At 45.0% G+C, this 230,686-nt stretch carries 184 protein-coding genes, 3 pseudogenes, 1 riboswitch and 1 other annotated feature (2 of these 189 running past the window's edge); of the genes and pseudogenes, 31 read left to right on the top strand and 156 right to left on the bottom strand.

Features of this window, described 5'->3' with window-relative positions; all coding sequences use genetic code 11:
- A protein-coding gene (locus QNO02_RS14095; protein ID WP_289392485.1) for an ABC transporter permease crosses the window boundary here: on the top strand, positions 1-1,114 show its final stretch. It extends 1,136 nt beyond the left edge of the window; 1,114 of the gene's 2,250 nt are visible here — the last part of the coding sequence; the start codon falls outside the window, past its left edge; its stop codon occupies positions 1,112-1,114.
- A 43-nt stretch (positions 1,115-1,157) separates the two neighbouring features.
- Here the strand turns inward: QNO02_RS14095 and QNO02_RS14090 are convergent, their stop codons facing one another.
- The 13 genes and pseudogenes from QNO02_RS14090 to QNO02_RS14035 form a co-directional block, all read right to left on the bottom strand.
- Complete coding sequence (locus QNO02_RS14090) at positions 1,158-3,644, bottom strand: glycosyl hydrolase family 95 catalytic domain-containing protein (protein ID WP_502921882.1); 2,487 nt, start codon at positions 3,642-3,644, stop codon at positions 1,158-1,160.
- A gap of 53 nt (positions 3,645-3,697) precedes the next feature.
- Positions 3,698-4,843, bottom strand: a complete 1,146-nt coding sequence (locus tag QNO02_RS14085) for a glycoside hydrolase family 88/105 protein (protein WP_289392483.1) — start codon at positions 4,841-4,843, stop codon at positions 3,698-3,700.
- Positions 4,844-4,910: 67 nt separating this feature from the next.
- Positions 4,911-6,968, bottom strand: a complete 2,058-nt coding sequence (locus QNO02_RS14080; RefSeq protein ID WP_289392774.1) for a glycoside hydrolase family 65 — start codon at positions 6,966-6,968, stop codon at positions 4,911-4,913.
- A gap of 43 nt (positions 6,969-7,011) precedes the next feature.
- Positions 7,012-9,306, bottom strand: a complete 2,295-nt coding sequence (locus QNO02_RS14075) for an AraC family transcriptional regulator (RefSeq protein ID WP_289392482.1) — start codon at positions 9,304-9,306, stop codon at positions 7,012-7,014.
- An 87-nt stretch (positions 9,307-9,393) separates the two neighbouring features.
- Positions 9,394-11,625 (bottom strand): glycoside hydrolase family 88/105 protein, encoded by a 2,232-nt coding sequence (locus tag QNO02_RS14070; protein ID WP_289392481.1) that lies wholly within the window; start codon positions 11,623-11,625, stop codon positions 9,394-9,396.
- Position 11,626: 1 nt separating this feature from the next.
- The gene (locus tag QNO02_RS14065) at positions 11,627-12,955 is read right to left on the bottom strand and encodes a Gfo/Idh/MocA family protein (RefSeq protein WP_289392480.1); all 1,329 of its coding nucleotides are present in this window, start codon (positions 12,953-12,955) and stop codon (positions 11,627-11,629) included.
- Complete coding sequence (locus QNO02_RS14060) at positions 12,952-14,490, bottom strand: extracellular solute-binding protein (RefSeq protein WP_289392479.1); 1,539 nt, start codon at positions 14,488-14,490, stop codon at positions 12,952-12,954. The genes QNO02_RS14065 and QNO02_RS14060 overlap by 4 nt, the downstream gene beginning before the upstream one ends.
- Positions 14,491-14,513: 23 nt before the next feature.
- Positions 14,514-15,383, bottom strand: a complete 870-nt coding sequence (locus QNO02_RS14055) for a carbohydrate ABC transporter permease (RefSeq protein ID WP_083679484.1) — start codon at positions 15,381-15,383, stop codon at positions 14,514-14,516.
- A 2-nt stretch (positions 15,384-15,385) separates the two neighbouring features.
- Positions 15,386-16,345 carry an ABC transporter permease gene (locus QNO02_RS14050; protein WP_221819409.1) on the bottom strand — a complete coding sequence of 320 codons (960 nt, stop codon included), beginning with the start codon at positions 16,343-16,345 and terminating at the stop codon, positions 15,386-15,388.
- Positions 16,346-16,575: 230 nt separating this feature from the next.
- Positions 16,576-17,484 (bottom strand): UDP-N-acetylmuramate dehydrogenase, encoded by a 909-nt coding sequence (gene murB, locus QNO02_RS14045; RefSeq protein ID WP_430982046.1) that lies wholly within the window; start codon positions 17,482-17,484, stop codon positions 16,576-16,578.
- A gap of 115 nt (positions 17,485-17,599) precedes the next feature.
- A pseudogene (locus QNO02_RS30395) lies at positions 17,600-17,704 on the bottom strand (hypothetical protein); the annotation flags it as partial.
- Between the two features lie 16 nt (positions 17,705-17,720).
- The gene (locus QNO02_RS14040) at positions 17,721-18,701 is read right to left on the bottom strand and encodes an SDR family NAD(P)-dependent oxidoreductase (protein WP_289392478.1); all 981 of its coding nucleotides are present in this window, start codon (positions 18,699-18,701) and stop codon (positions 17,721-17,723) included.
- A gap of 170 nt (positions 18,702-18,871) precedes the next feature.
- Positions 18,872-19,483 (bottom strand): DUF8580 domain-containing lipoprotein, encoded by a 612-nt coding sequence (locus tag QNO02_RS14035; protein WP_289392477.1) that lies wholly within the window; start codon positions 19,481-19,483, stop codon positions 18,872-18,874.
- A 163-nt stretch (positions 19,484-19,646) separates the two neighbouring features.
- Between QNO02_RS14035 and QNO02_RS14030 the strand changes: the two genes are divergently transcribed.
- Positions 19,647-20,321 carry a class I SAM-dependent methyltransferase gene (locus tag QNO02_RS14030; RefSeq protein WP_289392476.1) on the top strand — a complete coding sequence of 225 codons (675 nt, stop codon included), beginning with the start codon at positions 19,647-19,649 and terminating at the stop codon, positions 20,319-20,321.
- A 69-nt stretch (positions 20,322-20,390) separates the two neighbouring features.
- Here the strand turns inward: QNO02_RS14030 and QNO02_RS14025 are convergent, their stop codons facing one another.
- From QNO02_RS14025 to QNO02_RS14005, 5 genes are all read right to left on the bottom strand, one after another.
- Entirely contained in the window at positions 20,391-21,794 is a 1,404-nt protein-coding gene (locus tag QNO02_RS14025) for a PQQ-binding-like beta-propeller repeat protein (protein ID WP_289392475.1), read from the bottom strand.
- 193 nt (positions 21,795-21,987) lie between these two features.
- Positions 21,988-24,039 carry a serine hydrolase domain-containing protein gene (locus QNO02_RS14020; protein ID WP_289392474.1) on the bottom strand — a complete coding sequence of 684 codons (2,052 nt, stop codon included), beginning with the start codon at positions 24,037-24,039 and terminating at the stop codon, positions 21,988-21,990.
- 110 nt (positions 24,040-24,149) lie between these two features.
- Positions 24,150-25,448, bottom strand: a complete 1,299-nt coding sequence (locus QNO02_RS14015) for a GHKL domain-containing protein (protein WP_289392473.1) — start codon at positions 25,446-25,448, stop codon at positions 24,150-24,152.
- 1 nt (position 25,449) lies between these two features.
- Positions 25,450-26,190, bottom strand: a complete 741-nt coding sequence (locus QNO02_RS14010; protein WP_105598657.1) for a LytR/AlgR family response regulator transcription factor — start codon at positions 26,188-26,190, stop codon at positions 25,450-25,452.
- Between the two features lie 197 nt (positions 26,191-26,387).
- Complete coding sequence (locus QNO02_RS14005) at positions 26,388-27,152, bottom strand: YheC/YheD family protein (protein ID WP_105598656.1); 765 nt, start codon at positions 27,150-27,152, stop codon at positions 26,388-26,390.
- A 201-nt stretch (positions 27,153-27,353) separates the two neighbouring features.
- Here QNO02_RS14005 and QNO02_RS14000 point away from each other — a divergent pair, with 201 nt between their 5' ends.
- A complete protein-coding gene (locus tag QNO02_RS14000) occupies positions 27,354-28,163 on the top strand; it encodes a DUF6492 family protein (RefSeq protein ID WP_289392472.1) in 810 nt (269 codons plus the stop codon).
- Between the two features lie 17 nt (positions 28,164-28,180).
- The gene (locus tag QNO02_RS13995) at positions 28,181-29,554 is read left to right on the top strand and encodes a sugar phosphate nucleotidyltransferase (protein WP_289392471.1); all 1,374 of its coding nucleotides are present in this window, start codon (positions 28,181-28,183) and stop codon (positions 29,552-29,554) included.
- Positions 29,555-29,653: 99 nt separating this feature from the next.
- Here the strand turns inward: QNO02_RS13995 and QNO02_RS13990 are convergent, their stop codons facing one another.
- The 6 genes from QNO02_RS13990 to QNO02_RS13965 form a co-directional block, all read right to left on the bottom strand.
- Positions 29,654-32,479: a DUF8487 domain-containing protein gene (locus tag QNO02_RS13990; RefSeq protein WP_289392470.1), complete on the bottom strand. Its 2,826-nt coding sequence runs from the start codon at positions 32,477-32,479 to the stop codon at positions 29,654-29,656.
- 188 nt (positions 32,480-32,667) lie between these two features.
- Positions 32,668-33,462 (bottom strand): SDR family NAD(P)-dependent oxidoreductase, encoded by a 795-nt coding sequence (locus QNO02_RS13985; protein WP_289392469.1) that lies wholly within the window; start codon positions 33,460-33,462, stop codon positions 32,668-32,670.
- Between the two features lie 130 nt (positions 33,463-33,592).
- Positions 33,593-34,591 carry an AraC family transcriptional regulator gene (locus QNO02_RS13980; RefSeq protein WP_289392468.1) on the bottom strand — a complete coding sequence of 333 codons (999 nt, stop codon included), beginning with the start codon at positions 34,589-34,591 and terminating at the stop codon, positions 33,593-33,595.
- Between the two features lie 158 nt (positions 34,592-34,749).
- On the bottom strand, positions 34,750-36,924 hold the full coding sequence (locus QNO02_RS13975) for a stalk domain-containing protein (RefSeq protein WP_289392467.1): 2,175 nt from the start codon (positions 36,922-36,924) through the stop codon (positions 34,750-34,752).
- A 260-nt stretch (positions 36,925-37,184) separates the two neighbouring features.
- The gene (locus tag QNO02_RS13970) at positions 37,185-37,757 is read right to left on the bottom strand and encodes an esterase/lipase family protein (protein WP_249911798.1); all 573 of its coding nucleotides are present in this window, start codon (positions 37,755-37,757) and stop codon (positions 37,185-37,187) included.
- A 186-nt stretch (positions 37,758-37,943) separates the two neighbouring features.
- Positions 37,944-38,252, bottom strand: coding sequence for a hypothetical protein (locus QNO02_RS13965; RefSeq protein ID WP_249910769.1), 309 nt, complete (start codon positions 38,250-38,252; stop codon positions 37,944-37,946).
- A 163-nt stretch (positions 38,253-38,415) separates the two neighbouring features.
- Here QNO02_RS13965 and QNO02_RS13960 point away from each other — a divergent pair, with 163 nt between their 5' ends.
- Together QNO02_RS13960 and QNO02_RS13955 are read left to right on the top strand one after the other, a co-directional pair.
- Complete coding sequence (locus QNO02_RS13960; RefSeq protein ID WP_289392466.1) at positions 38,416-39,648, top strand: GAF domain-containing sensor histidine kinase; 1,233 nt, start codon at positions 38,416-38,418, stop codon at positions 39,646-39,648.
- 46 nt (positions 39,649-39,694) lie between these two features.
- On the top strand, positions 39,695-40,120 hold the full coding sequence (locus tag QNO02_RS13955) for a hypothetical protein (RefSeq protein ID WP_289392464.1): 426 nt from the start codon (positions 39,695-39,697) through the stop codon (positions 40,118-40,120).
- 81 nt (positions 40,121-40,201) lie between these two features.
- Here the strand turns inward: QNO02_RS13955 and QNO02_RS13950 are convergent, their stop codons facing one another.
- Together QNO02_RS13950 and QNO02_RS13945 are read right to left on the bottom strand one after the other, a co-directional pair.
- Complete coding sequence (locus tag QNO02_RS13950; RefSeq protein ID WP_289392463.1) at positions 40,202-41,434, bottom strand: sialidase family protein; 1,233 nt, start codon at positions 41,432-41,434, stop codon at positions 40,202-40,204.
- An 18-nt stretch (positions 41,435-41,452) separates the two neighbouring features.
- A complete protein-coding gene (locus QNO02_RS13945; RefSeq protein ID WP_289392462.1) occupies positions 41,453-41,821 on the bottom strand; it encodes a hypothetical protein in 369 nt (122 codons plus the stop codon).
- Positions 41,822-42,005: 184 nt separating this feature from the next.
- Here QNO02_RS13945 and QNO02_RS13940 point away from each other — a divergent pair, with 184 nt between their 5' ends.
- Positions 42,006-43,280, top strand: a complete 1,275-nt coding sequence (locus QNO02_RS13940) for a stalk domain-containing protein (protein WP_289392461.1) — start codon at positions 42,006-42,008, stop codon at positions 43,278-43,280.
- Between the two features lie 85 nt (positions 43,281-43,365).
- Here the strand turns inward: QNO02_RS13940 and QNO02_RS13935 are convergent, their stop codons facing one another.
- The 9 genes from QNO02_RS13935 to QNO02_RS13895 form a co-directional block, all read right to left on the bottom strand.
- On the bottom strand, positions 43,366-43,584 hold the full coding sequence (locus QNO02_RS13935) for a hypothetical protein (RefSeq protein WP_289392460.1): 219 nt from the start codon (positions 43,582-43,584) through the stop codon (positions 43,366-43,368).
- A 43-nt stretch (positions 43,585-43,627) separates the two neighbouring features.
- Positions 43,628-44,803: a Ger(x)C family spore germination protein gene (locus QNO02_RS13930; RefSeq protein WP_289392459.1), complete on the bottom strand. Its 1,176-nt coding sequence runs from the start codon at positions 44,801-44,803 to the stop codon at positions 43,628-43,630.
- Positions 44,804-44,821: 18 nt separating this feature from the next.
- Positions 44,822-45,937, bottom strand: coding sequence for a GerAB/ArcD/ProY family transporter (locus QNO02_RS13925; RefSeq protein WP_176872648.1), 1,116 nt, complete (start codon positions 45,935-45,937; stop codon positions 44,822-44,824).
- A 41-nt stretch (positions 45,938-45,978) separates the two neighbouring features.
- Positions 45,979-47,388 carry a spore germination protein gene (locus QNO02_RS13920; protein WP_289392458.1) on the bottom strand — a complete coding sequence of 470 codons (1,410 nt, stop codon included), beginning with the start codon at positions 47,386-47,388 and terminating at the stop codon, positions 45,979-45,981.
- Positions 47,389-47,588: 200 nt separating this feature from the next.
- On the bottom strand, positions 47,589-48,470 hold the full coding sequence (locus QNO02_RS13915) for a carbohydrate ABC transporter permease (RefSeq protein WP_091030782.1): 882 nt from the start codon (positions 48,468-48,470) through the stop codon (positions 47,589-47,591).
- Between the two features lie 15 nt (positions 48,471-48,485).
- The gene (locus QNO02_RS13910; RefSeq protein WP_036608160.1) at positions 48,486-49,376 is read right to left on the bottom strand and encodes a carbohydrate ABC transporter permease; all 891 of its coding nucleotides are present in this window, start codon (positions 49,374-49,376) and stop codon (positions 48,486-48,488) included.
- Between the two features lie 54 nt (positions 49,377-49,430).
- Complete coding sequence (locus QNO02_RS13905) at positions 49,431-50,696, bottom strand: ABC transporter substrate-binding protein (protein WP_289392457.1); 1,266 nt, start codon at positions 50,694-50,696, stop codon at positions 49,431-49,433.
- Between the two features lie 86 nt (positions 50,697-50,782).
- Entirely contained in the window at positions 50,783-51,667 is an 885-nt protein-coding gene (locus QNO02_RS13900; protein ID WP_289392456.1) for an AraC family transcriptional regulator, read from the bottom strand.
- Between the two features lie 117 nt (positions 51,668-51,784).
- A complete protein-coding gene (locus QNO02_RS13895; protein WP_339309345.1) occupies positions 51,785-52,783 on the bottom strand; it encodes a LacI family DNA-binding transcriptional regulator in 999 nt (332 codons plus the stop codon).
- A 161-nt stretch (positions 52,784-52,944) separates the two neighbouring features.
- On the opposite strand from QNO02_RS13895, the gene QNO02_RS13890 reads away from it, so the two are divergent.
- Complete coding sequence (locus QNO02_RS13890; protein ID WP_091016472.1) at positions 52,945-53,370, top strand: MaoC family dehydratase; 426 nt, start codon at positions 52,945-52,947, stop codon at positions 53,368-53,370.
- Between the two features lie 67 nt (positions 53,371-53,437).
- Here QNO02_RS13890 and QNO02_RS13885 read toward each other — a convergent pair whose 3' ends face one another.
- The 13 genes and pseudogenes from QNO02_RS13885 to QNO02_RS13825 form a co-directional block, all read right to left on the bottom strand.
- Positions 53,438-54,628, bottom strand: a complete 1,191-nt coding sequence (locus tag QNO02_RS13885; protein ID WP_105598637.1) for an aminotransferase-like domain-containing protein — start codon at positions 54,626-54,628, stop codon at positions 53,438-53,440.
- Positions 54,629-54,807: 179 nt separating this feature from the next.
- Positions 54,808-55,956, bottom strand: a complete 1,149-nt coding sequence (locus tag QNO02_RS13880) for an NAD(P)/FAD-dependent oxidoreductase (protein WP_289392450.1) — start codon at positions 55,954-55,956, stop codon at positions 54,808-54,810.
- A 6-nt stretch (positions 55,957-55,962) separates the two neighbouring features.
- Positions 55,963-56,682, bottom strand: coding sequence for a methyltransferase domain-containing protein (locus QNO02_RS13875; protein WP_289392449.1), 720 nt, complete (start codon positions 56,680-56,682; stop codon positions 55,963-55,965).
- Complete coding sequence (locus QNO02_RS13870) at positions 56,669-57,826, bottom strand: type III polyketide synthase (protein ID WP_091030798.1); 1,158 nt, start codon at positions 57,824-57,826, stop codon at positions 56,669-56,671. The genes QNO02_RS13875 and QNO02_RS13870 overlap by 14 nt, the downstream gene beginning before the upstream one ends.
- A gap of 256 nt (positions 57,827-58,082) precedes the next feature.
- On the bottom strand, positions 58,083-58,964 hold the full coding sequence (locus QNO02_RS13865; RefSeq protein WP_289392448.1) for an alpha/beta hydrolase: 882 nt from the start codon (positions 58,962-58,964) through the stop codon (positions 58,083-58,085).
- 163 nt (positions 58,965-59,127) lie between these two features.
- On the bottom strand, positions 59,128-59,802 hold the full coding sequence (locus QNO02_RS13860; RefSeq protein ID WP_289392447.1) for a hypothetical protein: 675 nt from the start codon (positions 59,800-59,802) through the stop codon (positions 59,128-59,130).
- A 162-nt stretch (positions 59,803-59,964) separates the two neighbouring features.
- Entirely contained in the window at positions 59,965-60,321 is a 357-nt protein-coding gene (locus QNO02_RS13855) for an MmcQ/YjbR family DNA-binding protein (RefSeq protein WP_133384672.1), read from the bottom strand.
- A 142-nt stretch (positions 60,322-60,463) separates the two neighbouring features.
- The gene (locus tag QNO02_RS13850) at positions 60,464-61,864 is read right to left on the bottom strand and encodes a DEAD/DEAH box helicase (protein WP_091030807.1); all 1,401 of its coding nucleotides are present in this window, start codon (positions 61,862-61,864) and stop codon (positions 60,464-60,466) included.
- Positions 61,865-61,981: 117 nt separating this feature from the next.
- A complete protein-coding gene (locus QNO02_RS13845) occupies positions 61,982-62,296 on the bottom strand; it encodes a DMT family transporter (protein ID WP_091030808.1) in 315 nt (104 codons plus the stop codon).
- Positions 62,296-62,634 (bottom strand): DMT family transporter, encoded by a 339-nt coding sequence (locus QNO02_RS13840; protein ID WP_133384669.1) that lies wholly within the window; start codon positions 62,632-62,634, stop codon positions 62,296-62,298. Before QNO02_RS13840 ends, QNO02_RS13845 begins: the two co-directional genes overlap by 1 nt.
- A gap of 102 nt (positions 62,635-62,736) precedes the next feature.
- Positions 62,737-62,835: riboswitch (guanidine-I (ykkC/yxkD leader) on the bottom strand.
- A 70-nt stretch (positions 62,836-62,905) separates the two neighbouring features.
- The gene (locus tag QNO02_RS13835; protein ID WP_091030814.1) at positions 62,906-63,535 is read right to left on the bottom strand and encodes a pentapeptide repeat-containing protein; all 630 of its coding nucleotides are present in this window, start codon (positions 63,533-63,535) and stop codon (positions 62,906-62,908) included.
- Between the two features lie 11 nt (positions 63,536-63,546).
- Positions 63,547-64,311: a class I SAM-dependent methyltransferase gene (locus tag QNO02_RS13830; protein WP_289392443.1), complete on the bottom strand. Its 765-nt coding sequence runs from the start codon at positions 64,309-64,311 to the stop codon at positions 63,547-63,549.
- Positions 64,312-64,498: 187 nt separating this feature from the next.
- Positions 64,499-64,822: pseudogene (locus QNO02_RS13825) on the bottom strand (aldo/keto reductase); the annotation flags it as partial.
- A 371-nt stretch (positions 64,823-65,193) separates the two neighbouring features.
- On the opposite strand from QNO02_RS13825, the gene QNO02_RS13820 reads away from it, so the two are divergent.
- Complete coding sequence (locus QNO02_RS13820; protein WP_289392441.1) at positions 65,194-66,111, top strand: AraC family transcriptional regulator; 918 nt, start codon at positions 65,194-65,196, stop codon at positions 66,109-66,111.
- Between the two features lie 156 nt (positions 66,112-66,267).
- On the opposite strand, the gene QNO02_RS13815 is transcribed toward QNO02_RS13820, so the two are convergent.
- The 12 genes from QNO02_RS13815 to QNO02_RS13760 form a co-directional block, all read right to left on the bottom strand.
- Positions 66,268-67,347 (bottom strand): threonine aldolase family protein, encoded by a 1,080-nt coding sequence (locus tag QNO02_RS13815; RefSeq protein ID WP_289392440.1) that lies wholly within the window; start codon positions 67,345-67,347, stop codon positions 66,268-66,270.
- Entirely contained in the window at positions 67,344-67,766 is a 423-nt protein-coding gene (locus tag QNO02_RS13810; protein WP_036670809.1) for a MarR family winged helix-turn-helix transcriptional regulator, read from the bottom strand. The genes QNO02_RS13815 and QNO02_RS13810 overlap by 4 nt, the downstream gene beginning before the upstream one ends.
- Positions 67,767-68,217: 451 nt before the next feature.
- Positions 68,218-69,936: an ABC transporter ATP-binding protein gene (locus tag QNO02_RS13805; RefSeq protein ID WP_289392439.1), complete on the bottom strand. Its 1,719-nt coding sequence runs from the start codon at positions 69,934-69,936 to the stop codon at positions 68,218-68,220.
- A gap of 2 nt (positions 69,937-69,938) precedes the next feature.
- Positions 69,939-70,313 carry a hypothetical protein gene (locus tag QNO02_RS13800; protein ID WP_289392438.1) on the bottom strand — a complete coding sequence of 125 codons (375 nt, stop codon included), beginning with the start codon at positions 70,311-70,313 and terminating at the stop codon, positions 69,939-69,941.
- Between the two features lie 228 nt (positions 70,314-70,541).
- Positions 70,542-72,632: a serine hydrolase domain-containing protein gene (locus QNO02_RS13795; RefSeq protein WP_289392437.1), complete on the bottom strand. Its 2,091-nt coding sequence runs from the start codon at positions 72,630-72,632 to the stop codon at positions 70,542-70,544.
- 35 nt (positions 72,633-72,667) lie between these two features.
- Positions 72,668-74,122: an alpha/beta hydrolase family protein gene (locus tag QNO02_RS13790; protein ID WP_289392436.1), complete on the bottom strand. Its 1,455-nt coding sequence runs from the start codon at positions 74,120-74,122 to the stop codon at positions 72,668-72,670.
- A gap of 45 nt (positions 74,123-74,167) precedes the next feature.
- Positions 74,168-75,151, bottom strand: a complete 984-nt coding sequence (locus tag QNO02_RS13785; RefSeq protein WP_091030829.1) for an alpha/beta hydrolase — start codon at positions 75,149-75,151, stop codon at positions 74,168-74,170.
- A gap of 126 nt (positions 75,152-75,277) precedes the next feature.
- Positions 75,278-76,264, bottom strand: a complete 987-nt coding sequence (locus QNO02_RS13780; RefSeq protein ID WP_091030831.1) for an alpha/beta hydrolase — start codon at positions 76,262-76,264, stop codon at positions 75,278-75,280.
- A gap of 217 nt (positions 76,265-76,481) precedes the next feature.
- Positions 76,482-77,852, bottom strand: a complete 1,371-nt coding sequence (locus QNO02_RS13775; RefSeq protein ID WP_289392433.1) for a sensor histidine kinase — start codon at positions 77,850-77,852, stop codon at positions 76,482-76,484.
- Positions 77,849-78,523 carry a response regulator transcription factor gene (locus QNO02_RS13770; protein WP_289392432.1) on the bottom strand — a complete coding sequence of 225 codons (675 nt, stop codon included), beginning with the start codon at positions 78,521-78,523 and terminating at the stop codon, positions 77,849-77,851. Before QNO02_RS13770 ends, QNO02_RS13775 begins: the two co-directional genes overlap by 4 nt.
- A 73-nt stretch (positions 78,524-78,596) precedes the next feature.
- Entirely contained in the window at positions 78,597-79,130 is a 534-nt protein-coding gene (locus QNO02_RS13765) for a GNAT family N-acetyltransferase (RefSeq protein WP_091030838.1), read from the bottom strand.
- A 90-nt stretch (positions 79,131-79,220) separates the two neighbouring features.
- Positions 79,221-79,826, bottom strand: a complete 606-nt coding sequence (locus QNO02_RS13760) for a TetR/AcrR family transcriptional regulator (protein WP_062834267.1) — start codon at positions 79,824-79,826, stop codon at positions 79,221-79,223.
- Between the two features lie 282 nt (positions 79,827-80,108).
- On the opposite strand from QNO02_RS13760, the gene QNO02_RS13755 reads away from it, so the two are divergent.
- A complete protein-coding gene (locus QNO02_RS13755; protein WP_289392769.1) occupies positions 80,109-81,548 on the top strand; it encodes a DHA2 family efflux MFS transporter permease subunit in 1,440 nt (479 codons plus the stop codon).
- Between the two features lie 91 nt (positions 81,549-81,639).
- On the opposite strand, the gene QNO02_RS13750 is transcribed toward QNO02_RS13755, so the two are convergent.
- From QNO02_RS13750 to QNO02_RS13740, 3 genes are all read right to left on the bottom strand, one after another.
- Positions 81,640-82,881 carry a cytochrome P450 gene (locus QNO02_RS13750; RefSeq protein ID WP_249910798.1) on the bottom strand — a complete coding sequence of 414 codons (1,242 nt, stop codon included), beginning with the start codon at positions 82,879-82,881 and terminating at the stop codon, positions 81,640-81,642.
- Between the two features lie 215 nt (positions 82,882-83,096).
- On the bottom strand, positions 83,097-83,384 hold the full coding sequence (locus tag QNO02_RS13745; protein WP_249910799.1) for a hypothetical protein: 288 nt from the start codon (positions 83,382-83,384) through the stop codon (positions 83,097-83,099).
- Positions 83,381-84,523, bottom strand: coding sequence for an NAD(P)/FAD-dependent oxidoreductase (locus tag QNO02_RS13740; protein ID WP_289392428.1), 1,143 nt, complete (start codon positions 84,521-84,523; stop codon positions 83,381-83,383). The genes QNO02_RS13745 and QNO02_RS13740 overlap by 4 nt, the downstream gene beginning before the upstream one ends.
- Before the next feature lie 295 nt (positions 84,524-84,818).
- Between QNO02_RS13740 and QNO02_RS13735 the strand changes: the two genes are divergently transcribed.
- Positions 84,819-85,634, top strand: a complete 816-nt coding sequence (locus tag QNO02_RS13735; RefSeq protein ID WP_091030852.1) for an AraC family transcriptional regulator — start codon at positions 84,819-84,821, stop codon at positions 85,632-85,634.
- On the opposite strand, the gene QNO02_RS13730 is transcribed toward QNO02_RS13735, so the two are convergent.
- The 10 genes from QNO02_RS13730 to QNO02_RS13685 form a co-directional block, all read right to left on the bottom strand.
- Complete coding sequence (locus QNO02_RS13730) at positions 85,631-86,272, bottom strand: HAD family hydrolase (protein WP_289392427.1); 642 nt, start codon at positions 86,270-86,272, stop codon at positions 85,631-85,633. The genes QNO02_RS13735 and QNO02_RS13730 overlap by 4 nt on opposite strands.
- A 39-nt stretch (positions 86,273-86,311) precedes the next feature.
- The gene (locus tag QNO02_RS13725) at positions 86,312-86,905 is read right to left on the bottom strand and encodes a DUF1349 domain-containing protein (protein ID WP_289392426.1); all 594 of its coding nucleotides are present in this window, start codon (positions 86,903-86,905) and stop codon (positions 86,312-86,314) included.
- Positions 86,906-87,208: 303 nt separating this feature from the next.
- Positions 87,209-88,453 carry an MFS transporter gene (locus tag QNO02_RS13720; RefSeq protein WP_289392425.1) on the bottom strand — a complete coding sequence of 415 codons (1,245 nt, stop codon included), beginning with the start codon at positions 88,451-88,453 and terminating at the stop codon, positions 87,209-87,211.
- An 80-nt stretch (positions 88,454-88,533) separates the two neighbouring features.
- Positions 88,534-89,565, bottom strand: a complete 1,032-nt coding sequence (locus tag QNO02_RS13715) for a zinc-dependent alcohol dehydrogenase (RefSeq protein WP_249910804.1) — start codon at positions 89,563-89,565, stop codon at positions 88,534-88,536.
- A 41-nt stretch (positions 89,566-89,606) separates the two neighbouring features.
- Positions 89,607-90,914: an aminotransferase class III-fold pyridoxal phosphate-dependent enzyme gene (locus tag QNO02_RS13710; protein ID WP_289392423.1), complete on the bottom strand. Its 1,308-nt coding sequence runs from the start codon at positions 90,912-90,914 to the stop codon at positions 89,607-89,609.
- Positions 90,915-90,951: 37 nt separating this feature from the next.
- Positions 90,952-92,106 (bottom strand): glycosyltransferase family 2 protein, encoded by a 1,155-nt coding sequence (locus QNO02_RS13705; RefSeq protein WP_150367354.1) that lies wholly within the window; start codon positions 92,104-92,106, stop codon positions 90,952-90,954.
- Between the two features lie 352 nt (positions 92,107-92,458).
- Positions 92,459-93,025: a TetR/AcrR family transcriptional regulator gene (locus QNO02_RS13700; RefSeq protein WP_091030867.1), complete on the bottom strand. Its 567-nt coding sequence runs from the start codon at positions 93,023-93,025 to the stop codon at positions 92,459-92,461.
- A 152-nt stretch (positions 93,026-93,177) separates the two neighbouring features.
- Positions 93,178-94,656: a ribosomal protection-like ABC-F family protein gene (abc-f, locus tag QNO02_RS13695; protein WP_289392420.1), complete on the bottom strand. Its 1,479-nt coding sequence runs from the start codon at positions 94,654-94,656 to the stop codon at positions 93,178-93,180.
- 376 nt (positions 94,657-95,032) lie between these two features.
- On the bottom strand, positions 95,033-95,545 hold the full coding sequence (locus QNO02_RS13690; protein WP_289392419.1) for a GNAT family N-acetyltransferase: 513 nt from the start codon (positions 95,543-95,545) through the stop codon (positions 95,033-95,035).
- 35 nt (positions 95,546-95,580) lie between these two features.
- Positions 95,581-96,438, bottom strand: a complete 858-nt coding sequence (locus tag QNO02_RS13685) for a MerR family transcriptional regulator (RefSeq protein WP_289392418.1) — start codon at positions 96,436-96,438, stop codon at positions 95,581-95,583.
- A 139-nt stretch (positions 96,439-96,577) separates the two neighbouring features.
- Between QNO02_RS13685 and QNO02_RS13680 the strand changes: the two genes are divergently transcribed.
- The gene (locus QNO02_RS13680; RefSeq protein ID WP_289392416.1) at positions 96,578-98,083 is read left to right on the top strand and encodes an MFS transporter; all 1,506 of its coding nucleotides are present in this window, start codon (positions 96,578-96,580) and stop codon (positions 98,081-98,083) included.
- 266 nt (positions 98,084-98,349) lie between these two features.
- Here QNO02_RS13680 and QNO02_RS13675 read toward each other — a convergent pair whose 3' ends face one another.
- The 26 genes from QNO02_RS13675 to QNO02_RS13550 all read right to left on the bottom strand — a co-directional run bounded on the left by QNO02_RS13675 (position 98,350) and on the right by QNO02_RS13550 (position 133,413).
- Positions 98,350-98,733: a hypothetical protein gene (locus QNO02_RS13675; protein WP_133384648.1), complete on the bottom strand. Its 384-nt coding sequence runs from the start codon at positions 98,731-98,733 to the stop codon at positions 98,350-98,352.
- 143 nt (positions 98,734-98,876) lie between these two features.
- The gene (locus QNO02_RS13670) at positions 98,877-99,482 is read right to left on the bottom strand and encodes a pentapeptide repeat-containing protein (RefSeq protein WP_036670794.1); all 606 of its coding nucleotides are present in this window, start codon (positions 99,480-99,482) and stop codon (positions 98,877-98,879) included.
- A 251-nt stretch (positions 99,483-99,733) separates the two neighbouring features.
- Positions 99,734-100,342 (bottom strand): GNAT family N-acetyltransferase, encoded by a 609-nt coding sequence (locus QNO02_RS13665; RefSeq protein ID WP_289392411.1) that lies wholly within the window; start codon positions 100,340-100,342, stop codon positions 99,734-99,736.
- A 32-nt stretch (positions 100,343-100,374) separates the two neighbouring features.
- The gene (locus QNO02_RS13660) at positions 100,375-100,737 is read right to left on the bottom strand and encodes an Asp23/Gls24 family envelope stress response protein (RefSeq protein WP_249910808.1); all 363 of its coding nucleotides are present in this window, start codon (positions 100,735-100,737) and stop codon (positions 100,375-100,377) included.
- 165 nt (positions 100,738-100,902) lie between these two features.
- On the bottom strand, positions 100,903-101,379 hold the full coding sequence (locus QNO02_RS13655; RefSeq protein WP_091030890.1) for a hypothetical protein: 477 nt from the start codon (positions 101,377-101,379) through the stop codon (positions 100,903-100,905).
- Positions 101,376-103,397: a S9 family peptidase gene (locus tag QNO02_RS13650; protein ID WP_289392409.1), complete on the bottom strand. Its 2,022-nt coding sequence runs from the start codon at positions 103,395-103,397 to the stop codon at positions 101,376-101,378. Before QNO02_RS13650 ends, QNO02_RS13655 begins: the two co-directional genes overlap by 4 nt.
- A gap of 21 nt (positions 103,398-103,418) precedes the next feature.
- Complete coding sequence (locus QNO02_RS13645) at positions 103,419-104,348, bottom strand: ABC transporter permease (protein WP_091030896.1); 930 nt, start codon at positions 104,346-104,348, stop codon at positions 103,419-103,421.
- 16 nt (positions 104,349-104,364) lie between these two features.
- Entirely contained in the window at positions 104,365-105,282 is a 918-nt protein-coding gene (locus tag QNO02_RS13640; protein ID WP_017688654.1) for an ABC transporter permease, read from the bottom strand.
- Between the two features lie 102 nt (positions 105,283-105,384).
- Positions 105,385-106,950 carry an ABC transporter substrate-binding protein gene (locus QNO02_RS13635; protein WP_289392406.1) on the bottom strand — a complete coding sequence of 522 codons (1,566 nt, stop codon included), beginning with the start codon at positions 106,948-106,950 and terminating at the stop codon, positions 105,385-105,387.
- Positions 106,947-108,158, bottom strand: a complete 1,212-nt coding sequence (locus QNO02_RS13630) for a M20 metallopeptidase family protein (RefSeq protein ID WP_289392404.1) — start codon at positions 108,156-108,158, stop codon at positions 106,947-106,949. The genes QNO02_RS13635 and QNO02_RS13630 overlap by 4 nt, the downstream gene beginning before the upstream one ends.
- The gene (locus QNO02_RS13625) at positions 108,155-108,907 is read right to left on the bottom strand and encodes a FadR/GntR family transcriptional regulator (RefSeq protein WP_091030905.1); all 753 of its coding nucleotides are present in this window, start codon (positions 108,905-108,907) and stop codon (positions 108,155-108,157) included. Before QNO02_RS13625 ends, QNO02_RS13630 begins: the two co-directional genes overlap by 4 nt.
- Before the next feature lie 398 nt (positions 108,908-109,305).
- Positions 109,306-110,019: a glycosyltransferase family 2 protein gene (locus QNO02_RS13620; RefSeq protein WP_091030906.1), complete on the bottom strand. Its 714-nt coding sequence runs from the start codon at positions 110,017-110,019 to the stop codon at positions 109,306-109,308.
- A 152-nt stretch (positions 110,020-110,171) separates the two neighbouring features.
- A complete protein-coding gene (locus tag QNO02_RS13615) occupies positions 110,172-111,269 on the bottom strand; it encodes a Gfo/Idh/MocA family protein (protein WP_133384640.1) in 1,098 nt (365 codons plus the stop codon).
- A gap of 12 nt (positions 111,270-111,281) precedes the next feature.
- Positions 111,282-112,205 (bottom strand): helix-turn-helix domain-containing protein, encoded by a 924-nt coding sequence (locus tag QNO02_RS13610; RefSeq protein WP_240767998.1) that lies wholly within the window; start codon positions 112,203-112,205, stop codon positions 111,282-111,284.
- 24 nt (positions 112,206-112,229) lie between these two features.
- Complete coding sequence (locus tag QNO02_RS13605; protein WP_091030911.1) at positions 112,230-113,234, bottom strand: Gfo/Idh/MocA family protein; 1,005 nt, start codon at positions 113,232-113,234, stop codon at positions 112,230-112,232.
- A 266-nt stretch (positions 113,235-113,500) separates the two neighbouring features.
- Entirely contained in the window at positions 113,501-114,025 is a 525-nt protein-coding gene (locus tag QNO02_RS13600) for a DUF5412 family protein (RefSeq protein WP_289392768.1), read from the bottom strand.
- 195 nt (positions 114,026-114,220) lie between these two features.
- Positions 114,221-114,868, bottom strand: coding sequence for a restriction endonuclease (locus QNO02_RS13595; protein ID WP_289392403.1), 648 nt, complete (start codon positions 114,866-114,868; stop codon positions 114,221-114,223).
- Positions 114,869-115,078: 210 nt separating this feature from the next.
- On the bottom strand, positions 115,079-117,871 hold the full coding sequence (locus QNO02_RS13590; protein ID WP_289392402.1) for an alpha-mannosidase: 2,793 nt from the start codon (positions 117,869-117,871) through the stop codon (positions 115,079-115,081).
- A gap of 18 nt (positions 117,872-117,889) precedes the next feature.
- Complete coding sequence (locus tag QNO02_RS13585) at positions 117,890-118,714, bottom strand: carbohydrate ABC transporter permease (protein ID WP_076211825.1); 825 nt, start codon at positions 118,712-118,714, stop codon at positions 117,890-117,892.
- Between the two features lie 22 nt (positions 118,715-118,736).
- Positions 118,737-119,603, bottom strand: a complete 867-nt coding sequence (locus tag QNO02_RS13580) for a carbohydrate ABC transporter permease (RefSeq protein WP_036608294.1) — start codon at positions 119,601-119,603, stop codon at positions 118,737-118,739.
- 67 nt (positions 119,604-119,670) lie between these two features.
- A complete protein-coding gene (locus QNO02_RS13575; RefSeq protein WP_249910818.1) occupies positions 119,671-121,050 on the bottom strand; it encodes an extracellular solute-binding protein in 1,380 nt (459 codons plus the stop codon).
- Between the two features lie 79 nt (positions 121,051-121,129).
- On the bottom strand, positions 121,130-122,431 hold the full coding sequence (locus tag QNO02_RS13570) for a glycoside hydrolase family 125 protein (RefSeq protein ID WP_289392400.1): 1,302 nt from the start codon (positions 122,429-122,431) through the stop codon (positions 121,130-121,132).
- A gap of 224 nt (positions 122,432-122,655) precedes the next feature.
- Positions 122,656-123,828 (bottom strand): GntR family transcriptional regulator, encoded by a 1,173-nt coding sequence (locus QNO02_RS13565; protein ID WP_353959121.1) that lies wholly within the window; start codon positions 123,826-123,828, stop codon positions 122,656-122,658.
- A gap of 487 nt (positions 123,829-124,315) precedes the next feature.
- Entirely contained in the window at positions 124,316-129,562 is a 5,247-nt protein-coding gene (locus QNO02_RS13560; protein ID WP_289392396.1) for a S8 family peptidase, read from the bottom strand.
- Between the two features lie 688 nt (positions 129,563-130,250).
- Positions 130,251-131,669, bottom strand: coding sequence for an exosporium glycoprotein BclB-related protein (locus QNO02_RS13555; protein WP_289392395.1), 1,419 nt, complete (start codon positions 131,667-131,669; stop codon positions 130,251-130,253).
- A gap of 283 nt (positions 131,670-131,952) precedes the next feature.
- Positions 131,953-133,413: an alpha-L-fucosidase gene (locus QNO02_RS13550; protein WP_289392393.1), complete on the bottom strand. Its 1,461-nt coding sequence runs from the start codon at positions 133,411-133,413 to the stop codon at positions 131,953-131,955.
- Positions 133,414-133,535: 122 nt separating this feature from the next.
- On the opposite strand from QNO02_RS13550, the gene QNO02_RS13545 reads away from it, so the two are divergent.
- Positions 133,536-134,381 carry an AraC family transcriptional regulator gene (locus QNO02_RS13545; protein WP_289392390.1) on the top strand — a complete coding sequence of 282 codons (846 nt, stop codon included), beginning with the start codon at positions 133,536-133,538 and terminating at the stop codon, positions 134,379-134,381.
- A gap of 26 nt (positions 134,382-134,407) precedes the next feature.
- On the opposite strand, the gene QNO02_RS13540 is transcribed toward QNO02_RS13545, so the two are convergent.
- From QNO02_RS13540 to QNO02_RS13530, 3 genes are all read right to left on the bottom strand, one after another.
- Positions 134,408-135,493, bottom strand: coding sequence for a glycosyltransferase WbsX family protein (locus tag QNO02_RS13540; RefSeq protein WP_289392388.1), 1,086 nt, complete (start codon positions 135,491-135,493; stop codon positions 134,408-134,410).
- A gap of 61 nt (positions 135,494-135,554) precedes the next feature.
- Positions 135,555-136,094 carry a CgeB family protein gene (locus tag QNO02_RS13535; RefSeq protein ID WP_289392387.1) on the bottom strand — a complete coding sequence of 180 codons (540 nt, stop codon included), beginning with the start codon at positions 136,092-136,094 and terminating at the stop codon, positions 135,555-135,557.
- 10 nt (positions 136,095-136,104) lie between these two features.
- A complete protein-coding gene (locus QNO02_RS13530) occupies positions 136,105-136,545 on the bottom strand; it encodes a hypothetical protein (RefSeq protein WP_289392386.1) in 441 nt (146 codons plus the stop codon).
- A gap of 287 nt (positions 136,546-136,832) precedes the next feature.
- Here QNO02_RS13530 and QNO02_RS13525 point away from each other — a divergent pair, with 287 nt between their 5' ends.
- Positions 136,833-137,240 (top strand): hypothetical protein, encoded by a 408-nt coding sequence (locus QNO02_RS13525; RefSeq protein WP_240767997.1) that lies wholly within the window; start codon positions 136,833-136,835, stop codon positions 137,238-137,240.
- A gap of 110 nt (positions 137,241-137,350) precedes the next feature.
- Here the strand turns inward: QNO02_RS13525 and QNO02_RS13520 are convergent, their stop codons facing one another.
- The 6 genes from QNO02_RS13520 to QNO02_RS13495 all read right to left on the bottom strand — a co-directional run bounded on the left by QNO02_RS13520 (position 137,351) and on the right by QNO02_RS13495 (position 143,961).
- On the bottom strand, positions 137,351-138,700 hold the full coding sequence (locus QNO02_RS13520; protein ID WP_289392385.1) for a glycoside hydrolase family 30 protein: 1,350 nt from the start codon (positions 138,698-138,700) through the stop codon (positions 137,351-137,353).
- A 22-nt stretch (positions 138,701-138,722) separates the two neighbouring features.
- Positions 138,723-140,363, bottom strand: coding sequence for a type 2 periplasmic-binding domain-containing protein (locus QNO02_RS13515; protein ID WP_353959120.1), 1,641 nt, complete (start codon positions 140,361-140,363; stop codon positions 138,723-138,725).
- A gap of 40 nt (positions 140,364-140,403) precedes the next feature.
- The gene (locus QNO02_RS13510) at positions 140,404-141,291 is read right to left on the bottom strand and encodes a carbohydrate ABC transporter permease (RefSeq protein ID WP_017688674.1); all 888 of its coding nucleotides are present in this window, start codon (positions 141,289-141,291) and stop codon (positions 140,404-140,406) included.
- Positions 141,292-141,307: 16 nt separating this feature from the next.
- Positions 141,308-142,297, bottom strand: coding sequence for an ABC transporter permease (locus QNO02_RS13505; protein WP_206105737.1), 990 nt, complete (start codon positions 142,295-142,297; stop codon positions 141,308-141,310).
- Between the two features lie 116 nt (positions 142,298-142,413).
- On the bottom strand, positions 142,414-143,436 hold the full coding sequence (locus QNO02_RS13500) for a LacI family DNA-binding transcriptional regulator (protein WP_076330992.1): 1,023 nt from the start codon (positions 143,434-143,436) through the stop codon (positions 142,414-142,416).
- 180 nt (positions 143,437-143,616) lie between these two features.
- Complete coding sequence (locus QNO02_RS13495; RefSeq protein WP_289392382.1) at positions 143,617-143,961, bottom strand: thioredoxin family protein; 345 nt, start codon at positions 143,959-143,961, stop codon at positions 143,617-143,619.
- A 118-nt stretch (positions 143,962-144,079) separates the two neighbouring features.
- Here QNO02_RS13495 and QNO02_RS13490 point away from each other — a divergent pair, with 118 nt between their 5' ends.
- Positions 144,080-144,217 carry a hypothetical protein gene (locus QNO02_RS13490; protein WP_167350856.1) on the top strand — a complete coding sequence of 46 codons (138 nt, stop codon included), beginning with the start codon at positions 144,080-144,082 and terminating at the stop codon, positions 144,215-144,217.
- Positions 144,218-144,296: 79 nt separating this feature from the next.
- On the opposite strand, the gene QNO02_RS13485 is transcribed toward QNO02_RS13490, so the two are convergent.
- Together QNO02_RS13485 and QNO02_RS13480 are read right to left on the bottom strand one after the other, a co-directional pair.
- On the bottom strand, positions 144,297-144,599 hold the full coding sequence (locus tag QNO02_RS13485; protein ID WP_306068467.1) for a DUF3817 domain-containing protein: 303 nt from the start codon (positions 144,597-144,599) through the stop codon (positions 144,297-144,299).
- A gap of 196 nt (positions 144,600-144,795) precedes the next feature.
- Entirely contained in the window at positions 144,796-145,764 is a 969-nt protein-coding gene (locus tag QNO02_RS13480) for a LacI family DNA-binding transcriptional regulator (RefSeq protein WP_289392379.1), read from the bottom strand.
- A 341-nt stretch (positions 145,765-146,105) separates the two neighbouring features.
- Here QNO02_RS13480 and QNO02_RS13475 point away from each other — a divergent pair, with 341 nt between their 5' ends.
- Positions 146,106-147,539: a glycoside hydrolase family 1 protein gene (locus tag QNO02_RS13475; protein WP_289392377.1), complete on the top strand. Its 1,434-nt coding sequence runs from the start codon at positions 146,106-146,108 to the stop codon at positions 147,537-147,539.
- Positions 147,540-147,732: 193 nt separating this feature from the next.
- Here QNO02_RS13475 and QNO02_RS13470 read toward each other — a convergent pair whose 3' ends face one another.
- The 4 genes from QNO02_RS13470 to QNO02_RS13455 all read right to left on the bottom strand — a co-directional run bounded on the left by QNO02_RS13470 (position 147,733) and on the right by QNO02_RS13455 (position 151,200).
- A complete protein-coding gene (locus QNO02_RS13470; RefSeq protein WP_289392767.1) occupies positions 147,733-148,335 on the bottom strand; it encodes a sugar O-acetyltransferase in 603 nt (200 codons plus the stop codon).
- A 38-nt stretch (positions 148,336-148,373) separates the two neighbouring features.
- Complete coding sequence (locus tag QNO02_RS13465; RefSeq protein WP_289392376.1) at positions 148,374-148,940, bottom strand: sugar O-acetyltransferase; 567 nt, start codon at positions 148,938-148,940, stop codon at positions 148,374-148,376.
- A gap of 219 nt (positions 148,941-149,159) precedes the next feature.
- Positions 149,160-150,323, bottom strand: a complete 1,164-nt coding sequence (locus QNO02_RS13460; RefSeq protein ID WP_289392375.1) for an MFS transporter — start codon at positions 150,321-150,323, stop codon at positions 149,160-149,162.
- 124 nt (positions 150,324-150,447) lie between these two features.
- Positions 150,448-151,200, bottom strand: a complete 753-nt coding sequence (locus tag QNO02_RS13455) for a TrmB family transcriptional regulator (protein WP_289392374.1) — start codon at positions 151,198-151,200, stop codon at positions 150,448-150,450.
- A 205-nt stretch (positions 151,201-151,405) separates the two neighbouring features.
- On the opposite strand from QNO02_RS13455, the gene QNO02_RS13450 reads away from it, so the two are divergent.
- On the top strand, positions 151,406-151,534 hold the full coding sequence (locus tag QNO02_RS13450; RefSeq protein WP_047842809.1) for a DUF4023 family protein: 129 nt from the start codon (positions 151,406-151,408) through the stop codon (positions 151,532-151,534).
- 95 nt (positions 151,535-151,629) lie between these two features.
- Entirely contained in the window at positions 151,630-151,890 is a 261-nt protein-coding gene (locus QNO02_RS13445) for a hypothetical protein (protein ID WP_289392371.1), read from the top strand.
- Positions 151,891-151,973: 83 nt separating this feature from the next.
- Here QNO02_RS13445 and QNO02_RS13440 read toward each other — a convergent pair whose 3' ends face one another.
- From QNO02_RS13440 to QNO02_RS13415, 6 genes are all read right to left on the bottom strand, one after another.
- Positions 151,974-153,617 carry an extracellular solute-binding protein gene (locus QNO02_RS13440; protein ID WP_289392367.1) on the bottom strand — a complete coding sequence of 548 codons (1,644 nt, stop codon included), beginning with the start codon at positions 153,615-153,617 and terminating at the stop codon, positions 151,974-151,976.
- Between the two features lie 342 nt (positions 153,618-153,959).
- Positions 153,960-155,639 (bottom strand): response regulator, encoded by a 1,680-nt coding sequence (locus tag QNO02_RS13435; RefSeq protein ID WP_289392365.1) that lies wholly within the window; start codon positions 155,637-155,639, stop codon positions 153,960-153,962.
- 4 nt (positions 155,640-155,643) lie between these two features.
- On the bottom strand, positions 155,644-157,392 hold the full coding sequence (locus QNO02_RS13430) for a sensor histidine kinase (RefSeq protein WP_289392364.1): 1,749 nt from the start codon (positions 157,390-157,392) through the stop codon (positions 155,644-155,646).
- Between the two features lie 94 nt (positions 157,393-157,486).
- Positions 157,487-158,377 (bottom strand): carbohydrate ABC transporter permease, encoded by an 891-nt coding sequence (locus QNO02_RS13425; RefSeq protein WP_091030961.1) that lies wholly within the window; start codon positions 158,375-158,377, stop codon positions 157,487-157,489.
- Positions 158,378-158,392: 15 nt separating this feature from the next.
- Positions 158,393-159,298, bottom strand: coding sequence for an ABC transporter permease (locus QNO02_RS13420; protein WP_289392363.1), 906 nt, complete (start codon positions 159,296-159,298; stop codon positions 158,393-158,395).
- Between the two features lie 147 nt (positions 159,299-159,445).
- A complete protein-coding gene (locus QNO02_RS13415) occupies positions 159,446-163,186 on the bottom strand; it encodes an alpha-L-arabinofuranosidase family protein (protein ID WP_289392361.1) in 3,741 nt (1,246 codons plus the stop codon).
- Positions 163,187-163,570: 384 nt separating this feature from the next.
- On the opposite strand from QNO02_RS13415, the gene abnB reads away from it, so the two are divergent.
- Positions 163,571-165,988 carry an arabinan endo-1,5-alpha-L-arabinosidase AbnB gene (gene abnB / locus QNO02_RS13410; protein WP_289392360.1) on the top strand — a complete coding sequence of 806 codons (2,418 nt, stop codon included), beginning with the start codon at positions 163,571-163,573 and terminating at the stop codon, positions 165,986-165,988.
- Positions 165,989-166,128: 140 nt separating this feature from the next.
- On the opposite strand, the gene QNO02_RS13405 is transcribed toward abnB, so the two are convergent.
- Positions 166,129-166,683, bottom strand: coding sequence for a helix-turn-helix domain-containing protein (locus tag QNO02_RS13405; protein WP_289392359.1), 555 nt, complete (start codon positions 166,681-166,683; stop codon positions 166,129-166,131).
- A 129-nt stretch (positions 166,684-166,812) separates the two neighbouring features.
- On the opposite strand from QNO02_RS13405, the gene QNO02_RS13400 reads away from it, so the two are divergent.
- Positions 166,813-167,394 (top strand): LysE family transporter, encoded by a 582-nt coding sequence (locus QNO02_RS13400; RefSeq protein WP_289392358.1) that lies wholly within the window; start codon positions 166,813-166,815, stop codon positions 167,392-167,394.
- 52 nt (positions 167,395-167,446) lie between these two features.
- Here the strand turns inward: QNO02_RS13400 and QNO02_RS13395 are convergent, their stop codons facing one another.
- Positions 167,447-168,424 carry an MBL fold metallo-hydrolase gene (locus QNO02_RS13395; RefSeq protein WP_289392357.1) on the bottom strand — a complete coding sequence of 326 codons (978 nt, stop codon included), beginning with the start codon at positions 168,422-168,424 and terminating at the stop codon, positions 167,447-167,449.
- Between the two features lie 464 nt (positions 168,425-168,888).
- On the opposite strand from QNO02_RS13395, the gene QNO02_RS13390 reads away from it, so the two are divergent.
- Positions 168,889-169,866, top strand: coding sequence for an alpha/beta fold hydrolase (locus QNO02_RS13390; protein WP_133384617.1), 978 nt, complete (start codon positions 168,889-168,891; stop codon positions 169,864-169,866).
- 86 nt (positions 169,867-169,952) lie between these two features.
- On the opposite strand, the gene QNO02_RS13385 is transcribed toward QNO02_RS13390, so the two are convergent.
- From QNO02_RS13385 to QNO02_RS13365, 5 genes are all read right to left on the bottom strand, one after another.
- The gene (locus QNO02_RS13385; protein ID WP_289392356.1) at positions 169,953-170,600 is read right to left on the bottom strand and encodes a protein kinase family protein; all 648 of its coding nucleotides are present in this window, start codon (positions 170,598-170,600) and stop codon (positions 169,953-169,955) included.
- A gap of 299 nt (positions 170,601-170,899) precedes the next feature.
- On the bottom strand, positions 170,900-172,381 hold the full coding sequence (locus QNO02_RS13380) for a DHA2 family efflux MFS transporter permease subunit (RefSeq protein ID WP_094030642.1): 1,482 nt from the start codon (positions 172,379-172,381) through the stop codon (positions 170,900-170,902).
- 68 nt (positions 172,382-172,449) lie between these two features.
- Positions 172,450-173,037 (bottom strand): TetR/AcrR family transcriptional regulator, encoded by a 588-nt coding sequence (locus QNO02_RS13375; protein WP_036608373.1) that lies wholly within the window; start codon positions 173,035-173,037, stop codon positions 172,450-172,452.
- 262 nt (positions 173,038-173,299) lie between these two features.
- The gene (locus QNO02_RS13370) at positions 173,300-176,554 is read right to left on the bottom strand and encodes a bifunctional cytochrome P450/NADPH--P450 reductase (protein ID WP_289392355.1); all 3,255 of its coding nucleotides are present in this window, start codon (positions 176,552-176,554) and stop codon (positions 173,300-173,302) included.
- A gap of 301 nt (positions 176,555-176,855) precedes the next feature.
- Positions 176,856-177,776, bottom strand: a complete 921-nt coding sequence (locus tag QNO02_RS13365; protein ID WP_289392766.1) for an NAD(P)/FAD-dependent oxidoreductase — start codon at positions 177,774-177,776, stop codon at positions 176,856-176,858.
- A 462-nt stretch (positions 177,777-178,238) separates the two neighbouring features.
- On the opposite strand from QNO02_RS13365, the gene cyoE reads away from it, so the two are divergent.
- Positions 178,239-179,168 carry a heme o synthase gene (gene cyoE / locus QNO02_RS13360; RefSeq protein WP_036608378.1) on the top strand — a complete coding sequence of 310 codons (930 nt, stop codon included), beginning with the start codon at positions 178,239-178,241 and terminating at the stop codon, positions 179,166-179,168.
- Positions 179,169-179,284: 116 nt separating this feature from the next.
- Here cyoE and QNO02_RS13355 read toward each other — a convergent pair whose 3' ends face one another.
- From QNO02_RS13355 to QNO02_RS13345, 3 genes are all read right to left on the bottom strand, one after another.
- Complete coding sequence (locus QNO02_RS13355; protein WP_249910845.1) at positions 179,285-181,054, bottom strand: ABC transporter ATP-binding protein; 1,770 nt, start codon at positions 181,052-181,054, stop codon at positions 179,285-179,287.
- Positions 181,051-182,796: an ABC transporter ATP-binding protein gene (locus QNO02_RS13350; protein ID WP_289392353.1), complete on the bottom strand. Its 1,746-nt coding sequence runs from the start codon at positions 182,794-182,796 to the stop codon at positions 181,051-181,053. Before QNO02_RS13350 ends, QNO02_RS13355 begins: the two co-directional genes overlap by 4 nt.
- 617 nt (positions 182,797-183,413) lie before the next feature.
- Entirely contained in the window at positions 183,414-184,649 is a 1,236-nt protein-coding gene (locus tag QNO02_RS13345; RefSeq protein WP_289392352.1) for an MDR family MFS transporter, read from the bottom strand.
- A 195-nt stretch (positions 184,650-184,844) separates the two neighbouring features.
- Between QNO02_RS13345 and QNO02_RS13340 the strand changes: the two genes are divergently transcribed.
- Positions 184,845-186,611 carry an ABC transporter substrate-binding protein gene (locus tag QNO02_RS13340; RefSeq protein ID WP_289392351.1) on the top strand — a complete coding sequence of 589 codons (1,767 nt, stop codon included), beginning with the start codon at positions 184,845-184,847 and terminating at the stop codon, positions 186,609-186,611.
- Positions 186,612-186,741: 130 nt separating this feature from the next.
- Here QNO02_RS13340 and QNO02_RS13335 read toward each other — a convergent pair whose 3' ends face one another.
- From QNO02_RS13335 to QNO02_RS13315, 5 genes and pseudogenes are all read right to left on the bottom strand, one after another.
- On the bottom strand, positions 186,742-189,369 hold the full coding sequence (locus tag QNO02_RS13335; protein WP_289392350.1) for a PAS domain S-box protein: 2,628 nt from the start codon (positions 189,367-189,369) through the stop codon (positions 186,742-186,744).
- Positions 189,370-189,640: 271 nt separating this feature from the next.
- Positions 189,641-190,372: pseudogene (locus QNO02_RS30390) on the bottom strand (polyprenyl synthetase family protein); the annotation flags it as partial.
- 1,837 nt (positions 190,373-192,209) lie between these two features.
- Entirely contained in the window at positions 192,210-193,007 is a 798-nt protein-coding gene (locus QNO02_RS13325; RefSeq protein WP_091031027.1) for a sulfite exporter TauE/SafE family protein, read from the bottom strand.
- Between the two features lie 488 nt (positions 193,008-193,495).
- Positions 193,496-194,251, bottom strand: a complete 756-nt coding sequence (locus QNO02_RS13320) for an SDR family NAD(P)-dependent oxidoreductase (protein WP_133384598.1) — start codon at positions 194,249-194,251, stop codon at positions 193,496-193,498.
- A gap of 324 nt (positions 194,252-194,575) precedes the next feature.
- On the bottom strand, positions 194,576-195,052 hold the full coding sequence (locus tag QNO02_RS13315) for a DUF6376 family protein (RefSeq protein ID WP_289392347.1): 477 nt from the start codon (positions 195,050-195,052) through the stop codon (positions 194,576-194,578).
- Between the two features lie 135 nt (positions 195,053-195,187).
- Here QNO02_RS13315 and QNO02_RS13310 point away from each other — a divergent pair, with 135 nt between their 5' ends.
- Positions 195,188-196,156 (top strand): bile acid:sodium symporter family protein, encoded by a 969-nt coding sequence (locus QNO02_RS13310; protein ID WP_047842786.1) that lies wholly within the window; start codon positions 195,188-195,190, stop codon positions 196,154-196,156.
- Positions 196,157-196,277: 121 nt separating this feature from the next.
- Here the strand turns inward: QNO02_RS13310 and QNO02_RS13305 are convergent, their stop codons facing one another.
- Positions 196,278-197,129 (bottom strand): aldo/keto reductase, encoded by an 852-nt coding sequence (locus QNO02_RS13305; RefSeq protein ID WP_017688714.1) that lies wholly within the window; start codon positions 197,127-197,129, stop codon positions 196,278-196,280.
- A gap of 172 nt (positions 197,130-197,301) precedes the next feature.
- Between QNO02_RS13305 and QNO02_RS13300 the strand changes: the two genes are divergently transcribed.
- Positions 197,302-197,820 (top strand): MerR family transcriptional regulator, encoded by a 519-nt coding sequence (locus QNO02_RS13300; protein WP_105598559.1) that lies wholly within the window; start codon positions 197,302-197,304, stop codon positions 197,818-197,820.
- A 210-nt stretch (positions 197,821-198,030) separates the two neighbouring features.
- On the opposite strand, the gene asd is transcribed toward QNO02_RS13300, so the two are convergent.
- From asd to QNO02_RS13270, 6 genes are all read right to left on the bottom strand, one after another.
- On the bottom strand, positions 198,031-199,116 hold the full coding sequence (asd, locus tag QNO02_RS13295; protein ID WP_289392342.1) for an aspartate-semialdehyde dehydrogenase: 1,086 nt from the start codon (positions 199,114-199,116) through the stop codon (positions 198,031-198,033).
- A gap of 169 nt (positions 199,117-199,285) precedes the next feature.
- Positions 199,286-199,562: a binding site (T-box leader), on the bottom strand.
- A gap of 189 nt (positions 199,563-199,751) precedes the next feature.
- On the bottom strand, positions 199,752-200,597 hold the full coding sequence (locus QNO02_RS13290) for a class I SAM-dependent methyltransferase (protein ID WP_091031041.1): 846 nt from the start codon (positions 200,595-200,597) through the stop codon (positions 199,752-199,754).
- Positions 200,598-200,746: 149 nt separating this feature from the next.
- Positions 200,747-201,619: a UTP--glucose-1-phosphate uridylyltransferase GalU gene (galU, locus tag QNO02_RS13285; protein ID WP_289392341.1), complete on the bottom strand. Its 873-nt coding sequence runs from the start codon at positions 201,617-201,619 to the stop codon at positions 200,747-200,749.
- 57 nt (positions 201,620-201,676) lie between these two features.
- On the bottom strand, positions 201,677-202,069 hold the full coding sequence (locus QNO02_RS13280; protein WP_091031044.1) for a GtrA family protein: 393 nt from the start codon (positions 202,067-202,069) through the stop codon (positions 201,677-201,679).
- Positions 202,062-203,048 carry a glycosyltransferase family 2 protein gene (locus QNO02_RS13275; RefSeq protein ID WP_289392340.1) on the bottom strand — a complete coding sequence of 329 codons (987 nt, stop codon included), beginning with the start codon at positions 203,046-203,048 and terminating at the stop codon, positions 202,062-202,064. The genes QNO02_RS13280 and QNO02_RS13275 overlap by 8 nt, the downstream gene beginning before the upstream one ends.
- Before the next feature lie 278 nt (positions 203,049-203,326).
- Entirely contained in the window at positions 203,327-205,480 is a 2,154-nt protein-coding gene (locus tag QNO02_RS13270) for a glycosyltransferase family 39 protein (protein WP_289392765.1), read from the bottom strand.
- A gap of 225 nt (positions 205,481-205,705) precedes the next feature.
- On the opposite strand from QNO02_RS13270, the gene QNO02_RS13265 reads away from it, so the two are divergent.
- A complete protein-coding gene (locus tag QNO02_RS13265) occupies positions 205,706-206,389 on the top strand; it encodes a response regulator transcription factor (RefSeq protein WP_036670730.1) in 684 nt (227 codons plus the stop codon).
- The gene (locus QNO02_RS13260) at positions 206,389-207,906 is read left to right on the top strand and encodes a sensor histidine kinase (RefSeq protein ID WP_289392339.1); all 1,518 of its coding nucleotides are present in this window, start codon (positions 206,389-206,391) and stop codon (positions 207,904-207,906) included. The genes QNO02_RS13265 and QNO02_RS13260 overlap by 1 nt, the downstream gene beginning before the upstream one ends.
- A gap of 609 nt (positions 207,907-208,515) precedes the next feature.
- Here the strand turns inward: QNO02_RS13260 and QNO02_RS13255 are convergent.
- Entirely contained in the window at positions 208,516-209,226 is a 711-nt protein-coding gene (locus tag QNO02_RS13255; protein ID WP_133384592.1) for an SDR family NAD(P)-dependent oxidoreductase, read from the bottom strand.
- A gap of 102 nt (positions 209,227-209,328) precedes the next feature.
- Here QNO02_RS13255 and QNO02_RS13250 point away from each other — a divergent pair, with 102 nt between their 5' ends.
- The gene (locus QNO02_RS13250; protein WP_076249478.1) at positions 209,329-209,688 is read left to right on the top strand and encodes a MerR family transcriptional regulator; all 360 of its coding nucleotides are present in this window, start codon (positions 209,329-209,331) and stop codon (positions 209,686-209,688) included.
- A gap of 116 nt (positions 209,689-209,804) precedes the next feature.
- On the opposite strand, the gene QNO02_RS13245 is transcribed toward QNO02_RS13250, so the two are convergent.
- The 6 genes from QNO02_RS13245 to QNO02_RS13220 form a co-directional block, all read right to left on the bottom strand.
- On the bottom strand, positions 209,805-210,386 hold the full coding sequence (locus QNO02_RS13245) for a GNAT family N-acetyltransferase (protein WP_289392338.1): 582 nt from the start codon (positions 210,384-210,386) through the stop codon (positions 209,805-209,807).
- Positions 210,387-210,421: 35 nt separating this feature from the next.
- Positions 210,422-211,879, bottom strand: coding sequence for a S8 family serine peptidase (locus tag QNO02_RS13240; protein WP_289392337.1), 1,458 nt, complete (start codon positions 211,877-211,879; stop codon positions 210,422-210,424).
- Between the two features lie 120 nt (positions 211,880-211,999).
- Positions 212,000-212,575, bottom strand: coding sequence for a GNAT family N-acetyltransferase (locus tag QNO02_RS13235; RefSeq protein ID WP_249910855.1), 576 nt, complete (start codon positions 212,573-212,575; stop codon positions 212,000-212,002).
- Positions 212,576-212,740: 165 nt separating this feature from the next.
- Complete coding sequence (locus QNO02_RS13230) at positions 212,741-213,040, bottom strand: hypothetical protein (RefSeq protein WP_289392336.1); 300 nt, start codon at positions 213,038-213,040, stop codon at positions 212,741-212,743.
- Between the two features lie 148 nt (positions 213,041-213,188).
- Positions 213,189-214,952, bottom strand: a complete 1,764-nt coding sequence (locus tag QNO02_RS13225; RefSeq protein ID WP_289392334.1) for an ATP-binding cassette domain-containing protein — start codon at positions 214,950-214,952, stop codon at positions 213,189-213,191.
- Entirely contained in the window at positions 214,937-215,791 is an 855-nt protein-coding gene (locus tag QNO02_RS13220; RefSeq protein ID WP_289392332.1) for an ATP-binding cassette domain-containing protein, read from the bottom strand. The genes QNO02_RS13225 and QNO02_RS13220 overlap by 16 nt, the downstream gene beginning before the upstream one ends.
- Positions 215,792-215,903: 112 nt before the next feature.
- Between QNO02_RS13220 and QNO02_RS13215 the strand changes: the two genes are divergently transcribed.
- Entirely contained in the window at positions 215,904-216,494 is a 591-nt protein-coding gene (locus QNO02_RS13215; protein WP_076214865.1) for a biotin transporter BioY, read from the top strand.
- Positions 216,495-216,636: 142 nt separating this feature from the next.
- Here the strand turns inward: QNO02_RS13215 and QNO02_RS13210 are convergent, their stop codons facing one another.
- The 5 genes from QNO02_RS13210 to QNO02_RS13190 form a co-directional block, all read right to left on the bottom strand.
- Positions 216,637-218,106, bottom strand: coding sequence for an Msr family ABC-F type ribosomal protection protein (locus QNO02_RS13210; RefSeq protein WP_289392330.1), 1,470 nt, complete (start codon positions 218,104-218,106; stop codon positions 216,637-216,639).
- 488 nt (positions 218,107-218,594) lie between these two features.
- Complete coding sequence (locus QNO02_RS13205) at positions 218,595-220,484, bottom strand: beta-glucoside-specific PTS transporter subunit IIABC (protein WP_289392328.1); 1,890 nt, start codon at positions 220,482-220,484, stop codon at positions 218,595-218,597.
- 211 nt (positions 220,485-220,695) lie between these two features.
- Positions 220,696-221,526 (bottom strand): BglG family transcription antiterminator LicT, encoded by an 831-nt coding sequence (gene licT, locus QNO02_RS13200; protein WP_036608447.1) that lies wholly within the window; start codon positions 221,524-221,526, stop codon positions 220,696-220,698.
- Between the two features lie 424 nt (positions 221,527-221,950).
- A complete protein-coding gene (locus QNO02_RS13195; RefSeq protein ID WP_289392764.1) occupies positions 221,951-223,393 on the bottom strand; it encodes a 6-phospho-beta-glucosidase in 1,443 nt (480 codons plus the stop codon).
- 426 nt (positions 223,394-223,819) lie between these two features.
- Positions 223,820-224,650, bottom strand: a complete 831-nt coding sequence (locus QNO02_RS13190; RefSeq protein WP_289392327.1) for an amidohydrolase family protein — start codon at positions 224,648-224,650, stop codon at positions 223,820-223,822.
- Positions 224,651-224,972: 322 nt separating this feature from the next.
- Between QNO02_RS13190 and QNO02_RS13185 the strand changes: the two genes are divergently transcribed.
- Both QNO02_RS13185 and QNO02_RS13180 read left to right on the top strand, forming a co-directional pair.
- The gene (locus QNO02_RS13185; protein ID WP_289392324.1) at positions 224,973-226,700 is read left to right on the top strand and encodes a cellulase family glycosylhydrolase; all 1,728 of its coding nucleotides are present in this window, start codon (positions 224,973-224,975) and stop codon (positions 226,698-226,700) included.
- Positions 226,701-226,831: 131 nt separating this feature from the next.
- Complete coding sequence (locus QNO02_RS13180; protein WP_091031094.1) at positions 226,832-227,731, top strand: manganese catalase family protein; 900 nt, start codon at positions 226,832-226,834, stop codon at positions 227,729-227,731.
- A gap of 184 nt (positions 227,732-227,915) precedes the next feature.
- Here QNO02_RS13180 and QNO02_RS13175 read toward each other — a convergent pair whose 3' ends face one another.
- Positions 227,916-229,898 carry a sucrose-specific PTS transporter subunit IIBC gene (locus QNO02_RS13175; protein ID WP_289392323.1) on the bottom strand — a complete coding sequence of 661 codons (1,983 nt, stop codon included), beginning with the start codon at positions 229,896-229,898 and terminating at the stop codon, positions 227,916-227,918.
- A 26-nt stretch (positions 229,899-229,924) separates the two neighbouring features.
- On the bottom strand, positions 229,925-230,686 hold the 3' portion of the coding sequence (locus tag QNO02_RS13170; RefSeq protein ID WP_289392322.1) for a glycoside hydrolase family 32 protein. The gene runs 714 nt beyond the window's last position; 762 of the gene's 1,476 nt are visible here — the last part of the coding sequence; the start codon falls outside the window, past its right edge — the gene reads right to left on this strand; it ends in the stop codon at positions 229,925-229,927.

The raw sequence follows: 230,686 nt of genomic DNA, 5'->3' as shown, positions 1-230,686 counted from the left end.
GAATGGAAGATTAACCACAGCTCTTCAATCCGTAATTAGCCTTTTGCCGGAACGATTAAGGCTTCCTCTGCGCGTCGTGCTTCGCAAATGGAACGCCATTTTCTTAAGTGCAGCAGCAATTTTTCTGATGACCTTGTTATTTATCATGAGTTCTTCGTTGTATCAATCAAGTGGTGCCGCCCTGGAATCACAGACGACAGGCATGCACTACATGTACGATATCCGTTATCCCGATCTGAAGGAAGATGAAGTAACATCGCATAGGTCCAGCATGTACTACCTCAGACAGTCCGTACAGCTCGTGGAAGTTGATGGACAAAAACTCTCAGGAGAGTTGGTCGGCATGGATGATCAGGGAACACAGGTGCAACTTATGAATCATGACAACACCCCCATTCTGCCTGCTGAGCTGGATGGTATCGTGGTGAGTGAGGCGACCAGTTCGTTGTATGACATCCAATCCGGAGATACCGTTCAACTGATTATTAATCATCACCCCCATAACGTCTCAGTCCGTGAGATTAGCCGAAATGGTGAAGCAGATACGATCTATACATCCAAAACACAATTAGCGAGGTGGATGAACGTTAGCCCCTCCATGCATAACGGGGAATACAGTAACGATAGTTCTCAGGATTCAAATGCACGAGTGGTCACTGCCGAGGACAAGTTAGCTGCTCTGCGTAGCGATGCAGTATCGAGCCAATCCAGTGCTGTCATTAATCAAGTGGCAGGGATTCTTGTCGGTTTCCTGCTGATATATCTAGTCATTCTGCTTAACGTTCAGGATAGCCATAAGGATATGCATATCCTTCGATTGCTTGGATACAACCATCGAGACATTAATCGTATGCTCATTGATGTATACAAACCGCTATTTGTCCTGCTGTATCTGATTGCTGTGCCCGTTGCGATCCTGGCAGCACGCGCAATCTTGCGCATGATCTCATTACAGACCGGGGATTATATCCCGTTCCAGATTCACTGGTGGATTCTTATCCTGATTCTCATACTGATATTGCTTCAATATCAGTTGGTCGTCTCCTTATTTAAAAGAAAAATGTTCCAGCAGTCGCGAGTCATGGAGTTCGCCGATAGCCTTGGCAGTTATTAGATTGGTTAGATCCCTATGAAAAATGCCGCCAGATGGCGGCATTTTATTCATTATTTATCCCAAACATTTTTCTCTCCAGAGTGAGTTCCCCACCAACTTCAATTTCAAGCTCATAGATGCCATTATCATCAAGTTCACATAAGCAGGCACTTCTGCTTATCATCTCGCATCCGTTCACCCATTCAGGAATATGAAGCTTCGTATTGATCCGCCGGTCCGCGACAAGTTCTGCCCGGAAGAAGCCCGAGCTCCGGTTCCATGTACAGGACATTCGACCTCCTGGTATGCACCAGTCAAGAATGGAACCCCGTACCCACCGTTCTGGCAATGCCGGCAGTAACTTGATCCACTGTTCTGACACATAGAGCAGCATTTCCTGTACTGCATTAACCCAGCCCATATTGGCATCCAGCTGAATCGGAGCAGCGGGCATGGACATACATACCCCCATATTACGCCAGTCATTATGCAAGGTATACCCATTACTCAGTACACAGGAGCGCGCAAGAATATCGAGACTTTCCAACGCCCGCTCACCATTGCCAAGTCGAGCATATATAGACGACATATGTGCAAGGGACCAACCACTCTGAGCACCAAGCCTTCTCTGATCAACTGCTGTCTCGAACGCTTGGAAAAGTTCTGGCTGTTCTTCACGGGTGACCTCCTGTCCTGGAAAAACAGGATACAGGTGTGAAAGATGACGATGATCACGTCGATCTTCAAACGCAGGATGCAGCCATTCTTTCACAGCTCCCTCCGCTTCAATTAGATAGTCGGGCATATGCTCCAGCATGGCTTCCCAGCACGGAATCTTAGTCGCATGCACTCCAGTTAGTCGACTGGCTGCAATGACATGCTGTAGCAGTTCTTTAATAATGGCAATGTCCATGGTGGCGTTAATGGTTGTAGGCATAGGGTGGGCCAGTGGCTGTCCATGCTTAGGCATAAAATTCTCAGGTGTATTCTCTGGCGAAACAGACGGGTATATCTTATATTTGCCGTCTTCACCCAGCACCAGAAAATCTTCATAGAACTGAAGGGCCTCCTTCATGAAGGGCAAGGCTTCCTCCAGCAGAAACTGCTTATCCCCAGTGAACTGATAATGTGCATAATAATGTCTGGCGATCCATCCTGCTGCTCCCGTCCAGTTCATGATTACGGGAACAATCTGGTTAGGCACCCCGATACCCGGTGTTGTTCCAGCGGGAATGTAGATTCCTCGGCAGCCATATAACTTGCGAGCATTGTCCCGAAAGTCATCCATTAATCCGTTGTAATAGCGGAACAACGAACGATTCAGATTGGATAAACCACCTACGTCAGTGTGCCAATACATCATTTGCACATTCTCATTAGCCATATTGTGGCCCCAGATCAAGCGATAATCACCACCCCACAAGCCGTATAATCCAAATGGCAATCCGCTATGTTCAGAGGTTCCGCTGATAAACAGATACCGACCATAGGCCCACATCTTGCGCACGAACCCTGTAGGTGCTTCACCTTCATAGGCTTCCAGAAGCAAGTCTTCATTACAGCGTCCGTCATCTGTTTTATCATCCAGATCAAGCTCAGCGGACCGAAACAGCGGTTGATGCAGTGAGATATGCCGATCCAGCAACGTATTGTAGTCGCTCTCAAGCGATGCGAGTTCCTGCTTCAACCGTGTCCATTCCTGCGCTCGTCTGCCCGTAGTAAACATTTTAACAAGCACAAGCACTTTTCCAGAGGTCTGGAAATGAAGTTGCCTGCTAAGCATGTCTTTGTTAGTTTCGCTTTCCTTTTGTTGATCATGACTCGCACCAGGTATTTCGTTCAATTGGATCAGTCGCAGCACCGCTCCGTAGTCCTGCCCATCGTCATTTCGCCCCCCATAGCACAGGTAGTCTCCACTATCATCCCGATCAATTCTTATCGTTATAGACGACTTTAGTACGTTGAACTCATCATCTTCTCTTACCCGGTCGCCCTGCGGGAATTGCAGGCCTATCGTCCCCGACAGCAATGAATGCTCAGTCGAACCTGTCCCCTGCGCACTTGCTCCATCTTTCAATCTATGAGTCTCGATCTCATAGACAACACAATCGTCTGCACGCGAGACGAACAGACTTCTTGTATAGTTGTCACTTCCGTCCTGCCAGCGCACATGAACTTCCCCTGTGTCCATATCCAGTTGCCGCCGGTATTTGCGAAAAGCGTTATTACACTTCATTTTCACCGTCATTGTAGCCAGTGGATATCGGGAAGACAACTTGGACGCGTAACCTTCTGCTTGCAGTGTACGGGTCAGATGCCAGCTTGCCTCTAAATATCGTTCCTCATCCATTAACTTACGAGTTTCTAATAAGGTATGACTGACATCGGGCAGCTCATCTTTGCGCCCCCAATGCCATAATTCACTGTGCTGCAAGAGCACAGTTTCAGTCTGAATTCCACCTTGCACTGAAGCACCAAGCTTACCGTTTCCGGAAGGAAGCGCTTCTCGCCACAACCCTTGCCACCAGGAAGAAGGATATTTCAGCAACATCTTGTTCCTGTCCGGCCGTATGCCTGTAGTGTCTGTGTGATCAGTGTGTTGGTTCACGCTTTTTCCGCCCCAAGTCTCTCCATCTCAATACTGGCTAGCAAGAACGGGGCTACGCCCATCTGCACATCGCTAACAACCTGTTCACTGATGTAATATTCATAAGAACCGTCCCGATACTTCTTCCCACCGAGTCCGGCACCATGACAGATGTGGTGAAGATGCACCCCTTTTTCATCTTCAGTGACTAACTGCTTCAATATTCCAGCATAGGCATGATCAACGACTTCACGGTCCAGTTCAGCCAGATAATGTAACCTGAGGCCTTTCGCGAGTGCATAGGTCAACATACAGGAAGCAGAGGCTTCCAGATAATTGCCGGCTCTTCCGTTCTGATCCATCACTTGGTACCAGAGTCCACTATCATGATCCTGAGCATGGGCAATCGCGTATGCCATTCGTTCAAATATGCCCATAATCTGTCCGCGCTGTGGGTGATCCACGGGAAAGTGCTCCAGTGCATCTACCACGGCCATTGCATACCATCCCATGGCCCGGCCCCAAACATGAACGGATCGACCAGTATCTTGAGCGCACCAGCGTTGTTCCCTGCTCTCATCCCAGGCATGGTGGAGTAAGCCATTACGCGGATTACGGGTCTTCCGCTCGATCAACAAAATCTGTCGTGCCACTTCATCGAAGCTCTCGGGATGATCGAAGGTGCTCGCATATTCCGCCAAAAAAGGTGAAGACATATAAATGCCATCCAACCACATCTGAAATGGATATATTTTCTTATGCCAGAATCCACCTTCACTTGTCCGTGGCTGTCCTTTAAGCTGGTCAACCAGGTGCAAAATTGCTTTAGCATATTTTTCATTGCCGGAATTCTTCCACTGGTTGAACAGATTTTTGCCTTCATTGATCATATCCAGGTTGTAATCATTCAACCGGTAGGTCCGAATGGTGCCATCATTCTCGATGAGGTCATCCATGTGACGCTGGACAAGTTCCGCGTAGCGGGATTCTTGATTCCATTCGGCGGCGTGTTCCAGTGCCATCAGCGTCATCCCGCCCACATAGCCCCATTTGCCTGCAATCTTGGGATGATTGCCATTCTGGCATTCGGAAAGCAAGGTATCTGCTATTTTGACAGACATTCTCCGTTCTTGTGTCACTGACTTTGTCGAAGTTCCAACCATATCGAAATCCTCCTTCTGATGGATTATGCCATCTGTACCGTTCAATCGGGGTTCAACGTTCTGATGATTACATCAAAGGATTAAGACCTTCCCACTTCACAGTCCAGCTACCATCCCGTGGAAATCCCGGATTTACTTGTTCTCCCGCTCCTGCCCAGCCGGCGGCCATCATGGCGACAGCGGTTAGGAGACCACCGTTCCCGGGAAGATATGCCCACAACCCTGCTCTCTGATAGTTGTGTCCATTAGGCAAATACGTGTTCTTCGTGGCATCCATCATCAGGAAATCCACTGCAAGCTCTGGTTCATTCAATCTGGCCGCTGTCATCGCGCACATCGGAAAATCCCACCCCCAGGCGGATTCCCAGTCCCAGCATTCTTTGACCTTGAGCAACGTATTTCTCATGATCTCCGGATCGATTAATGAACCTGGCAAAAGTCCAAGTGCTCCAACCATCGAGGGATGATCATGGTTTTTAACGGTGTAAGTGTCCGGACAATTCTCGTGTGCGAGATAAACTCCGTTCTCATGTCGTGGTTTAGCCATGTGCGAAGCCACTCTTCGCCAGTCTGGATTGGCTGGATGATTCAAACGCTCTGCCCAAAGGATGGCTATCTCCAAACCGAATTTCCAGTACTCCAGTTCATAGGGCGGATTCAAACTATCGTTCATGGCGTGATTCTCCTGCGCAGGAATAAGCGGCGGACCTAACACATACGCTTGCCTTTTCCCATCCCAATGGGCATAGGACACCATAAAGTCAGCCGCTTCAAATACAATATCCTTATACCTTGTTAACATAGCAGGGTCAGGCCGGGACAGATAACACATCTCCGCTAGTGCCATGGGATGTGGTTGCTGCCAGATCAATCCCGGAGCTACTGGCGACGGAGTCTGATGCCCGTTATAGCCCACCATTTTGGGCCATCGCGCACCGACATAACCTTGAGAGCGTGCCAGTTCGCGTGCTTCTGGCAGGATGGTCAGGTACCAGTCCATACTCTTGCACAACAGATCGGTCCGATTCCAGAGCGGAAAATGCGCTGCATGCCACCAATGCATCTCCAGATGCATTTTGCCGAACCAGCTGTTATACATATATCCGGTCTCTTGCGGTGGCATGGACCCACCACTGTGCACCGCACTCAGAAACTGGGATAGGATCACTCTACGCTCCAGTTCTGCGGCACGCGGATCTGAACTGCCTTCAAAATCAATCACTCCGCCATCATTCCAGAACTGATTCCAGTGGACCGAGCTTGATCGCAACACTGTATCTGCTGGTAAGGTTTCCGGCTTATGTGCAGCAAAAGACACACTGCACGACCAGATGTCCGAGTCTGATATGGCCTTGGGAGATAGTGTGAATTCATGAGTTCCCGTCTGTTCCAGTTGGCCTGCGTCCCAGATCCATTCCAATGTATATTCATCTTCATCCAGCACACGTTTTAATGATGCGGAAGTCGAAGTGGCCGATGTCAGCACAGTAGAATGTCTGTCATGTTGCTTCCAGTCGGGGAATACTGATTTTGACCAGCTCCGGTGTGTCATATCGGGCGCTGGAAATACAACAAACAGTTGCAGACGCTGCTTACGGATTAATTCGGATTGTACACAAATGGCGATACAATCGAGCCGTGGGTCACAGGCTGTCTCTACACTCACTTCTTCCCCCTGCACGGTAAATTCACTGTGCAGAATTCCGGTCCATAGATTCAATTCCTGACGTACTGGGACGACATGGGTGACGTCCGTCTCCTGACCATCTTCTCCTAGCAAACGAAATGAAATGCGTCCAAGCTGAAGTCGATGCGGGTTCTGCCTAAGCCAGTGATAGGCTTCTTCCTTGTCTTCGGGCTTCATGGGGTATGGCACTTTGCGGCCATATGTCTCAAATGCCTGATAGACAATATCCTCATCTCCGAATACATGATGACCGCCCGTATAATGCCAACCCCAGTTGGATTGTGTACCAAGAGGTATTTCATACAGATCTGGATACGTTTGAAGTCCCGTAAAATCAGCACTGAATGCAAATTCTCCATTACCTACAGATAAAGGCGATCTGGGCTCAAGCTGTGTTAATACCGGATGATTCCTGGTGACGACCGATTGTCGATCCATCAATGGCTCTGCCTCCTTGTCATTCTATGGGTTCAAGTATGGATCAAGATTCCTGTAGCACACCCCTGCGGCTTCGCATTATCTCCCTGTACTTGCCCGGTGTAATGTCTTTGTATTTTCGATACACACGAATAAAACTGTTCTCATGCTGATAACCCACCATCGTTGCGATCTCGGAAATTCTATAATCCGTATCCAGCAATAGTTCACAGGCACGTTCCATGCGAAGCTTAGTGAAATATCCGTGGATGGTATCGCCCATTTCCTGCTTGAACAACTGACTTGCCAAACTGCTTCCTATCCCAGCATGCTCGGCAATCTCCTGAATGCTTACCGAGTCTTCCAGATGGTTGTTCATAAATGCAATCATCTGTTGGCACAGTATGAAATCCTTGCTAAGCATAAGGCTACCGAACCAATCAGCCAAACCTTCGATCTGGCTTCGCAGCACTTCACAGACAGCCTCCAGATGCATGGTCTGCATATCCACCATTTCGAGTCCGCAACCTTCTGTCTCGCGCTTCAGGCGAGTTCGTTCAAGTGTAGCTGCAACAGCTTCAAGAAAGGCCAGCGCTGATGAAGGGTGCCATTGCTCGTGCGTCATTCGACCAACTATCTTGTCAAAAGTCCTCAGGGCTTCTTCACCCCTGCCTGCTTCGACGGTCTCCGTCAGTTGAGTCATGAATTCAAGTTCTTCCAATGTATTCTCGGTCGGTTGCAGACCCGAGATCTCTTCAAACGAAATAACTCGTTCATACCCCAAGTAGAATCTGTAATCCAGCGCACTCTCCGCCTCATGCATGGCTCGCTGAAGTCGCATGAATCCGTCGTGCCCCCCGCTTACGCCGCTCGACACCTGAAACTTGAGCAAGCGAGGAATCATGCCAATCGTCTCTCGTATTGCTGTGGCTACGCTCTTGCTACCGCCAGAATGAATCGGTTGAAGCATCACGAGCATCCGGTCTCTGCCCAGATCGGCTGATAACACCCGCCATTGTCCAGACAACAGTTCAGCTATGATATTACCAATGGCAAATTTCAGCAGGGAGTGATCTGACTTCGTAAAACGCTCACACCAGGCCTTATAATTATCAATCGACAACATGGCAATAGAGAGTGGCTCATCGCTCCAATCCTTGAAATAACGGCACCATTTCTCGCTAATTTCCCGACTTCCTGTCATATGTCCGTTATAGATATCCGTCAGAAATTTGGATGAAGCTTCCGGAAGGGTCTGCCTGAGATTGATGGCCTGCTGAGCATGATCCGTTAGCAGTTGCCCCGTTATTTTCTCCAGATCAATCTGCTCCGGATGGATTCTCTCCTGGTCGTACCCGCTGAGCAGTTGTCTCATGCGTCTTACCGGTCTAAAAGCAGCTGCATTGTAAACTGTGATCGTAACCGCTCCTGCTACAAGAGCCAACAAAGATACGATAAAAACAATATTGCGGATCTTCTGTGCATTAGCGAGGAGACTGTCTTGTGATATCACGGACAGATAACGCCATCCGGTGTACGGTGAAATGGTCTGTGAAGCCAGTAAAAGCTTACCTTCATGTTTAAACTCGCCAAGCTTTTCACCATCCAATTGGGCGAGTACATGACTGACCGCTTCCTTTCCGACGGCATAATTGCCGAGATCATATAAAGGCTGGTTGTTGGTGTCGAGGATGAACCGATGGCTGTCAAGGTCGGAGACGGATGAGAGCAGCATGTGCTCGAACATCTTCTCTGTCTTGAAATTAACTGCGATAATCCCTTTCAACTCGCCAGCGATCATTATTTTTCGGTAAAGTGTAATTTGCGGCATGGACACACCAGACGATGTGGAAATCTCACGTTGCTTGACCAGCATGGGACGATCTTCAAGTTCATCGGCAACGCTAACCCAATCCGAATCCGGGAAATTAACTTTGCTGGAGCTGTAGCCTTGTGGGAACGCAACAATGCTCTCCCGATTCATATCAAAAATGTAAGCGCTCTTAATAAAGGACGTACTACTGATTAAGGTTTCCAGAAATTGTACCAGTTCCGTAATATTGCGGTATGATCCCTGTACTTCATTGGTGAGAAATCGGTATACATTACTGTTCAGTGCAATTTTCACCGCAATCTGATCACTTTCCCGGATCACTTCATCAATATCATTCATGCTGATACGCAGCATCTGGTGTTGCGGCTCACTTAATTCCTGCTGTAACACCGATTTGGAAGAATAATACGTCGTCATCCCCACCCCAATAATAATCATGAAGACAACAACAGTCAGAATCAGCAGCAGCCGGGTCTGGGTATTGGTGACATTGAATTTTAGCCACTTTAAGAAGGAAAGGGTCACAATTATCCCACCTCATATGCAATATACCGATATTATACCGTTCCCATATGCCCAATACGACCCGGTCCAACAGCCTATTTTCTCCCTCTAAAAAGATGATTTCTCCAATTTCTCCGGTGTTCCGACCCTTTCCGTAGCGAAAACCGGCGTGTTTGTCTGCCATTCTTGCATGGCAATAGTTTCAAGCCCAGCAAGAAGTACAATGCCGATCCCATGGGTATCATTCAGATTCCAACCCAGTTCATGCTTATAATAATGATTTGTGAAGGAGTAGCTGGAGCCACGACATACGCCGTATACATTGCCTCTTTTATCAATTGTGCGCTCTGAAAGCCCCTTCCACCCTCGCTCCACCGCTTGTGCATAGGGTTTCGGATCTAACAGCCAGCCCATTCGAACACCCCGGGCATACGCATAGATGAACATGGAGGTACAGGATGTTTCCTCATATGATTCGGGGTCCGTTAATACCTGATGCCACAATCCGTTTCTGCCCTGCAATGGCAAGTACCCTTCACACAATTCCCTGTAGAACTGAATGAGAACTGTATAGGATGGATGCTCATGAGGAAGGGCCGTCAGCAGCTCCGATATGGAGAACAGCACCCAGCCGTTGCCTCGGCCCCAAGGGGTCCGTGTTGGCTCACCTCGCTCCACATCGAATACATGTGACATAATTTGCAGCTCTGGAATGTACAGATACTTTTTATACAAAAGAACCTGTCTTGCCGCTTCATCCAGCAGCTTATCGTCACCCGACCATTCGGCGTATCTACACAGGAACGGGATGCTCATATACAGATCATCACACCACATCGTGTTATCCATTGATCTGGAGACACCAATCTTGCGGTATAAAGTGCCATCTTCCAGACGGGACTGTTGATGCAAAATATAGTCAGCGATATGAGCTGCCGTCTCTGAAACGCCGTCCAACTTGCGTTCCCGATCGGCAAGCAGCATGGTGGCGCCGAAAGATCCACAGTCGTCCAGGCTGTCGATATGGGAGAGCTGATTATTCAGCCCAGCTGCACCATAACGTTCTCTGTCCCATAAGGAGTAGCTGAAACGTGAAGAGGCAAATTCAATGTGATTCAGCACGTAATCTCGAATATCCGATCGTTGACCCACTTTGCCAAGCTGAAGCAATCCGTATAACGTGACGCCCAGGGGATAGTTCCATCGGCCGAACCATTCATTTTCCAGAAATGGACGTACCTCTCCGTATGGCAGCTCTGTTCGCCAGTATACGTCTTCACCTGTTCCGCTAGGAGCAGTCCGCTTCATCTTCTGGCAGGAAGCCAGATCAATCTCCTGTTCCGCTTGAAAAGGACCCAGGTACAGCCACTTGCCTCTATGCCCTTTCACATCCAGTGCGGGTGTCAACATCTCATCTGTAGTTGCATCCATACGGAATCCCCAATCCCGGTCTCCACATACACAGTTCGCTGTCAGATCTTGCACAGCAGCAGATAATGGCAGTTCGAAACGGAAAAGTCCGGCTTGCTCTTGATGGAATACTACCTTACCCTCCACCCAGAATTCAATCGGGCTGTAGGCCTCACCGGAGATCAGCACAGTCTCCTTGCCACAATTGGTACCATTTATCTTCGTCCATGCATACGCAGACATGCCGCTGGTCAGTCCATACATCCGTGCCAACTGCCCATAAGGCGATGCCTTCTCGGGGTCTTCCTCCCGAGGCAACCAGTTAACGCCAGTGGCCTTCTCTCGCATGGGGCCAGAAGGAATTTCCTGCAACGGAAAATCCAACGGCTCGCTGTAGAGCCAGCCTTCTTCCCCATCTCGTTCGAGCGAAGGTACAATGAAGTGAAGTGGTTTGTTCTTCCGGGAGCCAGTGCCAAACTGGCCACCTCCCCCATTTTCGCCTGATTTGAATTCAAGAACGAAGTGATTCCAGCCTCTGACCAGCCCACATTTCAGTTTCAGAACAGGTATCGCTGGATATTCCTCTTCAGGTGCAGAACCATAGATCAGCACGCCATTATGAAACAACCTAACAGGTCCGAAGCAGGTGATATGAAAAACAAATTCCTGATCACTGTCACTCCACAGTTTGGCCCATGCATAGACCTGTTGTCCTTTGCTCATGTGGGGAAATAAATCGCCCAGCGGGAAGACGTAGCGGTGATCATCGGACTTGCGCACAAGTCCTGGCCTACTCACTCTGTAGACCGGGGGATGCGGAGGATTGGCGCCAATATACCTTCCCGCAATGCTCATCAGGGCGTGCATATCGTCTTCACCACTGTGATAAGCCATACTCTCCTCCGGTTCAAAATACACAGGTCTGCTCATGTCACTTCTCCCTCCCTTTGTGTGTGGGCACACTGCTGTTCCAACCACCCAGCACTTCATCTATGGAAATAGGCCGATGCTCTTCCACAGATCGCCACACTGCTTCTCCAGCGGCAACGGAATAAGCGCCGTCTTCAGCGCCAGACAGAATTCGGTAAGGGCGTTTCTTATCTTCGCCGAGGAAAATATCCTCCAGCAGCAGTGGATCTCCTCCTCCATGTCCGCCTTCACGATGAACAACATGGATCGTTTCTTTTGAACCAAAGAGCGGAAAGTAATCGATCGTCTGGACGGGTGTGGGAAAAGGCGTCCGGGCCGGCATATGATACTCCAATGTTTCTAGCCTGCCCTTCGTACCATTTATCGCCAAACGGTACCCTTCGTAAGGAAGTGAGAAATTGACCGAATAACTCATCAGCGCGCCGCCGCTATATTTCACGGTTGCGGCATACGTGTCTTCAATCTCAATGGTTGAATCGAAGATACACTGGTCGGGACGGTATGAAGTGTACGGAAACTCCTGCTGGCTTGTTGTACCGAGCTGGTTCAGATGGTCATCCGGTACCCGGATCTGACGACTGCGGGACGTCCAGCGGGAATAATAGGCACAATCTTCTGAGACATGACATGTTCGGCAATGTCTTCCGTCCTCCTGTGCCGGATTCCATTCACCTTCAGCCCCGTAATAGTTCAGTGCTCCATAGGCAAAAACTTCAACTGGCTTTTGATTGATCCACCACTGGACCAGATCAAAGTGGTGGGTACTTTTATGGACCGACAGACCGCCCGAGAATGCCCGTTCACGGTTCCACCGTTTAAAATAACTGGAGCCGTGATGGGTATCGATATACCAGTTAAGGTCGATGGAAGTGACGCGACCGAGTTTCCCCTCCTGAATTAATTCCTTGATACGCATGTGGATCGGCATATACCGATAATTGAACGTTACGGTAACGTTGCCCTTACTCCTTGCTTCTGCTTCCAGAATGCGTCTGGCATCAGCGCCTGTAGTCGTCATCGGCTTTTCGGTGATAACATCGAGATCCCGCTCCAACGCGGCGACAATATAGTGGGCATGAGTATCGTCCCTGCCAGCCACGATGATACAGTCAGGCCGAGTCTCATCAACCATGACCCCGAAATCCGAAGCTCCATATACCGCTACTTCTGTGTGCTCAGGAAAACGGTCGCGATAGACTTCAAACCGTGCAGGATCGCTATCCAGCAGGGCGACAACCTCTGAATTATGAGAGAACAGCTCATGAATTGGTTTTGCAAATTGTCCCAATGCTCTGCCGCTGACCCCGCATAGGGCATATCTCTTTTTCATTTTCTCACCTTCTCATACCATTCCTGTACACGCTGGGTGACCACTTCGCCCCCGGAAGCATTCCATTTCTTCACATATTCATCATAAGCCTCGATCGGCAGCTCGCCGATGACAATCTTGGTCAATACCTCTTGAAACAACTTGTGAGACTGGATATCAGGAAAACCTTCATACACAGAGGCTGGCAGACCGTCACCTGCAATTTGCCGTGCATCGGCAGTGCTGACTTCGAACATGTCTTTGACCATTCGCTGCTGATCTTCCGGATATGTCTCTTCAATCCGCTTGTTCATGTCTTCTGCTGTGGTCAGATTCTTCATACCCAAGGCAAGCGGTTTGTTGTCAGCAGGTGGAAGAATGACTTTGCGTCCATCCTTGACTTCATGCTGCTCACCTTCAAGACCAAAGCGACCAAACTCATCATTTTCAGGATTATAGAAGAAATCCAGCAGCTTCAGCGCATTTGGCGCATTATCCTGATTGGTGGCTGGGATCATCCATTCCGGTTCACCCATGCTTTTCTGGGTGACAAAAGCTTCAAACCCTTCGGCTTTGGGCAACGGCATTGCTGCAATGTAGGCATCTGGAGCCTGGGTCAGCATCGCATTGTACCGATCTCGCACATTTGCAGGCAAATGATACCAGCTGCCTACGAGGTTATTATTGATTTTGGCCTGCCACACTTCCCCTTTGTTCAGGAAGGTTTCATTGTCCAGCAGTTTTTCCACATATAACATGCGAATGAACTTGATTGCTTCCCGCATATTGTCGGTAGTCCCTGCGTACTGGATTTTTCCATCGTATTCATCCCATTCGGGATACCCTTCCCACATCGCTACCCCGTACATCGCAAACAGATGGTCCATCCATCTGCCGAATTCCCTGCCACTTGTTGGCAGTTCATCCGGTTTGCCGTTGCCATTCGGGTCCTTGTCACGGAAAGCAGTGAGCAGCTCGACATATTCATCAGTGGTCTTTGGCATCTCCATGCCCACCTTATCCACCCAATCCTGACGAATTAATGGTGCACGTTCAGGCACAAGGAATACCTTGGGCACATAATAGATTTTGCCGTCAGGGGAAGCAGAGCGTACGATATCCCAAGCTTCCTGAGGAATACTTTCCCACACATGCGGTGCATATTCAGGTAGCAGTTCATCCAGTGGTAACGCGCCTCCCTGCTGAATCAGTGTCTGCTCAATGCCTCCAATCGGACGCAGGATATCTGGCAGTTCATCCGAGGCAATCATCAGGTTTAAGTATTCGGATGGCTCCGAACCAGGAGGCGTTGTAATGAGTTCATACTGGACTCCCGTCTTTTCAGCAATGTATTTCACATGTGGATTATCCGCAGTTGGCAAGCTGCCAACGCCCATATGGCTTTTGAATACTTTGACTTTTACAGCTCCACCACTGCCTTCGCCGTTACCAACGTCATTTCCGGAACTTGTAGTAGCAGAGCCACAACCAGCGACCAACAGCATGGCTAGACTGAGCATTAGCGGCATCATCTTACGACTCAGTTGTTTTCTCATGGAATCATCCCCCTGAACATGGTTTATTCTTTCAGTGATCCGAGCAATGAACCTTTCACAAAATACTTCTGTAGATAAGGATACACCAAAATAATGGGAACGCTTGCAAAAAGTATCGTCGCTGCCTTTAACGTGGTTGTATTGAAGTTGTAATCCCCAAGAAACATATTTACCTGGGCCAGTTCCTCCGGGCTGGTTAAATACGCTCGTAGCTTCATCTGCAAAGGCCAGAGCCCTGGATCACGTAGAAACAGTACCGCCCGCTGGAACGTGTTCCAGTATCCCACCGCATAGAACAGACTGACCGTAGCCAGAACCGGCTTGGATAGCGGCAAATAAATCTGAAACAGGATCCGGAAGTCATGGCAACCGTCGATTCGGGCCGTGTCATCAAGTTCTTTGGGCAAGCTCATGAAAAAGGTACGCAGAATGACCATATTAAATGTGCCAATTACACCAGGAATAATCAGGGACCAGATGGAATTCATCATGCCCAGCTCCCTTACCGTCAGAAAGAATGGAATCATCGGGGCATTGAAAATCATCGTAATTACGATGCCCAGCATCACTTGTTTGCGAATCATGAATTCTCTGCGCGATAACGGAAAAGCGGTCAACACTGAAAACAACATACTAAGCGCAGTACCCACTACCGTAATGAATACGGTTACACCGAACGATTGCCATAAGCCTGAGCTTTGTAGAATGTGTTTCCATGACGCGAAAGTAAAGCCGACGGGCCACAGAAATACTTCTTTGGAGTCTGCCGCAACCGGCGAACTCAGGGAAACGGCAAGCAGATGTAGCAATGGAAGGAGCATCGTAAAGGCCGCAAGCGTCAGGAAAATGTAGTTGGCGGTTTGGAACAGCTTTTCTCCAATCGTCTGCTTGATCATTACCACAACCCCTCTCCTGATTTTCTCGCTAGCCGATTGAAGACCCAGAGCAGAATAAAGCCAATCACCGACTGAAATAGACCAATCGCTGTTGTTACGCTATATTGCCCTTGCAGGACACCAGAGCGGTATACGTACGTTTCAATGATATCCCCTACCGAGTAGGTCATCGGTGTCAGCAGGTTATAGATCTGATCAAAGCCAAGTTCCAGGAAATTGCCGATATTCAGCAGGAACAGGGTTAAGATCGTCGGGAACAACGCGGGCAATGTAATGTAGATCGTTTGCTTCCAGCGGTTCGCTCCGTCCATCACTGCCGCTTCATATTGCGTGGGATCAATGCCACTTACCGCAGCGAGATATATAATCGTTCCCCAACCTACCTCTTTCCAGATAGAGGACAGCACAACAATAGGTCGAAAATATTGCTCCTGCTGCATATACAGGATCGGCTCGAACCCGAACCATCCACGGACAGCGTTTACAAAACCACCCGAGGCTAGCACCTCAAACACGATCCCCCCGACAACAACCCAGGAGAGAAAATGAGGCAGATAAAACAGACTCTGCAAAAAGCGTTTGGCAAGCATTTTTCTAACTTCGTTAAACAATAGCGCTAGCAGGATGGGAGCAGGAAATCCGATCACCAGTTTGTATAAGGCAATCAGAGCTGTATTCCGAAGCACGTGATAGAAATCCTGATACGTAAAAATAAATTTGAAGTTATCCAGGCCAACCCATGGACTGCTCCATATGCCTTTCATAATCTGAAAGTTCTGAAATGCAATCACGCTTCCGCCCAGTGGAATGTACTTGAAAATAATATAGAACAAAATGCCGGGCAGGATCATGACATACAACATCCAGTGTTTTCTAATGTTACGCAGATAACTTGGTTTGACGGGTTTGTTGACTGTAACCCTGGGTTGCAACGTTGATGTTTCCGACAGCTCAGCCATACGATCGCGGGCCCCCTTTGACAGAATGATGGTGAATGACGAGCAGGCTCCTCTGTTCACATGTTAAGGGAGAGCGGGGTCAGCAACAATCGTTCAATCAGCCATAGCATGAGCCAATCGCTTGCGTGACGCGGGTTTGCAGGATTGGTTCATTCACTGGCGGAATGGTTGGTACTACATTGGCAACAAAAAAGGCCGCCATAGGCGACCTCCTAATGATTCCAATGAAGTTACTCTCCCAGAAAGATTACTTCGGTTTCCAATTCAACTTGGAACGTATCATATACTTTCTGCTGAATAAATTGGATCAGATCCATATAATCCTGGGCAGTAGCGTGATCCACATTTACGATAAAACCTGCATGCTTCATGGAGATTTCAGCGCCTCCGATGCGCGTGCCCTGCAAGTTGCAATCCTGAATCAGTTTACCGGCAAAATGCCCTTCGGGTCGTTTAAATACACTTCCACAAGAAGGGAACTCAAGCGGCTGCTTGGATTCTCTCAGGAACGTTAATTCCTTCATTTTGCTCGCAATATCTTCCTTGTTTCCTTTTTTGAGCCCGAATTCGGCCTCCAGTATGATATAGTGATCCATCTTGAAGAGACTATTTCGATAACCAAACTTCATCTCTTCTCGCGGGATCTCCAACACTGCGCCATCTTTGGTGATCACAGTCGCACGTTCAACAACATCTGCGATCTGACCGCCATAAGCACCGGCATTCATGTAAAGTGCGCCCCCCGTGCTGCCGGGAATGCCACAAGCAAACTCCAAACCGGTCAAGCTGTGCTCCAAAGCAAGTCTGGATACATCAATGATATCAACGCCGCTTTGCGCAATCATGCTGTCCTCACTCACTTTAATTTGATTGAAGTGGCTAAGAGAAATCGTTACTCCCCGGATGCCCCCGTCTTTAATAATGACGTTTGAGCCTTTTCCAATGACCGTCAGAGGTAACTGATGTAAGTTGGCAATTTCCACGATTTTAGTGATTTCGTCTATCGTTGTTGGATGGATGAGAATATCTGCGTTACCACCTATTTTAATAAACGTGTGATTTTTTAGTGGTTCATTGAATTTCACTTTTTCCAAAGGTATCTGATGCTCAAAAATATTCATGATTTTCTCTCCCTGAATTCATAAAGAAATGATTGCACCATCGCGAAAATGAGATGCTCCTTCTTTATTATATGCTAAATAGGAGATTTTGTTTGAAATTATGTTGTTTTCATTATAATTAATCGCATTCTCTTTAGATTTTGAAATTTTCCGTGAGTTCCTGAAGACGTGATGCCATGCGGGCCAGATAAGAAGAAGATGAGCTGATCTCCTGCATGGAAGCAAGCTGTTGCTCTGTTGCCGCAACTACATGATTATGAGAGTTCTATGTCTGTTTGAGTCAGCTTGACCGATAGATCCCATAAACGAAGAGCTTGCTCAGGGTCGATAGCATACTTCTTGACCCCATAGAAACCTCCATCCTCTGGAGCCAATTCACTGATGTCACAATCCTCACAGTAGACACCGCCTTTTCCCTCAAGCTGAGGTGAAGTTGCTGCCCAGACTTGCGTCGCTGCCCCCTGCTCAGGTGTTTTGAAAGCAGGATTGGCCACTTGTCCAGATTCATCAATCCAGCCCAGAGCAATCATTTCCTCTTTTGGCATATGACGCTGTAGTGGTGTCATAATTCCGCCTGGATGAACGGAGAAAGCCCGTACTCCGTGCTCTGCACCTCGACGATCCAGCTCAACGCTGAATAAAATCGTTGCTGTTTTGGACTGTCCATAGGCAGGGAATTTCTCATAGCCATGTTCAAATTGGATGTCATCCCAACGAATCGGTGAGAAATGATGTCCCGCTGATGCCAAGGAAACAACACGTGCTCCCCCCTGACTTGCCAGTGCTGGCCATAACAGATTAGTCAGGGCAAAGTGGCCCAGATGATTGGTTGCAAATTGAGCTTCCCAGCCAGGACCAACCCGCGTCTCCGGGCAAGCCATGATGCCCGCATTAAGAATCAGCATGTCAATGTTCCGATCACTCGCCAGAAACCGCTTGGCAAAAGCACGAACGCTGGATAAATCAGCAAGGTCCAATGCATCTATTTCAACACCTTCCAGACCAGAAAGTGCTTCCTTCGCAACCGCTGGACGACGTGCAGTCACCACTACACGGGCTCCCGCATTAACAAGCGCACGTGTCGTCTCCAACCCGAGGCCGGAATATCCACCCGTTACAATAGCAAGCTGTCCTGACAAGTCCAGATCTCTCAATACATCCTCCGCTGTACTGTTATGGTTGAAGCCAGAGCCCATTTTATGTTGTAAAGTTCTAGTATTATTTTCCTGTGTCATTCTGTTCATCTCCTTGGTAATATTTCTACTTCTTCAAAGTCTACACCCTAGAGCGTACTCTAAGTCAAATGGAAGTGAATACATCATCTCGCAACTTCTCCGTGCAATCTGCATAAGTAAAAAAAGCCGCCAGTTGGCGACTTTCGTTGAAAAGATTATGGTCATCTAAGTTACGAATCACCCTGAACGGTGGATAACGAAACAAGGACCGGGCTAGCGAAATCAGAGGCCTCTTTTCCTTTTGGATTATGAAGACGGAATAGAAATGCGTCCCCTTCTTCTGATTTCCAAACCATATAATCAATAATGCCTTTTTCACCAGAGGCCTGAAGATAGAGCTCGGCATAACCAAGCGGGTGTTCTACCAGTTCTCCACTATAATCGGATACCTTACCGGCTTTTTCTAATTCTTCTTTACCCGCTGTCTCCAATTCTGCCAGATTATAATCCGAAGGCAGTGGTTCAATATCCACATAATAGTCAGCGTTACTAGTCAGTGACAGACGGCCTTGAGCAGCATCAAATGTGAATTTCTCAAATACGTACAAGGAAAATCCTTCTCCTTGTTGCAAGGTCGCTTCTAGTGATTGATTGCCATCTGCGGTCAACATTTCAAAACTTTCGGTCTGTGGGCGCTCTGTTTCATTCGCTTCTTCTGTTTCTCCTACTGGCATTGATGGTTGAGGGCTAGGCAAAGGTTCATTACTACCAGAGCAAGCTGCAAGTGTTAGAACTATAACGATTAACGAGATACTCATCATAATAGAACGTGGTTGAAACATCAGGTTCATTCCTCCCTGTCTATATTCTGCGCTTACATGTTATTACCCATGGCAGAGACTCGGAACCCATAGGTCCAACCTATGAGTTTATCCATAATCAGTATTTCCCTTGATCCCTTCCAGTTTGTAAAATATGGAGAAAACCTCAAGGAGTGATGAGCACATGGAATTCTCAGTAAAGCAGCTGTTTGATAAGGTAGCCCAAGATTATGATGTGCAGCGAAAGCAGCTTATCCCTTGTTTTGATGATTTTTATGGAATGGCCCTGGATCTAATGGAAAGCCCGCTCGATTCTCCACGTATTCTTGATCTGGGTGCAGGAACGGGACTGCTCTCCGGATTGGTCCTGCAAAAGTATCCCAACGCGCGATTAACCCTGATCGATATTAGTGATCAAATGCTTGAAGCAGCACGTCGAAGATTTGCTGATGCAAACCAAGTACAGTATGTGATCGGGGATTACTCCAAGTACGACTTCACCAGTTCCTACGATATGATTATTTCCTCCCTGTCTATTCACCATCTGACCCACGCTGACAAGAAAAAGGTGTTTGAAACTGTACATAAGCTGTTAGAACCAGGCGGATGCTTCATCAACGCAGATCAGGTTCAGGGAAGAACCCTCGATACGGACACCTATTACCGCCAGCGCTGGTTAGAATCGATTCATCAAAGTGGTTTGTCTAAGGAATCCATCTCGGCTTCGATCGAAAGACGCAAGGTGGATATCAATGCCACACTGGAGGATCAATTGATGTGGTTGGAGGAAGCGGGGTTTCGTGTGGCAGATTGCATGTACAAATACTTGGACTTTGCAGTGTTTTATGCGCAAAAATAAAAAAAGACCGGATTATGAGCAAGTTATGCCTTGATCCGGTCTTCTCACATATTTTTCATTCTGAATCACTTATTTCAGCGATGCTGGCAGCTTAACGCCGAGAAGTTTGCCTTCGGCTTGGATGATGATCATTCCGTTTGTCTTCAATGTCGTGTTATGCAAATCTCCCCCGGTAGCGACTCGAAAAGCTGGCTGACCCGTCATCATGTTGAGGGCAAGCAGGGTGCCGTTACGTTGCGCTCGATACATTCCTTTACCGTAAACATCAATCTGAGAAACCGGGGCATCACCATGCCACTGAACTTCCTGACCATTAGCCAGCTTAATGCCTTTAAGTTCACCTGTCTCGAGGTTTTTGTACACCAGCCGTTCCTGTACAATGCCAAGTAACTCCATTTTGTCCCCGTAAGGTTGGTGAAACGTTCGAATTGGCGTAGTTTTCGACTTGGTTGTATTCAACGAGTACTCCGCTATGTTGTCCCCCTGCGCAATGTACAGTTTGTCTTTATTGACAAGTATACCTCCTCTACCATTCATATATGGTGGGTCACCCGGCATGGTCCACCTATACTCCTGACTTCCTTTCAACACACCGGTCTTCAGGTTGTACGCATTAACTTTCCATTTGCGTTCAGGTGAAGACTCATCATCTTCCAACATTGGAGAATAAAAATCCACCGAATACACAAGTCCGTCTTTGATCTGAATAGCTTCCCCCTGACCAAAATGACCCCATAACTTCTTGCCCGTTTTCTTGTCATACGCATTAAGTTGAACGGATGTAAGTGCCCCTTGGACAAAAAAGGTTCTCAGTACAATACCATTAGACTCTTCAAGATATTCAGTACCGTGACCTTCGCCTAATGGCTCATCTGCCTTCCAGCGCAGTTTGCCTGACTTGATATCCAGTGCAAACGTTGTACTTCCTTTAATAACATAGAGGGTATCCGCGCTTGGAATCAGAGCTTCTGTACGTTGAACCGTATCAATCCAGGTGGATGCCCCTGACCGCCATTTTGCTTTGCCTGTCTTCGCATTCAAGGCATATGGCTTGTGATCACTGGTCAGTCCGTAGAGGACGCCGCCTTGATAGGTAATATAAGGTGTCAATTCTTTGCCGTAAGTCCACAACCGTTTACCTGTTGTCGCATCAAGTGCAACCAACTTCGATCCAGCAAACGTGAATACTTTGCCTTCTTCTGCAATGGCATTAGCTCCGATGTACGTCTCGTTCATATTCAAATAGTTATCTACTTTTGCTGTCCAAGAAGGTTTCAGTTCTGGTACAGTGATTCGCTGATACGAATACCAGTTACGAATAGATACATCCGATGCTTCAGCATGTGCCTGAGATGGCAACACGCCGATGACTCCGTGAACCATTAATATTCCGGCAGTAAGGCCTGCAACGATGGGCCTGCCTGCTCTTATTTTCCATTGTTTCGTTGTTTGACGTTTATGTCTATTGATCATAGATAGTAATTCCTCCTGTTAAAAATGAGCCTGATATATAACTACATAAATATAACGAGCAGTGAGGTCGAATTGTTACCAGATTGTTAAATTATTCTAAAGCAATCAAAAAAGCCGCCATAAGGCGACTTTCTGAATACGACATTATTTATGTGACAGGTTGAGAATGTGACTTTGTAACGCAGTCCCTGCTTTACTTTAATTCAATCTGGAATACATCACCGGCATCCCCACCAAAAACGATAAAACCACTTTTCGGAAGCTTCGTCGATTCCTGATTGGTTGCTACAGAGAAGTCAACCATTTCCCCTTTATCATTATACACTGCGTAACCTCCGGTCTTCGGAGAATCCACCGTGATGGATTTGTTACTCGATCTGGCGTCGATCGCATACCACCGGGCTTGACCGTTTGCCGGAATAGTTGTAATTCCTTTTTTCCCACCAAAGATTGGAGTAATCGCATCCTCGGCAATGTATTCTTGCCCATCCTGGATCAAAATCTCGGCGCCATTCTTCGTGTAAAATTGCAGATCAAACGCGTCTCTTCCGTTCATCACAGGAATCTGGGCGATATTCTCTGCGTTGTTTGCATCCATGATTTGCGTGCCATTAGCATAGCCATTTTTGGCATCAACAGACAGGTTCTTGATCAGCATCGATGGAAGCAGATAAAAGATCGACGTTATTTTTTCATCCAGTGCATAATACTTCGAGCCGTCACGAGCTGTCCATTTCTCTTTCGTTGCTGCGTCAAGCGCATTATGATCCAGTTTTTGATAATCATACGTGTTCATTACCGTTTGACCTATGCCGGGTAACGTAATCATACCCTGAACTTTAACATATACCTTGTCATTACGTTCCTTCACAAAACTAGCTTTCACACTGCCATCCGCACTTGTAAAATGTTCGTCGCCTGTGTACACATAGTTCTGCTCAGGAATAATTCCTCCCAGCAAAGCAGGCAGTTGCATCTCACCATCCTTAATCGCTATATCCAATGTCTCTCCTACCGTACCATAGAGACCGGAGTACGAATTTAATTCTGTTGGCATCTTCACTTTGACAGGTGGTGAGAATTTCTGATCAGGCTGAACATCGTCGATGCTGCCCTGATCCTCGAGAACGTCCAGCAGCACTTTGCTGGCAAACATCTGATTGTAGACGGAAGATCCGCCAGATGATAGAACCGCCATTGAAATATCATGTTCGGGTATAGTGATTAACACGGCGTGGTACAACATGGTATCCCCGCCTTTGGCAAGCGCGGTAATCCCATAATCGCTGAAAGGTGCAAGGTCAACCGAATCCCACCCCAAGCCATAATTGATCGTATTTTGCTCATCAGATACCCATATGCCATTACGATATTCATGAGATTGCATAGCCTTCACAGCAGATTCGGACAGAATATCCGGTCTGTTCCCCATCAAAACCTCTCCGAATTGACTCAATTCTTCAGCGGTAGAGTACACTCCGCCTGTGCCGATAATGTTTGCATTTTCGGTAGGCATCTTCATCTCAAGTGTAGGCCAATAGGTTTCGGATAATTGCGCTCTGTCAAAGGAATCTAGTGGTGTCTTCGTTGATTCCAACTTCAACGGCTCACTGATGTACTTGGCGATATATTCGCTGTAGCTTAATCCACTCACCCGTTCAACCAGGATTTCAAGCAATTGAAAACCGTCATTGGCGTAGACGGAATATTCGCCAGGTTTGGATTTCAGTTTTTCGGACTGAAGTTTAAGCAATAACTCATCATGATTGCGGGTGTCATTATCGTCAAACAACATGCTGTTTCCATAATGTGTACCGTAAAGACCGGATGAATGATTCATCAACATGCGCGGTGTGATTTGAGTATAGCGCGCATCTGCCATTTTAAAGTCCTTGATATACGAAGTAAGCGGCTCATCCAGATCTACTTTACCGGAATCGACAAGCTTCATGGCGGCTGCCGTAACAACCATTTTGCTAACCGAGCCTATGCCATACATGCTATCCTTGTCTACTGGCTTCTGTGATGCCTTATCGTGCAGTCCTACACTATCTGATAAAATGTATTCTCCTTCATCCATGATCGCATATTGCACACTGGTGACACCGTACGTTTGCACCATCTCCTTGGCGATCTGCTCCGCCCGTGCCTCAATCGTTGTACTGTTATTCGCCTCTGCGCTGACATCTGCCAGCGGTGTAATTACAAGCACCGCTGTACATAAAAGACTAATTAATTTTTTCATCCCATGTCCTCCCTCGAATGTTCTTATGAATGAATTCATCATATCCGGGAAGAGACTGTTCGAACGCAAACGGACCCTGAATGGAAAAAAACAACCCCTGAACGGCAGGTTCAGGGATTGTCGGTGTGGAACGGAAGCACGACCATGTTGTTAAACTTCCGATGCTGATGCTCAATACTCATATGTCCACCATATTTCTCGCACATTCTCGATATATTGGTTAGACCGATTCCATGGTACTCCGGATTAGGCTTTTCACTTTTCAAGTCAACTATCGGTTGCTCAACATGATTCATAATCTGGATGACAAGTGCAGATGATGTGGAGTGAATGGCAATGAGGATATATCGATCCTCGGCCTGTCTAACCTTCTTGGAGGCTTCAATTGCGTTATCAAGCATGTTACCCAGCACCACACACAGATCATATCGATCGATCTGGATATGTTGCGAGTGGAGCTGGATTTTGGTGTCAATTTTGATCCCGTTTGCCTGCCCCATAGCCAAGGTATTTGTAACGAGTGCATCAATGACCAGATTGCCGGAGTTCACCCGCTGATACGCACCTTCAATGGTATTTAATGTAGACTTGATATGGTCACCTGCCGCCGCCAGTTCGTTACGTTGGATACATTCATCAATATACAGAAACTGCTGATTGATATCATGGATGATGGATTTAATGTTTTTGAAACTGTGAACGGTCTTCTCATAGTTGGCATCCTGGTAGTCCATCTGACGCTGTAACTGGGTGTTTTCATGCGCAAGCTGTACCTTTTCCACCATATTATCGAATACATATACAATGAACACGTTGAGAAATAGAGAGCCTAGTACAGAAAAGACGTAGAATATGTTTTTTTCACTATATATGGAGGCCACATTGATCTGATAGATTGTAATAATGGGTACGATAAGAAACAGCAAATAATAACGATAATGCACGGCAAAACTTCTGCGTTTAGCCACTAAACGCACAATTTGAATAACAATGAACATCATACTGCAACCAACCAGCATCACCTTGGAGAGAATCCAGTGGTTTTCTCCGTTGAACTGTTCCCATGAAATGAATTCTGTGGATTCCAAAACTCCGAGAATATATACAGCTATCGTATTTGCCATTGTAATCAAAACCGCATACAGGATGGTAAAAACAAGCTTGATTTTGAACTCCACTTCATAGGATTGTGCCAGACTGAAGATTAATAACAGAGCAACAGCAGTAGAAACGATGTCAGAGAAGGAAGAAACCAAATAAAAATAATCCAATAAGATAAAAACGATGAAATAGATCGCTCTGCGCGGCTTTCGCCTGGACTTGCCCAACACAGAATCAAAATAAAAATTCGCCTGAAATGCCATAAGTAAGGTCACAAAGATGATGGAAAAGATCATATAGCTATCCATATCACTGAATCCTCATGATCATATATTTGGTGTAGGCATCCTTGATTTCTTTTACCTTGGATCGACCTATGGGCAGTTCCGTTCCATTCAACATAACGACTTGAGTGCCGGAAAACTTCTGAACATGCATCAGGTTGATAATAATCGAGCGATGAATCTGTAAGAAACCATGGTCTTTCAAACCAGTAGCATAGCTGGATAAAATGCCTTTGGTCTCATGTACATTTTCCTGTGTCACAAAATTCAACTTGTTCTTGATTGTTAAACTTTTGACGACCTCAATCCAGAGAATATCATCATATTTCAGCAGCAGTTCATCATAGTCTGATTTGATTAGTACATACTTTTTGTCCAATGCCTGAAAATATTGACACAGCTTAATCATCTTTTCCTCGAAAACTTGCGGCTGGATTGGCTTGATCAGATATTGAAAGGTGATGACATCAAAGCTCTCCACCATATATTCCGGGTAACTGGTCAGAAACATAATCTGTACATCCAGAAACTTCATGTTTCTGATCTCTTTAGCGGTCTGAATCCCGTTCATTCCGCCCATCTCCACATCCAAGATGAGAATATTGAATGTGTCCCCAACCTCTCTGTAGTGCGAGAGCAGTTGTTCACCAGATGTGAATAGGCTAATTTGAAAATCAAAATTGGTTTTTAGAGATAAGGAGACCAGCATCGTTTTCACACGTTCTCGTTGCTGCTCCTCATCATCACAGATTGCAATATTGAACATGGGGAACATCCGCCTTTCATCGACATCGACTCTGAATTTCACTCTCGAATATACTATTTTAGCATAGGTTTCGGAGTCGAATTGGGATGAAATGCAATATTCCGACCCTAAAACGCAGATCAACAAAAAAAGTCGCCACATTGGCGACTCTTGAGCTTGAAACCTTCTCCAGCGAGACCTATGAAAAGTCCGGTCTGTTATTCTGTTTTTTTGGGCATAGCATGGCGGTAATATCGTATTACCTTGCGATACATCGTCTTGTCCTTTAATTGATTGAATATATATGGGTCAGGTTTGACATTCACTTCAATAATCCAGGGTTTCAGACTGTGGTCAAGGCCGATATCTACACCAATTTGCTTTAGATACGGGTACTTTTTTTTCATATGACGAGCTATGCGCAGGCTAAGCTCATTCATCTCATGAACCAGTTCATTCCTGCGTTTTGTTGATGCATGTGATTGTAACAGCTTGTGAATATCCATCGGTGTACCACCACTATGATAATTGGTTACGATTTTCTTTGGATGACCCAGTCGGCCGATGATTCCGGTCGCTTCCCAATGTTTGGTCGGGCTTAGCTGTATCATGACTCGGATGTCAAAACGTCTGTTATTGTGCTTAAGAAGATGGATTCCTCTCTGTATCAGATAACTTCTTTTATTCACCAAACGAGTCAGACTGTTATAAAACGATTCAAAGCTGTCAAACGTCAGGCGTTTTTGCTCTATCTGATAGACAAAATGTTGATGACTTTCCATCTCGGCCTTAATAACACCCATCCCGAAAGTACCTCTCTCGGGTTTGACATAGACCATTCCATATTTGCTGATCATGGATTTCAGATTCGTTTTATTATATTTCTGTGTGTCGGGTATAAACGGTTTAATTAATTCATTATTAATGATCAATTTTGTTTTTAACCACTTGCTTCTTAACGGCTGCAATTTATCAACTCCCATGTCGTAAACTCTCCCTTCAGCAACCGCATCGTAGCCCGCTGTTTGATCAAGATCCTGCATGCATTATATGTAATACCGATAAAGGAGCCCTCAACAAAAGCCCCTATTCGTAAAAATGTATATTTGCACACGCCCTGACCAAAACACTTTTGCACACATACCATATACTGAGTCATCACGATTTGTGCAAGGAGTGAGAAGATGTCCGTCCAGCCTGGAATCCGGTTGAATAATGCACCTAAGATTGATGTTCTTATACCAGCGATCGAGAAAGATTTGGCTACCCTTCCCCTCGTCATTGATAACATTCGCCTTTATGTAAAACATCCCATTGGAAGCATATATATTGTTTCTCCGGTCAGCACCAAAATCAGAAAACTTTGTTCCCTTAAAAACTGCATTTTTGTTAATGAGCGATCCGTCCTGCCTATAACCAAAAACGACATACACTACCAGTCCTCCCGATGGAATCGGTCAGGCTGGTTATATCAGCAGCTGCTCAAAATGAACGGAGATTCCATTGTAAAGGCAAAGTACTTTCTAGTCATGGATGCAGATACCGTACTGATTAAACCTCATTCATTTCTTGTAGAAGGCAAAACAGTATTTTACTGCCGTGACTGGAGCCAGCCGGAATATTTCAATACCTACCGCAAGTTGTTAGGCATGAAAGCTCCGCGCCCCCGCTCTTTTGTCACCCATTATATGCTGTTCGATAAATCAAAACTCGCTGCCTTAAAACAGAAAATTGAAGCGGTTCATAAACTGCCATGGTACAAAGCGGTCATCTCCAATATCAATAAGAAAAAGCAGTTTGGTTTCTCCGAGTATGAAACGTATGCCAATTTTATGTATACGAAAAACCCAGGCAGCATGGTCCTTAGAAGTTCCAAGAATAAAAGTCTGAATGTGAACGCTTCTTCGTTAAAAGAGCAACAAATCCGCAAGCTGGCTCTTAAATATCGTTCTCTTTCCTTTCATAAACGGAAAATCTATAGTAAAGCTCCCTGAGCTTAAGGAGGAAGCCCATGCATATCGTACTGCTGTGCGGCGGCTCTGGCAAAAGGCTCTGGCCGTTATCCAATGAGCTTCGCTCCAAGCTGTTCATAGATATACTTCCATCACCCGTTGGAGGTAGGGAATCCATGATCAGCAGAGTATGCCGCCAGCTTGACAGTTCATCCCTAACGGATTCAACACTCATTATTTCACATCAGGATCAGGCTAATATTACGGCACGACATACTCAAGGCAAAATACCAGTCATTGGGGAACCTTATAAACGAGGCACTTTTACTGCGGCGGCCTTAGCAACGTTATATCTGCAATCCTTCCGAATGGCCAAAGATGACGATGTGATCTGTATCGCGCCAGCTGATGTGTTTGCAGGTGAAGATTTTTTCAGCAACTTCCAATTACTGCCGGATATATTGAAACATTCTCAAGCCGATATCGCTTTAATTGGGACAAGGCCTACACATGCTTCAGAACAGTATGGATACATCCTGCCGGGTGGGGAAGAACGTAATGCTTATGCGCCCATAACACAATTTATAGAAAAACCCGAAGCCACCATTGCTGAGACTCTGCTACAACGTGGGGCACTATGGAACTGCGGTGTGTACGCATTCACTGTCGCGTTTATGATATCCCATATTAAAAAAATGGGGCTGCCGGTTCATTATGATCAATTGTCCTCCCTGTATGAAGCGTTGCCTGAACGCAGTTTTGACAAGCATGTTGCAGAAAAGGCACAGCGGGCCGTAGTCCTGCCTTATAAAGGAGTATGGCAGGATATCGGAAGCTGGGATACGCTGTGCGCACAGTTAGATACCCATGTAATCGGACACGGTGGAATCTCGGGTTCTTCCTCCGATTCCTATATTATTAACGAGCTTCCCTACCCCATCCAAGTCATTGGCGTGCCAGGTATTATCGCTGCCGCAAGTCCGGATGGCATTCTCATTGCCAACAAAAATAATTCAAATGAAATTAAAGCGCAATTGGGTAACTTGCCATTAAAACCGATGTATGGTGAAGCAACCTGGGGCAATTATCGTGTCATTGAAAGTACGTTAGAAGATGAGAATAGAACAGTAACCACATTAAACATAACGGTTCTACCGGGCAAACATATCGGGTTGAACTGGCATAGAAGTGGGTGTAGAGCTTGGACCGTGCTTGCAGGCAGTGGGCAAGTGCTCGTCAACGGAAAGGTCATGCAAGTGAGTATGGGCAATCAGTTCGCGATTACCAAGGAGAGTCTCTTTTCTATTCTGGCTGAAACCAGGATGGTGATCCTTGAGGTCCGGATCGGAGTAACAGAGGATAAAGACAACATACTTTTTGAAGAAGAAGATTGGAATGTGATCCTAAAAAGTGCAGGTTCATTTCACGCTTAATGGGAGAATAAACCGATTCAATCTGCGTGTCTTATAGCCCCTTCCATTCGCGGAAGGGGCTCATTGGCATAATTAAGGGAAACCTGACACTTCTTCTCCCTATATCTTAGTTAACAACTTGCGAAGTTCCTCTACTTCCAGACGTGCAACTGGCTGGTAAGCGGAACTCTGTACATAACGCCGGAAGCTGTATAACAACTGTCTGCCCTCCAATGTAGTCATCAGACGCTCCAGATTCAGCGCTCCCATCAGCACTCTCCCCTTCCGGACCCGACACTCCATCAACAGGCCGAGCTTGTGGTTTCGCTCAAAATTGTCAATGGTCTGCACGATCGGATTCAAGTCTTTATCCAACTCATCCAAGATGATCGATGACGACTCGGATACGATGCTCCACCACGGATAAGTTGAGTGCTCCTCTGTGACAAAATGTTCGAAGGCCGGATGATCCTGTTGAATTAACAAGCCCATTGTGCCCACAGGAACTTCTCTTTTCATATTCTCCGAGATGGATCGGAACATAGGGTAAGACCAGAAATCGGTGCTATAGAAACCTTGAATCGCATGTTGAATCTGGTCGGGATTTGGGAAAAGCATGATATCCTCTCCCTGCTCTAGCAACACCAGCGCCGCTTCGGAGAGTTCGGTAAAGAGATTTAATCCGGTCAATTCCACGTCCAGTTGACTCGGGTAGATCCACAGGTCGTAAGACTTACGGATATCCGTGCCTGGAATGGACAGTCTAAGCTCCACTTTGGTCATATTGGAGACTTCAGGAATGCGAATGCTGAGATCCGCGATATTCACATAATGTTCTCCATGGGTCGCTGGCAGGTCTGCTTTCCCTTCCAATAGGACGCTTCCTTCGATCTGCTCGCTTTGAATTTCCCACTTCAATTGAAGTCCATCCAATGCTTGTCTCCGGAAGTAACTTAGTTCAATGCGTGCTTCGAACAATTCACCCGCTTGATAATTATATTTGGGGAATCTCGCCAACAACACAGCGTCGGAACAAAACGTTCTCCACTCCTCAGGTGTAATCATGCCTTTGGAATCCATGAATGCGTCCAGTACACCCACAAGCGCTGTTCCCTGACCACTGAAATCCTGAAGATCCAGCAGCTGGAACCCGGCTAGTTGCTGCGAACGAAAAGCAGCTTCCAGTTCTTCCTTGTAACATGCGACCGCGAGTTTACCAGAAGCTCTGAAGTATGCTTCCGCCAGATGTCCCAGTCCTTTAGCATTCAGACGCTCTCGAAACACTTCGAAATTCTTGGCTTTGAGAGAACCCGTATACTTGTAGATCTCCTCGAAATTAGGAAACGTGGCGTACTGTCCAATTTCATGCGAGATGATTGGTACGTGTGAGACAAGTTGGTCACTTCCAGCTTCGGCCTGCACTGTTTTGGAACCTGTCCCATACTGAATCTGAATCTCTTTGTCCCCAGTCTGACCGGAAGGGTCAGCATCGCTGCCTTGCTCAGGTACAATGTTTGAATCGTAATCTTTCAATGTATTTGGCAGGTCGGTCTGCACGTGACCGAGCGGAGCATCACACATCGCATATGAACCTCTGAACAGGCGCTCTTTGGAGAAACGAACCCCGCAGAAGAATTCACTTTCCTCCAGAATGTCCGGCACAAACTGAAAGTTATTCGAACCTTCGGTGTATAGATGACGATGATCATATGCTTTGTATGCCTTCAGGATCGAATTCAATCTGTCCTTGCTTCCCCATAGTTCATTCCCCATGGACATCATGACAAACGAAGGATGATTACCAAAAGCACGCAGCATCGCAAATCCTTCGCTAATCAAGTAATCCTGCTCGGCTTGATTATGTCCATCCGAAGATTCATCCGTAATGGTTCCCCAGAACGGAAGCTCAGGCTCCATGTAGATGCCGAGCAGATCCGCTGCAATAAAAGCAGCCTCCGGAGGACAACAGGTATGGAAACGGTAGTGATTGATACCGTAGGACTTGGAGATAGCGAGAATGCGAACCCATTCATCCACATCTGTTGGCGCGTATCCCGTGAGCGGAAAGATCAGCCCGTCATGTTTGCCTCGAAGAAACGTTTTGCGACCATTAATGGTGAATTTGTCTCCGGCAGCCCTGAATTCCCGCAGGCCTGTCCATACTTCAGTGGAATCCAGCACTTCGCCGTTCTGGTCTTGCAGACAAATGTGAAGTTGATACAGGTTAGGTTCATCATCACTCCATAACATAGCATCCTCGCCAATCGTGTATGTCAGGTGGATCTCATGCGAATCCGGTATGAATGTCTGCTCCTCCGTCGTATACACCGGGTCTGCACTGACAGCAACAGCTGACACCACGGTTTGCACTCCTTGCAGGTCACCAACAAGTGCTGCCTTGATCTCGAAAGATCGAGTCGCAAGATCGGGATAGACCTGAACATTATCCAGGAAAACACGCTCGAAAAATTGAAGTTCCAATTTCCCGGTGATGCCGTTCCAATTCGTCTGCGTGTCTTCGGATGTAAGGTGACCACCTTTGGTTGGATAATTGGTATTGTCCACTCGAATGGTAATTGTATGAGTCCCAGCGGTTAGCCCTGCCTCAATCTCGTAACGGTGAGGTGTGTTCAGACTGTTTTGTGTTCCGCACTCCACCCCATCGATCCAAACTGTGGTTACTCTTGTTCGTTCCAAATGCAAGAAGCAACGTTTGCCAGCCAAGTGTTCGGGAATTTCAATCTCTCGTGAAAACCAGGCATAACCCTCAAATAAGTACTCATCCGTCAGCGCACCGATTAACACTTTCTCGTTTTTCTTGCCCTTGGCCGCATGGGATGTAGTATTTGGCAATGTAATAACGTCTGAGAAATTCAGACCACGTTCCACCTTATGTTCATCGAGTTGGAGTTTCCATATGCCTTCCAGATTTATTGCAGCTATCATGATAGTGTCCCCTTTTAAATTCATATAATGGATAAAAGTAATCGCTTCCAATGAACAGAAATCGTTTTCGATAAATCATACCTGTATTATAAACTCGATTGACGCCCCTCGCATAGATCATTTACAAATAAAAAAGTCGCCAATGCTGGCGACATCTTATGGATACATATCCTGTATCCTGAACAATTTTAAAATATGGTGGGAACCATGCCCCCGTCCATCCGGATGGGAGAGCCTCTGAAGGCTGAAGCATATGGGCTGCATACAAAAGCTGCGAGTCTGCCTATTTCACATGGCTTGATGAATCGCTGTAATTCAGACTGTGGCAGATTACTCTTCATAAAGTCTTTCTCTTTTTCCTTGAAATTCAACGTTTCATCAGGGTATATGCCCTCAATGATTTTTTGTACGTTTTCGGACAGTGTTGGACCTGGCAGGATCGTATTGATCGTAACCTCGGTCCCTGCTGTCAGTTTGGACAAACTTTTGGATAATGACAGCAGCATTGACTTGGTCATGCAATACTGGGGCATCTGGCCTGAAGGCATAAGGGCTTCTTCACTTGCGATGAAAATAATACGCCCGTCATTGTTCTTCACCATTTTAGGTAAATAAAATTGGGATAAGCCATTGGCAGCAAGTACATTAATACGGAAATATTTCTCCCACACTTCATCATTTATGTCTTCATAACTCATGATTTCATATATACCCATGCTATTGATTAATATATCAACTTCAGGAAATTTCTCGAATAAAGCTTGGCGTTGCGCCAGATCCACAAGATTAGCGGTAGCCTTTTGCGGAGAGGTCTCCGGAAAAGTGGACTTGATTTCACGAACTGTTCGTTCTACCTCTTCATCATTACGTCCATTAATTAGAACATGAACTCCTTCTCGGGCGAGTTCTATAGCAATCGCTTTACCGATTCCTTTTGTTGATCCTGTAACTAAGGCTGTTTTCTCTTTTAGTCCCATATCCATCCTGCATTTCTCCTTCTTGATTACAACTATCCGGCGGCTATTTCTTGAACATTGCCAACAGCTTCATACACCGGATAGATACAATATTACGCAATCTGAAGGGTCTAGTAACTAGCAGCTTGCGCCAGAGTTATTGCCTGACACGCCAATTAGAAGGTGTATCCCCTTCCCAGGTCTTGAAAGCACGATAGAACGAATTCTGATCTTCATATCCCACCAGGAATGCCACTTCTTTGATATCAAGTGAAGGATCTGCAAGGTACTCTCGGGCCTGCTCACGTCTGGCCTCGGTTAATAATTGCTTGAAGTTTGTGCTCTCCTCCGTCAATCGCCGCTGCAAAGTACGATCACTCATGCGAAGCTCTTTGGCTACCGTCTGGATGTCAGGGCGCTTTCCTGTGAGGTTGCGTTTCATGATCCATTTGACCACTTCAGTAACGGAACGATTGCTCTCTTGTTCGTCCAGCGCCCGATCCAGAGCCGGGGTCAGAATCTCCAGTAACTCCTCGTTATACGATAGAAATGGAAGACTCAGATCTTTCCGTTCCAGCGTCAGCCGATTATAGTTGGAATTCGTATCGACTGGGCAACCGAAGTAAGCTCCAAGGGTGTCTGAGTTACCCATTGGCTGCGAAAATTCAACCCTTTTTGCAGTCAAAGGCTGTCCTGTGCCCCTCCGTCCAAGTTCGATCAGAAATGCCAGCGTAATACCGACCAGTAATGGCGGACCTTGTTGCTCCTTATGTAACCATTCGAGTTCAATGATACATTCCTCACCTGCTTCGGTAATCTGCAAACTCTCGGGAGGACACATTTGCTTGTAACGCACCATGCGATTCAACGCATCACGGTAATCACGAGCATGGTACATCGCCAGTACAGGCGGAGGATACTTCGATACTTCATATCCGGTTGCAAGTTTGATGATGCCATCGGCGGTGTCCCCATTGAGATCAGAGTAGGCCTGCCAGATTGCGAAGTATTGAGATTGGGTCACTACAGGTTTATTTATTGTCTCAAGAGAAAGTTGTGCTGCGCCAGCGATATCGTCAGTACCAATCCCTAATTGATGTAATCCAGCCCAAAAGCCTGGATGAACCTTAATTCGATCATTCGGTTGAGGTTGCATGCCTACAGACTCCTTTAGCTTGTTCCATTTTTAATTCTGATGTCTAATTATAGAACGGATGTATCTATTTTTGAATCTTACCTCAGCGAGCCATTTTCCATTACAATAAAATAAATTGAAGAGGCCCTTGCTGTTCAGCAGGGACCTCTTCTACTCTTCTAGAAATCTTTAACCGTCTCAATCGCATATTGCGGCAGAGGATTGCCAGGTAAGGTTATTTTGGTGATTGCAATCAGTTGTTTATCTGACATGAACAGCTTTAGGATGGTTCCTTTGGTCGTTAGTGTACCTGTCACTTTAAGTGTTTCCGTATCATACTGTTTAATCATGCGATCTTTTCCTGTGAAAAAGATTTCCTTATGCGCTGAATGTACAGCTACATAGTCAAACAGATCGATTGCAGTCGCATATTGCATATTACTTGCAGAGTTATTGGTAGCGGACAAAACTGTTCCGGCTCCGTTTAATACATACTTACCATCAGGTGTCATGCCAATAACCGTTGAGAACTTGTATTCACCGTGATAAGGAGAATCTTGGTTGCTACTAAACTTGCCATCCATTAACCGAAACATCTCAATATCTCTTGGCGAAGTGTCGGAGTCAACAGCATAGATCCGATCTTCCGATGGATGCAGGACCATATGACTTCCTTGTCGTATGGTTGCACTGGAGATTTCCTTCTTTGTCGCCCGGTCATAACTAATGATAGAGGTCCATTGCCCGGAGCCCGAATTAACGTAGACATGACCGGAATGATCTACCTCAATTTCATATGGATCGATACGGGTATCCCACTGATCTTTGATTTTAAGCGTGTCTGCTTCAAGTACAACGATCTGTCCTCCCTGCTGCTCTTCAAAGCGGTATGAACTGTAATCAGCATTGCTGAAGATGACATAGATCTCACCATTTGCATACAGAAGCTTTCTTGGAGGAGTACTGAACGCAGTGGACTCTCCCAGAACCTTGTTGTCGGCGTAACGATAAGCAAAAATAGTCGATTGATTTTCATCAATTGCAAAGATAACGGATTGAGCCGGATCTAAAGTGGCTCCACGAACCGTTCGCCCCATCAGATGAACATTCTGGCTAACAGTTGATGGCTGTTCTACAGTTGGATCTTGTTCCGTCACTGCTGTTTCCCTGAATTGATCTTGGTTAAGCACAGGAATAGACGAAAAGGATAATGCCGTGTATTTCTTGATCCAACGGGATGCATAATCAATTGGAATAGCAAAGTTCAAATCCCCTTTTTCTATACCCATTGTATTTACCCCAATGACTTCACCTTTCATATTAAGCAATGGTCCCCCGGAACTGCCATTGGTGATGGGAGCCGTAGTCTGTATTAGCCTCTCACCTCCGTAGTTTCGGATACCACTAATGATCCCTGTCGAAATCGTGTTTTGAAGTCCTTCAGGATTACCTATAGCTACTACAGGCTGCCCTGTAGTAATTTTAGTCGTTAGTCCTACATGGAGTGGAGGAATATTCGTACGCATTGATGTTTTGACTATGGCCAAATCGAGATTCTCATCCGCTGCAACGACTCCTTGTACTTCATAATATTGGTCCTGACTCGTCTGGATCATATAACTGCTGGAATCAGCAATGACGTGATAATTGGTTAAAAATAATCCGTATCCGATCGATATGGCACTACCGAATCCGAGATAATTATCATCCTTGTCATACGACTCAAGCATGACTACACTCTGTTCCAGACGGGCAACTTGTTCTGTGGACAATGTTTTACCTGTGTATGGATCTTTCGAATAAGGAGCAAGTACAAACTTTAAGTATTCAACGATTTCCCTATCCCGTTTTGCATTAAGAATAGTGGTATTACTTACGACGATAATGCCGCGGTCAAAAAACACCTTTTTACCAAACGCTTCGCTTACGGCCCTTAACGGGATGAACACTCTGCCTTCTTTGTATTGTGCCGGAGCGTCCAATGCAAAAGATTTACCGTTAATGAACATCTTGCTGCTACCTAATGTCACTTTGATGGATTTACCTGTGGCTTTAATGGTAGCTGTGGACGTTTTCGAGTCCCATGCCACTTGTGCTCCCAGACTCTCGCTTATGAAACGCAGAGGCAGCAGTGTCCGGTTATTTTTAACCAGAGGAACGATATTAAAATTGGTTTGGTCAATCAACGTGTCCGTATTATCAACGACTGCGTTTGGGCTGCCAACCGAGAGAATGATAGCCCCTTGGAATGTGGCGTTAAAATCAAATGAATCTTCTTCAGCGTACCCTGTAACAGGTGTACATGATAAACCCAAAATAATAGTTAACATTAAAACAAGTGTGCGTTTCATCATATTCTTGCTGTCTCCTCATGATGTCAGATGATAGGCTGTTGCCTTTGACAGTTTACAGTAATTCTTCCTATACTTCCTCTGGTATTATATTGTTTTTATTTACATATATCGGATGATCATGGAGTTCGAGTGGAACGCTGGGAACAGGACTTCATTAAAGTTCCGGGTAATACGAAAACACGACTGCCCATAAATGGCCAGTCGTGTTCAAGTCAATCATTAATATAGTATGAAAGAATGCACATTTTGTATGTTCAGAGCTACTCGTTCAACGCAGTTTTGATCAGGGCATTCACTCTTGAGTTAAACAGCAGACCGATATGGGATACGAGGGAAACCGAAACGTTGTTCGCCCCGTTCAACCGGGAAAGTACCGGGGACACAATCGTGTCACTGGTGGAATAGATCGAAGTCACCTTTATTCCACTCGGAGCTGTCGTTGTGGTCAATCGATTAGCCCCGCCAAGGGTAATCAACTTGTCCACTTTGGAAGCGCCTCCACGGTTAAGTATGTAATAGAGACTATTAGCTCCACCCATGCTATGAGCTATAATATTCACTTTCGTGTGACCCGTTTGGTTTAGAACATCATCTACGAATCGACTAATTGCTGCGGAGTTCAACAGCTGGTTTCCTTGTTTGCTAGGAAGGTCAATCGCGAATAATTCGTCTCTTGTCCACCCTTGGCTACGCAAATAACTCTCAATTGCTGTAAAATTGCTATCTGAACCGGTCAATCCATGTACCAATACAATGGGTGTACGTGCCGTAGCTGCAGAAGCCTTTGAACTTGATCCTATTCCAGTTATTGATAAGGCAAGGATCATACTCATGAATACAACAAGTATTAATTTGGTCTTTTTCACTTCATTCACTCTCCTGTAAAATGTTTTATATTCCATATATTACAATCTAACATATGGAATATAAATGAATCTTTAGTCCCATTTTTACAGGAATGTCTAAACTATACTACAACTAACATCATTACATTTTATCAAACATTAGTTCTCTACTTCTTATCCTTCAACGATATCTGCACGTAGTTCCGTTGCAATCTCAATCATTTTGGGTACAATAGCTTCGTTAGAAATAGCTACATAAAGATCCCCCATATACAAACGAAAAGCAATCTGTGCACCCTCAAGGTCCCACATAAAAAAGTCCCCCTCGATGGTCATGGTGCTCTCTGCTCCGACTATGTTAAGAACCGGTGAATAGGTAAAATCGGGTTGGGATTCGAAGTAGAGTTTGCACTCTTCCAGTGAGATGGATTGTTCCGCATTGCTTTCTTGCATGGATCGGGTAATTCGAAAACGCTGATTCATTGATTTGCCTCCAAAACTTTATTAATATATACATGTTGCACAGCATTATATTTTCTCATTTCCGTCTTCCACTGTCAAAACCATACATGCTCGATTCTTCGAATTCATATATACTGAATACAGTGCACAACGAATTTCTACAATCAGGAGGAGTCAAATCAATATGTTGAAAACAGAATTCATTGATGTACTATCCATAGTCTCACATAAATTATATGATTCGGCTGCTAATGTTATGGATACAGCAAGCAGGTTAATTCCTGCAAATACGTTTTGTATTGCCCAGTTGGATCATTTATCCACCAAGGTTCTGAACGTATATAATCGTGACAAACTAATTCTGGGTGAGGGGCTGGTCGTTGATAACGCCGAGTCATACTGTGCACTTGTGACTGAACATTCCCAAGGCCCGTTAGTAATCAATAATAATCTGACACATCCATTAACCAGACATATGGACGCAACCGAATTTGTAGGTGGCTGCTCATTTGTCGGTGTGCCCATACATAATGAAAACGGAGAAATTTACGGCTCCCTTTGCTCATTTGATCAGGATTTCTATTCCTATCAACAAAAGGACGTGGATCTGCTTCTCTCCTTATCTTCATTTTTCACGAGTCTTCTTGAGATGGAAACAACTCTGCAACAGTTAAAACAGGCGGAAGAGACCGCTGCAAAAGTGCTTGAAGAAAAGAAAAATTTGCTGGCCGTTCTCAGCCACGAAATCCGGACGCCAATGAATGGCGTTCTTGCAATGGCCAATCTGTTGCAATCGACCAGGCTGAGTGAGGATCAATCGTTATATGTTAATGTCATTGAGTCAAGTGGCGCCAGCCTTCTGTCGATGATGGATCAAATTCTGGACTACTCCAAAGCAGAAGCTGGTGCGATCTCTCTGGAGATCAAACCCTATAGTGTCACTGAAACAGTTGAACATGTATTACAATTATTCTCTTCTGAAGCACAGAAAAAAGGAATTAGGTTGTTCGCAGAATATAGTATTAATGATCATCTGATGCTTATGGGCGATCAGCACAAAGTTCGTCAGATTTTAATCAATCTCGTTGGGAATGCACTTAAATTTACGGAGAAAGGTGAAGTATGTATCTCTACTGAGGTATCTGCTGATACAGAAGGTACTCTCCATGCATCCTACGAAATAAAGGATACGGGCATTGGCATCCCACAGGATCGTCAGGATCTGTTGTTCAAATCCTACTCCCAGATTCATGGTAATTCAGGAAAATATGGCGGAGCAGGGCTGGGCCTGTCCATCTGTAAACAACTCGCAGAATTAATGGGTGGCGTTGTATGGCTTAAAGAATCCAGTGATTTGGGCAGTCAGTTTGTCTTTAATTTTTCCAGCGCTGCACCCTCCGTCCATGCGAAAATCTGAATGATGAATATATTATTCTATCTCAAAAAGATAGGAGGTATATACATTGACGCAATTTCTAGATGCAAGATCATCACAGAATGCCGCCTTGTTTAATTCCATCTCCATACCGATTCCAGTGATTAACACGCCTCAGTTATTCGCCCAGATTGGTCTGCTAACGGCTGGAGCTGGACCCAATCCAAGGGTTTCGTTAAAAGGAACCATTACTGTGCAATTACCGCTCGCCCTTTTTCAAGTAAGAATTACTATTGTTAGAGGGACAGTGGCTACGGATCCGATCGTTTACTCTGCAAACTTCACATACGGTCTGAGCGGTCTCCTTGTCCCCGAAGTTATCGTTTTCTCTGCCAATGACTATAATCCCCCGATAACTCCACAGATCACGTACAGTGCATTTATCACCACTAACTTGTTAGGAACAGTTCGTGTCGGCCCTGAGAGTTTCGATGGATTTATTGTTTCAGATTAAGCTTATTGCCTTCACCCCCATACCTTTATCCTGTTGTTTGTTCATAGGATTAAAGTATGGGGGTGTTATATTTAAGTCGAATTAGTTTCCAAAATAAACATCTAGCTTACCCGTGGGTGGCGTTGTCGCCATCCAGACGGCTGCCAAATTATCTGGAGCAACCGTCGCCGCAGTAATATAGTCTCCAATCAATACTGTGGGCATTGGAGAGTTGCCGTTTGGATTAAAAGAGGTAGTTGTGATACGTCGATTGGCAAAGCTGGCCCCGCCATCAAATGATTCCGCAACAAACACGTCCAGCAGAAACCCGTCAATTCGATTGGAATAATAAATCACCCTGATCGTCCCCGCAAAGGGTGATACGCTTATCGACGGAAAAAAATTCTGGGTACCTGGTGGCGCGCCTGTAATACTGATAGGATCTGACCACAGGAGGCCATCAGGAGATTCACTGAGTAATACATCGGTATATCCGGCACGTGCATCATTCCAAACGGCATATAGAGTTCCGCTATTAGGTCCACTTGATATATCCGCTCCCAAATTTAAGTTGGTCTGCACTCGAAAAGCATAATTCGGTACAGGCAAAGGCGAAGGTGCCGGTACAACGGATGAAATAAACGTTGCCTGTCTCTCAAGAGGAGGTTGATAGGTAATTCCCCCATCATACGAAATACGCAATAGTGCAGAGGGACTGGCAGGACCCGTAATGATATATCCTGCATAGACTTGACCAGAGAATCCAACAGCCAGCGCAGCCCGGTCATGTATTCCTCGCGGATTCGACTGCCGATCAGGTGGCTCCCAGGATATCCCCTGAGAGACAGACCTTTGCGTAAATATAGCGGAAGAAGTCGTCGCAAGCGGAGTATATCCGACATATGCATTGCCTCGATATGGGCTACCTGGAGAACGGTCTACGGCAATGAAAGGCTCATCATTATGAACAATGGTCCCGAAACCCGCCTGCACGATAACTGGTGGCTGCCACGTTAGTCCATCGTCAAATGAGGTGTAACTTGCAATCGTCCCATCATTAATCCCGTTAAACAAGTGAACGGTAACGATAAAGGTATTCGGAAACGTATAGTCTATTGTTGGTGCTTCTGCCCCTGCATATCCTGCTGGTTGTGGAAGTACAGTGGTGGACCAAGTACTGCCTCCATTAATGGAACGATAGAAACCAGTCAATGTTGGCCCGGTACTGGTATCCACAGCTACCACGCACATGATATTCGGGTTAAGCGTATTAACTGCAATTGAGGGTTCAAATTGACTGCCTGCCAAAGCCCCGGTAATATTCACAACTACCATCTGCTCACCTCGATTCCTTTAAGGGATATTTGTGAATCGGTCAATTAATGTCATCTCCGATTGAAGCACACGCTGGATGATCTGACCTGTAGAATTAACACCGTATACATGGATGATCGTACTTGTAGCACTAAAATAATCACTTTGCACCTCGTAAAACGCCGCATTGATCAGTGGATAGATTAAGCTTCTCGTCGCTTGGGGAAGTAATTCAAAAAGATCATGACCAATGGGTATGCGTGCAGCTTGGGTGGTGTCCCATCTGAAAATTTCCAGCTCAATACTGACAGGAGCATTAAGGGAATCATTAATGCAAGTCACTATGAGCTGAGTGGATTGGGTCTCACCCGATGTTGGATTGTAAATGAAGCCCGTAGAGTTTGGCAAAAAGCACACTCCTTCCGCAATATATAGTAAAGTATATTACGATTCTTGCTGCCAGTATGACTAAAATACCCAACTCTTATATTGGAACCATATGAAAATTTTGTTATGCTACATATGCTAGATTAATAGATTCAGTTCAAAACATGATTCTACTACTTATGTAGGAAGTTGGAGGAAATGTACAATGTTCATTAAACGTGTAGGAAAAATCGCCGCGGTTACTGTAATTGCTCTCTCTATCCTTGGAAGTACTCCCAATATCGGTGGGGCCTATGCTGCCCCGGCCATTTCAGTACACTTGGATGATGTTCCCCTGAAGTTTGATGCAGCTCCACGAGTTGATAAGGGTGTCACTTATGTTCCATTTCGGACGGTCGGACAAGCCCTTGGTATCAATATTACCTGGAACAGCAAATCACAGACTGTAAGAGCAACGAACACTGTGAAAGGACAAACTACCGAGGTACTATTACAAGTTGGCAGCACCACAGCGACCGTAAATGGAAAAAAAGTTACACTCGCAGCAGCACCCGTTCAGCGGGAGGGACGCGTACTTATTCCACTAAGTTCGTTCAGTAACCAATTCGGTGTACAAGTAAGCTGGAATCAAGCAACCAAGACGATCTCCCTTGTCTCCCCACAACGCGAGATGCACCTGAGAGCCTTTTATGCGTTGCAATCCTTTCAAGAAAAGGACCTTATTACTTCCATGAATTCCGTAGCCTTTGGCTGGAGCCGCATTGATCGTGAAGGTCAGTTTACGCTCCAAGGAGATGAGTACCGCCTCCCTGCTGCTGCGGGTGATATTACACCGCAGTCCATCGTTGCTGATGCAGCAGATCAACAGATCCAACCACAGCTCATGGTGTATGCCTTGGATGGAAACGGAGAACTGACCAAAGTTCTGAGCGACAAGAGCCTGCGGCAGAAATCGATTGAAGGTATAACTGCTGCTGTCACAGAGCAAGGTTTTGGCGGAGTTGTTTTGGATTTTGAAGGACTGGGCTTTAAACTGGATGTGGTAGAACAACAGAAGCTGCTCAATGCCTACGTGAAGCAACTAAAGAGTTCCTTGCCCCAGGACACAGCTTTATCTCTGGCGGTACCGCCGCTAAATAGTGCTTATAAAGGTTATGATTACAAAACACTTGCCTCTATTGCAGATGATCTTATTATTATGGCCTATCAGTATAATCCGGTTGGCACCAAATCTCAGGTACCTGAGCCAAATAGTCTTGTAGATCAGGCAATTCAATTAGCCATACAGGCCGGTGTCCCAAAGAGCAAGCTTCTGCTCGGTATCAGTCTAAGCAGTGAAACGCCCTCCTCTGTAGATGACAAGCTCGGTCTTGCCAAACGTTATGACCTCAAAGGAGCAGCATTCTGGCGTCTGGGTCTGTTCCGTTCCTACAATACCAAGATGGAAGATGCCATGAACGCTTCTGTGATCAAAGAGTAAACATTCTAACTGGATACAGCTCACTTAAATAAAGAAGGACCGTGCCTCTGATACGCAGAGACTTGGTCCTTCTTCTCTATCTTTTTCACTTCATAAATTTATCCACACTTCCAAATACAAGCTTCACAAACTGGGTAGGACCAGGCAAACGGGGCTGAAAGAGAAGAATAATCCCAATTACTGCCGCCACAGCAGTAATTCCCGCGATCAATATTCTGGCTCGTTTCTCTTTGCTGCTCTTCCACTCTCCATACACTATCGCAGTCGCCAGCAGCAAAATACCAAGGATTGAGCCTAGTTTCATGCAATCACCTCTCTTCTCAGGCTTGTACAGGAGCCGATTCTGTTCAACTTTCGTCCTCATTAGGTATCCCCTGTGGTCCTGTTGATTTTCCGGTACGTACTACATGTGCATCTACTTTGACTTCCACTTCCATATCAGGATAGATGGTTTCCCAGTTCTTCTCCTGCGCCTTCCATTGATTTGGGTAATATCTGCGGAATTCAACTGCGAATTTGAAGAAATCGGAGCGCAGCTCTTTCTGGGACATGTCTAAAGCATCATGAGCCAAAGATGTGAGCTTAGCCGACCATTCCTTTTCCAGTTTAGTTAATACAGCAGGATCAGTCAGATTGGCATCTGTTGTATTTAACACCACTTCTCCCCTGGTTTGGATATCGACCTTCATACTCCACTGTTTGTTTACGATTCGCGGTTTCAAGGAGGTTTTATTTTCAATGAGTCTTATCGAAAAAGAACCCTTTAACGGCTCAAACTCAACGGGCATGATAATGTTGTTCAGTTCTTTAGCAAGTAGTAATACACCTACGCTTAGTGGTTCTTTGACCGTCTTGACATAACGATCTTTCTTATACATACTCAGACCTTTCACATATGGCGTAGTCGTCAGTTTATCCTGATCGGGCTCCGGGGGTAAGATTAACATGCGAGACAAAATGGCGGAACTGCTCGGACCTTCAATAGATTTAGCCAGTTCAAGGGCAGTAACACGTGTACCTAACTTCAGATTGGCCATCTCACGCAACGATTCAGCAGAACTTCGCTCCAATGGATCAAGTAACGCAAGGATATCTTTCGCAGCCTTTTCGCTGGAAAAGACATATGCATGCTCCCTGAACTGAGGGTAACGCAGGAAGAAATCGATATACTCGCGAATACCGCGTTTGCCGGCTTGCTCACTGATGATTATGACTTCACAGTGGCCCCAGAACATATTCCGGGGAACTTTACGTTGTAACCGATTCAATGCCTCCGCAATTGTACGTCCTTCCGCTGTTCGAATCATTGTAACCCCGCTTGGACTGCCTCCACTCCCACTGCTATCTCCTGCACTCGCCTTTCGCGGAATGAAAATCTGTGAAGTCAATTGTACTTTGCCATCTTCATAATCTATCCCTGTAGCCAGCACGATAGCCAAATCGTTAATTTCGATGCGATCCCAGCATCCACTTAAAAGCACACAACACAATATTGGCATTAGTAGTACTCTATATATTCGCAAGTGCTCCTCCCCCATCAATCAGGTGTTCGCTCGATTCTTCCGAAAATGTGCCCACCCTTTCTTCAGCCATGCGACACCGTAGATCATAGCAGGAAGGATAAATAAAATGCTGATCGTATACAAGTTGGCTGAAGCGCTAACCAAACTGGAAATACCGGATCCACCGGACACAACCCAGTAAGCAAATACCATACACAGGAACGAAAGTGGACCAACCACAGGTTTGTAGTCTCGCAAACCAAACCATTCCGCGGTTGATGTAGCAAAGATATATAGAAAAACGGAAATTTTAACGAAAATACCGAAAATCCAGATGGCTATAATAAGGGATTCGATATGCTGCAAAAAGTCCGCAATGGTTATGTATCTTGCTGCGATCATGACCGGAAATACAAATGTATCCGTCAAATCACCAATTAAAAACAGGCAAAACAGATTGGTAACTGTCATTGCAGTTGTTGTAAACACAAGGGAACCCAGCATGACCCGGGTTATTCGTTTTTTTTCATTCACATAAGGTAGCAGAAAAGCCAACACGATATATTCACTAAACCATGCAGCAGGTGCAGCAGCCCCCGTAATAATGGGAATTGGACCCTTCTCCATAAAAGGAAACAGCTCGGCAGGATTCAGTTCACCAATCAATAATATAAAGATCAAAGCCAGCAGCACGATCAGCAGGGTAACAAACACCTGAGAGGTTCGTCCGACAACTTCGATCCCGAGTCTGACATTAATCGCACATACAACAACCATGGTACCCATCACAACAAACAAAGGTGTACGCGGAAGTGCATTATTAACAATGAATTCACCGTATTCCCGAATAATCAAGCCCGTCAGGTGGGGCAAGAAAGCGATATATATCAGACCGAATAACTTGCCCGGAATCCGACCAATAATCAATACACTGGATTGAATGAGTGTTTTTCCAGGGTACAGACGATCAAGTCCAACGGAAATACCAATAGCAGCCAATCCAACAATAGAACCTATAATTGGAGTCATCCACATGTCATGTCCTGCATAGTGCATTGTAATTCCAGGCACAGACAGGATAGCCGTTGCGAGAATGGCGGGAAAGACCATAAATGCCAATTGAGTCACCGATATTTTCCCTTTGTCAGTCAACATATGTAATCCCGCTCCCTTGTTTGCTCGAAATGTAGATTGTTCTAGTGTGGTTTGTTCCTTGGGGATGGACGCCACCATACATCCTTAAGTTCCTTAGCCATCGTAGGTGCTACCGGTGAGAGATAAGGGGTTCCAAATGAACGAAGACTGCTTAGATGAATGACAACCAAGATGACTCCCAACATGACACCCGTGAGTCCCAGCGTTCCTGCCAGAAACATCATGGGAAAACGTAGTAGACGGGTCGCGATGCTGGCAGCATAGCGAGGGATCATGAAAGAAGCGATACCGGTAATCGCGACAATGATAATCATGGGGGCTGAGACAATTCCGGCACTCGTCGCCGCTTGCCCAATAATTAAGGCTCCCACGATACTGACCGCTGATCCGACCTGCTTGGGCAATCGGACGCCAGCCTCACGCAATGCTTCAAAGGCAATTTCCATAATGAGTGCTTCCACCAGTGCAGGAAAAGGGATCTCTTCTCTCGCCCGAGCAATACTGAGAAGTAATACGGTAGGAATCATCTCCTGATGAAACGTCGTAATCGCTACATAAGCCGATGGAAGCAGCATGGATAAAACAAAAAAAATGTATCGCAGCCAGCGTACAAAAACACTCATGAACACATTTTGATAATAATCTTCGGGGGATTGTAACATGGAAAAAATGGTCACTGGCGCGATAAGGGTAAACGGCGTTCCGTCAACGAGAATAGCAAAACGACCTTCCAGCAAGTTGGAAACAACGACATCCGGGCGCTCCGTCGCAATCATCTGTGGAAATGGTGAATATCGCTGATCAACAATGCCTTCTTCAATGTACTGACTCTCCAGTACGTCTCGGAGTTTTAAATCGCCAAGTCGTGTCTCCACTTCCTTAACAAGTTTGGGGTCAATAATCCCCTCCATGTATACAAGTGAAATACTGGTGTTTGTACGATCTCCCATATTACGTGTATGAATCTTCAATACAGGTGTCTTGAGACGTTTGCGCAGTAAAGACATATTCATGGTCAACGATTCTGTGAACCCATCCCGTGCACCACGCACGGTCGATTCAGCTAACGGTTCTTCCGTTGAACGATTTGCAGCTTGGTATAGAGGGTATGTAGTTCCTCCTATTGAACCGTCCAGCAGTAACAGAGCTTCTCCTTCAAATATGGCCTGTACTGCCTGAGTAGTCGTTTCAACTTGCTTAACAGAAGCCAGGGGAACTTGCGCAGCTTTGATCCCCGTTTCCTGAAGGGGCGTTAGTACCTGTCGTTCCAGCCGCTCCGTATCGCATACACCAACACAATATACGCATAACGCTGATGTAAGACACGCGGTTTGGAATGTATGAAATATAACGTCCGAGCAACCCGCAAAAACGGAGCGTAACATTTCTTGATCAATAACAAGTTGTCCGGTTAATGGCAGGTCCTGTTGTGTTATCGCTGATGTGTCCATGACGCCTCCCCTTTCCGTAAACGCTCCGTCCAGATATTCTCAGTTAAAGGTATCCTTTACTTATCAGATGGGATATATACGCAAAATATAGAATGCCAAAAAAGCCGCCCTCATGAGCGACTCTGATGATATAAAACGCTATTGCATTCCTATGAATTCGTTGATCTTGATCTTTGAAATTCCCTATTTTCTATTTATCACTATCCTTTCACAGCACCCAAAGCAACACTCCCAATAATCTGTTTGGAAAATACAGAGAATACAATAATAATAGGCAGGATTGAGATCGCTACACCCAAATACAAGAGCCCATAATCCATTCCATAGTACCCCTGCACTAGCGCAACCAATACCGGAAGCGGATATTTATCCAGGGAGAAAAATAGCACCAGCGGTGTCAGGAAATTATTCCATGATCCAATAAACGTGAATATGCCAAGGGCGGCGATTGCCGGCCCCAGAATAGGCAGTACAATCTGATTAAACGTCCGGAACTCACCGGCACTGTCCACCCGCGCAGATTCTATAATCTCATCCGGGATGCTGCTCTCCATGAACTGTTTGATAAAAAATACATTAAATGCGTTAGCCGCAGCAGGCAAAATAATTGCGGCGTAGCTATCCAGAAGTCCCATCATGCTGAATAGTCGATATACGCCAATCAAAGCCAGTTGACCCGGCACCATCATGGTTGCTAACAGAAACAGGAACAACCCGTTTCGTCCTTTGAATTTAAATTTGGCAAATCCATAGGCAGTTAAAGCCCCAATATACAGAGATAATACGGTCGATGTTCCAGCAATAAATATGCTGTTGGCAAACCCACGCCATATGTTGATTTTGGATACCATGTTCATATAATTATCAATCAAGAATGATCCAGGGAGAAATGTAAACGTCGAAGCAATCGTTGCATTATTGTGTGTGGAATAGATGAGCATCAGATAGAATGGAATAATACAGAGTACGGCTAGACCAATCAGCAACAGATATATGATGATCTTACCCGCCGTTAGTCGCCTTGTGTTGGCATAATGTTGAATTGCTGCATTTGGTTGTTCCATTGATTTCGCAGTTTGCATGAAGAACTCCCCTCCCTATGAACGGCTCTTGCGCTTGGTCATGATGAAGGATGCAACAGACAACAATATGATAATGATGAACAGGCAAAATGCGATGGCAGCGCCGTAACCAAAACGCGTGCTCTGAAATGCTACATTATAGAGATACATAATACTGGTCATGGCTGCCCGGTCAGGACCGCCATTGCCGTTGGTTAGTGTAAATGGCTGATCGAAAATCTGGATGCCCCCAATAATAGATGTAATCATCTGAAACAAAATAATTGGACGGAGCATTGGCACGATAATATGGATGAAAATATGTTTCTTTTTCGCGCCATCCATCTGGGCAGCCTCCAGCAGAGAAGGATCAATGCCCTGAAGACCAGCTAAGTAGATGACCATGGAATAGCCAAAGTATTGAAAAAACAAAATGGATGATACAATCAGACGCATAAACCAGGGATCATTTTTCCAGTTAATTGGATCTTGTATTATGCCGGTCTGCACCAAAAAATGATTTAGTCCGCCAGACTGCCAGTCAAAAATCAAGCTGACAAGTAGTCCAAGTGATGCCGCCGTAACGATGTTTGGAAAAAAGTATACGGCTCTGAAAAAGTCCCGTCCTTTGAGCAGCTTATCATTCAAGATAAAAGCCAACACAAGTGAGATTGTGAGCTGCGGAACTACAGATACGCCCCAGATGAATAACGTATTAAACAAGGTTTTGTAGAACAACGGGTCTTGTAATACGGCGACGTAGTTACCGATCCCTACAAAGTCAGGTGTCGTGATCCCATCAAAGTTGGTAAAACTGATGTAAAGCGAATATAAAATGGGATACAGCCCAAAAGTGGTGAAAATAATAAAAAACGGAGCAATGAAGTAGTAGCCGTAATGGTCCTTGCGAATCGTTTTGGCAAACATGTTCTATCCCCCCAGTTATCATCGGATGTGTATAATCATTCGCTCGCTTATAAGCTAATCCACTTCCAGCTCCGGAAATCTCAAGGTAACATCACGTTTGATTCGCTTTACGACTTCTTCTTTTGTCTGAATGTCCTTATTGAGATATAACTGGAGTACAATCTTGTAGATATCATTGTTAATCGTGGCATCATATTTGGTGCGTTCGTATACAGGTACCCGTTTTGCAGCCTCCGAGAAAAACTCGAAATGCTTCTGTCCTCCCAAGTAGGACGATGAGAGCGACTGGGCAAGTTCATCATTCACAACCATGTTGCTGGTGAAATAATCCTGTTCTTTCGCTAACTCGGACAGAAAGTCGTGGTCAAAGTTATAGAACTCAATAAACTTCCAGGCCAGATCCTTTTTGTCACTTTTACTATACATCGCTATATAAGTTCCGCCTGCACTAAACGCTGACGGTCCCTGAGCCAAGCCCCACATGCCTTCGGTATCCGGGGCGTTGGCCTTGAACGTATATTGCAGTGCCCAGGTTGCCCCGGGATAGAACATGACCTCTCCTTTTTGCATGGATGCAGCGTAACCTGCACTTCCATCTTCATACTCGGCAAGTACATTCCGCTCACGTGCTTCACGTACAAGATCGAGCACTTCCAAGTAAGTTGGATCGATGACAAGTTTGCCGTCCTTCACCCAAGGTATACCATCATATGAATTCGATATAGCGTTCCAATTCGCCAATGCATGCACTTTATTCCCGCTAAGTTGCTGTACCTTCTCTCCAATCTCGAAGATCTTCTCCCATGTATCGATCTGTGAACCCACCTGCTCAGGATCATCGGTGCCCAGATATTTTTTCGCCAAATCCCGACGATAGTAGATGCCCCCTGGTGTTCCCTGATAACCTATCGCTCTGACATTTCCCTCACTGTCCTTTTCATTGGCCTGAACAAAAGCATATTGTTCCTCGATAAGTTCATTGGCGTTATACGGCGAAGCTGATAAATTCTCCAGATATGGAACGTCAATCAGCTCTCGAATATTCGCATTTTCAATCATAAATACATCTGGAGCCTTCGAGGTTGTCTGTAGCGCAGATTTCAGCTTGGTGATATAGAAATTACCGGGGATGTTGACAAAGTTCACTTTGATGTCAGGATATTTCTGTTCGAATTTCTCGATGGCGTACCCTGCTTCATCTGTAAAACTCCACACGGTAATCTCCTGTTGTTTGGTTTGATTCGATGGACTGAACTGACAACCAGCTAACAACATCGCTGCACATACAAATACAATAGTTGGCTTAAACCACTTCTTCATAGGCCCCCTCCTTCAAAAAAGGAAACGCTTACAATTTATTAGAGTATATTGATTTTGGAGAGGGCTTTCTCCACAAATATTGTGCATTATCCTCCATATTTTGTCATATTCGTACGATGTTTCTTACGAAACTCGGAGGGTGTACAGTCATTATATTTTTTGAAAAGACGATTATAGGAGTTAACATTGTTAAATCCATGTCCGATCGCAATCTCCAGAATCGTATCCTGACGGAACAATAATGCCCACTCTGACTTGATAATTCGAAAATGATTCAAGTATTCCATCAGTGTTACTCCCTTGATCTCTTTGAACAGTTTGCAGACATGGAACTTGCTGAATTTAATATGTTCCGCTACCTGTTCCAGCTTAATCGGCTCAGCATAGTGCTCCTCCAAGTATTCACAGACCGATTCAAGGAATTCAAATTTTTTGGAAGAAGTACATGCCCATCCTGAAGATGAAGATTCATCGGTGGTAACCGGTACTTTTGTACGTAATAAAAGTATGATGAGATCATACAACCTGGATACCATTAACCATCGGTATCCTGGCTTCTGATTTTTCTTCTCGGTAATGATGTCATCTATATATTGAGTCAGATTGCTCTGACTTCCCGTATCCGAGGGAATAACTGTTGTTTTGTTGAAAAGTTGTCCGAGATCCTGAATTTCGGCTTCGGTGGTGAAACTCCCGGTTAACAATTCGAGTCGGAACAAGATAATGGTCAAATGTTCGGTCCCCGGCAAAAAGCAGTGCACATCCCCTGGTTTGATCAGCAGCACATCCCCTTTTTCCAACTCACACACGTGGTCGTTCACGCCAATTCTGGCGCTCTTTCCATTGACGAGAACCAGTTCAACCTCATCATGCCAGTGTGCAGCATAATTGAACTGATTTCCTGTATGAATTACCCGAATGGGAAAACCTTCTTGCATATGGCCTGTCTCCAAAAAAGTGGGTACGCCCATCGTATCAACCTCCATTTATTTCCAACGCAAAAAAACTCCTCGTCTTTATATTATGCATGAATGGCTACTCTCCTTTCTTTTTAAGTATTTAAAATTCTATAGAATGCAAAAAACTCCTCAACTCAGGTTGAGGAGCCGAACAGAATCACGTTCCACGCATTGGATGTCCAGTGTATATAACGTCTCTACGATCTCTCCGTTCAGCAGTTGGAAGAGAACATGACCTGCAAGCTGGCCTGCATCCCTCTTCGGCTGACGAAATGTGGTTAGAGGTGGATTCATGTATTGAGATGCAGGTATATTGTCAAAGCCAATTACGGATAACTGCTCAGGTATTGAGATATCATGCTCCCTGAAGGCTTCCAAGCCGCCGATCGCCATTTCGTCATTTGCAAAAAATACAGCGGATGGCAACTCTCCTTCAAGCAGTTTCTTGGCTGCATTGTAGCCATCTTGCTTCATGTATTGTCCGCCAATTTTCCATTCGGGGTTCTCTTCAATGCCTGCCTCCTTCAAGGCTTTCAAATAACCTTGATAACGATGGAGATTACATTCCGATTGTGACGGGCCACTAATATAAGCTATTGTCCGATGCCCTTTATCGATCAGATAACGGGTAGCCAAGTAACCGCCTTGCGTATCACTCATCAAAACCTTTACAATATGTTGAGCATCCAGATCCCGATCCATGACAACAATCGGAAAGCCTGCTTCAGATGCTTCAACAAGCAACTGATCTTGAATATTCTGAGCGATAACAATAGCTCCGTCAATTCTTCTTTCACGAATGTAACGATGGGCTGTCGACTTCTCTCCACCCAACGAACTACATACGATCATATCGTATCCATGACTCATAACGACGGTTTCTATTCCGTTCACCAAATCCGAGAAATACGGACTGGACATGTCATGGACAATAACACCAATGGTTTGTGTACTATTTCGTTTTAATTCCGATGCAGGACCATGCCTAACGTAATTGAGTTGAGTCGCTGCCTCAAGTACTCGAAGTCTTGTTGGCTCACTTACATTCCCTTTATCGTTGAGTACACAAGATACGGTCGAACTGGCTACACCAGCCATCTTGGCTACATCTTTAATCGTTGTCATCATATATACTCCTCAAAGACAGTTTCATCTGTTTAGTCCATTATGGCAGTAACACAGCAATACACACGGGATAGTTCACTAGCATTTTAACACGTCAGTCCAGTCATGTCTCTTAGCAAAACATCAACTACGAAAAAACATATTAAAGAAACCGAGGTGCCTTCATGAGATTTAGTGAATATGTAATAGGTCAGCGCTACGAAACCACATCCTTGGCATTATCCAAGAGTGATATTATTGAGTTTGCCACAATCTATGACCCACAGTACATGCATTTGGATGAGGAAAAGGCCAAGCAAGGCCGATTCGGCAGTTTAATTGCTTCTGGCATGCAAACGATGAATATCTCCTTTAAATTATGGATTGAGGTTGGGGTCTATGGAGAGCATGTTGTGGCGGGCACCGGGATGAATAACATTCAATTCCTGAAACCTGTCTTTCCGGATGATGAACTTCATGTCATTGCAGAAGTCATTGGACTGTCTCCCAGACGAAAAGGAAATGGGATTGTTACGGTGCTGCTGAGTACTTTCAATCAAAAGAATCAAAAGGTATTTCAGGCAGAATTAAGTGCATTAATCGATAATTAAGGCTGAGAAAAAGCCAAAAAAGCCGCAAATTGGCGGCTTTTCGTAGATGTATCACATTGAAGCATTTTTAAGCGTTATAACCTTTCAATACCTGCCCCAAAATCTCTACGCCCTTGACAATCTGTTCGTCTGACGGGGTTGAGAAATTAAGTCTGATGGCATTACAAGGGTCTTGCTCGTTCACCAGGAATGCATTTCCCGGTACAACCGCAACCCCTTGAGCTGCCGCTGTCTTGGCATAATCAAGCATTGGCACATGTGCTGGCAGGTCACACCAGAGGAACAGCCCACCATCCGGTTGAGTATACGTAATGGACTTACCCATATGCTCTTGCAGGTTGTCCATCATCAATGTTGCTTTTCTCCGATATACCTCACGAATGCTGTTAATGTGCCCCGCGTAGTCATACTCCGTCATGAACTTGTATGCCAGAATCTGTGGAAGCATGGCTGTATGTACGTCTTCTCCCTGTTTGGCAACAACCATCTTCTCCACAACTTCATGTGGTGCTTGTACAAAACCGACACGCAGTCCCGCCGACAGAATTTTGGAGAATGATCCAACATAGATGACCAGCCCCTCATCATCCATAGATTTGATGGTTGGCACATCTTCTCCATTGAATCGAAGTTCTCCGTACGGGTTATCTTCCAAAATCATAACGCCATACTTCTTGGCCAGCTCGTATATGGCTTTACGTTTCGCAAGACTTGTCGTTACGCCGGTCGGATTCTGAAAACTTGGGATCACGTAGATCAGTTTCACATTTTTCTCCGTTTGCAGCGCCTCTTCCAACTTCTCGATATCCATACCGTCCATCTCCATCGGAACGCCAGCAAGCTTTGCACCGGATGCCCGGAAGGAGTTCAAGGAACCGATAAAGCTCGGACTCTCACAGATAATTGTATCCCCTTCATTACAGAACACTTTACAGGCAAGTTCAATCCCCTGCTGCGCTCCAGATACAATGAACAATTGATCGGCTGCAGTCCCTGTATCAAACCCTGTCTTCAAATGTTGAGTCAATGCTTCCCTGAGGGGAACATATCCTTCCGTAATTCCATATTGCAGAGCCGTGACCGGGTCATGCTCCAGAATGGTTTGGGTGAACGTGCGAATCGCCTCAATAGGAAAGGTTTCCGGAGCGGGATTACCCGCAGCGAATGGAATTACATTTTGACCCGAAGAAGCCTTCAGAATCTCTCGAATAATGGATGGTTGCAGTGCAGCGATACGATTGGAAAATGAATAATTCATCTTAAATAGTGCCTCCCGACATTTCATCTGACTTAGTTCTCTATCATTACATTAGATTCTATTATACGAGCATTTCCCAAATTTCCAAACTGTCTCGACAAAATTAATGTTTATACACCAAAAAAGAGGCTGCCGTCAGCAACCTCTTTTGCATAAGTATTGAGCAAAGTTTCAGCCTGTTAGCGCGCTGCGTTCATCTCGGATAACCGTGTGGCCTTCACAACATAAGCGGCTAGACCTGGGATCATCCGAGCCAGACCGGGATAGAATTTATTGGTTTTGGCAAAAGCCAGCTTTTGAATTCTTCTTGCGCGTCTGAGCAATTGGGTGAATTCCCGGCTTGCTTCCAGCGTGTAATTACTCTGCCAATCGGCATGTTCAATGTCGCCTTGCAGGTACTTGTCAGTCCACCTTGCACACAGGAGTGAAGAGCGAAGGGCAATGGACATTCCGTCTCCACATAAGGGTGGTATCATCAGCATGGCATCCCCAATATGCGGATATTGAGACCATGGCTCAGGAACGTTGGACAGATGCAAGGGCGCAATCGACACTTGCGTTCCATCTACAGGCATTCCTTCGGCTAAACGGGCTGCCAAACTCACGTTTGTCAGGGATGCCGCCTGTAAAATATCGTTTACAGACTTGCCACTTCCCTGGACGGTATCCAGTGTCAACAATGCGGCGACATTCACAATGCCATCCTCAATTGGGGAAATGCCCACGTAACCACCTTGGCAAAAATATAACTCTACCCGTGCGGGAATCTCTATCCCGCTGAAGTGGGACTTAACGCCAACGTATACGGTTTGGTCCCGCAGATCAGGTGCGGAAGCCATCCCACGCGGCTTTTTGGTCCCATGTGCTCCGATGACGGCTTTGGCTCTGTAACTGATCCGCTCATCTCCCTGTTTCACCTGAACCTCATAACTGGCATCCTCAAGCTGCTCGATGCTCGTTATGGTCGCTTTGGTCACAATCTGGGCTCCGGCCTCCAGAGCCTTCTGATGCAAAATCTGGTCCAGCTCATATCGACTTATGCCATATGCAAATCCCGGCAGCGGTGCTTCGATCACTCCGCCTTGTGGCATAACGATTTTGGCATGATCCATGGTGCTGGGTTTCTTCGACCGGTCCAGAAGGTGAATATCCAGAACTTCTAACATCTCCTTGGTTTCGGGTGACATGAACTCACCGCAGGTTTTGTGTCGCGGGAACTCCTGGCGATCCAGCAAAAGGGTCCGATGTCCTTTCCCTGCCAGTTGCATTGCACATGTACTGCCGGCAATTCCGGCTCCGATGACAATCACATCTATCGATTTCGACACGTAAGATCACCTGCCTTTCGTGGGAATAACAACAGAGTAACGGAACAAAGGCTTCCATTCATAAGTCATCGTATCATGATTGAGCCGTTGTTTAAGTTCATTCCAATCCCTCCCTGTAAAACCTTTGGCTACGGAAAGAGGCCCATCATGACGAATATAACGATTGCGCGAGATCATCCGTGTAGTAATCCAGACCGCCTTATAGGATACGGGGTGGCGGTGAATATCATTAATGACGACACCGTATCTGGATGCTCGCAGCATATGAGAAACCATATCAACCAGCTGATCTCCGTCAAAATGATGCACGAACTGGGAACCTGTCACAATATCTGCTGAAGCATCCGGCAGTTGTGTAAGATCGGCACGTTGTACCCGGACTCGGGGTTCGTCACGGAATAGTTGTCTCGCTTCCTCACACGCTTCTTCCGTCAGATCAACCAGCGTAATTTCCAACTGAACACCCTGACGATCTGCCCATTGCAGTAGTTTCTGGTTCACATCTCCTGAACCTGCCCCCACATCCAGTAGAGTCAGCTTATCCGGCCTGCCGACAGAGTTCCACAACTTCTCTACACCAGCCAGAGTTGGGCCAGGTGCTGCAAATATTTTGTTAAGACGTCTCAGATGTCTAAGCGCTTCACGCAGCTCCTCCCCTCCCAGAGAGAAATCATCCATCAGTTCATCTTCCTTGGCTCGAATGGACAATGTTCTAAAAAAGGACATGATCGTGCTCCTCCATCACTGAAGATAATGAGGGTACATAAGTGAATTTCATCAACTCTGCGGTGAGTCCCGGTCCAAATGCCATGGCTACACCATCTGTAGAGGATTGAACCTGTGCCTTCATGTCCTCACGCATCGCGTTCAGTACAAACAGAATGGTATTGGAAGATAAGTTACCATACGTTCTGAGGACATCCCTGCTATACTTTGTTTGCTCGTCTCGCAGTTTCATTACATTCTGTACAGAGTCCACAATCCCACGTCCTCCCGGATGAATGGCCCACAGTTCAGGAAGCTGTTCACTTTGCAATAAGAGACGCAGTTCCTCTTCCAGGTGAACACCTAACAGCTTGGGAATACGAGGGGATAGATACAGGTCATACCCCAGATTCCCTACCTCCCAGGTCATATCTTCAGTCGAATCCGGAAGAAGCACAGAATAACCCGTGCCCAGACTCAGAACATTCTTGTGCTGAGGTTCTGGTGTACCCACTACACAGGAAGAAGCAGCGTCTCCGAAGAATGAAGCTGCAAACAGCGCTTCCCGATCTTGTACGGGCTGAAAATGAATGGTGCACAACTCTACACAGACCACAAGGACCTGTGATCCGGGAGCTCCCTGCACAACATCTCGTGCCATCTGAATGGCTTTCAACCCTGCCGCACACCCCTGAAAGATCAGCGGCAGTCGATTAACTCGGGCAGACAAACCCAAATGACGGATGAGCATAACATCAAGACCCGGCAGATATTGACCGGTGCAGCTGACCGTAATGATATGCGTGATACTCTTTGGAGATACGCCTGAATCCTCCAGGGCTTTCTCTGCCGCCTCAATCCCGAGTGGAAGCGCCTCTCGCTTGTATGTATTCATTCGTTCTTCGGTTGTCGGGATGTCTGATCGCTCACCAGAGGGCAGATAACGGCATTCTTCCAGTGAACCCAGATAGCTCGGTTCCACGGTATATCGTGTTTCAACACCACAGGACTTGAATATTCGTCTGGCAAAACGAGCCAAATCTGGCCGATCCTGAAGAGAAGAAGCGATTAGTTCTGCAATATCTGACTGCGCTACGGGGTGAGCAGGTAGAGCCGTTCCCATGCCAAGAATCGCGATATCGGATGGACTGTTATATTGGTTCATAATAAACCTCCTGGTATTGGTCATTATTTCCTCTAATTTAACAACTCTTACCCTTAACGATATCGTTATAATCTCAATAAGGCTCCTAATCCAGTTTATTAACACATCCTCAAGCTCAGAAGCTTGGTTTCATCAAGCCATTGAAGCAGTCACACCAATGAATGAAAAAAGCCGCCATTAGGCGACTTCAAGGTATCTTTTTAAATAACTTTCTCAAATAATTTCTAACCACTTCTCAACGTCGTTCTGATGTACGTTATTTGGAAAATGCTTCTCTGATCTTGTCACTCATCCGGTACCAGGCATCCTCAGCCATCTGGAGATCGCCAAAATGCGTAAATCCGTGAGCGGCTCCCTCGTACTCCTTAAGAGTCACCTTAACACCGCTTGCTTCCAGCCTTGCTGCATATGTTCTTGCTTCTTGGGCCAGTGAATCTTTCTCCGCGGTAATAATCAATGCTTCTGGAAGACCCTCTACTGATGTTGCAAGCACAGGTGAAGCCAACGGGTCTTGCGCATCTTCTGGCGTTTCAAGGTACATGGCATTAAACGTTCTGGCGATCTCGGCTGGAATGGCTTCTTCAAAACTCGGTTTCTCGGCCGGATCTGTAGCCACATCCAATACGGCATAATCCATAACTTGCAGAACAATTGGCAGCTCGCTTCCTCGTTGCTGATTCAGTAAACACACTGCTGCAGCAAGATTACCACCAGCACTATGCCCCCCGATAGCAAATAGAGACGGGTTAACCGATAAGGATTGCGGATTGGCGTGGACCCACTGTACAACGTCGTAACATTCATGGACTGCCGTTGGGAACTTGTGCTCCGGTGCAAGACTGTAATCGATATTAACGACTACACAATCAGATCGATCAGCGATCAGGCGACACCATGGATCATCCATCTCTGCTTGTCCCAAGATGAAACCACCCCCATGCATATTAAAGAAGACCGGCAGAGGAGCGGAATGGTCCCTATCCGGTGTATACACAAGAACACGTGTATCACCTTTAGTTGTAGGAATCATGACTTCTTCTACTGTGACAGCATACGTGGAACTGGGTTGAAGAGCTGAACCTGTACCGACGACATTTTGACGCATACGTTGTACCATTGACAGTTGTTGTTGATCCATAGATATCACTCCTTTAGTGGATTGCCAATACGCCTACTTCCGTTGTCACTTAAGTATAGATGACATTCGTCTATTCCGTCATGTGCAATTCATTCGATATGTATTGATCAACATGCTCAAACGTGGACCAAAATTACCTTCCCCTGCTCTTAATGCTTCAATGTTAACATTCAGTGCCAGGAGATCGGTTTGGGTCCTTGCTTGTTTCCTGTTTTTTCTGGAACATCATCCAGACCCCCATCAAACAAAATAAAATGCTGCACCCCATGCCAAACAAGCTACTGGTTTTTAATGCAAGAGGTGAGCCTTGCATGGTAAGTAATGTCGCTTGGGTCACCACGATGGATACCATCGCATCGGTGAAGTTAATCATTTTTAATGTAGATATGATCGGGTTATGGAGATGACGGTTCGCCCAGGTACCATACACGGCAAAAACCAGCTTGGTAAAAGCCACTGTAGATACGATATACACGATGTTACCCTCATATATGAAGGCATCGCCGATTAGATACATTCGCAGGCAGACCAGTGAATAGGACATGCCCAGAAAACACAGGAAAAGACCACCGCGCTTATAGACCGTAAGCTCTAATGTATATCTTTCCTTTGGAGACTTCATCCTTTTGGCAACTTTATATTTTTGAAGCACCTGTCCTTTGGCTACACACAGAATCAGATAATATACCGCATTTGTAATGAACCATCCGGAAAGCAGATATATTCCCAGGATTAACTTGCCTATTCCGATCAAAGCATTGATAACAAGGGATACAACGTTGATCATGGCTGTTCGATCTTGTTTATTTCCAAGGTAACGGTCCCACACGGACTTCATGTATGTCTTCATTTCCATATGATATTCAATCTACTTGGCCAGCAGACCAGTGGCTTTTTTACATACCTCATAATATATATTTCTTCTTTCTTACCTTATTGGCGAAGCTCGGCACGTCCTTTATACGATAAATAAATGTGTGTTAAATCAAATAGAAATGTCTCACGATTCGGCCAGAGATTCCCGAATCCTTTTCGGAAGGGATTGGACAACCATATCATAAGAGTGATCGATCATGACGTAGACATCCTCATCGGACAATGAACCATCCAGCGTAATGGTATTCCAGTGTTTTTTGTTCATATGATATCCCGGTTGAACTGCTTCATGCTGCTCTCTCAGGTTCTCTGCAATAACGGGATCACATTTTAGGTTTAAGAGACCGTGCTTTTCTTTGTTTTCAAAAATAAGCGCGAACATCTTACCCGCAACCTTAATCGCGACTGGATCAGGCCCAAATGGATAATCCTTGGTCGCACCTTTCTTGTTCAAACTGTATTCAATCATCGTTTCCTTCAAGTCAGTACCTCCCTTTCACCAGTGGACGATATAATGATACCGAATGTAAGTTCGTATGTAAATAAGCTTGTTGCACATAAAAGCACATAATAAAACCTCCTCCATATCAATGGAGAAGGTTTTATCTGGATTTATTTAGATCTTAATTGGCTCTATCATTCCTAGTTTTGCTGCTGCGGCTGAAGGAGCCATGGTTTGATTTACTGCTACTGCTGTTTGATCTACTGCTATTCGGTCTACCGTCGTTTGAACGACTACTGTTTGATTTACCACTCTTGGCAAACCATTCGGATTTGGGCTTGCGCGCCGGGTTAGCTTTGGACTTCGCCGGTTTGCCTGCAGCCGATTTGTTGAACGAAGGTTTACTGCCTGCTGCTTTGCTGGTTTTATCAAACACAGGTACACCTGTCATTGGATACGGATGACCTTTCACTTCAGGAATCGTCTTTTTGATTACTTTCTCGATATCCTTCAGGAATGGAAGTTCATCCTTCTCACAGAACGAAATTGCCATCCCGCTTTTGCCAGCTCGACCTGTACGGCCAATACGGTGAACATACGTTTCCGGGATGTTAGGCAGGTTAAAGTTAATGACATGTGACAGTTCCTCCACGTCAATTCCTCGTGCCGCGATATCCGTCGCAACTAATACACGTGTTGCACCACTCTTGAAGTTGTTCAGTGCCCGTTGTCTCTCGTTCTGAGACTTGTTGCCATGAATAGCCTGTGCCGTAACGTTCACTTTGGCCAAATCACGTGTAACCCGGTCAGCGCCGCGCTTCGTGCGTGTGAACACCAATGCCGTGACGATGGATTTATCCTCCAAAATTTGGTTCAACATATGTTGCTTCTTGCCGTTCTCCAGCAAATATATAGACTGCTCAATGCGGTCTACTGTTGAAGATACCGGTGTGATTTCTACTTTGACTGGATCAACCAGCAGGGTTTTAACCATTTTGGTGATTTCAGGAGGCATTGTAGCTGAGAAGAACAGCGTCTGCTTTTTGTTCGGCATTTTGGCAATAATTCTTTTCACATCATGAATGAAGCCCATGTCCAACATCCGGTCTGCTTCATCCAGAACGAGAATCTCAACCATCTTCAGATCAATACGTTTCTGATTAATCAGATCGTTCAATCTGCCAGGTGTTGCGATAATAATATCTGCACCTTGATTCAGCGCACGCTCTTGTACTTTTTGCGAAACGCCGCCAACGATTGCCGTACAACGAATGTCCGTATACCGGCTATATACCTTGATGTTATCCGCGATCTGAATAGCCAGTTCTCGTGTTGGTGTCAAAATTAATGAGCGAATATGTCGTGCGGACTTGGGTCCTTTGGATCTTTCGCTTAATAATTGAATGATCGGCACCGAGAATGCTGCTGTCTTGCCTGTTCCTGTCTGTGCACATCCCAGCAGATCTCTGCCAGCTAATACAGCTGGTATGGCCTGTTCCTGTATAGGGGTAGGATTAGTATAATTTGCTTTGCTTAACCCTTCCATAATAGAGGGGATAATATTTAAGTCCTTAAATGTCATGTTGTCTCCTTCATTTACGCACATCTATCAATAAGACGCATCTTTTATTTCACACGTAACGTATAAGGATACCATTAAAAACGTAATCTGTACATTATCTTTTTAATATCACTTTGTTTAACTGACCAATTTAAGACCGACTGCCGATCCAAGCACCATAGCGATAAACAGAATTCTTAGGGCATTTCGAGGTTCTCCGTAAAACACCATGCCAAGAATAGCACCGCCGGAAGCTCCGATTCCCGTCCATACCGCATATGCTGTCCCCATCGGAAGAGTTTCCATCGCAAGGGACAGGAACAGGAAACTCAATCCAAACCCGGCTACCAATAGAACCAGTGAAATGAGATTACGGTCTTTGTGCAACTTGTTTATCATCAGCACTCCGATCATCTCAAATACCCCTGCCAAGATAAGAAATACCCAGTTCATTATAGCTGCACCTCCTTATTCTTCTCTTTGCTCAGCATTTTAAGCCCGATTACGCCGAGTAAAAGTACACCAATGAGTACCATTTTTCCGGTTTGGATAGGTGCATTAAACAGAAAAATCTCTGCAAGCACTGTACCTGCGGTACCCAGGCCAACAAATACTGCATACACGGTTCCCACAGGCAGTGTCCGCGAAGCTGCAATCATCAAGGAGAAACTAATGATAATTGCAACCAATGTAAACCCCCATTCCAACAGACCACTGGCATGTTTCAATCCAATGACCCAACCCACTTCAAACAAAGCAGCAATCACAACCGACATCCACGTTTTATTCATTCCTGTAACTCCCTTTCTCTAATTCATTTTTTTTACACCTAGTATGGGTACATTAGCGTAAAAACAAAAAAAGCCCGGGAAACAAACTGCATGTAGCAGTTCATCTCCCAGGCTTTTATCCCTCCGTGGCACAACCAACAGGTTGTGGGTTTTCTCTCGGACCAGACCGACATACATCGCGGAACCCTAGAAAACCTGTTTTTATTCTAATGTGTCTCCAATTATACACACTTCCACTATCTTGGCAACCCTGATATTATGATCATGTTATTTATTTGATAATCAAACCCATTAATCCTACAAATGTGGCGGCTTGATGTGGTGAAATCACACAACCGTTGAGATCTTCCATGGTCAGCACCAAGGAGTCAAATTCGCAATCGCTAAGATCCAAATCCTTCATTTTGGTCCCCGTTAAGGAAGCTTGGTCGATGTTACATTGACTGAACTCCATTTTTTGCAGTGCCAGATAGGCAAAGTCCGCACCAATCAAGGTACATTCCGAGAAAGAGACCTGTTTCAGATGGGCAAAACGGAAATTGCTATAGTCGCCTAGACCATGAAGGAAATTGACATTTTGCAATCGGCTATTGGAAAAATCAGTTCCGACAAACTTGCAGTTATGCCATTCGATCCGGTGCATGAAGGCACCAGAGAGATTGACATTGGAGAAGTCGCAGTGTTCAAACCGGACATCGGTGAATTCAAATTGTTCCAAGGCAGACTCCGAGATTGTCACATGTCTAAATACAACATTTTCAAAGGAAACCTTACTCGCTTCCTGTTGATCCAATGTAATGTTCTCGATCAGTTTGTGTTTGTACTCCACTTTGGATTCCAGGAATGCAATCGTTTCCGGTTCGAGCAACTGCTCCTGAATCTTGGGTTTGTCCATTTTCATCCCGTATTCCCCTATTCTTTAATAGCTACAACTCGCAGTCGGCTTCTGTCCAGATACCACTGTCCATCCCGCATCAGTTGTGGCCGCACTCTTTTCTCGACAGCTTCCATAATAACATCCTGTTCCGCAGGTGTGATACCACTGAATAAATACTCCGCGAAGCTGGTCAACCACTTTCTGACACCTGGCTTAAACGGGGTAAATTGGTCAACGTGCTGCGCCAGACGAACTCGAAATCCGTGTTGTTCTAGTAGATTAGCATATTCGCCAATGGTCGGGTGATACCATGGATTCCGTCCTTCCCATTTGTATCCACGGGCATTCAGTTCTTCCCTTACCGCTGTTATTAATATAGCCGTGTTGCCACTTCCAGCAAACTCAGCCACGAATCGTCCTCCCGTCTTGAGCGCTAACTGTATGGATTGTACTACAGCTGGAGCATCCTTTATCCAATGCAGAACGGCATGAGAGAAGACCGCATCAAACGTTTCTTCTGTCCGATAATGACAAGCATTTTCGACTTGAATATTCATATCAGGGTATTTCTGTTTAGCTTGCCTAATCGTCTCTTCTGAAAAATCTATACCTATTGGCAGCGCTCCTGCGGCTGCAATTTTGGCTGTCAGATCCCCATTGCCACAACCCACATCAAGAATACGTTCACCTTGGGATGGCTGGAGCAGGGATAAGATAGGGGTTTCCTGTAACGTTGCAAAAGGAGCGGAATGACCACACCATGATTCGTTCGCTTGACCGGATGAATGTCCGTTATTCATAGAATATAATCTCCTTTTTAATTAAGGATCTAATGTATCTATAATAACTTCAATATAAGAGAACTGTCAATTCACTCATCAGATAACTATAAAAAAAGCCGCCGAATGGCGACTTTAACATTAAGAATTGGGATCAACTGAGATTTCCTGTTACCGGATGCGGTACATACGCGTCTTCGAGGAAACCGATCTCTTCCATAGTCAGCTTCACCTTAAGGGCTGCCATTGCATCCTCCAGATGGTGAATTTTGGTCGCCAGGACAATCTCATCCCGACGCGCAAAGTCCTTCAATGCACGTCCAACAATTTCCTCACTGGTTCCATCCGAATAGATATTGGCAGTATCGAAGAAATTAATACCAGCATCCAATGCTTTCTGGATGAACGGTCGACTCTGCTCTTCATTCAGGGACCATGGAGCCATTCCGCGTTCCGGTACACCGTAACTCATGCAACCTAGACATAATCTGGAGACATCCAGACCGGTACGTCCTAATTTCACATATTCCATATTTCACACTCTCCTTCAATTTGTTCTGTGAATGGATGTTGTCTCGACCTCTTCGGTAACTAGCTCTAACCAGCATGTGAAGTATATCTCTCGATGTACGGAATTTTCTTCGAACTTGATCTGTGATTCGAGCCTGTCAATCAATATTTGCCTCACATGGTTTGATAACCACTTCATCACCTTACTCACCCAACTTTTCGAATAAACTTTAATCGCTTGGCTCTGTTAACATACTCTTAGTATGCCGAGTCATGGGCTGCAAGCGGTATATCAATCGTCTTAATTGATTGCCTGATCCTCTCAGGCCCCCTTTTGGTTCTGTACGGTAAGCTTTATAATTTAAGTAGGTTAAATCCGTGAGGAGGATACGTATGACCGAAGAATTATTTCTACCAAAACAGGAATTGAGTGACCTGATCGAACGCCATTCCAATCATAACGGTGCAATGGAAACGGCGGTTCCTTCCTTGATTGTCTATCACCATTCCAAGATTAGTGAACCCGCATACAGAGTGTATAAACCTTCATTTTGTGTGATTGTTCAAGGGTTGAAAGAAGTATTGCTCGCACAGGAGCGTTATGAATATGGATCTTCCAATTACCTGATTGCTTCCATGAATCTCCCGGTCATCGGGCAGATTATCAAGGCATCCGCTGATGCACCCTACTTAAGTCTCAAGCTCGAATTCACACCGAACCAAATTCTCGAAGTACTTAACGAATGCAATATCAAGGTAACATTCAACGAAAACGCCAGACGAGCCATGTTTGTAGGTCAGATGGAATCGTCCATTCAGGACGCTGTACTCCGACTTGTTCGTTTGCTGGATACGCCGGGAGAGATTCCGTTTCTGGCTCCGTTGTACGTTAAAGAAATCCTGTTCCGCCTCCTTCAAGGGCCTTACGGAGGAGAACTGGCGCAGATTGCGGTTGAAGGTAGCAGCACTTATCGGATCAGAGAAGCGATTGAGTACATCGTTCATCATTGGGAACAGCCATTTCGCATTGAAGATCTGGCTGAGACCGCCAGTATGAGCGTCTCTTCATTCCATCGTCACTTCAAAGAGATCACAGCTATGAGCCCATTACAATTCCAGAAACAATTAAGATTACAGGAAGCCCGGCGACTTCTGATGGCCGAATCTGCAGATGCGGCAGATGTAGCGTTCCGGGTTGGTTACGAGAGTGCTTCCCAATTTAGCCGCGAATATGCACGCATGTTCGGTGCGCCGCCAAGAGCCGATATCCGACGGCTGAAAGAGAAATACGATATGGCCTTGAGTGAGTAACCGAGTATATACTGCCACAAAAAGCACGAAAAAGGACAACCACAACGGGTTGTCCTTTTTCAGTATCAGAATTCTGCGTAATTGCTTTTGGATTATTCAAATACTCGTATTTATGAGAAGGAAATCGGAACTGTTCTCCTTCATTTTTGAACAAGATTAGACCAATGCTTCGACCCGTTCTGGCACGTGGATCTCTTCGTACAATAATTGAGTGATATCACGAGTCAGTGCATCCACATTCTCTTGACGAGTTGCCCAGCTGGTACAGAATCGCACCGCACTGTGTGTATCGTCAACCTTTTCCCAGAAGGTGAACGTATAACCGCTGCGTAATTTCTCAAGCAAACGATCAGGCAGAATCGGAAACTGCTGGTTGGTTGGTGAATCGTACAGGAAGCGTACCCCCTGCTGTTCAAGTGAGTCATGAATTCTCAAGGCCATATCTACGGCATGACGAGAAATGTCGAGGTAAAGACCATCTTCGAACAACGTTTCAAATTGGATTCCCAGCAATCTGCCTTTGGCAAGCAGGCCACCTTTTTGTTTGATCATATAACGAAAATCTGGCTTCAGTGCATCATTCAGGATGACAACCGCCTCTCCCATCAATGCGCCAATCTTGGTTCCCCCGATGTAAAATACATCACACAATCGTGCAAGGTCAGCAAGTGTCATATCGCAATCGCGTGAAGCGAGTGCATATCCAAGACGTGCTCCATCCACGAAAAACGGAAGACCACATGCTCTGCTCACTGTATGCAATGCTTGCAGTTCTGCCTTGCTGTACATCGTTCCATTCTCCGTTGGTTGGGAAATGTAGATCATTCCTGGTTGAACACAGTGTTCCGGCGACGACTCATTCATGTGCGCATCGTAGACTGCTCTAACCTGCTCAGGCGTGATCTTTCCGTCCTCGCTTGGAACTGTGAGCACCTTATGTCCCGTAGCTTCAATAGCTCCCGTCTCATGAACCGCAATGTGTCCCGATGTCGCAGCAATCACTCCTTGATATGGACGCAAAATAGATGCAATCACCGTTGTATTTGTCTGTGTACCGCCAACCAAGAAATGAACATCAGCGTGCTCATTGTCACATGCCTGACGAATAAGCATCCTCGCCCGTTCACAATGCTCATCCGTGCCATACCCGCTCGTCTGTTCCATGTTGGTTTCCATCAGTCTTTGTAAAATTCGTTCATGCGCACCTTCGTTATAATCACATTCAAATCGTATCATCGTGTTGTCTCTCCTGCCTTCTTGTTCAACTTCTCTTGTATGTTCATCATGGAGGTGTATACCTCTTGAATCTCTTCTTCATTCAATTCTTGCATCAGCTTCAGGATCTGTTGATCGGATCGATCATTCAATTGGGCATACAGTTCCTCACCCTTGGCTGTCAGACGAATAAGACTGACCCGGCTGTCGGCAGCAGAATCCACTTTCACCAGCAGTCCTTCCTTGGACAGCTTGTTCACAATTCGGCTCATGTAACTGCGATCAATGGTCAGTGTATCTACCAGATTGTTCGCAATGCTCTCTCCCCGAATTCCAATTTCAATAATGACCCGTACTTCTGCAAAGGAATACCCTGTTCCGAGAATATGCTTGTCGAGTACACCGAGTATGTTGGTATAAAAACGGTTAAAACGTCGCATGTCAGCCAGTATATCTGGATTTATGTACTGAGAGTCGATGTCAAACCCTCCTTTTTAGTGGACATTGTCAACATTATAATAATCACGTTAGTGGACGTTGTCAACATTATCTTTTGCATAGCATTTGATAACTTCATTTTTATTATCCAAACAGAAAAAAGCCACGCATATGCGCGGCAAGGTTTACTTGATTTAGATACTTAGTCGGCTACTTAAGTTTCTATATAAATTGACTAAACATTTACACAAAACGGAGAGGACAGAAAGAACCTGAAAAAGCGGATCGTTCGCCTACAAGCTTTCTGCAGGAAAGCTACATCGGAAGCATACGCTATCCCCGGATTTCCCCCTTTCTAGAAGGAATCAAAAAATCTGGGGATAACAGCGATCGGAAGGTTGTTCTGTCATCGGAGTGACGAGTGTAATTATTTTTTTGTTCAATTTACCTGAATTAAGAGTGACTATATTGCACCTGATGAAGACGGCTGTATATCCCTCCAGCGGCGACCAATTCCTCATGGTTGCCCTGCTCAGCGATACCATCTGTGTTTACTACGATGATTCGATCTGCATTCTTGATAGTTGTCAGTCTGTGTGCAATCACAAGTGTTGTTCTGCCCACCGACAATTCAGCGAGTGATTGCTGGATCAGTGCTTCCGTTTCCGTATCCAGAGCAGAGGTTGCCTCATCCAGAATAAGAATGGGGGGGTTTTTCAAAAACATACGTGCGATGGACAAACGCTGTTTTTGCCCTCCCGACAGTTTAACACCACGTTCACCAATAATGGTATCCATGCCATCAGGCAACGTGAGAATCAGTTCCTCCAATGAGGCACGACGGGCTGCTTCCCAGATTTGTTCATCCGATGCACTCAAATGCCCATAAGCAATATTCTCCTTAATGGTACCCGAGAACAAAAATACATCCTGTTGAACGATTCCGATATGCTTACGCAAGGATTGAAGCTTAACGTTACGAATGTCGACGCCATCTACAGTGATACGTCCCTCTTCTACCTCATAGAATCGGGGAAGCAGGCTGCAGATCGTCGTCTTGCCTGCACCCGAAGGACCAACAAAAGCAACGGTTTCCCCTGGTCGAACAGACAGACTGATATCACTCAGAATACGCCGACTGGATTCATATCCGAACGAGACGTTCTCGAAGCGAATATCCCCCTTCACACTTTCGAATTCAACGGCGTTTTTGCTATCCGCAATTTCAGGTTCTGTATCAATGATCTCCAGATACCGCTTGAAACCAGCGATGCCCTTTGGATAACTTTCAATGACTGCATTGATTTTCTCAATCGGACGGAAAAAGATATTGGATAACAGCAGGAAGGCCATAAAGTCACCCATATTGATTCTGCCATCGATATAAAACCAAGCCCCGCTGATCATGACAAACACCGTAACCAGTCGCATCATCATATAACTGACCGAGATACTTTTCGCCATCGTTTTGTAGGCAAGCAGTTTGGTTTTACGGAAATTCTGATTATCCACCGCAAAAAGTTCTTTCTCATGTTCTTCGTTGGCGAACGATTGCACAACACGCATGCCACCAACGTTATCTTCAATGCGTGCATTGAAATTGCCGACGTCTCCGAAAAGTCGCCGATACGTTTTCGTCATCCGCCCGCCAAATACGATAATGACCCAAGCCATAATTGGGATAATGATAAAGGTAAGCAGCGCAAGCTCAAGATTAATGTTAGCCATCAGCCAGAACGATCCGATTAATGTCATTACTGCGATGAATACATCTTCAGGTCCATGGTGAGCAACCTCGCCAATATCATTCAGATCATTCGTAAGATGACCAATTAAGTGGCCTGTTTTACGATTATCAAAGAAACGGAAGGACAGCTTCTGCAAGTGAGCGAACATCTTCTCACGCATGTTGGTCTCAATATTAATGCCAAGCATATGTCCCCAGTATGTAACGACATAGTTCAATACGGTATTAAGTGCATAGATGGATAACAACACAATACAGGCAAGCAAAATAAGAGGCCAATCCTGACCTGGCAACAATTCATTAATGAACTTGCTGACGGCAAGGGGGAAAGCCAACTCCAGAAGCCCTGCGAGTACAGCGCATCCAAAATCAATCAAAAACAGTTTTTTATAGGGACGATAATACGAAAAAAAACGACGAATCATACTTATTCACTCTCACTCTCCAGATCCTTATTGGGACTTACATCTTCATTTTGCAGCTCGAAAAGATGGATATACTCGTCGATGACCTGATCAATAGCTTTTAACTCCCCACTGATCATCGGGCGAATATGTTCGTACTCCTCCTGTCCAAGTTGTCGGACAAGCGTTGTTCTTCGATTCTGCATTTGTTCCAGAAATACAAGAATCCGGCCGCGACGGAATGTTTGCGCTCCATGGCCCCGTTTCCCCTGATGTTCACCATGTCCTCTGCCACGTCTGGAACGCTCTCCGCGTTGCTCATTGTCACTCACATCACGTTTCGGACGTTCACCTTGACGTACACTTCCATCCATCTCTTCGATAGGACGATCTCTCATTTGTGCCACCCCCATTACGTGTATACATATGTATACAACGCATTTATGTATACGATTGTATACGCGATAAAAAGAAGTGTCAACCTAAATTTTCCAATAAAGTAACTGCGCTCGTATGTTCATCATCTCTTGAACAGAAAAAAGCCGCGATTTCGCGACTTCTTTTGTTTTTCACTATTTTTACTCCTACAAAAATCATCATCATTCACTGCACCAAATCTATTGTTACTATTTCAATGAAATTTCAAATGTGGAATCCACGTCACCTGCAAATACAATGCGGCCGTTTTCTGGTAAAACAACCTCATTCTGACCGCTGACTACGGTGTGATTAATACAAATACCCTTTTGATCATATACGGCAAAGGCGCCAGTTGCAGGCATTTTAACCGTCATGACTTTTCCTTTCACCGTTGCTGGTATCGAAAACCATCTGGCATATCCGTCTGCTTGAATTGTTGCTAGAGATTGTTTACCCGAATATAGTGGTTGTACCATTTCCTCACTGGCGTATATGCTACCAACGGCTGTAATGTACTCTACTCCGTTCTTTTCGGTGAAATAAATCTCCTTGGTATCACGTCCAGCCAGGCCAGGGATTTGCAGCTCCGTGACTGCTTCGTTTGCTCCAATAATCTTAGTGTTGGATATATACCCCGGGGTCTCTTTGTCCAAATGAATCGGGAGAATTGGTGCTGAATTGAGATAAACCGTTGATGTGTATTTCTCATTCACCAGGTAATATTTTTCACCTTCACGCTGCCCCCATGAGGCCGTAATATCCTGGGATAATTCATTGACTTCCAGCTTCTCCGCTTTATATTCTGAGAAAGCCAACTGACCAAGTCCTGGCAAGGATACAAAAGATCGAGACCACAGATAAGTCCTTCCATTCTTCTCCTTAACAAATTTCAACTTTTCCGTGCCTTCATCGTTAACAAAAGTACCATCCGCTGTATAGGTGTATGTTTGAGCCGGATTACTTGGAGCTGTGAGTGTGGATACAGTCAGTTGTCCAGCATGATTCATTTCGATCTTCTTAACCGAATTATTGGCACCATATATACCAGCATACGTAGATATTTCTTCAGGCATATCGGCCTTCACTGGCACGCCAAATGATTTTTCCGGCTTCCGTTCTGTAATAATCCCCTTTTCCTCAAGTGCGCTGAGCAATAATTCACTCGCAATGAACTGATCTTTGGCACTTGTCCCACCAGATGAAGTAACGGCTGCAGCCAGATTGTATTCCGGCAATACGATTAATGATGAGTGATAAGATATGGTATCTCCACCTTTGGTTACTGCTTTGATGCCGTATTCACTGAATGGGTACAGATTTACACTATCCCACCCTAGCCCGTAAGATATAGACGTGTCGCCACCCTCCGGCCACATGCCTCTTTTGTATTCTTCTTGCGCCATGGCTTCGACTGACTTACTGGAAAGAATGTCTTGGACCTCTCCCGTGAAGATTTGTGAAAACTTCACAAGATCTTCAGCGGTGGAATAAATGCCTCCAGTAGCGATGACATTATAATTCTCTTGTGGAAGCTGACCCTCAACCAAAGGAGAATAGATTCCCGCCATTGCTGCCGGGTCAACCACATCCTGTGGTGTTTTGGTATGTTTCATGTCCAAAGGTTTCGTAAAATATTGATGTATAAAAGCTGTAAAACTCATGCCGCTAACACGTTCAACCATAATCTCGGATAACGTAAACCCATCGTTACTATACACGGAGAATGCGCCGGGATCTGCCTTCAGGTTTTGACTCGCCAATTGCTCGAGAAACGTATCATGTGAGTACGTATCATTATCCCCGTACAATGTGGCATTGCTGCCAGTGCTGCCCAGCAGACCGGAAGAATGATTCAACAGCATGCGTGGTGTGATTTGTTTGTAGCGATGATCCTTCATCTGAAAATCAGGTATATAGTTCACAACAGGCAGATCCAAATCAATCTTGCCTTCGTCAACTAACTTCATAACAGAAGCTGTGAGGAACATTTTACTAGTTGAACCTATACCATAGATCGTATTTGAAGTAAGCGGCACCTTGTTGTTTTTATCGTTTTTACCCGTCTGACCGGACACCACAATCTCTCCACCATCAATGAGGGCATATTGCAGGCTAGTTATTCCATGTTTCTCGGTCAGTAATTTGGCTTTCTCCGCTACTATTTTCTTGGTTGGTTCATACGTCAGGTCACTGCTGTTAACGGCAGTTGATGCGGCCATGACTGACATTGGAGCTAACATCGTTAACACCAGAGTTAACACAGCGATTGAAGTTCGTTTTCCCTTTTGTCGTCCCATTCACATCATCTCCTGAATTTTAAATGTTTTGTTTATTAGAGTTCTTCTGGGTCTACAAATTTCACCTCTGGATACAAATCGCTCGGTCCCTGAATCAGATCTCCACCCGTTTCTTTCAGCTGCTTGTTAAAGAAATCGAGTACATATTGATTTATGATATTTGATCCTCTTTTACCATTGATGTCTCCTGTGATCCCGGACAGTTTAACCAGCTCCGAATAGAATTGAAGGTCCGTGAAATTGAAGTGCTGGGTTCCTTCTACATAGATCACATTTCCCCCATGATCGATAACATTTTTCATGATGTGCAGCTCATCTGAAAGAAATTTAGTTACTTCATCATCCGAATTTCTATCCACTTCAAAATTGGCTAACCAGTCTTCAAAACTTCCTGATCGGATGAACATAAACGGCTTGTTTATATCATCTCTATTTTCCACTTCATATAGTGACCCATCCATATTAACCCCGGCCTTGATTCTCTGATCTAAATACGTTGCATTAAACGCGGTTGCACCCCCAAAAGAATGCCCCATCGCGCCTATGTTATTTAAATCGATCTTGCCTTTAAATTGACTTTCGATTGCACCTGAATTCAGCTTTTCGATTTGATCGATTACAAACTCCACGTCTTTCGTCCATATCTTCCCTGTTTTTGTACGTTCATCTAGTGTAGTCGTACTTTTTTTATAATCCGTTACACGGCCATCTGGAAAAAGCGTAGCAAAGGTGCTATACGTATGATCGATGGTGACCACGATAAACCCATGACTGGCCAGATTCTCCGCCTGTGATGCTTGTAGAACTCTACTAGTTCCCATACCATGAGATAGCAGTACCACGGGATAAGGACTTGTGGAAGGTAATATTTCTACATTTTCATAAGAGTTGGTGTGACTATACTTCAAGTAGTCGAGTACAAATTCGGGCATTTTTAAAGAAGCAGAGAAGCTCTGAATATACTTTTTGAACATTTCTTTATTATTTGGAAACAGCGTGTCACGCTTGATATTATTCCTATTTTCAGTAGGGTACCAAACTTGAACCATTAGTTCCCTCTTATCGCTTTGATCTTCAGTGAAGACTTCATCTCTGTTCTGATCTGTAAAATGAAAGGTTTGAGTACCCACTTTCTCTGGACCATCCGGCTTCGGCAAATTAAAGACAGGTAAGTATACAGACAAGGCAGTAGAAGCAACCAGCAGAATGACAATCAGGGAAGATAAACTATATTTCAAGAACTTCCCTATTTTTAGATTCATCATCTTTTCGGAATGTCTGAGTAAAACAATAATTATGAATAGAGCCGTCATGATATATACCAAAAGCAACTGCCATCTGTATCCCTCAACTAACAATTGAACTACGAGTATAACGCTACTTCCTATCCCCAAACCCAATCCTGTTTTCTTTGCACTTCTTTTAATAAATAGTAGGTCTACGAGTAAAGCAAAACAGGATAGAACTAACAGTATCTCAAATAATCTCATGTTGAATTCCTCTCTCTTTCATCACGGCAACGGCCGAAACCATATTTATTTTGCTTCGTTCATAAATGCTCTTACATCTTCAGCAATTTTTTTGAATTGAGTATGATGTAAATAATGTGAACCATCCATAGTGATGACTTTCCCATGTACTGAATCTTTGATCTGCCCTTCATGCAACGGAATCCATCCTTCAACACCTTCATTATTTGCTTGTACAAAGAGAAGAAGTGGAAGGTCTTTAGGGAAGGTTAAACCTCGAGCACCTTTGAAATTGGAATAAATATGATCCATCTCATTTAATGACGTGGGATTATACATGTTTTTATTTGAGATCATTTTCATCTGCTCAACTGTGTGATCGTCAAATGCCAGTCCCTCATAGGGGTCTGCATTTACTTTCATCATTAATCTTAAGAGACCTGTATTTCTGAGAAGCGCAAACGTTTTTAATGGGAACTTCGCATCTGTAATACTAGGTTGGGTGGAAACACTACTGTCGATACCGACAAAAGCAGTCACCTCACCCGGATATTTGTTCACATAATCAATGCCGTAAATGCCTGCAATAGAGTGACCCATAAGCATGTACTGATGAATATCAAGTTGTTGCAGAGCTTCATGAATTTCACTTACGATATTCTCTGTGGTTCTTTCTTTTTCAGTTTCATCACTTAATCCATAACCGAATGGCTCAACAGCAACCACTTTGTAATATGGAGATAATTCATCAATAAGCAGCTTGAAATCAAGCGCTGGTGTTGCTGTTCCATAACCGGGCAGAAGCACAATCGTTTCCTTGCCTTCACCTTGAATGAGCACATTCATATTTTTCCCGTCTACAGATACATGCTGACCGTAGGGCTCTATCTTTTTCGCCTCTGAATTACTACTAATCACATTTGTGATATAAACAATACCTAGAAATAGAATAATGGCAATTAAGATTGCGCCCAGTACTTTAAGTATAATATTTCGTACCTTCTTGAGCCTGGTTCTGTTCTTGGCTTTTTTTCCTTCTGGTAGTGTCACTCTGATCTTCTCCTGTCTTGAACTGTTTGTTCGGTTGTCTTCTTTGCTGCTAATGAAATCTTATCCAATGAAAATGTACTCCCCGTGACGTCAATATGAACTGAATATGAATAAGTCAATCAATATTTATTGCTGCGTCATAAAACTCCTGAATTTTTCAGCGATTTCTTTGGCATGGGAACGGTATAAATAATGATTTGCTTCGAGTAGCATCACTTCACCACGCACAGAATTCTCTATTAACTTCTCATGTTCAGGAACCCAATTCTCCGCTACCGGATGATTCTTTTGAACAAAGAAAAGAACCGGGAGATTAACAGGCAACGTTTGCTGTTCAGCTGCTTTAAAGTTGGAATACATGCTTACAATCTCGTTTAATTGAGTTGAATTAAACATGTTCTTTTGTATCAAAATGTTCAATTGTTCTTTGGTTTGTTCATCATACGGTAGCCCAGCATATGGATCATCACTCATTTTTAATTGCAAACGTGGGAAACCCAAGTTACGGTACCATGTAATCGGTACGATTTCTGATGCTTCAACCTTCTGTTCACTAATCGCTGGAACACTGGTGTCCAGCCCAACGTATGCACTTACTTCATCTGCATATTTGTTCACATAGTCCAGACTATAGAGCCCTGAAATGGAATGACCCATTAAGATATACCGATCAATATGTAGACTTTGCAGCGCTTCGTGGATTTCACTGACGATATTTGCTGTGCTGCGTTCCTTGTCAGTCTGATCACTCAATCCATAACCAAAAGGTTCAACCACAACGACTTTATAATAGGGGGATAGTTCTGAAATAAGTGGCTTAAAATCAAGTGCAGGTGACGCTGTTCCAAAACCCGGCAGAAGCACAATCGTTTCCTCGCCTTTGCCTTGAATAAACACATTCATATTTTTCCCGTCTACGGATACATGTTGACCATATGGTTCCATTCTTTTTTGCTCCGAATAACTGCTGATTTTGTTAACGGTATACACGGTAGCTACAAAAAGTAGGATTACGATAACGATTGCGGCAAACACTTTAAACAAGATGTTTAACACTTTCTTTATTTTGCTTTTACTCTGTACTTCTTTCTCTACATGTTGATTCACATTCATCTGCTCCTATCCTCATCTGTATATTGGCCTAACAGGCCGCTAATTCAAGCCTAACTAACAAAGATGTACTCCCAATGACCTTAATATGAACGGAATATGAACAAGCAAAAAAAATGCCATGTTGTAACATACAAGGAAGCTTGCATGTTACACATGGCATAAAAATTCGGTTTAAATACTCCGTGGATATTCTAATTCATTCACCTATCCTGTGAGCCTAACTATCCGTTGGTGGATGGATGGGCAACGTGATAATAAAGGTCGTACCTTGACCAGGTTCGCTTTCCACTCCGATGTCACCCTGATGAAGCGATACGATCTGTTTAACGATTGCTAGTCCCATACCACTCCCGTCGTATTTACGACTGTGGGAACGATCTGCCTTGAAAAAGCGGTCGAATATACGCTTCTGGTCTTCCAGGGGAATTCCAATGCCCGTGTCGGATATTCGAACAGTCACATTTTTGAAATCCTCTTCGATACGGACTTTAATCATACCGCCATCCTTGGAAAACTTGATGCTATTTCCTATGATGTTTGTCCATACCTGATTTAACTGGTCGTGATCAGCCGTTACCTTCACGTTCTCCAAATCAAGCTCGAAATGAATGTTGCGCGCAGACCATTGCGGCTGAAGTGCCACAATGACCCGCCGGATCTGTTCATCAAGGCTTAAGGAATTGAGCCTTAGTTGCTGTGACTGCGATTCAAGCAAACTCAGCTTGAGCAGGCTATCGCTCATTTTGGACATTCGTTTCGCTTCAGAGATGATAATATCCAGGTAACGGTTTCGCTCTTGTTCTGAGAGGTTTACTTGCTTCAGTGCCGAAGCGTAACCGGATATCGAGGTGAGCGGAGACTGAACCTCGTGTGAAACATTTGTAACAAATTCCCTGCGCATCTGCTCCAACTGCTTCAGATCATGCATCATTTCTTCAAAGCTGCGGGCCAACGTACCAATCTCAGTCGTTTGCTTGATGTTCAACTTGACGTTGAAATCTCCAGCTGCAATCCGTTTAGTCGCTTTAGTCAATTTCTTGATTGGTCTCACCAGATATACAGAAGCAATCAGGATTAACAAACTTCCTGTCATCAACGAACTGATTGCAAAGATCAAGCCCCACTTGACCACAAACGTGGCTGAGGGAGGTGAGAGTGTTTCCAAAAACATCGCTTTGGTTCCCATCTCCGTTTTCAAAGGCAACCCTAAAATCACCGTAGCGATCCCATCCCTCGTATCTTGAACAACGCCCCCAGCTAATACTTTCTTTAGTTGCTCACTCGTCACAGCAGCAGACTTATGTCCGTTAAGTTTTCCGTAAGACTCGAACTGACCGGAAGCTTCGTAAATTCGGATATGATAGGAATTGAGCTGCTTCATTCCACTTACATACAAGTCCGCTTCACGTAAAGGCAGGGTCTTATAAATCTGCACAACGTCTTGGCCAAAATTACGCAAGTTAATTTGAGCGTTTTGGTTCAATTTGTCCTCAAATATCCAGGTAGACACAAAAAATGAAATGACCGTACCAGCGATGACAGACCCCAGAAAGGTCAGGACCACACGAATATATATGGATCGGATCATTCATGGACCTCAAGTCTGTATCCTAGCCCACGCACCGTTTCAATCCGAAAGTCAGGTGTAGTCGCGAATCGTTCGCGAAGGCGCTTAATATGTACGTCTATTGTTCGATCATCTCCGGCGTAGTCAATTCCCCATATCTGATCAATCAACTGCTCACGTGTGTAGACTTGTCCTGGTGTTCCAGCAAGTTTATACAATAATTCAAACTCCTTAAGTGGTAACGTAAGCGACTCCGTACCTCTTGTCACCTTATACGTCTGACGATCCAGAATGACGTTGCCAAAATGGATTGTGTGTGTAGAGCCAATTTTGTATCGTTTCAGCAATGCTCGGACACGAGCGGTAAGCTCCAATGGATCAAACGGTTTGGTCAAATAATCATCCGTCCCCAATTCGAATCCTTTCACTTTCTCCCAAGTCTCTCCTCTCGCGGTCAACATGAGTAGCGGGAGGTCGGGATTCGATCTTCGGAGTTCCTTGCACAGTGCCCAACCGTCCATAACAGGCATCATAATATCAAGCACAACCAGATCCACTGGAGTTTCGCCATACACGGTGAGAGCTTCCTTACCGTCGGCAGCTTCCACCGTTGTGAATCCATCGTTTTTTAGAAATAAACAAACGAGTTCGCGAATGTTCGCATCGTCGTCTGCAACGAGTATAGTAGCCATAGTTTTTTTCTGTCCTCTCCGTTACGTTTAAATATATAGTTCAACTTCTATAGTAAATAGTAAAACATCGTGCTTATAGTAAGTCCACAGCAAACATCGTATGTTCTTTCAACATTCCCTGGATTGGCACAGGCTGTGACCCATTCTCCTTGAATCCTGCTTTTTGAAGGACACGGATGGAGCCTGTATTATCAGGTACAGCGCCAGCTTCGATTCGAGTAATTTCAGTTTCGTGTTTGGCAAACTCCAGCACACATTGCAGGGCTTCGCTCATATACCCTTTTCCTTGATGTAGAATATCCGTCACATAACCAACGATCCATTTTGGGGTAGAATCCAATATTATCTTGAACAAAGAAATTTCACCGACGAGTTCATCCGTTGTATGTAGAAAAAGTCCAAAAGAATAGCGATTTCCTTCTTCTCTCTTCTTGTTCCAGCTCTCAATAAGTGACCTTTGCCCTTCCAGGCTGTAGAAAGAATCATCCCGATTACTCGCTGTGATTTTCTCGATTTCCGTACGGTTACGAATCTGTAGATCCAGAAGCAAAGAGGCATCTTCCACATTCCAAAATCTTACATAGATACGTTCTGCACTATATTTCATTACATTATTCCTCCTCTATTACATTAGGTGAAATGGGCTGCAATTTCCCTGTCATATCCCCCCGTTTGCCGTCAGCGGATTGTACTTTGATTATATCAGGTCATTATAGGAGTACGAGCGAATCAACGAGAATTGTTTCGCCAGAAAATGCGGGGAATAAGGCATATCATTACGCAGCCAGGCGACAATGGTACCAATCAGGGCCGAAGAACCGTACCAGATTGCGATTTCTTTGTGAATGCCGGACTCTTCCAGTTCATCCTCCATCTCCACCCGATCAATCTTGGCTTTGACCAGCGTACTCAACAATTTGAGCAGTCGTTCGGTAAAAATCGGTGTGCGCTTTGTAGCAAGTACCACCTGATAAAACGAGGCGTTCTCTGCAAAATGCTCCAGTAACTTGACCAAAACAGGCCAAGCCTCTTCCGTCCTTTGTTTCTCAAAATGAGGAGCATATTCATCCACGATCCGTTCAATATGCTCGATCATCTCATCGGCCATCTTCTCCATCATATCCGTAATATCACGATAGTGCAGGTAGAAGGTTACCCGATTGATCGTCGCTCGTTCGGCAATTTTGTTGACTGACAACTTCTCAATATCCATTTCCTGCAGCAATTCAACAAATGCACCTCGAATTAACTGACGTGTTCGCAATATTCTTGGGTCCACGGCTGATTTCTTCTCGTCTTTCACGTGTATCCCTCCTATCAAATTTTAAACATTACAATTTTAAACAATCAGTCGTTTATTTTTGATTTACACAACAAACTCATAATTTCTGTAAAATAAACGACGAAAACACGTCATAACGTAAATTGTAATCTGTCCGAATATGTATATAATTCAATAAATACAATGTAAACTATACAACACGTTGTAAATTTAGTCACGCGTGGATTGAAAGGATGAAAAGGATTGAGTCAGGCTAGAGTACAAGAAGAATTATCCGTAAAGAAAGGCCCCATCCTGTTTATCATGATTTTGGGAGCCTTCCTTGCAACGTTGAATCAAACGATCATGAGTGTCGCTACACCGGAACTGATGGGTGATTTTAATATCTCCGCCGCAACAGCACAATGGTTAACGACAGGTTACATGCTGGTGAACGGAGTGCTGATCCCCATTACGGCCTACTTCATGCAACGCTTTTCAACCAAGCAATTATTCCAAGCTTCCATGTTTATTTTCCTGATTGGTACCATCGTATCCGCTCTTGCAAATAACTTTGGCACACTGCTGACAGGACGTATGATTCAGGCAGCTGGCGCCGGCATTATCATGCCGCTCTTGATGCACGTTATTTTGACTTTGTTTGCTCCTGAAAAACGAGGATCTGCAATGGGTATGGTTGGCTTTGCCATCATTTTTGCCCCTGCAATCGGGCCTACCCTTGCCGGTTATATCCTTGAGAACTACTCTTGGCAAACGATGTTCTACGGCATGATTCCATTAACTCTTATTGTCATTGCCTTTGCGTTTGTATACCTGAAGAATGTATCCGAACGGGTTAGTACAAAGTTCGACACCATCAGCGTGGTGCTGTCCACCATTGGATTCGGCGCATTGCTGTATGGCTTCAGCAGAGCAGGAAGTCTGGGATGGTCAAGTGCAGAAGTTCTTATCTGCATTGCGGCTGGTATTGTTGCCCTTGCTCTGTTTACATGGCGTCAGCTCGTTTCTGAAACTCCGCTGCTTGATCTGCGGGCTTTCAAATACAACATGTTCTCCCTGACCACGGTCATCAGTATCGCGATTACAATGATCATGTATGCTGACATGATGTTGCTTCCCTTGTATCTCCAGAACGCACGTGGTTACACTGCACTGGAGTCCGGATTATTACTCCTTCCGGGTGCGCTTGTCATGGGCTTCCTGATGCCAGTAGCCGGAAAATTGTTTGACCGATTTGGAGCGAAATGGCTCGCTGTAATCGGGATGGTGATCACCATCGTGACGACAATTGGTTTCATCGACTTAACGGATTCAACCAGTTATGGTTACCTGGTATTAATGTCAACCGGCCGCCGAATTGGTATGGCTCTGCTCATGATGCCGATTCAGACTGCGGGGCTTAACCAACTGCCACCAAGACTTGGTGCACACGGTACTGCTATCTCCAACACCGTCAGACAAGTGGCTGGCGCTGTAGGTACTTCATTGCTTGTAAGTGTCATGACCTCCCGTACAACTGCACATGTACAGGATATGATGGCAACTGGTGCAGCCAATGGTCTCAGTCAAAAACAGCTTGCTACAGAATCCATGATCCAGGGTATCAATGATGCTTATGTTGTTATCATCGGTATCGCTGTTGTGGGATTGGTTCTTTCCTTCTTTATCAAACGTACCAAACAAGCCAAAGAGGAAGAAATCAAACAGGTGGTAAGACAAAAAGTTTCTATGAATTCAAATTAAGGTGTCCAGCTTCATACTTGCTTGCATAACAAAGCGGCAGATCAAGACGTTTACGTCTGATCTGCCGCTTTTTAGGTTGTATCCCGTATGATTACTTCTCACTCGCAACGATCTTCACTGGCAGATGGGTCAACGACTGCCCCGGAGCTGAAGTGGCCAGATTATTCTCCAAATCAAAGGAGTCTACCGGTTCAATCCGAGCAATCTTCTCCACAAATGCTGTCAAGGCAATGCTGAGTTCCATTCTTGCCAGTGGGGCACCTAGACAAAAGTGTGGGCCATTACCAAAGGTAAGATGTCTTTTGTTATTAGGACGATGAATATTCAGCTCAAAGGGCTCTTCAAACATCTGTTCATCCATATTGGCTGCACTCATCCAGGAGATGACAACATCTCCTTTTTTCAAATCCACTCCGAGCAGTTGATTATCCTGCTTCACTGTCCGATGTCGCTTGGCATTATGGAACCGATAACGAAGCATTTCTTCCACTGCGAGCGGAACCCATTCGGGGTTCTGCCTGAGTTGGCCATACAAGCTCGGGTCATCGTAGAGGAAGGAATAGAACGTATTTGAAACCATATGGCTTGTTGTCTCTATACCGGCTCCAAGCAGAAGCATGGTCGTGCGAACAACCTCATCCTCCGTGAACTTCTCCCCCTCAACATCAACGTTCAACAGATCGGTAATGATATCCTCACCAGGATGGGTCCGTTTGTGTACCACAATGGGGTACAGGAATTGATAGTACTCTTGCGCTGCAGTTTGTTTTTTCAGTTCACTCTCTTCAGCAGTCTTCGGATTGGTAGGTTGAAACAGAATATCTACCCAATTCTTGAAGCGATGACTGTCTGTGAGAGGGATACCGAGCAGATCAGCCATAACCATCGAAGGCAGCGGAGCAGCCAACGCTTGAACAATATCAATGGTCGTATTTGGCTCAATATCGGCTACCAGCTGCTCTGCAATGTTGCGAATGCGGGGCTCCCAGTTCTTCAGGCTACGCGGTGTAAAAGCAGCCGATAACAACGAACGACTTTTTTGATGACGAGGAGGATCGATACTTGATATGTTTAATTTGTCTGGAGGCGTGCCTTCATTGTTCTTTGCTCCAACGGCAATTGTTGTCCGGGTTCCTTCGGCTGAAAAATACTCATGATTACTCAGAACCTGCTTCACATCATCGTATCTGAACACATTCCAGGTGTCTGTATCTTCGTGATAGTACACAGGATGCTCGGACAGCATTTTTCGAAACCAGTGAAGTGGGAAAAACTCTTCAGATCTGGACTGAAACCCCGTGATGTCCTCAACGCGTATCACTTCTTTATACATTTGGAACCCACCTCTCAGCATAGTTTCGTGATTGGTTACATGGGTACCTGAATTGACAGTTCAGCACCTGATTCCATTTTATACCATACGTTCATTTATTGATATAAACCATTTGAACCAAATCAGAAAAACCCCTTAATATAAGGGGTTTTCGTTTTATACGTATCGTATATTATTTCTGTCGGTGTTTCAGAGAGATCAGCGATATGTACCGATCAATCGCCTAGTTTCGCCAATGCTTCCTGTAGCTGACCAAGCTGTGCAGACAAGGTCTCAATCAAGTCCTGCGTTTGGCTTGCCTTCTCCATTAAGACTTGCTTGTCCGAACCCTCTTTCGATGCTTTACCGATTGGTGATGACGACAATTCCGACAATTCGCGTTTGTATGTTTCTTGTTTCTCCAAAGCTATGCGCAGTTCTTCTTTCGTTGTACCGATCTGATGTTCCAGATATATGATGTCGGACGAATTCGCCCCATCGGATAAACGTTGTGAATATGTCATGGTTCACCTCTTTCAATTTCATCCATTGCTTTGCTAACAGCATAGGGCTCAATATCGATATCCAGCTCCATGCCAAGAGCTAGTTTCGCCAGTTGACTCCCGATAAAAGGACCCATGGTCAATCCAGAGGCTCCAAGTCCGTTCGCTGTAATCAGACCTTGCCAGACGGGGACAGCCCCCATTACTGGCAGAAAGCCAGGTGTGAACGGACGGAACCCAACTCGTACTTCCTGGAATGTACTGTCTGCAAGACCTGGTGCCAGTTCCAGGCCTTTATCCAAAACTTCCTGCATGCCCCCTGCGGTTACTCTTGTATCATAACCCTCCACATCATTTTCATGAGTGGCACCAATCACAATCTTCTGCTGATCAAAGGCCAAGAGATATTGGTCAGAAGGTGGCATGATCACAGGCCAGCGGCCTGTATCCTCCCCATCCGTGACATGTAGATGCATAATTTGTGCCTTTTGATAATGCACTTTAAAGTGTATGCCGAGCGGCTTCAGCAGTTCGTTGGCCCATGCACCTGCACAGACAACGACTTCATCTGCCAGGAAACTCCGATCATTAACACTCACACCAACGACCCGATTTGCTTCGAATTGAAGCGTAGCGTCTCCATGGATCACTTCCGCTCCATTTCGCTGTGCAGATCGGATCAAGGCATCGCGAAGCGCCCTTCCATCTATACGTGCAGCACCGCTGATATGTACCGATTGATAACGTTCATCCAGCAATGGAAAACGCTCACGGGTTTCTTTGGCATCAAGAGGTGTAATGTCGCCAATCTCCGGTGCATCTGCTTTGCGAAGATGGGCCCGTTCTTCCATCTTGTTGATTTTGTCCACATCCGTATGAATACTAAGCGCGCCCACTTGAGCATAACCGGTTTCCGTTTCTCCTTCGCCTTCAAGCTCCGCTATGATGCCAGGATAGAACCGCGCACCAGCCTTGGCGAGCTGATACCAGTCCTGATTACGTCGCTGTGACAGCCATGGACAGATGATCCCAGCAGCTGCATCCGTTGCCTGTCCTATATCTTTTCGGTCTATGATGATTACCTCTGCGCCATGTTTGGCTAATTGATAGGCTGTTGATGCCCCCAGAATACCCGATCCAACTACGATGACTTTCTTCATGTTTGCATTCCTTTCTTTAATCACTCATTCGTTATAGCGTATACCGTTTCGCATTCTGTTGGCAAGGTAGGCGTACTTTTAGATCCATAGATAGAGGCTGATCAGACTACAGTTCATACTCATTCATCCAATAAATAATTGTTGAAGCATTTATATGAAAACGTTTTATATATCGTCCGTCATTCAATTAAAATTATTCCATTTATGTAATATAATTCTTTCTAGGTTTCTTTTAACTCTGTAACCACGCCACTTACGCACATGATCCTTTAACGAAAAGAGGAATAACACAACGATGCCGAAACCTAGCATGGGGAATCCGCTGGATACCGATATGCCGCTCATGATTACAGGGCAAAACCAGTTGACCGTTGATGAATTGATGAATTGGAGCGACCATTCACGGGATTACAGCATTGTACAGTGCATCGGAGGAACAGGGCGAATCGCAGCAAAGAATCATGAATTTTCGATCAAAAAAGGGACCGCTCTCATTTTGTTCCCGGAGGTAACCTACCGTTACCACAATCTGAGTGATTCATTACGATTTGATTGTCTGTCTTTCAATGGCTATTTGTTGCCACGGTTCTTGCATACCTTGCAGATCGGGGAGCTGCGCGCCTTCAAGCCGGATGGAATGCTTCATATCCTGTTGCGTGAAATTACGTTGGCGCTGCAGTCCCGGCACAAGGATCGAATCTGGCACGTCTCCGCATTACTGTACATGCTTTTGGTCAGATTAACCATTGAAGGTGAACGCTATAGTGCTTACGAACGTTCTGATGCCCGACTAAGATTGGATGAACTCATTACTTTTATCAAACAAAATTATCATCAGGATATTTCTCTCCCCATGTTGGCTGAGCAGATGGACGTTACCGAGCAGCACCTCAATCGAATATTCAAAAAAGAATTTCAAATGACTCCATTGGAGTATCTGATGCGATATCGGTTGTTGAAAGCCAAGGAAATGCTCATCGAAAATGACGCTACAACCGCTCATGAAATAGCCAAAGCTGTTGGTTTCAACAGTGCCAGTTACTTTGGATCAGTGTTCAAAAAATACGAAGGGATCTCCCCTATCGAGCTACGCAAGCAGTATCTGGATTAAAGCGCCTCCATATCAATCTCGGCCAGCGAGGATAACCGCAGTTCATGCATGGCGAATTCCAGACCACACGTTACCTCGTTAGGCACGATGATACAACGAATACCTGCTGCATTGGCTGCCTTCAAGCCATTAGGTGAGTCTTCGAACACAATCGCTTCGGAAGCTTCGATCCCAAGACTCCGGAGAGCAAGAAGGTAAAGTTCAGGGTCCGGTTTCACTCGCTTCACATCCTCGGATGTATGAACAACTGTGAAATAATCAAAAATGCCTAATTTCTGCAAGTAACCATGCACCCAGTCCCGTGTAGAGCTGGAAGCAACCGCAAGCTGAATCCCCTTCTGCCTCGCAGACTGAAGCAATTCATACACCCCCGGAAGAATGGCGGCCTGTCCCAAATAGACTTCGTATTTCTGTTCAGAGAGCAGTTTGATATGATCATGATCTATCTTTTTTTGGAGCGCCTGCTCCAGATATAGAAATGGATGAAACTCCTCAAAGGATGTCCCCACATTTTTCGACCATAGCTCCAGACCAAGTTCCACTCCGTGCTCTTCATAAATATCGCGAAATGCATAATACCAGGGTGTCTCTGTATCCACAATGAGTCCATCAAAATCAAATATAAACGCTTTTACCATGAACCTGTTCTCCCTCCATTGATCGGCCGGGGGAGCGGATTAGAAACGTGCGGTCAAGTCCGGATGAGTAACGTTCACGGATAAAAAGTGACTCGTACAGCCCGTTCCAGTTGGCGATTGTACAACTAATCCAGCTCGAAGTTCCCCTTGTATCGGCATGCCGAAATATCGAATTAGTTTCCACTCATCCCCATCGGGTGAATAAAAGAATGATATGCAGTCCTCTACTTTGCGTATACGCAGATAAGGATTAGGTACGGAGACTTCAACCGAATTGCAATCATCGGATGAACCATCACGTGTCACCACCGACACGATGGTAGGCACTTTTCCATCATACTCAAAACAAATTTTGCACCAGTTAAGATCATCCGCCATCACCATCAGACATCCGGAATCATATTGATTTTTCATATCAACGGTTAATTGGGTGGTGATTTCGAAATCGCCAGGCACAGGTATGGACAGGAATGGTGCAGTTGCACGAATGTGCTTCCCCGCTGGATCTTGGAAAAAGTCGGTGTCCGCCTTCGCTTCCACCAGCACACCTCCCTGATCTGTAAAGGACCAGCTTTCGGGCTCGTTCATCCAACTCCATTGCTTCCGCGCTTCTGTTGTCATTACGTTAGTCATTTTTAGCAGCCTCCCAAGTTAAAATATGATCTAGCGGTAGTTCAAAAAGTACGCTTTTGATTACTAAGGATGCCTAGTGGCATCATCAGCATCGAATATGGCATTCAGCCGAAATAAGTGTGGGCTTACGAAGTATGTTTCCTTCGGAAACATTGCGGTTGCTCACGTAGTTTTCCTACGCTCCGCTACTCCATTTCTAGCTTCATCCCATCTTCTCGGTACTGAAAACCGCTCTTTTTGAACATGCATTTACTCATTTTTTCTGTACTACATATTCGCTCCAAATACAGTAAACCCCTTTTTCTACATATTTTTGTAAGGTTCCAGCACTTGGGAGTGCTTTTGCGGATCTGGCAGGAAAAACATGATGACCATGAGTACGATATATAGACCAAGAATGACACTGAACAACAGCGTTGGATTGTAATGGTAGAGCAAGCCCGTCAGGTATCCCGATGGAATGGCTGTCAGCGTCATGACCGTCTGCACGGCCGAGAACATATCGGCTTTCTCATGCGTACCCAATCGGTTCATCAGCAGGGAATCCCGGTACGTCTGCAAAATGAAGTTCCCCGCAGCGAGCACAATTAACGTGAGAAACAGCATGCCTATATTCCCCACAGGGATCAATAGAAACAGAATGGCTCCGGCCGTGCTAAGCACGATGGAAAAACCAACATACTTTTCTTCCGAACGCCGTTTCAGTCGCGGAATGATGACCAGATAGAGCAGCATGACGGTTACCGCAGTCACTACTGGGATAAACGAAATGACACGGTCATCAAATTTCAACTGTTCCTTGAAGAAAATGACCTGAAAGAAGTTCAGCTGCAAAATCAGATTGGACAACACCGTGATCAGAATAATCGGAAAAAGTCTCCGTTTGTAGAACGATTTGCCGAACAGGCGCAGACTGGAACCCAAGCTCTGAAGTACGCGGGTTTTACTATGCAGTCCCATAAGTTCCTTGCCGACCTCGGTCTCATCCGTGTATCGGTTACGAATGAAAAACATGGCGGTCATGAGGATGCCCCCGACAAAGTAAATGCTGGCCAGTGTTGGTACAATACCAAAATCAGCAATGACAACTCCGGCAATCGGCGTAAGTACCCCAGCCCCTGTAATAATCATGTTGAGAATGGCAAACACCTTGGATCGTTTGTGTTCCTCCACATCCTCTATGATCAGACAGTTAAAGGCGACCGTTACAAACTTGGATGTTGCATTCAGTAAATAAGCGATCAGGAACAGCCAGAAGTTCTGGGAGAAGGCCCAGATGAACATGGGAACACTCCAGGCAAGCAGATCAAAGATCAGCGTTGTTCGTTTCCGGCCCAGCTTATTCGTAATGGAACCCGCAAACAATTGAAAGATAAAGGCAAAATAAAGATTCACCGAATTGATTAAACCGATTTCAATGTCCGAAAGTCCGGCTTCCTTCATATATAAAGGAGCGTAGAAGAGAACGATCGTGCCCGGAATGGCCCATACCGGTTCGAGTAAAATGGAGTAGCGTGGATTCTTCGGCAAATCTTGAAGCAATTTCAATCGATATCCCTTCCTTCTGCGGTTTTCACCGCTGCGAATTCCAACTTTTCGCAGCGGCAAACCCGCTAATGTCTACATGCTTATAGGATAAGAGCTGTTTTGACTGAATTCATCGGCAACTTCTCTCCAGTGTGCATGTCATAACCAATCGTTCCATTAAAGGCCTGTTCATAATCACTCAGCAGTTCCTTGGCTGTCACCATCTGTTCCAGTTCCGGGATGCTTTGGGCAAATTTCAGTGCCGTACTGATCATCGAGTGATTAGCAACTGCACCGATGATACTAATGCCATCATTAATGACGGCTGTTGATTTGAACGTTACCTCATAGCTGTCGTCATATCCCATAGGAATAATTTTGCCGCCTTTGGCAATCAGCTCAAACCCCACATGAAGCTGGTTACCAACCGCGTCCACTACAATATCAAACTTTTTGTTATTATTGATCTCGTAAACTTTATCCAGTGTCAGATCTTGAGGATAGAACACATGATCCGCGATCCCTGAAGCGAACTCTTTGCGGAATGGATCAACTTCCGTGCCTACAGTAAGCCTTGCCAATCGTTTGCTCACAAGCTGACACAGGGAACCGATTGCACCCGAACCGAGGACCAGCACAGAGTCGCTTGGCTTAGTCCCTGCTTTCATGAACGTCTGAAGTACACATCCCAGTGGTTCGATCATCATGGCCGTTTCCCAGCTCATGGAATCCGGGATGGCATAGATATACTTTTCGTCCCCAACAAAATATTCAGCAAAGGTTCCGTGTGTCGTCATCCCTACTTGATAGTCATCAAAATTCTCGCAGTAGATGAATAGACCCTCACGGCAGTATGAGCAGGTACCGCAAGATTGCGTGGGATCAACCAATACCCGATCACCGATCTTGAAACCACGAACTTCATCGCCCACCTCAACGACGGTGCCCACCCCTTCATGACCAATGATCGTTCCTTTATTTGCAGGCACTTTGCCTTTGACAATATTCAGATCTGTACCGCAGATACCTGAACCATAGATTTTAATTTTTACCTGGTTTGGCTTTTGAATGGTTGGCTCCTCAATCTCCTGATAAGTCACCTGTTTGAGATCCTGATATACGAGTGCTTTCATTGAATATTCCTCCTAGTCGATTGTTGATTATAATCTATGGATTAAGCTTCAAACGTTTTCGAAAATTGCATCGCATGAAGATGTTCCTGCTTCTGAATCTCTTTCCAGTCTGACAGGATCTGCAACAGCGCTTCCTCGACCCACAGCAATTCTTCCCGTGTATGGGCATCGGAGAAAATAAAGTACCCTTTGGTGAAAATGCCGAAGTGAGCCATTCTCTTCACCATGAACTCGCGGAAAGGATCTGTTTGGAAGTTATCTTCAGCCAAGGATTGAATGCAGAAGCTTGCATACGTCCCCTTCACTTCCAATTGATCCGTTAATCCGAGTAACACAAGTTCAGATTCCAGACGATCCATGATCCGGGTTGCCGGTTCACGCCAGGTCGGCCATACTTTCGCATTTTTCATTAATCGTTCACAGGCAATGGCTGCCGCGAGCGCTGTTGTTTCGCTGGAATGGGCATTACTGAATCGGACCTGTCCCGACAGAGACATCAAGTGCTCTGGCCCCAAAACCGCTGCGAGCGGTAAACCGTTTGCCATACCTTTCGAGATACAGAGCAGATCAGGCCAGATGTCATATTCTCCTGCTGTAGCCTGCTTGCCCATTCGAATACCGGAAGTGACCTCATCAAATATAATAATGATGTCCAGAGAGCGACACAGGTTTACGGCTTCCTCCAGCGCGTCCCTTTTCCACTCGTTGGGGCACAAAACAATACATGCGATATCCTCGGGAGATGAGGTAATCTGGGCCTCAATTCGCTCCACAGTAGGTTTGTTGACCCAGATCGTTGAACGCTCGATATCCACCGGGATGCCACGTTCTTTGGTCTGGCCACCATAATAGCCGTAGGCAGACCAGTCATGCCACCCATGATAAGCCGTCGCAATAACCTTGCTTTTGCCACTTGCGGCACGGGCAAGTCGTACGGCCCCACTCACTGCATCGGCACCACTCTTGGTGAAGCGCAGCGACGGATAACGACCCTCGAACCGCTCCAAAATCAACTCAGCGCATTCAAGCTCGATGTCGGCAGGCAAAGAAAAGCTTGTCCCTTTTTTCAACTGGTGAATGACGGTTAATTGGACTTCATGTCTGGCATGGCCCCATGGCGCCGTACCCATGGCCATTTCGCAATCCAGCCATTCATTACCGTCGATATCTGTAAATCGGGAATTATAAGCCTCTGCACAACATACGGGTGTATGCCCCGGAAATAAACGTTCAGGTGCTTTGGCTAAAGTGCTGCATCCGCTCGGAATTACCTTTTCGACTTGTTCCAACCACTCCAGATTCCGGGTAAATCTTACGGCACGATCGAGCGTGCTCTCTTTTTCTTTCACCTTAAGTACCTCCCTGTTTATTTTCGTTGTGAGTGAATTACCGAACTTTGGTTCCAGGCCAGCATCCATCGTAGATGCGATCCATTGTGATCACATTGCCATACAGGTCAATGATCAGATCCTTGGCTCGATGAGCATGTCTCATCTCAATCCAGTAGCGGTTCTCCAGCAAACGGGCAAAATTGTCTACCAAAAACAGTAACCGGTTCTCACTATGAATCAGTTCCTTGCCCAGTACCTGTGGCAGCCAGATGGCTCCATTGGAATTGAAGCGGTTTGAATAGTCCCGTACTTCGGCTACATTTGCAAATTCGGCTTCCTCCAGCTTGGTCCAGAATGTATCGGCATCACTTCGAACCTCGGCAAGGTCAATCCCAACAATCGGCAGATGCTGGTATTCCCCTTGGCTTTCCAGCTGTGCTTTCAGATGACTGAAAACGAATGGCCACACATCAGCCTCGATCTGACCGCCCCACTTTTTCCAGAAGCGTGCCAGATTGTTCTTGCGGTTGAAGTTGCGGTGAATGCCGCTGCTGCGTTCCCAGTGATACGCCTGAATATTCGGGTTAATGACCGTATCGTATCCCGCAGCTCGTGCCCGCATCTGATAATCAAAGTCCTCGTATCCGTTAAAGAACTTCTCATCGAGGTTGCCGATGGTCTCATACACCTCCCGCTTCATGCCAAACATGGCGAACACCACCAGTTGAACAGAGAAGGTTTCTTTTGGGATATCATCAGGAGATGCGTTCAGGAACAGGTGTCGTCCGATGGTGTCCGCAAAAGCAATGCCGCAATGCTGCACGCCTCCTGTTTGCGGATACAACAGAACCCCTCCAATCATGCCAATCGTAATATCGCTATCCAGTGTCTCTTTCATCATCGGTTGCCAGTTCGGTTGAAGAATGGTGTCTGAATCCAGGAAGAAAATGTACTCTCCCTTGGCAAGACTCAGTGCGCTATTAATCGACACGGCGCAACCGAGTGGAAAATCATGCTGAAGAATCTCGATGGTCACACCTTCTCTTACTTCTTGCTTCAGTTTATCCAGATGTTGAAAGACTGCGGAGCCGGAACCATCGTTGATGAAAATAATCTGAGTGGATGGGCTTACCGTCCGGAGTAACGAATCTGTGAACAGGTTCAAAATGTTATAGTCCTGGTTGACTGGCACAATAATGGTGTAAAGCATGGAATCCCTCCTGATTTGGGTTGATGGAATGAGTACATAAGCTGATTCGAACTGCACAATTGCTGGTGTTTCTGTCCGGCCCCCTCGTTTGAATATTTTGTCTTTATTTGGTAATGATTTGAATCTACTAGAAATTTATATCATTTTTTGTAAACTGGAAATCTTAAATTCTGAACCCTGTTAATATTTGAATCTCAGTAAAAATCAAGTCTTTGATGCTTGCGCACTGAGAAACGCTGTTGTGAACGCAAAAAAACACCCTCAAAGAGTCTGCGTATCTAACGATACAATTGACTGTTTAGGGGTGTTTTCGTATTTAAATCTATTGTTTTTTACTTCAATTGGCGCTGACCTAGTGCTGCTTAAATCCATGATAAAACGTGTCTATTACAAGCGCAGGGGCTGCTTTTCTCGCGATATGACCACTTACAACCTGCTGCCACGTCAGGAACATGATGGAATACAGCACATCAACAATCCAGGTTTTATCAAGATCGGAGCGGAAGTAACCTTTCTGTTGTAACAGACCGACCGCATGCAGTACAGGTTGTCTCAGTTTCATATCTGCTCCCTCAATCTCGGGATTATAGTTAACGGTGGTGTCATGAGCCAGAAAATATATTTTGTCGCCTAATGGAATCAGCGCCTCGATCAGCTCAGGTATGTATTTTTCACAGTGCTCTTCATCCAGTTGAATTTGTTGCATGGTCTCACTGACCACCTCGATTGCGCGTAATCCCAGATGAACCATCAGCTGTTCGCGGCTTTCCACATATCGATGTAACGTAGCGATCCCGATTTTTGCAGATTCTGCAATTTCATTCATGGAAGCATTCGGTTTTTCAATCAGCAACTTGGTGGCCTCGTCCAAAATGGAATGAAGCCTGGTTTGTTTGATTGTAGTCATTTCCTTTTTCATTCTATTACACCTCTTGGCGAGTATAGTTCAACAATTGATCTGATCATCCATCATATGATTGGATTAGACTATAAAATTATAGCATACTTCCTCACGAGTAAAACTAAAAGCCGCCATTTGGCGGCTCTTAGCATGGTTATCTTTCCCGTTACTTACAGTTCGATGATTCTCGTTGCAATATTTGTACAAAATTCACGATCATGCTCTACAAAAAGCAGGGTTGGTGAGTATTCCAGCAGCAAGTCTTCGATCTGCATACGTGAAATGACATCTACAAAATTGAGCGGTTCATCCCAAATGTGCAGATGTGCTTTCTCACTAAGACTTTTGGCAATGAGCACTTTCTTTTTTTGACCTGCGCTAAACGTTGAGATATCTTTCTCCAATTGCAGTCTGGAAAAATCCAACTTTCGAAGTATCGATTTAAACAGGCTCTCATCAATCCCCTGTATGGCCGCATACTCAGATAAATGCCCTCCAAGATCGGACGTGTCCTGCGACACATACGAGATTTTAAGCTGATGATCCTTACGGAAAAGACCTGTATAAGGGATATCTTCACCACAGATCAGTTTGAGAATGCTTGATTTTCCAGATCCATTTTTACCGTATAGGGATATACGATCCCCTTTTTCAACCGTGATACTGACATCCTTACACACCGTATTGGAGCCGTATGAGATCGACACATGTTCCAATTCGACAAGTTCATGCTTGTGAAAATCCAGCTGATGAATCTGTAGACGTTCTGCACTCTCGATATTTTTGAGAAGTTTGGATTTCTCCTGAATCGCAGATTGCTGCCTTTGTTCGATATTTTTGGAACGTTTCATCATTTTGGCAGCCTTGTGCCCAATATATCCTTTATCCACCTTGGAACCGGAATTTCTCGTACCATTTTTGGTTTTTTCAACTTCATGCGACCATCCACCGGTCCGTTTGGCTGAATCGGATAAACGTTTGATATCCTTTATTAATTTCTCATTACTCGCAAGTTCAAACTGATCTTGCCTTCTTTTATTTTCCCACCAAGCGGAAAAATTGCCTTTCTGAATCTCGATGTTACTCTTATTGATGGAAAGGATATGGTCCACGCTGTGATCCAGAAACGCCCGATCGTGAGATACCAAAATAAATCCACTCTTGCTGCGGAGATAATCACCTACAATTTGTCTCGCATGAAGATCAAGATGATTGGTAGGTTCATCAATGAGCAGAAACCGATTATCCTTCAGGAACAAAGCAGCCAGCATCACCTTTGTTTGTTCTCCGTTGGATAACGTATCGAAAGGCCGATACAACACATCTTCTGACACTTTCAACAGGTTAAGCTCGCGCACAACTTGCCAGTGCAGATATTCAGGATGAATCTCGCCGATGACATCGACCGTCATAGCTCCCTTATTCTCTACCTGGAAAGGAAAATATTCAAAGCTAACATTCGCAGAGATATGTCCGCTGTACTCATATTTGCCGAGCAACAGATTGAGGAAGGTTGTTTTGCCTCTGCCGTTCCTTCCGGTAAAACCCAATTTCCAATCAGAGTCCAACTGAAAACTAACATTTTCACATATGTTATCGTAACTGCCATCATAGGCAAAGGTCAGGTTGGTAACGTTAATTAAAGACATACAGATCATCCTTCTTATGTGAAATATAAAAGTAAACTGACGGGATTTCACCATCGAACATGGCATGGATTCCCTCACTTTAATATTTGAACATAATCAGAATTTAGATTCGCTTATACAATAAAGAAACCTGGCGATAAATCATTTAGCGCCGAGTAGATCTATGCATAGGAGGACAAAGTGCCGGATTCTGATTAGTTATATTGTGAACCATGCCACTGTTCATGTTCGTTGACAGGCCCACATAAACATCCACAACCTCTAATTCCGTCATCACTCCATCACCCCTTTACAAGCTCACAATTTGAATACAGAAAACTTAACATGGAATACGACATGGGTCAAGGCACCCTTCTCCCATATTGGCGCGTAGGGATTAATATAAATATCCTAAAAAGTCGAGTTCCCCTTCACCCCATGGCATGCTTCCCACTTCTTTAATCATTAACCCCTCTACCTTTTGAGTACCAACTCCAACTGTGGTTAAGCTTTCATGATCAATTTTCAACCACTTACAAGTGTTGCTCACCGTTTTGAATCCATTTTTGCTGTACAATTCCTCATGATCCGCAAATAAAAGGACAAAATCAACACGCCCTTTGGCCAACCTTTCCACTTCGGATATTAACAAAGAAGCGATTCCTTGAGAGCGAATAGCCGGGGAAACACACAAATCGATTATCCCCAACACTCTTATGGGTGTTCCATTCAAATTCATCATCCTGTAATCTAGTCCGACATGCCCAACTAATTCGTTATCAGGGGTAAATGCCAACACTCTGCCATGTGGTATTTGCTTAAAGAACAATCTGTCTTTTGGATAAACCTCTGGAAAACTGGCAACAAGTAATTCTTGAAGAAGAGCTGACCATGCTTCACTTAGATCCACATCATATGTTTTAATTAATTTCAGAAAAAATCCTCCTAAATCAAGCCATTCTGTTTTTTGCTTGTGTTATCAGCCGTACACACCTCTACGTAAATTTTGATGATGTACTCATCGGGATTACTTTCTGCAAAATAAGTGAGCAGGTCCAGTGCATACACATGTCCACAGACTTGCAGTCCCTCTTTTTCTATCTCCTCTTTCATGAGGGAATACGTCTCCGGCATGCTTTCGTATGAACCTCGATGATTCATGACGGCATACATCCCTTTGGGCTTAATCCATATCGTTTCCCCTGAAATGGGAGCTTTTATTTTGTTGCCAAAGTAATCCGGATAGTATTCTCCTGCCTCATAGTGCTCCTGACGTAAGATCGTCCATACCGGAAATTCATAGTCGATCATCTGTTCATCACAATGGGTCCTGTATTCAATGAACTTACGGAAGAATTCCTTATCCCCATCCCCTTGCTCCAGTTGAACAGCAATAAAATACTCCAGCTCACATTGTTCAATATGCAGCCCTTCAGGAGAAGCATCCGTGGCTTGTTTCGTCATTTCAATGGCACCACTTAGCAGCTTTTGCATACGTTTGATTCGTTGTTGCTCCAACTCAAGTGCCTTTAATTTCTGTTCAAATAGCTCAATTAACAATGGTGTATTCTGATTTTGAATAAACGACTTAATCTCTTGGAGTGAGCTTCCTGCCTTCTTCAGCACATGTATGACATCCAGCACATACGTTTGTTGCATACCATAATAGCGGTAGCCCTTGGTATTGGTATATTCAGGCTTTAACAGCCCAATCTCGTCATAATGAAACAAGGTATGTTTGGTCACTCCGCAGATCTTGGCAAATTCACTGGTGGTAAAGTGTTGTGCGTGATGTCCAGCCATCTTAGGGCCCTCCGTGTACATATGTGGTCTAAGTTATAAAAGTATAAATGCATTATAGTGTGTAAATAAAGATTTGACTATAGGGTTACCCGATAGTTTAGTCTAAAATTGTAAGTTATTCATATCGCCGGAGGGAAACATGTCAAAATTCAAACGTTGGATGATTCTTGTTATTGTCTCAAGTGCGCTATTACTCATTGTGATGGATATGACCATCCTGTACACCGCTTTACCCAGCTTGACCCATGATCTCGGTGCATCTGCTTCGGAGAAATTATGGATTCTGAACGGTTACTCCCTTGTCATGGCGGGTCTTCTTCCTGCAATGGGAACACTCGGGGACCGTGTTGGTCATAAAAAAATATTTACCCTGGGCTTGCTCGTCTTTTCTGCTGCTTCTCTTGCGGCTGCCTTTTCTCCAGTACCGGCTGTACTAGTCATGAGCAGAATTCTTCTAGCTGTAGGTGCATCCATGATGATGCCAGCGACATTGTCGATTATCAGAGTTACGTTTACGAATGAGCAAGAACTCGCACTGGCGATCGGCATATGGGGTTCCATTGCATCAGGTGGTGCTGGACTGGGACCGATTGTTGGTGGACTGCTTCTTCAACATTTCTGGTGGGGCTCTGTGTTTCTAATTAACCTGCCTATCGCTATTCTTGCGTTTGTATTCGCCTTGAAAATGATTCCTAAACACCATGGGGATGCGTCGAAAAAGTGGGACTTCACCAGTTCCATTCAGATCATGATTGCCATGGTTGGAATTATCTATTCCATTAAGGAATTCACAAGACGCGAAGGATCCCTCACACTCGCTATCATTGCTGCTGTGATCGGTCTTCTGTCCCTGATCATCTTTATTCGCCGTCAGAATAACAGTACGACTCCACTGCTGGATCTGTCCTTGTTCAAAATTCCAAGATTCAGTACCGGCTTTATTACCGCACTGGTTGGCTTATTTGCACAAATGGGTGTGCAATATATGGTCACTCAGCGGCTTCAGCTGGTGGAAGGCATGTCACCTCTTCAGGCTGGACTATTCACCGTATCCATACCTGTTGCAGCACTCATTGCCGGACCTGTTACGGGGGCCATTATGCACCGTGTGGATGTTGTATATATCAAAAGCTTCACTCTCTTCATCGCTGCCCTTGGCATGGGGACGTATCTGATGTATTTCAATGCTGGGTTCACTGGGCAAATTATCGGTTTGGCACTGCTTGGTGCAGGTCTTGGATCAGGCATGACCGCTGCATCACATTCCATTATGAGTTATGCCCCACCTCACAAAGCGGGTATGGCAGCATCCATTGAGGAAGTAGGTTATGAGCTGGGCGGAGCATCCGGTATTGCGATTATCGGCAGCATGTCGACCTTGTTCTACACACTGGCAATGAAGATTCCTGCGGGAGTTCATGTGCCAGCCAATGCGAAGGACAGTCTGGATGAAGCGCTTATCGCTGCCGAAAGCTTGCCTGCTGCGTCTGCTGAATTGCTCAAAAATGCCGCCTTTGCTGCATTTGACCAATCCTTCTTTGTTGTCATTGCAGGTGTGACCGTATTTCTGTTCATTGCTGCTCTGATTATGAGCTGGGTTGCCGTGCGCTTGAAACGAGCACAAAAACGCAGCGTTAAAACGTAATGAAATTCACTTCATGAAACAAAGCGAGGTATATAGAATCATGTGGTTTCCGATAACCAATGGATTTATTATTTTATTAGGTATATTTGCGATTTTTCTGATCGTTAGAAATTTGTCAAAAGAAGAGGATTAACTGCTGACTGTCGATAACTTAAACAGCTTGTTACCATTTCCAATTAAATTAACGTCAAAAACCATTACCTGATTTGTTTCAGGTAATGGTTTTTGATATGCCTGATAACCGAAGCTCACCACCCTGCGGCACCTCACGGAAGGTAAGCATCCTGTACCTCAACTTTGCGTTCATTCCCCATCGCAATGTATCTTACGTTAATGACATTTCCTTTCTGAAAGTGGGGAATATGTGTGATTGGAATATAAGTCTCTACAATTGTTGGGAAGGTGCGGCCGTCAACTTGGGTTACAGTCAAATCCAATCGCACGCCAGGCCTTCCATCCATACTGGATGATGTCTGTACAATATCATGAATTATTGCTTCTGTTGGAATTCCGTCCATCAGAATGCTCTTGCGAAGGTGATGTTTCTCTTTATTGTTACTTAGCAGTTTAAATGCCATAATCGTAGTGATCGTGCCTGTTATAAGCCCAAAGACAACAATAGCAATAAGAATAATTAATGTGACTGTCATGATAACCTCCTTTTATTTGAAACTTATGTTAACTAGTTCTTGTTTAGATCTCTTATTCCTGCCTATTTTCTTTGAATCGGAAAGCTTCAAACTCAAAAAAGCCGCCTTAAGGGCGGCTTCATGCTGTGTATGTTCAACTCAACTTAGTCTACTTTCGCACCATACGAGCGTACAAACAGAACCGCTTGTTCGCGATCCAAACGTACGCCTTTGATATCCAGTGATTTCAGATCGATGCCTTCCAGGTTAGCCCCTCTTAAATCGGCCCCTTGCAGCTTGGCTCTGCTTAATACGACTCGGGTAAGATCACAGTCTCTCAAATCCGCTTTGGTGAAATCCGTGTCCGTAAAGTCAGCCTCAAAGAAACGAATTCCTCGCAGATCCTGTTTACCCAAACGCGTATGTCTCAGATTCGTGTAAGACCAATCGCCCTGACTCAGGGTAATGCCATCCATTTGCGCACCAGAGAAGTCTGAGCCTGTCATCTTGCAGGAGCTGAATTTGGAAGCAAATAGATTCGCACCACCGAAGGTGCAGTTTTCAAAAGCCGATTCCGTATGAATCGAACCATTCATCGAAGCCCCTTTGAAGTCACACTCGATAAAACGACAATTACTCGTTTCGATTTCTTCCATAGAAGCGTTCATAAATGTACACTGTTTGAAAACACAACTTATAAGTTCTCCATAGCGCAAATCACGTCCCTCAAAATGTACTGCTTCATATTCCTGATCCTTATATTGATACACTGGTTACACCCCACATTGTATATTTCTCCGTCTTCTTCATTAAAAGAACTTTTTATACTATACCACACCCCTGTCAAGTACCTGCTTAAACCCATACAAAAGTCAAGTTACTTTTTTTATGAGAAAAATCTGAAAACTAAAAAAGGGACGCATAAAGCGTCCCTCCAGCACACACTTTTAACTGTTCCAATGTGGGCTTATTTATGTGAAACTCTCAGTTAGCTGCTTTTTTCTATTCGTATTAGAATGCACTACACCAGTATTTTGGACATTCGGTACAGGGATAACGACGGTTTATTGATTTCCCCTACTCTCTGGTATCCCAAACGCTCGTAGAGTTTAATAGCTAGTAGATTTTCCTTTTTAACCGTAAGTGAAGATTTGGACAGACCTTGTGTTATAGCTTGCTCCTCAGCAAAATGAATGAGGTGTGTCCCTACACCTAGTCCTCTGCTTTCAGGCAACGTAGCCAATGTTCCGATGTGGTACTCGTCGTTCTCCGCTTCTTTTAATGTCACCATGGAGTAAAACTCTTTCCAATGTTGGAGATTATACTTAATCAGGCTCCATTTACGAAGTTCAAACAGTTTGGAGAACGTTGGCAAAGCGATTTTGTTCATTAAAGTGGTTGGATAACACATGATCATGCCCAGCGTTTGGTTACCCATTTTGGCTTCATAAGCGTACTGGTGACTGAATCGGTTCTGTTTCGAGCGCCATAACTTGTTGAATGTTTTTTCTATAATGCCTTTATCCTTGGTACCTGCAAGCGAATATGCCATATATTCAAGTGCCATCTGATTTAGTTGCCCGCCGACTAAAGACTGTGGACTGGCTTTTGTTATGGAAATCTTATTCATCGCTGTCACTCCTCTAGGTAGTTGAAGTTGGACTAAAGCTTGGCAGCAGGTTGGTTGAATGAAACCCCCTCGACGATCACATTCACCGTATCAATGGTTAACCCGGTCAGCTGTTCCACATGTAATCTCACATTGTTTTGCAATTCCCTGCAGACTTCATGTACTTTCGTTCCATAACGAACCACAACCTTTAAGTTAATCTCCAGTCTGGAATCTATCTTGCGAATGGCAATGCCATTTTGCAGACTTTTCCCACTCCACTTTTTGGTGATGCCTTCTACAAGTCCTGTCGACATGGAGGAAATCTCACTGGTGGTATTTGCGATCTTGCCGACAATTTTGGAGATCACATCATCCGATATTTGAATTTTTCCCAAAACATTTTGAATGGACATCCTAGGTCCCCCTCTTTATACCTGCATTTTTGATAGATTAAAGTATCATTTAATAAAAATATAAATCATTCGGAGTCCGATTTCAACTTTTGAATTCATTCACTCACATTTCTACCTGTACATAGCAAAAAAACCGCGATCGTCGCGGTTTCTTCTTGGTCCATATTAAGGGAACTTCAATTGAATATGGACAGGAATGCGGGAGGATAACCCACTCTCTTTGCTGCCTTCTTCTGCTGCCTCTGTTTCTTCTAGTTGCACGATCCACTGCCTGCCAATTAACGATTGTAGCAATTCAATCTCTTCTGCGGTCAGTTGAATATGCTTCAGTGACAGTTCATCTTGAACATAGTCCCGATCCACCTTACGGTCAAACCGGAAATCGAGCAATCGTTTCAACCCGTTAATATGCAAAAACTTGAACTCATAACCTTGACGTATCGCCTTTTCCCAATCGTCTCCGATATCAGCTGCTGTCTGTAGTCTTTCATCAAAATCCATCGCGGATTCCTTAACCAGAGGCAACAACCGGGAATAGTCTCGACGTTGTAAACATTCAATAATCACTTCTTTTGATTCCCCACTTGTCAGAACATTCTCTACAAGAAGCCCTACAGGAATGGACAGCTGAGTTCGACTCATTGCTCGCCCTCCTCATCATTCCCGAGGTACTGATTGAACCAGGCATTCACCTGTTCGAAGCTATCGATCCGAAGTGAAGGTTTACCGCTTTTGAGCAAACTGTGGTTGGAACCTGGATAACGAATCAGTTTGGTCTTTTTACCATATCGTTTTAGCGTAGTATATAATTCCTCCGCTTGTGCAATCGGTGTCCGATAGTCCTGCTCTCCGTGCATGATCAGAAGTGGCGTCTCAATGTGGTGTGCATGAGCAAGAGGTGAGCGGGACCACAGGAATTCAGCGTTTTCCGCCGGATTACCACCGATGACTCCCTCGACATAGGAAATACCGATATCACTCGTTCCATACATGGACAACCAGTTGGAGATGCAACGCTGGGTTACAGCCGCCTTGAAGCGGTGTGTATGTGCTACAATCCAGTTGGTCATCACTCCGCCATAACTGCCACCCGCTACACCCAGACGTGATGCATCAAGGAAATCGTATGTAGCCAAGGCATAATCAACAGCTTCCATCAGATCCCGGTAATCCCCTCCGGCAAAGTCGCCACGGCAAGCTCTGGCAAATTCTTGCCCGTATCCCATACTTCCGCGAGGATTGATCCACAGCACAGCGTAACCTTGAGCAACGAGTGTCTGCATCTCATGACTATATGTTCCCGTATACATTGCGTGGGGTCCACCATGAATCTGCAAAATCAGTGGCAGTTTCCCATTGGTGTCACGTATTGCCGGTGTGGCTAACCAACCTTGAAGCGGCCATCCATCGGAGGACGTAAACTCTACACGGGCTGGCAAATTTACAGCCAATTCAGCCATGAATTCATCATTTCGCCGGGTGAGTCTGAACATTTCTCCACTGTCAATATCCACGCGATATAACTCTCCAGGGTGTTCATCCGTTAACGCAGCGATAATCAGCGACGTACCATCTGGTGTTAAGGTATACTGATACACATCCTTTTCACCAGGTCCCGTCACAGCTTGATAATTCCCATCATCTTGAATGCGATACACGTCCACATTCCCGTTATGCGTTCCGAGTACATATACACCACGTTCCGGATTATGGGCATCCGAGATTGGAGAAGGAGACGCACCTGCTGACTTCATATCCCCCAGTGCTGCGTTACCCATCTGCATATCTAATTGCGGTGCAATTATCCTGGGTTCACCTCGATGAACGGGGACAGCGTATAAGCTGTTGTGGCTCCCACTTCCATATTCACGATCACTGGCGATCAGGATCAGCTGCTGCCCGTCGGAAGAATAGGAGAACTGGCTTATCGCCAGACTGGAATCCGTCACTTTGAAGAGATCATGCTCTCCCAATCGAATGCTGTATATATCCGTAAAGTACAGCAGATCCGCATCAAGCTCCTCATCCTCTACTTGCTTCGAAATGAAAGAAAGCTGCTGGCTATCTGGCGACCATGCCGGAGCACTGATATTCCATAGCCCGGAAGTCACCTGCGTGATCTCCCCGCTTTTGATCTCATATACAAACAACTGGCTGTATTGACCATCCCACCAGCCAGACCCTTCCGCCTTCGGCGTTGTACGCTCAAAGACTTTACCTCGCAGCACAGGTACAGACTCCTGTTGGGCGTCTGCTTTCTTCTGTTGATCCTCCGGTTGCACTTTGCTGGTAAACGCAATGTGCTGCCCGTTCGGCGACCAGATATAACTCAATATTTTACGAGCGGGAGATATCAGCATGACAGGCTCGTTTTGATCTGAATGGAGCGTCCATAGGCCTTTCCCACCATCCACTGAGCGAATGAATGTGAGTTGTGTCCCATCCGGCGACCACGCAGGTGAGGAATCCTTTGTTCCATCCGAAAGTGCAATATCTTCATCACCATCGAGGGAGATTCCTCGAATTTGCGTGTTATATTCGTTTTTATCCTGATCTATGGTCTGTTCCACATAAGCCACTTGTCCGTTAGGACTGATCACCGGCTGACTTATCCAACGGTAGTGAACCAGATCCTCCGGCATAATTGGTCTTTGATTCATAATGATGGCTCCCTTCTCCGTTTATTTATGGGTTGTCTCCGTACGTGGATCAAGCACATCACGCAGCCAATCTCCAAGGAAAATAACACCGAGTACGGTAAATGTAATGGCTAGTCCCGGGAATGTAGCGACCCACCAGCTTGTTGCAACGTATTGTCTGCCATCACTGAGCATCCCTCCCCAGGATACATCGGGTGGTTTGATACCCAGACCCAGGAAACTGAGTGAAGCTTCCATAATAATTGTCGTGCCGACATTCATACCACAGATCACGATAAAAGATGAAAGGATATTCGGCAAAATGTGTTTCAGAATCAATCTTCCATTCTTCGCGCCAATTGATCTGGCCGCATGAACAAAATCCCGCTCTTTGATACTTAGTACTTCACTTCTTACCACACGGGTGAATGGAACCCAGTTCGTCACCCCGATGACAAAGATCAACGTTGTAATACCCGGGCCAACAATCGCCATCACAACAAGCATGAACAGGATGGTTGGAATCGCCATGAATGCATCACCTACACGCATGATGACGGCATCCAGCCATTTCCCGTAGAATCCGGATACCAGCCCCAGAATCGCGCCAATGATTCCTGACACAATCACGGCACCCATACCCACGATTAAGGAAACCCGGGCACCGTATACAATACGGCTCCACATGTCTCTGCCGAGATTATCGGTACCCAGCCAGTATTCGGCCGTTCCACCCTCAAGCCATGCTGGTGGTTTTAGTCGGTTTAGCGGATTCACCGCTGCCGGATCATGACTCGTCAATAGAGGTGCACCTATGGCAATTAACACAACCAACAATACAAGCACAGCACCAAACATTCCGGTCTTGCTGATGATCAGTTGTTGCCAGATATAACGAAATCCCGTTGGTGCACGCCCATTGTCTTGTTCCTGTTCTGTACCCGGAATTGGCATTTCATTGCTGCCTGTCATATGATTGCACCTCCTTCTAGTCGTATTTGATGCGCGGATCGAGTAGCCTGTAAGCTACATCCGTCAAGATGTTAATTACTACAACGATAAAGGCAATGACAAACACCGCGGCCTGTACAATCGCCATATCATGTGTGTTGACTGCAACGACCAGCAATTGACCCAGTCCAGGCCAGGAGAATACCGTTTCCGTAATCAAGGTTCCCCCGATCAGACTTGTAAACTGCAAACTCATAATCGTCACGACCGGAATTAGTCCATTCCGAAACGCATGTTTCACAATGACAACCATTCGGCCTAGCCCTTTGCTGCGGGCTGTTCGAATATAGTCCTGGTTGAGAATCTCCAGCATGCTGGAGCGAATCAGTCGGGTCATCTGCGCAGCCAGTCCAACGCCAAGTGTAAATGCCGGCAAGATCAGATGTGACAATCCTCCGCGACCGGATACCGGCAATACGCCCAGCATGACGGAGAACAAGAGGATAAGCATAATCCCCATCCAGAAGTTTGGCATCGCCTTACCAATGACGGATATTCCTGAAATAATGAGATCGGTAAACGTATTGCGTTTGACAGCTGAAATGACGCCAAGTGGCACTGCCATAAGTACGGCAAAAAACATGGCGGCTACCGCCAATTCAAAGCTGGCAGGCAATCTCTCCAGCACCAGCTCTAACGCAGGCTGATTGTAGCGAAAAGACTGACCAAAGTCTCCCTGTATCGCACTGCCCAGAAACTTCACGTATTGCGTATATAAAGGCTGGTCCAAACCAAGTGCCTGCGTCAAGACAGCACGATCTTCAGCGGTAGCCGTTTCAGGCAACATTAGCGCAACCGGATCACCGGTGACTCGAACCAAAATGAACACAATTAATGAAACAATGAACAGCACCGGAATGATCTGTAGTAATGACTTAAGTACGTATTTGCCCATTCCTTGTTCACCTCCCTTTTAAAAAAGAACGGCAGGAACATGGTTATCCAGTCCCTGCCGTTCACGGCCTATCTTTTCAATGACCGGTTGTTATACCCGATGTTACTGTGCAACAGGTGTAATCTCGTCAGCATAGAACATCTCGTCACTGCGCGGCGCGAAGTTCACTTTAGCATTTGTTCCGTAGACACCTTCCATTTGGTACAGATATACGGCTGGGCGTTCTTCAGAGAAGATCTGTTGTACTTGCTGATACTCTTTCTCACGAGCTGCAGGGTCCATGTTCACCAATGCAGATTGAAGCAGTTTCTCTACTTCAGGATTGTTGTAATCCGACTCGCCTTTTGCTTCTTCCAGCATATAACGATTGTAGTTGTTCGAAGCATCGAACAAGGAGTTACCAATACCAATCATGAAGATTTCTTTGAATGATTTGGAGCTGTAACGTTCACTGAATGCACTTGCTTCCAGGACATCCAGGTTGATTTTGAATCCGGCTTGTTCCAGCATCGCTGCAACAACTTCAGCCTGTTCTTTGTACTGTGCAGAAACGGAGATGGTCATCTCGGCTTCACCTTCCGCATAGCCAGCTTCTTGCAGCAACTGTTTCGCTTTTTCTTGATCATAAAGTGACGTTTTGTACAATGAAGGATCAGCACCGAAGTTGCCTGGTGTTACGGATGTGCGGGTTACGATACCTGCTCCGCCGGCAATGCTGTCCACGATTCCTTGTTTGTCGATAGCCAGGTCAATCGCTTCACGTACTTTCGGATCAGCCGTGATGCTGCCTTCTGTCTGACGGAAGATCAACTGAAGTACACGCTGGATTGGCGCTTTGACAATCTTTTTATCTGCTTCGCCTTCGATGCGGGCAATGTCAGTGGACGGAATGGAAGACGCCACATCTACACCACCAGCAAGCAATTCGGATACCCGCGTGGAGGCTTCCGGAATAACGCGGAATACCACTTCATTCCATTTTGGTTCACCGTCGAAGTAGCTCTCGTTTTTCACAAGTTCCACACGATCATCTTTGGTCCATTTACTGAACTTGTAAGGGCCTGTGCCTACCGGTTGTTTCAGGAAAGCATCGAATCCTTTGTCTGCAATATATTTTGCTGGCAGAATGCCTGCTCCCATTTTGGACAAACGATTCAGGAGCAACGGATCTGGACCATCCGTGATAATATCTACGGTATAGTCATCCACCGCTTTAACTTCTACGATATTTTTAAAATAACTGTTTTGTTTCAGTGTCTCGTCCTTGGCTACGCGCTCCAGCGTGTATTTTACATCTGCTGAAGTGAATGGATCGCCGTTGTGGAAGGTCACACCTTCACGCAGCTTGAATCTCCACGTTGTATCATCAACCTGATCCCATGATGTCGCAAGTCCCGCAACTTTTTTCTGTTCACTGTCATTTTTGATCAGATAATCAAAAACGTTGACCAGAACCGCCTCACTGGAGGTGTTGTTGTTGTTGTGCGGATCGAAACTCTCGATATCGGTTGCCGCAGCAACGGTCAGTGTTGTACTTGCGCTTCCACTGCCTGTTCCTTCTGTTGCGGAACCATCATTCGTGCTTGTCGTTTTTCCTCCGCAAGCGCTGAGTACCATTACGACTGCCAGTAACGTGATCCATAAGCCTGTCCATTGTCTTTTTTTCATTGTGATTGCTCCCCCTCAGAAGTTGTATTCCTTGCCAAAAATTCAAGTGCTACTGCAGACAACATGCCCACACCATATGGCATTGCTGTCTCATCGAGATCAAACATGGGATGGTGGAGCGGATAACGAGTACGTTCCTCATCATTCCCAGATCCTAGTCTGAAAAACACACCCGGAATCTGTTCACAATAAAACGCAAAGTCCTCGCCCCCTGTGGAAGGTTTGATATAGCTCCATCCCTTCTGCGCATTAACCTGATCACAGGTTTCTGTCAGCAGGTCAACCATGCCGAGATCATTCACGACAACAGGATATCCATCACCGTAGACGACTTCGCATCCTGCTCCAAAAGATTCGCAGACCCCTTTGACAACCTGCTCGATCAAAGCTGGCATCCGCTCACGAATGGCAGGTGAGAGTGTACGAACCGTACCGATCATCTCAACTTCCGGGGCGATGGCTGTTCCCATATAACCTCCGGTGATTTTACCAATCGTGACTACTGCCGGTTCAAGTGGATCAACCATCCGACTGACGATATTTTGCAAGGCGGTGATGACCTGAGCGGATACCGCAATCGCGTCAATGCCCTCATGCGGACGAGCTGCGTGGCCACCCTTGCCAAACACCTTGATAATCAAGGGATCAGCTGATGCAAAAGCAACGCCCTGACTTACACCCAAGGTTCCCGTGTCCTGTCCAGGTGTCATGTGTAATCCTGCGATGGCATCAACCTTCGGATTCTCCAGAACACCGTCCTGGATCATGGCTCTTGCCCCTGCAAGTCCCTCTTCTGCTGGCTGGAAAATGAATTTGATGTTGCCTGATTTCGGTCTTCCAAGGCCAGTAAGCAATTGGGCGGCTCCCATAAGGATGGAGGTGTGAGCGTCATGTCCACACAGATGCGCTTTGCCTTCCACTTGCGAGCGGTATTCCACCGCTTTTTGATCCTGGATTGGCAGAGCATCCATGTCTGCGCGCAAGGCAAAGGTTGGTCCATCGCTCTCTCCGCGAAGCAGACCTGTAACCCCGGTCTGTCCCACATTGCGTGTAACTTCCAGCCCCAGGCTTTCGAGATGCTCAGCTACGATAGCGGATGTGCGATGCTCCTCGTAGCCGATTTCCGGATGCTGATGTAAATCTCTGCGCCAAGCACTTAACTGGGCTTGTAGTGGCTGAGCCAGCTGTATTAGTTCTGAACGATTCATTCGCTGTCATTCCCTTCATTTTCATCTGATTCAGAAACCAAACGGGCATAGATTGCATCCGCCGAGAATTCGATATGCCTTTTCATCGTCTCCTTAGACTTGATGCTATCATGGGCTTTCAATGCTTCAAGAATCTCCATATGTACACCGTGATTGACGGTACGTATCCGGTCATCATAAGGCATCAAGTCGAGCGCCGGATTAATTTTCGTCCGGATCTGTCTGACGGCTCTCTCGCAGTATGGATTCCCCGAAGCCTTGGCGATGGTCAGATGAAATTTCACATCCAGCGCCCTGAACCATTCCCTTGTGCAGTCTGGCTCTATACTTTGTTCCATATAGCCCTCAAGCAGCTCCAGTTCGCCTGCGGTGATCCGCTCAGCAGCGAGAAAAGCTCCCTCCGGCTCGATAATGGTTCGATATTCAAACACCTTCAGCATTTGTGACCAATCCCGTTTAATTTCTTCTCTGGTCCGTTTATGCGAATTGGCTGTCAGAGGCAGTACAAATGTTCCGCCTTTGGCACCCACCCTTTTCTCAATCAAGCCTTTCTCTTCCAATGAAGAGAGTGCCTCGCGAACGGTAATGCGGCTTACGTTAAAAATCTCTGCCAGATCTCGCTCGGCTGGAAGCTGTTCTTCACTCATTAATTCTTTCAAAATAATGGCTTCTTCCAGTTGTTCCCTAATGAATTCACTCACCTTTTTGGTGGATACTTTCTCAAAACGAAATGAAAACGTACTGGACATCTAAACACTCCGATCTGTATATGGTCTAGACCTTATACCATTAATATAATTCCGACTAAACTTATATGCAATACTTTTTTTGAAGTAAATTCATATTTTTTTTCTCACCACCTCCAAATTAAAGCATTTTGGCACAAAAAAGACGCATCTACACGCAGCAGATGCATCTTCCCTTCGTTATTTACACGAGCCACTACGATGACAGAATAACCTTCCGATCGCTGTTATCCCCGGATTTCATTGAATCCCTTTTTGAAAGGGGTAAATCCGGAGATAGCGTATGCTTCCGATGTAGCTTTCTTTCAGAAAGCTTGTAGGCGAACGCTCCGCTTCTTCAGGTTATTTCTGTCCTCTCCGTTTTGTGTAAATGTTTAGTTTAATATATCTAACTCTGTCCTCTATAACTTTTTATTAGCATAGGGTCTGAAATCCTCTGTAACCGCAAGTTTCTTGCTTCCCTCCAGGTAAAAGCTGTCATCCGCTCTCCAGGTATGACTTTTTTTGTTCTGTCTACGGTGATAGACATAATTGTAAGGAGAGGTCGCGTACGCTTTGAATCCTCTTTTCCTGCATTGTCTCAGGAAGGTTACATCTTCCCCTATTGAACGGTCTGTGAAGCGGACTTTTTTCAAGATTTCTCTTTTAAATAGAATAGTTCCCCCTTGAACAAATTCAACCGGTTTATTTTTTTCAGCCGGAGATCTGACCAACAATGTTTTGGATGCGCCCAAATAAACGAGACACGAATGTTTTCCAACAATATCACTTTTGGTCCGTTTAAGTTCTCTCACCTGCTCTGTTAAATAATACGGCGAATAGTAGTCATCATCATCAAATTTGGCAATCAACGAAAAGCGTGCCCTTGTCATGCCGGCGTTCAGGCTTTGTCCTAATGAAATCCTCTCCGGAATTTGATATACATGAACATTGGCAAGATTTCGAACGCGGTTTTGGTATAATGCCAGATTCATACTGTCATGATTCAGGACAATGATCAGTTCTTTACTTTTATAATGCTGCCGACTGTAATTTTGCAGGATGTTGTCAAAAAATTGCGGCCGATTGGTACATACCACAATGGAAACACCATGACTCGTTTTGTGTTTAGTCAAGACATACCCTCTTTTCAGCTCAGTTTTCTCTCATCATATGTGCCGAAATAGAGTCTGGTATGGACCAATAGCTAGTGATCAAAACACCAAAAACCCTCTGCCCACAAAATAACGGGACAAAGGGTTTGGTAATCTATTGTTTTCTGTCTGTTCTAAGCTTCGTTATTGTTATTCAAATATACAGCCTTGCCTGTGCGAGCAGATTCATAAAGTGCTTCCAGGATTTGAGATACAACCAGCGCTTGTTTTGGTGTAACGACTGGCTCCTGATCGTTCTCAATCGCTTCAATCCACTTTCTCATCTCAACATCCGGTGCGCTCTCGCTCTTACCATCGTAGAAAGCTACCCCGCCTGCACTCAGTTCAATCTCATTTGTGTATAAACGGCTGAATTTCTCGCCATTGATGCGAAGTCCGTTCTTCATGTCCGCACCTGCTTCGCTGCCGCTCAAGCTACATTTCGCCTCATCCACATCCAGAGAGTTCAGTGCCCAGCTGGATTCCAGCATGATCGTTGCGCCATTCTCCATCACAATCATGCCAAAAGCCGAGTCCTCTACAGAGAATTGTTTTGGATCCCATGGGCCCCAGGCATTGGCCGCATTTTCACGTTGCGAAAGCTCATGATAGGTCGTACCCAGAACAACCTTCGGTTGATAGTTATCCATCATCCAGAGCGTCAGATCAAGTGCGTGCGTACCAATGTCAATCAATGGGCCGCCACCTTGTTTCTCCTCATCCAGGAAAACACCCCATGTCGGTACTGCTCTACGTCTGATCGCATGTGCTTTGGCAAAATAAATATTACCCAGATCACCAGCTTCGCACACCTTCTTCAAATACTGACTGTCTTCTCTGAAACGGTTGTTATATCCGATGGTTAGTTTTTTGCCGGTACGTTCTGCCGCTTCCAGCATGAGCTGTGCTTCAGCAGATGTCTTCGCCATTGGCTTTTCACACATCACGTGTTTGCCTGCCTCCAGAGCAGCAATAGAAATCTCGGCATGAGAAATATTCGGTGTAAGCACATGCACAATATCCAAAGACTCATCCTTGAGCAATTCCTGATAATCCGTGTAGACTTCGGCTTCAGTAGTGCCATATTTCTGTTTGGCTTCATCCGCACGTTCCTGAACGATATCACAGAAAGCCACCAGTTCAACATTATCTAATTTACTCAGACTCGGCAGATGTTTGCCATTCGCGATTCCACCACAGCCAATAATTCCGATACGATATACTTTACTCATATATATTCACCCTCACTTAAGTATTGGTTGTTTCATTTTACGAAAAGCCGACGGGGTCATCCCCAGACGTTTGCGAAATACAGCATGCAAATAGTTGGCATTATTGAATCCTGAAGCAAGAGCGATCTGTTCAATGGATACGTTACTTTCTTCCAGATTGCGGCACACGGCGCGCAGACGAATATCCTCCAGCACACGGCTGAACGGCATCTCCGGCTGTACTTGGTAGAAGATTCGCTGCAATTGTCTGCTGCTGATATGAAGTTTCTCTGCTACATGTTCCAGCGTGACCACTGTAGGGTGATTCGCCTCCATATATTGCACTGCATACTCATAACGATACACCGACATATCCCGCACAGGGGCTTCCGGTCGATTCCCCCCGGTGTCGTATGCTCGCACGGTTTTGAGTAATATGCTGATAACCAGTTGCTTGATCGACGTATAATAACCTAACAATTTCTGATCACATGCCTCATAGGCTTCCAAAAAACAATGCATCGCCCGATGATAATCATTCACCGGAGTAAGCGGAAGCGTTCTCAGCTTTTCAATCGTTTCCTCGGATTCTGCTGCTTCCCAGGGATCGACATGTTCTCTTGGCTTGTGAACGATATCCACATGAAGACATAATTCATCCATGTCCTCTTTGGCATCCGCCTCCTGATAATGAACGACACCCGGTCCAGTCAAATACAGCATTCCTTCAGAGAGAGCATGTGTCTGATCATCGAGTATAACTTTGCCTTTACCTCTCGGGATAAAATGAAACTCAAACTCCGCATGATTATGGAAATCCACAACTCGGCCCGCTGGAAAAGAAGTCAGATGAAATCGCATCACGCGAATCTCATAATGTCCCCAAACCATTAGAATATCCAGTCTCTCCAGGAGATCCTGCCGTTCAAGCATTTTCTCATAAGGATACAGGCTCAAGATTGCATACCTCCTTAATAAAACCTAACCCTTCAACTCATTGAGAGCTATTCTACGTTCTTCCTTGGCAGAGAGATTCGCAGCTTCCATCAAACGGGTCAGCTCCATAGCGATTTGCACGTTTTCAGTTGCATCCGTATCATTCTGTATATGTGCAACCCACTGATTGAATGCGCTTTCTCTTTTGTCTGCTAAAGGAAGTTCAGTCCAGTCATTATATTTCCCCTGTGCTGCTTTTGTACGAATCAATAACTTGTCATCAGGTGTTCCATACAGAAGTGTACCTTCCGTACCATGAACCTCAATCGTAAACGGAGAATGGCTGTTCACAAAACCAGCTTCAACAACGCCAACTGCTCCGGAATCCGTAAACAAGGTTGCAACTGCATTATCTTCCACTTCTTTGCCTGTAATGTATCCGAAGTTCGCATTAACCGCTGTTACTTCCTGACCCAAAAACAGTTTGGCCAGATACATTGGATGGCAGCCTAGATCAATCAGTGCACCGCCCTGACAATCCTTCAGATCATAGAAGTGTTCAGGCAACCAGTTCGAGATCGCTCCATCATGCGATAAACGCGCTCTAACATACGTCACTTTGCCAAGTAATCCTTGGTCAAGTACATCCTGAATGGTTAGTGTGTATCCTGCATTCAGACGTGGTAAGGAAACTGTCATCTTGACCTTGTTTGCCTTCACCTCATCAAGGATTCTGTTGGATCCTGCCTGTGTCGACGCAATAACCTTCTCCGTGAAGATATGTTTACCTGCTTTTGCAGCAGCGGTGATCACTTCTTCATGGATGCGGGTTGGCGCATCTACAATAACGGCATCGATGTCATCCTTGGCCAGCATATCTTCAAGCGAAGCATAGAATGGTACGTTTAAGCGTTCAGCCGCTTCCTGCCCCCGCTTGGCATCTTCATCCCACACAGCGGCGATGACTGTATCCTCATGTTCCTGTGCCTGCTTGATGTAATCCCATGCGTGTACATGCCACAAGCTAATTTTTCCAATTCGAATGGTCAATGTGTCTTACCTCCATACTATATAATATTCTGACATTTATCTATAAGTTATCACAGACTTAATCTATTTTTAATAGAAACTCACGACAATAAATGTATAAAATTGCGACATGTTAAACTTCTTCTATTCATTAATAAAAATACTTCAAAGGATTCTTGATGACGATCACTTCTCTTCTATCCATCTTTTTCTCGAAACGCAAAAAAGCAAAACTCCGTAAAGGAATTTCACTTTAGCTATCAGTTGAGAAAAAAATCCTATAAAGTTTAAGGGCTGCGGCGTACCGTTTCACCACTCAATAAATTAACTTTTTGATCATTGATTGAAATCGTGTGGTTATCGACCCATTCCAAGTCTACCTGATCCGTCTTTCCCTCATAATAAAATACTCTTTTAAACCAAAGTGGGCCTTTTAATTCCCCCATAACGCCAAACGATCCCATGGCTCCAGCGTCAGTTTTATAGAAACTTATTGTATAGTGCTTATCTGGTGAATGCGTAGTCGTTAGTAATTGTTTTGATCCTGAAAATATCGATGTAAATGACAAAGCACCCAAAAGGATGAAGATCAATACTAAGGATAGAACCGTTGAGATCCAACTTCTTACCTTAGTAGACTTGTTCGATTTATCTTTGAAACCAAGTAAAGCTAAAGCCAGTCCTAAAATAGAAAGAATTAGTATTACATAGTTTGGAGGACTAACTAGCCATTTATTATTCATATGAGAATATAGTGAGTACATCGAAACAAAGTACAAAATCAGGACTAAAAACAAAGCAAGCCAGCTCATTTTTTTCACTAAAATTGAACCCCCTCTTCCCACAAATAGGTTACACTTAGTGAACCTGAATGTGTCACCCATCTCCATCCCTGAATAAATACAGAATTAAATATTATGTATGAAAAGCCACCAAAATCATTCATTTTTAATAGGACACTCGTTTATTGATCAATCATCACAAAATCTACTGAATAATTCATATGTTCACTTACTCATCACTTTTTTTACATACTTTTCTGCCTTGTAATCTTTTCGAACCTCATGTAGCGTGTTGCTATTCGCTTCCGACCAGGATTCAAGTATCATCCTCGGTTCCGCTTCAATGATGTTACGCGCCTCAATCATATCAGCGTCTCTAAAAGCCTCAATCACATGAATTAAGTCAGTTCGATCAATCAACTTTACAAAGTTAATACCAGCTAATGTCTCACACGATTCTGTGAAGTGGGATGAAGTAATTACGATTGCTTTTTTAGCCTTGTAATATCTCATGCAAGAAAAGACCTCTTGTACAGCGCTGATTCCGACTGGATACTCTATTGAGTATCGCTTTGCTTGGATGACATTTCTAACACCTTCCCGATCAGTGAAAACAACGTCAGCCCCAAAATCGCGACTTCCTAACGTTTTATAGACCCCTGAATAGCCCAACTCAATTAACAATCTGTACAAGTACATCTCGAAGCCAGAGCCATCTTCCATCCTGTCTATATCAGCGATAGTAATAGCTTTTAAGTCGTAATTCTCCTCATAAAGCACCGCTGATCTCTTGTGTTTGCGTGTCAAACTCAGAATCCAAAGGCTAAGTACAACAATTACTACTACGAATAATACAAATAAAATATAGATCATTAGCTCTACCTCCATTACAACAAACTAGCACAATAATACCACATTTTTCTATATTGGGAATTAATTATTTTATTGGATAAAAAGAACTTGGAACGAGTAATAACGCCGCTATAGAACCCTTCAATAAGTCAATGTTTTGACTAACAAAAACCCCCTGTCCACAATAACGTGAACAGGAGGCTTCTATAATTATGATGTTCCAAAATCAACTCAACGTAACGCATAACCTTGTGTAACAATCTTGTACCCCGATACCGTTTGGCTTTGACCCTGCAACGTGTCCTTAACCCGTTCCAGAACATCGCTCTCATAGACGGAGGCACATTCGAACCCAGTTTGCACGTTCAATTCAACGGGTTCTGAGTTCAGATTATACCAGCGAGCAATCAAATCTCCGGTTTCCTCTGCAATCTTCAATGTGGAGAATGCCAGTGTCGAACTTTGTGCATTCCATGCCAGCCATTGCTTCGAGAGAGGTAGTTCCACCTTCTGCCCATCAGCTCCGGCATGACCTTCCCGCTCAAACGTGCGTGCTAATGCCCCCAGCTGTACAGTCGTCCACGGAATCGGATACACATATGCGGATGCACATGCACCTGACTGCGCAGCATCACCAGCAAATGGAATAATCGCATATTCCACCCGCTGAGGTCCCAGACATTGGGCTTCCGGTGTTTCAAACACACCCCAATCTCCCAGTTCCGAAGAGGCACGTAGCAACGTAACCGCAATCGTACTGCCCTCTTCACGCTGCAAAATCTCGTATTCATTCAGCCCTTTGTTTGCAATCATTAATCCATGGTCACCATCGGTCACATGTACAAACGCTTGCTGATGCTGCGCATTACTCGGATTCACCCATTCTTTGGCCGGTGTATTGGAACGTTTGGTAATTTCAAAAATGGAATCTGCATAATGATCCTCTGTCACCAATCCGGATGGAAAGAGTGCGCGCAGTCGATGATCCTTGGCCTGATTGTTAAAGTCAGACTTTACCTTGACCATATTACTGCCTGCTTCCAATGTATACGTTGTTGTGATCACCAACGGAACGGTGTTCTTAACTCGCTGCGCCTTTCGTTCTGTAAAAGGAACCATTTGGCGTTTCTCCAGTTCGAACAGTTCATCTGCTCCAGCAGGAATATCCCAGCGTAATACACTCTCCATGACTGCACGATACGGAGATTGCTCTACGATCCGCAGGTCTGCCTTCAGATGCTCCGTGGTCAGCGTTATTTCTCCATCAGGTTGACGGTAGACATATTCATTGCCGATATCACCGGTATTCTCATATGAGTTCAACCCCCTGTATATAGCACCAGAGACTTTATCTTCAATTGTTGCCGTACCATTCTCTTCAACCGTCACCCGCAATTGACCGTTCTCCATCATCATTCCCTGCACCTCGATGACGTCGCTCGTATAGGGCATTTCAGCAATCTCTGTTTGCTCCTGAACGGGAATGAGAGCATATGTCTTATAACCCAGCGAAGGTACATCCACCGCCTGGAAAGTAACTCTTACTTTACGAGCCATATAAGGCTGTCGGAAGCGATCTTTCGGAAGTTCATAGCCGAAATGTGCACCCAGATCCTTGATTTCCGCCGAATACGTGCGTCCATCCGAATCAACCAGCTGATACACTGGCAGTGCATCTTTTTCCACCTTCTGCGCAAGCGCTTGAGGATTAGGACCTTCCGGGAAAAATGCTTTGTCCACAATCAGGTCCATCTCAATGATTCCATTTCGATTCCATCCACTCGTGTTGAACACAGTGAACAGCACCGCTTCCTCTCCCCAAACCTCAGCAGGTTGCACATGAATGGACTCAGCAATCGCTTGCGCGCTCTGGGAAACCAATTTTTCTACAAGCTGTCTGCTCTTGGCGAAGCGGGTCACCATCTCACGGTGAACCTCATCCACACTGCACCCACAGATGCTATCATGTGGGTGGTTCTGCATCAGTATCTTCCATGCATGCGTCAATAGATGATGCGGATAATCTTTTACCCCGGCTATATGGGCCATGGCGGCCAGTGGTTCGGCTACTTTTTCAAGCAACGTCTGCCCTTGCTGATTCAACTGTTTCAGATAAACCCTTGCGGATGCTGTATTCACCAGTGTTCCCCAACCATCCGTGTGCTGACTGCGAAGCTCGCCCTCAATAGTCGCCAGATGCTCAGGGACATCCTTCGTAACCGCGTCAATGTAATCGTCAAAATTGGAGTGGATAAATTCTACATCAGGATACAACGCAGCCGCCGTACGTAAAGCCTCAGGCAGATCCGTCTGGATCGGCTGATGATCACAACCATTCATGAACAACAGATGTGGGGTCGAGGCAAACTTCTCGGCATCTTCCAGATTTTTATCCCAATAGGCTCGGGCTTTCTCCGAATCAACCGGAACCTCCATCCCATTGCAGTACCAATTCGCGAACAAAATGCCGAGCACTTCCGAACCATCCGGCGAACGCCAGATCATCTCGGAATAGGGAGATTCGTAACTGTCTGCATCAACCACCGCATTATTGAAACCCGTAGGCTTTACCCCACGCCCAAAGATCGCGTTATGAATATCCGCCTGTTGCAGAATCTGCGGTGCCTGTCCCATATTTCCGAATGAGTCTGGGAAGTATCCCGTCTTGGATATCACACCCAAAGGTCGAGCATCACGATGACCGATGAGCAGATTACGCAAGTTGGCCTCACTGCTGGTCAGAAACTCATCCTGTAACACATACCATGGACCAAAATGGATGCGTCCTTCACGAATATAACGGTCGAGCCTCTCTTGTTGTTCGGGCCGAACCTGCAAATAATCTTCACGAATAATCGTCTGCCCATCCAGATGGAAATAGCGATATTCCGGGTCCTGATCAAGCGTGTCCAGCAGTTTATCCAGCAGTTCAATGAGAAGAACATGATGATGTTCATAAGGCATATACCATTCGCGATCCCAATGGGTATGCGAGATGAGATGTGCCGTTTTTTTGGTTGTCATGTTGCGTACCTCCTGTCATTAACCTTTGGTTGCCCCGCCCATGCTGAATCCCTTGGACATGTAACGCTGGGAGAAGATGTACAGCACAACTGAAGGCATTGTATAAAGTAGTGAAAATGCAGCCAATCTTCCATATTCAACCATACCGTGGCTGCCGAAGAATTGATAGATCGTGACCGATGCCGGAAGTTTCTCCGGTGTCTGGAGCAGGATATATGGCACGAAGAAGTTACCCCAACTTCCTGAAAACGTAAATATCGCTATCGTTGCAATACCCGGCAACATCAATGGCGCTACAATTCGTCTCAATCCGTTCCATACGGACGCACCGTCAATCCATGCCGATTCTTCCAGATCAATGGGCACCGAATCCATGAAGTTTTTCATCATCCAGATGCCGTACGGAAGTGAGGATGCCGTCAGGAACAACATTGTGGCGATGATGCTATTTTGCATTTTGAAGAACAGAAACATCTGAAATACCGGAACCATCACGGCAGTAATCGGAAGAGCTGTCATGAACAGAATGGATAACAAGAAGCTTTTTTTGAATCTCATTTCGTAACGGGATAAAGGATACGCAGCAAGAACCGATACCAGAACAACCAATATCGCTTGCCCGCCCGACAGAATCAGGCCTACACCGAATGAACGAAGATTGCTCGAATCCCCGAGTACATCCTTGAAATTTTGAATGGTCCAGGTACTGGGCATTTTGATACCCTGTTGCGCGTTCGGGTCAAATGAAGCCAGAATGATCCAGAGCAGCGGCAATAAAAAACAGAGCCCCAGAAAAACTAGAATCCCGTACTGGATTTTGCGTTGAAGCCCATGTTTGACCATAGGGATCGAACCTCCTTCATGGTTACACTTTCACTTTCATGGATCGCATGTAGAACAGGCTGGCGATAATACCAATGAACAACAGAACCAACGAGATGGCTGTGCCGTATCCAAATTGATAGTTCACAAAGGCCTGGTTATACATGAAGATCGGCAAGGTTTGTGTCGAAGTACCCGGGCCACCACCGGTCATCGTATAGATTAGCGTGAACACACCCAGTGTCTGTAGGGTAACCAACATCATGTTGGTCACGATAGACCCTTTTACCATTGGAATCGTAATGTGTCTGACAATCTGGAACCCAGTGGCACTGTCAATAATCGCAGCTTCTTCAACTTCCTTCGGGATATCATCCAGTGCCGACTGATAGACCATCATCGAAAAGGCTGTGCCGTGCCAGATATTCGCGATAATGACACTCACCATAGGGAAACTGAACAACCAGGAGACTGGATTCGCCCCAAACCAGCCGAGGATCTGATTCAATGAACCATTGTCACTGAAAAAGGCTACCATACAGAATGCCACAACAATCTCGGGTGTCACCCAACCGGCAATGACGATGATGCCAATGACCCGGCGGAACGTCACATTTTTCTCCTTCATTAGAAGTGCCAGAATGAACCCAAGCAATACCTGACCAATCACTGCGGAGAAGATGAGAAAGACCAGCGTACGCCAGACACTAATCCGGAAGTCCGGATCATGGAACATATTAATGAAATTCTGGAATCCAACAAACTCCAAACTCTTGGCTGCCGCCCCCGTCAGAGCCATATTCGTAAAGGCAAAACAGATCGTCAGAATGATGGGAACAATGAAAAACACAAGTAATAACAGTACGGAAGGCATGAGAAACAGAAATGAACCTGGTGCTTTCCTTTTCATAAGTCACTCTCCATTCGAACCGGAAAAAGGGGAGATTGTGCCTCCCCCTCCGAATATATCGATATCCTTATTTCTCTTCGATGCTGTCCGCGCCAAGGGAACGGGATACGTTGTCCTTCAATTGTGTAACTCCCTCTTCTGGCGTCAGCTTGCCAGAGGCAATACTCTCAACAATGCTTTGCAATTGTGCGGATACCGCTGCATATTGATCGTTCGCTGGACGGAAGTGGGCCACATTCAAGAGTTCCTGTGCTTCTTTGGTATATGGACGATCCGTATAACCTTCAACTTCAGTGGAATCATTACGCGGACTGAGGCTGCCTTCCGCTACAACACGAGCAGTCGCATTTTCCTTATTCATCAGGAACTCGATAAATTTCCAAGCCTCTTCCTTGTTCTTCGCTTGTGCAGGAACAGACCAAGCCCACCCTCCGGACATCGTAGTTGCTCCAGGCTCTTCCCCATTTTGTGTTGGGAATGGTGCAAAGCCTATTTTCTCTTCGACGTTGGCAATTGGAGCAGCACCGTTCTCGGCCCATGTCGAACCTGCCCAGCTACCATCTACAGCCATCGCCAGTTTGTCTTGTGGGAACTGTTGCTGGAATGCAATACTGCCAGCTTGTCCATTCAAGGCAACCTGCATGGTCGGACCTGTTTTATCCGTGTTAAACACTTGATCTATGAATTTGAAGGAATCCAGCAGCCCCGGGCTGTTAACGACCCATTTCTTGGTGGTGTCGTCGTACAGCGTATCCGCCGTACCATAGAGCAGCATTTCCAGCGTTTGCATGGTGACACCTTCACCGTTTGCTTTGCCCACGATCATATTAAGCGGTGTCACACCTGGCAGTTTTTGCTTGATGGTACGTGCTGCTTCGAGTACTTCTGCCCAACTTGCAGGTTTGAATGGAACTTCAAGTCCCGCCTGTTGAAACAGTTCCTTGTTGTACCAGATTCCGCGTGTATCCGAGGTAGCCGGAACGCCATACACTTTGCCGTCTTCTCCGGTAACCCCCGCCTTCAGGTTATCGATAATATGTTCTTTCCAATCGGGCCATCCCTGAACCTGTGTATCCAGCGGCTCCAGATATCCCGCAGCAGCATCGGATTTGATGATGGATGTATCTTCGGCAATAACATCTGGCGCCGTGTCAGGCGATTTCATCTGTAAAACCATTTTGGACGTATAATCACCCTCACTTGCCAATACAGGCGCAATGTTGATTTTGATATCAGGGTTTTCTTTCTCAAATTGATCCACCAAACCTGATTGGAAGAATTTCGTAAGTGTATCTTCAGATCCTGAAGAACGGAACGATACGGTTACTTCCTTCTTGCCATCACTGGTTGTGCCTGTGCTGGAACTTCCACCCGAACAGGCCGTAGTTAGAATAAGCAAGGATGTCATAACTGCTGCTACCGGCATTTTCAATGATATTTTTCTCATGATTCGCTCTCCTCTTTGTCGGAATTCAACGAACTCCGAACGTTATGATGTACTCGCAGGTTATCTCTTGCTTCCCTATCTATTTCTGTACGCGGAATCCGCAATAATCCATAATCAGTTCACTAAAGAGCATGTTGGACCATGAAAACCATGGACGTGTATATTCATGTGGATTGTTGGCCGAAAAACCTTCATGGGTCAGTCCGGTATCCGCATCCGTCTTATGGATGAGCTGAAGCAATCGTAGTTTTTCATTGCGATCCTCTGTAGTCAGCCCCTGCATCGATAACGCGATATGCCAGATGTACCCTTCCGGTGTATGCGGACTACCGATTCCCGCTGCAGCTGTTCCCTCATAAAAATACGGGTTGTTCGTGGATAAAATGAAACGGCGTGTATTCTGATACACCTCGTCGTTCTCCTCCACATATCCGAGATAAGGCAAAGACAGCAGACTTGGCACATTGGCATCATCCATCAGATTGTGATTGCCTTTCCCATCCGTTTCGTACGCATATATGGTTCCATATTCCGGATGTTCAACAGTGCCATAATCCTGAATACCTTTGTTGATCTGTTCCTCCAACTCCTTAGCAGTTGCTGCCAGCGATTCATCCTCGAGCACAGCTTCAGCAATTTCCTGTAGATATCGAAGCGCCACAACGGCGAACATATTGGATGGAACCAGATAACCATATTCACAACGATCGTCGCTGGGACGGAATCCCGACCAAGTCATGCCGGTGTAGGCTGTTTCAGAACCTCGTCCCTCTCGGCTGAGTGTATCGGTTTCGGGAGCATCCAGTCGTTGGAACGTGTAGGGTGATTTCGTCTCATGATGCTGTTCCACTTGCCATAACTGCATGATAATCTGGGCTGCTTTGCGGAACGTATCATTGAATTGAGTTGTTCTTCCCGTGTTCTTCCAAAGGAGATAACTGAGCTGAATCGGATAAGCCAGAGAGTCGATCTCATACTTCCGTTCCCAGATCCAATCATTCATCTGCGTCAGATCTTCCTGATGTCCTTTCCCACTCTCCGTCTCATTAAAAGCGTTTGCATAAGGGTCCAGCAGAATATAATTCAGTTGACGTTCAACCAGTCCAGCGATCATGTCGGCGATATCTTCATCCTCTGAAGCGAGAACCAGATAAGGTCTGACCTGAGCAGCAGAATCACGTAACCACATGGCAGGGATATCTCCTGTAATCACAAAAGTTGTTCCATCTTCTTTGCGCTGAATTGTGGTCGCCATCGTATTGGTAAAACAGTTTTTGAACATTTGGTTAAGTTCCGGATGGTCCGGCATACGTTTGTTAACCTGATCAACCATGTCGTATATCGAGGGGGAAATTTCTTGATTATTTCTGGGTGTCAGCATGTTGTCCTCCTTATGTAATCCAGTTTGTTAACCGCTTTCATCATCCTAAAACGAATATAATGTTATGTCAATATATTTATTTGTATATTAGCATGTTATTCTCATTTCGTCGCACTAAATAGTATACCAATTAAGTTAATGTTCCCCTTTTTTATCCACAACAAAAAGAGACCTCGTTTCCACGAAGTCCCTCTTTGAACACAATGATTATAAAGCCGCTAAAACTAACCCTTTTGTTTCACCATACTTGTTGATTTACCCTTCACCAAGCGGGCAGGCAAAACAACTCTGTTCACTGCCATTTCGTTGTTCTGCATACTTTGAAGCACCATCTCGAATGCCTGTTTCCCCATATCAAACTGGCTTTGTCTCATATGTGTTACACGGCTTCCTTCGGCAGCGTTTGGACTGTCAAAACAAATGATGGACATATCTTCCGAGATCCTCAGACCAAGCTGATCCGCTGCCTGTTCTGCAAGTAAAGCAATATGATACTCCGCAGCAAAGAGTGCAGTAATCTGGGGGTATTTCTGTAAATGTTCCACCAGTGTCTCCACATCACGGACCTCGACTTGAGGATCGAACACACTAGGCAATGTCGAAAGAAAAGATTCTAACCACAGTTCCCTGTTCACCAGCACACCTTGATCATGATGAGCCTCAATGATGCCTTCAATTCGTTCTTCAATCGGTGTAGTGTTCGCCGGAGGCTGCGTCAGAAAAGCGATATGTCGGTGACCGAGATCGAACAAATAATTCATCCCTTCTCGCGCCGCGCCTACGTTATCCGTACTTACAGATGAAGCCGGAATACCTTTGAGGTAACGGTCAATCAGGACAAACGGGAATTTGTTAACAACCAGTTTAAGAATTTCATCGCTGAAATATTCACCCTGTGCCGGGAAGATAATCAATCCATCCACTCCCAGTTCCAGCAGTTCCTGAATACTCTGTTCCTCCTGCTCGGGAATCCCGAAGGATCGTCTAAGTACGAGAAAACAATCATGCTCTCGCGAAGCTTCTTCCATACCATACAACAGTTCTGTACCATACATATCACTGAAGTTAGTAATGACCAGACCAATGAGCAGCTTCTTCTCCGGATCTTTAACCGCAGCACGCGGAGCAGGTCTGTTAGGTCTTTCTTGCAACACATCTGCCGTGTCGGCTACAAAAGAACCTCGTCCCGGCTGACGAACAATTAATTGTTCACTCGCCAGCATCTCAAGCGCTTTTTTAGTTGTAATCCGGCTAACTCCGAATTCATCACATAATTCCTTCTCCGAAGGAACACGTTCACCCACTTGATATTGATGAAGCTGTATCCGTTCGCGCAAGGATTCAAAGATCTGTTCATACATCGGCTTGGATGCCGAATCTTTCCCCAATACAAGCACCTCCATAAATACCCATACTTCTCATGTTCTACATCCTAATATATCATGTTATATCATTAATGTGAAGAAAGGAGACAACTCACCTGCTGTCATGTGAGAGCAAAAGAAAAAGCATCCCAATGGATGCTTCATTTTCTAAAGTTCATTATTAAATTTATTTGGCGTAGATATCCCATTTAAAAATTCATTCATTTCTTTCTCCAACTCTACAGTACTTGTATTTTCAAATATTCTCACTTGTGTTCTCATCGTTCATCTCCCTAACCATCTAATAATGACTTAAGGGATATTATACGTCTTTGATGCATTTAGGTCGCATATCAAACTTCGCTGTGTATCAGGGATAAATGATTTGATAGCCGAGTAATCTTAGGCGTCAGATATGAATTGATACAAAAAGAAGCCGATAAACGCTGATACCTCGGCTTATCGGCTTCTTGCTTAGATGGTCAAAACGTAGTTATCATCCATTTCACACTTTGCATAATTAAGGTTGCAGACCCTCAGCAGACGGTGGATCTACTTCTGTTTCAGTCTCTTCAGGGCTCAAATCTGGTTCTGGAACGGATTGTTCTTGTGCTGCGCTGACGAACAATCGTCCAGCTGCTTCAGCCTCTACTTTGTTGCCTGCTGCATCCTGAGCTCGAATCACAATGACTCCAGCATCCAGAACAAGGGATGAAGGTGTTGTGTACGTACCTGTGTAACGACCAGGTTCAGTCTCCACCAATGGAATCTCTCCTGCCCCTTGGGCATTCAGATTCAAAGGAAGCTGAATCCGGAAAGAGGCTTGCAGACCAGGTTTACTGTCAAATGAAACGGTAACACTCTCTCCTGATGTGATTCGAACATCCTCAGCCGGAGTAATATTCGTAAGTTCTGGCAACGCCGTTTCCACATAGACGGTGCGTGTTACGGTTGTTTTGTTACCAGCGATATCGGTTGCTGTAATGGTAATTGTGTTCTCGCCTTCATTGACCAATACACGGTGACTGAAACTTCTGTCTTTACCCACTTGTACGGTTTGTCCGTTAACGGTTACCTTATCGAGGAATTGTTCCACGACATTACCCGTTACGTGAACAACTTCTGCATTGATGCGATCCCCCTGAGCTGGCGTAAGAATCGTCAATTGTGGTTTTGTCTGATCCAGAATAATGACAACGGGGAGTGAACGGTCGGTCGTTTTTCCGTCCACCACTGCCTCCGCAGTAATCGCATTAATGCCAGAACGGAGTTTCACACCGTATGAGAACTTCCCATTTGCCACCGTTGTGGTGCCAGCCAGATCCTTGCCGTTGTAGATCTTGATTTGAGCTCCAGATGCTGGAGACGTTCCCGACACAGTGAAAGTCGATTGATTCGTATACGTGTTTGCAGGTACTGTGAGCACAGGTGCATTTACCGGATATCTCACGACTGCTCGAATCATGTAGTTGCCTTCTTCTGCAGGTGCAGTGCTCCAGGCCCCACCTACACGCTGCCAGCTTCGACCTGCATTCGTACCATTCTCATCGGTAGCCAATCCCGGAGCACCAGTTCCGGCTACACTCTGTACATACACGATATAGAAATCACCCGTTACGATAACTGGTTCCGGGAATTCAACGGATGTCCATTGATCGTTACGAAGTGCAGTACCATCGAATGGTCCAGCCAGCTGTCGTCCCGGAGCTCCACCGGCACCTGATGCATCATAGACGGCATATTGGAACGCTGTACCTCCTGGTACGGGCCATTCGGTGTTCCAGAAACGGAACGATGCACCCGTAAGCTGTGCAGTTTCCAGCTCAGGTGTCATTCGAACCGCCCAAGCATTATCCGCAGCTACAAAAGCTCTTGCATTTTCTGCTGTTCCATCATCATAAGCAATTTCCCCAGGGAAACCGATGAATGGTTTCAAGGCAACATTTGCCTCAGCCGTACCATTACCAGGGACAGTCACAGTAACCGTCTTACTGTAATAATCAGCAGCCCGGATGGACAGGGTATAACTTCCTTCCAATACCTGAATAACAAAGCTGCCATCTGAACCTGTGCGAACTTCACCTACCTTGGCATCTTCCACCACGAGAACGGAAGCATCAGCCAGTGGTTGTCCTGTCCGCTCATCTGTTACAACACCTTCAATCTGTCCATGCGGGATTGCCTCCAGATTAAAGTTGGCTTTGGCTCCACTGCCATCGGTGATCGTTACCTGCTGAGTTCGAGGATAATATCCATATGCCTCCGCTTTTAACGTGTAATCACCTGCAACGTGTGTGAAGCTATACTTGCCTGTAGCTGAATCTGTCTTCACCGAACGTCCGGTTTCCAGTACGGTAACCGTTGCACTTGCAGGCAGGCTTTGTGGATTAACCGAACCTGTTCCTGGTTTTTCAACTTCCGGTTGTTGCTGTTTCGTTTTGTTGAATTCCGCTTTGTCTGTCCGCGAAATTTTGTACCATGGATTATCATAGGACGGTTTCGGTTTGTCACTGTTAAGCACAACCGCACTGTCCTCCGTTACCGTCTCCGCAGCAACACCCAGTACACGGAAATCATCAATGAACCAGCCTGTCTTCACAACACTGTTGTCTGAGGTCAGACGGAACCGGAATTGAACTTCATTACCGGTAAGTGCATCCAGATCATAAAATACGGGTGTCCATTGTTTACCGTTTGTACTATGTGAGAATTTGCCCAGTTCTGACCATGTGGTTCCACCATCCTTGGTGACTTCCACATACCCATAGTCGTATCCGCTCTCAATCTCGTACCAATGATTAAACGTGAGTGTTCCTTCGGATACATCCGTCAAATCAATGACCGGAGATACGAGTGAATAGTTGGAGCCATTCTCGTACGTATTGTCTAGATCGGTCGCCCAGACATTCGGTGGAGAAACCGCGCTGGCAGGTCCCGTTACCGGAATGCCGCGTTCCCACTCATCTTTGGTTCCTGAATGAGTCCAACCATTATCATCACTACCATCGAAATGATCGATGTAGATATCTTGTGGCACTTCTACTGTAATGGAGACCTCGTTCGATTTGTCACTTTCATTGCCACTATAATCAAGTGCGGCAACGGTATAGTAATACGTCGAATCTGTCACCGTAGCCGTATCTGTAAACGTTGTTCCTGTTGCAGATCCAATGGATTCATAACCTGTACCTGCGGTTGTGGAGCGATATACCACATAGGATTCGAGATCCTCATCGCTCGGACCAGTCCAGCTCAAGGCTACATTACCAAGAATATCGGCCGTCGCAGACAATCCGGCAGGAGCGCCCGGAGCAATCTCATCCAGTTCTTCTACAGCGAAATCATCAATGTACCAGCCAGCCTTTTGCACTGAATTATCACTCGTCAGATTGAACTTGATGAACACCTGCTGTCCCGCGTATTCGCGAAGATCCACATATTGTGTCTTCCAATTGCCACCTGTACCCGTGAAGGTTAACAGCTCTTCGAACACATAATCGCTATCCTCGGAAGCGATGTATACCTTGCCGAAGTCGATGTTATTCTCCAGGTCATACCAGTGCTTGAAGGATAATAACGCACCTTCTGGACTCTCGGTTAGATCAATAGGCGGCGCAAGCAGATATGCATTGCTATTCGCCACATAAGTTCCTTGCAGATTGGTTGCAATCACCTTGTCACCGGAGTATGCACTTCCAGGACCACTGCTTGGTGCTCCCCATACCCAGGTACTTCCGGTTCCGCCAGTCGTGAAGCCCAGCTGATCTTCTTCAAAATCCTGAAGATATCCTGGCTGAACACCATTAGAGACAGCCACTTTATATACCTGACTTTCGAATCCGTTGTTGCCGTAATCATTCACGCGGATATAATACTCCACACCTTGCGGTTCAATAAGAAAAGCAGGGATTGTCGCTGTATACGTCCCATCTTTGTTATCTCCAGCAATTCGATTCATCGGCAGATAGACGTACTGGTTGGTACCTGTCGTTTTGGCAAAAGCCTCGACGGAGACTACCGCGACGTTATCTGTCACATGAGCGGTTAATGGTATATCAATGCCTGTAAAGGCTGAATTGACAGGGGTATGTGCCAGTACCGGCTCTTCCAGATCATCTCCGGCTGTAACCACTCTGCCGGATACCGTGCCAATTCCTTCGAGTACAGAACCCACAGCATCAAGGGCATTAATAATGCCGTGACCGTAGCCGTTATTAGGAGATGTCGGATACTGACTATCCGTTCTCGGCGTGGCTGTATCTGTAATGATCTGCTCCAGCTGATCCACTGTAAGGGAATGATTGGCCTGAAGCAGCAGTGCAGCAAGCGCAGTTGTATGTGGGCCTGCCATAGACGTTCCGTTCCAGCCTCCCTCATATACACCGCCCGGAACTGCTGAACGGATATTCACACCAGGGGCAGATACTTCCGGTTTGATCTCATCATACGGGGATGGACCCAGCAGGGAGAACGAAGCCAGATTTCCGTTGATATCGGTTGCTCCTGTAGCAAAACTTTCAGGGTAGTTGGCCGGGTTAGCAACAGAACCAGGTCCGCCAGGGTTACCCAGTCTCACATTTCCTGCGGAGAATTCCGGGAAAATCTGAGCATCTCGCCAGGCTTGCACCATCGGTCGGAACCATTCATCCAGTCCTGCGCCTCCGCCCCACGAGTTGTTTACCACATCCGGTGCAAGTTCAGGATGCAGATTGCCTTCCGCATCGACTGGAGCGATCAACCACTGTCCGCCATCCAGAATAATGGCATCCGTTGTTTCCGGATTGAATATCCGTACACCAATCCATTTCGCACCGGGAGCAACCCCGATCTGATTGGTGCCATTTGCTTCAGAGCCAACCATCGTACCCATCGTGTGAGTACCATGTCCGTCTTCGTCCGCAGGGAGGGAAGCATTACTGTGCGGATCATACCAGCTCAGTTCGGGATCAACAATATTGCCCGAAGCATCCAGTCCCCGCCATTTGCTGCGAAGTGCCGGGTGGGTATAATCCACACCACTGTCCAGATTAGCAACAACAATCCCTGTTCCATCGATGCCCCGATCCCACACGGCTGGCGCATTGATGTAATCCAGGTTCCATTCCACGTTTTCAGTCGCAAGCTTGTCCTTGGCAGCAGGCTCCTTGTCTTTGACTCCGACTGAAGAGTCTTTAGCTGGCGTTTGGACAGCATCTTTGCCTGATGCCGCATTCGCCGGTTCTTTACTCACTTCGGCTTTCTGTAAGTATCGTGTCTCATTCGGTAGAATCTTCTCCACCTCAGGCAGCAGCGCAATCTGTTCCATGACTTCTTTGGTACTCGTTACTGCCAATGAATTGACAATAAAATAGCTTTTATATTCTTTGACCTTACCCAGGTCAACTTCCTTTTCCAGATAAGTTTCCAATGGATATTGTGTACGCGAGGCTGTTTCTCGCAGAGAGCTGACGACCGAATTACGAACGGACAGCTTTGTGGCTGAAGCCGTTTGTTTGGCGATGGTCGCCTTTTCCAGGGCCTGTTTGGAGACTGCTGCTGTATCCACCTGTTCCTTCATTTTCACCAGATAGGTAACATATTCACTACCTTCGAATTCTTTGGTCAATTTGGCGTTTACTTTGGACTCCGTAACTTTGGCAAGTCCAGATTTCATATCCAATTTGGATGATGTGGAGTTTTCAGCTGAAACCGGATGAATGATCGAAAATGCAAGGAGAAGCGAGAGCCCCATGGAGATGGGCTTGCGTAACCGATTAATCTTTATCAAACTTTTCCACTCCTTTTACCCGGTTTTTTAATTTAGTCTGGTACATATGCCCTTCTCTGCAGAATAAAACGGTAAAATAACCTTTATTGCGGACGAAATAGATGCCCTGGATTTCACATAAAGCCTCACCTCCTTTACAGGTCTGGTTAGGGATCAATATGAGTCAGAAGAGATAACAGATCAGTCTATGTTTTTTTACTTGGAAGTTTAGGAGATTGAATGAATCGGATTAAACCATGTGAGTGAATAGTTTGGGTGTTTGAATAATGCAATGAGAGTGAATGTCGATAAGCATTCATGTGGAAGGGTAATCTGGAGCGTTAGCAGAACGCTTGCTAAGGAGTGGTGGATATGACTTTCGATCGTGATTCGAGTGAGTAGTTAAACATTTTAATTACATATAATAGTCGATTAGGAATTTAATTGGATTTTATTGGTATAGTATAAAATCATTATTCGATATATACAAGCACTTTATTGAAAAATATAGAAAATAAGTCTATTTAATGCTTTTATGTGTCTCATGTCGCTTACACATTTCAGCTTATTTTTCGTATTCCTGCATGTTTTTGATGAATAATAGTTTGTAGTAGTTCTATATAACCAAGACCTGATACTCAAAATTTCAAATCAAGAAAAAGAACGACATGAGAACTCTCATGTCGTTCATATCAAAATTTATATCTCATCATGTAATGTTCACGCCGCCACTTGCATAGCCAACAACGGTATTCACAAGACTAAGTCCAGTTGCCGTTGCGGAGAATACAAGCAGAAGACGTGTCTGTGCAGTCACAGGTATAGCCAATCCGGTTGTTATGCCATTGGAGATACTACCCAATGCAATAATACCGGTGAGTGGAGGTGCCAGTGTAACGACGGCCCCTGGAACCGCAGTAAATGCATTATCAGGTGTAGGTGAACTGAATAATTGCGCAGTGATGGTCACCGTTGAACCGACCAAGGCCAAGGCTGCTGTTGTACTAAAATAGGCAGCAATGGAAGTTATAACGCCATCCCGTGGGACAGAGAACGCAAAGTTAATGAGTGGTCCGACAATCGTTCCCGTTAAATCAATGGTGCCACCCAGAATGCTGACTCCTGTTGCCGAGCTGCCGAAACCGATAAGGCTTGTCGTTCCGACCAGTCCACCAAGAACCGTTGTTAATATGGCAGGTCCGCCAGAAGCAAACGGTATGATGGCGCCCGAACCCGTAGCTCCTGTAACACCAGTGCTGCCAGTTACTCCCGCAATCCCAGTTGCGCCGGTAGCCCCGGTTACCCCAGCAATTCCGGCTGCACCCGTTGCCCCGGTGACTCCCGCAAGTCCAGCTGCCCCAACAGCTCCTGTACTCCCCGTTGCCCCTGTCGCTCCTGTTGCGCCACCTGCTGGGCCTGCCGCACCCGTTGCTCCAGTAACACCTGTCGCACCTGCTGGTCCCTGGGCACCAGCAGCTCCCGGTGTACCAGCTGGACCTACACCACCCTGAGAACCAGCAACGCCTGCCGGGCCTTGTGGACCAGGTACGCCCTGAGGACCCGCTGGTCCTGCAGGTCCTGCCGGACCTTGACTCCCTATGTTTCTAAGCCCTGATGTGATAGCCAATTCGGTCGCCCGGATCAAAATGACCAGTTGATCTTTCTCAGCCGAATCGATATTCCCCTGTAAAACGACAGATAGGAGCACATCCAGCAATTGCTGCAAATTGGTTCCCACACTGATCGGAGAAAATGGAACGGCCTCTGCAGATACAATGGTAAGCTCCAAGACCGCTTCGAGATCTGCCTTGGTTCCCTTTTTCAAATCCGAATGATGAACCAGAGCCAGTAATTTACGCAGTACCTCAATCAGAAGTGAAACATTGTGAGGCGTGGGATTGGCAAAAACCTGTACAATTGCTCCCTTCAACTCACCAATTAATTTGAGAAGCAATTCGGCTTCTTTGTCAAAACACTTATGATGGTGGTTATTGTGGTGGTGATTGTGGTGGTGATGATTGTGCTCGTGATGGTGTTCTTTGTGCTGCTCTTGGGGATGGTCACAGTCCTCAGCTTTTTTTTTCTTAAATCCGCTCCAACCATATCTGATGCGTTTCTTTGGTTTCATCTTTTTTGCAGATCCTCCTTAGTGAGTCTCAATCATTCCATTACAGGCGAACATCACTGATTTGATGATATCAGTATATTAGCAAGAAAGAATTTCGTGATTATTATATAAGTAAGTTTCCGAATTACCGTTTTCAGCTTGGAGCAGCCTCCATTATCATGGAGAGGATTTTGCATGGAAGTCAGCCCTGTGTATAGCCCAACCAAAAGAGCGCTATCCGATGAGTACAATACTCCTGGATGCGCCCTTTTTATATTTACAGTAGTTAATTTATCTTTGTTGATTAGTCCAATTTAATTTTGAAAACAATTGGCGCATTACTTTTCACAGTTGTTGTTGTGATCGTCAGTGCGTCCACTGTTCTCTCCCATTGCGGCTGTTCTTCATAGCCAAGTACCTGAATATCTTGAATGACCCCTTGAAAATGGTGAGAATTTTCCTTCAGGGATTTAATCTGCACCACCCCATTATCTGGATAGGCAAGAACCGTGGCATACAGACTGCTTTCTTTTAACGTAAAACGTATATCTTCACTCGTAAATATCTTCGTATCCCCATCCGTGAATTGCCCTTCCTTCACCTCTGTCGGACCCTCGCCAAACGTACGCCAGAATGACGTGTCATAGATCGCTTCCCCATTCACTTCCAGCCACTTGCCAATGCTCAGCAAAATGTCGCGATCTTCATCCGGTATGCTGCCGTCTGCCTTAGGTCCAATGTTCAGCAGTAAATTTCCGTTTTTGCTTACAATATCGACGAGATCCCGAATGATCTCCTCAGCCGTTTTATAGTTATTATTTTCCGTATAACACCATGAGTTTTTAGCGACAGCTGTATCCGTTTGCCAAAAATAGGGCTTGAGCTCAGCGAACTGTCCCCGCTCCACATCCGGAACGGCACTACCAAACATGTAGGCCTCATGTTTATAATTGATAGCTACAGGCACACCCCACTCTTCGCCTTTGTTATAATAATAGGCAGCAAATTTTTTAAGATAGGGTTTGAACGCAACCGTTTGAATCCACCAATCGAAATAAAAGACCTTTGGCTGATATTGATCAACCAGTTCACAGCAGCGAATCAACCAGTCCTCCAGATACTCCTCAGTTGGAGGTGAGTCATACAAGTCGAAGTGATCCTTGGGTTCAGGCATGGCAGGCCAATAGAAATCCCCACGCTCAAGGGGTTCCTTAATATCTGAATCAAACTCCTTCCCGTGAGACATGAAGAACCAGTGCTCGGCGCGGTGAGACGACACACATAAGGTCAGCCCCTGCTTCTCGTATGCAACCTTCATCTCACCCAGAAGATCCCGTTTGGGGCCCATTTCATATGTGTTATAGTGAGAGATAGAGCTTTTGTACATCTGAAAACCATCATGGTGCTCAGCCACAGGCATAACATATCTGGCTCCAGCCTGTTTGAATAACGTTGCCCATTCATCTGCATCGAACTTCTCTGCACGAAACATCGGAATGAAGTCTTTATATCCAAAGTCCTTATGAGGTCCATACACCTCAAGGTGATGTTCATAAGCTTTGGTGCCTTGTATGTACATATTTCGCGAATACCATTCGCTATCATAGGCCGGTACAGAATATAGCCCCCAGTGAATGAATATGCCGAATTTCGCTTTTGGGTACCATTCGGGTACTTGAAAGGCGCTAAGCGAACTCCAGTTGTCCTTGAATTTACCACTCTCAATCGTTGCTTCAATCTGTTGCAAATATTCGTTTTTGTCCATGAGATGTTCTCATCCCTTCTGTTATTGTCTGTAGTTGTATTGTAGTGCTACGGCCGAAGGATAGACATGCAGAACACTAACTTTTAGATGGACAATAATAACCTTGTATGGAGATGAAAAGTATGAATCACCAAACTTTGCTTACGAACTACCTGTCTAATCTCCAAGTCGAATTATTCATGGTCAACTACAATCGGTGCGATACGGATTGGCGGGATCTTGATTACACACCCGATTACAGCAAGTTTTATTTCATATGCGAAGGTGAAGGTTGGCTCAAGATTGGGGATGAAGAATATTACCCTGCGCCTAATCAGCTTATTTTAATGCCAGAGGGGATCAAACAGTCTTACTCTGCCATTAATGACAGTCCTTTTCTCAAATATTGGTGTCACTTTAGCGCAAAGGTTGGGGGAATCAATTTGTTCCAAATTCTGAAATTCCCACACATCTGTACGATAGATCAACCTGAGTTGATTCAAGCAATCTTCAGCAGTATCCTTACATATGCAAAATCTGATGAAGTCTATGCCCATATGATGGCCAAGAGCAAACTGACCGAGTTACTATCTCACTATCTAATGAATCTGGATCTGGATCAGATCTCTTTTATTAACGTTCCTGTCATGGAGAAACTGTCCAGCATTCTGGCTTATATTGATTCCAACATCGAAGAGAATATTTCGGTTCAGGATCTGGCCCAGATCGCCTACATGCATCCAAATTATTTCATTCGATTCTTCAAGCAGCAGATCGGAGTTCCTCCGATCCTCTATATTACTGGCAAAAAAATTGATAAGGCCAAAGAGTTGCTGGCCTGCACCCCGAACACAATAACTGCCATCGCCGAACATCTCGGTTTCAGTGATTTGTACTATTTCTCCAGACAGTTCAAAAAGCATACAGGGCTAACTCCAACGGAGTACCGCAAACAAAAAACAGTACTGACAACCAAACATAGTCTATAAATAAGCTCAAAGCAGAGAGAGTTCCCTCATTCGGAACTCCCTCCTATAGACTTGTTTCTGTTCAATTCATGCTGAGTTACTTTCTTGAGTTCTCTTAAATAAGCATAACCATAGTTTTGATCCGGCTCAAGATATGCCCCTTCCGCCCACTCATTCCAGGCATTAACAAAAAGATATTCACTTTTGTACAGCGTCCTCGCTCGTTCCATCTGTCTGGACAGATACAGCCCAAACTTCTCTGGGGTGGCCCCAAGCGTACTCTGTCCGTCAACACCTCTCCGCGGTGTATTATCCCAATTGACAAAAGCACCTGGATAGACAATTTCTCCGTTACGGTGTGGTGTTCGTTCGAGAATGGAGGACCATACCTTGTCGTAATTCACAGCAATATGCCGCTGTCCCTTGATGTTCATTCCGATCCAGATTCCATTCATATGTCCATGTGCAAACGTATAATGCGGTTCAAATTCCATACTCGCATCAAAGATCTGACGATTAAATGTAGGGAATCCACCAATGGTCTGCACAAAATGGATCCCTTTCAGGCCATGCTTCAAAGCCAATTCACGCCAAAACTGAATCATTTCCTCACATTGCGGAATACTCGCTGGTCGATAGATCAGAAATAAAGGCTTACCTTGCACTCGAATATATCGTTTGTCCTTAAATACTTTTACCAGATAATTAAAATGTTCTTCCCAATCCTCTCGATCCCCATAGTTCTGGGCCATGAGAATATCGGATTCTTGCCCATCCCATTTTCTTGTCCATGTCTCATTGGCCCAAGACAAACAAAAGGGAAAATCAGGCTCCCCACTTTCCAGAATTTCATTCACTGGTTTTTCCAGCAAACGCTTGCCTTTGAACCAATAATGATAATAACAAAATCCATAAATGCCATGCTGTTTAGCCGTTTCCGCTTGCCACTTTCGTACATCTGGATCGGAAAGATCATAATAGTTCCCCTGAAACGGCTGCTTAGGCTGATAATGACCCGAATATAAAGACGTGGCTTTTTTTACATTCGTCCATTCAGTAAAACCGTCCCCCCACCATCGGTCGTTCTCCTCAATCCGGTGAAATTGGGGCAGATGCAGAGCAATTACCTTCAATCAGAACTCCTCCAATGCAGCAACATGATGCAGCCTACGCTCCTGTGATTTTTGGGATGATTTATATGAAAATGATATCCAGCAGTCGCAATGTTTTTTGTAGATGGGATTGATTATATTTCATGTATGCCAGAGCATGGCTAGCGGCCAGTCTCCTTGCATCAACACTCTGCCAGTAATGTTCAAACTTCTGAGTGAGTTCTTCACAGGAGGTGTATAGTTGAAAGTTACTAAGGTCAATCCCGTTGCTCTGATTCACAGATGGTCCTATGAGCTGAAACGTCCCACATGCGGCAATTTCCATCACGTTTTTGATTGATTCCCCACTATGAATAACCAGTTTGCTTCCGTTATATAACATCTGACGAGCTTCATTCGTATGAACACGCTTGAAATCCCCGATCTGTGCCCATCCCATTCCATCCACCCGAACCTTTTTGTTATCCATAAGACCTGATTTGGCAATAGCGGTGACGATGCCATCCGGTTCTGCATTCCCGATGATATAAACATCCGATTCATACTCCGGGGGAACAGCTTGCGGACAGAATATATGTGGATCAGGCGGCATGAACAGTTCATGACTACCAGTGCTTCCCATATGCTGCTGATCATCGCTTATGTGGGTTGAATGTTGTAAACACGTGATCAAAAATCGGTAGAATAGTTTCGCTTTGATTCACCTGTTGATCGGCAGACAACCAGATTGCCTTCTTCACGGTTGATGTCCTTAATGCTGTGATATTCTCATCCGGCAAGTTTTCTTCGCTTCCGATGACCATAATCAGGTCAACATCATAAGAAGATAAACAGGCTGACACGGATTCGATATATTTAATCTCATTCACATTTCTCACGAGATGTTTCAGACTCTGTTCAATCAGGACGCAATGTGATGACATTTCTCGGTCATTACAAGGAGTAATAAGAAGCACATTTAACTCCTTATAGATCACTTTTGGCACTTCTCGGGTAGGTATGCTTCCCACCTGCATCATTTTCAGCCATTGCTGATTCAGTTCCAATTGTTGTACTTCCATATGTTTACGCATGGATTTGAGTTTCCTGTTCAGAACCACATTCATCTGTCTCAGGAATAACCGGTTCGCATCATGAACTGAACGTTTCTTTTTCGTGGACTTAACCTGCGTTCTTAACTTCTTTCGGATAACAAACCCTCCTGTTCCATGCGAAAACATTCTCTGCCTACAATATGCACGAAATAGTGTTTCGCTAACTCTTTTTTTGCAAAAGGGGCTCTATCCCAAGTATATAATGTGTGGCCACCCGGATCATTCCAGATCTTGTCCTCATAGAATATATGAATACTGTATAGGAGATGATATCTTTGCCAACATTTGATAGTATCCTTGTCACCGGCAATCAGACGATAAATCAAAATCTGCACGTTAATGGTAATCAAACCGTTGGTGTCGATCTACAAGTCAATGGTAGTCAGACCGTAGCAGGCAGCCTTCAAATCAACGCCAGCTCCTCGATTGTCAACCATTTGGGTGTAGGCGGAGTAATTGAAGCTGGAGATAGCGTTAAGGCCGCTACACAATTAATGGCACTTAATCAACCTACTCTTCCAGTCTCCCTACCTGTTTTGCAACAACTCAGATATTACAATCCTGGTGTTGCAGGTCAACCCGGTCTGGTCTTAACAGGGACTGCTGGCAATCAATATATACTGTTCGTTGATGAAAGTAGTGGGACACCCCATCTCGCCATTCAACCCGTATAATATAGCCCTGAATCAGATGAAATTCACCAAAAGAAGCGATATCCGTGTACACTCCGGATATCGCTTCTTTTGGTTTCTTTTCTGATGAAGCCTGGTATAACTCCGTTCATTTATAAATCTGTGATTAATACGGACAAGACACTCTTGCTTTCCAGCTGGAACTTCATCAATACATCGTCGCGCAGCTTAACCTGTATGTTGCCCGTCTCCTCCCCATCATTAAAGAGGACTAAAGCTACGGAACCATCGGCATTTTTAAAAGCCACAGAACAAATTCCATTATCACTGGATGTTGATTCGATCCGAACAGCCTTGGGGCGGATCAAGGCACTAAAATGTGCCAAGGCATAATAATCAAGTGTATACGTAAGTTCCTTTGTTTGCTGATTCACCTGTACGATCCCACGACACGTACTGCGGCCAAATCCCGGAACGGTTGGCCCGTTGTTCTCATCAAGTGCCATATTCCAAAGTATAAAGGACTTGCTGTAATTGCGAAGAATTTGAATTCCCGTTCGCATCACATTTGAGAAGGCTTGCTCAAATGGCGGAATCCACTCTCCACCCGAACCTTCAGTGAAATGCACTTCTTTACCTGCAAAAGCTTCATAAACCTTCGTTTGAGCAGAAGCATCACCCCCGTACCAATGCCAGGCTACGCCATCCACTTCCTCTCGCGCTTGTTCAAGTACGGTCAGGGGATAGTCCGGTTGATCCCAGTTGTGATCGTAACAGAGAATCTTAGTTTGAATATCGTTTTGCACAAAGGCTGGTTTAAGATGGTTTTTGATAAAATCTGCTTGGGCTTCGGCTGGCATCAACATACCAGGATAGTGCCCTGGTTCATAAAGCGCCTCATTCTGTGGTGTGATGGCATGGATCGGTAATCCATGCTCTGCATACGCTTGAATGTATTTCACGAAATATTCAGCATAAACGGGATACCATTCAGTTTTTAATTGTCCGGTAATCATCGATCCGCTCGTTTTCATCCAGCCGGGTGCACTCCATGGTGAAGCAAACAGCTTCAGTTCAGGATTCAATGCCAACGCCTGTTGTGTTAAAGGAATAACGTCCCCTTCATCATGTGCAATGCTGAATTGGGTTAATTCGGGGTCCGTCTGCTGTTCTGGCATATCGTTATAACTGTATACCGTTCTCGCATAGTCCGAAGCGCCCATCGGATTACGGATGACCGACAGCCCGATCCCTTTCTCCGGATGGAACAGTCGGGTCATGACCTCATCCCGTTGCTCCTCACTCAAGATTTGGTTGATCAAATAGGCAGATGAATCGGTAAAAGAAGCACCAAATCCGTCCATCTCCTGATACGTTAGCTGATCATCCAGATGGATGGTCGTTGTCTCCTTATCAGCATCCAGTGGTTTCAATTGCTCTTGGGATAGAGACACGAATAAATCTCCTTCACCCGTAGATTTGTACATTTTGAATGTAGTCATAGGATTCTCCTTCATATTTCTATTATTGAATGCCTAGTTTCTCTTTGTTCATTTTCATCTTTTCACTGCGTACCTTCACAATCTCTTCCCAACGGTTCTCACCTAAAAATGACTTGTAAGAAGCCAGTGCATTGTCATACGAGGCATCATCCTTGGAACGTACCATACTGACCAGTGTTGTATTCCACTTCGTATTGATTGCTGACAACGCACGAGCTTCAGGTGTGCCTTGATCCGGGCTAATATTCTCCAGAATGAAGTGTGGTTTCAGCTTGCCTTTGCCCCACTCCTGCATCTGTTTAATCGCTTCCGGAAAAGCATCTGCACTGAGTGCTTTGTGGCGGTCATGACCGAAGAACATAAATTCACCCATCCGATAATCCTTTTTGAATTGATCCGCGTTATTGAGTTGCAGGTCTTTCACAGCTGGTAGCAATTCTACACTACCGTCGGCTTTGGTTTGGTAGGTTTCCCCCTCGATCCCGTAATTCATGAGTGTCTGGCCTTCTTCACTTAATAAGTATGTGAAAATCTGAATGGCCTTGGCCGGATCTTTACAATCCTTGGAGATGAAATTGATCATCCACCCGGTTATTCCGGATTGATTCAATGTTGGTGCATTGCCTTTGGTGCTCTGTGGTCCATCGATAGCAACATATTCTTTGCCTGGATTGGCACTCATGTAGATTTGCAGGTTTCCTCCTTGTTGAGGTGTACCGTCAAGCAGCATGGTTGCATATTTACCGGACTTCACTTTTTCCTCAAAAGCAGTTCCATCATCGGCAAAACTGTCATCACTGATATTGCCGTCTCTGTACACGGTGTTCAATGTTTTCAACCACGTGAGGTAATCTTCATCCAGATTACGATCGTAGAATTCTCCTGATTCAGTTTCCAGCGGAACACCGATGAAATCTTGCAACGTATCCCCGAGTGAACCTGTTCCTTCACCTATAGAGTTGAATCCAAACGGAATCAGCGCAGGGAACTCTTGCTTAATTCGTTTCATCACACTCTGGAATTCTTCTGGCGTTCCAATGACCGGACTACCCAAAGCTTCGTACACATCTTTACGAATGATAAATGCCGTTTTGGCAGGAATGTTACCGCTATCATAATCCTCTTGTGTATTGGAATAGTTCGGGTAACCATAGGTTTTACCATCCGCCAATTGGAACCAGTTCAATGTATCGGCAGCCGCAACTTTATTGAAGTAAGGATCATATTTCTCCGCCAGATCATTCAGCGGCATCGCCCAGGTTGCAGCTTTTTGCACCACTGGAGAATTCGAGTCAAACACTGTCAGCAAGTCAGGCATATCTCCACCGGCGAAAAAGGTGTTTAACTTGGTATCATCACCCGTGATAAATTTAATATTAATGTTCAGATCCTCTTTGATTTTCTTGGTAACAATGTCCTTGCCAAAATCAGTGTTCCACCAGTCAGCATTGACGTACCACGTCAGGTCGGTAGCCTCTTCCTTTTTATCCAACTGCCAAGCCGGCTTTTCCGGGTCAACCGTATAACGATCTTCAATGGATACCCAGTTCCCTTCACTGGAGCCCCCCGATCCACCACTGCAACCTGTAATCATAAGTACAGCAGTGAGTAGTGTTGCGAGCAATTTAATCCCTTTTTTGCCTGATGCCTTGTTCAACTTCATCATATTTTTGCTCCTCCTCAAAATGGGGTATTTGTTGCTCCTATTCCTTGACCGCACCCAGCATCATTCCCGAGATAAAGTATCTCTGAACGATGGGATAGATCAGCACAATAGGTAGTGTTGTAATGACAATGGTGGCTAGCTGCACGCCTTTGGTCGTTGTTTCAATAACAGCTGAACCCCCGACATTTTGCATGGATTGTGTCTGTGACTGAACGATAATCTCATACAGCATCATCTGGAGTGGATACAGTGACTGATCAGTAATGTATAACTTGGTTGTCATGAAGTCGTTCCATTGCCCCACCCCATTAAATAGCGCAATTGTAGCCATGGCAGGCATGGAGAGCGGAATAAAGATTTTCAGGAAAATATGCCAATCCCCTGCACCGTCAATCTTGGCCGATTCTTCCAGAGAATCCGGGACATTCCGGAAGAAATTCATCAGAATCACGACATCATAGAAGCTGAATAACGCCGGGATAATGTACACCCAGAAGCTGTTAAGCAGGCCAAGTGATTTGATTAACAGGTATGTCGGTATCATGCCGCCCGAGAAGAACATTGTAATAACACCCATAGCAACGTATAATTTACGGCCTCTTATGTACTTTTTGCTCAGACCGTAACCAACCATGGCACAGAAGAACACATGTGTAACAACGCCAATCGTTGTTTTGGAAACTGATATGAAGAATGCCTGCCAGATACCCTGATCATTGAATACCGCTCTGTAATTCTCCAGCGAGAATTCCGGTGACCAGAAGATGAATCCACCTTCCGCCAGTGCCTTGCCTGAACTAAAGGAAGAGATGATGACATTCCAGAGCGGAACCAGAATAACGATCGTACAGATGATTAACAAAATCATGTTTAACGTATCAAAGATCCGACTATCTAGATCTTCTTTTGCCACCTTTCCATTCACGCGGGATGCCTCCTTCTTACAACACAGATTGATTATCGTTTAATTTGCTTGTGATTTTGTTTGCCGTGACGAGTAGAATGACAGAAATGATTGAGACACCCAAGCCAACGGCCGTTGCATATGAAAAGTCACCCTGAGACATCCCCATACGATAGACGTACGAATTGATGACTTCCGCTTTGTCGCGGTTTTGGGAGTTCATGAGCACCAGGGTCTGATCCAGATTCGACCCTAATAAACCGCTTACAGTTAGAATCAGATTTAGGCTGATGATTGATCTCATATTAGGCAATGTGATATTCCAGATCTGTCTGAGACGGCTTGCACCATCAATTTTGGCAGCTTCATAGTATGTTGGGTCAATCTTTGCCATGATCGCCAGATACAGAATCGTTCCCCAACCTGCTTCTTTCCAAATATCCGATAACGTAGCAATCCACCAGTACTTGCCTGCATCCAGCAAGATGTTCTGCGGTTGCGAGATCACTCCCAGACTAAGCAATAATTGATTAAATAACCCCGTGGTTGAAAACCAGGTGATAAGCATTCCCCCAAGTACAATCCAGGACAAAAAGTGAGGTAAATATGAAACCGTTTGCACAAACTTCTTGAATCGTCCGCTGTTTAACTCGTAGATCATGATCGCGAGAATGATCGGAATGACAAACCCGATACCTAATTTCAAAAAACTGATCCCCAGCGTATTCACAACTGCATCCCAGAAGTATTTGTCTGATAAAATGATTCTGAAATTATCCAGCCCTACCCAAGGAGCGGTAGCCAGCGTATCAATGACCGTGTAATTTTTGAAAGCAATCGTCAAACCGTAAATCGGGATATAACAGAAAATAATCATAAAGATAATGCCCGGGATAATCATCGATTGAATCTCCCATTGTCTCCGATAATCGACTATGAATTCTTTAATCCGTTGTCCAATGGGTTTCTTCCCGTTGGGACTGATCGTATTTTTACCGGTTGATGTCTCTACGGCTAATTTATCCACGTTTTTTTACTCCCCTCCATCATGCATGTATGTTTATAAAAACGTTTTTATTTTTCGGCATAAAAACCCCCTTTGTTTATATTTATGTAAAAAAAGACCGGAGAAGATGAGTCAGCTTATGTACGATAATCTTTCCGGTCGATCTTCACATGGCTTGAACCTCTAACCACCAGCTCACCCGCCAATTTCTGTGCAGCCCCTTGTTCTTTCTCCTTGATCATACCCACCAGTTGATTGATTGCTAGGATACCCTGTCTTGCAATTTGATTTCTTACCGTTGTAAGCGGTGGAGAAAAATACTGTGCGATATCAATATCGTCAAAACCCACGACGCTAACATCTTGAGGCACTTCAAAGCCCTCAGACTTCAACGCATGCATACAGCCAATTGCACTCAAGTCATTCCCTGCAAGAAATGCATCAGGCCGCTTGCCGGGGTGTAAATGAAGAAAAGATTTTATCGCACTATACGTGCTCTCCTCCTCAAAGTACCCTTGTATAATGTAATCTTCATCGATTGGAAGCTGGTATTCACGCAAGGCAGCCAGATAGCCATCCCTACGCTGTACACTGTCAAACATCGTGTCCACACCCGAAATATAAGCAATTTTCTTGTGCCCCAGCCCAATTAAATACTTGGTTGCTTCATAAGCCGCCACATACGAGTCAAAAATGACACTTCCCATCGTATCGCTCTGATAGACCCGATCCAGAAAAACAGCCTTGATTTTGTCTTTCTCCATGGCGATAATATCTTGCTCATCGATCCTAAGCTCTTCGTAGATAATGACACCATCCACCCGCCGACCCAGAATATTACTCATAATAACGTGTTTATCCTTGGTCACAAATACATTCAAACCATACCCAAGACGATCACATTCGCGAGACATCGACTCAACCAGCTTATAGAAATACGGACCCGAAACACTTGTAGTGAAAAAACCGAGCATTTTGGTTTGACCGGACTTCAACAGCTTGCCATTCAGATTGGGCACATAATTTAAACGCTCTGCCACCTTAAGAACATGTGATTTTGTCTCCGGGTTCAAGACATCCACACCATTCAAGGCGTTGGAGACCGTAGATATGGATACGCCCGCTTCCCTTGCTACATCTTTAATCGTTATCTTTGCCATAAGTTTTGTTCCTTTACTATAAAAACGTTTTTATAATGTTTAAATTATCATAAAACCGTTTTCATGGCAACACTTTAATTTGCGAGTTCAAGCATCATGTACTTTATTCATAGCTATATGCCACTGCGGGCGCAAAAAAACGGCTCATGTATGAGCCGCCGTTCATGAAGCTTTAGCTTTCTATTCCTCATCTTGGACATACATGGAGTGAATCTGTTGCAGCTGCTCTTCCAGACGTTCCAAGCGAACAAAACGATCCGCTCGAATATATTCCTTCTGCTCCACAAGCATGATCATTGTTGGAACGGTAAAAATAAGAAACTTGGATGCAACCTCTTCCACTTCGTTAGCATTAATGTGACCGAGGTATATGGATGGATAAGGTTCAAGCAACGCCCTGATCTTGGGGAGTAAAGCGTGACATACACTGCAATCTGGACGAGATACATACAAAAAAACCAATTCATGTTGTTGAATAGCTTCTTCAACCATTTCTATGGATGTTAACTCATGAATATCTTTCATAGAACCTCAACCCTTTCAGTCATTCAATAGCTTGCTCATTTAAACTTTTTCTTTTCAAGTATAGCCTATGTGCGTTAGAATCAAATGGAATATATCCCCATATGAAAGAGGTTATGGTATGAAAAAATCATTCTTGTTTCTGTTCACTGCGCTGGTAGTTGTTACTTCCTTCTCGGCGTATGCACCTGTGTCGAATGCCTCTGGCGATATTGGAGTCAGCTTATTGTCTGATCGTCAACAAGGTACAGTAAAGTAGTACTTGTACAGAAAGTAACAGGCGACAATTCGGATAACATCTGAATTAGTCGCCTGCTTTCATTTATTCTTATAGATTTTTATTTCCAATCTCTCTTCCGAAGATAAGATTCAAATACAAAAGTTCCAAACGGCAGTAGACCGGCGAGTCCACCCATCAGCCAACGCGTTATCTTCCACTTTTTGACCAGAGCCAAGTGAACTAGCGCAATAAGGTACAAAGGAAACAAAATACCATGAATCATGCCCATTACGGCTACAGCGGAAGAGATATCTGCAAAATATTTCAGAGGCATAGCAATAAAAATCAACAGAAGTAAGGATACACCCTCCCATATGCCCGCAATTCTGAATCGGCCTGTCACTGTCTTCATAAAGTCCATTCTCACCTTTCCTGCTAATCGTTTGTGAAATATGTAACTTGTAACATGATACAAAAACCTCACGCCACATCTCCGTACAGATATGTCGTTCTGAAGCTCATATTCAGTATAACGTATGTGTCCGATTCGAAGATGCTTCAAATTTGAATAATTATTGAATCCATAAAACCAGATTTCCACATCAGGTCTTATGGATTCAAGTTGTCTCACGCTCAATCAGCTGATATGTCAACTGTTCAGACTGCAACTCCGTTTTACCCAATACAGCCCACAAGTGATGGAAAGCCTGGGTGGCTTGCTCCGCAATCGGATTGTGTATGGTCGTGATTTCAAGAACACGGGAAAGCTCGATATCATCAAACCCCACAATGGCGAGTTGTTCTGGTACCTGAATATTTCGTCTGCGTGCTTCACTCAGAATACCGATGGCTGCATAATCATTCGAACATAATACGGCCTGTGGAAGTTCTGGTCCCTCAGCCATTCTTCGCATCGCTTCTTCGCCGTCGGAGGAGCTAAATACGGAATATTGATATGCTTCAGTCCACACATGCAACCCTCTGCTCTTCATGAAAGATTCATAGGCTTTACGGCGGCTCTGGGTATTCAAACTTTCAGCCCTGCCAAATGCATTGGCAATTCGGGTGTATCCTCTTGATACCAGATGCTCCAGAGCTAACTTATACCCTTCTGCCTGATCCATCGCGACAGACGGAATCTCGTCATTCCCCATTCGCTGCCAGGAGACAATGGGTCCATACTCCATATAAGCCTTTAATTTCCGAGGATCATTGACACAAGCAATAATAACTAGCCCATCAACTCGTTTACTGCGCAGATCTTCGAATGCCTGTAATTCAATCTCTGGATCTCCACGGGATGTATAGATAATCGTCTGAAACCCAAAATCCATGGCTGTATCAATGAATTGATTCATGAATGTAAGAATAATCTCACCTGTGGTAGAAGTCACAATTCCAATCTGTTTTGTTTGCCCTGTCGATAACGATACCGCATTTCGGTTGGGAATATAATTCAACTGTTTCATAATATCCGTTATGATCTGTCTTGCTTCATCACTAACATGCGGAGAATGATTAATCACGCGTGACACTGTCGCCTTTGAGTAACCCGACCGCTTCATAATTTCATCAAACTTGGACATCGGAGACTCCCTTCTTGCTAACGAACTATAGAATAATAGTATGCCTCAGATCTGGGTCAAAAGTAAAACTTGACGTGTAACCCGTTACAACGTTTAAGCTTTTTTTATGTCATATATGAATCATCTTAAAGTGCGTGTTCAAAAAGACCGGTTTTCAGTACCGAGAAGATGGGATGAAGCTAGAAATGGAGTAGCAGAGCGTAGGGAAAACTACGTGAGCAACGGACATTTCGGCTGAATGCCATATTCGATGCAGATGATGCCGTTAGGCATCCTTTGTAATCAAAAGCGGGCTTTTCGAACAACCTCTTAAAATCAATTTGATGAATGGAGCGATACACATGATTAACTCTCAAAATCAAACCTATCAATTCCCGGAAAATTTCCTGTGGGGTGGCGCAATTGCAGCCAATCAGGCTGAAGGTGCATACAATCAAGGCGGCAAAGGATTATCTACTCAAGATGTAGCTCCCAAAGGTATCATGGGCCCAATCACGGAAGAACCAACCGAAGATAACATGAAACTGATCGGTATTGATTTATACCATCGCTATAAGGAAGATGTGAAACTGTTTGCCGAGATGGGCTTCAAGGTATTCCGTACTTCCATCGCCTGGTCCCGGATTTTCCCAAAAGGGGACGAGCTGGAACCAAATGAAGAAGGGCTGAAATTCTACGACGATCTGTTTGACGAGTGTCACAAATATGGGATCGAACCTCTGGTTACACTATCCCACTATGAGACACCTCTTCACTTGTCCAAAGAATACGACGGCTGGGTTAACCGAAAAATGGTTGGATTCTATGAGCGTTATGTAACTGCCGTATTTAAACGTTATAAAAACAAGGTAAAATATTGGCTTACTTTTAACGAAATCAATTCGATCCTTGAAGCACCATTCATGAGCGGTGGCATCTATACGCCGAAGGAGAAGCTCAGCAAACAAGATCTGTATCAAGCGATCCATCATGAGTTTGTAGCCAGTGCCTCCGCTGTGAAGCTCTGTCATGAGATCATTCCTACAGCACAGATTGGTTGTATGATGCTCAGTATGCCTACCTACCCGCTGACACCAAATCCAGACGATATGATCAAAGTCATGGAATTCGAACATAGCAACTATTTCTTCGGTGATGTACACGTAAGAGGTCGCTACCCTGGTTATATGAAACGTTACTTCCGTGAAAATGGAATTGAGATTCAGATGGAAGCTGGCGACGAGGAAATGTTGCTGAATACGGTAGACTTTATCTCTTTCAGTTATTACATGAGTATCTGTCAGACAGCAGACCCGGAGAAACAAATCGCAGGTGAAGGTAATCTGCTTGGGGGTGTACCTAACCCTTATCTGCCAGCAAGTGAATGGGGATGGCAGATTGATCCGCAAGGATTGCGTTATGTCCTTAACATGTTCTATGACCGCTATCAAAAACCACTGTTTATTGTAGAAAATGGTCTTGGTGCTGTTGATGAGTTGATCACGGGTGCTGACGGCAAAAAAACGGTTGAAGATGACTACCGCATCCAGTATCTGAATGATCATCTGGTTCAGGTTGGCGAAGCCATTGAAGATGGCGTTGAAATTATGGGTTATACATCATGGGGTTGCATTGATGTTGTCAGTGCGTCTTCTGCCCAGTTGAAAAAACGTTATGGTTATATCTATGTGGATCGTCATGACGATGGATCAGGAACACTCGAACGTTATCGCAAGAAATCCTTCCATTGGTACAAAGAAGTGATCAGCAGTAACGGGAAAAGTTTGCAGCGTTAAGGATCTTTAAGCAAATGTAACAGATACATTCTTCTATCCCTCAGACAAATCACATGAAAAAGTGTCGGTTATACGATACCTTGGCATGTTTTCTGTCTGGGGGATTTATTTTTATTTTCAAAAAGAAACACCCGATGCTACACATCGGGCATTCTCATTAGCTACTATCACATTGTTCACTATTTATTCTTCACTATATGTTCTTCACTACATCCCTGCTGTACTTTGTTTTGTCTTCTTCCGTTATCTTGCGAATGACCCTGCAAGGATTACCCGCAGCAATCACGCCAGACGGTATACTCTTGGTGACTACGCTCCCTGCGCCGATGATCGTATTATCTCCAATCGTCACTCCGGCAAGAACTGTCACACCGCCACCGATCCATACATTATTGCCCACCGTGATGGGTCCAACGATCTCCAGACCTTCATTGCGCTGCTCAACATCATAAGGGTGGCCTGCAGTATAAAATCCGCAATTGGGAGCAACAAAAACGTTATCTCCAAAACTGATTTTTCCTCCATCCAGCATGACAATATTATGATTGCTATAGAAGTTCTCACCAATTTCAATATTATAGCCGTAATCACATACAAATGGCTGTTCAATCAGGAAACGATCCGTCGTTTTCCCCAGCAGTTTCTTGATTAACGCTTCTCTTTCATTAATCTTCCCTGGATGAAGCTGGTTGTATTCGTAACAAAGCCCTTTGGCATGTAAACGCTCTTCAATTAACTCTTGATCATAATTGGCGTTATACAAGAGCCCTAATTGGGATTTCTCTTTTTCAGTCATCATTTCGTAAGCACTTCCCATCTTCTGTCTAAAATAAATTAAAGCTCAATCTCTCTAATGATTCTAGCAGGATTACCGCCTACAATCATATTATCCGGAACATCCTTTGTAACCACCGACCCGGAAGCAATGACTACGTTGTCTCCAATGGTCACACCCGGATTAATAACGGCTCTACCACCAATCCATACATTATTGCCAATCGTGACTGGCTTGCCATATTCTGCACCCGTATTGCGTTCATGCGGATGGAGTGGATGAGTAGCCGTATAGATATGTACATCTGGCCCCATTAAGCAATGGTCTCCAATACGAACTTCACACACATCTAATATCGTACAGTTAAAATTGGTATAAAAATGATTGCCTACATGAATGTTATATCCATAATCCACATGAATATTAGGTTCCATACTCAGGTGTTCACCTGTAGATCCCAACAGTTCCTTCAATAACTTGGTGCGAAGCTCACCGTCCGTTTCCGTCGTTTGATTAAACGTCCGAGTCATTTTCCTTGCATACTCTCTGTCCTCAGACAACTGAAGATCCGAAGCCATGTACAGCTCGCCATCCAGCATTTTTTGTTTTTCCGTCTTCGTAGTCATGATCACCGCTCCTTCAATACACATCATGTAATTCAACATTAAATAATACTTTTTAAAACTATTTTAATTATATAGATTACCATGAATTAAGCAAGTTTTGCTCGATATGAAAATGGTTTAATCTACTGACGCGTACTCTAGCGAAACGGCAAAAAAACCTCTACACCCATTAAACTATGGGAATGCAGAGGTTCAAGCTTTTTGTCTAATTTCTTTATTCTAAGCAACCGCCTGAACGGTTTTTTCCTTAACGCTAATGGCATAGATGGCAGACACCAAACCAAGCAAAATCAGAACAGAACCAACCCATCCGGTGTTCAGAATCGATGAATGATCAATCACCATGCCGCCGATATAGGTACCCAGTGCAATACCTGCATGTGCAATACCTGAATTGGTGCTGATTAGTGTTTCAGCTGTTTCCGGCGACGTTTTGATAATGAGACTATTCTGTACAGGTGTAACGGTCCAGCTCAGTGCACTCCAGATGCTTAACAGCAGCAAGAAGACGATCAAAGGCAATCCCACACTGAACGGAATGACAGCCATACTCACGATAAAGGGAATCAGCACAATGACTATTGCTTTAGCAGGGTGCAGACGATCGGATAACATGCCCCCTATGCCTCCCCCTGCAACAGCGGCGATCCCAAACATCATATAGATAAAGGTAACCATCGTCGCGCTGGCACCCAGCGTTTCTTGCAGAAATGGTGTGAAATACGCATATAAAGTCAAGTGACCAGCAAGTACAAGCAAAGTCGTAGCATGGATCGCCAACATTTTTGGATTCCACAGAGCCGTAAGCTGTTTCTTCAAGGATACAGCAGGAATAGGCTGCACACGGTCCATTGCAATCCAGATGGCTACCATAACCACTGCAGTCAGAATAGCAATCAGCATAAACACCTCACGCCAACCTGCCAAGTTACCTACAAAGATACCAAGTGGTACACCCAGGATAAGTGATGCACTGCCTCCCATTGTAATAATCCCCACGGCGCGTCCTTTATACTGTGGTTCCACAATGCGCGCTGCAAGGGTCAGGGAGAGCACAAAAATAAGGGAACCTGTTGCGGCTCCGAGTGCTCTACCTGCCATCAGCATATAAAAGCTGGTACTGAACGCAGAGATCAGATTACTGATTAGAAATACAAGCAGCGTACACATATATACTTTTTTACGCTCGAATCTGGCCGTTATATTTAATAAAATTGGCGCAGACAACGCATAGACAAGTGAGAAAATAGAAATTAAATACCCGGCTTTCGCCAGGGAAAGATAAAGATCCGTAGCAATCAGGTCCAGAATTCCGCCCAAGATCAGTTCAACGGTTCCGACCACAAATGCTGCGATAGCAAGCACATATACTTTCTTATTCATTTTGAATCCTCCTCAAAAGTTACAACTACGATAGTAACTCATAATATTGAAAGTTTCAATAGTTATTTTCATGATTTTTTCAAACAAAGATATAACAAAAAAACTATTCTCCAAGAGAATAGTTTTAATAGATCAACCTGGTGAGCAAACGCTCGATCTCAGCATCCTGTAACAGTTGGTCACCGTATTTTTTGGTAATTTGAGTAAGGGCAACATCATGGTAGAAATAATCAGTCATCGCTTTAACAATCGGTTTGGACATCGTCTTGATGGCTCGCCATGAATCGTGTTCCACACCGGCAAACAACAGATAAGCATGGTCTACAATGAGCAGTTGCGATGGCTCCGGCGCGTCAAGTAGTGGTATCAACGAGTATTTCCGGGTTAAGGATGTCTCCATGCCCCCAACGGCTAACACTTCAACATATACTCCCTGCTTTTCCTTCTGCTCCAGCAGTTCACGATATTTCTCCATTCGCTCATTCCATGCCAGAAAAAGAATCGATGATTCCGCTTCCTCGATAAGTTGTTCAATGTTGGATGCGATGGATGACTCATCTTTTAACGTCCAGATATGTTCATCCGTGAATGTACGTTTGATTTTGTAACTCTTCAGTTCCTCAATATCTTTATCAAAATCAGCCTTGATCTTATGAATAATGGACTGAATATCCACGGCCATATATAATTTCTTCTTTCCATCCATCGTTGTCAGCACCGTTCCCTTATCGATCAGCCGATTGAGTACCTCATAGATTTTGGCTTTGGGAACGTTGGAGTAATTAACAATGGATGTAGCATCAAGCGGTTCATCCTGTGCAAATATAGCCTCGTATACCTGACTTTCATATTGTGTAAAACCGAATTTCTGCAACATATTTGGATCGGCGCATCCCTTCTTATTATGTCTGGTCTATCTAGTTTAGACGCATGAACTTCCCATGTCCAGTATGTCCCAACTGACCTAGGAATGTGGAATCAAAATTAAATTTAGCGATGTCACCAAAATAAAATTGCTTTCCAATGGTTATATTAACAATCGGGAATACACATTTTGCTTGTAGAAGGAGCTGTAATTTCAAATGGAAAGCACTCAAGATTTTGTGAAGAAAGTTAACGAAAATGCCGAAAAAGCGCGTCACAATAAAAACAACGGCAAGGGAACGCCAGGGGACAAGTTGCCATCGAAACAGCACTCTACGAATAAGTAGAGTCTATTTATTGAACAGCATGACTTCCGTCTAACACCCTTTCCTCTACTTTTCATCTACTATTAAGAACCTTTAATAGAAAAGAGATGATTAGTATGGCTCGTGTCAATGCTGTTCCACAACCAGATTTGGTATTAATCTATTGGTCTAGAAATCCGCTTATTCCCGGTTCTGCGCGCAGAATCCAAAGTGTACGCGTGATTGGTAATACTTCTCCATGTACATTCACACTGGTTCCCGGTGCACGGCTGATCAATGCACTGAACTGCTTGCTGGACAATGATATTGGATTCAAAGTGGTGTACCGCCAGAAAACGTCAGCAATCAGTGGAGTTCTGTTATTGAAACGCAGATAATCCGAATTAAAAAACGGTGCCTCTCCTTAGGGGAGCGCACCATTTTTTCATTTTTCATTCTTGGATTATATCAATTAGTCCTTCTATTGGTTAGCTGCGATGGTATCATTTACTTCTTGTGTGATCTGATCCCCGCCAAGTTTCTTCCAATTGGCTACAAAGTTATCAAACTCGTCAATTGACAAGTTACCATAGATGATTTTCAGAAACGTCTCGGCTCTCAGTTTATCCAGTGTTGCTTGCTTCGTATTCATTGTTCTCGTCGGTGCATAGATGAATTCATTCATGACAATAAGGTCGTTATCCCGATAATATTTAATCACACCTTGTGAACTCTCTGGGCCAAAGATACGCTCCATATGCCACTTGTCGAGATTCCCATTCCGATAATCCATAATATCGTCATAGAATAGCTTCGCTTCCAGTTCCAATCCTGACGTATCTCCTGTTTTGAGCGCCTGCTCTACTTCATCCTGTGCCTTCACATTTTTGTTGGCTGGCAGGTTGGAGACCGTTGCATTATGAAAACCAAGACCTGTCAGTCCATTTAAGTAAGCAGCCCGTTCTTCCTTGGCAGACTCACCGAACATTTTTTCAGCCTGGAAATTGAGCAACTTGATTAACGCTTCCGGATGCTCGTAGCCTTTGCGAACGGCAAATATACCGCCCAGACTAAGATGATTCTGTGTTTTTGCTGGTTGATCATCAATCGATTGAACCGGGTAAGCCATCCAGTCGATGTTTTTGTCTTTTTTGATCATGCTGCTAACCTGAAAAGGTGCCCATTGTGGCAGGAAGAACATGCCTGACTTGCCTGCATTCAAATCCTCCATCATTTTAGCAAAATCCTTAACGCCAAATTCGGGATCAAGCACACCCTTCTGATACAGAGTCTGAAGCTCACGTAATCCTTCTTTCACTTCCGGTTGAATCGTTCCATTCACGACTTGACCTGAAGCATCCTTAATCCAGGTTTCGAGATAACCATGATAACCAAGCAAGAACGCGTTTATAGGTAAATCTTTATTCAAGGCAATGCCGTACGTATCATCTTTGCCATTTCCGTCTGGATCTTCGAAGGTAAAGGCTTCCGCAATCTGGATGACATCCTGCATGGATTTGGGCGCTTCAAGACCGACCTTTTTCAGCCAATCCTGACGAATCCAGATCATATCCGAGGAATCCAGCGAGCCTGGAAAACTCACCATGGCGTATATTTTGCCATCCTTCGTTACCGGCTTCAAACCTGCTCCATCCTCAGCAGACATGAACTCCTTCACCAGTTCGGATGCATACTTGTCATATACTTCGGTCAGATCCTCCAGCATTCCCGCTTCATGCAGTTGTTCGAATTGAACAGCACTCACTTTCAGTACATCCGGCAGATCACCACTCGCCAGCGTAACATTCATCTTATCGTTATAATTGGCATCTGGAACAATCCATTCGTACGTTACATCAATACCGAGTTCATCCTTGTACCCTCTGGTCCAGATGTTATTGGCGTGTGTATCTCCTTGAGCGAGCGATTCTTTCCCCGTTTCATTCATGGTGGAAGTCAATTTAATGGGTGGGTCATATTTCGTAAGTGGTCCTCCCGCATCCTGCTGTGTGTTCGACTCAGCTTCCTTCTCGGCACTTCCCGCACCAGACGAACAGGCAGCAAGTGTGGTGGCCAGTACCATGGTTAATGTTAATAATGAGAACTTCTTGAATGATATATTCATGTGAATCCCCCTTTTTTCTCCTCCCGTGAGGTATATAAGATGAACTATAAATATTAAACATCCACTCCGATAGCAGAATAACCTTCCGATCACTGTTATCCCCAGATTTCCTTTATCCCTTTTTCCAAGGGAGAAATCTGTTGATAAAGGCGAGTTTATGCTTACGAAGTAGCTTTCCACAGAAAGCTTTTAGCTCCGCTTCTTCAGATTCTTTCTGCTCTCTCCGTTCATGGTTTAATTGTATTCATCTTATATATATTTTTATTTTATAAAGAAAGCGCTATCACTTCGAGTGTATCCCGTTGACATCTGGTATCTTTGATTTACCATTTGAGACATCATCTAACTTTTCTGATCCCGATACTCTTGAGGGGTGCAGCCTGTTGCTTTTTTGAAGAAACGATAAAAATAATGCTGATCACTAAATCCAACTTTCGCGGATATTTCATGCATCTTGCAGGAAGAACCCAGAAGCAACTCTTTGCTTCGCTCCACTCTGCGGTCATGGATGTAGTCGGATATGCCTTTGCCTGTAATTCGTTTGTACCAACGCGACAGATAAGAAGGGTTAAGAGAAACTTCCTGTGCGATCCGTGTGAGTGAGAGGTCATCCTCCAGATGGTGCTTGATATAATGATGGATCGTGATCAGAATCTGTGATTGGTCGTTCAGGCGGGCATCGCTTCGTTTGGAGATCATCCATTCGTATGCCGATTGATAAAAGATGACCAGATCGGTCCATGCGGTATGAATATCAAAATGTAACATTCGGGACAGCGATATTTCTTCCATTGCCGATTCATATAACCCCAGTTCATGCAGGACTTCAATGAGTACACTCGCTGCACCCGTATACGTTTTCATGCGAAAAAACGGATCCGGAAGTCCCTCCTTCGCTGCCTCGGTCCATTTATGGAAGGACTCTATCCATTCCCGATCCCCGGCGGTTATTCGCTGTTTGATCTGATCCAGATGCAGTGTTACAACACCCTGTTGATTCATAATGCTAGGGGTGTAAGGTAATTCATTCTGGATATTTACACGCAGCAGCTTCTCCATCCCAAGCCCGGGACTCTCATGAATCGACAGGCGTAACTGCCCGATTGCCTGATTAACCCTGCTCCACTCTACCGCCCGCTCGCTGACCATAATGGATACAGACAGGTTCAAGCAGTCCGCACAGGAATGCTGCACAGACTCCAATGTGCCATAGACAAAACGAAGGGTCTGTACCCAGCTATCCAGCTGACTCCCTCGTTCCACTTGTGTAGTAGACACATGTGAATGAAGCTCTTCCTGCGGTTGAATAAAACACGCGATGACCTGAGCGTCCAGATCAATCGCCTTCACCTTAGCCTTGTCTTGCAGAAGCTCCTCCGCAACATTGGCAACGGCATAGCGGATGAGACTGCGATCCGCCTGAGATTGATAGTTGTTCCACTCCTCTACCCGTATAATCACAGGAATAACGAGTTGATCGGATTCGAAAGGTAGCTGCACAGCATCCAGTTCTTCTTGAAGTGAAATGATATCATGCCTATCCGTTCGCTTAAGCACATCCAGCAGCAATTGACGCTGTAACTGGGGCAGCGCTCGTGGCAATTTACTGCGAAACCATGCAGCTTGGTAGCGAAAATCATTCTCTTCCGAGATCTGTGTTAATGCCCGTTCTACCGCAGCCCGAATGTGATTCATGCCCTCTGTCTTTAACAGGTAATCAACAACGCAAGGATTCCGAATGGCTTGGTGTGCATAATCGAATTCGTTATGACCTGTCAACAAGAGAACTTTGCATCGTGGCCACCGATCCATAATCTGCTCAATTAACTGCATGCCATCCATGCCAGGCATACAGATATCGCTGAGTACAATATCAATCTTTACCGAGTTCAGCCAATCGATGGCTTCATAGGCAGAGTATGCCTTGATTATCTCCATGTCCTGAATATTTGCTTTTTGAAAGAACGCATACAGTCCGTCCAGAATAACGGGTTCATCATCTACTATAAGCATCCGCTGCATGACGCTACTCCCCTTTCCATGGAATCTTCACTATAATGCACAACCCGCCAAGCTCACTTCGCTGCGCTGTAAGACCATAGGCAGCCCCGAATTTGATTCTTAACCGCTGATTCACATTGATGAGCCCGGTTATCTCTTCGTTTCCATGTTTCCGCTCTGTTTCCTCGAATGCACATTGCAGATAAATCAATGTTTCGTCGGTTAACTGATCCCCATCATCCTCAATGCGAATGGACAGGTTGTCCAGGCCCGTGTGGTACGAGATCTGTAGGATACCTCCCTGGCTGCGTTTGGCTAGAGCATGCTCAAACACATTCTCTACGATTGGCTGAATCATGACTCTGGGAACGGAAATGACTCTGTACCTTCCGTCCAGATCCTCCAATTCCAATTGAATCCTCGAACCAAACCGGATTTTCTGAATGGATGCATAGACCAGCGCATGGTCAATCTCAGCCCCCAACGATACCTCCGTATGAGAATCGCGAGACATATATCTGAAATATTGACCCAGGTAGTCGGTGAATTCCTGAATCAGCTCCACATTCTCTACCTCAGCCATTTGCTTGATGCTGAACAGACTGTTGTATAGAAAGTGAGGTTGAATCTGGGATTGCAGATGTTTGAGTTCCGCCTCACTTGTTCGAATCCGTGCAACATAATTCTCATCAATCAAAATATGTAAGCGCTCTATCATATGGTTGAATCGGGAGTACAAATAGCCGAATTCATCCCTTCTGGATGAAGGAATATGTACGCTTGTCTGGCCCTGCTCTGCCATTCTGAATCCTCGAATGAGCACCGCTAAGGGTTGGTGAATCGATCTATAGATCGAAAACGAGAAGACAATAATAGTCACAACCGACATGAAGGTCACCATCCATAACCATACGTTGTATTGCTCCAGTGGTGCGCTCAACACATCCTGCGGTATAGTGGCTGTCAGCGTGAACGAGTGATCTTTATCATATAACGAATAATAGAGATATGGATCAGATTGAAACTTTGTAACTTGCATGGACTCAGACGGTTCAGGCGAAACTGTTCGAATCGGTTTTACAGGTGCTGGCTGCTCTGAAGAAGAGATGACTACATTATGGTGTTCACCAAAACTCAGTGTAATCTCACTTTCACCCGTTTCCGACAGCTGCTGCAAACGATGCTTCAATTCTTCAGCAGACAAGCGTATCCCTAATATGAAATTGGGTGGTTCCTCATGATTCATGTTATATGGATTACTTTTCAGGAAATAGAGATCGTTATTGGAATGTGATAATTCGCCATTCAGATTCCCCATCGAGGCGAGCAGATTCTGCCATTCGTTATCCTCCACGTCGCGAATCCCGTCCGCGGCACTGACCCGTTTGTGTAGAGCAGGAACATAGTACACCACATCACTAATGTAGGGACTTGTCACCATGATCTGAGCCAGCTTATTGTGGATATTGTTCAGACTGGACGTGACTTCATACCTACTCATAATTGCGGCTCGTGTACTTAGTGTGGACATGGTTTCATCAAATGAAAATTCGGTAACCAGCGCACTCATTCGCTCCAATTCGAATTGCAGATGATTATGGTAGAAGTACAATTTGGATTCATGCGCCTTCTCCACCTCCGTCTGCATTTGATTGGAGCTGACTTGCGTAATCATAATGCTTATCCCATACAAGGGCAGAATGACCAGTACAAAAGCAATCATCAGTTTGACAACAATGGATGATTCTCTCCATCTCCCCCGGATGAATCGCAATGTTTCCCTCCTCCTCTCCTCACGCTCTCATCAATAGCAAAAAAAGGAGCCAGAAATCGGCTCCTTCCATCCATCGGTTTTCCTCCTATCGATCTTATCCCTTTACACTTCCAACGACAAGCCCATGAACGAAATACCGCTGCAAGAACGGATACACGAGTAGAATCGGAATAACGGACAAAAAGATCTGGGAAGCTTGAGTGGTTCTATCCGACACCTGACTTAAGAGCGTCGCATCCTCCAGCGTCATCATCTCGCTCTGAATCATCGTCACCTGCTGTAACATGGACTGAAGATACGTAGCGAGTGGGTAGCCTTCCGGACTCTTCATATAGATCATGCCATCGAACCAGGCGTTCCAGTGTCCCACCATGGCGAACAGTGTAATGGTCGCGATACTTGGCAGAGAGATTGGAAGATAAATGCTCCATAAGGTGCGGAAATGTCCTGCCCCATCCATCCAGGAAGCTTCTTCAAGCTCCTTCGGTAATCCCCGGAAGAAATTAAGCATTAAAAGTACATTAAAGATCGGAACAGCGCCTGGCAAAATCAACGCCCAGATGGAATCCAGCAGTCCCGCTTCCTTAACCACCAGATAACCAGGGATCAATCCTCCACTGAATAACATGGTGAATACGAATATCCAGGCATAGAACGTTCTTGAACGGAATTTGGCAGCCTCTTTGGAGAGCGGATAAGCTACCAGAATCGTGAAGATCAGATTGGTCGTAACTCCTAGTACGACACGAAGAAGGCTTGTGCCGAATGAGTTCAGGAATTGCTGATTTTCCAGAATGTATTGATAGGAGGACAACGTAAAATCCACAGGCCAGAATGTGACACTGCCTGCTTTGACCGCATCACTCGAACTAAATGAAATCGCTAATATATTCACAATCGGGAACAGGCATAACAAGGCAAGAATCGTCAGGATGACGTAGTTAAACCCTAGAAACCACCGATAGGATCTTGAAGCGTGGTGCATGATTCTGCCTCCTTTCTAGAATATCCGATAATTCGCAAACCGATAGGCCAAGAAATAACCAAGTCCGATAAATATGAAGGACACGACAGATTTGATCAGACCCAACGCTGTCGAGACGGAATACTGTGCATCTTGCAATCCGATCCGGTAGATCATCGTATCCAGAATATCACCTGATTGATATACCAATGGATTATAGAGGTTGAACACTTGGTCAAAGCCACCATTAAGTACGTTTCCCAGACTAAGCGTTACCATCAAAATTACGATCGGGCGAATGCCTGGCAGTGTAATATGCCATGTCTGTTTCCATCTTCCCGCACCATCCATAACAGAGGCCTCATACAGAGATTTATCAATATTCGTGAGGGCAGCCAGATAGATAATGGTCCCGAATCCGAATTCTTTCCATTGGTCTGTAATGACAAGTATGTAAGGGAACCACTCATTACTGGCCAGGAATTGAATTGGGTCAATGCCCACGGCTTTTAACAACATATTAACGATCCCGGTGCTTGGAGATAACACATCCACGATGATTCCCGCCAGAATAACCCAGGAGAAAAAGTGAGGCATATAGATTACCGTCTGAATCGTTCGCTTAAATCCTGTCTTGCGAACCTCGTTGAGCACTAAGGCTACAAGTACCGGAATAACCAAGCCAGACACAATTTTCATCGTTGATATAAATACCGTATTCCATACAACCTGCGAGAACCCCGGCAGATCGAACAGATACCTGAAATTGTCCAAACCCACCCAATTCATATTTTTGAATCCGGCAATGGGAGAGAAATTCTGAAAGGCAATAGAGAGCCCCGCCATCGGAATGTAACCGAATACAATAATAATGAGCAGTCCAGGCAGAATCATGAGATGAAGCGGAACGTTTCGGATAAATTGTTTGTAGTTGGAACGCATAGCTGACTCCTCCTTCAACGTTAATTATAGGAGCAGCCAGATCACCGCAATAGTGTGGGCTATTTACTTTGGGTATCTTTTGTTGACCCTCTGCACTGGAACGCCAAAAAACCGCGATAATCGCGGTCTCTTGTTCATGATATGAATTTAATTCAGAATCTCCATAACTAATACATTCACTGAATGAGCTGTTAAGTTAACGACCACCGATGTCCCGGACAGTGTGATCTCCTGTTCTTGGGGAACCACTTTCTCATCATTCTTCTGATTCACATTCGGAATATGCACCAAATGATCTTCTCCAGTAAGTGTAATCAGTCTGGCTGAATCATCAACCTTCAGATCCTGAAGGCAAATCCGGGTTGATTTATCTACACCATCTGCATTGACCAGTTTCACATACACATGATGTTCATCTTTCGTAACAGAGTGGAATACTTCCCGGTTGTAAGCTTCCAGCTTGTAATCCAGAACCTTGCTGATATTACGTCCGTCTGTATAGGAACAAATCAGATTTTTCCCTGTATCCCCACCATAGTTAACCGTGATTGTATAGTCGGTCCCATTCTCGAGTGGTTCATAATTGGCCGCTCTCAGGTTACCTGCTGCCGAGCTGGATGAATAGTCTCCTAGTGTATAACCCTCAATACCTTGTTTGTACACCTTCACGCCTGTTGCGTTCCCGCCGTAACTGATTGCGTACTCGATAACATCCTTGTTCTCCGGCGAGATATCCGTCAGTCCTACACCGATGTAAAAACCATCTTCACCTGAAATTCTTTCAGCCTCAACGTGAACTTTGTAGTTGGTCCATTCGTCATTCAGCAGATACAATCCATTTAATCCACTTGATTGTGCGTTCAAGATGAGTCCTTTTCCTGGGGTTAACGTATATCCTTTCGATCCTGGAATCTGTCTCCATGCCTCACTAGGCTCTGTACGTTCCCTGAAATCTTCATCTAGCAGTATGGTGCCATCCACATTGGACGTCACCGTGACTCGTTTCACCACGATGTCTGCATGACCTGTTGCAATCTCGATGCCTCCACGAGGAATGAGATTCAGCGGTTTGCCTTTGCTATAGGTGGAGAATGAAGTCTCAAGCACCTGATCCCCTACATATTTTGCAAAAAGCTGCTGTACATAATAATTCGGTGTATACCATACTGTTTCATCATCAAACCAGATGCAGTCTGGCGTCCAGCGGTAAGTACCGTCCGTTAGTACTTTGTTGAACAATGGCGCATAGGCAGCCAAACGAACAACGTCTGCATTATTTTCAAACCCAGTCATGATCGCAGCTTCCGCAACCGCACCTGCCAGCGTGTTTTTGTCCGTGGAAGCATATTCTCCCACAAATACTTTGGATGTTTCTTTCCAATCGATACTTCCGTCTTCATGAAAGGCCCGGTCATAGTAGTTGTACCGATCTACGTTATTCAGCAGATATTCATTGGATCGATAATAGTGCTCATCCGCGATGGTATCCATGTAATTCTCCTGGTTCTCATACCAGGTTACGGTCTCTTCAATCACCTCTGTACCATCTGCAAAAGCAACCTGAGCTGATCCGGTCAGATTCCCGCTGAGGAATTTCCATCCTTCTTGGTACGCATCATCATCCGCCTGAGCACCAACCGTCGAGATAATGTGCAGCTCATGATCAGGATAGTTCTGTTTCATGTAGTCATCTATTGAACGTTTGAATACTTCGAAGTTGGCAAAAAATTCAGTGCCCCAGTTCTCATTGCCTACGCCCAGATAACGAAGATCAAACGGTTCAGGATGGCCCATCTGGCTTCGTACGGCTGCCCATTCGTTGTGTTCAAAGTCTGTACTGAGCGCAAAGTCGATCAGGTCTGTAAAGTTCCGGATATAATAATCCCTTAAAGCGCCACCCGCAGGGTGAGCATAATCCGAGCGTGCTTGACACAACACACCGCAAGCCATGACTGGAACTGGAGCGGCATTCAGATCTTCCGCCAGTTGGAAGTACTCCATATAACCGAGGCCCATCGTCATCATGTAACCCCAGACATTATAATTTTCTTTGCGGAGCTCAACTGGACCCACAGAATCTTTCCAGTCATATACGTTATCCCAGATAAATGACCCCTCCGAGATACATCCTCCCGGAAAACGCAAGAACTTCGGATGCAGATCTGCGAGTGCCTGGATTAGATCTTTTCTCAATCGATAGTTCGGGTTACCTGTGTAGTTGGCATGTGCTGTAGCCGATATTCCCTCTTCTGTCGGATCAGCTCCCCATACATTCTGAGGGACTAAGGACACCATATCGATGGAGATGTCACCTGCAAACGTAAGTGCCAGTTGACCAAGTACAGTCTCCGTTCCGATCAGAGACAAACCGTATTTCTTCCATGTGTTCCCGCCTTCAACATGCAGCGTTACCGAATCACTGATGGAAGTGTCACTTCCATCCTGCAATTGAATAGTGATCGTTCCTGCCAATTCTGCTTTTGCCCATACGGTAAAGTTATATGATTCACCCTGCTTGATGGACATGGCACAATGCTGGTTGGAGTCTGAGAATCCACGATTTCGAATCGTTGCCCCATCCTGAACCGTGACATAATAAGCATTTACTTCAGGGTCTTCCACATTAAAGTGAACATTCAGTCCATTCGTATGCTGCACGAGCATTTTCTCCGTATCGCCTGACCAGGCAAACAAAGGTTCACGATTTCGACCTGTCGAACAACCACATTCTCCAGAGTCATGCGAGTATGTATCAAATGCAAAAGATTCAAATGATCGATTCTGAACAAGCTCTGCATAGATTCCGCCATCTGCCGCGTTGTTAATATCCTCATAGAAAAGCCCATACATGACTTCACTGATATCAGCCACCTTCTGATCTCCATGGATGGTGACGGTATAGGGAGCGACATGTGCTGGCACAACAGACACGTCAAAGCTTTGGCTCAGCTTACGATCACCTCTGTTCAGAAGCGCACGGAGCGTAACCTCTTGTGCTGATGTGATCACCTGAACTTCTCCGCTCTCGGATAAGACTTCCGGCTTACTGGAGCTCCATTCAACAGACACTTTACCACCCAGCAAGTCTGCGGGTAATGATACATCCTTGGTGATGATTCGGTTGGGGAAGGACAAGTACTTGTCCGCCGCAAGCTTCACAATCGCTTCATCTGTCAGTGACTCACACATCACTTCAATGACTTCATCCATGGTGAGCGCTGACCCATAGATCCGAAAGTCGGATAACGAACCTGCAAAATCCACATCCGCTGCATACTGGGAACGTCCAATATAATTCTGGCTATAATTTTCGGGATCGGTGAAAGAATCAAACCATTCGCGCAATTTGGCATAATTGCCACTGGATGTCTGACTGATCGAGCCGTCTGCGGCCTTCTCCCCATTCACATATACAATTGGACCCGCACTGCTCAACGTTCCCCCTTGGCTGCCTGCTACGGAGAGTGCAATATGCAACCATTCTCCGCTTGCAACTCCTCGACTTGGGTGGACAACCAGATTATCTCCGGCGTATAACGTACCCAGAAGCTGACGTGTCAAAAATAAATACGGTCCCTTCTCCCCTTTGCCAAAGTCAAAAATGCGTTCCCACACATTGGACCCTTTGCCGAGAAACACCCAAGTTGCAATCGTAACTCCAGTGTTATCGCTTACATTCTGAAGCAAATTCGACGGTAATTGTAGATAAGAAGTTCCATTCGCTCCCCCGTTGAAAGTTACCGCCGTTCTACCTTTCAACTCGGATACCACAGGTAGGATCTCACCTTTGGCTATACCATCATGTCCCTTACCGGAGCTGTCCTTCCCGATTTGAACGGCATCTTCGAACGTGTATTGTGCGATTAATTGATTTTGATATGTGCTCATGTTCTTACCTCCTATGTAGTTGGGAATTGTCGGTTCACATTTTAATTCGTATTAATATAAAATGATTGATAAATAGTTAAACACATTTCTTAAACGTAATAATATCGCATCATCGATCCCCATTTCAATCCTAAATTTGAGAAAGACAACTGGTTTATTTGAATGTAATGACCTTTATCGGCTCTTTCCGTCTCTTATTTATTTTTCATTTTACTGTTAGAAACATTAGATTTATGGTTTACAAACATATAAATCAATTGATAATATAACAAATGAAAGCGCTTGATATGACGAAATACTCAAAGGAGGTCTGCCGAACCTTATATCGTGTGTTGCCAAGTATCGGTTGATTTTTCATTCCGGGGAATAGGAAAGGGGAAACGTATGAAACGTTATTGGGTTCGCGTACTTAACATTTCTGTACTAAGCACCACTTTACTTACTGCAACAACTTTGGCACCGGTCTCGGTGTTCGCAAATGGTTCAGGGGCAACCGTGGGTAACTCGCAGACTTCCACCACACCTCTCGCAAATCCTGCTCCAACATTTAAAAATGTTTCTGTGCATGACCCTTCCGTCATTAAGGTGGATGATACGTTTTATATTTTTGGTTCACACCTGCAAGTAGCTAAGTCCAAAGACTTTCTGAACTGGGATCTGGTCGCCTCCGGTGTTACGGATAACAACCCTGTTGTCCCCAATGTAACCCAGGAATTCGCTGAAGCGCTGGAATGGGCGCAGACGGATACGTTATGGGCAGCAGATGTCATTCAGCTCGCGGACGGCAAATTTTATATGTACTACAATGCTTGTAAAGGGGACTCCCCGCGATCAGCGCTCGGCATTGCTGTCGCAGACAATATCGAAGGCCCTTATAAGGATCAAGGCATTCTGTTGAAATCCGGCATGTGGGATCAGATCAGTGAAGATGGTACCATTTACGATGCAACGATTCATCCCAATGTGGTTGATCCTGATGTCTTCTATGATAAAAACGGCAAGTTATGGATGGTGTATGGCTCGTATTCCGGAGGGATTTTCATTCTGGAGATGGACGCGACGACAGGCAAACCACTGCCAAATCAAGGTTATGGCAAAAAGCTGACCGGAGGCAATCATAGTCGTATTGAAGCCCCTTACATGCTCTATAGTCCGGAAACCGATTATTATTATCTATACCTGTCTTACGGTGGACTAGGTGCTGACGGAGGATACAACATCCGTGTTGCTCGCTCCCAAACACCGGATGGACCTTTCCTAGATGCGGAAGGAAACGATATGATCAACGTTAAAGCGGACAAGGATAAACCGTTGTTTGACGATCGTTCTATTGAGCCTTTTGGAGTCAAATTAATGGGGAACTTCCTGTTTGAGAGACAGATCGGTGATCCGGGCACAGGCCTAGGTAGCGGGTATGTATCGCCAGGACACAACTCTGCTTATGTTGATCCGGAGACTGGCAAACAATTTCTCATCTTCCATACCCGCTTTCCAGGGCGTGGCGAAGAGCATGAAGTTCGCGTACACGAGATGCATATGAATGCAGATGGTTGGCCCGTTGTTTCTCCGTATCGCTATGCGGCCTTGGGAGAAGATACAACGCAACTGACAACTCAGGAGATCGCTGGTCAGTACCAATGGGTGAATCATGGTAAGGACATCACGGCGGACATCAAGCCATCCCAGACCGTACAGTTCACAGCAGATGGGCAGATTCATGGTGCCGTGACAGGAACATGGAGTCTTGGTGCAGACAACAAGGTTCAGATCACTTCGAATAACATTGTGTACAAAGGCACTTTCACACATGAATGGAATTCGGAATCTCAAAGTACGGTTCTGACCTTTAGCGCCCTCTCCTCCTCCGGGATAGCCATCTGGGGAAGTCAAGGTGTTGAACGGAGTGATCAGGACATTGTAGATGCGGTGAAAAAGGACCTGAGCATTAGCAATACGGATCAAGTGTTCTTTAATCTGTCTCTGCCTACCAAGGGAACAAGTGATGCAGACATTACGTGGAAAAGCTCCAATGCTTCGGCTCTATCCACTACAGGTGTAGTGCAGCGACCACGCGCTGGTAAGGGCGATGCCAAAGTGAAATTAACCGCAACGATTCATAAAGGAACTGCGGAAAGCTCCAAAACGTTTAATGTTATCATTCCACAGCAAGCGGTAAGCCCATTGCTCGGGGAGTATACTTTTGAACACAAGAAAATTGGCAAAGTCGCACAGGATTACAGCAAAAACGAATATCACGGACAAGCCTTTAACGTGGTCAGTTCTGCTGCAAGTGGCAAAAATCAGGCTGCTGCATTCAATGGGACAGACAGTTACATCCAGTTACCTGGACTCATTACAGATACAACGGATTTCACGTTTAGCGCCTGGGTCAATTGGGACGGCGGCGGGTCTTGGCAACGTATTTTCGACTTTGGAAATGGCTTGACGAGGCATATGTTCCTTACTCCCTCCCAACATAATGGGGCATTGCAATTCACCATTCATAATGAGGGACGGGATCAGAGCCTGATTGCAGCCAATCCACTGCCTTCCAAAGAGTGGGTTCATGTGGCTGTAACCCTTCAGGGTGATGTGGGTACTCTATATGTGAATGGTACATCGGTTGCTAGCAGCTCTGAGATTACTTTTAACCCGAAAGATCTACATGTAACGGAAGCTTATGTGGGCAAGAGTCGTTATACGGCTGATCCGTTCTACAAAGGCAGCTTGGATAACGTAAGAGTGTATGATAAAGCATTAACAGCCAAGGAAATCCAGCGTCAGGCCAAAGAAAAGCCTTAACTTAGAGTCCACTATCACAAGCGGTTGGTCTCCATAGTGCACACATCAATAAAGCAGCCAATGTTTTGAACTGAACCCTTTGTTATACATGACTAACAAGGGAGTTGCAGTTCGTTACATCAGGCTGCTTTGTTGTCACTTCACTTCGAATAATGAATAACCATGCTTAACTTGATAGCCGAAGCTCCGGGATTAATATAGGCATGGGGCTTGTCTGCTCGGAAACGGATCGACTCCCCTGAACTCACCATATATTCTTCCGTCCCCACCCGAATCGTAACTTCACCCTCAAAAACAGTAATAAATTCTTCAGTTCCTTCGATGTGCGATTCAGCACTTAAAGAAGATTCTACATCCATCTCCATCATGTACATTTCAAAGCGACGTCCTTCTTCAATAGGAAAATGCGGATATATTCGAACCCTGCCGTCATCTTCCATCAATACTTGAATATCATCCCCCGTTACAACGGTAGTATCTGACTTCGGCTCGTGGATCAAAGCAGTGAAGGAGGTTTTCAGGCCATTAGCAATCTTCCATACGGTTGCAATGGATGGATTGGATTCACCACGTTCAATCTGACCAAGCATGGTCTTGCTAATGCCAGACATTTCGGCGACCTTGTCCAGACTAAGTTTTCTTTGTTCCCTAAGCTGTTTCAGGTTCTGAGCAAGAATACTATTAATGTTTTTCAAAATCCACCCTCCTCATTTTATAATTATGTTGTGCTATATAACGCACATGTTGTACAATAATAAAGACCGTACGCTATAACGTACATTTCAGGTCATTATATCACACAACTAAGAAAACGTGGAGGAACCATGAACATCATACCTTTAGTGACCTATGCAATCATTGCTTCATTTACACCCGGACCCAACAATATCATTTCCATGACACATGCCAGAAATCAGGGGTTCCGCAAGACCCTTCCGTTTATTAGTGGAGTCGCAGCCGGCTGCCTGCTTATTATGTTTCTGTCCAGTTATTTCAACCTTATTCTTCATCAATATATTCCTAGAATCACACCCGTCTTAAACGTGTTAGGATGTGTGTACATGCTCTATCTGGCGCTCAAAATCATGCGAAGTAAACCTGCAGATGTGCAAGAAAACAAGGTCAATCATTATTCATTTCTATTTGGGTTCACCCTGCAATTCATCAATCCCAAAGTCATTCTGTATGGGCTTACTGCCATATCCGTTTTTGTTCTGCCTCTTGGGCAGTCCCATGTTCAATTAATTGTATTTTCCTTACTGCTCACCTTCATCGGTATTAGTGCCAATATGACCTGGGCGTTCGGTGGCATGTTATTCCAGAGCTTTTTATTAAGATACGAGCGTCCTGTTAATATCGTGATGGGTATGTTGTTAATTTACAGTGCACTATCAATCCTGATGTAAAATCTAATAGAAAAAGCGTCCACTCATTCAATGAGCTGAACGCTTTTATTTTTTATCCTAATTCCGGTCTCCACCATGGATGTGTAGGATAATCCTCCGTATGAAGCACAACCTTCTCGCCGATTTTGGGAGTTGCAATCTTAACGTTCAAAGCATGTGCAGCCTTCGTAATCCGTTCAACTGGTTCATTCCAGGCATGGTAGGCCAGCGTAAATGCTGCCCAATGAATCGGGATAAGCAACTTACCCTCCACATCCAAGTGTGCTTGCACTGTTTCTTCCGGCATCATGTGAATGTTGGACCACCGCTCGTCATATTGCCCACATTCCATCAAGGTGAGGTCAAATGGACCGTATTTACTGCCAATTTCCTTGAAATGAGGACCGTATCCGCTGTCCCCACTAAAGAACACCTTTGTATGTTGTCCAGCGATAACCCACGAACACCACAAGGTAGAATTACGGTCGAATAATCCTCTGCCCGAGAAATGTCTTGCTGGCGTGCAAGCCAATGTTAAACCTTTGAACGATAACTCATCCCACCAGTTGTGCTCGGTAATCTGTTCCGAAGGCACACCCAGTTGAATCAACCGACGACGGACGCCAAGCGGTACGATAAATCGCTTTGTTTTATCCTTTAATCTGCGAATGGAGTCATAATCCAGATGATCATAATGGTCATGCGATATAATGATTGCATCTAGCGTTGGGAAATCCTCCGGTTGAATCGGTAAATTGGTGCTGTAACGTTTGGTACCCACCCAGGATACTGGGGATGGACGATTACCCAGCATCGGATCAAAGAGCAACCTGTGCCCTTCAATCTCAAGCAAAAAAGCCGAATGTCCGAACCATGTAACCTGTGGATTATCCGACGCACTGAAGGTTTCAGCGGGTTCACATATCTCCATTGGCATCGTGCCCGATGGCCTCCGCTCTACATTGCCACGCATGGAATCTCTCAATATGCTGATCAGGGACTTGAAGTTCATGCCTGCTGATGTCGGGAGCTGATTTTCGTATTTTGTCATTATACATACCTTCTGTTCTATATAATCAATCTGTGATTCAATATTTGGATGAGATATATTCAACTATATCAGTTGAACTACACATTAACACTAGAACGTAGAGGACAGAAATAACCTGAAGAAGCGGAGCTAAAAGCTTTCTGGGGAAAGCTGCTTCGTAAGCATAAACTCGCCTTTATCACCAGATTTTCACCGTTATAAAAGTGAATTAAAAAAATCTGGGGATAACAGCGATCGGAAGGTTATTCTGTCATCGGAGTGAGCAGTGTAAATATTCTTTAGTTCAACTTATATCGTAGCTATATATTAATTCATTGACCGTTGATATTCAATTTTCGCTAGAACACGCCCTCCCCGCATGATCGAAAATAAACTGAATTAAGATAGAATTAAGACTCTGTTTTCTCTCGTATAAGATTGAAGTTATATGATAGGGAAAATACATGGAGAGTATGTGATAGAACATGAAGAAATGGCGTAAAAGATTAGTTAAGTTTTTGATATTTGACCTCGCGGTAATTCTGTTGCTTCTGGGTACAGGCGTGATCTACCAACAAGTGGGTTTAAGGCAGGATGCCAAAATACTCGTACCCCCTGGAAAGCTCTACAAAGTCCATGGAGACAATATGCATTTATATACTGGAGGAGAAGGCGATGTAACAGTAGTGCTCGCTTCTGGCTGGGGGACCGCTAATCCCTATGTAGATTATTATCCATTATATGAAAAGCTTGCTCCCAACACAAAATTCGCTGTATATGATCGATTTGGCTATGGATACAGTGATCAGACCGATAAGAAACGTGATGTCGATACCGTAGCTGAAGAATTACACGAGTTGTTGCAGGTATCTGGACAGAAGCCACCTTATGTATTAGTTGGACATTCACTCGGCTCGCTGGAAACCATCCGTTTCGCACAAAAATATCCGGATCTCGTCAAGGGTATCGTCATGATTGATGGCGGAAGCCCCGAATATTATTCAAATGACGATGACTCTTTGGCAGACACAATTGGTGGTTTTGCGAATAAATTACGTATCCAAACCGGACTATTCCGCCTCTCAATGCAATCTGACTTGGTTGTCGAAACTTCCAATGCCAATCGTAATGAACTGAAACTTGTACCCGAAGATCTGAAAAAATTGGATACAACTGCGCTGTTGCACAACTATGGTAATGCTAACACGTTGGATGAATTACGTGAAATAGCTGCCAATGCCAAAGTGGTTGTAGATCACAAGCAAACCTTAGCGTTTCCACTCACCATACTGACGGCTGATTACCTTGGTGCAAGTGAACCCGAATGGGATAAATCACAATTAGAATTCAAATCTTGGTCAGATGATTCAAAACAGGTAACCATTAAAGATACCGATCATTACATCCATCAATATCGACCTGACCTCGTTGCGGATGAAATATTGGCCCTGGTGAAGAAGTAACGTACACTCTGCTAAAGTAAGCTATGTTATATCATGAAAGAAACCCCGAAGATTCTCTAATATCTTTGGGGTTTTAAGTATGAGATTTATTGTGCTATCGCCAGTCTTGGCCGTTGGGACCTGAAATCGCTGAAAGCTTGTTCGATCTCTAATGAAGTCAACTGGTGACGATAAAAGTACTGTTCCATTGCCTCCATTTCGGTACGATCGCCATTGCAGATGTTATCAATTCTACGAATGACCTGGTTATATAAGCTCTCACGTCTGGAGTTCACAGGCTCACACAACCAAAAGTTCGTTCTCTTCACATCACCTGTCTTGGTCCAGAGCAAATTCTCATATCGGATGACATCCCAGTCCCAATATCCAGCATGAATCTGCTGAAGTTCCGTCGTAAACATATCGTATATCAAGTTGGGAGGAATGTGTCCATAGGTCTTACGGTACTCTTTCAGCTTGAATGCTTCAATCCACTCTGTCAGGGTGTACTCACCTGGTGAATACGCATACAATTTAGGTGCATAAGGATTACTTTGCAATGCCCTAAGTGCTTCACTTTCCATCTCCCCATCCAATCTTGCACGTGAAGCGTATACCTTGAGACAATAGTCTTGCAATCTATATACAACCGAGCTATTACTAATAAGCGAAGCCTGTAGAGTGAGATGGCCGTTTTTTTCGTAGTGCAACAGCATCTTTTCAATGTTATTGCCAATGGGATTGATGATGATCATAATGATGTCTCCTTGATTAAAAATAAAATATAAACCGTTTTCGAATTGGTTAAAAATTGTACTAATACATTCTATATTACCCTTTTATATTAGTATGAACATATACAATTTTGCCGGAACATGAAGTATTTGCTCTGAAATTCATTCTTTAAACCGCCGTATTCCGGCTACATTTTTACTCTAAAGGCTGTAACCCGTTTCACGTCAACACCAAAAAAGATAGAATAAATAACGCAAAAAAGCGATGCATCCTTATGGGTAAGGACGCATCGCTCTTCATTTTACGTAGTTTACATTAATTAATGCATTGGACCTTGTTGTCCAGCTTGCGCTCCAACTTTGACCCGTTTCACAAAGAGTGAAATGATCAGTCCGATTACGGCAAGAACCAATGCAAAGACAAATGCATTTTGTACACCTGACGTGAAACCAGCCAACTGGTTCTCCGGGGTCTCAGGGTTCGCCACACTGCTCAAGAATCGAGTCTGTCCTGCGCTCAGGATACTTACTGCCACAGCCGTACCAATTGCACCGGAGACTTGTTGCAGTGTATTCATAATCGCAGTGCCGTGAGGGTAGAACTCAGGAGGCAATTGGTTCAAACCGTTCGTTTGTGCAGGCATCATGATCATCGAAATACCAACCATCATGAATACGTGCAATGTAATGATCGTGCCAAGGGAAGTTGTTGCTTCGATGCCTGTATACAGGAACAAAACAACGGATACGATAGCCATCCCGATAATAACAAGCCATTTTGGACCAAACTTGTCGAACAGACGTCCCATGATTGGAGACAAGAATCCATTCAGCAAGCTACCTGGCAACAGGACTAGTCCAGCAGTCAACGCTGTAACCGCCATACCTTGTTGCAAGTACATCGGCAGAATCAACATCGAAGACAGCATCATCATCATAGAGATGAAGATCAGGATCAGACCAATCGTGAACATCGGATATCGGAATGCACGCAGATCCATCATTGGCTGCTTCATTCTTAGCTGACGGATACTGAATAACAGCAAGGACAACACACCAATAACGAGAGTGGCAACAACAACCGGACTAGTCCAGCCTCCGCCAGTTTCCCCGTGTCCCCCTGCGCTACTGAAGCCGTATACGATACCACCAAAACCAAGGGTAGAAAGGATAATGGACAGTACGTCAATTTTGGGCTTGGTCAATTTCGAAATATTCGGCAAGAACAGCAAGCCACATACCAGTGAAATAATGAAGAACGGCAAGGAGATCCAGAAGATCCAGTGCCAGCTCAGATTAGCCAGGATCAGACCGGAGATACTCGGACCGCTTGCTGGTGCAAACATGATAACCAAACCGATCAATCCCATGGCCGCTCCACGTTTTTCAATCGGGAAAATAACCAATATCGTGTTAAACATCAGTGGCAGCAACAGCGCTGTACCTACAGCCTGTAATACCCGTGCCACCAACAGAATTTCGAAGCTAGGTGCAAGCGCAGCAACAAATGTGCCTGCAATGGAGAAAATCAGGGACGTTGTGAACAGCTGTCTAGTTGAAAACCATTGCAACAGCATACCGGATACCGGCACCAGGATTCCCAACACAAGCAGGTAACCTGTGGTTAACCATTGAATCGTTGTAGGTCCAACTTCAAGCAGACCCATAAGTGGTGTCAAAGCCACGTTTAATGCCGTTTCCCCAAACAGACCAATAAAGCCGCTCAGCAGCATTGCGAACAAAATCGGAAATACCTTATATTGCTTAGTTTCTTGTTGATTCTGTGCAGAATCAGCCTTCATGGAAACCTCCACGATCCCATCCTCCTCAAACGTATCGAACTTTCTTTTTCTCTATCTCTTGGTATAACTTATTGAATCTGTTTGGCGTTCTTCGTCACAACCGACAAATACTCAGCAGCCGTCAGCAGAGGCTGTTTATCCTGATTTGTCAGGCTGATAATCAGTGCTCCCTCCATCAAAGAAATGATCAGAAGTGCCGTCTCCCGCGCCTTCTCTTCACCAACACCATCCAGAATCAGATGTTTCTTAATGACATCCTGCCAATCTGCAAATACACCCTGACATGCAATACGCAACTGCTGACTAATACATGATGTCTCCACAGCTGCCCAGAAGCTGAATGGCAGAAATCCGGTAAACCCGGCTGCTTCTGTTTCATGAGCCAAATCATGAATAAATCTCTGAATGGCATCCCCCGTATTGTCGTGGGCTGCAAATGTTTTCTCAAATGTCTGCAGGATATGCTCATTGGCTTTTTGAATACACTCGTGCGCGAGCTCTTCCTTGCCATGCGGGAAATAATGATACAACGACCCTTTCGGCGTACTACTCTCTTTGATGATCTGATTCAGACCGGTCGCATGATATCCTTGTGAAAAAAACAGTCTCGCTGCTGTGCTGACAATGGACTCTCTAGCATTAGACTTTTCACTCAACGAAAGCCACTTCCTTCAAATAATTATAACAATCGGTCTATATAATTAAACTCGCTCAGATCGACACTGTCAATCATTTTTATTTCAAATTTTAATGTAAACGCTAACAGTTCAGGAGTGAGAAAATAAACCGAGCGACGGCTCATGGTCAGATCATCATAACAGCCGCTAATTTGGAGACAAAGCTCCAGATTAAGCGGCTGTTTGTTAGCATGAGTATATTAAGGATTGTATATTAGTAGTTATTGGAGTCATCTAAATCTTAATGTACCTCCTCATGCACAGCTTTAGGCGTTTCACCTGTTCGTTTATTGCCTGCCCACACGTCTTGCAGGTAGCGTCCTTCTGCTTGAAGCTGAATGAGCCAGTCTTTTGCTTGCTGCATCGTTGCTCCCTGCACCTCCTGATATGCTTGCTTTAAAGTCTCTTCTACCGCAGGAGCCATCTGGCTTCCATCCCCGCATACGTAGAGTTTTCCTTTGTTCATCAGCATGTGAATCAACTGTTCGGAATTCCCCTTCATCAGATGCTGTACATACGTTTTTGGCTTGCCATCAGCACGAGAAAAAGCAGTGTGTAGCTTCACGATCCCTTCCCTTTCGTATTGCTCAAGCTCCTGACGATATATGAAATCTGAATCATTCCTGCACCCAAAGAACAAATGCGCCTCACTCAGTGGCAAACCTCTCTGTTTCATGACAGCTCTTGCCTGGAGGAAACCTCTGAACGGTGCAACCCCCGTTCCCGGTCCTACCATGATCATCGGAACGTCAGCCTCTTCCGATAGAATAAATTCGGATTCAGGTGTGCGTACAAACATCAGTATACGTTCTCCGGATGGGCAACCGGCGAGATACGATGAAGCAACTCCATGGTATTCGCCCCTGCCACTCCATGCAGGCTCTTTTACTACCGATACGGTTATGCTCGCTTGCCCGGAATTCAGGCTTGGCGAGCTGGATATTGAATAGTATCTGGGCTTAAGCGGAGGCAATAGTTCAAGGAACTTTTCGAAAGGCAACTCACACGCCTCATATTTTTCTAACAGGTCCAACATGGTGATTCGATTGGCAAGAATATAATCCCTGTAGCTGTTTTCGTCCAACATGCCTTCCAGTTCACGCTTATGAGGTGGACATACCGTATGATTAGCTAACTCCTGCAACTGCGCTCTGGTAACAGGTGTCTGCAATTCCACACAGTGAGTGAGCAACTCATGTACCTTGACGGGACGGTTCAGTGGGAGGTGTGTAAGGTGGCTGACGTCCGAAGTTAATTGGATCTGAATATCCCCACGTAGTCCGAACCGACTGAGTATCCGATCCACATTCTGCTTCTGATTGCTAGGCAACACACCGAGATGGTCACCTTCTCTATAACTCATGCCTTCTGGCAGTAATACTTCGATGTGACGCGTGCTTCTTCCACTTCCCGGCGCCTGAAGCTCTTTATTAACTACCACCGTGGCATAGCTGGCATCATAAGTTCGTGCAAGTGGCATATCCGTTTTCTCGTGGACAATCTCCATTTGAAGTCTGCTTGTGCTTGGTAGGGTTGGCTTCACTACTTCCGTGTTGATCCCCAAGACACTCAATATCTGAGGCCACAACGTATGCTGCCACGCTTCAACTTGTTTCTCCATATCACCTCCGGCATCAGCTTCACCGCGGGATAACAGTCTTTTACCTCCCAGTTCTTCAAGCCTCTCATCGATTAATCGCGGAATGCTCTGATACGTCCCGGACCAACTCCGATCTCCACAGCCCAGAACGGCATAGTTCACATCCCGCGCTTCCTCTGACTCCGCTCCCTTCAACCAGTCAACAAATGCCGCTGCATTTTGCGGTGGTTTACCGTTATAGGAAGCAGTGACGATGAGAACTACTCCCTGGCGGGGTATGCGGCCAACCCACTCATTCAGAGTGGCTTCTTCACTTGGAATTCCATATGAACGACCTTTCTCCACAAGCTCTCTGGCAATGCCTTCTGCCGTTCCCAGATTGGAACCATATAACACCAGGAGCGATGAGTTAGTATCTGCTTCAACGGTCAGGGTATCTCCCGTCTGGGTGTCACTTGCTATTTTTTTATGAAAAACAGGAGCAGGTTTCTCGTCTACATATAAAGTAGCCTTATTCATCGTTTGCGAAGCGGCGCGCGCTTTCACCTGGATTCTGAAGTCTCCCGGCTTCAACGTCAGCGTCTGTTTAACATCCAATTCATAATTGCTGTAATCGATCAGCTCAAAATGTTTGAGGACCATACCAAGCACAAGTGTTGCTTCATATAAAGCAAACTGCATGCCGATACACGCTCTCTCCCCATTACCAAAAGGTTTATATGCATGGTGAGGTACTTTCGTCGTATCTTCAAATCGCTCTGGACGGAAAAGTTCCGCATCCTCTCCCCATGCCTCTTTGTCACGGTGAAGCTGAGGCAGAAGAATACTGCAACTTTCCCCTTTCTTCAAGGGATATTTGCCACCTATAACCGTGTCTTCTTTGGCATATACGTCAAATCCCGGAGCGGTTGGCCAGAGACGTAGCGATTCACTGAGAATCATGCGAATGTATGGAAGCTGAAGAATTTCCTCGTACTGTGGTGAGTCACTGACCAATATCTGATCTACCTCGTCATACGCCTTTTGAAGTGATTCCGGATTTTTCAATAAAAAATATAGGGCAAAGGATAACAAACCACTCGTCGTTTCATGTCCGGCAATAAGAAATGTAATAATCTGATAACGGATGTTCTCATCATCCAGCATTTCTCCTGTCTCCGGATCTTTGCCATTCAGCATACGTGCGAGCAAGTCGACCTCTCCTGGTGCTGAACTCGCTTTACGTTCCTCTATAATCTGATCTACCAGAGAGAACATCGTCTGAATATCCTCCTGGAACTGTCGTTTGGTTTTCACCATAAGCAGATTCTGAATTTTCAAACGTGAACTCTTCTGCATAGCTTCATTTAATGCCCGAACCATGCTTTCAATAAAAGGACTGTGGTCCTGTCTGTAAAAACTGTTAAACCGATAATTGAATCCACATAGTCCAATGGTATCCAACGTAAGGCGTGTCATATCATCCGCCACATCAATCGTATCGTTGGAATTGAGGCGTGCCCATTTGTTGATCAGCTGTTCGGCAATATCAACCATCATGGGATGATAACCTTTCATGGCCTGTTTGCTGAAGGTGGGAAGCAGTATGTTATGGGCCTTTTTCCAGTTGGGCTCCGATGTTCTGCTTGTAAATAAACCATCGCCTCCAAAGGCACGTACATTTTTGAGTTCATTGTATACATATTTGTCAAAACGGGACACATCGCACAACTCAGCGACAAGATCTGGCCCAGATACGATTAAACCGGAATAACCGGGAACCGTAAGTCGATATATTGGTCCATGCTGTTCAGCCAGAACACCTAGCGACAACGTTGGTTTATCTTTATCAATCAAAGGCAGATTGCCAAGTGGTCCATACATTTTGGGCTGTGGAATGTAAGTTGCATCACTCATGATGATCACCTACTAACTGTGCGCCGTGGAGCAAGGTATTCGTTAGCCATATGATGGCTGTTCTGCTTTCATTCATAAGTGATCTCTCCTTTGATGATTTTATAAATGATAGTAATTTTTATCATTTGATAACACAATAAACCAAAATTGATTTAATATCAAATTTTCTTCCGGCTGAATTACTTTCAATTGAACCGTTCAACGTTTAAATAAATTGAATAACAACAAATAGAGGATTGCATATGCAATCCCCTACTGTATGAACCAATGACGTTATGATTCAATGACGTTTTAATTTATTCTAATGATGACTTGGCTCATCCCACTTCTCGAAATTCAATTCATTATTAATGCTTACCGCAGACAATGCCCCCAGAGATGCAGCCGTGATTGCCTGATACATCTCGGAAGCTGCATCACCAGCACTGTATACACCTGCTACTGATGTTTTTCCTGAAGCATCAACGATAACCGTTCCCGATTCTGTAATTTCACAACCGATGGCCTTTGGCAGTTCTGATCCGGTAAACAGTTTCGGTTGGAAGAAAACTCCTGTGCATGGAATCGCTGTACCGTCATTTAGTACAACTTGCTGTACCATCCCTTCTTCAGAGTTAATAGATTGAATCGGTGCATCGAATACAGTAACATGATGCTGATTCAGCTCTTCACGCTGCTCATCAGTTAAGGAATCTGATCCATTCGTACAGATCGTATAACGTTCTGTCCAGCCGGATATGACTTTTGCCATATGTAATGCCTTATCTCCACTAACGATGATGACCAGCGATTGGTCTCTTAACTCCCATCCATCACAATATGGACACACAAACGCACTTTTACCGTAGACCTCTGTTAATCCGTTAATATCCAAGGGAAGGTCTTTCTTACCTACCGCAAACAAAATCTTTTTCGTGTGATAACTTGCCCCCTGTGTAGTCTTAACTACAAAATCACCATCGCTACCTGTTATCGCTGTTGCCGTATCGGATGCAAATTGAACTGAGGGATAAGCTGCAATCTGTTCTTTGGCAGCTTTCCGGAATTCACGTGGACTTGCCCCATCTCTTGTCACAAACCCATGAGTCTCCCTTGTAACCCAGTTACGCGGTGTCTCATCATCAATGACCACAACGTTCTTGCGGGCCCTGCCAAGTACTAGGGCTGCATTAAGCCCCGCTGGTCCTCCACCAATAATAAGTACATCCAAGAGTTGATTCATACTACTCATATTATTCACCCTTTCCAGACATTTAATATCCCTAATAAAGATTTAAATATAACCTCCGCTCTCTCTTAAGAAAGTAATATCGGAGATTTACAAGAACACATTTAAAAATGACTATTAAAGATATCTTATATCCACAATAAACAAAACCTAACCATTTTGCAACATATATCTTTAACTACTTTCTTCAATCCAGCCTGTGTGAGTTGAATAAAAGATTATTTACACTTACACTACAATGACAGAACAAACTTTAAATCACTGTTATACCCTGATTTTTCGATTCTCTCCTGTAACACAGAAATAATTATTTAACAATTAAAAAAAACCTTGTTTTTAAATTGTTCACAATCAAATGACATTATTTTAAATACTAAAACGTTAATTAAATCACATAGTGTATTGAATGGTATAATAGCGACATAATATATAAGTATAGATATAGGAAGTGAGTTCTTGAAAACATTGAACAATGGTTCACAGACCAATATCAGCCTGGAGTATAGCTCGATTCCGAAAGTATTCTTCGATACGATCAAAATCGGAATCATCAAGTCCAACCTGATCGCCATGTTTGCGGGTTTAAGTTTGGCTTTATATGTATTTGATGCTTCAATCTTAGCTAATATTGTACCAATCATCCTTTCCTTTATTGGGTCTTCTCTCATTATTGGAGCTGCAGGGGTGTTTAACAACTTGTATGATCGTGATATTGATGCGATCATGGAACGTACGAAGAAACGTCCTACCGTTACGGGACGCGTAGATACCAAGTCGGGTCTAATTCTCGGTATTGCAATCACCATCATCGGGGGCATCATGTTGTACATCGCTTCCCCATCCGCTGCTGTATTTGGTATTTTGGGTCTGTTGCTGTACGTGTTCCCTTACACAATGTGGACCAAACGTACAACGATCTACAACACGGAAGTGGGAAGTCTTTCGGGTGCTGTGCCTCCGCTCATCGGTTGGGCAGCCATTTCACCGGAACTGGGTCATTTCGAGATCTGGGCATTGGTCGTTACAATGCTCTTATGGCAAATGCCTCACTTCTACGGGATTGCGATTCGTCGTTTTGACGAATACAAAGCTGCTGGTGTTCCCATGCTGCCCGTCGTTAAAGGCATCAGACGGACATACATTCAGACGAATGTGTATCTGGTACTTTTACTGATCTCCAGCTTTTTGTTCTGGCCGATGAGCCCATTTGTCGCTATTGTGGCATTTCTGGTCAGCTTGGCCTGGCTCATTCTTAGTGTGGCTACCTTTGATAAGAAAGAAACAGAGAAATGGTCCAAACGGATGTTTATCTTCTCCATTAACCATATCACTATTATCTTCCTGGTGATCATTGCGTATTCCCTGATTGCTCAAATGATGAGATAAAAATATTCCATCGTTCCACTCGTTATAACGATAAAAAGCCTTACAGACTGTACTCTTTCAAGGAGTCGTCTGTAAGGCTTTTTTGTTTTCTTATTATCTTTTCTAAATTTTTAAAGCTAACCAACTTTGGCGGGAGTTTGCTCCCCTTGCCACAGCAACTGCATCTCTTCATTGGTGGCAAGCAATTCGGCCAAACTTCCCTCGGCTTCAATGCGTCCATCTTTCATCACGATAATGTGATCTGCTTTGGAAAGTGCTGCCCTGCGGTGAGAAACTGCGATGCAGGTGACATCCGGCTCTTGGAACAGCCCTTCCCATACTTGTTGTTCTGTCTCCACATCCAGTGCACTGGACAGGTCATCAAAGATAAACAGGTCCGCCTCCGTCATTAACATGCGTCCTGTGGCCGCGCGCTGAATCTGCCCGCCTGACAGCATCACCCCTCTTGGACCAACCGGGGTCTCAAGCCCCTGATCCAGATGTTTGATATCCTTCTCCATCACAGCCAGACGAATGGCTTTTTCAAGGGCTTGCTCGGTGTTACCCTGTTTGCCCTGGACGATATTTTCTTTCAACGTATCACTAAACAGTCTTGGCACTTGCGGGGTATACGCCGCTCTAGGCGGCATCAGGAATGTGGCTGGATCAACAGCCGCTCCATTCCAGTGAATGTCCCCTTTTTGCTTGGGTAGCAGTCCAAGAAGTGTTCGTACAAGCGTTGATTTACCTGACCCGATCCGTCCTGTAATCACAAGAAATTGTCCGCGTTTCAGACGGAAACTGATCTCTTCTATGCCATTTGAAGAATTCGGATATTGATAAGTCAGCTTATTCACCTCAAGAGATTGCAACTTCTCCTTAGGGTCCCTCTGTTCACTTACAAGCTCCGGCGGATCTTCATACAGATAGATTTCTCTCGAATCCATGATCTGGTCTTCTTCCCCCGGGCGGAATAGCTTACGCATACGATCATACGATACCTTGAGCCTTTTGTGCTGAAACACCATATAACCAAACAGTGAAATGCTAAATCCGATATTGGCCAGATAACTGGTGAATAAGGCAAAATCACCTACGGTAAAGTTCCCTGCTTTCATCTCAGCTGCACACATCAGTAGAATCAATCCGGTACAGATACTTAGAACATGCTGATTCATCGATCTCATCCACTGCTTGAACAGATTGTCTCGAAGTGCAGCCTGGCGACGATCTTCATTCAACTGGTTAAAACGTGAAGAGACATTCTCTTCGGCCTGACCCAGTTTCAGGGCTTGCACTGCTCCAAACGTTTCCGCAATAAAACTGGTAATTCGCCCAGTCGCTTCACGATTAACCTGTGCATACTTCCGAGCCCGATTTCCGGACAGGTTGTTAAGTAAGGTCACGACCACCAATGGCAGCACGGCAACCAATGTGATCTGCCAATTAATGTTCGCCATAATGACGATGGATACAACAGCAAATACAAGCCGTCCCCAGAAGTCCACCCATGATTCTACATACTCGACGACTTCATCGACATCATCCCGAAAGCGACTCATTGCCTCCCCTGGTGAAGCCGGAAGATTACGCCCCGGCCAGCGCATGATCGCTGCGAGCATGTTGGTTCGCAAAATCGCCTGAACATGATACAGATACGTAACCCATGCATAGAAGGCTACAAAAAATGTGCCCACCCGTGCCATTCGGACCAAAGCAATAAAGATAAGCGGCACAGCAAGCCACATGTAGTCATTTGACCCCACTGTTGTGCGATCAAAAAACCATTGCATTCCAATACCAATGGCTAGCGGCAAGGAATGAAATATACACCATAACAATCCGTTGATTACAAATAACAAAGGCCTGAATCGAAACAAACGGCCTATAAATCCTGCTACAGTCATGCCAATTCCTCCTCTCGGCCTGTAATGAGCAGTCTGGCATAGTGAGATGCCGGGTTACTGGCAAGTTCTTCTCTCGCTCCAAACTCCAGTACCTTCCCATCACCGAGCACCATAATCCGGTCAACTTTCTCCAGCGTAGCCAGTCGGTGAGCAATAATGACTCCGGTGGATTGTTTCATTAACTGATCAATTGCAGATTGCAGCATACCTTCGGTCGCGGCATCCAGACGTGACGAAGGCTCATCCAGAATAACCAGACTTGGTTCGGTCAGGAATACGCGGGTTAAGGCAAATAACTGTGCTTCCCCTGCCGACAATGAAGCTCCACCTGCAGCCAGATACGTATCAAGTCCTTCTGGTTGTGAATTAATCCATTGGCTAAGTCCAAGGCGATCCGTCGTCTCCTTGATCATCTGATCCGATACATCTCCATTAAACAGGGTCAGGTTATCACGCAGCGTGCCATCAAACAACTGCACATCCTGTGTCACCATTCCCACCCGGCGATAGAGCGCTTGTAATGAAAGCTTTGTGATATCCGTTCCACCTACACGGATCGTGCCCCGATCCAGATTGTACAGGCGGAGAAGAACACGACTAAGACTCGATTTGCCGCTACCTGTGCGACCGATGATTCCCAGACGTTCACCAGGTTTAATGGCAAAAGTAATGTCCTGCAATACCGGTTTATCCTGGTTATAACTGAAATGTACCTGACTGAATTCCAATCCAAGCGGTCCTTCAGGCAATTGCTCCTCTGTACCCTCTTGAATCACACTCTGCATGGACAACAGCTCTCTGGAGCGCAGCATGCCTGATTTTGCTTTTTGGAACTCCTGCACCTGATCTCCAAGCATCTCAATCGGATCATTCAGCATCTGCGTATATTGGTAGATCAGAAATAATGTTCCGATACTAATTAGACCTTCCATATAATAATGCACACCCAGCAAAAGCACCGCAGTGACCGCCAGAGCGAACAGAACTACCGTGGTATTCCACGGAATAACCCGTAGCAGCCAGGCTTTTCTCCCCTTAAGGAATACCGTGCGCATCGTGCGGTAAAAGCGGTTCATCACATACGGCACATGACCATTCGCTTGCACATCTTCAATCCCGGCAATGCGTTCTTCAATTAATCCGAACAGAGAGGCACTTGCCGCCCGCTCATTTTTGGAAGAGTCCACGCCCAGATTTCGGATGAAGACCATGAACAGGATCGATAATAATGTGAACACGGTCATAACCAAAGCAATAGGCACATTGACACTGAACATGAACCCGAGAATTCCGGCCAGCAGTACAAAACTCCCGATCACTTGCACAATGAACATCGCGAAAAAATTGGAGATACTCGTTACGTCACCATCTACACGTTCAATCATCTCTCCAGGTGTTTTCACATTATGAAAACGCATATCAAGACGCAGGCAGTGCTTCAGCAGATCTCCGCGCAGTTGATTCGTGGCCCGCCAGGCCACGTCGTTCCCCAAATAACTGACCGCTACCGTGATGAGTTGATTAAACACGGCAACAACCAGAAATATTCCTGCGAGCTGAACAAGATTGGTGAGGACTCCCCCACTTGCTGCTGTATCGATAAATCGTTTGATAATCTGTGGATTCAAGAGCTGAAGCCCCGTTGATGTGAGCAACATGATTAAAAGTAAGGCCAGCCGTCCTTTGACTGGTTTTAGATAGCGCAGCAGCCATGACATGGAGCTTTTCTCTGTTTTGGGCACAGGTCCCACCTCTTTATTGGTTTATTTATATAAAATGAACTAAAGAACATTACACTGTAACTACGATGACAGAATAACCTTTTGGTCGCTGTTATCTACACTAGGATGAGTCATACATAATGACATTAAAATCGGGATTTCCCGCCCATAATTGATATGTAGAACGCATGTTGACCATTGTACACTCTCCTTTTTAACAAGTTAGTTTTTTATAAAATAAAGCTCCAAACGCTCCTTTCCATGTGAACGGATTGGTGGAATGCATGCAAAAAAGCCATAGATGAACTAATGTTCATCTACAGCTTGTAACCAAAAGAGACCGGATGAAATGCAAAGCATTTCCCGTATTTCCTCTGCATCGCAATAATGATGAGCGTCCACGACAGGGGTGCACAAACATGACTGTCCCAACGCGATCATTGCAAAATAATTGGATTAATGTCACTATGCTCATGCGTATTCAGTTATCGATTCGAAATCTGTATAGGCATAAACATAATCATCATCCCACCCGTTTCACATATTTGTTGTTTATTGTATTCGCTGGACTAACATTCGTCAAGATAATTTTAACTGAATTGTTATTTAATTCATGTCATTAATCTTTTCAACTTCCGCTACATACTTAATGATGTGGATTCGGCTTGCTTCTCTCTAACAAAAAGACGTCTATGTGCGATCAGAAGAAAAGGTACTCCCAGTGCAGTCGTCAGCGCAATAGGTACAAAAACGGCCAGCCCATTCTCCGCTCCAAATTGACTTAGCAACAACCCTCCCATGACAGGAGCAATGACACTACCGATATTATTGAAGCCGATGGTACCGAAATACGTCCCTTTCCATTCCGGCTTTGCAATCCGGTCGATGAGCATATCCATCATCGTGAACAACAATACTTCCCCAATGGTAAATAGTATGACACTCATCATCATCATGAGTACACCTTCAGCGATTCCAACCATCATCAGACTGGTTGCGACCAGCAGGTTACCCACAATCAGAGGAACAAGCGGTGGAAAGTTTCGGAAGGTTCGCACAAGCGGATACTGAATAATCAGTACCGTCACCGCATTCAGGGAAAGCATGTACGAGAACATCTGACTTCCATTTTCAAAGATCGGGCTCCTCGCCAAGTACTGTGCCAACGTAGAACTAAAGTGCCCGTAACCCAGAACACAAAATGTGGTACCGATTAATACTGGCAGAAACACCCGGTCGCGACCAGTGGTTATGAGTGCTTCACGCAAACGTGGTGCGGTTGCCTGATGACGCTCTGGCAGATTGGCATGCTGTAGCTTGAATTGCAGAAATAATACAAGTCCATAGGCTATGTATATCAAGCCGGAAATCACAAATGGGAACGTTGATTCAGATGATCCCAGCTGAAATCCGATAATTGGCCCAAAGACCACACCAAGATTAACTGCAGCATATCTGAGGTTGAACACCAGCAATTTGTTCTCCGGAGAAGTAATATCCGATAACAGGGCTCTGGAGGTGGGCTCAAATACTGCACGGCATAATCCGTTTAACGTATTGGCAACAAAGAACACCCATAGATGCTCTGCTGCTGAAAAAATGAAAAATACACCTGCCCAGCTAAATACCGAGATTAACATCACGATTTTGCGACCGATCCGGTCCGAAATATAACCTCCATAAAAGCTGACCATTACACCTGCCAGCGAGCTAACCGCCACAGTAATACCGGTCTGGGTCGGTGTAGCCTCTAGTACACGTGTTAGATAGATGGATAGAAACGGAATACTCATTGACGTTACAAGACGTCCAAACATGGTTCCGATAATGATGGTCCATGCCAAGGGGTGAATTTGCCTTAAATATTGCTTCATGCGAACTTCTCCTATTCTTTCTAAGTGCTTCAATTCGGGGTGATTTAACACCCTCTTCTAATGAGTGTTCAAAAAGTCCGGTTTTCAGAACTTTTTGAACTACCTCTTCTAATGTATAATTGTAAGGATAAAAGGGGGAAAGAAAAGTGTAAACATATGACTACACTTTTCACCTTTAATAGAGGAGTCATGACCATGGATACCCTACATACACACTTTATAAGGCTCGCCGGGGCCGAACAGCTTTCATTTAAGCTTCATGAACCTGTAGCGGTAACGATTGATAGCCTGTCCGCTGCCTTGTGCTGCACCCCACGTAATGTGAAATTCATTCTCAGAAAATTGGAGGAACAAGGCTTTATCCATTGGCAACCCGGGCGTGGTCGTGGACATCATTCGGAGTTAACGATGCTGCGAAGCATGAATGAAGCGCTGGAAGCGAGTTTTACCGAACTTCTGGCTAAAGGCAAAATGAAAGACGCCATTGAACTCATCGGAACCGTTCAGATGCATGATTCACTGCGAGAACAGCTCATGCTCTCCCTCCATCAACAGATGGGATTTCACAGCCACGATGAAACTGCCTCAGGTCAGGATATTTTGCGCATCATGAGGTCACGCCAGTTAGGTGATCTTGACCCAGCCTTTGTTTATACTGCATTTGAAACCTACCTATTAAGCCAGGTCTGTAATACATTAATCACTTATGATGCCAAGACGGAATCATTCTTGCCAGCACTAGCTCACATGTGGGAATGCAGCGAGGACCATCGATTATGGACCTTCTATCTCCGAAAAGGTGTACGTTTCCACAATGGTCGTGTCATGACATCCCGGGATGTCCAAGCGACGTTGCAACGATTGGTTGATGTGCATAGTCCGTCCATCTGGTTGTATCGGGATATTGAACGAGCGGAAGTAGCTGGCGATTACTGCATCAAGTTTGTTCTACATCGTCCTAGTCGGTTTTTCTTGCATCTGTTCAGTTGTATTCGGATGACAATCCTGCCCTACGATTACAATGTAACCAATACATTAATAGGTACCGGTCCTTTTCAGATCTCTGAGCTGAATGAAGATGTGCTGGAGCTTACCGCTTTTGATGCGTACTACGGCATCCGGCCACATCTGGATCAAGTCCATTTCTGGTTTGTGCCTGACCTGAGTCCGAATGATCGCTATTATGAGCTACCGGGTACAGATCGATTGAGTCTCACAACAGGCTGTGATCAGACGAATAGTATCAATTATCCGGCGCTGGGTTGTCAGTATATGCTGTTCAATTTTCACAAGGAAGGCATCCATCATCATCCCCTATTTCGACAAGCCCTGCGTATCGTCTATGATTCGGTCGCGCTTGTCCGAGATCTCGGCGGGAATCGGATCACACCGGCCAACAGCTTCCTTCCCTGGAAAAGTGCAGCCCAAGACTGGACCGTTGCTTCTCTTGAACATGCTCGTGAATTACTGCATAACTGCGGGTACCAAGGTGAGAAGATAACATTATCGTACAAGCATAATAAGGATGCAGACGTTGCGGAGTGGTTCCAACGTCGTGCAGCGTCCATCGGTCTGAACATCAGCATGCAGGCCGTTGTGGATTATTTCAACTCAGAGGAAACCACGAACGCACAATTGATCCTCGCTGAAGAGATACTGGAGGAAGATTGGCAGTACGGCATGATTCATTTTTTCAAAAACCTGTCCAACCATTTTCATATGTGTATGTCTCCTGCATTCCAGTCTCTACTGGATGACAAACTGGATCATTTCGCTAAGCTTCATCGGGCAGAACGTACTGCGCTCCTGGATGAAGCTGAAGCCTTGCTAAGTGATCACTGCTGGATCTTGCATGGCTGTCACATGAACAAGCAGGCTGAACTGGATCAGAGCATCTTCGGCATGCAGACAGCAGAATTCGGATATATGGACATCTCCAAACTGTGGATCAAAAATCTTTAGGAATTTGTCCATAGTCGCATCTGTGGGATACAGGGGTGGAGGACAAAATCATGGAACAGCAAAAAAAAGCTGCTAGCCTATTTACAATAAGCTAACAGCTTTTTTGCTCATGAATCCATTTTTAGGACACTCAGAGATTATTTTTGATGTAATAGGTCTCCAATGCTTGCATAATGGACTCGATTTTGATCGGTTTGCTGATATACGCATCCATGCCTGCCTTCAAGCAGTTTTCCATGTCCCCTCTTACCGCATTTGCAGTTACCGCAATAATGTATGGACAACTCTCGGGGTGCAAAGAATTTTTAATCGCTTTTGTCGCTTCGAATCCATTAAGCCTTGGCATATGCACATCCATGAAGACGATATCATATGAATTTTGTTTGACCGCCTCGACTGCCTCAACACCGTCCGCCACATGATCCACGAAGTGCCCTTTTTTCTCAACGATTCTGCTAAGGACGAGCTGATTCACCTCATTGTCTTCTGCAATTAAAATCCGCAAGGCTGATGTTCTGCTCTTCTTCTGCTGTTGATCTAACCTTTTGCTCTCTTCACCGTTATTTAATTTAAATTGGGCGGTAAATATAAATATTGTACCCGGTTCATCCGATTCCTCGATCCAGATCTTCCCCTGCATAAGCTCCACCAGTTTCTTGCTAATGGCAAGGCCAAGACCGGTACCTTGAGGTTTGCGGGTCATAAAATTGTCCAGTTGGTAGAAAGGTTCAAATAATTGTTGTTTCCTCTCAACCGGAATCCCAATGCCCGAATCCTTTACCTGAAAATAAAGCTGCACGTTATTGCCGGACTGCTCCTTAACCCCAACTTTAACTTCCACGCCGCCTTCTGAAGTGAATTTGACCGCGTTGCCAATGATATTGGTAAGTACCTGTTTAAGACGATAAGCATCACCATACACCGGAGTTGGAATAGCATCTTCTACGCACATACGAACATCCAGCTTCTTTTCACGAGCCAGCGGTTTTACGATTTGCACCGTCTCGGTTACGATCTCAACGAGATCAAAAGGATCTTCTACCAGATCGGTTTTTCCCGACTCGATTTTGGAAAAATCAAGAATATCATTAATGATGGCAAGCAAGGAATCTCCACTCTTCTGGATGATTTCAATATATTCCTTTTGCTCCCCGCTAAGTCCAGGAGTATCCAGGAGCAAATCCGTCATCCCAATTACACCGTTCATAGGTGTACGGATTTCATGGCTCATCATCGCCAAAAATTCACTTTTGGCCTTATTCATTCTCTCCGCTGTCTCTTTGGCTACCAGCAGTTTTTTCTGCTCCGTAATATCCTTCGCTATCAGGTAAAACCCGACATTGGACTTATTAACAATGATTGGAGCAAGCGTAGCCAAGACTTCTGTCTCAGATCCATCCGTGTGCCGAACAGCGTTGATCTCCTTTTCAGCCATCTCATAATCACTGCCCAGAATCAGACCCAGATTACTGGCTCCGATAAATCTGCTTATGCTTGTACCGATCATTTCAGCCACGGGACAACCCGTCATTTTCACCGCTACTGGATTTGCATTCATAATATTACCATCCATGTTAAACGAGATAATGGCGTCATGATTGTATTTCTTAAGCGAAGTGTATCGCTCCACAGATTCCTGCAATTTAAATTCGATGCGTTTGCGTTCAGTGATATCCTGTAGTGTTCCGTTTAGCTGGACTGGCTGACGATGCTCATCAAGCGTAATCAATCCACGCAGGTGAAGATACTTCTCATTTCCATCAGAGCTGATGTGTTTGTATTCAAAATCGAGCGGTTCACCCTGTTTTACCCCTGTAATATGTTTTTGTAAAGAGGCTATATCTTCGGCATCCATAACATTAAAAACATCACTTATACGATATGGTTTGCAGGTGCGTTCAAGTTCAAAAATCTCAAAGATCTGATCTGAAAATGTAATATGGTCTTTGACCATATCCCATTCCCAACTACCAATTAAGGCAATCCGTTCAGCCTCTGCACTGATATCCTTTTGTTTTTTTCGCTCTGATATATCTCGTCCAATTGTAAAAATCTGCTGTTCATGATCCGCATCACCAAAGACCTTGTATGTGGTTTCAAACCAAAGATAATGCCCGTCTTTATGGCGGACTCTGATATTCAACAGATTACCTTTAGTCAAATCCATCTGTGAGATCCGTTCCAGATCTTGTGGGTGAAAGGAAGCATTATTGTTTCGGCCAATGACTTCTTCCGGGGAATAACCCAATATTTGTTGGACTGACGGTGAGCAGAACCGACAAACTCCCTCTGAATCGGCAATATAGATGATCTCCTGAGCATGATCCGTAATAAGTTTGAACATTTCTTCACTATGGAGAAGTTTTTGTTCAGACAGTTTACGATTGGAAATATCAACAATATGGCAAACGGAATAAAGAGGTTCATCCGTAATTTCGCTTCGAACCAAGGAAACATGTATTGAACACCATAAGATGTCACCATTTTTATTAATGTAACGTTTTTCGTATTGATTTTCTTTTGATTTACCTTCAAATAACTCATAACTACAGATCATATCTTGTGACGAATCATCCGGATGTGTAATATCCTGATACGTGAGATTCATTAATTCATCACTTGTATAACCTAGCATACAGCAAAAAGCAGGGTTCACTTTCATCCATTGCCCTGTTGGAGCAACGAGTGCAATCCCAATAGGCGCTTGGTTATATATCTGCTCGAACAATTCATGATGATCGACCTTTTGAACCTGCATTGTAAGTTCTCCTTTTGGCATATAGACTCCATATAAAGATTGTCGAAATCTAAAGTTTTTACTGATATAAGATGTTCTATAAAAATTAGTCAGATTTAAAACAACAGTACCTGCTTAATACCCAGAATTTCAGTTATTGAAACAAATCTTTTTAAGAGATTTGTGTCTTTAAAACCAAACAAGGTCCGGAATCCATTCATATGGAATCCCGACCTTTGTCATTATATATCATAATAAGTCATACGCAACACGGAATCGTTAGTAAAACAGGTTAGCGCTCGCGACCAACAAGATAATCCAATAAATGTCTCAAGAAGGGAATAGGTTTCGCCATCTCGTTCAATGCATCTGTCGCAAGACAATAATGCTCCCACATCTCTTTTTTCGCGCCTTCATCACCAAGAATGGACACAAAGGTTGAATTGTTGTTCCGCTCATCCTGACCTGCAGGTTTCCCAAGAATGAGGTGATTGCCCTCGAAATCCAGCAAGTCGTCCTTGATCTGGAAGGCGATCCCCGCATGATAAGCGAACTTCTTCAGTGTAGCCATCTCCGGTTCCTTCACTTGGGCAAGTATCGCTGGCATGACCAGGGCAGCTTCGAAGGCAATGCCTGTTTTGTAAAAACAGATCATGTTCAACTGCTCAAGAGTTAACACTTTGCCTTTGGAGTTCAGATCCATCGCCTGCCCCATACACATATCCTCTGCTTTTTCAGCCGAATACTGAATGAGCGTTAGCACGGTTGCCGCATCAAAGCGATTCAATGAGGATTGCTCTCCTATCGCCTTCTGAATGAGAAACAGACCGGTAAGCTCTGCTGTGGCGCTATTGTGTACCTGGTGCAGCGTGGAACGTCCACGTCTTGTCGAAGCATTATCCTGCGTAGGCAGATCATCAAAGATCAGGGAAGCGGTGTGCATGTACTCCAGCGATCTTAGCAGCGGAACGATGGATGACTCAGGTAGACCATACTCGCGCACGCCCATAACCCAAGTTAATATCGGACGTAGCCTTTTTCCGTCGCCTTGCAAACTGTAATTGGCTGCATCGATCAGCGTTTCTTTCATCTCATGAAGACCACCGGGCTTGGCAATCTGCAACTCCACATTAATCTGTTCGCGAACCGTTCGAATGGTCTGTTTGAACTCCTCTTTCTCCTGCTTGTCATTTTTCAATTGAAGCACGACCTGATCCCGTAACAATTTATCAAGAAAATCAACGTCATCCGCTTTTCGCACCATCTGTTGAACCAGTTGATTGAATTCAGGCTGCCCAGAAGCAAAGATCGTCATCACTTCATCATATTTCTGCTGCCCCAACCGTTCTTTACAACGTTTCAGCCCGTTGATCGCACGATCCAGTATGACCTCACGGGTCTTGGCATCCGAGTTGTACACATCATGGATTAGATGAGAGATGACTGCCCAATACAATTCATATGGATTAATCAGATCAGGGCGCAAATCTCGATACTTCAAATAGTACGTATAAGGAGTTACTGCCCCTTCTTCCATATCGTCAAACATATCGGCAAAATCATCGGCCAACTGATTATATATCCCGTAATAAAACGTCCGCAGATCAAATCCTTCATCCACCGGTGCACTGAGAACAGACCGGACGATTAATCGGGAAGAAGAAGATTTGATAATAATCGGAATGTACAATTCTTCATTGGTATAATTTGCATTGGCTAATTTCTTGTTGCGATCGATCTCCTGAGACTGAAAGAACACATAGGATTGCTCTAAGAACGTGCGCTGTTTCTCTGGATGCTGGTAGTTCTTAATGTACTCAAATGCTTCCCGAAGCTCGGAATGTACATATTCAATCACTTCAAGGTTGCTGCCTTTCCACTCCCCCAGATCAGGTACGACCCCGGTAAGAAGTGCATCACGTATCATCAGGGAATATTGTTCTTTTTCCTGAACAGTCAAAGCCTGTGAATCCAGCAAGTCATCCACAAATGGATATGTCAAACCGTACGAATAACCAAGTCGGATCGCCGCATCAAATCTCCGGGCACGTTCTTCAGGTGGTGTCTGCTCATTCATCTCATCGTCCACATGAAGGACCACGCCGAGAATAATCTTGATCAGCTTCCGCTGCGCCTGCTCTGCATCCAGCTCCTTCGGGATGTTCGATGCTACATTCTTTAATTTGTTCATCACCCAGATGACAGCTGTTTCAATGTGCTCCTTCTGTCCCCACCGGTACAACGCAGCCAGACTGATATAATCGGGCTGTCCTTTGCGCCCAGTGGCAGAGCCCATAAAGTATTTTTTGGTATTCTGGACAATGTGCTGAATTCGGGCCTGCGTATCCGGAGAATCAAGGGCTTGCCCCAGATCCCTCATATAAATATAGGAGATACTCCGATCCAGGTAATCATCCAGCTTTCCTGTAGTATTCAGCCAGTGGATATATCTATGAACATCCCGGGGATCCGGTTTTCTTTTGCTAGGTGATAAAAGAGAAAGCCAGGCAAAACGATGAATATGTTTCTTTTGCCATACATGAATATCTTGGGTAAGTGCTGTTGTATACGTATTATCCATAAGTTGCTGCCTAAGAGAAGTAAAATACTGAGATGCTTTCTGCTCAGCTAGCCGATATCCTGCATCAGCCTGTTCTGTAAGTACGTTATTCATAGGGTGGATACCTCAACTTCTATTAATGTTAAACATGTATCCATGAAAGGAGATGAGGTGCTCCATGGACGAAAACTGAACTCATTTGATCGTGTATCCAACGCTTCAGCTCATGTTCATAACCTTTATACGGCGATCCAACCGTTTGGTTACGAAATCGTCACTGCTCATTCCCATATACGTGATTTTACAGAATGGATGACCAGACTTTGACCGCTGTGATGGCGATAAGTACGATTAATGCATATCGAAGTACCCTCACATTGATCATCGAACTAACCCGTGAACCAAGGGATGCCCCCAGCAGACTTCCGATCACCGTATAGATAATGGGTTCTAGCGGAATGTCCCCGCCCGTAATTTTACCTATAACGCCGCCAATGGCGGAGATAAATACAATTGCCAGTGAAGAAGCAATCGTTGTTCGTACGGGGATGTTGAGAATCGTCAGCATGATGGGAATAAGGATAAAGGCACCACCCGCACCAACAATTCCTGATACAATTCCTACTGCAAAAGCAGTACCTGCTGCAATCCATCGGTTAAACACCAGTGGAGCTGAGGTATCAAGCTTTCCCTTTCCGGGAATCAGCATAAGCACAATCGCCATGATCGCCAGAATGCCATAGATCAGATTAATAACCCTTCCGTCCAGGTGACCGGATATGAACCCGCCGATCAGACTGCCAGCAAGAATGCTGGAGCCCATGTACAGCACCAAACCGCGGTGAACGATCGCCCCACCACTTCTACCCGTTTTTACTTTTCTGCGGAATGCAATCACACCGGCAAGTGAAGCGAAAAACACTTGAAACATACTAATCGAAGATACCTGATGTGCTGAGAATGGCTCCAATCCCATCCAGGATGGAACATATAACAACAGCGGATAATTGATAATGGCCCCACCAATGCCCAACAAACCGGAGAAGAATGAACCGACCAGACCCAGTATAAACATGATGATAAAAAGCAGAAGATCCATCGGTTATGCGCTTCCTTTCGTGCAATTTAAATCTCATCTCGATACCACTCAAAAGTGCTATACAAGGTGAATATAATCCGTTATAATGAAAACCAAGTAAATTAATCCGAAATGAGTGATTAAGCATGTTTAACGTGTTGAAGACTCTTTTTGAAAATAAATGTCCACAGTGCAACGAAAAATTACAAGTTCATAACGATGCGTTGTGCTCGACCAAAACCTGTTCTCAATGTCATTACAAAGAAGAGAGCTATGGCTCTCTCGGCGTTCGAATTGTATATGACACACCACAAAATGATAAAAAGATACAACCTTGCTAATTGTATCACGATCTCTGAATTTTCGGGATGATTCGACAAACTTATTTCCATCTCACATGCTACGATTACTTTATAATGAAAATACAAAAACGGTGCAAAACGAATAAATCGTTCTGCACCGTTTTTTTCTGTTTTTTGAGATGAGTTCTCTTAATTTTAGAAGGTTATTTATTTGGTTTTGAAGCTGAGGAATCCATCATCTACGGCTACGGTTGTACCGTTCACTGCGCTTGCTGCATCACTGAACAGGAATGTAACCACACTGGCTACTTTCTCCGGTTGAATGAGCTCTCCACGCATATGTTGAGTAGCAAGTGCATCTTTCATGGCTTTGTCATCACCCAGAATCGGTGTTTCGATAAAGCCAGGTGCTACACCAACTACACGAATTCCATGCTCAGCAAGTTCCAATGCACCGGATTTGGACATCATAACAACAGCAGCCTTGGCTGCGTTGTAGTTGAAGCTGCCTACTGCAGCAACACTTCCATAGATCGAAGCTGTATTTACAATGGTACCTTGTACATTTAATTCAACCATTTTTTTCGCGCCATAATACATGCCGTAGTATACACTGTGCTGATCTACATCAATGACTCTGTGATAGGATTCCGGGTCCATCTCCAGAAATGGCTTCACAAGTCCAATGCCTGCGTTATTGAAAATACCGCTTAACGTACCATATTGCTCTACGGTCCAGTCAATCAGGGCTTTGATCTCGTCCCCTTTGGATACATCCACTTTGTACGCGCCCGCTGTTCCGCCTGCTGCTTCAATCTCTGCCGCAAGCTTCTTCGCTCCGTCTTCATTATAGTCAGCGACAACAATAGTCGCACCTTGATCCGAAAGTTGAAGTGCTGTCTCTTTACCAATACCACTGGCTCCACCTGTAATAATGATTACTTTTCCATTGTGCTCCGTCATGACTCAGCTCTCCTTTGGCAAAATATATTTAGGTACAGTTGAAAACTTATAGTAAGTAACTATATTTTATTAACTTATAAACTTATCATACGCCTCTGTCCCAACCTTGTCAAAACATAGATCATCTTCACATAAATATGAGATAAATGTCATATACATCTCCTATTTACATGATATAGTCTAGCTCCTCTGATATTAAATATGCATCCGTTTTCGGAAAATAAAAAAAGCGAGCATAACGGTAATTCAATCATTCCGATATCTCGCCATTCTCAAGTATACGATTACAAATTGATTGTCTTAAGGTGCTAAGAACAATTCAATTTATTCACCCTGAAGTCCGCTAAGCGGATCTTTCAAATTATTGATATTGGTGATCAGTTCAGGAATGCCTGTCTTCTCCCAATTTTCTGCCGTAAAACCTTGCTCTGCAATTGTATTTTCGAAATTGTCCACTACTTCTGTTAATTGAGTATTGTAACTAACCAGATTCTCATGAATGCTCTCTCCTATTGCAGGAGCAGTCAACTGAGAAAATTCACTTGCTTCTGCTTGGATCAGATCGATTTTCTCCTGAATCTGCGTTGTAATCTCCGGATTATTCACCGCACCCGATGCAAGCTCTTGCAGATCAGCCCCGGCGTTTGATACCTGTTCTATATAATCAGTAGCCCCACTCACATAATCTAAACTTTGATTAGCTTGTTCCACGACTGAACAGGCCGAAATCAAAAGAATACTTGATGCAATAAGCCCTGTCATCATTAATGTGTGCTTTCTTTTTCTTATAGACATGATCATCTCCCCTTCTCCTAATCGGAATCCTTGTTCCAAGTCCATGATACCTGTTCAGACTGCTTCATTGCAAATGGGTCTGCAGCCAACGTTATTAACATGTATAATAGTAAAATCACACGGTAAAGGGATGTCATGATTATGCTTCAAGCCTTGAACCAACGCTTGAACCGCATCATGCCACTGATTACCCCAATCAGTATTATTATTGGCGTGTTATGCGGGAGTTTTCTTTCTTCTTATACCTTTTTATCTCCTTGGCTTTTTGCGTTCATGACGTTCGCTGGAAGTATCAGTCTTGGGATACGGGATTTTGTGAACGTGCTGAAGAAGCCGTTCCCCCTGTTTGTATGTCTGTTTATTTTGCATTTGGCGATGCCTCTAATTGCTCTCGGTATGGGTCATCTGGTCTTCCCTACAGATGCGTACACCATAACGGGCCTTGTTCTGGCAGCCGTGATTCCGACAGGAATAAGCAGCTTCATCTGGGTCAGCATCTATCGGGGCAATATCGCACTTACGCTATCCATCATCCTGATTGATACCATGCTTGCTCCTTTCGTAGTGCCCGGGGTGTTATCCCTGTTAATCGGCACCAGTGTTACACTGGACACGGCAGCCATGATGAGCAGTCTGTTCTGGATGATTGTTGTACCATCCCTTCTCGGTATGCTGCTGAATGAGTGGACCAAAGGCGCCATTGTCCCGGTCTGGGGACCAAGGTTGAATCCGTTATCCAAATTGTTTATGGCATCTGTCGTTGCAATTAATGGGTCTGTCGTTGCGCCCTACTTGGCCGATTTCAACTGGAAGCTCGCTGGACTTGCGGTCATCATTATTTTTCTGGCATCATTCGGTTATGCGCTAAGTTACTTCATCGCCCGATTGCTGGGCTGGAACGAGGCCGATCAGGTCGCTCTCGTATTCAATGGAGGCATGCGCAATATCAGCGCAGGCGCAGTACTCGCTGTTTCGTATTTTCCGCCACCTGTTGCTGTCCCGGTTGTGCTTGGCATGGTATTTCAACAGATGCTCGCTTCCCTGACAGGTTATCTGCTCGGTCGTCGCTCTCAGCTTCTGCATAAGTCAGATAAGACATCTGCAGCATAACAAAAATATTGGAATGTTTAAAAACGCCGACATATTAGTCGGCGTTTTGCATTGAGTTGCTATTGTTACTATTATTGCCAAGATACTGCTACGTTTCGTAAACCTAGCAATCAGTTCTTGGCTACAAATCCACTTTCATATTGCCCAGCATCTTGGCAACTTCAGGATTATCAATCTTCATGAATAGACTTTCCTTGGTATCCAGTGTGGAAATGGTTGCAATCTCTTCCGGGCTTAGTACAAAGTCGAAAATATCGAAGTTCTCGATAAGCCGCTCTTTGCGTACTGATTTTGGAATAACAACAACATCCCGCTGCACAAGCCAGCGCAGTACAACCTGGGCGACGGATTTGTTATGTTTCTCGGCAATGGAAACCAAGACTTCGTTGCTGAACAAATTGTTGCGACCTTCGGCGAACGGGGACCATGACTGGTGCTGTATCCCCTGTTCTTTCATGAAAACAGCGCTGTCGACCTGCTGTTGAAACGGATGAGTTTCGATCTGATTGATGACAGGCACAACTTCGTTGTGGACGATGAGGTCCATCAGGCGGTCAGGTAGGAAGTTACTGACACCGATAGCCCTGATCTTGCCCTCACGGTATAGTTCTTCCATCGCACGCCATGCGCCGTAGTAATCACCAAACGGCATGTGAATGAGGTACATATCCAGATAATCGAGCTGCAGCTTACTTAACGATTTGGCAAACGCCCGCTTGGCACTTTCGTATCCTGCATCCTGAATCCAAAGCTTGGTCGTGATGAAAAGTTCTTCCCGCGCTATGCCACTGCGTTTAATTGCACGTCCAACCGCTTCTTCGTTTAGGTAACCGGCAGCGGTATCAATTAGGCGGTAACCGGCCTTCAGCGCCTCATATACCGTGTTCTCACATTCATCAGCATCGGGAACCTGGTAGACACCAAAGCCAATAATCGGCATTTTCACTCCATTGTTCAAGGTTACAGTTTGCATATTCAATTCCTCCTATGGTTCAATTGTGAATCGCAAGTGGTCACGTATTCCTGAAATTCAGCAACGAAGCGAGGATTCCACTTCCGGCCGACTTGCGTTACAATAACCCTAGCTCCTTCGTCTTACACGAAGTCAAGCGGTCTCCAATATTTTTTTAGAAGGAGGAGTACATATGTATACTGTCCAGGATGCTGCCCAGCTTACGGGACTCACAGAGCACGCTGTTCGCTTTTATACGGATAAAGGCTTGGTTCCGAGCATTCAACGCAATAAAAATAATATTCGGGTGTTTGATGAAGAATCCATCAATTGGCTACATGGCGTCAAATGCCTCAAGCAGACAGGTTTACCGATTGAAAATATTAAAACATACGTCGATCTCTGCCTAGAAGGTGATTCAACCGTTTCGCAGCGATTCGCACTTATGATGGAGTATAAGGAAGCGGCGCTGATTCAGCTTGAGGAGGCCAAGAGCCGCGTAGCCCATTTGGAAGAGAAAGCACGTCAATATCAGGCCATTTTGGAGCAGCGCATCCCGGATATGACCAACCCGGTCAATTGGGAAACCAAGCGTGACGAAGAAGGGAGTTGTCCTGCATCCCGTTTAAAAAGTCGCAGTCTTCCTGAAGCCGAGGTTTCGGCTCAGTGCCCAGCAGCTGCTATGAAGCAGCAAACTAACATAGTATCTTAAACTTCACATGATATAGCTCACGTATGTTCTAAACATATAGGCTATCTCTTACATTATATATATCTAAATGAGCCTGAGTAAAAACGCCGACAACATTGTCGGCGTTTTTCGCCACTACAACCCTCTGCTGGAACAAAAAAACCATCAACAAGTGATGGTTTTTCATGAAATATCCTGTTCAGAAATCTGCTGCTCATGATGCCTTTATGCTTATTTCGGCTGAATATATCCTTCAGCTTTGAGTAGTTCTGCGATCAGAACCGCACCACCTGCCGCTCCGCGGAGCGTGTTGTGGGACAATCCCACGAATTTGTAATCATAGAGTGAGTCTTCGCGCAGTCGGCCTGTGGAGACACCCATTCCGCGTTCGATGTCACGATCCAGTTTTGTCTGTGGTCTGTTCTCTTCTTCAAAATACGTAATGAATTGTTTTGGTGCACTTGGCAGAGCCAGTTCCTGCGGACGACCTTTGAACTGCAACCAACGCTCCAGAATTTCGTCTTTGCTTGGTTTTTTCTCGAAGTTTACAAACACGGTCGCCAGATGCCCATCCGTTACCGGTACACGAATACATTGTGTTGTAATTAATGGAGCCGATGCTTTGACGATCTCATTATTTTCAATGCTGCCCCAGATCCGCAGTGGTTCCTGCTCACTCTTCTCTTCTTCGCCACCGATGTATGGAATGACATTATCAAGCATATCTGGCCAGTCCGTAAAGTTTTTACCTGCTCCTGAGATTGCTTGATACGTGGAAGCAACAACCTGAGTCGGGTTGAACTCACGCAAGGCGTGCAGTGCTGGCACATAGCTCTGAATGGAGCAGTTTGGTTTTACGGCAATGAATCCGGTTTTCGTACCCAGACGTTTGCGTTGAGCTTCAATCACATCGAGATGTCCCGGGTTAATCTCAGGAATAACCATTGGTACATCTGCCGTCCAGCGGTGAGCGGAGTTGTTGGACACGACAGGTGTTCCTGTTTTGGCATAAGCCTCTTCGAGCGCTTGAATCTCATTCTTTTTCATATCAACCGCGCAGAAAATAAAATCAACCTGGCTGGCAAAAGCTTCGACCTGGGAAGCATCCTGAACAACGATTTTTTTCACAGATTCCGGAATAGGAACTGCCAGTTTCCATCTGCCTTGTACGGATTCTTCATATGTTTTACCTGCCGAATTGGCGCTTGCAGAAATAGCTGTTACTTCAAACCATGGATGTTGATCGAGCAGGTCCACAAAACGCTGACCCACCATTCCCGTTCCTCCGACGATACCAACTTTCAATTTTGCTGACATTCAATCATCATTTCCTTTCGGTTTAAGTGATTCTTCTCATTGATCAATTTCATAACTCACTAAAAACGTATTATGAAATGGACTTCCTAATTAACACTATTCAGGCAATTCCAAAGCGTGTAGTCACAGCCCCGAAAAAACCAAAAAATCCCATCCCCAAGACAATAGTCTCAGGGACGAGATTGAACTCTCGTGGTACCACCCAGATTCGCCAATATGTCACCATATCCGCCTCTTCAAGTAAAGGTTTACAACCATGTTGCTAGCTGTAGACCGTTCATACTCTAGCTCTGTAACAGGAGCTCCTGTCACACCATCCCTTAACGCTAAGTTCCGATGTGCTGCTCTGAGTCTTTATTCAATAAAAAGTTCTTTACTCCTTTTCAGCTGCCGGAGCTCTCTTTGAAAGAATGATTTTTATCTACTCGTCTCTTCGTCGCATTTGATATTGCGATTATAATATCAAAATTACCGTGATGAAGTAAACACATTTTTTAAAATCATGGAATTTATATGTTTCCAGCGGAGCTGAACCATTCAATTATCGCAAGAAAAACTTCAGCTAAATGGTCAGTCTTCTGTGAAAAGTGCGTGATAGACTTTTTTCTTATAAATTGCTGCTAATAACTATTTCATTATTGCTTTTTGGCAATAATCGCATACGTTCCCAGTGGGCTCCCAGGCCCCGAGGCATGATGTGTCCTAAGTAATTTCAGTTCAGAAAGAAGAAGTGTTTTTACTTTGTCCGGGATCGGAAGCAGTTTCAGTTCCACAGGCGCTTCTGCCAGTGTCATTTCGGTTTCCCAGCGACCATCCTGCAGCTCAGGAGAATGGATCGAAGTCTCTTCCTTAATCGTCCAGCCCGCCGCAGAGACAAGCTCTTGGATGTCCTCCGGTGTAAAAAGCGTGCGCACATTGGAGAAGCTGTTCTCCTTGTAACATTCGACCTGGGACTGAATCAGAACGGATAACCAATGTGAGAGCTGGCTCACATCTGTTACTCGTGCATCCCATTCGGCGAAGCATAACTGATGTCCCCACGTCCTAACCTTGCTAACAATCTGGGCAAGTTCGTCAAACGATTTCAAGTACCAAGAACAATGGGAAAGTACGATAACATCAAACTCATTCTCGGCGAATTGGGCCTGATCACTTAAAATGTCGTAATCATAATCCATTCGAATTCGGTTACCCAGTGGAGATCTCCGTAGCTTGGCTGCCGCTTCGCCTACGGTCAGCGGTGCACCATAATCCTCAGGTGCAATATCTACACCATGAACGTATCCCTTCTCCCCTACCAGATGTGCAAGCACGGCCGTTGTATCTCCCTGACCACAACCGATTTCCAGAACGCGGCTGCCTTCCTGTATCCCCCAAAAGAGTCCCAGTTTCATCCGATGCTCAGTCTGAATGTACTGAGTGGCGGCGTTGTCCTCCACGTCCATATACTTAATAAGGTCCCTGATGATAGATTCATTCATGATTCCTCACTCCTCAAAGAGCAACTTGAACTTCTTGCTCATTGTAGCGTTACTGGAAGAATTGTACAATGCTAGAGTCTATGGCAGAACCATGGCACGGAGGAGAACCCGTCCTACAGCAGATATAAACCTCTGCTACATATCAATCCCTATGCCCACTGGGTTGCAAGCTTCTGAAGATAGGGTGTCAGCATGGGCTGTAATTCCTTGCGCATCAGTCCGATCTCCAAGATCGCCTGAATATATCCGAATTGATCACCAATATCGTAGCGACGTCCCTCTAGTTCAAGGGCCAACAGCTCCTCCACCTGACTCACTTCTTTCAAAGCATCCGTTAACTGATATTCCCCTCCAGCCCCTCTCTCGATCTGATCAAGGATTGGAAAGATGGAAGGTTTCAGAATATATCGTCCCATTACAGCTGTCCGGGATGGTGCTTCCGCAAGGGAAGGTTTTTCGACCAAATTGGTGACCCGGTGAACCCGGTCCTCAGCACCATTCGAATCAATGATGCCATATTTGCTCACATTTGCCGCGTCTACCTGACGGACACCGATGATCTGGTTGCCTGTTTTTTCATAGAGATGGACCATCTGTGCAAGTGCAGGCGGATCAGACACCATAATATCATCTCCCAGCAGTACAGCGAAGGCATCATCCCCTACAAATTGCCGTGCACACCCAATGGCATGCCCCAGACCCAGCGGTTCTTTTTGACGAATAAAATGAATATTTGCCATCTCGCTGATCGCCTGCACCTCTTCCAGTAAAGACTGTTTGCCCTTGGCATACAAAGAATGTTCAAGTTCAACCGATTTATCAAAATGGTCCTCTATGGATTTTTTGTTGCGTCCGGTCACAATGAGGATATTCTTAATGCCTGATTGTACTGCTTCTTCAACAATGTATTGGATAGCTGGTTTGTCTACAATCGGTAACATCTCTTTAGGCTGTGCTTTGGTTGCTGGCAGGAAACGGGTTCCGAGACCCGCTGCCGGAATAACTGCTTTTTTAATTCGCATTTCATCATACACTCCTTTCATTTGCTTTTTATAACCAATATTGCACGCTGTAGTCAGCTAAGTAGCGATACGAAACACCCAATATCTGCTGGCCATATAGTTCAGAACCATCCCCATCAAGGTCGCCAGTATCTTGCTCATCACGAGACTCCAACCCAGCATGTCGTGCAAAGTCATCAGAATGAGGGCGGATAACGCGAGAACAATGAGATTGGTGATTAGAAAACGAATAAGTTTTGTTCTATCGCCACCCCCTCGTACCGCATCTCGAAAAGTCCACCTGCCGTTCAGCCAATAACTGTTCGCAACACCGCAGCTGTACGAGATTACTTGAGCCATCAGAACCGGTACACCGACCACTGCAAGCAAAGCAAACACCACCGCATCCACTGCCGTATTTGCAACACCTACAATTCCGAACTTGAAGAGTGTGACCAGACGATTAGTCATGATGAGCAACTCGGGCTGTCAATCGGGATGGCGCTTGCAGGCTCTCGGCCTGAACCACATCTCTCACAATGTATAGCGGACGTGCCTTAGTCTCATCATAGATACGGCCAACGTACTCGCCCAGAATGCCCAGCATGATCAGGATGAATCCGTTAAACATCAGCATGATACTCACAATGGATGGCCATCCCTTAATCGTTGAATCCGTAAATATGGCCGAACCAATAACCGTTAACATATAGATGAATCCGCCAACCGACAGGATCGCACCTACATAACCTGCAAGTTTAAGCGGTTTATGTGAAAATGACGTAATGCCATCCAGGCTTAGCTTCAGCATGCGTTTCAGCGGATATTTTGTTTCGCCTGCCAGACGTTCATCACGTTCATATTCAATAGCAGTCTGACGAAACCCGACCCAACTGACCAACCCGCGCACGAACCGGTTTTTCTCGGGAAGACGTTTCATCTCATCACATACTTTGCGGTCAATCAGGCGAAAATCTCCGGTGTCTACCGGGATATCCGTATCCGTTGAGGCACGAAGTACACGATAGAACAGACTCGCCGACCATTTTTTGAAGCGAGTTTCCCCGCTTCGTCTGGTGCGACGGGCATATACGACTTCATAACCCTCTTTCCATTTGGCGATCATATCGAGTATCAGTTCGGGAGGGTCCTGCATATCCGCATCAATAATAACCACCGCATCCCCCACTGCATAATCCATACCCGCTGTTATCGCGATCTGATGTCCGAAGTTACGGGCAAAATCAATCAGTTTTACACTCTCGTCCCAACGGGCGTAATCACGGATCATCTGTGCACTTCGATCCACGCTGCCATCATTGACAAACAACAGTTCATAGCTCTCTCCCGTGCTGCCCATGACCTTCTTCAGACGCCGATAAGTCTCCTCGATCACCGCTTCCTCGTTATACATGGGAATAATAATGCTGTATCGGTACGCGTGAGCCATGTTTGTCCCCTCCCTTTTCCAATGGACTTCGTTCGAGATTTTCATTCTATACAAATTGGACTAAAGATTATTTACACTGCATACTTCGATGACAGAACAACCTTCCAATCGCTGTTATCCCCAGATTTTTTTGATTCCTTTACTAAAGGGAAAATCCGGGGATAGCGTATGCTTCCGATGTAGCTTTCTTGCAGAAAGCTTGTAGGCGAACGCTTCGCTTTTTCAGGTTTTTTCTATCCTCTCCGTTATCGTGTAAATGGTAAGTTCAATTTATATAGCTATAATTTCACTTCGTACAAGGTGGACTGTCCGCCGAATCCAAATCCGGCTCTGTTCCCGGTGTCTCCGTTATCCGTATCTCCGCTGTCTGTGCCTGTCTTCCATTCTGACGTTGGAATCTCGGTTCCGTGCTCTTTGATCCAATCGCTAATATCCGAGTTCCCTCCGCGGCCCCCCATGCCACCAACCATGAAGTATTTCACTTGCCCGCTCTTGACAAGTTGCTCAAGTTCCTCTGTTGTGTACACCGGGTCTGAGCCGGAGAAACCTCCAAGTGTAATGACCCCTGCTCTTTCATCGATGATATAAGGTGCTGCCTGATTATAGTCCGTAGTGGCAAAGAGATACGTTTCACCTGTATTGTGCTCTTTCAGATAATTCAGTGTGACTGTATCCACTTCTTCGTTACGGTTACCCATTCCGCCACGGCCACCCATCGTACGCATTTCTGTGTCTCCTGCACCGCTACCCATCGGCATGCCCATTCCTGCTCCACCAAACATACCATTGGAACCAGTGGGTCCTGCTGCCGGAATCATGCTGTTACCACCATAAGTAATTGGGGTGAATGCCCAGTAGATTGGACCGATCAGCATCACCATGAATCCCGCGATAATGAAGCTCTGTTTCCATCGATTTGTGCGATGAAGCATAACGATTAGGATGACCGTAATCAGAATGCCTGCGATCAATTCACTAATGGACCAGCCTGCACCAATCGTATCGTTATACACCTGCATGATATACCAGCCGAATAGAGTCGTCAGCAGCACGGACACCGGAAGCAACCATGCCTGCCAGCCATTGCGATCATGATATGACTTCCACATCGCTACAAATCCTGCGCCAGTCAACGCCGCAATTGGAGGTGCAAGCATAATCAGATAATATTGATGGAAGAAACCTGCCACACTGAAAAAGGCAGCAACGGGAAGCAGCCATGCCAGCCAGAACAAGGCCTCCTTGTGCTTGCTGGTTATATTTCTCCGTCTTAACCCTGCAAATAGGGCAATGCACCCAAGCAACACAACTGGCAACAGCCAGCTAGCTTGACCTGACAGTTCAGTCTGGAACAGACGCAAAGGACCTTTCTCCCCTGTACCAAACATTCCGCCCATGCCTCCGCCGAAATTTCTTCCGTTTGGCATTTCCACATCATTCGGCATCTGCCCGTTCGGGAAATTGCCATTCGGACCATTCATGCCGCCCATGGCGTTTGTGCCATTTGAACCATTCATATTATCGTTATCCGGTGCATTGACATCTTGCCCAGCGCCAGGAACACCACTGCCTGTCTGATTAGGGCCTGAAGACAAGTCTCCTCGATTGCCACGATTATTTCCCTGTCCCATACCATTTGGCATACCTGCGTTACCTGCGGTATTCTGCTGACCCGTTAGGCGAGCCAGACCATTGTATCCAAAAGCGAGTTCCATGACAGAGTTAGTTTCACTGCTGCCGATATAAGGCCGCTCGTCTTCGGGTATAGAATCCACAGTGACCGCCCAGGATAAGGAAACGACCGCCAGAACCGCTGTGCTGCCGATCAGCAGGATGATCTTCCTTCTCCATTTCGCCTGAAATGCAAGCAGATAGAACAAGTAAAAAGCCGGGAGTACCATGTAGGCTTGAAGCATTTTCATATTAAAGGCTACGCCTATTAACCCAAAGGGAACCAGAATGCGCCAAGCACTGCCTTGTTTGCTGCCTTTGAACAAAAACCATGAACCCAGCAATAGTGTAAACACCAGCATGCTGTCAATATTGTTGGTCCGGCTGACTGCCGCCACGACAGGCACAGTTGCCATCGCAAGTGCCGAGATTCGTGCTGCTGCAAGTCCATATGTAGGTTTCACCATGAAATAGATCAGGAGCACCGAACCGATTCCCGCTAATACCTGCGGCAAAATAACGCTCCATCCGTGCAATCCAAAGACATAGGCAAAGGCCGTCTGGATCCAGAAGACAACAGGTGGTTTATCTACAGTGACCGAGCCTGCTGAGTCTAGTGAAGCATAGAAAAAGTTATGGAAGTTGCTGAGCATACTCCCAACGGCAGTCGTATAATAGGAATTGGCATATTGATCATTCCAGATACCGTACCCATTCAAAAATGCCGCCAGCAATACAATCGGCAGAAGGACAAGATCCATCCTTCTTTTGGTGTTATTCAAAGTTAATCACTCCTTCAAAGTTCTTCATGTCTAGTATTGTGACATGCCAAAATAAAGCTGGGATGAGTGCCCGCTGAATGTTGTCTGAGGATAATTCACAATCCTTTCAGCTAAATTTCAGTTTGGCAAGCGATAATACAACATACAGTCCCTCCGAAGCGAGGGAGAAGTCTAGATGGATCAAGCAGGGAGAGAACGTACATTATGAAGCTTAGCAGCGGAATTAAAATACTATTGGCAGATGATGAACCACATATTTTGCAATTTCTGGAACTTGGATTAAGCAATGAAGGCTTCGATGTGCGTACAGCACCGGATGGAGCGGCTGCGCTTGAGTTGGCGCTTGAATTCAAGCCACATATGGCTATTTTGGATGTCATGATGCCAGAGATGGATGGATTCGAAGTGGTCGAGCGGCTGCGTAAGACCGGTGCCGAGGTTGGCGTAATTATGCTGACAGCGAAGGATGAAGTCGAGAATCGGGTTAAGGGCCTTTGGTTAGGTGCTGACGATTACATGATCAAACCCTTTGCCTTTGACGAGCTGCTCGCCCGGATTCAGGCCAGACTGCGTAATCAATTTCCTTTATTAATAGGAGCCGTCACCCACGGTCCCTTCCGAATTGATGATCAGCGCAAAGAAATCACCTATCAGAATCAGGTCCTGGAGTTATCTCCTACCGAATACGAACTGTTAAAATTCATTGTGCTTAATCATGGAATTGTGCTGAGTAAAGCGACCATTCTGAGCCGGGTGTGGGGGTATGATTTTGGCGGGGAAGAAAATATTGTGGAAGTATACGTTCGTTCCTTGCGCGACAAACTCGGGGATAAAGAGCATAAACTCATCCGCACGCTTCGGGGTGTCGGATACAGGGTGGATCTCTGATGTACTCGCTGCGTAAGAAAAATAAACTTCGTTTAAGACGTCTGCACCAATGGATCTGGCCTCGTTCATTACGATCTCAATTGCTCTCACGTTCTCTGTTCGTGCTTGCTGGGCTGTTATTGTTAATCGGTATCCTGCAATTCTGGATCATGGAAAGCTTTCTCTACCGGAATCAGGCAAAAACCATGGAAGAACAGCTCATGTCCATGCCCCCAGTTTGGCTCGGAATCCAGTCACGTAGCGGATCTTCCAACAATCCTTTTGGTGGACAGGCAGGAAACGGGTCTGGTAATCGGGTGCTGTTTATTCCTGACCGTTCACTGGCCCTGTTTGATAACCAAGGTACGTTCGAGGATGTTTTTGGGGAAGACGGTCTGAAGGCCCCTCATCTATCAACCGTTGAATATCAAGACATTACAACAGAGTTGAAAGAACAAAAACACATTCCCTACCGGATCGTCACGGATAGCCAAGGCAATGAGCAATTGATTGTATTCGCTTCACCCGGTCCACGCAATCGCGGTTTACCTATGGTCCAGATGGGCACGGCTACAAAGCCACTGAGAGACTTGATTATTAAACAACTTCTGATCTTTGTGATGTTATCGCTGTTGGCCATGGTAGCCGGTCTTATTCTATACACTAAGGTATTACGCCGGACGCTGGTTCCCCTATCTAACATGGTGAATAAAGTACAGCAGATCGATGCAGGCAGCCTCGCAGAACGCCTTCCCGTCGTTCAGGGACAAGAGGAAGTGGATCAGCTTGCGCTTTCATTCAATGGCATGCTTGAAAGGCTGGAGAACTCATTTGAAGCAGAGCGGGAATCGAAAGAACAGATGCAGCGTTTCTTGTCCGATGCTTCTCATGAGCTGCGTACACCGCTTACCTCCATACACGGCTTCATTGAAGTTCTACAGCGGGGTGCAGCGACCAATCAAGATCAATTGTATAAAGCACTGGACAGCATGCACGGCGAATCCGTACGAATTAACAAGCTGGTTGAAGATTTGCTGTTACTAACCAAGCTGGATCAGGCTCCAAAGCAGGAGCGGGAGGTCATTCAGCTAGACAGTCTGCTGCTCGAAATGCAATCACAACTCGCCATGATGGCTCAGCAAAGATCCATTCATCTTGACCTGACGGCTGAAGTGTATGTACTGGCTGACCCTTACAAGCTGAAACAGGTTGTGCTGAATCTGTTCCATAACGCGGTGCAGCACACCGATCCAGAGCATGGAGCCATCTCCATAACGTTGTATGCCACGCACCATAAGGCTGAATTATCAGTGAAAGATAACGGTACAGGCATTGAACCTAAACATCTGCCGCGTATCTTTGAGCGATTTTACCGCACAAGCAGTTCTCGTTCGCGCAAACAAGGTGGCGCGGGTCTCGGTCTAGCCATTACCCGCTCGATTGTGGAGTCGTATGGTGGGAAAATTACCGTACAAAGTCAGGTAGGCTTGGGAACTGAATTTATGATATTAATGCCGTTGTATAAGGCTGATGTCTAGGCTGAGCATAGCCTCCAAGTAGGCTATAAGTTGGCTATACGTTGGCTATACGCAGCTTTACGTAAGATCTACTTGATCATTACACAAGCTCTAGTCAAGTTCTCCAAACGCTGCTTTACTTTCATTTTAATTCCGGCTTTTTATTGCATGACGAATCCCCCTCTCATTTCGGTTGAGGAATGAAGGGGGGATTCTTTTTGTATCCGATTGATAGAGTGGTAGAGTAGTGGCCCAGTTGGTTTCGGGCTTTCGCGTTTTCAGGCTAACGAATCTGAGACGTCTTATTCAAGGATTTGGAGCGTCCGCAGAGATCTAATGAATCTGAGCCACGTTATATTAGAATAAACAGCCGTTTACTGCGTTTTTCTAAGGGAATTTCGGGAAATAGCGTGTCTGATGTTCCTTACAATTTAAGTAACGTAGAGAAAGGCCGAATAAGACGTCCTATGTTCGTTAGAAAATCGTCTACCCAATCGTCAAGATCATCCAGTATGAACCTCAAAACTTTTTAGCCCCTCATATCCATCATCGTATGGCTTACCTGAGTCTGAGCTTGAAGACACACTCTAAAATTCATCCCCATCTATTGGTGCTTTTGGCAACGGTGGATTACCAAGGGTACACGCCATTCTCATCTAGGAATTCTCCGTTATGGCGTTTGCCATCCGTCGCATAGCGCACGATAATCGCAGCGCCGGCTTCTTTTGATTTACCGCCTTCGGCATTGCCATTAAGATCTGTTGATGTAAATCCGGGCGTTACTGCAAAGACTTGTGCCCTGCTGTTTTTCACTTCATAAGCCATCGAAAGTGTCATGGCACTGTTGGCCGTTTTGGATGAGTTATAGTCGAAAGCGTTTAAAGTAAATTCCGCATTTTGCATATGGTCCAGAGAAGCCATGTCGGTTGATACATTAATGATTGTGCCTTCATTATCTTTGATTAACGGGAACAATCGCTGATTCAAACGGAAGGTGCCGAAAAAGTTCACTTCAAATGCGTTCCGCAGATCTTCCTCTTTTGTATCCGTGAAGGAATGAGAGAAAGCACCCGGCATACCCGCGTTATTGATCAAAAGGTTTATTGCAGGATAAGTCTTCTGAATCGTATCGGCTGCCTGCTCAATGCTCTTCAAGTCAGTCATGTCAAGCTGTAGAAATTCTACGTCTAATCCCCTGGAAGTTAACTCGGAAACAGCTGCTTCCCCCCGTTCGACACTACGTGCGCCAAGAATAACTTTCCAACCCGCTTCACCCAACTGCTTGACGATTTCATATCCAATTCCTTTATTTGCTCCGGTTACAAAAACAGTCTTTTTCATGCGAATCCTTCTTTCCATAATTTGATTTATATTTAACAATGTTTAAGTTACTATGCTACACTTAGTGTAGGTCAAATTATTTTTATAAAAAGAGGGATTAACATGTTAACGATTGGAGAAGTAGCGAAAAAAGTTGAAATTTCCATTGGAGCGATCCGCTTTTATGAAAGAAAGGGACTGCTGAAACCTGCTGCACGAAATGAGCAGAATAACCGTCTTTATTTGGAGGATGATCTGAACTGGCTCGTTTTTATCAAATGCCTTCGCGAAACCGGGATGAGTGTGGAAGACATTAAAAAGTATTATGATCAGGTCAATGAAGGAACCTCCACGCTGAAGGAAAGAACCAAGCTGATTGAGGATCAAAAGCAAAAGTTGCTGAATGATATCGAGGAGAAGAAAGCGCAGCTTGTTCATTTGGATAACAAACTGGAGCGCTATTATCGTGGAGAAAATTATTAACACAATCCTTGTCCTATAAATTGAATGACAGAAAAAATCAGGCAGCCAGCAATAACTGTCTGACCTGATCCGAAATTTTCATATTATAGCTATTTTCAATGAGGATAAAAATCCAATCAAAAATGACCTTCGCCCTTACACAGTTGATAATGGTTATAGGGTTCATCCTCGATCTCGATCAAAGTTAAACGTTCAAAATTACATTTCTGTATCACCTTATTGGATGCTTGATTGGTAGTCAAAGCGATGGCATTTAACACTTCCACATTTGTATCTTCAAACAAATACTCCGTCATTCCTTTCAGAGCTTGCGTTGTATAGCCACGGTTCCTGAAATCTTTAGATATACCGTACATAATCTCCCGATTGGGTGCTGGAAGTTCGTCCTTGATCCCTGAGCAGCACCATCCTATGAACTCATCATTTTCTTTGAGTACGATAGCCATACGTAAACATAACTCTCCAATATCCCCTCCCGCCATCACTGCTTGTTTAAAACGCTGATTCTCAGGGATTTCATATTCAGTCAGCCACAGGGTCCTCTCTTCAATTGTAGCGTTCCATCCCGGTAGGAATTCATACACCTCAGGTTGCCACGTAATTTCTTGCAGTTTTTCCAAATCCTCAATTCTATACTCACGCAAATAAATATCCTTGCAATCGATGATTAATTCATCAGTTTGTATGGGTTGGTTCATAAGGTTGCCTCCACATATTAATTTACATTACATCATTATAGAGCCGTGTACCATTGCCTTAAAGGCAATGCCTTGATATGTATAGTGTCAGGATCTTGGGTTTTTTCAAGTTGGGGAAAACACTCTGGATATTGAGCCAAATATTCGCTAACACACCATCGAACCGACCAGTTAATATCTGTTGACCAATTTATCCAATGGTGTATTTCCTCCTTTGGAGCATTTTGCAATAATCCATGCATATACCATCCACGCACTCCTCCTTCTGTTTCATGCATTAAGGACACCCAATACAACTTTCGCTCTCGTTCGTTCATCGGTTCGCCGAGGGTCGATACTGCAATTTTACGAACAATAGCGGATGAATCCTTCGTGAACTTCCATAACTCTTCACGTGATAATTCGCCCCTCTCAACTATAACGGTTAAAGAGAGCGCTTTTTCGATATCATCCATTGAATGAATTGCGCTGTATGGATTTTGATTTTTTATACTTATCATGGGTAAAGTTTTTGATATGTACCTTGGCTTATCTGCCCTGTTCATACAACGAATTGTATTCTCAACGTTAATTCGAGGAGCCAAGTTATGATCACCCTCAAGTGGTTCTCCATGCTCGACTAAGAAGTGTCTCAGCATCTCGGAACTTAAACTCGGAAATTGGGAGAACAAATGGGCAGCAACACCAGCCACAAGCGCAGCAGCTCCAGAGGTCCCCCCATAAAAAGATACGTGCTTACCAGAATCTTCAGTATCATAAGAGGGGATTGTAAGGTGTAGTCTGGGCGCTAATATATCTGGCCTAAAGTGACCATCCCCATTTCTGCCATAAGGTTCATCAGGGAAAGGAACGTGTAATGAACAATCGGCCTTTCCACGATCCACGTAGCCCCCTACTGCTAAATACTGTATTGGAGGCATGATGTTATTTAAACGGGTATTTCCATTCGAACAAATAACCAAAATGCCCTGTTGCACAGCTGTCGCCAATGCTTTAACCGTTGAATTTTCACTCGTATTTTTGAGATGAACTTCATTATCTAATGCTTGCCAACCAGTGCTTAAAATAATTTTTATATTCCATTCGACCCCATGTTCAAGAATCCATTCCATTCCTTTTTTCAGACGTTCTCCTTCTCCAGTTGTAAATGCTCCATGATCTAAAACGATAAATGTTGCTGCTGGTGCAATCCCCACATGAATCTGTCCCTCTAATAGAATAGGTTCATGGGCCAAAGCCAGTACACTCATAAGGCCATGCTCACCTTTCCGATTATCCTCCTCCCTGTTCATAGATGAAATGTCTCGCATAGTGACAGTCATATTTTCATGTACGGCAACACATTGGATTCGTGTATTTAAGTGATTTACGAGATGATGTGGTTTAATTGAGTCGATAATTACAATCCCCACACCCAGACCAGAAGTATGAAAATCAGGCCGTTCAGCAAAACCTAACCTTTTCCATGTCGGATCGGGTATTGCTCTATCCACACGATCACCTCAGATTTTGATATCATTAGAATACTCTCGCCTTCCGCTTAATGTACATTACCATTTATCCAACTAACATTGGCAGACCCCAAGCATCCTAGCGATCTTTTTATGCTGGACTCAAACAAGCCCCTCTTTTTCCATAAACTCATCTTTGGTCAATCCAAAGAGGATCAGATCTTGGTATTTTCCATCCATATAGATCACCTGGCGACGCACACCTTCCTGAACACATCCAAGTTTTCTCATCATTGCTGCGGAAGGTTCATTTCCTTGGAGTACATAATCATTAAATTTGTTGAGCCTACGCTCGAAGAAAGCATACTTCAGCAAAATTCGTACGGCTCTGGTTCCGTATCCTTTTCCTCGATGATCCCTGTCAATTTGAATGCCAATGCTAAAGGTACCGTTTCTCTCATCAATGCTGTTCAGATTCACACCTCCGACATTTTCACCATCCATATTTACAATTGTAAACATGATCCTTCCTTTGGTTAAAGAAAAATCAGAGAAGTTTTCCGTAAAACTCTTCGCTTCAACATGGGTTGGCGGCAACTCTACTGCACACTCCAATAACCGACGGGCAGGTGTATCAAAGCGGTTATAATAATGATCCTCCCAATCTTCTTCACGCAAAGCACGTAATCTGATCTTATCATCCTGCCAGAAATATTGACTATAATCGATCTCTCTCATTCCAAGTCCCCCCGCATATTCAACCAAATTTTTACTTCGAGCTAAAAACATAATAACCCATAATGTGGAATTGGTGGAGATTTGTTTTCAATAAACACAACGAAAATAACCCCCGAACAGGACAAACCTGCCGGAGGCTACGCTCTACTTTATATCAAAATCTCATTACGAATCTTCCGTATATTGAGGCTTGGATACGTTATCCGGAACCGTTTCGTCAAAAACATCCTGACCTGGATAATCCCGTACTTCCCCCTCGTGAAGCTCATGATTTTCATAATCAAAACGATGTGCAGACCTCTGATCCACTCGCCACGGCGAACTTTTCCCGAGAGACTCGGATAAGAGAGATGAACCGTAAGGACCCTCCGGGAATTCTTCGAGTGTGATATCGTTTCGCTGCGACTCCACCGTAGACACATCGGTATATTCTTGCCGTTCTTCACGCAAAAACTTATCTTTCATCGTTTATTCCTCCTGATCCACTTCAGATGACTTATTGTGAGCGAGGACAAACGCATTTATGCATGATTATTGAAAACACTGCGTTTATGGTTCTAATCCATCGTCTTATTCATCACCGGATTAATCACGTTAGTCATCGCCATCACAATTAGCGAATCCATATTAAAAGTACAAAAACAATGAGGCCAGCCATGCTAATCCAGGTATCACGTTTGGACCATACCAATAATGATGAACGTCCTCCGAGCATAGAGTGCTCTCTAACTTTACGCATTTCCATCGCAATGGTCATATCCTCTGCACGTTGAAACAGTGCCATTAACAAGGGGATCACCATCGGTCCCAGGTCACGAATTCGCACGGTATTTGGTCTCAAAGCTGCCTTTCCACGTGCCCGTACGATCAGTGAGAATCGCTGCCACTCACTCCAGATCATCGGGATAAACCGAAAGATTAACGAAACAGCAAGAGCAAACGAAGCTACGGGCAACCTGATCTTTTTACCGATACCGAGTACCCAGTTAAGCCCTTCTACCATTCGCCCATAAGGTGTCGTCAACGAAAACCAAAGGCTTGCCAATGTGACGATAAACAAACGATACACATTCAGCAAAGTGCCCTCCGCCTGCATCAGGGAAAAGCCAAAGTGCAGACCTCCTCCTTCTGTTGAAAGAGTTGTCCCAGATAGTGCCGTTGATATGATGAAAAATAATAATAATGGCTTCATTAACTTCATACATCCAGCCAAAGTCTGACGCGGGAGCACGGCAAGTGCTGCCACTACCGGCACCAGTGTTAAAGTCAATCCCAGCCAGCGCTGTTGAAGCATCGCAGCAGTGACCAGTAAAATATACAAAATCCATTTCAGACGCGGATCCATGACGCCATATAATCCCCCTGAATGAGTCATTGTGTTCGGAAGAAACTTTGGATCATCCTCCGTTTTAATCGACGACAGCATCAGTGCTTCTTTTTCATACTTCATTACATCGCTCTTGACTTCCATCGTTACCGTCCCTGATGCTTCTATCGATTCGTTTTGAATCTGTACTTCAACTGACTTGGACTGAACAATGCATTCAACCATCTCCTCTGGCGTCATCGCGGTCAAAGGCAGCTCAAGACCCGCTGCTCTAAACTGCTGTGCCAGTCGCATCGAAGGTGGCAGGCCGATCCCTGTTTGCTCCAGCAGTTCAGGTCTTTTGTGAAGTTCTCTCGGCGTAAGATCGGCGATTAAACGACCTTCTTGCAATAACAATACCCGATCCGCACAAGGCAAGAATGTATCCAGATCATGGGTTGCCACCACGCCCCCACCACCTGCCAGACGATGTTGCTCCAATACATCCAGCAAAAGCCCGACACTTTGCGCTTCCAACCCTGCGCTCGGCTCATCCAGCAGAAGCCAGTGTGGATTGGCCACACTTCCGAGAGCAAGACCTAACCTGCGCTTCTCTCCCCCACTTAGAGCAAATGGCGACCTGTCCAGATGAAAACGTCGATCCAACTCCGAGGACACTGGCGGGTCCCATTGGTTCAGTGCGTTTGTGATCTGCTCTTGTTGCTGTTTCTCTGAAAGTCGATATGGACGCAGAGAATATGAGAATTCACGCTGAATACTTCGGGCAAACAGTTGTTGTTCCGGAAATTGAAACAATAGTCCCATTTGCAATAAAATCGACTGCGGCACTTTTCCTTCTTTCCAGAAAGATGTGCTCCCCAATGTGATACTTCCTGCATCGGGCGGTCTCAGACCAGCCAACGTCTGTAGTAAAGTTGTTTTTCCTGAACCAGTACAGCCCAGCAGCAAGGTGATTTCCCCGCTGTTCAACTGTACACTCACATCTTCAAGCAGTGCACGTTTGCTCGAATCCGATGCTTCTATACGTATATTGGTTAATTCGATCTCCAACGTGCGACCTCCTTAGCCAGTTGCTCAGGTCGCAGTGGCATGGCTTCTGGCATCATACCTTTTTGCTTGAGCAATAACGCAGTTTTTACAGTAAAAGGAGGGTCCAATCCTAACCGTTCACAGGGAGATAGCTGTACATTTTCCCGAGTAGCCTTCTCATTCAGCTCTGTTTCATAGAAAAAGGACTCGGGCTCCCCGTCGTACACACAACGTCCCCTCTCCATAGCAATGATTCGATCACACAGGGTTGCTTCCTCCAGATGGTGTGTAATCCAGATCACCGTTGTCCCCCGCTGGGTAATCTTCTGAACGATGGCTTGCATCCTGTCCCTTGCTCCCGGATCAAGCATGGCTGTTGGCTCATCCAGAATCAATATATCCGGTTTGGCTGCGAGCGCTACAGCAATATTAAGCAGTTGTTTCTGTCCACCGGATAATTGTGAAATGGCCTTCTCCGGGGGATATTGAAGTCCTACGGTATGTAATGCATCCTGCCTGCGCTCCGATTGCCCTTCTACAGATTCCATCAATGGTGACAGCGCAAAATGAAACTCCTCTTCAATCGTATCTCCAAGTACCTGAGCATCAGGTTGCTGCAATACACCCCGAACGGTAAGTTCATCCGAGATATTCCGTACCCCTCCCGATAGTGGAATGAATCCAATCAGTAGTCCAGCGAGTGTGCTTTTTCCACTGCCATTCGCCCCTACAATACTAATCCATTCTCCTTGGTGCAGCGTAAGTGAAACCCCATCCAGTGCTTTTCTCACCTGACTACCTTCGGAAGCATAATGCACTCGAACATCTTCTAATGTAATTATAGGCAGGTTGCCTTGCATCGTAAATTAGTCCTTTCCCTTTCTATTGTTATGTGGTACGATCCTAATCGTTAACCACATTTATATAATTGGTTAACAATCATATTACCAAAATGGAGAGGATTGTTCAAACATGAAATTATCTTTGCGAGGCATTGTATTCAGCGCACTTATGGCCGCAATTTTAGTACTATTTGGTTACATAAGCATTCCCATTGGCTTCTCCCCTGTACCGATAACATTACAGACCTTGGCTGTCATGCTGGCTGGAGGGTTACTTGGTCCACTCTATGGTTTTCTAAGTGTCACGATGGTTGTTCTGCTCACCGCTCTTGGATTTCCCTTGCTACACGGGACCGGAGGACTTGCGGTACTTCTTGGACCTACCGGAGGATATGTGATGATGTGGCCGATCTCCGCATTATTAATTGGACTGTTGCTTGCACGAATCAACATCAAAGGTGTAACAGGATTCATGCTCGCTTTTGTTGTATTTGAACTATTTGGTTCACTGCTCGTGTATGTCTCGGGTGTCCCTTGGCTTGCATATGCATACAAAATGGACTTACCTGAGGCCATGATTCAAGGGTTCTATCCTTACATAATTGGGGATCTGATCAAGGCTGTATTTGCTGCCATCATCATTGCGCCCGTGCGCATGGTTTTCCCACCTCAACGTCTCACAGGTAACATGCATTCAACGGTTATAAAAGCGGATTCTTAATAGAAGCTACATAAGGTAACTGATCTGCCTATCTTTGAAAACGACGAAACCGCCAAAATCACTTTGGCGGTTTTCGTTACTTCTCTTCTTCTAAGGTTGTTCTGTCATCGGAGTGATCCGTGTAAATCTTCTTTAGTTCAACTTATATATTCACCTGAATTAATTGACGCTCTGTAATCTGAAATTGTTGATCCGCTGTATTTTCAATAAACCTCTGATCATGAGATACATACAGAATCGTCCCTTCATAGGCCTTGATTAAACGCTCCAACGCTTCCAGTGCATGCATATCAAGAAAATTCGTTGGCTCATCCAGCAATAGAATGTTATATTGGCCCAGAAACAAGTGACATAATTGAAGACGAATCGCTTCTCCTCCACTTAATGTCCCAACCTTCTTCAGCAAGTCATTACCTGTAAACTGCATCGCATGCAACGCACTTCTGAGCTCTGATTCCTCATACTGCGAACGATTTTTCAGGAATTGTAATACGGTCTCTTTTGTCGTGAAACGATAGCTCATTTGCTGAAAATAACCGAGCTTTGCTTTTGGAGACATTGTGATGTGATCCCCAGCATGGAAAACATGGTTAAGCAATGTACTTTTTCCGCTGCCATTGGCTCCGGTTATCGCTATTTTTTGTTTTAATGGAATTTGAAAACTTACATCGTCCAACAATATATTTCCATCCACTTCAAGTGTAAGGCGATCTGCCATAATCGGAAATCGGTTGTGCAGCTCCAGTGTCTTTGGCTGACGGAAGATCATAGGCCGATCCTCTTGCACCGCTTTTACCTCGTGAAGTTGTTGCATTCGCTGTTCAATCGCTTTAGCTGCGCGGTGCACCGCTTTTTGACTGGTGCCTTTGGATTTTGTTTCAACCATACGGTTTGTTTTTGCCTTGGATTCTTTTTTTGACATGCTGCCGGCCTGCGTTATTTTCTCGGCTTTCTTCATCTTTTCCCGGGCGGCCAGCTCCAATCGTCTTTTCTCCTTCGAGAACTGTTCATGGGCCTGATTTTGCTGTTCACGCTCCAGCCTCTTCTGTGCCTGATAATCACTATAGTTGCCGGAATATACGCGAACCTCACTTTGATGGATTTCCCAGATCGTGGTCACCAGTTCATCCAGAACCGCACGATCATGACTGATCATCACAAGCGCCCCATAGTAATAACGCAATTCATCCAGCAAAAATGTAATGCCCTCTTGATCCAGGTGTGTTGTTGGTTCATCCAGTAACAGTACTTCATGATAATGAGTGAACATTTGAGCCAGCTTTAGACGGGTCTGTTCTCCGCCACTCCATGCTTGGTCGTGTTGAGGTATGGCTAATTTACTGAGCAAAGCCCCGTCAACTTCGATACTTTCGTTAGACTGGGGTGGTTCCACTTGTTCCAAATAACCAAACTCTGCAAAACGTTTTACCTTTCCGGCTGTTGGCTGGATCTGTCCCGCAATGAGTTTCAACAATGTACTTTTACCCTGACCATTACCACCCACTACACCAATACGATCCAGTTGATGCACAGCCAGTCGCTCAATGTTCAGGATTACTTTATCCATATAGGTCATCTCAACCTGTTCTAATTCAAAACATATCTTTTCCATATTCGCTACCTCCGAAATAAGATTTATTTCGTATCGATAGCGAAGCATGCTACTATCGATACGAGCTTATCGTGCCAGCTCGTATCAATAGAACAGTAACGTCATCATAGCGGTTACCTCCAGTAGTCTGTATTGAGCGCCTTTACCTAATTATTCAACTGATTAAGATAATCAGAAGAAAAAACAAAGAATCACAGGCCACGGCCTGTGATTCAACGTAAACGGGAAAACGAGTATAACACTTATTTTAAGGTCAGGATGATTGAAAATGACAGACTGATCCCGTTTACTCTGAACCAATAGTCAGAGCCTTTGAACGTATTCAATTACCGATTCAAAGGAAGGAAGCGCAGTCTCATCGCATGTGTCATGTTCAATAATCCACCTTTCATTATCATGTATAGATGTACAATTCTAATTATAATTTTCCAATTCCACCATGTCAACGGAACGATGAAAACACGGCACCATCAGATTAGTACATCAATCTACTTTTGTTCCTGGCCATTACCGCTACTTAATTTTAATAGAAGCTCTTGGCTACTAACCTGACCTGTAGCCTGTGGAATCACTTCTTCGTAGTTGGCTGAGTTGGTTACTATTATTGGAGTTACCGTATGATAACCAGCAGCCTTAATCTGTGCAATATCGAACTCAAGCAACAGATCTCCCGCTTGGACCCGATCGCCTTCTTTGATATGGGAAACAAAATGCTGCCCATCCAATTTAACGGTATCAACTCCCACGTGAACCAATATTTCAGCACCGGTGTCTGATACTACAGCCAAGGCATGTTTTTTCTTGAATGCAACGGTAACTGTACCATCAAAAGGCGCTACGACTCTGCCCACAGTTGGCTCAATCGCAATCCCTTTCCCCATTGCTCCCGATGCAAAGGCTGGATCTGGAACTTCCGACAATTTAACAATCGTTCCTTCGATTGGGCTAAATACAATTTCGTCCGAAGCATTCGCTGCACGAACAGGTTGCTCGGCAGATGCAGCAGGTTCGGTTTTTGTTTCTTCTTCAACCGGATCTTTGAAGCCCATGATGTACGTGAGTACAGCCGAAACAACAAAGGATACTACGATACCCAGAATCAATCCTGGGAAGCCTTGTCCACCTGGTCCGTAGAAGATTGGCAAGGTCAGTAATCCCGGTGCGCCGGATGCAAATGCCAATGTGCCCGCTTGACCAATGATAGCCCCACCAACTGCACCACCGATTACCCCTGCAATAAATGGACGTTTTAGTGGTAATGTTACCCCATAGATGGCCGGTTCAGTAATACCGAATAATGCGGTCAACGTGGATGATCCAGCCAGCGTTTTCAGTTTTTTGTTCTTGGTTTTCAGCATAACTCCAAAAGCAGCACCCGTTTGAGCAAAGATTGAAGCTGTCGCAGCTGGTTTAACCCCATCCTGTCCATACACTGCAACGTTGTTGATAAATACCGGAATAAGACCCCAGTGTATTCCGAAAATAACGAGCAGCTGCCAGCTTGCTCCCATAACGGCTCCTGCGAGCAATGGACTGAATCCAAATGCTGCAACGAGCCCGGCTGCAATTGCATTACCAACGTAGACACCAAATGGTCCAAATACCAACAGTGTCAGTGGTACCATAATCACTAGCAAAAACAATGGTGTAACAAAGTTTTTCACACTATCGTGAAGTGTCTTATTAAAGAACTTCTCCAACTTGCTCATGACAATGACAGCTAAAATAATTGGAATAACTGTAGATGAATAGTTCATCAAAATGACAGGGATACCGAAGAAATCCGTTGGTGTTCCTTCTGATTTCAACGTGACGATGGATGGATAGATCAGTGCTCCTGCAATCGTCATCGCTACAAACATATTTCCCTGGAATTTACGTGCTGTTGTAACCGCTAACAACAGAGGCAGGAAATAGAAGAGACTATCTGCTGCTGCATACAGGATTGTATATGTTGTTTCTGTCGTTTCCAACCATCCGATATTGCTTGCAATCAACAATAACCCTTTTAGAATACCGGCTCCCGCCATAACACCCAGAAGTGGTGCAAAGATGCTGGATATGATATCGATAATACCCCCGAGCCCTTTGGCTGCTTTGCGAGGTTTTTCTTTATCTGACGAATCGTCCAGAATGTTACTGATCTGTCCAATGGCACTATAGACTTCAGGCACCTTGTTACCAACAACAACCTGGAACTGTCCTCCATTTTCTTTGACTGCGATGATTCCTTCTGTTTTCTCCAGTTTGGCTTTGTCTGCCTTGGCATCGTCCTTCAATACAAACCGTAACCGTGTTGCACAATGAACCAGCGATTCCACATTTTTCTCACCGCCGACCAGTTCTACAATCTCTTTGGCCAGTTTCTCTTGACTCATGATCTGCACCCCCACTTTTTCTCAAACAGGCCCTTTACCGATTTTTTTGCACGCAAAAAACCTAAGCCTTGAGCAATGGGACACAATGGTCCTGACCTTCTCATGACTTAGGTTTTGCCTGCATAACCAGTAACAATCCCAGTTAAATCGTATTCAATTCCTGTTAATCACATATTATTATAATAAAACCATTTTTGTCAACATTTAAATATTATCGATTAACCACTCGTTCGATATGAACCGTCAGATACAATTTTTCTTCATTGGTCAGCTCATGGTTGTACTCTTTTTTGACAAACATCTCAATTTTCTCCGTACATGCTGCGGCATCCGGATGCTTCTCCTTAATCATGTCATAGAAATGATCATAGTTGTTGTCGTAATGCGTACCGCTGAGCACACGCTGGGAGAAGAACTTCAGATGTGTGATAAAGCGAAAATAACTGAGGGAGTCCTCATCAAATTCCATTTTGAAATGATATTTCGCTATATTAATAATCTGCTGGATAAACTTCGTAATATTCATCGTTGTGATAACTTCTTCGTTCATCTCTGCGTTGACAATATGAAGGGCAATAAAAGCGGCTTCATCGGGCGGAAGCTCAATATTCATGCGGGTATTGATCTGTTCCAGCGTCTTCAGGCCCAGTTCGAATTCGGGCTTGTACAACTGTTTGATCTCCCACATTAATGCGTTCTTGATCTCCACGCCTTCCCGATAACGTTCGATGGCGAAGTTAATATGATCTGTAAGAGATACATAGATGTTCTCATTCAGCTTTCGGCCCAGATTCTCACTTGCATACGTGATGATCTCTTCCACAATTTCAATCAGTTCCATCGGAACTTCGCGCAGCAGCATTTTGAAATTATCGGATGTTTGTTTGTTTTTCAATGCAAATACTTTCTGGATGCGGGTCTCGTCTACTTTATCCCCCGGCTTTTTCTTAAAGGCAATCCCACGTCCCATCACCACAAGCTCTGCTCCATCCGCCTGATAGATGCTAATGACGTTATTGTTGATAACCTTTGCTATTTTCACTTCAATCCCCCCGTCACGTTCCACTCTCTTGGCAGTTATACATCGTCTTTTGGGCATACAAAAAAAACCTGAAGCATCACAAAATAAACAAGACGTGGTGGTCTGCTTTTTTTGGTGCTTAGGTTTTGCCTACTTCGAGTAGTAACAATCCCAGAAACGATATAATTGCGTCAAGTATAGCGCGAACCTGACTATATGTCAACGCTTTCAATGTGAGGACAATCGGAAGTCCCATGGTTATATAAATTGAACTAGAGAATATTTACACTAGCTACTCCGATGACAGAACAACCTTCCGATCGCTGTTATCTCCAGCTTTTTTCTGTCCTCTCCGGTTTGTGTAAATGTTTAGTTCAATTTATATAGATGAAACTTCCGATGTTTTATTGCCGTACAAGACCATTTTAATTCAGAAAAATATAAACTACGCGTCACCCAGGTTTGTTCCGTTGGATTCGATCACATTTTTGTACCACTCAAAACTCTTCTTCTTCAGCCGTGTCAGCTCACCTTGACCTTCATTATTACGATCCACGTAAATGTAGCCATAACGTTTTCTCATCTCACCTGAGGATGCACTTACAATATCAATAGGTCCCCAGCTAGTGTAACCAATGATGTTTACACCATCCTGAATAGCCTCACCCATTTCAGCTACATGTCGTTTCAAGTAGTCAATCCGGTATGCATCATCCACTTCACCTTCAGGTGTAACCACGTCATTGGCACCAAATCCATTCTCAACAACAAACAGCGGCTTCTGATAACGATCATGTAGTTGATTGGCGGTAATACGGAATCCTTTGGGATCAATTGTCCAGCCCCATTCGGACTTCGCCAGATATGGATTGGCTACCGAGCCAAATACATTACCACTGGTCATATTTTTGACAACTTCCGGATCGGTGCTGGTTGTACGACTTGAATAATAGCTGAACCCGATATAATCTACCGTATGATTTTTCAAGATTTCCGAATCACCAGGCTGCATAACAATGTTCAACCCGTGATCTTTGAAGAAACGTTTGGCGTAACCCGGATATTCCCCACGTGACTGCACATCGATGAAGAAATAGGACTCTCTATCTTTTTCCATGCCCTGGAACACATCTTCCGGATTACAGGTATACGGATAGAAGCTTCCTGCGGCGAGCATACACCCAATCATGGCACCAGGAATAATCTCATGACATGCCTTGACTGCCAGTGCACTTGCAACCAGTTGGTGGTGAGCAGCCTGATATTGAATTTCCTTGATGTTATCCCCTTCATTAAACGCCAGCCCCGCCCCAAGGAACGGAAGATGAAGCAACATGTTGATCTCATTAAATGTCATCCAGTATTTCACCTTGTCTTTGTACCGAGTGAATACCGTTGTAGCGTAAGTCTCGAATAGCGTCACCAGTTCACGACTTCTCCAGCTGCCGTACTTCTCGATCAGATGCACAGGCACATCGAAGTGAGCCAATGTAACCACAGGTTCAATGCCGTTTTTCAACAATTCATCAAATAGGTTATCGTAAAATTGTAATCCGGCTTCATTTGGCTGTGCATCTTCTCCTGTCGGGAAAATCCGTGCCCAGGCAATGGAGACACGCAGTGCTTTGAATCCCATTTCGGCAAATAGAGCAATGTCTTCGGGGTAACGGTGATAAAAATCGATCGCTTCATGTGAAGGATAGAACTCGGTAGCGATCGGTGTAAAAGCCGGAACTTGACCTTTCATAATGCTTCTGCGGTTCTCACCTGTCGGAAGCAAGTCAACGATACTCAGCCCTTTGCCATCTTCCAGATACGCGCCCTCCGCCTGATTAGCAGCAATGGCTCCACCCCACAGAAAGTCTTTAGGGAATTTAAAATTCGTCATCATCATTCTCCTTCCAAATATGTAATTTAGCTATCCGCTCAAATCACGAGAAAATTATAGAGACAAAATATTTAAGTTGAACCACACAATTACACATAAACTAAGAGGACAGAAAAAATCTGGAGAAGCGAAGCGTTCGCCTTTATCACCGGATTTCCCCTTTAAAAAGGGATTCGAAAAATCTGGGGATAACAGCGATTGGAAGATTGTTCTGGCCGCGCAGTCGCCCCGTGTAAAATCGTTTGTTCAACTTAAATAGAAAAAACCCGAACCAGCCTGGTACACGATTACGTGTAAACAAGCCAGCTCAGGTTATGCCCATATCGGTAACATTCCCAGATCATGATTATGCGGATTGGATAAAACTTTAGCAAGAATCAGAACAGTTGTCAACTTCTTGAAACCGGTTTAGCTTCGGAATGCCCACTACGATATTTGATAGAATGCAGCACATGTGCCGCCAAGAATCATCTGTTGATCTAATATAGGTAGGGCATTAATGTGAGAATTAATGAGACCGTATACTTCAGAATACGTAGCTGAAACGTTGCTCACGGGCCAGTCGGACCCGAACATTAACCGTTCCGCACCAAAGGCTTCTATGGCGATATTCAGATAGGCTGTAAAGTCCTTTGGAGTCCAATTTGCCCAATCTGCTTCCGTCACCATCCCTGAAAGTTTACAGTACGCATTAGGTTGTGCGGCCAATGACTCAAGTGCTTCTTTCCAGGGTGAGATTATACCTGATTTTATGTCGGGTTTGGCTAGATGATCAAGTACAAATCGCTGCTCAGGAAACGTCTTAACCAATTCAACGGCATAAGGCAGTTGCTCCTTGGATACCAACAAATCATAGGCCAAATCATATTCTTTTAGCAATGAAATTCCGCGCTGAAAGTCTTCTCTCAATACATAATCCAGATCAGGTTCATCCTGTATGACATGACGTACGCCCTTCAGATACGGATTGGACGCGAAGAGTTCAAGCTGATTCCGAACTTCATCCGAACAAAGATCTACCCATCCGACAACACCTTTTATACATTCATGCCGATCTGCCAGCTGCAGAAGCCACTCGGTTTCTGTCAGTGATTGTCTGGCTTGTACCGCAATACATCCATCCAGTCCTGATTGGACCAATAAAGGTTCAAGATTTTCCGGAAGAAAAGATTGACGAATGGTTTTCATCTCTTCGCCAATCCATCCGTACTCGGCGACATTGTATTCCCAGAAATGTTGATGTGCATCCAGCTTCATATTAGATCCCTCCCAGGGTATTTAAATCTAATTATCATTAAAAAGCAAACATATGATTTTTATTTCCAATGAAATAAACGCTTACTACACAATCTATAAATATGGCAAAATCACTGATTTTTACATGATTTTTATGCCAATTGTGCAGGTATTGTCCAATATTAAATCATGATATAGTAAATTACGAAAACGCTTTCAGAACATAAATCGGTGGTGATTTTAGTATTAAACAAGTGAATTTTTGTTTGCGTTGAGCTCTATTTTCACCCTGCTTAACCGCTATTCACGTTCAACCATTCTCTATTCGAAGGAGACTATATTAATGAAAAAAAACCGCAAATCAGTCCTATCTCTTACGCTTGTGACTGCCCTGATTCTATCTCTATTCGCCTCCGCTATGGCTTCAGCTGCGACTGACAACAGCGAACAGGCCAGTGCATCACCCGCTCCAAGCAAAATGCAGACCTATGTAAACGCCATGGAGCCTGGCTGGAATCTGGGTAACTCTCTGGACTCCGTTGGTGAAGATGAAACAGCCTGGGGCAACCCGCGCATTACGAAGGAACTAATACAATCGATCGCAGCTGAGGGCTACAATAGTATCCGTATTCCTGTGACCTGGGAAGCCCACATCGGTGACGCACCCGACTACATAATTGATTCCGCTTACATGAACCGGGTTCAAGAAGTGGTAAACTGGGCCCTTGATGCCGATCTCTATGTCATGATCAATCTTCACCATGATTCCTGGCGCTGGATCAGTTACATGGAGAAAGACCATGATAACGTGCTTGCACGTTATAACTCTGCTTGGACTCAGATTGCGGACAAATTCAAAGATGCATCCGATAAACTCATGTTCGAAAGCGTTAACGAACCACGTTTCTCTGAAGGCGGCACAACAGATGCAACGATTGGATATCGCATGCTGGACGAGTTGAATACTTCTTTTCACAAGATCGTAAGAACTTCGGGTGGAAACAACGAGACACGTCCACTTGTCCTTCCAACGATGCATACCTCTTCCGCTCAACCTGATCTGGATGAACTGAATAAGACCATTCAGAAATTGAATGACACCAATATCATTGCAACCGTTCACTACTACGGGTTTTGGCCATTCAGTGTGAACATCGCAGGTTACACCAAGTATAACGAGGAAGTACAGAAGGACGTTACCGACACATTCGATCGGGTATACAATGCTTTTACAGCGAAAGGCATTCCAGTTATCGTCGGTGAGTATGGCTTGCTTGGTTTTGACCAGCACACAGGTGTCATTGAGCAAGGGGAAAAGCTGAAATTCTTCGAATTTGTTGGACAATATCTGCGTCAAAAACAGATGACAACGATGTTATGGGACAACGGACAGCACTTCGGACGCACAAGCTTTACCTGGTCTGATCAGGAACTATTTGATACCATGAAAGCCAGCTGGACAGGTCGCTCATCCACAGCCGAAACGGACCTCGTATATCTTAAACAAAATGAAGCTATTCAAGATAAGAAAGTAACACTCAATCTGAATGGGAACAAATTCAATTCGTTGAAAAATGGCACCACCCCTCTTGTAAGAGGTAAAGACTATACTGTCAAAAAAGATATACTTACGTTAAAATCCAATCTGTTAACCAAATTGACAGCCTCTGGTGATTTGGGCGTAAATGCTACACTCACAGCTGGATTCAACCAAGGTGCTGACTGGAACTTCAATATTATTAAATATGACACACCTAAGTTGAACGATGCAACTGGTACAACCAGTGCATTTGCCATTCCGACTACGTTTAACGGGAATCAACTGGCCACGATGGAAGCAACGTATGCAAACGGAGAGAACGCCGGTCCACAGAACTGGACTTCGTTCAAAGAATTCTCCTACACATTTAGCCCAGATTACGAACGTAATGTGATTGAGCTGAAACCTAACTTCTTCAACGAAACCAATGATGGCGAAGTCACGCTTAAGTTCCATTTCTGGAACGGAGATGTGCTGACGTACAAAATCACGAAAAATGGAACCAGCGTTGTTGGCGTAACTTCCAAATAAGAACTCATCTAACGTTCTGTTCAGAGCTTTAAGCTCTGGCAGAACGTTTTGTTTTTGTTTCACAAATGATCGAATAACGTACAAGTGCCCCTTCATACCTTTACACTAACTAGGATTGAGGGGGAAATGTCATGTTTAAACGTGTAGACCGTCTTGCCATCGAACTACCCATATCCAATAATCCGGACCCTAATGGAGCTAGTGCAGTTCAGGAGTTGCTTGGTGGAAAGTTCGGGGAAATGTCAACATTAAATAACTATATGTTTCAGTCATTTAATTTCAGAGGCAGATCCAAGCTGCGTCCCTTTTATGACATTGTTGCAAGTATTACCGCGGAGGAATTCGGCCATGTCGAACTTGTCGCCAATACGATTAACCTGATGCTTGAAGGTTCAACATCACCAGGTGACCCAGACTCCACACCACTGCGTGTTGGTAAAGACGCACGGATGACGTCACACTTTATCGAATCTGCTCAGACAGCGCTCCCTTATGACTCCATGGGAAGACCCTGGAATGGTTCGTATGTCGTGAGCAGTGGCAATCTGATCTTTGATCTGTTGCATAATTTCTTTCTTGAATGCGGAGCCAGAACTCACAAAATGAGAGTCTACGAAATGACGGACAACAAGACAGCCCGAGAAATGACTGGTTATCTGCTTGTACGTGGAGGTGTGCACGTTCTGGCGTATGCCAAAGCATTGGAGATTGCAACGGGTGTGGATGTAACGAAGATGTTCCCTATTCCTCGACTGGATAACAAAGCTTTTGAAACGACAAGAAAATGGGAAGCGATGGGAGAACATCGCAGGCTGTACACGTTCAGCGACAAAGATTATCAGGGCATTGCTCAGATTTGGAAAGGAACACACCCAACCGATGGCGGTAAACTGGAGGCTTTTGCCGGCTTGCCGGGGTATGGAGGGCCAGTACCTGAGCTGCCTGATCTGCCGGAAGAATTTGCGCCAGGGATATCCGCGGAAGATCTAATGCAGATTGCAGAGCGACTGAAACGTCACGCTGGTCTGTAGGATCACGATTAACAATTGTTTTTATAGGGCGTCGATTGGATCAACTTAAAATGGTGATACCTTGTGTGCTGGAACTCTTTGTTTAATTAGATTATTGATGATCTGTTTTCTTTGATTTCTTATCGCGCACACAAAAAAGGGAAACGGGAGAGATACATCTCTACCCGCTTCCCTTTACACGCCTCTATTGTGGCTCAGTAAATTTCACTACAAGTACCGCTTCCCCATTGGCTTGAACATGACCTGTTGAAGTCGCTGTAACAGTTGCTATCGCTTCGTTTCCACTTGGGATCAACACAGGTGTAATCACTGGCAGACCCGCAGCCTGAATGACATCCATGTCAAATTCAATCAACAATTGCCCTGCAGTTACACGATCTCCGCTATTCACATGTGCGGTAAAACCGTTTCCTTTTAGTCCAACCGTATTAATTCCGATATGAACCAGCATCTGTACACCTGTCTCATGCTCCAGAATAACCGCATGTTTACTCTTGTTCATGACGTGTGCGATGACACCATCAAACGGTGCATACACCTTACCTTCTGATGGCTCAATGGCAATGCCCTCACCCATGTGTTTTTCCGAGAACGCCGGGTCAGGAACCTGCTCCAGAGCAACGACGGTACCGTTCATTGGCGAAGAGATTTCGAGAAAATCTACCTTAGGACGATTGCTTGTAACGGCATCGGTAACTGAATTAATACGCGGATTAGATTCCTCTGCTTTAACTTCAGTTGATGTTACTCCACTGTTTTCATGGCTCACCGCTTCTTCTGCAACCGGTTGATCCTTATATCCGAAGAACCAGGTAAGTGCAAATGCAATCGCCATGGCAACTACGTTAGACAAGATATACAACGGCAGTTGGCTGTTCAGATAGAGCAGTGTACCGGGAATAACCGTTACAGCCATGCCTGTACCTTGCAGATGGAACAAGGAAGCGATAAAACCACCCACACCACCACCAATCAGTCCCATAATAAATGGTTTCATATAACGCAAGTTAACTCCGAAGATGGCTGGTTCGGTAATGCCCAGAAATGCGGACAAGGAAGAAGGTAATGCGAGTGCTTTGAGTTTCATATTTTTGGTCTTCAGACCGACTGCGAGACAAGCCGCTCCTTGTGCTGCCATGGCACATGTGATAATCGCGTTGAACGGATTGAATCCCGTCTTCTCCAGTAGTTGAATCTCCAAGAAATTAAAGATGTGATGCACACCGGTAACGACTATAATCTGATGGAAGAAACCAATGATAATACCTGCGATGCCAAATGGAAGATCCAATACGGCAGTTGTACCATGCAGCACCCACTCTTCTAGGGAATGGAATACGGGACCAATCGCGAATAGTCCAAGCGTAATCATGACTGTCAACGTAATAAAAGGAGTCAGAATTAAGTCCAGTGCCTCAGGTACCCGTCTTCTTAGTACCTTCTCAAACTTGGCTCCAATCAAACCTACAAAGAACGCAGGCAGAACCGATCCTTGATAACCCACGACAGGTATAAAACCGAACATATGCAGCGGCTGTGCTGATCCATCTGCCACCGCGTAAGCATTGGGTAATGCCGGATTGACCAGCATTAGCCCCAGTACGATGCCAAGCACCGGACTTCCGCCGAATACACGGAACGCGGACCACGCTACAAGTGCAGGCAGAAATGCAAAGGCCGTATCCGTCAGAATCTGAGTGAACAACAGGAAATTGGCCGAGATATCATCCGGTGTTGCACCGAACAACGCCAGAATTTCATTCTGGGTAAGTAATCCGCGTAATCCCATGAACAAACCTGTAGCTACCAGTACGGGAATGATGGGTACAAATACGTCACCAAATGTGCGGATAGCCCGCTGAAAAGCATTTCCTTCCTTTTTCCCCTGACTCTTCACATCATCCTTGGACGATCCTTCGATTCCCAGCCTCTCGACCTCTTCAAAGATTCGATTCACCGTTCCCGTACCAAAGATAATCTGATATTGACCCGAGTTGAAAAAAGCCCCTTTCACCTTCTCGATGTTCTCGACCGTTTTCTGATCAATCTTCTCTTTATCTTTCACCATGATGCGAAGACGTGTTGCACAATGTGCAAATGATGCAATATTCTCTTTGCCCCCGATGGCATGAATGACTTCCTGGGCAATCCGTTGATTCTCCGACATGTTATCTCATTCCTCTCACGTAATACTTAATAATGCCAATGTGTTGCTTCAAAATCAGCTTTGCCTCCGCGTGCAAAGAAACGAATATCCACGCTGTCCCGACTTGGGAAAATGCGGCTGGTAAAGACCTCTTCCCCATCGTTCACAAAGATCTCGACCGAGGATGCATCTACGAACAGATGGAACTTAATCACGTCCGCAGTAAGTGTGCACTGTCGTACAACGCCATTCTGCTCTGCCAGCTTGGTACCAGACATCGTCCGATCCAAGACAACTTTCTGCTGAATTCGATCATATAAAAGAACCGTTTTTTCAGCTCCATTGGCCCGGAATTCGATGCCTACAACCTGTGCATCTACATGGCTTATCTCACATATCAGCTCATAGGCAATCCCATTAAAATCAGTGAAAGATCGACTCTCATTGTCAATCGTTGCGCGAATATGTGTGTCTTTATCCTGCTGACGCAATTGCACCATCTCTGTAACAGGTTGTTGGATTAACTTGCCGTCTCGGAGTGACAATTGCCGAGGAATGGTCAGGCAATGTGCCCAGCCACTATCGTCTGTCGGATATTCCAGATCGGGAAGTCCCATCCATCCAACCAGAATACGTCTTCCGTCCGGACCCTGCATGGTTTGCGGAGCATAGAAGTCGAATCCACGATCCAACTCCTGAAATTCACCATGATTGAACTCTCTTGTCTGGAGATTGAGCGGCTCACCGATCAGATAACCGGATTGAAAAATATTCTGATAATGATCTCCCGTACCATCTAACCCTTGTGG

Source organism: Paenibacillus sp. PK1-4R, from assembly GCF_030369595.1.
In the GTDB taxonomy this organism is placed as follows: domain Bacteria; phylum Bacillota; class Bacilli; order Paenibacillales; family Paenibacillaceae; genus Paenibacillus.
The sequence above is the reverse complement of the archived record's forward strand: the minus strand, read 5'-3'. Positions and strand labels throughout refer to the sequence as shown.

Coding starts and splice junctions, on each gene's coding strand:
- QNO02_RS14090 (WP_502921882.1), bottom strand. CDS start 3,644: ATGTTGCTGAAATATCCTTCTTCCTGGTGGCAAGGGTTGTGGCGAGAA.
- QNO02_RS14085 (WP_289392483.1), bottom strand. CDS start 4,843: ATGGTTGGAACTTCGACAAAGTCAGTGACACAAGAACGGAGAATGTCT.
- QNO02_RS14080 (WP_289392774.1), bottom strand. CDS start 6,968: ATGGATCGACAATCGGTCGTCACCAGGAATCATCCGGTATTAACACAG.
- QNO02_RS14070 (WP_289392481.1), bottom strand. CDS start 11,625: ATGAGCAGACCTGTGTATTTTGAACCGGAGGAGAGTATGGCTTATCAC.
- QNO02_RS14065 (WP_289392480.1), bottom strand. CDS start 12,955: ATGAAAAAGAGATATGCCCTATGCGGGGTCAGCGGCAGAGCATTGGGA.
- QNO02_RS14060 (WP_289392479.1), bottom strand. CDS start 14,490: ATGAGAAAACAACTGAGTCGTAAGATGATGCCGCTAATGCTCAGTCTA.
- QNO02_RS14050 (WP_221819409.1), bottom strand. CDS start 16,345: ATGGCTGAGCTGTCGGAAACATCAACGTTGCAACCCAGGGTTACAGTC.
- QNO02_RS14040 (WP_289392478.1), bottom strand. CDS start 18,701: ATGACACAGGAAAATAATACTAGAACTTTACAACATAAAATGGGCTCT.
- QNO02_RS14035 (WP_289392477.1), bottom strand. CDS start 19,483: ATGTTTCAACCACGTTCTATTATGATGAGTATCTCGTTAATCGTTATA.
- QNO02_RS14030 (WP_289392476.1), top strand. CDS start 19,647: ATGGAATTCTCAGTAAAGCAGCTGTTTGATAAGGTAGCCCAAGATTAT.
- QNO02_RS14025 (WP_289392475.1), bottom strand. CDS start 21,794: ATGATCAATAGACATAAACGTCAAACAACGAAACAATGGAAAATAAGA.
- QNO02_RS14020 (WP_289392474.1), bottom strand. CDS start 24,039: ATGAAAAAATTAATTAGTCTTTTATGTACAGCGGTGCTTGTAATTACA.
- QNO02_RS14015 (WP_289392473.1), bottom strand. CDS start 25,448: ATGGATAGCTATATGATCTTTTCCATCATCTTTGTGACCTTACTTATG.
- QNO02_RS14010 (WP_105598657.1), bottom strand. CDS start 26,190: ATGTTCAATATTGCAATCTGTGATGATGAGGAGCAGCAACGAGAACGT.
- QNO02_RS14005 (WP_105598656.1), bottom strand. CDS start 27,152: ATGGGAGTTGATAAATTGCAGCCGTTAAGAAGCAAGTGGTTAAAAACA.
- QNO02_RS14000 (WP_289392472.1), top strand. CDS start 27,354: ATGTCCGTCCAGCCTGGAATCCGGTTGAATAATGCACCTAAGATTGAT.
- QNO02_RS13995 (WP_289392471.1), top strand. CDS start 28,181: ATGCATATCGTACTGCTGTGCGGCGGCTCTGGCAAAAGGCTCTGGCCG.
- QNO02_RS13990 (WP_289392470.1), bottom strand. CDS start 32,479: ATGATAGCTGCAATAAATCTGGAAGGCATATGGAAACTCCAACTCGAT.
- QNO02_RS13985 (WP_289392469.1), bottom strand. CDS start 33,462: ATGGATATGGGACTAAAAGAGAAAACAGCCTTAGTTACAGGATCAACA.
- QNO02_RS13980 (WP_289392468.1), bottom strand. CDS start 34,591: ATGCAACCTCAACCGAATGATCGAATTAAGGTTCATCCAGGCTTTTGG.
- QNO02_RS13975 (WP_289392467.1), bottom strand. CDS start 36,924: ATGATGAAACGCACACTTGTTTTAATGTTAACTATTATTTTGGGTTTA.
- QNO02_RS13970 (WP_249911798.1), bottom strand. CDS start 37,757: ATGAGTATGATCCTTGCCTTATCAATAACTGGAATAGGATCAAGTTCA.
- QNO02_RS13965 (WP_249910769.1), bottom strand. CDS start 38,252: ATGAATCAGCGTTTTCGAATTACCCGATCCATGCAAGAAAGCAATGCG.
- QNO02_RS13960 (WP_289392466.1), top strand. CDS start 38,416: ATGTTGAAAACAGAATTCATTGATGTACTATCCATAGTCTCACATAAA.
- QNO02_RS13950 (WP_289392463.1), bottom strand. CDS start 41,434: ATGGTAGTTGTGAATATTACCGGGGCTTTGGCAGGCAGTCAATTTGAA.
- QNO02_RS13940 (WP_289392461.1), top strand. CDS start 42,006: ATGTTCATTAAACGTGTAGGAAAAATCGCCGCGGTTACTGTAATTGCT.
- QNO02_RS13935 (WP_289392460.1), bottom strand. CDS start 43,584: ATGAAACTAGGCTCAATCCTTGGTATTTTGCTGCTGGCGACTGCGATA.
- QNO02_RS13925 (WP_176872648.1), bottom strand. CDS start 45,937: ATGTTGACTGACAAAGGGAAAATATCGGTGACTCAATTGGCATTTATG.
- QNO02_RS13920 (WP_289392458.1), bottom strand. CDS start 47,388: ATGGACACATCAGCGATAACACAACAGGACCTGCCATTAACCGGACAA.
- QNO02_RS13915 (WP_091030782.1), bottom strand. CDS start 48,470: ATGCAAACTGCGAAATCAATGGAACAACCAAATGCAGCAATTCAACAT.
- QNO02_RS13910 (WP_036608160.1), bottom strand. CDS start 49,376: ATGTTTGCCAAAACGATTCGCAAGGACCATTACGGCTACTACTTCATT.
- QNO02_RS13905 (WP_289392457.1), bottom strand. CDS start 50,696: ATGAAGAAGTGGTTTAAGCCAACTATTGTATTTGTATGTGCAGCGATG.
- QNO02_RS13900 (WP_289392456.1), bottom strand. CDS start 51,667: ATGGGCGTACCCACTTTTTTGGAGACAGGCCATATGCAAGAAGGTTTT.
- QNO02_RS13895 (WP_339309345.1), bottom strand. CDS start 52,783: ATGATGACAACGATTAAAGATGTAGCCAAGATGGCTGGTGTAGCCAGT.
- QNO02_RS13890 (WP_091016472.1), top strand. CDS start 52,945: ATGAGATTTAGTGAATATGTAATAGGTCAGCGCTACGAAACCACATCC.
- QNO02_RS13885 (WP_105598637.1), bottom strand. CDS start 54,628: ATGAATTATTCATTTTCCAATCGTATCGCTGCACTGCAACCATCCATT.
- QNO02_RS13875 (WP_289392449.1), bottom strand. CDS start 56,682: ATGTCCTTTTTTAGAACATTGTCCATTCGAGCCAAGGAAGATGAACTG.
- QNO02_RS13870 (WP_091030798.1), bottom strand. CDS start 57,826: ATGAACCAATATAACAGTCCATCCGATATCGCGATTCTTGGCATGGGA.
- QNO02_RS13865 (WP_289392448.1), bottom strand. CDS start 58,964: ATGGATCAACAACAACTGTCAATGGTACAACGTATGCGTCAAAATGTC.
- QNO02_RS13860 (WP_289392447.1), bottom strand. CDS start 59,802: ATGAAGTCCGTGTGGGACCGTTACCTTGGAAATAAACAAGATCGAACA.
- QNO02_RS13850 (WP_091030807.1), bottom strand. CDS start 61,864: ATGACATTTAAGGACTTAAATATTATCCCCTCTATTATGGAAGGGTTA.
- QNO02_RS13845 (WP_091030808.1), bottom strand. CDS start 62,296: ATGAACTGGGTATTTCTTATCTTGGCAGGGGTATTTGAGATGATCGGA.
- QNO02_RS13840 (WP_133384669.1), bottom strand. CDS start 62,634: ATGAATAAAACGTGGATGTCGGTTGTGATTGCTGCTTTGTTTGAAGTG.
- QNO02_RS13835 (WP_091030814.1), bottom strand. CDS start 63,535: ATGAAAATGGACAAACCCAAGATTCAGGAGCAGTTGCTCGAACCGGAA.
- QNO02_RS13830 (WP_289392443.1), bottom strand. CDS start 64,311: ATGAATAACGGACATTCATCCGGTCAAGCGAACGAATCATGGTGTGGT.
- QNO02_RS13820 (WP_289392441.1), top strand. CDS start 65,194: ATGACCGAAGAATTATTTCTACCAAAACAGGAATTGAGTGACCTGATC.
- QNO02_RS13815 (WP_289392440.1), bottom strand. CDS start 67,347: ATGATACGATTTGAATGTGATTATAACGAAGGTGCGCATGAACGAATT.
- QNO02_RS13810 (WP_036670809.1), bottom strand. CDS start 67,766: ATGCGACGTTTTAACCGTTTTTATACCAACATACTCGGTGTACTCGAC.
- QNO02_RS13805 (WP_289392439.1), bottom strand. CDS start 69,936: ATGATTCGTCGTTTTTTTTCGTATTATCGTCCCTATAAAAAACTGTTT.
- QNO02_RS13800 (WP_289392438.1), bottom strand. CDS start 70,313: ATGAGAGATCGTCCTATCGAAGAGATGGATGGAAGTGTACGTCAAGGT.
- QNO02_RS13795 (WP_289392437.1), bottom strand. CDS start 72,632: ATGGGACGACAAAAGGGAAAACGAACTTCAATCGCTGTGTTAACTCTG.
- QNO02_RS13790 (WP_289392436.1), bottom strand. CDS start 74,122: ATGAGATTATTTGAGATACTGTTAGTTCTATCCTGTTTTGCTTTACTC.
- QNO02_RS13780 (WP_091030831.1), bottom strand. CDS start 76,264: ATGAATGTGAATCAACATGTAGAGAAAGAAGTACAGAGTAAAAGCAAA.
- QNO02_RS13775 (WP_289392433.1), bottom strand. CDS start 77,852: ATGATCCGATCCATATATATTCGTGTGGTCCTGACCTTTCTGGGGTCT.
- QNO02_RS13770 (WP_289392432.1), bottom strand. CDS start 78,523: ATGGCTACTATACTCGTTGCAGACGACGATGCGAACATTCGCGAACTC.
- QNO02_RS13765 (WP_091030838.1), bottom strand. CDS start 79,130: ATGAAATATAGTGCAGAACGTATCTATGTAAGATTTTGGAATGTGGAA.
- QNO02_RS13755 (WP_289392769.1), top strand. CDS start 80,109: ATGATTTTGGGAGCCTTCCTTGCAACGTTGAATCAAACGATCATGAGT.
- QNO02_RS13750 (WP_249910798.1), bottom strand. CDS start 82,881: ATGTATAAAGAAGTGATACGCGTTGAGGACATCACGGGGTTTCAGTCC.
- QNO02_RS13745 (WP_249910799.1), bottom strand. CDS start 83,384: ATGACATATTCACAACGTTTATCCGATGGGGCGAATTCGTCCGACATC.
- QNO02_RS13740 (WP_289392428.1), bottom strand. CDS start 84,523: ATGAAGAAAGTCATCGTAGTTGGATCGGGTATTCTGGGGGCATCAACA.
- QNO02_RS13735 (WP_091030852.1), top strand. CDS start 84,819: ATGCCGAAACCTAGCATGGGGAATCCGCTGGATACCGATATGCCGCTC.
- QNO02_RS13730 (WP_289392427.1), bottom strand. CDS start 86,272: ATGGTAAAAGCGTTTATATTTGATTTTGATGGACTCATTGTGGATACA.
- QNO02_RS13725 (WP_289392426.1), bottom strand. CDS start 86,905: ATGACTAACGTAATGACAACAGAAGCGCGGAAGCAATGGAGTTGGATG.
- QNO02_RS13715 (WP_249910804.1), bottom strand. CDS start 89,565: ATGAAAGCACTCGTATATCAGGATCTCAAACAGGTGACTTATCAGGAG.
- QNO02_RS13705 (WP_150367354.1), bottom strand. CDS start 92,106: ATGCTTTACACCATTATTGTGCCAGTCAACCAGGACTATAACATTTTG.
- QNO02_RS13700 (WP_091030867.1), bottom strand. CDS start 93,025: ATGAAAAAGGAAATGACTACAATCAAACAAACCAGGCTTCATTCCATT.
- abc-f (WP_289392420.1), bottom strand. CDS start 94,656: ATGTCTTTAATTAACGTTACCAACCTGACCTTTGCCTATGATGGCAGT.
- QNO02_RS13685 (WP_289392418.1), bottom strand. CDS start 96,438: ATGGCTGGACATCACGCACAACACTTTACCACCAGTGAATTTGCCAAG.
- QNO02_RS13680 (WP_289392416.1), top strand. CDS start 96,578: ATGTCAAAATTCAAACGTTGGATGATTCTTGTTATTGTCTCAAGTGCG.
- QNO02_RS13675 (WP_133384648.1), bottom strand. CDS start 98,733: ATGACAGTCACATTAATTATTCTTATTGCTATTGTTGTCTTTGGGCTT.
- QNO02_RS13665 (WP_289392411.1), bottom strand. CDS start 100,342: ATGAATAAGATTTCCATAACAAAAGCCAGTCCACAGTCTTTAGTCGGC.
- QNO02_RS13660 (WP_249910808.1), bottom strand. CDS start 100,737: ATGTCCATTCAAAATGTTTTGGGAAAAATTCAAATATCGGATGATGTG.
- QNO02_RS13655 (WP_091030890.1), bottom strand. CDS start 101,379: ATGAGTCGAACTCAGCTGTCCATTCCTGTAGGGCTTCTTGTAGAGAAT.
- QNO02_RS13650 (WP_289392409.1), bottom strand. CDS start 103,397: ATGAATCAAAGACCAATTATGCCGGAGGATCTGGTTCACTACCGTTGG.
- QNO02_RS13645 (WP_091030896.1), bottom strand. CDS start 104,348: ATGACAGGCAGCAATGAAATGCCAATTCCGGGTACAGAACAGGAACAA.
- QNO02_RS13640 (WP_017688654.1), bottom strand. CDS start 105,282: ATGGGCAAATACGTACTTAAGTCATTACTACAGATCATTCCGGTGCTG.
- QNO02_RS13635 (WP_289392406.1), bottom strand. CDS start 106,950: ATGAAAAAAAGACAATGGACAGGCTTATGGATCACGTTACTGGCAGTC.
- QNO02_RS13630 (WP_289392404.1), bottom strand. CDS start 108,158: ATGAATCGTTCAGAACTAATACAGCTGGCTCAGCCACTACAAGCCCAG.
- QNO02_RS13625 (WP_091030905.1), bottom strand. CDS start 108,907: ATGTCCAGTACGTTTTCATTTCGTTTTGAGAAAGTATCCACCAAAAAG.
- QNO02_RS13615 (WP_133384640.1), bottom strand. CDS start 111,269: ATGAGTAAAGTATATCGTATCGGAATTATTGGCTGTGGTGGAATCGCG.
- QNO02_RS13600 (WP_289392768.1), bottom strand. CDS start 114,025: ATGAGCTGGCTTGCTTTGTTTTTAGTCCTGATTTTGTACTTTGTTTCG.
- QNO02_RS13595 (WP_289392403.1), bottom strand. CDS start 114,868: ATGATCTATATTTTATTTGTATTATTCGTAGTAGTAATTGTTGTACTT.
- QNO02_RS13590 (WP_289392402.1), bottom strand. CDS start 117,871: ATGACAACCAAAAAAACGGCACATCTCATCTCGCATACCCATTGGGAT.
- QNO02_RS13585 (WP_076211825.1), bottom strand. CDS start 118,714: ATGGTCAAACATGGGCTTCAACGCAAAATCCAGTACGGGATTCTAGTT.
- QNO02_RS13580 (WP_036608294.1), bottom strand. CDS start 119,603: ATGAAAAGGAAAGCACCAGGTTCATTTCTGTTTCTCATGCCTTCCGTA.
- QNO02_RS13575 (WP_249910818.1), bottom strand. CDS start 121,050: ATGAGAAAAATATCATTGAAAATGCCGGTAGCAGCAGTTATGACATCC.
- QNO02_RS13570 (WP_289392400.1), bottom strand. CDS start 122,431: ATGCTGACACCCAGAAATAATCAAGAAATTTCCCCCTCGATATACGAC.
- QNO02_RS13555 (WP_289392395.1), bottom strand. CDS start 131,669: ATGAAACCAAAGAAACGCATCAGATATGGTTGGAGCGGATTTAAGAAA.
- QNO02_RS13550 (WP_289392393.1), bottom strand. CDS start 133,413: ATGGACAAAAACGAATATTTGCAACAGATTGAAGCAACGATTGAGAGT.
- QNO02_RS13545 (WP_289392390.1), top strand. CDS start 133,536: ATGAATCACCAAACTTTGCTTACGAACTACCTGTCTAATCTCCAAGTC.
- QNO02_RS13535 (WP_289392387.1), bottom strand. CDS start 136,094: ATGGGAAGCACTGGTAGTCATGAACTGTTCATGCCGCCTGATCCACAT.
- QNO02_RS13530 (WP_289392386.1), bottom strand. CDS start 136,545: ATGCGTAAACATATGGAAGTACAACAATTGGAACTGAATCAGCAATGG.
- QNO02_RS13525 (WP_240767997.1), top strand. CDS start 136,833: ATGATATCTTTGCCAACATTTGATAGTATCCTTGTCACCGGCAATCAG.
- QNO02_RS13520 (WP_289392385.1), bottom strand. CDS start 138,700: ATGACTACATTCAAAATGTACAAATCTACGGGTGAAGGAGATTTATTC.
- QNO02_RS13515 (WP_353959120.1), bottom strand. CDS start 140,363: ATGAAGTTGAACAAGGCATCAGGCAAAAAAGGGATTAAATTGCTCGCA.
- QNO02_RS13500 (WP_076330992.1), bottom strand. CDS start 143,436: ATGGCAAAGATAACGATTAAAGATGTAGCAAGGGAAGCGGGCGTATCC.
- QNO02_RS13495 (WP_289392382.1), bottom strand. CDS start 143,961: ATGAAAGATATTCATGAGTTAACATCCATAGAAATGGTTGAAGAAGCT.
- QNO02_RS13490 (WP_167350856.1), top strand. CDS start 144,080: ATGAAAAAATCATTCTTGTTTCTGTTCACTGCGCTGGTAGTTGTTACT.
- QNO02_RS13485 (WP_306068467.1), bottom strand. CDS start 144,599: ATGGACTTTATGAAGACAGTGACAGGCCGATTCAGAATTGCGGGCATA.
- QNO02_RS13480 (WP_289392379.1), bottom strand. CDS start 145,764: ATGTCCAAGTTTGATGAAATTATGAAGCGGTCGGGTTACTCAAAGGCG.
- QNO02_RS13475 (WP_289392377.1), top strand. CDS start 146,106: ATGATTAACTCTCAAAATCAAACCTATCAATTCCCGGAAAATTTCCTG.
- QNO02_RS13470 (WP_289392767.1), bottom strand. CDS start 148,335: ATGACTGAAAAAGAGAAATCCCAATTAGGGCTCTTGTATAACGCCAAT.
- QNO02_RS13465 (WP_289392376.1), bottom strand. CDS start 148,940: ATGACTACGAAGACGGAAAAACAAAAAATGCTGGATGGCGAGCTGTAC.
- QNO02_RS13460 (WP_289392375.1), bottom strand. CDS start 150,323: ATGAATAAGAAAGTATATGTGCTTGCTATCGCAGCATTTGTGGTCGGA.
- QNO02_RS13455 (WP_289392374.1), bottom strand. CDS start 151,200: ATGTTGCAGAAATTCGGTTTTACACAATATGAAAGTCAGGTATACGAG.
- QNO02_RS13450 (WP_047842809.1), top strand. CDS start 151,406: ATGGAAAGCACTCAAGATTTTGTGAAGAAAGTTAACGAAAATGCCGAA.
- QNO02_RS13445 (WP_289392371.1), top strand. CDS start 151,630: ATGGCTCGTGTCAATGCTGTTCCACAACCAGATTTGGTATTAATCTAT.
- QNO02_RS13440 (WP_289392367.1), bottom strand. CDS start 153,617: ATGAATATATCATTCAAGAAGTTCTCATTATTAACATTAACCATGGTA.
- QNO02_RS13435 (WP_289392365.1), bottom strand. CDS start 155,639: ATGCAGCGGATGCTTATAGTAGATGATGAACCCGTTATTCTGGACGGA.
- QNO02_RS13425 (WP_091030961.1), bottom strand. CDS start 158,377: ATGCACCACGCTTCAAGATCCTATCGGTGGTTTCTAGGGTTTAACTAC.
- QNO02_RS13420 (WP_289392363.1), bottom strand. CDS start 159,298: ATGCGTTCCAACTACAAACAATTTATCCGAAACGTTCCGCTTCATCTC.
- QNO02_RS13415 (WP_289392361.1), bottom strand. CDS start 163,186: ATGAGCACATATCAAAATCAATTAATCGCACAATACACGTTCGAAGAT.
- abnB (WP_289392360.1), top strand. CDS start 163,571: ATGAAACGTTATTGGGTTCGCGTACTTAACATTTCTGTACTAAGCACC.
- QNO02_RS13400 (WP_289392358.1), top strand. CDS start 166,813: ATGAACATCATACCTTTAGTGACCTATGCAATCATTGCTTCATTTACA.
- QNO02_RS13395 (WP_289392357.1), bottom strand. CDS start 168,424: ATGACAAAATACGAAAATCAGCTCCCGACATCAGCAGGCATGAACTTC.
- QNO02_RS13390 (WP_133384617.1), top strand. CDS start 168,889: ATGAAGAAATGGCGTAAAAGATTAGTTAAGTTTTTGATATTTGACCTC.
- QNO02_RS13385 (WP_289392356.1), bottom strand. CDS start 170,600: ATGATCATCATCAATCCCATTGGCAATAACATTGAAAAGATGCTGTTG.
- QNO02_RS13380 (WP_094030642.1), bottom strand. CDS start 172,381: ATGAAGGCTGATTCTGCACAGAATCAACAAGAAACTAAGCAATATAAG.
- QNO02_RS13370 (WP_289392355.1), bottom strand. CDS start 176,554: ATGAGTGATGCAACTTACATTCCACAGCCCAAAATGTATGGACCACTT.
- QNO02_RS13365 (WP_289392766.1), bottom strand. CDS start 177,776: ATGAATCAACTCTTGGATGTACTTATTATTGGTGGAGGACCAGCGGGG.
- QNO02_RS13355 (WP_249910845.1), bottom strand. CDS start 181,054: ATGACTGTAGCAGGATTTATAGGCCGTTTGTTTCGATTCAGGCCTTTG.
- QNO02_RS13345 (WP_289392352.1), bottom strand. CDS start 184,649: ATGAAGCAATATTTAAGGCAAATTCACCCCTTGGCATGGACCATCATT.
- QNO02_RS13340 (WP_289392351.1), top strand. CDS start 184,845: ATGGATACCCTACATACACACTTTATAAGGCTCGCCGGGGCCGAACAG.
- QNO02_RS13335 (WP_289392350.1), bottom strand. CDS start 189,369: ATGCAGGTTCAAAAGGTCGATCATCATGAATTGTTCGAGCAGATATAT.
- QNO02_RS13325 (WP_091031027.1), bottom strand. CDS start 193,007: ATGGATCTTCTGCTTTTTATCATCATGTTTATACTGGGTCTGGTCGGT.
- QNO02_RS13320 (WP_133384598.1), bottom strand. CDS start 194,251: ATGACGGAGCACAATGGAAAAGTAATCATTATTACAGGTGGAGCCAGT.
- QNO02_RS13315 (WP_289392347.1), bottom strand. CDS start 195,052: ATGATCATGTCTATAAGAAAAAGAAAGCACACATTAATGATGACAGGG.
- QNO02_RS13310 (WP_047842786.1), top strand. CDS start 195,188: ATGCTTCAAGCCTTGAACCAACGCTTGAACCGCATCATGCCACTGATT.
- QNO02_RS13305 (WP_017688714.1), bottom strand. CDS start 197,129: ATGCAAACTGTAACCTTGAACAATGGAGTGAAAATGCCGATTATTGGC.
- QNO02_RS13300 (WP_105598559.1), top strand. CDS start 197,302: ATGTATACTGTCCAGGATGCTGCCCAGCTTACGGGACTCACAGAGCAC.
- asd (WP_289392342.1), bottom strand. CDS start 199,116: ATGTCAGCAAAATTGAAAGTTGGTATCGTCGGAGGAACGGGAATGGTG.
- QNO02_RS13290 (WP_091031041.1), bottom strand. CDS start 200,597: ATGAATGAATCTATCATCAGGGACCTTATTAAGTATATGGACGTGGAG.
- galU (WP_289392341.1), bottom strand. CDS start 201,619: ATGCGAATTAAAAAAGCAGTTATTCCGGCAGCGGGTCTCGGAACCCGT.
- QNO02_RS13280 (WP_091031044.1), bottom strand. CDS start 202,069: ATGACTAATCGTCTGGTCACACTCTTCAAGTTCGGAATTGTAGGTGTT.
- QNO02_RS13275 (WP_289392340.1), bottom strand. CDS start 203,048: ATGGCTCACGCGTACCGATACAGCATTATTATTCCCATGTATAACGAG.
- QNO02_RS13270 (WP_289392765.1), bottom strand. CDS start 205,480: ATGGATCTTGTCCTTCTGCCGATTGTATTGCTGGCGGCATTTTTGAAT.
- QNO02_RS13265 (WP_036670730.1), top strand. CDS start 205,706: ATGAAGCTTAGCAGCGGAATTAAAATACTATTGGCAGATGATGAACCA.
- QNO02_RS13260 (WP_289392339.1), top strand. CDS start 206,389: ATGTACTCGCTGCGTAAGAAAAATAAACTTCGTTTAAGACGTCTGCAC.
- QNO02_RS13255 (WP_133384592.1), bottom strand. CDS start 209,226: ATGAAAAAGACTGTTTTTGTAACCGGAGCAAATAAAGGAATTGGATAT.
- QNO02_RS13250 (WP_076249478.1), top strand. CDS start 209,329: ATGTTAACGATTGGAGAAGTAGCGAAAAAAGTTGAAATTTCCATTGGA.
- QNO02_RS13245 (WP_289392338.1), bottom strand. CDS start 210,386: ATGAACCAACCCATACAAACTGATGAATTAATCATCGATTGCAAGGAT.
- QNO02_RS13235 (WP_249910855.1), bottom strand. CDS start 212,575: ATGAGAGAGATCGATTATAGTCAATATTTCTGGCAGGATGATAAGATC.
- QNO02_RS13230 (WP_289392336.1), bottom strand. CDS start 213,040: ATGAAAGATAAGTTTTTGCGTGAAGAACGGCAAGAATATACCGATGTG.
- QNO02_RS13220 (WP_289392332.1), bottom strand. CDS start 215,791: ATGCAAGGCAACCTGCCTATAATTACATTAGAAGATGTTCGAGTGCAT.
- QNO02_RS13215 (WP_076214865.1), top strand. CDS start 215,904: ATGAAATTATCTTTGCGAGGCATTGTATTCAGCGCACTTATGGCCGCA.
- QNO02_RS13210 (WP_289392330.1), bottom strand. CDS start 218,106: ATGGAAAAGATATGTTTTGAATTAGAACAGGTTGAGATGACCTATATG.
- QNO02_RS13205 (WP_289392328.1), bottom strand. CDS start 220,484: ATGAGTCAAGAGAAACTGGCCAAAGAGATTGTAGAACTGGTCGGCGGT.
- QNO02_RS13195 (WP_289392764.1), bottom strand. CDS start 223,393: ATGACGAATTTTAAATTCCCTAAAGACTTTCTGTGGGGTGGAGCCATT.
- QNO02_RS13190 (WP_289392327.1), bottom strand. CDS start 224,650: ATGAAGCTGGATGCACATCAACATTTCTGGGAATACAATGTCGCCGAG.
- QNO02_RS13185 (WP_289392324.1), top strand. CDS start 224,973: ATGAAAAAAAACCGCAAATCAGTCCTATCTCTTACGCTTGTGACTGCC.
- QNO02_RS13180 (WP_091031094.1), top strand. CDS start 226,832: ATGTTTAAACGTGTAGACCGTCTTGCCATCGAACTACCCATATCCAAT.
- QNO02_RS13175 (WP_289392323.1), bottom strand. CDS start 229,898: ATGTCGGAGAATCAACGGATTGCCCAGGAAGTCATTCATGCCATCGGG.